The sequence below is a fragment of the Streptomyces sp. NPDC048288 genome (genome assembly GCF_043201555.1).
GTDB lineage: Bacteria > Actinomycetota > Actinomycetes > Streptomycetales > Streptomycetaceae > Streptomyces.
Genome location: NZ_JBICZD010000009.1, coordinates 277,792 through 478,917 on the forward strand (window position 1 = coordinate 277,792; position 201,126 = coordinate 478,917).

General features: G+C 71.4%; 178 protein-coding genes, 1 pseudogene and 1 riboswitch (1 of these 180 only partly in view). Of the genes and pseudogenes, 81 read left to right on the forward strand and 98 right to left on the reverse strand.

What is annotated here, in order from left to right; all coding sequences use genetic code 11:
* The 7 genes from gatB to ACGFZS_RS31380 all read right to left on the reverse strand — a co-directional run.
* Positions 1–106: the beginning of an Asp-tRNA(Asn)/Glu-tRNA(Gln) amidotransferase subunit GatB gene (gene gatB, locus ACGFZS_RS31350; protein ID WP_393797887.1), read on the reverse strand. Its footprint begins 1,409 nt before the window's first position; 106 of the gene's 1,515 nt are visible here — the first part of the coding sequence; it begins with the start codon at positions 104–106; its stop codon lies off the left edge, out of view.
* 15 nt (positions 107–121) lie between these two features.
* Positions 122–364, reverse strand: a complete 243-nt coding sequence (locus ACGFZS_RS31355; protein ID WP_089098594.1) for a hypothetical protein — start codon at positions 362–364, stop codon at positions 122–124.
* Positions 361–1,854: an Asp-tRNA(Asn)/Glu-tRNA(Gln) amidotransferase subunit GatA gene (gene gatA, locus ACGFZS_RS31360; protein ID WP_393797888.1), complete on the reverse strand. Its 1,494-nt coding sequence runs from the start codon at positions 1,852–1,854 to the stop codon at positions 361–363. Before gatA ends, ACGFZS_RS31355 begins: the two co-directional genes overlap by 4 nt.
* 6 nt (positions 1,855–1,860) lie before the next feature.
* Positions 1,861–2,157 (reverse strand): Asp-tRNA(Asn)/Glu-tRNA(Gln) amidotransferase subunit GatC, encoded by a 297-nt coding sequence (gatC, locus tag ACGFZS_RS31365; protein WP_067164579.1) that lies wholly within the window; start codon positions 2,155–2,157, stop codon positions 1,861–1,863.
* A 112-nt stretch (positions 2,158–2,269) separates the two neighbouring features.
* Positions 2,270–4,501 (reverse strand): putative bifunctional diguanylate cyclase/phosphodiesterase, encoded by a 2,232-nt coding sequence (locus ACGFZS_RS31370; protein ID WP_393797889.1) that lies wholly within the window; start codon positions 4,499–4,501, stop codon positions 2,270–2,272.
* A 212-nt stretch (positions 4,502–4,713) separates the two neighbouring features.
* Positions 4,714–6,909 (reverse strand): NAD-dependent DNA ligase LigA, encoded by a 2,196-nt coding sequence (ligA, locus tag ACGFZS_RS31375; protein ID WP_393797890.1) that lies wholly within the window; start codon positions 6,907–6,909, stop codon positions 4,714–4,716.
* 13 nt (positions 6,910–6,922) lie between these two features.
* Positions 6,923–7,924 carry a methionine synthase gene (locus tag ACGFZS_RS31380; protein WP_393797891.1) on the reverse strand — a complete coding sequence of 334 codons (1,002 nt, stop codon included), beginning with the start codon at positions 7,922–7,924 and terminating at the stop codon, positions 6,923–6,925.
* A gap of 320 nt (positions 7,925–8,244) precedes the next feature.
* Here ACGFZS_RS31380 and ACGFZS_RS31385 point away from each other — a divergent pair, with 320 nt between their 5' ends.
* The 3 genes from ACGFZS_RS31385 to ACGFZS_RS31395 all read left to right on the forward strand — a co-directional run bounded on the left by ACGFZS_RS31385 (position 8,245) and on the right by ACGFZS_RS31395 (position 11,758).
* On the forward strand, positions 8,245–8,955 hold the full coding sequence (locus ACGFZS_RS31385) for an IclR family transcriptional regulator (RefSeq protein ID WP_393797892.1): 711 nt from the start codon (positions 8,245–8,247) through the stop codon (positions 8,953–8,955).
* Positions 8,956–9,174: 219 nt separating this feature from the next.
* Positions 9,175–10,377 (forward strand): cytochrome P450, encoded by a 1,203-nt coding sequence (locus tag ACGFZS_RS31390; protein WP_393797893.1) that lies wholly within the window; start codon positions 9,175–9,177, stop codon positions 10,375–10,377.
* Between the two features lie 157 nt (positions 10,378–10,534).
* On the forward strand, positions 10,535–11,758 hold the full coding sequence (locus tag ACGFZS_RS31395; RefSeq protein ID WP_393797894.1) for a cytochrome P450: 1,224 nt from the start codon (positions 10,535–10,537) through the stop codon (positions 11,756–11,758).
* Positions 11,759–11,853: 95 nt separating this feature from the next.
* Here the strand turns inward: ACGFZS_RS31395 and ACGFZS_RS31400 are convergent, their stop codons facing one another.
* On the reverse strand, positions 11,854–12,561 hold the full coding sequence (locus ACGFZS_RS31400; RefSeq protein ID WP_393797895.1) for an SDR family oxidoreductase: 708 nt from the start codon (positions 12,559–12,561) through the stop codon (positions 11,854–11,856).
* 7 nt (positions 12,562–12,568) lie between these two features.
* Complete coding sequence (locus tag ACGFZS_RS31405) at positions 12,569–13,108, reverse strand: TIGR00730 family Rossman fold protein (protein WP_359218822.1); 540 nt, start codon at positions 13,106–13,108, stop codon at positions 12,569–12,571.
* Between the two features lie 160 nt (positions 13,109–13,268).
* On the opposite strand from ACGFZS_RS31405, the gene ACGFZS_RS31410 reads away from it, so the two are divergent.
* Positions 13,269–13,595, forward strand: a complete 327-nt coding sequence (locus ACGFZS_RS31410; protein ID WP_393797896.1) for a DUF427 domain-containing protein — start codon at positions 13,269–13,271, stop codon at positions 13,593–13,595.
* Here the strand turns inward: ACGFZS_RS31410 and mnmA are convergent.
* Positions 13,571–14,707 carry a tRNA 2-thiouridine(34) synthase MnmA gene (gene mnmA, locus ACGFZS_RS31415; protein ID WP_393797897.1) on the reverse strand — a complete coding sequence of 379 codons (1,137 nt, stop codon included), beginning with the start codon at positions 14,705–14,707 and terminating at the stop codon, positions 13,571–13,573. The genes ACGFZS_RS31410 and mnmA overlap by 25 nt on opposite strands.
* 60 nt (positions 14,708–14,767) lie before the next feature.
* On the opposite strand from mnmA, the gene ACGFZS_RS31420 reads away from it, so the two are divergent.
* Entirely contained in the window at positions 14,768–15,421 is a 654-nt protein-coding gene (locus tag ACGFZS_RS31420) for an N-acetylmuramoyl-L-alanine amidase (protein ID WP_365691975.1), read from the forward strand.
* A gap of 223 nt (positions 15,422–15,644) precedes the next feature.
* Positions 15,645–17,276 (forward strand): multicopper oxidase family protein, encoded by a 1,632-nt coding sequence (locus ACGFZS_RS31425; RefSeq protein ID WP_393797898.1) that lies wholly within the window; start codon positions 15,645–15,647, stop codon positions 17,274–17,276.
* On the opposite strand, the gene ACGFZS_RS31430 is transcribed toward ACGFZS_RS31425, so the two are convergent.
* The gene (locus ACGFZS_RS31430) at positions 17,263–18,480 is read right to left on the reverse strand and encodes an FG-GAP repeat domain-containing protein (RefSeq protein WP_393797899.1); all 1,218 of its coding nucleotides are present in this window, start codon (positions 18,478–18,480) and stop codon (positions 17,263–17,265) included. The two genes, ACGFZS_RS31425 and ACGFZS_RS31430, sit on opposite strands and share 14 nt — an antisense overlap.
* Before the next feature lie 350 nt (positions 18,481–18,830).
* Between ACGFZS_RS31430 and ACGFZS_RS31435 the strand changes: the two genes are divergently transcribed.
* Positions 18,831–19,619 carry an SDR family NAD(P)-dependent oxidoreductase gene (locus ACGFZS_RS31435; protein WP_393797900.1) on the forward strand — a complete coding sequence of 263 codons (789 nt, stop codon included), beginning with the start codon at positions 18,831–18,833 and terminating at the stop codon, positions 19,617–19,619.
* Positions 19,620–19,661: 42 nt separating this feature from the next.
* Here the strand turns inward: ACGFZS_RS31435 and ACGFZS_RS31440 are convergent, their stop codons facing one another.
* Positions 19,662–20,402 (reverse strand): GntR family transcriptional regulator, encoded by a 741-nt coding sequence (locus ACGFZS_RS31440; RefSeq protein ID WP_355717066.1) that lies wholly within the window; start codon positions 20,400–20,402, stop codon positions 19,662–19,664.
* 165 nt (positions 20,403–20,567) lie between these two features.
* On the opposite strand from ACGFZS_RS31440, the gene ACGFZS_RS31445 reads away from it, so the two are divergent.
* Complete coding sequence (locus tag ACGFZS_RS31445) at positions 20,568–21,314, forward strand: alpha/beta fold hydrolase (protein WP_393797901.1); 747 nt, start codon at positions 20,568–20,570, stop codon at positions 21,312–21,314.
* 3 nt (positions 21,315–21,317) lie between these two features.
* Here the strand turns inward: ACGFZS_RS31445 and ACGFZS_RS31450 are convergent, their stop codons facing one another.
* Genes ACGFZS_RS31450 through ACGFZS_RS31470 form a run of 5 tightly spaced genes read right to left on the reverse strand, consistent with a single transcriptional unit; the run spans position 21,318 to position 26,226 of the window.
* Positions 21,318–21,815 (reverse strand): carboxymuconolactone decarboxylase family protein, encoded by a 498-nt coding sequence (locus ACGFZS_RS31450; protein ID WP_393797902.1) that lies wholly within the window; start codon positions 21,813–21,815, stop codon positions 21,318–21,320.
* A 26-nt stretch (positions 21,816–21,841) separates the two neighbouring features.
* Positions 21,842–23,305 carry a carboxylesterase/lipase family protein gene (locus ACGFZS_RS31455; RefSeq protein ID WP_393797903.1) on the reverse strand — a complete coding sequence of 488 codons (1,464 nt, stop codon included), beginning with the start codon at positions 23,303–23,305 and terminating at the stop codon, positions 21,842–21,844.
* The gene (locus ACGFZS_RS31460; protein ID WP_393797904.1) at positions 23,302–24,519 is read right to left on the reverse strand and encodes an amidohydrolase family protein; all 1,218 of its coding nucleotides are present in this window, start codon (positions 24,517–24,519) and stop codon (positions 23,302–23,304) included. The genes ACGFZS_RS31455 and ACGFZS_RS31460 overlap by 4 nt, the downstream gene beginning before the upstream one ends.
* The gene (locus ACGFZS_RS31465) at positions 24,516–25,334 is read right to left on the reverse strand and encodes a fumarylacetoacetate hydrolase family protein (protein ID WP_393797905.1); all 819 of its coding nucleotides are present in this window, start codon (positions 25,332–25,334) and stop codon (positions 24,516–24,518) included. The genes ACGFZS_RS31460 and ACGFZS_RS31465 overlap by 4 nt, the downstream gene beginning before the upstream one ends.
* A 7-nt stretch (positions 25,335–25,341) precedes the next feature.
* Positions 25,342–26,226: a fumarylacetoacetate hydrolase family protein gene (locus ACGFZS_RS31470; protein WP_355717052.1), complete on the reverse strand. Its 885-nt coding sequence runs from the start codon at positions 26,224–26,226 to the stop codon at positions 25,342–25,344.
* 107 nt (positions 26,227–26,333) lie between these two features.
* Here ACGFZS_RS31470 and ACGFZS_RS31475 point away from each other — a divergent pair, with 107 nt between their 5' ends.
* Together ACGFZS_RS31475 and ACGFZS_RS31480 are read left to right on the forward strand one after the other, a co-directional pair.
* Positions 26,334–27,074: an SDR family NAD(P)-dependent oxidoreductase gene (locus ACGFZS_RS31475; protein ID WP_393797906.1), complete on the forward strand. Its 741-nt coding sequence runs from the start codon at positions 26,334–26,336 to the stop codon at positions 27,072–27,074.
* Positions 27,075–27,108: 34 nt separating this feature from the next.
* Complete coding sequence (locus tag ACGFZS_RS31480) at positions 27,109–27,891, forward strand: SDR family NAD(P)-dependent oxidoreductase (RefSeq protein WP_393797907.1); 783 nt, start codon at positions 27,109–27,111, stop codon at positions 27,889–27,891.
* A 198-nt stretch (positions 27,892–28,089) separates the two neighbouring features.
* Here ACGFZS_RS31480 and ACGFZS_RS31485 read toward each other — a convergent pair whose 3' ends face one another.
* From ACGFZS_RS31485 to ACGFZS_RS31520, 8 genes are all read right to left on the reverse strand, one after another.
* Positions 28,090–30,132 (reverse strand): hypothetical protein, encoded by a 2,043-nt coding sequence (locus ACGFZS_RS31485; protein ID WP_393797908.1) that lies wholly within the window; start codon positions 30,130–30,132, stop codon positions 28,090–28,092.
* Between the two features lie 134 nt (positions 30,133–30,266).
* Complete coding sequence (locus ACGFZS_RS31490) at positions 30,267–31,076, reverse strand: ABC transporter ATP-binding protein (protein WP_393797909.1); 810 nt, start codon at positions 31,074–31,076, stop codon at positions 30,267–30,269.
* Positions 31,073–31,906: an ABC transporter permease gene (locus ACGFZS_RS31495; protein ID WP_393797910.1), complete on the reverse strand. Its 834-nt coding sequence runs from the start codon at positions 31,904–31,906 to the stop codon at positions 31,073–31,075. The genes ACGFZS_RS31490 and ACGFZS_RS31495 overlap by 4 nt, the downstream gene beginning before the upstream one ends.
* Entirely contained in the window at positions 31,903–32,670 is a 768-nt protein-coding gene (locus ACGFZS_RS31500; RefSeq protein WP_393797911.1) for an ABC transporter permease, read from the reverse strand. The genes ACGFZS_RS31495 and ACGFZS_RS31500 overlap by 4 nt, the downstream gene beginning before the upstream one ends.
* Positions 32,667–33,674 (reverse strand): ABC transporter substrate-binding protein, encoded by a 1,008-nt coding sequence (locus ACGFZS_RS31505; RefSeq protein ID WP_393797912.1) that lies wholly within the window; start codon positions 33,672–33,674, stop codon positions 32,667–32,669. The genes ACGFZS_RS31500 and ACGFZS_RS31505 overlap by 4 nt, the downstream gene beginning before the upstream one ends.
* A gap of 26 nt (positions 33,675–33,700) precedes the next feature.
* Entirely contained in the window at positions 33,701–35,071 is a 1,371-nt protein-coding gene (locus ACGFZS_RS31510) for an FAD-binding oxidoreductase (RefSeq protein WP_393797913.1), read from the reverse strand.
* Positions 35,072–35,262: 191 nt separating this feature from the next.
* Positions 35,263–36,192, reverse strand: coding sequence for an amidohydrolase family protein (locus ACGFZS_RS31515; protein WP_393797914.1), 930 nt, complete (start codon positions 36,190–36,192; stop codon positions 35,263–35,265).
* The gene (locus ACGFZS_RS31520) at positions 36,185–37,021 is read right to left on the reverse strand and encodes an SDR family NAD(P)-dependent oxidoreductase (protein ID WP_393797915.1); all 837 of its coding nucleotides are present in this window, start codon (positions 37,019–37,021) and stop codon (positions 36,185–36,187) included. Before ACGFZS_RS31520 ends, ACGFZS_RS31515 begins: the two co-directional genes overlap by 8 nt.
* A 174-nt stretch (positions 37,022–37,195) precedes the next feature.
* Here ACGFZS_RS31520 and ACGFZS_RS31525 point away from each other — a divergent pair, with 174 nt between their 5' ends.
* Positions 37,196–38,521: a hypothetical protein gene (locus ACGFZS_RS31525; protein ID WP_393797916.1), complete on the forward strand. Its 1,326-nt coding sequence runs from the start codon at positions 37,196–37,198 to the stop codon at positions 38,519–38,521.
* A gap of 72 nt (positions 38,522–38,593) precedes the next feature.
* Here the strand turns inward: ACGFZS_RS31525 and ACGFZS_RS31530 are convergent, their stop codons facing one another.
* From ACGFZS_RS31530 to ACGFZS_RS31545, 4 genes are all read right to left on the reverse strand, one after another.
* Positions 38,594–39,451 carry an intradiol ring-cleavage dioxygenase gene (locus ACGFZS_RS31530; protein WP_393797917.1) on the reverse strand — a complete coding sequence of 286 codons (858 nt, stop codon included), beginning with the start codon at positions 39,449–39,451 and terminating at the stop codon, positions 38,594–38,596.
* Between the two features lie 122 nt (positions 39,452–39,573).
* On the reverse strand, positions 39,574–40,737 hold the full coding sequence (locus ACGFZS_RS31535) for a cysteine desulfurase family protein (protein WP_393797918.1): 1,164 nt from the start codon (positions 40,735–40,737) through the stop codon (positions 39,574–39,576).
* Positions 40,738–40,919: 182 nt separating this feature from the next.
* Positions 40,920–41,198 (reverse strand): DUF4190 domain-containing protein, encoded by a 279-nt coding sequence (locus ACGFZS_RS31540; RefSeq protein WP_355717140.1) that lies wholly within the window; start codon positions 41,196–41,198, stop codon positions 40,920–40,922.
* Positions 41,199–41,231: 33 nt separating this feature from the next.
* A complete protein-coding gene (locus tag ACGFZS_RS31545; RefSeq protein WP_355717023.1) occupies positions 41,232–41,399 on the reverse strand; it encodes a hypothetical protein in 168 nt (55 codons plus the stop codon).
* 122 nt (positions 41,400–41,521) lie between these two features.
* Here ACGFZS_RS31545 and ACGFZS_RS31550 point away from each other — a divergent pair, with 122 nt between their 5' ends.
* Positions 41,522–42,151: a TetR family transcriptional regulator gene (locus tag ACGFZS_RS31550; RefSeq protein WP_393797919.1), complete on the forward strand. Its 630-nt coding sequence runs from the start codon at positions 41,522–41,524 to the stop codon at positions 42,149–42,151.
* A 73-nt stretch (positions 42,152–42,224) separates the two neighbouring features.
* On the opposite strand, the gene ACGFZS_RS31555 is transcribed toward ACGFZS_RS31550, so the two are convergent.
* Both ACGFZS_RS31555 and ACGFZS_RS31560 read right to left on the reverse strand, forming a co-directional pair.
* Positions 42,225–42,602, reverse strand: a complete 378-nt coding sequence (locus ACGFZS_RS31555; RefSeq protein WP_355717018.1) for a hypothetical protein — start codon at positions 42,600–42,602, stop codon at positions 42,225–42,227.
* A 195-nt stretch (positions 42,603–42,797) separates the two neighbouring features.
* Complete coding sequence (locus ACGFZS_RS31560) at positions 42,798–43,649, reverse strand: thioesterase family protein (protein WP_393661162.1); 852 nt, start codon at positions 43,647–43,649, stop codon at positions 42,798–42,800.
* A gap of 165 nt (positions 43,650–43,814) precedes the next feature.
* Between ACGFZS_RS31560 and ACGFZS_RS31565 the strand changes: the two genes are divergently transcribed.
* Positions 43,815–45,035: an alpha/beta hydrolase gene (locus tag ACGFZS_RS31565; RefSeq protein WP_393797920.1), complete on the forward strand. Its 1,221-nt coding sequence runs from the start codon at positions 43,815–43,817 to the stop codon at positions 45,033–45,035.
* Here ACGFZS_RS31565 and ACGFZS_RS31570 read toward each other — a convergent pair.
* From ACGFZS_RS31570 to ACGFZS_RS31615, 10 genes are all read right to left on the reverse strand, one after another.
* Positions 44,944–45,603, reverse strand: a complete 660-nt coding sequence (locus ACGFZS_RS31570; protein WP_393661159.1) for a trimeric intracellular cation channel family protein — start codon at positions 45,601–45,603, stop codon at positions 44,944–44,946. The genes ACGFZS_RS31565 and ACGFZS_RS31570 overlap by 92 nt on opposite strands.
* A gap of 54 nt (positions 45,604–45,657) precedes the next feature.
* Positions 45,658–47,049 carry a M1 family metallopeptidase gene (locus ACGFZS_RS31575; protein WP_393797921.1) on the reverse strand — a complete coding sequence of 464 codons (1,392 nt, stop codon included), beginning with the start codon at positions 47,047–47,049 and terminating at the stop codon, positions 45,658–45,660.
* A gap of 100 nt (positions 47,050–47,149) precedes the next feature.
* Positions 47,150–48,556, reverse strand: a complete 1,407-nt coding sequence (locus ACGFZS_RS31580; protein ID WP_393797922.1) for an ABC transporter ATP-binding protein — start codon at positions 48,554–48,556, stop codon at positions 47,150–47,152.
* A complete protein-coding gene (locus tag ACGFZS_RS31585; protein WP_393797923.1) occupies positions 48,553–49,644 on the reverse strand; it encodes an ABC transporter ATP-binding protein in 1,092 nt (363 codons plus the stop codon). Before ACGFZS_RS31585 ends, ACGFZS_RS31580 begins: the two co-directional genes overlap by 4 nt.
* Positions 49,641–50,648, reverse strand: coding sequence for an ABC transporter permease (locus tag ACGFZS_RS31590; protein ID WP_365692039.1), 1,008 nt, complete (start codon positions 50,646–50,648; stop codon positions 49,641–49,643). Before ACGFZS_RS31590 ends, ACGFZS_RS31585 begins: the two co-directional genes overlap by 4 nt.
* Positions 50,649–50,720: 72 nt before the next feature.
* On the reverse strand, positions 50,721–52,496 hold the full coding sequence (locus tag ACGFZS_RS31595; protein ID WP_393797924.1) for an ABC transporter substrate-binding protein: 1,776 nt from the start codon (positions 52,494–52,496) through the stop codon (positions 50,721–50,723).
* A 37-nt stretch (positions 52,497–52,533) separates the two neighbouring features.
* Positions 52,534–53,532 (reverse strand): ABC transporter permease, encoded by a 999-nt coding sequence (locus ACGFZS_RS31600; RefSeq protein WP_359218752.1) that lies wholly within the window; start codon positions 53,530–53,532, stop codon positions 52,534–52,536.
* Between the two features lie 354 nt (positions 53,533–53,886).
* A complete protein-coding gene (locus ACGFZS_RS31605; protein ID WP_393798031.1) occupies positions 53,887–54,642 on the reverse strand; it encodes an enhanced serine sensitivity protein SseB C-terminal domain-containing protein in 756 nt (251 codons plus the stop codon).
* A 173-nt stretch (positions 54,643–54,815) separates the two neighbouring features.
* Positions 54,816–55,607, reverse strand: coding sequence for an enhanced serine sensitivity protein SseB (locus ACGFZS_RS31610; protein WP_393797925.1), 792 nt, complete (start codon positions 55,605–55,607; stop codon positions 54,816–54,818).
* Positions 55,608–55,674: 67 nt separating this feature from the next.
* A complete protein-coding gene (locus tag ACGFZS_RS31615) occupies positions 55,675–56,358 on the reverse strand; it encodes an AAA family ATPase (RefSeq protein WP_393798032.1) in 684 nt (227 codons plus the stop codon).
* Between the two features lie 156 nt (positions 56,359–56,514).
* Positions 56,515–56,612, forward strand: a riboswitch (glycine riboswitch).
* Positions 56,613–56,777: 165 nt separating this feature from the next.
* Here ACGFZS_RS31615 and gcvT point away from each other — a divergent pair.
* The 10 genes from gcvT to ACGFZS_RS31665 all read left to right on the forward strand — a co-directional run bounded on the left by gcvT (position 56,778) and on the right by ACGFZS_RS31665 (position 64,569).
* The gene (gcvT, locus tag ACGFZS_RS31620) at positions 56,778–57,905 is read left to right on the forward strand and encodes a glycine cleavage system aminomethyltransferase GcvT (protein ID WP_393797926.1); all 1,128 of its coding nucleotides are present in this window, start codon (positions 56,778–56,780) and stop codon (positions 57,903–57,905) included.
* A gap of 98 nt (positions 57,906–58,003) precedes the next feature.
* Positions 58,004–58,381 carry a glycine cleavage system protein GcvH gene (gene gcvH, locus ACGFZS_RS31625; protein WP_365692053.1) on the forward strand — a complete coding sequence of 126 codons (378 nt, stop codon included), beginning with the start codon at positions 58,004–58,006 and terminating at the stop codon, positions 58,379–58,381.
* Positions 58,382–58,395: 14 nt separating this feature from the next.
* Positions 58,396–59,658, forward strand: coding sequence for a serine hydroxymethyltransferase (glyA, locus tag ACGFZS_RS31630; RefSeq protein ID WP_393797927.1), 1,263 nt, complete (start codon positions 58,396–58,398; stop codon positions 59,656–59,658).
* A gap of 56 nt (positions 59,659–59,714) precedes the next feature.
* A complete protein-coding gene (locus ACGFZS_RS31635) occupies positions 59,715–61,082 on the forward strand; it encodes an L-serine ammonia-lyase (RefSeq protein ID WP_393797928.1) in 1,368 nt (455 codons plus the stop codon).
* Between the two features lie 418 nt (positions 61,083–61,500).
* Positions 61,501–62,055, forward strand: coding sequence for a Uma2 family endonuclease (locus ACGFZS_RS31640; RefSeq protein WP_362654599.1), 555 nt, complete (start codon positions 61,501–61,503; stop codon positions 62,053–62,055).
* Positions 62,056–62,347: 292 nt separating this feature from the next.
* Positions 62,348–62,647 (forward strand): hypothetical protein, encoded by a 300-nt coding sequence (locus tag ACGFZS_RS31645; protein WP_393797929.1) that lies wholly within the window; start codon positions 62,348–62,350, stop codon positions 62,645–62,647.
* 260 nt (positions 62,648–62,907) lie between these two features.
* Positions 62,908–63,261, forward strand: a complete 354-nt coding sequence (locus ACGFZS_RS31650; protein WP_393797930.1) for a hypothetical protein — start codon at positions 62,908–62,910, stop codon at positions 63,259–63,261.
* Positions 63,258–63,470, forward strand: coding sequence for a hypothetical protein (locus ACGFZS_RS31655; protein WP_393797931.1), 213 nt, complete (start codon positions 63,258–63,260; stop codon positions 63,468–63,470). The genes ACGFZS_RS31650 and ACGFZS_RS31655 overlap by 4 nt, the downstream gene beginning before the upstream one ends.
* Positions 63,467–64,309 carry a hypothetical protein gene (locus ACGFZS_RS31660; RefSeq protein WP_393797932.1) on the forward strand — a complete coding sequence of 281 codons (843 nt, stop codon included), beginning with the start codon at positions 63,467–63,469 and terminating at the stop codon, positions 64,307–64,309. The genes ACGFZS_RS31655 and ACGFZS_RS31660 overlap by 4 nt, the downstream gene beginning before the upstream one ends.
* On the forward strand, positions 64,306–64,569 hold the full coding sequence (locus ACGFZS_RS31665) for a hypothetical protein (RefSeq protein WP_393797933.1): 264 nt from the start codon (positions 64,306–64,308) through the stop codon (positions 64,567–64,569). Before ACGFZS_RS31660 ends, ACGFZS_RS31665 begins: the two co-directional genes overlap by 4 nt.
* Positions 64,570–65,605: 1,036 nt before the next feature.
* Here the strand turns inward: ACGFZS_RS31665 and ACGFZS_RS31670 are convergent.
* From ACGFZS_RS31670 to ACGFZS_RS31745, 16 genes are all read right to left on the reverse strand, one after another.
* On the reverse strand, positions 65,606–66,670 hold the full coding sequence (locus ACGFZS_RS31670) for a C45 family autoproteolytic acyltransferase/hydolase (RefSeq protein WP_393797934.1): 1,065 nt from the start codon (positions 66,668–66,670) through the stop codon (positions 65,606–65,608).
* Positions 66,667–67,281, reverse strand: a complete 615-nt coding sequence (locus ACGFZS_RS31675) for a GNAT family N-acetyltransferase (RefSeq protein ID WP_393798033.1) — start codon at positions 67,279–67,281, stop codon at positions 66,667–66,669. Before ACGFZS_RS31675 ends, ACGFZS_RS31670 begins: the two co-directional genes overlap by 4 nt.
* Positions 67,282–67,286: 5 nt before the next feature.
* Complete coding sequence (locus ACGFZS_RS31680) at positions 67,287–67,580, reverse strand: acyl carrier protein (protein WP_393797935.1); 294 nt, start codon at positions 67,578–67,580, stop codon at positions 67,287–67,289.
* Complete coding sequence (locus ACGFZS_RS31685; RefSeq protein ID WP_393797936.1) at positions 67,573–69,132, reverse strand: AMP-binding protein; 1,560 nt, start codon at positions 69,130–69,132, stop codon at positions 67,573–67,575. Before ACGFZS_RS31685 ends, ACGFZS_RS31680 begins: the two co-directional genes overlap by 8 nt.
* On the reverse strand, positions 69,132–72,473 hold the full coding sequence (locus ACGFZS_RS31690) for an amino acid adenylation domain-containing protein (protein ID WP_393797937.1): 3,342 nt from the start codon (positions 72,471–72,473) through the stop codon (positions 69,132–69,134). Before ACGFZS_RS31690 ends, ACGFZS_RS31685 begins: the two co-directional genes overlap by 1 nt.
* A complete protein-coding gene (locus ACGFZS_RS31695) occupies positions 72,470–74,737 on the reverse strand; it encodes a class I tRNA ligase family protein (RefSeq protein ID WP_393797938.1) in 2,268 nt (755 codons plus the stop codon). The genes ACGFZS_RS31690 and ACGFZS_RS31695 overlap by 4 nt, the downstream gene beginning before the upstream one ends.
* On the reverse strand, positions 74,734–75,858 hold the full coding sequence (locus ACGFZS_RS31700; protein ID WP_393797939.1) for an NAD(P)/FAD-dependent oxidoreductase: 1,125 nt from the start codon (positions 75,856–75,858) through the stop codon (positions 74,734–74,736). Before ACGFZS_RS31700 ends, ACGFZS_RS31695 begins: the two co-directional genes overlap by 4 nt.
* Positions 75,855–77,189 carry a lysine N(6)-hydroxylase/L-ornithine N(5)-oxygenase family protein gene (locus ACGFZS_RS31705; protein ID WP_393667385.1) on the reverse strand — a complete coding sequence of 445 codons (1,335 nt, stop codon included), beginning with the start codon at positions 77,187–77,189 and terminating at the stop codon, positions 75,855–75,857. Before ACGFZS_RS31705 ends, ACGFZS_RS31700 begins: the two co-directional genes overlap by 4 nt.
* 183 nt (positions 77,190–77,372) lie before the next feature.
* Positions 77,373–78,518, reverse strand: a complete 1,146-nt coding sequence (locus tag ACGFZS_RS31710; protein ID WP_393797940.1) for a saccharopine dehydrogenase family protein — start codon at positions 78,516–78,518, stop codon at positions 77,373–77,375.
* Positions 78,511–79,551: a saccharopine dehydrogenase gene (locus ACGFZS_RS31715; protein WP_393797941.1), complete on the reverse strand. Its 1,041-nt coding sequence runs from the start codon at positions 79,549–79,551 to the stop codon at positions 78,511–78,513. Before ACGFZS_RS31715 ends, ACGFZS_RS31710 begins: the two co-directional genes overlap by 8 nt.
* Before the next feature lie 62 nt (positions 79,552–79,613).
* A complete protein-coding gene (locus ACGFZS_RS31720; protein WP_393797942.1) occupies positions 79,614–80,729 on the reverse strand; it encodes a cytochrome P450 in 1,116 nt (371 codons plus the stop codon).
* A 71-nt stretch (positions 80,730–80,800) separates the two neighbouring features.
* Positions 80,801–82,003 (reverse strand): acyl-CoA dehydrogenase family protein, encoded by a 1,203-nt coding sequence (locus tag ACGFZS_RS31725; RefSeq protein WP_393797943.1) that lies wholly within the window; start codon positions 82,001–82,003, stop codon positions 80,801–80,803.
* Between the two features lie 10 nt (positions 82,004–82,013).
* Entirely contained in the window at positions 82,014–84,242 is a 2,229-nt protein-coding gene (locus ACGFZS_RS31730) for an iron-containing redox enzyme family protein (protein ID WP_393797944.1), read from the reverse strand.
* The gene (locus ACGFZS_RS31735) at positions 84,239–85,210 is read right to left on the reverse strand and encodes a 3-oxoacyl-ACP synthase (protein WP_393797945.1); all 972 of its coding nucleotides are present in this window, start codon (positions 85,208–85,210) and stop codon (positions 84,239–84,241) included. The genes ACGFZS_RS31730 and ACGFZS_RS31735 overlap by 4 nt, the downstream gene beginning before the upstream one ends.
* On the reverse strand, positions 85,207–86,091 hold the full coding sequence (locus ACGFZS_RS31740) for an isocitrate lyase/phosphoenolpyruvate mutase family protein (RefSeq protein ID WP_393797946.1): 885 nt from the start codon (positions 86,089–86,091) through the stop codon (positions 85,207–85,209). The genes ACGFZS_RS31735 and ACGFZS_RS31740 overlap by 4 nt, the downstream gene beginning before the upstream one ends.
* 88 nt (positions 86,092–86,179) lie before the next feature.
* A complete protein-coding gene (locus ACGFZS_RS31745; protein ID WP_393797947.1) occupies positions 86,180–86,974 on the reverse strand; it encodes a thioesterase II family protein in 795 nt (264 codons plus the stop codon).
* A 302-nt stretch (positions 86,975–87,276) separates the two neighbouring features.
* Here ACGFZS_RS31745 and ACGFZS_RS31750 point away from each other — a divergent pair, with 302 nt between their 5' ends.
* Positions 87,277–88,143 (forward strand): LuxR C-terminal-related transcriptional regulator, encoded by an 867-nt coding sequence (locus tag ACGFZS_RS31750; protein ID WP_393797948.1) that lies wholly within the window; start codon positions 87,277–87,279, stop codon positions 88,141–88,143.
* Positions 88,144–88,241: 98 nt separating this feature from the next.
* Here ACGFZS_RS31750 and ACGFZS_RS31755 read toward each other — a convergent pair whose 3' ends face one another.
* Both ACGFZS_RS31755 and ACGFZS_RS31760 read right to left on the reverse strand, forming a co-directional pair.
* Positions 88,242–89,237 carry a DMT family transporter gene (locus ACGFZS_RS31755; protein WP_393797949.1) on the reverse strand — a complete coding sequence of 332 codons (996 nt, stop codon included), beginning with the start codon at positions 89,235–89,237 and terminating at the stop codon, positions 88,242–88,244.
* Between the two features lie 248 nt (positions 89,238–89,485).
* Complete coding sequence (locus ACGFZS_RS31760) at positions 89,486–91,153, reverse strand: serine/threonine-protein kinase (RefSeq protein WP_393797950.1); 1,668 nt, start codon at positions 91,151–91,153, stop codon at positions 89,486–89,488.
* Positions 91,154–91,331: 178 nt separating this feature from the next.
* Between ACGFZS_RS31760 and ACGFZS_RS31765 the strand changes: the two genes are divergently transcribed.
* Positions 91,332–92,126, forward strand: a complete 795-nt coding sequence (locus ACGFZS_RS31765) for an FHA domain-containing protein (protein ID WP_393797951.1) — start codon at positions 91,332–91,334, stop codon at positions 92,124–92,126.
* Between the two features lie 55 nt (positions 92,127–92,181).
* Here the strand turns inward: ACGFZS_RS31765 and ACGFZS_RS31770 are convergent, their stop codons facing one another.
* The 3 genes from ACGFZS_RS31770 to ACGFZS_RS31780 all read right to left on the reverse strand — a co-directional run bounded on the left by ACGFZS_RS31770 (position 92,182) and on the right by ACGFZS_RS31780 (position 95,615).
* A complete protein-coding gene (locus ACGFZS_RS31770) occupies positions 92,182–92,397 on the reverse strand; it encodes a hypothetical protein (protein WP_393797952.1) in 216 nt (71 codons plus the stop codon).
* Positions 92,398–92,421: 24 nt separating this feature from the next.
* Positions 92,422–94,800, reverse strand: a complete 2,379-nt coding sequence (locus tag ACGFZS_RS31775) for an ATP-binding protein (protein WP_393797953.1) — start codon at positions 94,798–94,800, stop codon at positions 92,422–92,424.
* 80 nt (positions 94,801–94,880) lie between these two features.
* Positions 94,881–95,615: a Crp/Fnr family transcriptional regulator gene (locus ACGFZS_RS31780; RefSeq protein WP_393797954.1), complete on the reverse strand. Its 735-nt coding sequence runs from the start codon at positions 95,613–95,615 to the stop codon at positions 94,881–94,883.
* 173 nt (positions 95,616–95,788) lie between these two features.
* Between ACGFZS_RS31780 and ACGFZS_RS31785 the strand changes: the two genes are divergently transcribed.
* Genes ACGFZS_RS31785 through ACGFZS_RS31810 form a run of 6 tightly spaced genes read left to right on the forward strand, consistent with a single transcriptional unit; the run spans position 95,789 to position 100,503 of the window.
* Positions 95,789–96,640, forward strand: coding sequence for a hypothetical protein (locus ACGFZS_RS31785; RefSeq protein WP_393797955.1), 852 nt, complete (start codon positions 95,789–95,791; stop codon positions 96,638–96,640).
* Between the two features lie 9 nt (positions 96,641–96,649).
* Positions 96,650–97,066 (forward strand): hypothetical protein, encoded by a 417-nt coding sequence (locus ACGFZS_RS31790; RefSeq protein ID WP_393797956.1) that lies wholly within the window; start codon positions 96,650–96,652, stop codon positions 97,064–97,066.
* Positions 97,063–98,277, forward strand: coding sequence for a protein phosphatase 2C domain-containing protein (locus ACGFZS_RS31795; RefSeq protein ID WP_393797957.1), 1,215 nt, complete (start codon positions 97,063–97,065; stop codon positions 98,275–98,277). The genes ACGFZS_RS31790 and ACGFZS_RS31795 overlap by 4 nt, the downstream gene beginning before the upstream one ends.
* Positions 98,274–99,479: a hypothetical protein gene (locus ACGFZS_RS31800; protein WP_393797958.1), complete on the forward strand. Its 1,206-nt coding sequence runs from the start codon at positions 98,274–98,276 to the stop codon at positions 99,477–99,479. Before ACGFZS_RS31795 ends, ACGFZS_RS31800 begins: the two co-directional genes overlap by 4 nt.
* A gap of 14 nt (positions 99,480–99,493) precedes the next feature.
* Positions 99,494–100,144: a VWA domain-containing protein gene (locus tag ACGFZS_RS31805; RefSeq protein ID WP_393797959.1), complete on the forward strand. Its 651-nt coding sequence runs from the start codon at positions 99,494–99,496 to the stop codon at positions 100,142–100,144.
* On the forward strand, positions 100,144–100,503 hold the full coding sequence (locus tag ACGFZS_RS31810; protein ID WP_393797960.1) for a hypothetical protein: 360 nt from the start codon (positions 100,144–100,146) through the stop codon (positions 100,501–100,503). Before ACGFZS_RS31805 ends, ACGFZS_RS31810 begins: the two co-directional genes overlap by 1 nt.
* Positions 100,504–100,540: 37 nt before the next feature.
* On the opposite strand, the gene ACGFZS_RS31815 is transcribed toward ACGFZS_RS31810, so the two are convergent.
* Complete coding sequence (locus ACGFZS_RS31815) at positions 100,541–101,449, reverse strand: PfkB family carbohydrate kinase (protein ID WP_393797961.1); 909 nt, start codon at positions 101,447–101,449, stop codon at positions 100,541–100,543.
* Between the two features lie 201 nt (positions 101,450–101,650).
* Between ACGFZS_RS31815 and ACGFZS_RS31820 the strand changes: the two genes are divergently transcribed.
* The 12 genes from ACGFZS_RS31820 to ACGFZS_RS31875 all read left to right on the forward strand — a co-directional run bounded on the left by ACGFZS_RS31820 (position 101,651) and on the right by ACGFZS_RS31875 (position 112,763).
* A complete protein-coding gene (locus tag ACGFZS_RS31820; protein ID WP_393797962.1) occupies positions 101,651–102,685 on the forward strand; it encodes a ParB N-terminal domain-containing protein in 1,035 nt (344 codons plus the stop codon).
* 36 nt (positions 102,686–102,721) lie between these two features.
* The gene (locus ACGFZS_RS31825) at positions 102,722–103,264 is read left to right on the forward strand and encodes a PhzA/PhzB family protein (protein ID WP_393797963.1); all 543 of its coding nucleotides are present in this window, start codon (positions 102,722–102,724) and stop codon (positions 103,262–103,264) included.
* Between the two features lie 22 nt (positions 103,265–103,286).
* Entirely contained in the window at positions 103,287–104,315 is a 1,029-nt protein-coding gene (locus ACGFZS_RS31830; protein ID WP_393797964.1) for a methyltransferase, read from the forward strand.
* Positions 104,312–104,938 (forward strand): isochorismatase family protein, encoded by a 627-nt coding sequence (locus ACGFZS_RS31835; protein WP_393797965.1) that lies wholly within the window; start codon positions 104,312–104,314, stop codon positions 104,936–104,938. Before ACGFZS_RS31830 ends, ACGFZS_RS31835 begins: the two co-directional genes overlap by 4 nt.
* Positions 104,935–106,854, forward strand: coding sequence for an anthranilate synthase family protein (locus ACGFZS_RS31840; RefSeq protein WP_393797966.1), 1,920 nt, complete (start codon positions 104,935–104,937; stop codon positions 106,852–106,854). Before ACGFZS_RS31835 ends, ACGFZS_RS31840 begins: the two co-directional genes overlap by 4 nt.
* Positions 106,844–107,140: a hypothetical protein gene (locus tag ACGFZS_RS31845; RefSeq protein ID WP_393797967.1), complete on the forward strand. Its 297-nt coding sequence runs from the start codon at positions 106,844–106,846 to the stop codon at positions 107,138–107,140. The genes ACGFZS_RS31840 and ACGFZS_RS31845 overlap by 11 nt, the downstream gene beginning before the upstream one ends.
* On the forward strand, positions 107,133–107,966 hold the full coding sequence (locus tag ACGFZS_RS31850) for a PhzF family phenazine biosynthesis protein (RefSeq protein WP_393797968.1): 834 nt from the start codon (positions 107,133–107,135) through the stop codon (positions 107,964–107,966). Before ACGFZS_RS31845 ends, ACGFZS_RS31850 begins: the two co-directional genes overlap by 8 nt.
* Positions 107,967–108,009: 43 nt before the next feature.
* Positions 108,010–108,648, forward strand: coding sequence for a phenazine biosynthesis FMN-dependent oxidase PhzG (gene phzG / locus ACGFZS_RS31855; protein ID WP_393797969.1), 639 nt, complete (start codon positions 108,010–108,012; stop codon positions 108,646–108,648).
* Positions 108,649–108,665: 17 nt separating this feature from the next.
* Positions 108,666–110,216: an AMP-binding protein gene (locus tag ACGFZS_RS31860; RefSeq protein WP_393797970.1), complete on the forward strand. Its 1,551-nt coding sequence runs from the start codon at positions 108,666–108,668 to the stop codon at positions 110,214–110,216.
* Positions 110,217–110,322: 106 nt separating this feature from the next.
* The gene (locus tag ACGFZS_RS31865) at positions 110,323–111,366 is read left to right on the forward strand and encodes a phosphatidylinositol-specific phospholipase C domain-containing protein (protein ID WP_393797971.1); all 1,044 of its coding nucleotides are present in this window, start codon (positions 110,323–110,325) and stop codon (positions 111,364–111,366) included.
* Positions 111,367–111,466: 100 nt separating this feature from the next.
* Positions 111,467–112,027 carry a glycoside hydrolase family 25 protein gene (locus ACGFZS_RS31870; RefSeq protein ID WP_393797972.1) on the forward strand — a complete coding sequence of 187 codons (561 nt, stop codon included), beginning with the start codon at positions 111,467–111,469 and terminating at the stop codon, positions 112,025–112,027.
* A 58-nt stretch (positions 112,028–112,085) separates the two neighbouring features.
* Complete coding sequence (locus ACGFZS_RS31875) at positions 112,086–112,763, forward strand: Crp/Fnr family transcriptional regulator (protein ID WP_393797973.1); 678 nt, start codon at positions 112,086–112,088, stop codon at positions 112,761–112,763.
* Between the two features lie 531 nt (positions 112,764–113,294).
* Here the strand turns inward: ACGFZS_RS31875 and ACGFZS_RS31880 are convergent.
* Positions 113,295–113,957 carry an NAD(P)-binding domain-containing protein gene (locus ACGFZS_RS31880; RefSeq protein ID WP_355722931.1) on the reverse strand — a complete coding sequence of 221 codons (663 nt, stop codon included), beginning with the start codon at positions 113,955–113,957 and terminating at the stop codon, positions 113,295–113,297.
* 123 nt (positions 113,958–114,080) lie between these two features.
* Positions 114,081–114,758, reverse strand: a complete 678-nt coding sequence (locus ACGFZS_RS31885; protein WP_393797974.1) for a FadR/GntR family transcriptional regulator — start codon at positions 114,756–114,758, stop codon at positions 114,081–114,083.
* Between the two features lie 209 nt (positions 114,759–114,967).
* Between ACGFZS_RS31885 and ACGFZS_RS31890 the strand changes: the two genes are divergently transcribed.
* Positions 114,968–116,662 carry a 2-isopropylmalate synthase gene (locus tag ACGFZS_RS31890; RefSeq protein WP_393797975.1) on the forward strand — a complete coding sequence of 565 codons (1,695 nt, stop codon included), beginning with the start codon at positions 114,968–114,970 and terminating at the stop codon, positions 116,660–116,662.
* Positions 116,659–117,447, forward strand: coding sequence for an ABC transporter ATP-binding protein (locus tag ACGFZS_RS31895; protein WP_393797976.1), 789 nt, complete (start codon positions 116,659–116,661; stop codon positions 117,445–117,447). Before ACGFZS_RS31890 ends, ACGFZS_RS31895 begins: the two co-directional genes overlap by 4 nt.
* Before the next feature lie 48 nt (positions 117,448–117,495).
* Here ACGFZS_RS31895 and ACGFZS_RS31900 read toward each other — a convergent pair whose 3' ends face one another.
* Both ACGFZS_RS31900 and ACGFZS_RS31905 read right to left on the reverse strand, forming a co-directional pair.
* Positions 117,496–117,708, reverse strand: a complete 213-nt coding sequence (locus ACGFZS_RS31900; RefSeq protein ID WP_393667445.1) for an EF-hand domain-containing protein — start codon at positions 117,706–117,708, stop codon at positions 117,496–117,498.
* 58 nt (positions 117,709–117,766) lie between these two features.
* On the reverse strand, positions 117,767–118,696 hold the full coding sequence (locus ACGFZS_RS31905; protein WP_393797977.1) for a MerR family transcriptional regulator: 930 nt from the start codon (positions 118,694–118,696) through the stop codon (positions 117,767–117,769).
* On the opposite strand from ACGFZS_RS31905, the gene ACGFZS_RS31910 reads away from it, so the two are divergent.
* Positions 118,695–119,387: a GNAT family N-acetyltransferase gene (locus ACGFZS_RS31910; protein WP_393797978.1), complete on the forward strand. Its 693-nt coding sequence runs from the start codon at positions 118,695–118,697 to the stop codon at positions 119,385–119,387. The genes ACGFZS_RS31905 and ACGFZS_RS31910 overlap by 2 nt on opposite strands.
* 31 nt (positions 119,388–119,418) lie before the next feature.
* On the opposite strand, the gene ACGFZS_RS31915 is transcribed toward ACGFZS_RS31910, so the two are convergent.
* The 6 genes from ACGFZS_RS31915 to ACGFZS_RS31940 form a co-directional block, all read right to left on the reverse strand.
* Entirely contained in the window at positions 119,419–120,612 is a 1,194-nt protein-coding gene (locus ACGFZS_RS31915; protein WP_393797979.1) for a YncE family protein, read from the reverse strand.
* A gap of 11 nt (positions 120,613–120,623) precedes the next feature.
* Complete coding sequence (locus ACGFZS_RS31920; protein WP_393797980.1) at positions 120,624–121,415, reverse strand: polysaccharide deacetylase family protein; 792 nt, start codon at positions 121,413–121,415, stop codon at positions 120,624–120,626.
* A 55-nt stretch (positions 121,416–121,470) separates the two neighbouring features.
* Entirely contained in the window at positions 121,471–121,974 is a 504-nt protein-coding gene (locus ACGFZS_RS31925; protein WP_393797981.1) for an ATP-binding protein, read from the reverse strand.
* A 289-nt stretch (positions 121,975–122,263) separates the two neighbouring features.
* Positions 122,264–123,031 (reverse strand): enoyl-CoA hydratase-related protein, encoded by a 768-nt coding sequence (locus ACGFZS_RS31930; protein WP_355722952.1) that lies wholly within the window; start codon positions 123,029–123,031, stop codon positions 122,264–122,266.
* A 115-nt stretch (positions 123,032–123,146) separates the two neighbouring features.
* Positions 123,147–124,382 carry an Ig-like domain-containing protein gene (locus tag ACGFZS_RS31935; RefSeq protein ID WP_393797982.1) on the reverse strand — a complete coding sequence of 412 codons (1,236 nt, stop codon included), beginning with the start codon at positions 124,380–124,382 and terminating at the stop codon, positions 123,147–123,149.
* 157 nt (positions 124,383–124,539) lie between these two features.
* Positions 124,540–125,775 carry an Ig-like domain-containing protein gene (locus tag ACGFZS_RS31940; RefSeq protein ID WP_393797983.1) on the reverse strand — a complete coding sequence of 412 codons (1,236 nt, stop codon included), beginning with the start codon at positions 125,773–125,775 and terminating at the stop codon, positions 124,540–124,542.
* 244 nt (positions 125,776–126,019) lie between these two features.
* Here ACGFZS_RS31940 and glgX point away from each other — a divergent pair, with 244 nt between their 5' ends.
* From glgX to ACGFZS_RS31990, 10 genes and pseudogenes are all read left to right on the forward strand, one after another.
* Positions 126,020–128,251 (forward strand): glycogen debranching protein GlgX, encoded by a 2,232-nt coding sequence (glgX, locus tag ACGFZS_RS31945; protein WP_393797984.1) that lies wholly within the window; start codon positions 126,020–126,022, stop codon positions 128,249–128,251.
* Between the two features lie 75 nt (positions 128,252–128,326).
* A complete protein-coding gene (locus ACGFZS_RS31950; protein ID WP_393797985.1) occupies positions 128,327–129,724 on the forward strand; it encodes a sulfatase in 1,398 nt (465 codons plus the stop codon).
* 378 nt (positions 129,725–130,102) lie between these two features.
* A pseudogene (locus ACGFZS_RS31955) lies at positions 130,103–130,291 on the forward strand (RNA-guided endonuclease TnpB family protein); the annotation flags it as partial.
* A gap of 170 nt (positions 130,292–130,461) precedes the next feature.
* Entirely contained in the window at positions 130,462–132,267 is a 1,806-nt protein-coding gene (locus tag ACGFZS_RS31960; protein ID WP_393797986.1) for an ABC transporter ATP-binding protein, read from the forward strand.
* Entirely contained in the window at positions 132,264–134,126 is a 1,863-nt protein-coding gene (locus tag ACGFZS_RS31965; RefSeq protein ID WP_393797987.1) for an ABC transporter ATP-binding protein, read from the forward strand. The genes ACGFZS_RS31960 and ACGFZS_RS31965 overlap by 4 nt, the downstream gene beginning before the upstream one ends.
* 23 nt (positions 134,127–134,149) lie before the next feature.
* Entirely contained in the window at positions 134,150–136,039 is a 1,890-nt protein-coding gene (locus ACGFZS_RS31970; RefSeq protein WP_393797988.1) for an ABC transporter transmembrane domain-containing protein, read from the forward strand.
* Positions 136,036–137,778 carry an ABC transporter ATP-binding protein gene (locus ACGFZS_RS31975; RefSeq protein ID WP_393797989.1) on the forward strand — a complete coding sequence of 581 codons (1,743 nt, stop codon included), beginning with the start codon at positions 136,036–136,038 and terminating at the stop codon, positions 137,776–137,778. Before ACGFZS_RS31970 ends, ACGFZS_RS31975 begins: the two co-directional genes overlap by 4 nt.
* Before the next feature lie 307 nt (positions 137,779–138,085).
* Positions 138,086–140,119, forward strand: coding sequence for a M4 family metallopeptidase (locus ACGFZS_RS31980; protein ID WP_393797990.1), 2,034 nt, complete (start codon positions 138,086–138,088; stop codon positions 140,117–140,119).
* Positions 140,120–140,370: 251 nt separating this feature from the next.
* Positions 140,371–142,020: a M4 family metallopeptidase gene (locus ACGFZS_RS31985; RefSeq protein WP_393797991.1), complete on the forward strand. Its 1,650-nt coding sequence runs from the start codon at positions 140,371–140,373 to the stop codon at positions 142,018–142,020.
* Between the two features lie 73 nt (positions 142,021–142,093).
* Positions 142,094–142,606, forward strand: a complete 513-nt coding sequence (locus tag ACGFZS_RS31990; RefSeq protein ID WP_393797992.1) for a DUF1990 family protein — start codon at positions 142,094–142,096, stop codon at positions 142,604–142,606.
* A 40-nt stretch (positions 142,607–142,646) separates the two neighbouring features.
* On the opposite strand, the gene ACGFZS_RS31995 is transcribed toward ACGFZS_RS31990, so the two are convergent.
* On the reverse strand, positions 142,647–145,271 hold the full coding sequence (locus tag ACGFZS_RS31995) for a glycosyltransferase family 1 protein (RefSeq protein ID WP_393797993.1): 2,625 nt from the start codon (positions 145,269–145,271) through the stop codon (positions 142,647–142,649).
* A 192-nt stretch (positions 145,272–145,463) separates the two neighbouring features.
* On the opposite strand from ACGFZS_RS31995, the gene ACGFZS_RS32000 reads away from it, so the two are divergent.
* From ACGFZS_RS32000 to glgB, 5 genes are all read left to right on the forward strand, one after another.
* Positions 145,464–146,666 (forward strand): S8 family peptidase, encoded by a 1,203-nt coding sequence (locus tag ACGFZS_RS32000; protein ID WP_393797994.1) that lies wholly within the window; start codon positions 145,464–145,466, stop codon positions 146,664–146,666.
* 268 nt (positions 146,667–146,934) lie between these two features.
* Positions 146,935–148,989, forward strand: coding sequence for an alpha-1,4-glucan--maltose-1-phosphate maltosyltransferase (locus tag ACGFZS_RS32005; RefSeq protein WP_393797995.1), 2,055 nt, complete (start codon positions 146,935–146,937; stop codon positions 148,987–148,989).
* Positions 148,986–150,686, forward strand: a complete 1,701-nt coding sequence (gene treS, locus ACGFZS_RS32010; RefSeq protein ID WP_393667077.1) for a maltose alpha-D-glucosyltransferase — start codon at positions 148,986–148,988, stop codon at positions 150,684–150,686. The genes ACGFZS_RS32005 and treS overlap by 4 nt, the downstream gene beginning before the upstream one ends.
* Positions 150,687–150,868: 182 nt before the next feature.
* Positions 150,869–152,239, forward strand: a complete 1,371-nt coding sequence (locus tag ACGFZS_RS32015; RefSeq protein WP_393797996.1) for a maltokinase — start codon at positions 150,869–150,871, stop codon at positions 152,237–152,239.
* Positions 152,236–154,440 (forward strand): 1,4-alpha-glucan branching enzyme, encoded by a 2,205-nt coding sequence (gene glgB, locus ACGFZS_RS32020; RefSeq protein WP_393798034.1) that lies wholly within the window; start codon positions 152,236–152,238, stop codon positions 154,438–154,440. Before ACGFZS_RS32015 ends, glgB begins: the two co-directional genes overlap by 4 nt.
* On the opposite strand, the gene ACGFZS_RS32025 is transcribed toward glgB, so the two are convergent.
* The 5 genes from ACGFZS_RS32025 to ACGFZS_RS32045 form a co-directional block, all read right to left on the reverse strand.
* Positions 154,415–156,646, reverse strand: a complete 2,232-nt coding sequence (locus tag ACGFZS_RS32025) for a HelD family protein (protein WP_393797997.1) — start codon at positions 156,644–156,646, stop codon at positions 154,415–154,417. The two genes, glgB and ACGFZS_RS32025, sit on opposite strands and share 26 nt — an antisense overlap.
* 167 nt (positions 156,647–156,813) lie before the next feature.
* A complete protein-coding gene (locus ACGFZS_RS32030) occupies positions 156,814–157,149 on the reverse strand; it encodes a thioredoxin family protein (RefSeq protein ID WP_393797998.1) in 336 nt (111 codons plus the stop codon).
* A complete protein-coding gene (locus ACGFZS_RS32035) occupies positions 157,146–157,574 on the reverse strand; it encodes a MerR family transcriptional regulator (protein WP_393797999.1) in 429 nt (142 codons plus the stop codon). The genes ACGFZS_RS32030 and ACGFZS_RS32035 overlap by 4 nt, the downstream gene beginning before the upstream one ends.
* A 29-nt stretch (positions 157,575–157,603) precedes the next feature.
* Positions 157,604–158,377 carry a DUF2127 domain-containing protein gene (locus ACGFZS_RS32040; protein ID WP_365693063.1) on the reverse strand — a complete coding sequence of 258 codons (774 nt, stop codon included), beginning with the start codon at positions 158,375–158,377 and terminating at the stop codon, positions 157,604–157,606.
* A gap of 215 nt (positions 158,378–158,592) precedes the next feature.
* A complete protein-coding gene (locus ACGFZS_RS32045) occupies positions 158,593–159,984 on the reverse strand; it encodes a cation:dicarboxylate symporter family transporter (protein WP_393798000.1) in 1,392 nt (463 codons plus the stop codon).
* A 130-nt stretch (positions 159,985–160,114) separates the two neighbouring features.
* On the opposite strand from ACGFZS_RS32045, the gene ACGFZS_RS32050 reads away from it, so the two are divergent.
* Together ACGFZS_RS32050 and ACGFZS_RS32055 are read left to right on the forward strand one after the other, a co-directional pair.
* Positions 160,115–161,743: an ATP-binding protein gene (locus ACGFZS_RS32050; protein ID WP_393798001.1), complete on the forward strand. Its 1,629-nt coding sequence runs from the start codon at positions 160,115–160,117 to the stop codon at positions 161,741–161,743.
* The gene (locus tag ACGFZS_RS32055; protein WP_393798002.1) at positions 161,740–162,420 is read left to right on the forward strand and encodes a response regulator; all 681 of its coding nucleotides are present in this window, start codon (positions 161,740–161,742) and stop codon (positions 162,418–162,420) included. The genes ACGFZS_RS32050 and ACGFZS_RS32055 overlap by 4 nt, the downstream gene beginning before the upstream one ends.
* Positions 162,421–162,463: 43 nt before the next feature.
* Here the strand turns inward: ACGFZS_RS32055 and ACGFZS_RS32060 are convergent, their stop codons facing one another.
* The gene (locus tag ACGFZS_RS32060; RefSeq protein ID WP_393798003.1) at positions 162,464–163,024 is read right to left on the reverse strand and encodes a hypothetical protein; all 561 of its coding nucleotides are present in this window, start codon (positions 163,022–163,024) and stop codon (positions 162,464–162,466) included.
* A gap of 84 nt (positions 163,025–163,108) precedes the next feature.
* Here ACGFZS_RS32060 and ACGFZS_RS32065 point away from each other — a divergent pair, with 84 nt between their 5' ends.
* A complete protein-coding gene (locus ACGFZS_RS32065; RefSeq protein ID WP_393798004.1) occupies positions 163,109–163,954 on the forward strand; it encodes a 5'-methylthioadenosine/S-adenosylhomocysteine nucleosidase in 846 nt (281 codons plus the stop codon).
* A gap of 20 nt (positions 163,955–163,974) precedes the next feature.
* Here ACGFZS_RS32065 and ACGFZS_RS32070 read toward each other — a convergent pair whose 3' ends face one another.
* Positions 163,975–164,391: a PPOX class F420-dependent oxidoreductase gene (locus ACGFZS_RS32070; protein WP_393798005.1), complete on the reverse strand. Its 417-nt coding sequence runs from the start codon at positions 164,389–164,391 to the stop codon at positions 163,975–163,977.
* 182 nt (positions 164,392–164,573) lie between these two features.
* On the opposite strand from ACGFZS_RS32070, the gene ACGFZS_RS32075 reads away from it, so the two are divergent.
* From ACGFZS_RS32075 to ACGFZS_RS32090, 4 genes are all read left to right on the forward strand, one after another.
* Complete coding sequence (locus ACGFZS_RS32075; protein ID WP_393798006.1) at positions 164,574–165,941, forward strand: extracellular solute-binding protein; 1,368 nt, start codon at positions 164,574–164,576, stop codon at positions 165,939–165,941.
* On the forward strand, positions 165,938–166,810 hold the full coding sequence (locus ACGFZS_RS32080; RefSeq protein WP_355727949.1) for a sugar ABC transporter permease: 873 nt from the start codon (positions 165,938–165,940) through the stop codon (positions 166,808–166,810). Before ACGFZS_RS32075 ends, ACGFZS_RS32080 begins: the two co-directional genes overlap by 4 nt.
* Before the next feature lie 8 nt (positions 166,811–166,818).
* Positions 166,819–167,649 (forward strand): carbohydrate ABC transporter permease, encoded by an 831-nt coding sequence (locus ACGFZS_RS32085; RefSeq protein WP_393798007.1) that lies wholly within the window; start codon positions 166,819–166,821, stop codon positions 167,647–167,649.
* Between the two features lie 100 nt (positions 167,650–167,749).
* Positions 167,750–168,466, forward strand: a complete 717-nt coding sequence (locus ACGFZS_RS32090; RefSeq protein WP_393798008.1) for an XRE family transcriptional regulator — start codon at positions 167,750–167,752, stop codon at positions 168,464–168,466.
* Between the two features lie 87 nt (positions 168,467–168,553).
* Here ACGFZS_RS32090 and ACGFZS_RS32095 read toward each other — a convergent pair whose 3' ends face one another.
* Positions 168,554–169,579: an ATP-dependent 6-phosphofructokinase gene (locus ACGFZS_RS32095; RefSeq protein WP_393798009.1), complete on the reverse strand. Its 1,026-nt coding sequence runs from the start codon at positions 169,577–169,579 to the stop codon at positions 168,554–168,556.
* Positions 169,580–169,784: 205 nt separating this feature from the next.
* On the opposite strand from ACGFZS_RS32095, the gene pta reads away from it, so the two are divergent.
* The 3 genes from pta to pyk all read left to right on the forward strand — a co-directional run bounded on the left by pta (position 169,785) and on the right by pyk (position 174,584).
* Positions 169,785–171,875: a phosphate acetyltransferase gene (gene pta / locus ACGFZS_RS32100; protein WP_393798010.1), complete on the forward strand. Its 2,091-nt coding sequence runs from the start codon at positions 169,785–169,787 to the stop codon at positions 171,873–171,875.
* Complete coding sequence (locus tag ACGFZS_RS32105; protein ID WP_393798011.1) at positions 171,872–173,080, forward strand: acetate kinase; 1,209 nt, start codon at positions 171,872–171,874, stop codon at positions 173,078–173,080. Before pta ends, ACGFZS_RS32105 begins: the two co-directional genes overlap by 4 nt.
* Before the next feature lie 73 nt (positions 173,081–173,153).
* A complete protein-coding gene (gene pyk / locus ACGFZS_RS32110) occupies positions 173,154–174,584 on the forward strand; it encodes a pyruvate kinase (RefSeq protein WP_393667039.1) in 1,431 nt (476 codons plus the stop codon).
* Positions 174,585–174,683: 99 nt separating this feature from the next.
* On the opposite strand, the gene ACGFZS_RS32115 is transcribed toward pyk, so the two are convergent.
* From ACGFZS_RS32115 to ACGFZS_RS32130, 4 genes are all read right to left on the reverse strand, one after another.
* Positions 174,684–176,048, reverse strand: coding sequence for a hypothetical protein (locus ACGFZS_RS32115; protein ID WP_393798012.1), 1,365 nt, complete (start codon positions 176,046–176,048; stop codon positions 174,684–174,686).
* Positions 176,038–176,592, reverse strand: coding sequence for a DUF6114 domain-containing protein (locus ACGFZS_RS32120; RefSeq protein ID WP_393798013.1), 555 nt, complete (start codon positions 176,590–176,592; stop codon positions 176,038–176,040). The genes ACGFZS_RS32115 and ACGFZS_RS32120 overlap by 11 nt, the downstream gene beginning before the upstream one ends.
* Before the next feature lie 116 nt (positions 176,593–176,708).
* Positions 176,709–177,341 carry a DUF6230 family protein gene (locus ACGFZS_RS32125; RefSeq protein ID WP_393798014.1) on the reverse strand — a complete coding sequence of 211 codons (633 nt, stop codon included), beginning with the start codon at positions 177,339–177,341 and terminating at the stop codon, positions 176,709–176,711.
* A gap of 621 nt (positions 177,342–177,962) precedes the next feature.
* Positions 177,963–178,937: a tetratricopeptide repeat protein gene (locus tag ACGFZS_RS32130; protein ID WP_393798015.1), complete on the reverse strand. Its 975-nt coding sequence runs from the start codon at positions 178,935–178,937 to the stop codon at positions 177,963–177,965.
* Between the two features lie 246 nt (positions 178,938–179,183).
* On the opposite strand from ACGFZS_RS32130, the gene ACGFZS_RS32135 reads away from it, so the two are divergent.
* Entirely contained in the window at positions 179,184–179,819 is a 636-nt protein-coding gene (locus ACGFZS_RS32135; RefSeq protein WP_359224256.1) for a TetR/AcrR family transcriptional regulator, read from the forward strand.
* A gap of 21 nt (positions 179,820–179,840) precedes the next feature.
* On the opposite strand, the gene ACGFZS_RS32140 is transcribed toward ACGFZS_RS32135, so the two are convergent.
* The 4 genes from ACGFZS_RS32140 to ACGFZS_RS32155 all read right to left on the reverse strand — a co-directional run bounded on the left by ACGFZS_RS32140 (position 179,841) and on the right by ACGFZS_RS32155 (position 183,808).
* Positions 179,841–181,541 carry a methylmalonyl-CoA mutase gene (locus tag ACGFZS_RS32140; RefSeq protein WP_393798016.1) on the reverse strand — a complete coding sequence of 567 codons (1,701 nt, stop codon included), beginning with the start codon at positions 181,539–181,541 and terminating at the stop codon, positions 179,841–179,843.
* 83 nt (positions 181,542–181,624) lie between these two features.
* Positions 181,625–181,963: a DUF3817 domain-containing protein gene (locus ACGFZS_RS32145; protein ID WP_355727414.1), complete on the reverse strand. Its 339-nt coding sequence runs from the start codon at positions 181,961–181,963 to the stop codon at positions 181,625–181,627.
* A 66-nt stretch (positions 181,964–182,029) separates the two neighbouring features.
* Positions 182,030–182,539: a MarR family transcriptional regulator gene (locus ACGFZS_RS32150; RefSeq protein ID WP_355727416.1), complete on the reverse strand. Its 510-nt coding sequence runs from the start codon at positions 182,537–182,539 to the stop codon at positions 182,030–182,032.
* A gap of 66 nt (positions 182,540–182,605) precedes the next feature.
* Positions 182,606–183,808: an MFS transporter gene (locus tag ACGFZS_RS32155; RefSeq protein ID WP_393798017.1), complete on the reverse strand. Its 1,203-nt coding sequence runs from the start codon at positions 183,806–183,808 to the stop codon at positions 182,606–182,608.
* An 85-nt stretch (positions 183,809–183,893) separates the two neighbouring features.
* Here ACGFZS_RS32155 and ACGFZS_RS32160 point away from each other — a divergent pair, with 85 nt between their 5' ends.
* Entirely contained in the window at positions 183,894–184,898 is a 1,005-nt protein-coding gene (locus ACGFZS_RS32160) for a DUF5937 family protein (protein WP_393798018.1), read from the forward strand.
* Between the two features lie 417 nt (positions 184,899–185,315).
* Here the strand turns inward: ACGFZS_RS32160 and ACGFZS_RS32165 are convergent, their stop codons facing one another.
* The 5 genes from ACGFZS_RS32165 to ACGFZS_RS32185 all read right to left on the reverse strand — a co-directional run bounded on the left by ACGFZS_RS32165 (position 185,316) and on the right by ACGFZS_RS32185 (position 188,232).
* A complete protein-coding gene (locus ACGFZS_RS32165; protein WP_365693108.1) occupies positions 185,316–185,966 on the reverse strand; it encodes a TetR/AcrR family transcriptional regulator in 651 nt (216 codons plus the stop codon).
* A complete protein-coding gene (locus ACGFZS_RS32170) occupies positions 185,963–186,643 on the reverse strand; it encodes a DUF4166 domain-containing protein (RefSeq protein ID WP_365693110.1) in 681 nt (226 codons plus the stop codon). The genes ACGFZS_RS32165 and ACGFZS_RS32170 overlap by 4 nt, the downstream gene beginning before the upstream one ends.
* Positions 186,640–187,383, reverse strand: a complete 744-nt coding sequence (locus ACGFZS_RS32175) for a hypothetical protein (protein ID WP_393798019.1) — start codon at positions 187,381–187,383, stop codon at positions 186,640–186,642. Before ACGFZS_RS32175 ends, ACGFZS_RS32170 begins: the two co-directional genes overlap by 4 nt.
* Positions 187,384–187,597: 214 nt before the next feature.
* Positions 187,598–187,891: an MTH1187 family thiamine-binding protein gene (locus ACGFZS_RS32180; RefSeq protein ID WP_355727428.1), complete on the reverse strand. Its 294-nt coding sequence runs from the start codon at positions 187,889–187,891 to the stop codon at positions 187,598–187,600.
* Positions 187,888–188,232 (reverse strand): DUF3817 domain-containing protein, encoded by a 345-nt coding sequence (locus ACGFZS_RS32185; RefSeq protein ID WP_355727429.1) that lies wholly within the window; start codon positions 188,230–188,232, stop codon positions 187,888–187,890. The genes ACGFZS_RS32180 and ACGFZS_RS32185 overlap by 4 nt, the downstream gene beginning before the upstream one ends.
* Positions 188,233–188,368: 136 nt before the next feature.
* On the opposite strand from ACGFZS_RS32185, the gene ACGFZS_RS32190 reads away from it, so the two are divergent.
* The 5 genes from ACGFZS_RS32190 to ACGFZS_RS32210 all read left to right on the forward strand — a co-directional run bounded on the left by ACGFZS_RS32190 (position 188,369) and on the right by ACGFZS_RS32210 (position 191,419).
* Positions 188,369–188,695: a DUF6191 domain-containing protein gene (locus tag ACGFZS_RS32190; protein WP_393798020.1), complete on the forward strand. Its 327-nt coding sequence runs from the start codon at positions 188,369–188,371 to the stop codon at positions 188,693–188,695.
* Positions 188,696–188,771: 76 nt separating this feature from the next.
* Positions 188,772–189,404 (forward strand): AIM24 family protein, encoded by a 633-nt coding sequence (locus ACGFZS_RS32195; RefSeq protein WP_393798035.1) that lies wholly within the window; start codon positions 188,772–188,774, stop codon positions 189,402–189,404.
* 1 nt (position 189,405) lies between these two features.
* Positions 189,406–190,056 (forward strand): AIM24 family protein, encoded by a 651-nt coding sequence (locus ACGFZS_RS32200; protein ID WP_393798036.1) that lies wholly within the window; start codon positions 189,406–189,408, stop codon positions 190,054–190,056.
* Positions 190,053–190,850 (forward strand): AIM24 family protein, encoded by a 798-nt coding sequence (locus tag ACGFZS_RS32205; RefSeq protein ID WP_393798021.1) that lies wholly within the window; start codon positions 190,053–190,055, stop codon positions 190,848–190,850. Before ACGFZS_RS32200 ends, ACGFZS_RS32205 begins: the two co-directional genes overlap by 4 nt.
* 92 nt (positions 190,851–190,942) lie before the next feature.
* Positions 190,943–191,419, forward strand: a complete 477-nt coding sequence (locus tag ACGFZS_RS32210) for a MarR family transcriptional regulator (RefSeq protein WP_365693119.1) — start codon at positions 190,943–190,945, stop codon at positions 191,417–191,419.
* A gap of 68 nt (positions 191,420–191,487) precedes the next feature.
* Here the strand turns inward: ACGFZS_RS32210 and ACGFZS_RS32215 are convergent, their stop codons facing one another.
* From ACGFZS_RS32215 to ACGFZS_RS32225, 3 genes are all read right to left on the reverse strand, one after another.
* On the reverse strand, positions 191,488–192,774 hold the full coding sequence (locus tag ACGFZS_RS32215; RefSeq protein ID WP_393798022.1) for an MFS transporter: 1,287 nt from the start codon (positions 192,772–192,774) through the stop codon (positions 191,488–191,490).
* 156 nt (positions 192,775–192,930) lie between these two features.
* Entirely contained in the window at positions 192,931–193,887 is a 957-nt protein-coding gene (gene meaB / locus ACGFZS_RS32220) for a methylmalonyl Co-A mutase-associated GTPase MeaB (RefSeq protein WP_393798023.1), read from the reverse strand.
* A 39-nt stretch (positions 193,888–193,926) separates the two neighbouring features.
* Entirely contained in the window at positions 193,927–195,132 is a 1,206-nt protein-coding gene (locus ACGFZS_RS32225; RefSeq protein ID WP_393798024.1) for an acetyl-CoA C-acetyltransferase, read from the reverse strand.
* 149 nt (positions 195,133–195,281) lie between these two features.
* On the opposite strand from ACGFZS_RS32225, the gene mce reads away from it, so the two are divergent.
* The 3 genes from mce to ACGFZS_RS32240 all read left to right on the forward strand — a co-directional run bounded on the left by mce (position 195,282) and on the right by ACGFZS_RS32240 (position 200,924).
* Positions 195,282–195,722: a methylmalonyl-CoA epimerase gene (gene mce, locus ACGFZS_RS32230; protein ID WP_351714588.1), complete on the forward strand. Its 441-nt coding sequence runs from the start codon at positions 195,282–195,284 to the stop codon at positions 195,720–195,722.
* Positions 195,723–195,944: 222 nt separating this feature from the next.
* Positions 195,945–199,793 (forward strand): polarized growth protein Scy, encoded by a 3,849-nt coding sequence (scy, locus tag ACGFZS_RS32235; RefSeq protein ID WP_393798025.1) that lies wholly within the window; start codon positions 195,945–195,947, stop codon positions 199,791–199,793.
* 195 nt (positions 199,794–199,988) lie between these two features.
* The gene (locus ACGFZS_RS32240) at positions 199,989–200,924 is read left to right on the forward strand and encodes a cellulose-binding protein (RefSeq protein ID WP_089098739.1); all 936 of its coding nucleotides are present in this window, start codon (positions 199,989–199,991) and stop codon (positions 200,922–200,924) included.
* The last annotated feature ends 202 nt before the right edge of the window (positions 200,925–201,126 follow it).

Below are 201,126 nucleotides of genomic sequence, written 5' to 3' on the forward strand. Positions count from 1 at the left end.
ACATCTTCGTCTTGGTGCCGAGTTCGACATGAACCTCAAGGCCCATGACGGGGTCGTAGGACGCCAGCGCGTCCTCGTACGACACCAGGTCGGTCGTGGTGGTCACGGTGAAACTTCCCTCTCAGCCCAGCAGGACGTCGTCGTCGCCCAGCCGCTTCAGCTCGCGGTACAGCAGGGCGAAACCGGTGACGATCGCGACGGCGGACACGGTGGCGTCGATGAGCCGGAGCGTGTCGTGCTCGGCGCGGGCCTTCTTGATCTGCTTGGCGACACCGACCGCACCGAAGGCGGTGGTGGCCATGGACAGGTACGTGCCGGACTTCGACTTCTTGAAGCCCTTGGCCTTCGACAGTGCGTTGCTCACAGCGACGGAGCCTCCTCCAGGAGCGGGTGGCCCCACCTTTCCACGAAGGCGGCCTCGACGGCGGCGCCGACCTTGTAAAGCCGGTCGTCCTTCAGCGCCGGGGCGATGATCTGCAGGCCCACCGGGAGGTTGTCCTCCGGGGCGAGACCGCAGGGCAGCGACATGGCCGCGTTGCCCGCGAGGTTCGTCGGGATGGTGCAGAGGTCGGCCAGGTACATCGCCATCGGGTCGTCGGCGCGCTCGCCGATCGCGAAGGCGGTGGTCGGCGTCGTCGGCGACACGATCACGTCGACCTGCTCGAAGGCCTTCTCGAAGTCGCGCGTGATGAGCGTGCGGACCTTCTGGGCCGAGCCGTAGTACGCGTCGTAGTAGCCGGAGCTGAGCGCGTACGTGCCGAGCATGATGCGGCGCTTCACCTCGGGGCCGAAGCCCGCCTCACGGGTGATCGACGTGACCTCTTCGGCCGAGTGCGAGCCGTCGTCGCCGGTCCGCGCGCCGTAGCGCAGGCCGTCGAAGCGGGCCAGGTTGCTGGAGCACTCGCTGGGCGCGATCAGGTAGTACGCGGAGAGCGCCAGGTCGAAGGACGGGCAGTCCAGCTCGACGATCTCGGCACCCAGGTCCTTGAGGAGGGCGACGGACTCGTCGAAGCGCTGCAGGACGCCGGCCTGGTAGCCCTCGCCGCGGAACTGCTTGACCACACCGACGCGCATGCCCTCGACGCTGCCGTTGCGGGCGGCCTCGACGACCGGCGGCACGGGCGTGTCGATGGAGGTGGAGTCCAGCGGGTCGTGCCCGGCGATGACCTCGTGCAGCAGCGCCGCGTCCAGGACCGTACGGGCGCACGGCCCGCCCTGGTCCAGGGAGGACGAGAACGCGACCATGCCGTACCGCGACACGGCCCCGTACGTCGGCTTGACGCCCACCGTGCCGGTGACGGCGGCCGGCTGGCGGATGGAGCCGCCGGTGTCGGTGCCGATGGCGAGCGGCGCCTGGAAGGAGGCGAGGGCGGCGGAGGAGCCGCCACCGGAACCACCGGGGATCTTGGTGAGATCCCACGGGTTGCCGGTCGGCCCGTACGCGCTGTTCTCGGTGCTCGACCCCATGGCGAACTCGTCCATGTTGGTCTTGCCGAGGATGACCACGTCGGCGGCCTTCAGCCGCTTGGTGAGCGTGGCGTCGTACGGCGGGATCCAGCCTTCGAGGATCTTCGAGCCGACCGTGGTCGGGATGCCCTCGGTGGTGAAGATGTCCTTGAGCGCGAGCGGGACGCCGGCCAGCGGGCCGAGCTTCTCGCCCTTCGCCCGCTTCTCGTCGACGGCGCGCGCCTGCGCCAGGGCGCCCTCGCGGTCGACGTGCAGGAAGGCGTGGACCTTCTCGTCGACGGCCTCGATACGGGCGAGGTGGGCCTCGGCGACCTGCACCGCGGTGAGCTCACCGGAGGCGATCTTCGCGGCGGTCTCGGCGGCCGTGAGCTTGATGATGTCCGTCATGGCTGTCTAGTCCTCCCCCAGGATCTGCGGCACCTTGAAACGCTGCTGCTCCTGGGCCGGGGCGCCGGAGAGCGCCTGCGCGGGGGTGAGCGAGGGACGGACCTCGTCCGCGCGCATGACGTTCGTCAGCGGCAGCGGGTGCGAGGTCGGCGGTACGTCTTGGTCGGCGACCTCGCTGACGCGGGCGACCGCGCCGATGATGTCGTCGAGCTGGCCCGCGAAGTGTTCGAGTTCTTCGGGCTTCAGCTCCAGACGCGCCAGCCGGGCGAGGTGGGCGACCTCCTCGCGCGTGATGCCAGGCATGCAGCGTTCCTCTGGGGTGAGTGTGTGTGGTTTGGGGCCAATCCTATGGGGCAGCGCCGGGTAGCCGTTAAACGGTTTCGGCGACGGGTGCCCCGCGCCTCGCCCCGCGGGGCTACTCGGCCGCCGGCAGAGCCGCCCGCGGCCGCTGCCACCCCCGCGACCCCCGGGCCAGCAACCACGCCGTCGCCTCCTCCGGCGGCATCGCCGCGGCGACCAGCCATCCCTGCACGGCGTCACATCCCAGGTCCCGCAGCCGCTCCCATGTCTCGTCGTCCTCCACGCCCTCCGCGACGACCAGCAGCCCCAGCGAATGCGCGAGGTCGACCGTGCAGCGCACGATCTCCGCGTCCTCGTTGTCGATGGCGAGCCGGGCCACGAACGACCGGTCGATCTTCAGCTCGCTCACCGGCAGCCGCCGCAGATGCACCAGCGAGGAGTACCCCGTGCCGAAGTCGTCCAGCGACATCTTCACGCCGTGCCCGGTCAGCCCCGCGAGGGTGTCGGCGGCCCGCTGCGGGTCCTCCAGGAGGACGTGCTCCGTTATCTCCAGCTGCAACGCCCCCGCCGGCACCCCGTGCCGGGCCAGCCGCGCCGCCACCGACCCGGCGAACCCCGGTGTGTGGACGTCCCGCGGCGAGACGTTCACCGCCACCGGCACCCGCAGCCCCTGCGCCCGCCACTTGGCGACCTGCGCGAGCGCGGTCTCCAGCACGTACTCCGTCAGATGGGGCATCAGCCCGGAGGACTCGGCGATCGCTATGAACTCGTCCGGCGGAACCTTGCCGCGCTCCGGGTGGACCCACCGGACCAGCGCCTCCAGACCGGCCACCTGCCCGTCGAAGCGCACCTTCGGCTGGTAGTGCAGCTGCACCTCGTGCGCGTCGAGGGCGCGGCGCAGGTCCCCCAGCAGTCCCAGCCGGTCCGGGGTGTTGGAGTCCCGCTTCGACTCGTACACCTCGACGCCGGTGCGGTCCCGCTTCGCCTGGTACATCGCCACGTCCGCCCGGCGCAGCATCCCCTCCGCGTCGAGCGCGTGGTCCGGGAAGACGGCGACACCCGCGCTGGCCTCCAGGACGAGCGTGAGTCCGTCGAGGTCGAGGGGCGAGGAGAGCGCCGTGACCAGGCCGCGGGCCACCCGCGTCGCGGACGTCGTGGAGTCGGCGACCGGCAGTAACACCGCGAACTCGTCGCCGCCGAGCCGCGCCGCCTCCGCACCGCGCGGCAGCGCGGCGCGCAGCCGGTCGGCTATCTGGAGGAGCAGCCGGTCACCGGCGAGATGGCCGAGCGTGTCATTGACCGAACGGAACCGGTCGAGGTCGATCAGCATGAGAGCCGAGCGGGCGCCGATGCGTTCGGCGTCGTCGAGGGCGGTCCAGATCCGCTCAAGCAGCCACTGCCGGTTGGGCAGCCCGGTCAGCGGGTCGCGCAGTTGCTCCTCGGCGCGGGCCCGGGCTATCCACAGGGTGGAGTCGAGGGCGACCAGCGGGATGGAGAACAGCGGGAGCAGCAGCGGCTGGGCCATCGCGACCACGCAGATCAGCGGGGCGATACCGAGCAGGGCGACGGCGACCAGGCCCTGGCGCATCAGGGCGGTGCGGGCGACGGTGGGCACTCCGCCGCCGCGCGGTGCGTGCAGGTACCAGAGCAGGGCGCGGGTGACGGCGAGATAGGCCACCGCGACGAGCACGACCTCGGGGGCGGTGGCGACGCTCCAGCCGGCCGGGTTCCAGGGCGACTCGACGGTCGGTACGCGGCCGAACGCGCCGAGCACCAGCGCGCCGGCGCCGATGCCGAGGATGTCCACCGCGCCGTGCAGGACGCCCTGCCGCCAGCGGTGGCGCCTGGCTATGCCGACCAGCACGACGACGGTGAGGCTGACCATGCCGGCCGGCACCCAGCCGTAGAGCAGGAGCACGGCGAGGGTGAGGGCGGCGCCGGAGCCGGTGCCGCCCCACCAGCGGGCGCGGCCGAGCAGGACCAGGTGGCCGACGATGATGCCGGTCAGCACGGCCAGCGACCAGCCGACCGTGCCGGACGGGAAGAGGGCGTGGTCGTCGGTGAAGGCGCGGTAGAAGCCCGCGCCGAGGGTGAACGCTGCTGCGGCGACGACCCCGGCGGGCAGCGCGGGCCAGGACAGGTGCCGGTCGTGGTCGCCGTCGGTCAGGTCGGGCGGCGGTTCGACGGCGGCCAGCGGCAGCGGGTCGCGGGCGTCGGCCGCGCCGCTCGCCACCGGCAGGCCCGGGCGCCGGTCGCCGCGCACCGCCCAGCGGCTCTCCCGCCACGCGCACGCCCGGCGGCGCAGCGGCAGCCGCGCGCCCGGAGCGGCGCTCTCGGTCGGTTCCATTCCCGTCCCTCTCACAGCCGGCGGTGCCCACGCCATGCGGTCCGTGCCCGTCAGAGCACGGGAATGCCCCGACCGCAGCTGGGCACGGCAGGCGCACATCCCAACAGTAGGCCGCAGAAGGCTTTCACGGGCAGCGGTCGTCGACGGTTGCCCGATTGCGCCCCGGCCACCCGTATGCATCTGGTATGCGCCGAACGGGTGGCCTTCAACCGCTACTCCTCGGTCGGAAGGGCCACTTCGGCCGCGGCGTCCGGTCCCTGCTCCAAAAGGACGACAAATCCGTCCTCGTTCAGAACCGGGACCTTCAGCTGCATCGCCTTGTCGTACTTCGATCCGGGGTTGTCACCGACGACCACGAACGACGTCTTCTTGGACACCGAGCCCGTCACCTTGGCCCCGCGGCTCTGCAGTGCGTCCTTGGCGCCGTCCCGGGTGTGGTGCTCCAGGGTTCCGGTCACCACGACGGTGAGGCCCTCCAGGGGACGCGGTCCCTCGTCCTCGCCGGTGGACTCGTCCTCCAGCGGGACTCCAGCGGCCTTCCACTTTCGGATGATCTCGCGGTGCCACTCCTCCGCGAACCACTCCTTGAGCGCGGTCGCGATGATGCCGCCGACGCCGTCGATGTTCGACAGCTCCTCCTCGGTGGCCTGCTCGATGCGGTCGATGGAGCGGAACTCGCGGGCCAGCGCCTGCGCGGCGACCGGTCCGACGTGCCGGATGGACAGGCCGTTGAGGAAGCGGGCGAGCGGGCGGGTCTTCGCCTCCTCGATGGTCTGCAGCAGGGCGAGGGTGTTCTTCTTGGGCTCGCCCTTCTGGTTGGCGAAGACCGTGACGACCTTCTCCTCGCCGGTCCTGGGGTCGCGCTTGGGCAGCCCGCTGTCCGGGTCCAGCACGTACGCCTTGATCGGCAGCAGCTTCTCCACCGTGAGGTCGAAGAGGTCGCCCTCGTCGACCAGCGGCGGGTCGGCCGGTTCCAGCGGCCGGGTGAGGGCGGCCGCGGCCACCCCGCCGAAGTGCTCGATGTCCAGGCACTCACGGCCCGCGAGATAGGCGACGCGCTCCCTCAACTGGGCGGGGCAGGTGCGGGCGTTGGGGCAGCGGAGGTCGATGTCGCCCTCCTTCATGGCCCGCAGCGGGGTGCCGCACTCGGGGCACTCGGCCGGCATCACGAACTCCCGCTCGGTGCCGTCCCGCAGGTCGACGACCGGGCCGAGGATCTCCGGGATGACGTCACCGGCCTTGCGCAGCACCACGGTGTCGCCGATCAGCACACCCTTGGCCTTGACGACCTCCTGGTTGTGCAGGGTGGCGAACTCGACCTCGCTGCCCGCCACCGTGACCGACTCGACCTGCGCGTACGGGGTGACCCGCCCGGTGCGGCCGACGCCCACCTTGATGTCGACGAGCTTGGTGTTGACCTCTTCCGGCGCGTACTTGTAGGCGATCGCCCATCGCGGCGCCCGCGCGGTCGAGCCCAGCCGCCCCTGGAGACGGATCTCGTCGAGCTTGACGACGACACCGTCGATCTCGTGCTCCACGGAGTGCCGGTTCTCGCCGTAGTAGGCGATGAACTCCCGCACCCCGTCGAGGTCGTCGACCACCCGGTTGTGCGGGGAGGTGGGCAGCCCCCAGGTCTTCAGCAGGGCGTAACCCTCGGAGAGCCGGTTAAGGCCCTCGAAGCCCTCCAGGACGCCGATGCCGTGGACGACCATGTGCAGCGGGCGGGAGGCGGTGACCCGCGGATCCTTCTGGCGCAGCGAACCGGCCGCCGCGTTGCGCGGGTTGGCGAACGGCTTGTCACCGGCGGCGACCAGGCGCTCGTTGAGCTCGGCGAACTTCTCCATCGGGAAGTAGACCTCGCCGCGGATCTCGACCAGGTCCGGGACCTGCTCGCCGTCCAGCCGGTCCGGGATCTCCGCGATCGTACGGACGTTGGGCGTGATGTCCTCGCCGGTGCGGCCGTCGCCGCGGGTCGCCGCGCGGACGAGGCGGCCGTGCTCGTAGGTGAGGTTGACGGCCAGGCCGTCGACCTTCAGCTCGCACAGGAAGTGGTACTCCTGGTCGCCCAGTTCCTTGTGGACGCGCTCGGCCCAGGCCGCGAGGTCGTCGTCGTTGAACGTGTTGTCCAGCGACATCATCCGCGAGCGGTGCTCGACCGAGGTGAACTCCGTCTCGTACGAGCCCGCGACCTTCTGGGTCGGCGAGTCGGGCGTGCGCAGCTCCGGGTGCTGGTCCTCCAGCGCCTCCAGCGACTTGAGGAGGGTGTCGAACTCCGCGTCGCTGACGACGGGGGCGTCCTTCACGTAGTACCGGAAGCGGTGCTCCTCGATCTGCTCGGCGAGCCGCGCGTGCTTCTCCCGTGCCTCGGCGGGCACCGCCGTCTGAGCCTGCTGCTGGTCGCCGGCCACCGTGTTCCTCCCGTTACTCTGGGTTGTCCGCGAGAGATCTCGCCGCCCGGACGCAGTGGGCGAGCGCCTGCCGGGCGTACCCGGGGGAAGCGCCCGCGAGTCCGCACGACGGGGTGACCGTGACGGATTCCGCGAGAAGCCCCGGCCGCAGCCCCAGCCTGCGCCACAGCGTCCTGACACCCATGACGCTACCGGCAGGGTCTGACAATGCGGCGTCCGTGCCGGGCACGACACCGACGAACAGCCGGGTACCGCCCTCGACGGCCTCGCCGATGGCGTCCTCGTCACGTTCGGTGAGGAGCGAGAAGTCGAAGGAGACGGCGGCGGCACCGGCCCGGCGGAGCAGGGCGAAGGGAACGTCGGGGGCGCAGGAGTGCACGGCCACCGGGCCGTCGGCATGGACGCCCATCACCTCGCGCAGGGTGGCCTCGACGAGCTGGCGGTCCACGGCCCGGTGGGTGCGGTAGCCGCTGGCCGTCCTGACCTGGCCGCGCAGCACGGAGGTGAGGGACGGCTCGTCGAGCTGGAGGACCACGTGGGCGCCGGGGATCCGGGCGCGGACGTCGGCGAGGTGCAGCCGCAGGCCCTCGGCGAGGGAGGCGGCCAGGTCCCGGCAGGCGCCGGGGTCGGAGAGCGCCGACTCGCCGTTCCGCAGCTCCAGGGCGGCGGCCAGCGTCCAGGGGCCGACCGCCTGCACCTTGAGCGGGCCCTCGTACTCCTGGGTGAACTCCTCCAGCGCGTCCAGGTCCTCGCCCAGCCAGGAGCGGGCCCGCCGGGTGTCCCGGCCCGGCCGGTCGCCGATCCGCCAGCCGCTGGGCTCCACGCGCGCGTACAGCTCCACGAGCAGGCCCGCGGTGCGGCCGATCATGTCGGCGCCGGGGCCGCGCGCGGGCAGTTCGGGCAGGAAGGGGAAGTCCTCGAAGCTGCCGGTCGCGGTCTTTGCGGCCTCCCGGGCATCGGTGCCGGGGAGCGAGCCGACGCCGGTGGCAGCGCCGAAGACGGTGTTTGCGTTCACGTGAGGAGCCTAAGCGGGGCGGGAGGCGCGGTGTGCGGCCGGCACTGGTCGGGCGGCGGCGGATCGGCGTCCCATTGCCTCGGCGGGCTGGGCGACAACGTTTCGACAAATATTCGGACCATGCAGGGCCTCCACCCTGGTCCGGGCGGTTTCGCGCCGGTTCGTCGGCGGGTGGCGCTCATGACCACACCCCGACCGGCGACCGGACGGGGTTCACACGTGAAAACGGGGGTTGACACGTGCATCGATCGGAGAGTGCGACCGCGACGGCCTCGGCACCTTCGTCCGAACAGCCGGGGCGGCCACGGCAGTCGGCCGCTGTGGCCGGACCGCTGTCGGCGGCGGCCGGACGCGGTGTCCTGGAAGGCGCCTTCGCCCTGCTGAACGCCCTGGACCAGGAGCAGGACGTCGGGGTCAGCGCGCTGGCCGCCGTGTGCGGTCTGCCCAAGACGACCGCGTACCGGCTGCTCGACCAGCTGACGGAACTGGGCGCCGTCGAACGGAGCGCGGGCCGCTACCGCATCGGGCCGGGCATGTTCCGGCTGGGCCAGGGCTGGCAGCCGTACCCGGGCCTGCGGTCGGCCGCCCGGCGGCCACTGCGGCGGCTGACGGCCGTCACCGGCATGACGGCCGAACTCGCCGTGCTGCACCGGGGCCAGACGCTGGTCCTGGACTGGACGACGACCGCGGACGTGCCGCGTCCGCTGCCCGACGACCGGCCGGTCCGGCCCTGGTACACGGCGGCCGGCAAGGTCCTGACCGCCTGGGCCCGCCCCGGAGCGGCGCCCGGCCCGCTGCCCCGGAGCTGGCCGGAGGAGGCCCGGCGGATCCGGGAGTCCGGGGCCGCCTACGACCACGAGGAGGTGCTGACCGGCGTGTGCTGTGCCGCCGTGCCCGTGTACACGGCGGACGGCGTGCCGGTGGCGGCGCTGAGCGTGCTGACCGGCCCCGACCACCACTTGGAGCGCCTCGCCGACACGGCCCGCCGCGCGGCGTCGGCCATCACAGCGGGCCTCGGCCGCCACCACTGACACCGAACTCCACACTCCGAACTCCGAACTCCGAACCCCGGACCTTGGACCTCGGGCCCCGGACGTCGCGCTCGCCGTTCCGCTCAACGGTACGACCGGCGACAGGGCGGGGTCCGCCGCCCAGGCTGGGTCCGCCGACCGAGGCGCCCCGCGCTGTAGCCCCGGCCCGCGGCGGCTCATCCGGACGCCGGTCCCCGGCACCTCTCAGGGAGGACACCCATGACGTCGTCGTCCGCACGTCCCGTGACCGGCAACGGCGTCGGCGCCGGTCCGGCCGGTCGTCGCGGCGACCCGCTGGCCCTGCTGGCGGCGGAGTTCGGCGGCGGGCCCGACGTGTGGCGCTCGGCGCTGGGCGGTGCGGTGTGCGTGGCCGAGCCCGGGGCGGCCCGCGCGGTGCTGGGCAACCGGCACGGCGTGGTCGCGGACACCTCCGACTTCTACCACCACCGGCACGGGGTCTTCGGGCCGCGCTCCGCGCAGATCGCCATCGGCCGCGCGGCCCGCGGCCTGATCCAGCGTCATCTGCGGGAGCGGCGGGCCGAACTGCCCGGCCTCGTCGCCGAGTCGCTGGCGCCGCGCAGCGAGTGGCCGGACGCCGGGAACCGGCTCGTCGAGCGGCACCTGCGCGAGGTGCTGCTGCACCCGCAGGCACCGGCGCACCTGCGCACGACCGTTGCGGCGATCGTCACCCGCGCGGTCCTCGCGGGTGCCCGGCGGCGCCGCCCCGCCCCGTCCCGGCTGCTGTTCCGCCGCCGTGCGCTGCGCGTCCTGCGCACGGAGGTCCGCGCCCGGCAGCGGGCGCCGCGCCCGCCCGGCGGCCCGGCGGAGCCGCGCGACCTGCTCGACGTCGTCGTGGACGGGGGCGGTCCGGACGCGGACCCCGCGGAACTGGTCGAGGTCTATCTGTCGTTCCTGTTCGCCACCGTCGGCTCGGTCGGGTTCGCGCTCGGCTGGGCGGTCCTGCTCCTTGGCACGCACCCGGACCGGGCCGCGACCGAACCGGGCTGGATCGTCCGCGAGGCGCTGCGGCTGTGGCCGGTGGCCTGGCTGTTCGCCCGCACCCCGGTCCGGCCGCAGGAGCTGGGCGGGACCCGTGTCACGCCCCGGGACCGGCTCATGGTGTGCAGCTATCTGGTGCACCGGCATCCCGGGCACTGGGAGCGGCCCGACGAGTTCCTCCCGCAGCGCTGGGCCGAGGGCGCGCCCGACGGGGCCTACCTGCCGTTCGGGCACGGTCCGCACACCTGCGCCGGCGCGACCGTCACCGTACGGCTGCTGGAGGACCTCGTCGGACTCCTGACCCGTGACTGGCGGGTGTCGGTCACCTCTGACGGCGGCGGGCCCCAGGTGGGTCCGGCGCTGGCTCCGCCGCGGTTCACCGCGGTGCTGAGCCGTCCCGACGGCTGTCCCGAGAGGAGGTGAACCAGCATGCGCGCGCTGTACCTCAAGACGAAGTCGGTCCTCAACGTCCGTCGCTCGTACGGGCAGTTCTGGTACCTGTACCACCACATCTGACCGGACCGGCGCGGGGAGGCGCCGTACGGCCGGCTCCCCGCGCCCCCAGGAGGGGACGCCCACGATGACCACCCCGCACCACCCCGAGGACTTCCTGAGTTCCCTGCGGCTGCGCAGTGCGCAGGAGGAGGGGATCTTCTGGGTCGACGACCAGCGGCTCGGGGTCTTCGAGCCGGAGGCGGCGCGCCGGGTCAGCGCCGCGAACTGGCACCGGTTCGTCCTGCACGACCGCCTGGTCGACATGGTGCGGCGGCGGCGCAGCCCCGAGGTGCGCTGGAGCCGGATCCGCGCCACCTGGCTGACCCGGCTGCACGCCCTGGCGACGGCGGAGCAGCACGCGCTGCTGATCCGGCGCATGGAACGGGTGCTGGACGCGCGGGCCGGGCAGGAGACCGACCTGACCCTGCTGATGCAGGACCTCGCGCTGCGCTCGCTGCTGCCCGTCGCGCTCGGCGGGCTCACCGCGGGCGAGGCCGAAGTGGTGCGCCGGGACCTGGAGATGAAGCTGGCGCGGCTGGTGTCGCCCGTGCCGGGCGGTGTCCTGCACCAGGTGCGGCACGTGGCCGTCCAGGTGCGGGCCGGGCTGGTGGTGCGGCGGGTCCTGCGGCAGCGCGCCCGCGGTCGGCGCGGGCGCGAGCCGGACCTCGCCGACCCGTTCGTGGACCTGCTGCCGGAACTGGGCATGGACCGTGCGCTGGACGTGGTGACCACCGTCCTCACCGCCATCGGGGGCCCGCCGGGAACCGCCCTCGCCAGCCTCCTGTACGAGTTCGTCCGGCACCCGGAGTGGCAGCGCCGGCTGGAGGCCGAACTGGGCGCCGTGGACCCGGTGGAGTTCCGTACGGCGCCCACGAGGGCGGCCCCGGTGACGCACCGGTTCGTGAAGGAGGTGCTGCGGATGTGGAGCCCGCCGCTGCTGCTGGTGCGCCGCTCCACGCTCGGGTTCGACCTGGGCGGCACGCGGCTGGAGCCCGGGCAGTGGTATCTGCTGAGCCCGCATCTGATCCACCGCGACGAGCGGGTCTGGGAGCGGCCCGACGTCTTCGACCCGGACCGCTTCCTGCCCGGTGCGCCGCACGGTCCGGCGGACCGCGCCAGTTACGTGCCGTTCGGCTGGGCGCCGAAGAAGTGCGTCGGCGCGAACCTCGCGATCGCCCAGCTGATGGCCCTGTGCCACCTGCTGTGCACGCGCTACCGGCTCACCGTGGACCGGCCGGAGGCGGTCACCATGGCTCTCAGGTTCGCGCCGGTACCGGAGAACTTCCGGGGCCGGCTGACTCCGCGGTGAGCAGCGCGTCCCGAAGGGGCGGGGGGAACTGCGCGGCCAGCCACGACGACGGCGCAGTCGACACACCGCGTATCGCGGCTTTTCCCGCGGAGCGCCTAGCCAGGAAGCGGGCCAGGGCGCACCGTGAGGTCGTTGATCTCCGCGTCTCCCGGCAGGTCCAGGGCGGTGAGGATGGTGGTCGCGACCGACTCCGGGTCGATCCAGCGGGCGGGGTCGTACTCCTTGCCCTCCTGCTGGTGGACCTTGGCCTGCATGGGGCTCGCCGTGCGGCCGGGGTAGACCGAGGTGACCCGGACGCCGTTGCCGTGCTCCTCGTGGCGCAGGGAGTCGGCCAGCGCCTTCAGCCCGTGCTTCGAGGCCGCGTACGCCGACCAGCCGGCGTGCGCGTTGAGGCCGGCGCCGGAGTTCACGAAGATCACATGGCCGCGGGTGGTGCGGAGCTGGGGCAGGAAGTGGCGGGTCAGCTCGGCCGGTGCGATCAGGTTGACGTTGAGCTGGTGGCGCCAGGACTTCGGGGTCAGCTCGCCGATCCCGCCCAGGTCGACCACGCCCGCGATGTGCAGCAGCGAGTCGACCCGGTCCGGGAGCGACTGGTGGGAGAACGCCCAGGAGAGCTTGTCGGGGTCCGCCAGGTCGCCGACGAGGGTGCGGGCGCCGGGGAACTCGGCGGCCAGTTCCTTCGCGCGGCCCGCGTCGCGCGCGTGCAGGACGAGTTCGTCCCCGCGCGCGTGCAGACGGCGGGCCACGGCGGCGCCGATGCCGGAACCGGCACCGGTGATCACATGAGTTGCCATGAGGGCCATGCTCGCATCAGCGGGCGCTCGGGTCCGCCTCCAGGTACGCGAGCGCGGCGGCGGGTTCCTCGGCGAAGAACACCAGCTCGGACAGGGGGCGCGGCAGGAAGCCCTCCGCCTCCATGCGGCGGAACTGCTCCTTGAGGCCGTCGTAGAAACCGGCGGTGTTGAGCAGGACCACGGGCTTGTCGGTGTGGCCGTGCTTTTTCAGCTCCAGGATCTCGGTGGCCTCGTCGAGGGTGCCGGTGCCGCCGACCATGATCACGACGGCGTCGGACTTCTCCAGGAGGAGGCGCTTGCGTTCCGCGAGGTCGGCGGCGATGACCATCTCGTCGGCGCCGGGGCGGGCCTTGTGGGCGAGGAAGCCGACGGAGACGCCGGTCAGCTTGCCGCCGGCTTCCTGGACGCCGTCGGCGACGACCTTCATGAGGCCGGTGTCGGAGCCGCCCCAGACCAGGGAGTGGCCGCCTTTGCCGATCAGTTTCGCGAAGTCTCTGGCGGGGCGGGTGTAGCGGTCGTCGAGATCCGCCGCGGAGAGGAAGACACAGATTCGCATGAGGTCAGGGTAGGCGTGGTGCCGTTTGGCGGGTGCGGGTGTGTGGGGGCTGGTCGCGCCCACGCGGCGGTAGCCGCAAATCGACTACAGCCCCGCGCCCCTGACGGGGCGCTCAACTGTGCGTCGGGAACAACTGGGCCCTCACCGCTGTCATCCCTGCATGGCCTCTGGACACACGATCACCATCGAGCAGTCCCAGCAGCACGTCCGTGTCACGCACGGGGACCTGGTCCTCGCCGAGAGTGACCGGCCCCTCGTCCTGCGGGAGACCGGATCACCCGTGCGCTACTACATCCCCGCCGAGGACGTCCGGCTGGACCTCCTCGCTCCCTCCGAGACGCACACCGTCTGCCCCTTCAAGGGGACCGCGTCCTACTGGTCCCTGCCGGACGCGCCGGACCTGGTCTGGGCGTATCCCGAGCCGAAGGCCGATGTCGCCCAGATCAAGGACCACCTCTGCTTCTACGAGGTGGAGGTCACCGGCTGACGTCGGACGGTCGAGGCGATCGTGGCCGAGCCGACGACGCGGGTGTCGTCGTAGAGGACGATCGCCTGGCCGGGGGCGACGCCGCGGACCGGGGCGGTGAAGGTGACGCGGAGTTCGCCGTCGACGAGTTCCGCGTTCACCTCGGTCTCGCCGCCGTGGGCGCGGAGCTGGGCGGTGTAGACGCCGGGGGCGGTGGGGGCGGTGCCGCACCAGCGGGGCTTGATCGCGGTGAGGCCGGTGACGTCGAGGGCGTCGGCGGGGCCGACCGTCACGGTGTTGTTCACCGGGGAGATGTCGAGGACGTAGCGCGGCTTGCCGTCGGCGGCGGGGTGGCCGATGCGCAGGCCCTTGCGCTGGCCGATGGTGAAGCCGTAGGCGCCCTCGTGGGTGCCGAGCTTGGTGCCGGTCTCGTCGACGATGTCGCCCTCGGCCTTGCCGAGGCGCTTCGCGAGGAAGCCCTGGGTGTCGCCGTCGGCGATGAAGCAGATGTCGTGCGAGTCGGGCTTCTTGGCGACCGCCAGGCCTCGGTGCTCGGCCTCGGCGCGGATCTCCTCCTTGGTGGTGAGGGTGTCACCGAGCGGGAAGAGGGCGTGGGCGAGCTGCTTCTCGTCGAGGACGCCGAGGACGTACGACTGGTCCTTCGCCATGTCGGAGGCGCGGTGCAGTTCGCGGGAGCCGTCGGCGAGGGTCACGATCTTCGCGTAGTGGCCGGTGCAGACGGCGTCGAAGCCGAGCGCGAGGGCCTTGTCGAGCAGGGCCGCAAACTTGATCTTCTCGTTGCAGCGCAGGCAGGGGTTGGGGGTGCGGCCGGCCTCGTACTCGGCGACGAAGTCCTCGACGACGTCCTCGCGGAAGCGGTCGGCGAGGTCCCAGACGTAGAACGGGATGCCGATGACGTCGGCGGCGCGGCGGGCGTCGCGGGAGTCCTCGATGGTGCAGCAGCCCCGGGCGCCCGTGCGGAAGGATTGGGGGTTCGCGGAGAGCGCGAGGTGGACGCCGGTGACGTCGTGGCCCGCGTCGGCCGCGCGGGCGGCGGCGACGGCGGAGTCCACGCCGCCCGACATGGCGGCGAGGACGCGGAGGGGGCGGGTGCGCTGCGGGGTGTCAGTCATAGCCCCTCCAGGGTAAGGGGGCGCGGGAACCGGGGCCCGCGAGTATCCGTTGGAGATCACATGGGGGAGCGAACGGGTGATCAGGACCGGCGGCTCGGGCGGCGGGCGCTGCTGGTCGGCGGGGCGGCGGCCGCGGTGGGCACGGCGGTGCTGACCAGGGACGAGCTGGCGCGGCTGTACTGGCGGCTGCCGGGGGTGCGCAAGGCCCGGGTGGCGGGCGCGGTGGACTTCCGGGGCGCGCGGTGGGTGGCGGCGTCCCCGGCGAACTACCGGACGGCCGACCGGCCGGACGACTACCGGATCGACCGGGTGGTCGTCCATGTCACCCAGGGGCCCTACGCGAGCGCGGTGAAGGTCTTCCAGGACCCGGCGCACCAGGCTGCGGCGCACTACATCGTGCGCAAGGACGGCCGGATCACCCAGCTGGTCCGTGAGCTGGACGTGGCGTTCCACGCGGGGAACCGGTCGTACAACGAGCGGAGTGTGGGGATCGAGCACGAGGGGTTCGTGGACCGCCCGGAGGACTTCACCGACGCGATGTACGCGGCCTCGGCCCGGCTGACGGCCGCGATATGCCGGCGGTACGGCATGCCTGCGGACCGCGCTCATGTGATCGGGCATGTGGAGGTCCCGGGGACGGACCACACCGACCCGGGGAAGCACTGGGACTGGGAGCGGTACATGGGGCTTGTCCGGCGGGTCGGACAGGCCTGACCCCCAGTTCCACCTGTGACTCAATCGTTATCATGTGCATGCCCTGCGCGGCGCCTGTGTCCGTTGCGTCCCGCACCCGGGGCGCCAGCTGCGCCTGATCAACTCCGCCTGCTTCCAAGGGAGTTAAGCATTATCAGCGTCCATGGCCGCCTCACAGTCACCCCGGTTCCCTCCTAACTTCGCCTCAGATTTCACACAGTCCCCAGGTCAAACATCCGGGGCCATGACCCACACCACAGATCCCGCCTTCGAGGCGGAGGACAACGAAGAGCAGGAAACCCGCGGCAGGCGACGGCGGGCCAAGGGCACGGACCACGCCAAGCCGGAGCACTCCAAGGCGGAGCGCGTCACCGACGCCGACCACTCCAAGGCCGCGACGGTCAAGCGCGGCAAGGGCGTGCACCGGCGGAAGTTCCTCGGCGGCATGGCCGGGGTCGGTCTCGGCGCCGTCGGCGCGGCCGGCGCGACCTTCGCCCTGCTGACCGACGCGAGCGGCAACAAGGCGGGCGCCGCGACCAACACCGCGACCCTGTCGGTCCCGGACCTGTTGGAGGGCACCACCTCCGACAGCACCACCACCTTCACGCTGGAGGCGCAGACCGGCAGCGCCGAGGTGCTCAGCGGCGTCACCAGCACCACCGCCGGCTACAACCAGTCGTTCCTCGGCCCCACCATGAAGTGGACCAAGGGCAACGTCAACGTCCTCAACATCACCAACAGCCTGGGCGAGGACACCACGGTCCACTTCCACGGCGCGCATGTCCCGGCCAAGATGGACGGCGGTCCGCAGGTCGCCTTCGCCGACGGGGAGACCTGGTCGCCGACCTTCACGGTCAAGGACGAGCCGATGACGCTCTGGTACCACCCGCACGCGCTGGGCACCACCGCGAAGCAGGCGGTGCACGGCCTGGCCGGCATGATCATCGTCGAGGACAGCTCCGACACCACCAGCGCCGACCTGCCCAGCACCTACGGCACCGACGACATCCCGCTGATCTTCCAGTGCCTGGCCGTCGACAGCTCCGGCGACATCAAGTACGACCTCACCGGCTACCTGAGCAGCGGTCTGAGCTACCCGCTGCTGGTCAACGGCACCAACGTCGACGACACCACCCTCACCTTCACCGCGACCAAGACCCGGACCCGGTTCCGGCTGCTCAACGCCTCGCCGTCGGACATCATCACCATCCAGCGCAGCGACGGCGGCACGATGACCCAGATCGCCACCGACCAGGGCTACCTGGCGTCGGCGGCCGACGTCACCGAGATCCGGCTGGTGGCCGGCGCCCGCGCCGAGATGGTCATGGACCTCTCGGACGACGTCACCCTCCAGGCGGTCGTCACCACCGGCTGGGTCCGCGGCGGCAGCGGCACGTACGACTTCCTGTCCGTCACCGCGAGCGGCAGCGACACTCCGGACGACCTGCCCAGCTCACTGCGGACCATCGACCGGTACGACACCAGCGACTTCACCGCGCGCACCATCACCCTGGGCCAGTCCGGTACGACGATGCTGATCAACGGCTCGGCCGGCACGAGCATGTCCTCCATGGCCATGATCAGCACCACGCTGGGGTCCAAGGAGATCTGGACGATCAAGAACAGCACGCAACTGGAGCACTCCTTCCATCTGCACGACGTGCCGTACCAGTTGATCTCCATCAACGGCGAGGATCCGACCGGCGTCGAACTCGGCTGGTACGACACCTACGAGGTGGTCGGCGGCGGCTCCATCGAGATCGCCATGGAGTTCACCGACTTCTCCGACGACACCTACATGTACATGCTCCACTGCCATCTCCTGCAGCACGAGGACGAGGGGATGATGGCGTCCCTCATGGTCACCGAGAGCTAGTCGCCAGACCGGCCTCTCGGGGAGGCTGCCGCCGGCAGTGGAAGTGCCGGCGGCAGCCGTTCGTGAGGTTCCGGTCACTGGCAGGCCCCCGGAACACATCGACCTGGCCGCCCGTGCTGTCCGCCACCACGAGGTCGCGGACGCCGTCGCCGTCCAGGTCGGCCGCCGTCGCGTCGTAGGCGCCGGTGGCGGGCACGTCGGTCAGCTGGGTGAGGGTGCCCGTGGTGGCTCCCGTGTACGGCGTGACCGAGTTCCCCTTCAGCGAGGAGACCAGCAGGTCCGTGGTGCCGTCCCCGTCCAGGTCGGCGGCGCCCACGGCGACCGGCAGCGCGGGCGTGCCGTAGGTGGTGGCCGCGGCGAAGGTGCCGTCGCCCTTGCCGAGCAGCACGTCCAGCGTGTTCGCGCCGTTGCTCACCGCGGCCAGGTCCAGGCTGCCGTCGCCGTCGAAGTCGCCCTCGGCCAGGGAGTAGAGCCGGGACGTGGTCGCGTACGAGGTGGCGGCCCCCAGGGCCCCGGTGCCGTCGCCGGGCAGCACGCTCACCCCCGCGCTGCCCACGCTGGCGGTGGCCACGTCGGCATCGCCGTCCCCGTCGAAGTCCCCGACGACCACACCGTGCGGCTGGCTGCCGGTGGCGGTCTGGCCCGCGTCGGTGAAGGTGCCGTCCCCGTCGCCCAGCAGCACCCGCACGGTGCTGGTCTGCTGCTCGGCGACCACCAGATCGGCCGTACCGTCCCCGTTCAGGTCCCCGGTGGCCAGCGCCCGGGGCGAGCCCGACACATCGATCGCCGAGGCCGAACCGAAGCTGCCGTCACCGGAGTTGAGCAGCACACTCACCTGGGCCCCGCCGAAGTCGGCCGTCGCCAGGTCCGGATACCCGTCGCCGTCGAAGTCGGCGACCACGGTCTGGTACGGCCGGGTCCCCACCGCGTAGGTGCTGCCCGCCGCGAACGTCCCGTCACCGTCGCCCGGCAGGACCGTCACCGAGTCGGCGTCGAGGTTGGCGGCGACCACGTCGAGCGCGCCGTCACCGTCGAGGTCTGCGGTGACCACATGCCGGGTGTTGGCGGCGGCGGTCGCGGAGCCGGTCAGGGTGTACGCGGGGACGCAGTCGCCGTCGGCGGCCACGGCGGGCAGCGCCGGCAGCGCGGCGGCGAGCAGCAGCCCGCCGGCCGCGGCGGCCCGCATCCGGATGTGCCGGGTCATGGCGTACCGCCTTTCCGTTCAAGGGATTTCATCGGGCGGCTCATTCGACTCGATGGCTGGGGGCCGGTCACGCGGTATCCAGGGGGGCAGCGCACCGCGTGACCGGCCGTTCAACGGAACGTAAAGTGCGCGCCTTTGCCGCGGCCTTTGTCGGCCTGTGACTTCTCTGGACGCGAACACACAGGGTCCGCGCCTCAGGCGCGGCCTTTCCCGTTGATCCCGCAGTCTGCCCGAAGAAGGGCACAGTGTCGACACCTTGCGCTGTGAATGACTCAATACCTCTTGACCAAGCCCTACTGTCGACACTAGACACATGGCGGAGGAGCTTCCCACACGACGAGGAGAACGCCATGACCGATCCCCGGACCGGACAACGCCTGACCGGCAAGGTCGCCCTCGTCACCGGCGCGGGTGCGGGGATCGGGCAGGGCTGCGCGCTGCTCTTCGCCGAGCAGGGCGCCACCGTGGTCGGCTGCGACATCGACGCGGACGCGGCCGGACGGACCCGGAAACTGGCCGCCGAACGCGGGGTGAGGGTCGAGGTCATGGCCCCGCTGGACATGACGGTCCCGGCGGACGCGCGGAGCTGCGCGGACGCGGTGTTCGAGCGGTACGGCCGGATCGACGTGCTGGTGACGGCGGGCGCGATCGCCCCGCACATGGCGAGCACGGCGGAGATGGACTTCGACGCGCAGTGGACGCCGACCCTGCGCGGCGAGGTCGACGTGGTCTTCCTGCCGGTGCGGGCGGCCTGGCCGCACCTGGTGGCGTCCGGCGGCGGCTCGATCGTCAACTTCGCCTCGGTGAACGCCTTCCGGGGCAGCGGCACCTTCGGCATGGTCGCGCACTGCGCGGGCAAGTCGGCGGTGCTCGGCCTGACCCGGCAGCTGGCCGTGGAGGGCGGCCCGGCCGGGATCCGCGCCAACACCATCTCCCCCGGCATGGTGCGCACCCCGGCCACCGAGTCGGCAGGCGCCCACCAGGGCGCCGCCCAGGAAGCCCTGCTGGCCAGGATCCCGCTGGGCAGGGTCGGCACCCCCGAGGACATCGCCTGGTGCGCCGTCTACCTGGCCTCCGACGAGTCCGCGTGGGTCACCGGCGGGAACTTCCCGGTGGACGGCGGGGTGCTGGCGAAGTGAGACCGGGGGCGGGCGGGGCGGGGGCCGTGGACCCGTGGGCCGTCACGTCGACGGGGTGCGCCGCCGACGTGACGGCTTGCGGCCCGCCTCCTGCTCCTGGATCTGCTCCTCCACCGAGCGCAGCGCCCGCACGGTCGCGCCCGCGATCAGCGCGGAGGCCAGCTCGCCGTCGCGCTCCTCGCAGGCCTGCAGCAGCCGTTCCTGGTCGTCGACGCTGTAGGCGAGCCGGCCGGGGCGGGTCAGGCTGAGGTGGCGGAGCATCAGCGTGCGAAGCGCCAGCGAGTCGAGGATCTGCTTGAGGGTGGCGTTGCCGACGATCTCGGTCATCCGCTCCTGGAGCTGCACATGGCCCCAGAAGTACGCGTCCACGTCGCCCTCGTCGGCGAGTCCGCGCATCTTCTCGACCCGGCCGCGCAGCTCGGCGAGTTCCTCGTCGGTGGCCCGGTCCACCAGCAGGCCGGCGAGCATGGCGAGGAGCTGCCGCCGGACCTGGTAGATGTCCCGGATGTCCTGGAGCGAGGGCGCCGCCACCCGGGGCCGGCGGCGCGCCTTCATCTCGACCAGACCCTCCTGTTCGAGGACCATCAGGGCCTCGCGCACGGGGGTACGGCTGGTGTCGAACCGGCGGGACAGGTCGACGCTGTTGAGGTCCTGGCCCGCGGCCAGCCGCCCCTCGATGATCCCGGCGCCCACCCACTCGGCGATCTGTGCGACCAGCGGCTCCCGCCGGTCGCGCAGCCGCAGCAGGCGGGCGAGCACGACATGGGTGTCCTGATCGGCCATCCGGCGCCCTCCCTGGTCCGTGTCCGGCCCGGTTCCGGGTTCACAGCGGACACAACGCGCACACAACGGTGTCGACACTATCGCACTTTCGTACCGCCCAGTACCCCGGACACCCGTAGTCTGTCGACAGCGATAGGTCGTTCGGTTCGGGAGACATGGTGAGGCATGGTGAGCACGGTGGTGACGGAGCACCGGGTGCCAGTATCGGGCAACGGCAGCCTCTGGTGCTGGGACACCGGCGGCTCCGGCACTCCCGTGATCCTGCTGCATCCGCACTCCGGCAGCGGTGAGAGCTGGCCGTACCAGCGGCCGGTGCTGGCCGCCGCTGGTCACCGGGTCATCGGCTACTCACGGCGCGGCGCCCGCGGTTCGGCCCCCGGCACGGGTGCCGTCGGCGATGACGTGGCCGACCTGACCGCCCTCGCCGACCATCTCGGCCTGGCCGCCTTCCACCTCGTCGGCGCCGCCGCCGGCGGCCGGATCGCGCTCGCCCACGCCCTCGCGCACCCCGGCCGGCTGCTCGGCCTCACCCTCTCGGGCAGCGCCCTGGACCTCCCGGTGCCGGACGCCGTCGCCCACCTGCCGGTCGAGTCACGGGAGTTGGGCCCCGCGTACCGGGCCGGGAACCCGGACGGCGTCGCCGCCTGGCGGGCGATCCACGACCGCGCGGGCACCGCCACCAATCCCCCACCGGCCCTCCCCCCGGATGCTCCGGAGGCCCTCGCCCTCCCCGTCCTGCTGATCACCGGCGACGCCGACCCCTACTGCCCGCCGGCGCGCCTGCACCGCCTCGCACGGCGTTTCGGCCGAGCGAGGTCCCATGTCGTCCCCGGCGCCGGCCACAACCCGCACTGGGAGCGGCCGGAGCTCTGGAACCGGCTGCTGCTCGGCTTCCTGAACCGCAGTCCGTGACCGCTAGCCGCGCACGTCCAGGGCGACCAGGAACCGGGACACCATGTTGTACACCGCCACGGTCGCCGTCAGCTCGACGAGTTCGGTGTCGTCGAAGTCGGCCCGCAGGGCGTCGAACAGCGCGTCGGGCACCCGGACATCGCGGGTCATCGCGTCGGCGTAGGCGATGACCCGCGCGGTCCGCCCGTCGAACTCCGGCTTCTCCTTGCGGACTTCGGCCAGCTCCTCGTCCCCGAGCCCGGCCCGCCGGGCCTCGGGCTCATGGGCCTGCCATTCGTACGGCGCCCGGTTGAGGACCGCGATCCGCAGGACGACCAGCTCGCGGAGGTCGGCGGGCAGCGACATCCGCCCCCGGACGGCACCGAGCAGGCTGTTCCAGCCGTCGGCCACCGGCGGGCTGTGCAGCAGCATCCGGTCCAGCGGATGCAGGCCGCCACCGCGCCGGGCGCGGACGCGGTCGGCGATCTCGCCGCTGCCTTCGGTGTCGGGGAGTCGTGCCATGGGGGGTCCTTCCGTTCCGTCGGGCTTCAGTCGAGCAGGGGGCGAGGGACGCGGTCCAACAGCCTTAAGGCGTCGAGGCGTTGCACCGGACCGACCGCCACGCCGTCGCCTCCGAACACCATCGCCCGCTCCCCCGTGAACCGCGGCCAGGCGGGCAGCGGGCCCCCGCCCGGATCGTGGTCCGTCACGAAGCGGGCCCAGGTGTCGGCCATGGTGCGGGCGAGTTCACGGTCGGCGTCGGTCCAGGGCCAGGCGCGGGCGTCCAGGGTGTCCAGGACGTAGGGCAGTTCGGCGGTGTGGTGGACGCCGTGGTCGGGGAGCCCGTCCCGGGGCGGGGCGAGCGGGAGGCCGGCGGGCAGCGGCGGTCTCCGGGTGAAGCGGTACATCCAGGTGGGGGCGAGGGCCGCGTGGGTCCGCGCCCAGTGCCACACCGGGTACCCGAACCGGCTCTCGCCGGTGAACCGCCGTGCCGTACGGCGGACTTCGTCGCCGCCGCGCAGCGGGTACACCTCGTCCGTGCCGGGCTCGACGGGCAGCCGGCGCAGGATGTCCAGGGAGGCGTACACCGAGCCCTCGTCGTCGTTGGTGCCGACGAGGAGGGGGACGGCGTGCTGGCGGGCGGCGCCGAAGACGTCGTCGCTCGGTTCGGTGAGGACCCGGCCGTCGACGACCGGCCCGAAGTGGCCCTTGAGGACGAGTTCGACGCCGTCCAGCCGGCGCAGCACGCCGAGGCCGCGGTCCTCCGCCCAGCGCAGCCCCCGCTTCTGCGCGGTGGCCTGGTCCGGGAGCGGGCCCTCGGCCCGGCCGATGCCCGAGGCGCTCTGGCCGATCGCCGCGTGGAAGAGGTGCCGGGCGTCCGGTGCCGCCATGAGGTGGCAGATGTGGGCGGCGCCCGCGGAGTTGCCGGCCAGGGTGACCCGGCCCGGGTCGCCGCCGAACGCCGCGATGTTCTCCCGCACCCAGGTGAGGGCGGCGACGATGTCCAGCACCCCGTAGTTGCCGGAGGCGCCGAGGTCGTCCTCGGCGGCGAGTTCGGGGTGGGCGAGGAAGCCGAGGGCGCCGAGCCGGTGGTTGAGGGTGACGACGACCAGGCCGCGCCGGGCCAGCGCACGGCCGTGGTGGATCTCCTGGCCGCCGTGGCCGTAGCGGTTGCCGCCGCCGTGCACCCAGACCATCACGGGCAGCCCGGCGGCGGGGGCCGGATCCGGGGTCCACACGTTCAGGTAGAGGCAGTCCTCGCTCATCACCAGCGCCCGCCGGTCGGCGAAGTTGGTGTGGTACATGATCGAGTCGCGGGGCGGCTGGGGCTGCAGCGGGGCCGGGCCGAAGGTGTCGGCCCGGCGTTCGCCGTCCCAGGGCGCGGCCGGGCGCGGGGGGCGCCAGCGCAGCTCGCCGACGGGGGGCGCGGCGAACGGGACGCCCCGGAAGACGGCCACCTCACCGTCGTACTCCCCGGCCAGCAGGCCGAGTCCGGTGCGGGTGGTGATCACCCGGCCGCCTTGTGCAGCACGCCGTCCTTCATGATCACCCGGAGCCGGTCGCGGTCCTGGAGGATCCGGATGTCGGCCAGCGGGTCGCCGTCGACCAGCAGCAGGTCCGCGAGATACCCCTCCCGGACCAGCCCGAGTTCGTCGCCCATCCCCATGACCTGGCCGCCGTACTCCGTCGCCGCGCGCAGCGCCTCGGCCGGGGTGAAGCCGAACCAGTCGACGAACAGCTCCAGGTCCCGCAGGTTGCGGCCGACCGGGTTCCAGGCGAAGCCGTAGTCGCCGCCGGGCACGACCCGGATCCCGCGCGCCACGAGTTCGGGTACGACCGCGCGGACGGCGTCCCGGGTGGCCTCGACCTCCATGCCGGGCTCGGGTTCGCTGTCGGCCTCGTGGAGGTTGGCGTGGATGATGCCCGGGGTCGGGGCGACGAAGATCCGGTCGCGGGCGGCTTGGAGGAGGTCGAGGGCCTCCTCGTCGGCGAAGGTGCAGTGGTAGACGGCGCGGATGCCGTGCCGTACGGCCATCTTGATCGACTCGGCCGCGTGGGCGTGCGCGGTGAGCCAGACGCCGTGTTTCTCGGCGGTGTGCGCGGCGGCGGCCACCTCCTCGTCGGTGAACTGCACGATCCGCGAGGTGCCCTGTACGACGGCGCTCTCGCCGGAGAGGGACAGCTTGACGATGTCGACGCCGAGTTCGGCCATGTCGGCGACGAACCGGGCCACCGACTGCGGGTCGGAGGCGCGGTGGTCGATGCCGGGGAAGTCGTAGACGCCGGGCTCGACCATGCCGGCGCTGCCCTCCCAGGAGGCGGCCTTGAGGCGCGGGCCCGGCATCCAGCCCTCGGCGAACGCCTTGCGGGCGGCGACCTCGGTGCCGGGCAGCCGGTTGCCGCCGGAGTAGGCGCTGGTGATGCCGTGGTCGAGGAGGACCCGGCCGGCGTGCGCGACGAGCAGCGCCTTCTCCTCGGCGGGCTCGTCACGGCGCCGGGAGAGGTGCTCGACGGTGGAGCCGAAGCCGAGGTGGGTGTGGGCGTCGACGAGTCCGGGGAGCAGGGTGCCGCCGCCTCCGTCGATCACCCGGGCGGCGGCGGCCAGGTCGCGCGGCACGCGCTCGGCGACCGCGGTGATCCGGTCGCCCTCGACCAGGACCTGGGCGGGGAACGGGTCGCGGCCCGTGCCGTCGAAGACGTGGACGTCGGTGAACAACACGGTCATGTGCGCGGCCTCCAGAAGCGGTGGCGCATCTCGCCGACTCCCCCGATCCGGCTGACCAGTTCGTCCTCCGGAGTCAGGAAGCGCTGCGGGACCCGGCGGTTGCCGACCCCTGCGGGGGTGCCGGTGAAGATCAGGTCGCCGGGGAGAAGGGTGCAGAACTGACTGAGGTGGGCGACCAGTCGGGGAATCGGGAAGATCATGTTGGCGGTGCGGTCGTGCTGGACGGTCTCGCCGTTCAGCTCGCAGGTCAGCTCCAGGTCGTCCGGGTCGTCGAGCTCGTCCAGGCTGACCAGCGCGGGACCGACGGGACCGAACCCCGGGTAGGACTTGCCGAGCGAGAACTGGGCGGGTTTTCCCCCGAGTTGGCTGATCCGCTCCGAGAGGTCCTGGCCGACGGTGAGCGCGACGACCGGGTCCCAGCCCTTCTCCTCGGGCACCTGGTGGGCCTCGCGGCCGATGACCGCGACCAGTTCCAGCTCCCAGTCGACATGGCCGGGCGGCAGGGTGATCGTGGTGTGCGGGCCGGTGAGACAGGTGGCGAACTTGGTGAAGACGAGCGGGACTTCGGGCTCCTCGTAGCCCGCCTCGGCGGTGTGCGGGCGGTAGTTGAGGGCGACGGCGAAGATCTGGCGGGGGGCCGGGACCGGGGGCTCCAGGTCGGACTCGTCGTACGGGCGGGCGCCGGTCGCCGCGGCCGACCAGCGGCGCAGGTCGTCCCAGCGGGCGAAGAGGTCGGCGCCGAGGGAGGCCGGGACGTCGATGGCGCCCTCGGGGGTCAGCAGGACAGGACGGCCGGCGAGTCGTGCGATGCGCATGTCTTGGTCACACCCACTGCTCTGCCGGCGGCTCGTCCTCGCCGTACGCCTCGCGCCAGGAGACCACCGGGTTGCGCAGCACGCCCAGGCCCTCGATCTCGGCCTCGACGACGTCGCCGGGCTTGAGGTAGTTGGCGAACGGGTCCTCGGTGCTCGCGGCCACGCCCGCGATGGTGCCGGTGGTGACGAGGTCGCCCGCGCTGTAGGTCTGCGGGGAGTGGTAGGCGACCAGCTGCGGGATGGAGACCGACATCCGGCCGGTGTCGGACTTCTGGCGGACGTCGCCGTTGACCCTGAGCTCCATGTCCAGGGCGTGCGGGTCGTCGATCTCGTCGGCGGTGACGATGTACGGGCCGACCGGGCAGAAGGTCTCGATCGCCTTGGAGAAGGAGAAGACCCCGGACTCCATCTCCCGGCGCTGGATGTCCCGTGCGGTGATGTCGTTGAAGACGACATAGCCCGCGATGTGCTCGACGGCCTGCTCGGCGGAGAAGAACCGGCCCGGCTTGCCGATGACGATCGCGAGTTCGAGTTCGTAGTCCAGTTCCCGGGTGAGGTTCGCCGGGTACACGATCGGCTCGTCCGGGCCGATGATCGCGTCCACGTTCTGGAAGAACACGATCCCCTTGTTGACCGGGTGGGACCAGTCCACCCGGACCAGATCCTCGTGGTGCTCACGGAAGTTGCCCGCGGTGTGGAAGAACTTCTTCGGCACGATCGGGGCGCGGAGCCGGACGTCGGCGAGCGCGAACGTCCTTCCGGTCTCGCCCACTTGGCCCTCGCGCTCGAAGTACGCACGGGTGGAGGGCACTTCCAGTTCCACGACGGTGTCCCCGTCGAGTCGGCCCACCAGTCCGTGGTCCGGGCCGCCGTCGAACGTCACCAGCTTCATCAGACCTCCCTAAACTGTCGACAGACAGCCTCTCTTGAGCCCGCCCGGTCGTCAATAGGCGCGCAAAGTGTGGACACATATCGGTGCGGTGACCTACCGTCCGATCCATGCGGACGACATGGGACTTCACGGGGACGAGGGCGCTGGTCGCCGGGGCCGGCGGGATCGGGGAGGTGGTCGCGGGCGAGCTCGCGGACGCGGGGGCGGCCGTGGTCGTCCTGGACGTCGACGAGGGCAACCTGGCCCGGGTGGCCTCGGGGTCCGTCAAGGGGCTCTGCGCCGACCTGACGTCGGCGGACGCCTGCCGGGCCGCCGTCGACCGTGCGGTGGACCTGCTCGGCGGTGTCGACGTGTTCGTGCACGCCGCGGGGACCAACGACCGGCGGCCGGTGCTCGACACCCCGGACGAGGTCTGGGAGCGGATCACCTCGGTCAACCTCGACAGCGCGTTCTGGCTGGGGCGGGCCGTGGGCGGGGTGATGGTGCCGGCCGGGTACGGGCGGATCGTCTACCTGTCGTCCGTGTCCGGCCTGTTGGCCCACGCGAACCACGCGCCCTACGCCGCGACCAAGGGGGGCGTCGACCAGCTGATGCGGGTCATGGCGCGGGAGTGGGCGGCGAGCGGGGTCACCGTCAACGCGGTCGCGCCCGGCTACACCGAGACCGACCTCACGCGCGACTACCTCGCGGCGCCGGGGGTCCGGGCATCCCTGGAGTCCCTCGTCCCCGCGGGGCGGCTGGGCCGGCCGGCCGATCTGACCGGGCCCGTGCTCTTCCTCGCGTCCGACGCCGCGGCGTTCGTCACCGGACAGGTGCTGTACGTCGACGGCGGGCGGACGCTCGTCTGAACTCCCCCCCCATCATCATGGCTTTGGAGGCCGTATGACCGCCGTGTTCGAACGTTTCGCTGGGAAGACCGTGCTCGTCACCGGTGCCGGTACCGGGTTCGGTGCGGAGATCGCCGTGCGGGCGGCGCGGGAGGGGGCCGATGTCGCCGTCCACTACCGCGGTTCCCGCGCGGGGGCCGAGGCGACCGCGGAACGCGTGACCGCGCTCGGCCGCAAGGCGCTCGTCGTGCAGGCCGACATCTCCGAGCACGCGCAGATCACGCGGCTCGCGGAGGAGGTGTGGGCGCACTTCGGGCGGCTGGACGTGGCCGTCAACAACGTGGGGGACGTCGCCCGTGAGCAGATGTCCTGGCGGGACGTCACGGAGGAGTCGATCGACCATGTGCTGGCCGTCGACATCAAGGGCACGTTGCTGTGCACGCACGAGTTCGGGGCGCGGATGCTGGAGCAGGAGGGGGGTGGGGCGATCGTGAACATCGGGTCGACGGTGGTGGTGCGGGGCAGTGCGCGGGCGCCGCAGTACGCTGCCGCGAAGTACGGGATCATCGGGCTGACCAAGTCGTACGCGCATGCGTTGGCGCCGAAGGTGCGGGTCAATGTCTTCGCGCCGGGGTTCATCGAGACGGCGGCGACGTTGGCGCGCGAAGACTGGAAGAGCGGGCGGGGGGATGTGCTCAGGGCGGCTACGCCGCTCGGCCGCATACCCGGGCCGGAGGAACTGGCAGGCGCGGCGCTGTTCTTGGCGACCGAGGATGCGGGGCACATCACAGGTGGCTTCTTGGTGGCTGATGGGGGATACAACATGATTGGGGCGTAGAACGTTGTGATTCGGGTGCGGGTGGGTGGGGGCTGGTCGCGCCCACGCGGCGGTAGCCGCAAATTCAACACAGCCCCGCGCCCCTAGGGAAATCCCCTCACCCCAGTCGAAAAGCTCGGCTCCTCAATTGAAAAGCTCCGGCCCCCGGGATTCGGTTCGCATCCATCCCCGGGGGCCGGCCCTTGTCTCTTGGTCTGTTTACGACACCGTCAGGGTGAGGGCGCCCGTGTAGCTCTTGCCGGCGGTGATGGTGGTGGCGGTGCCGTCGACCGTGAGGGTGACGGTCTTGCCGGTCGGGGCCTCGATCGCCGCCGTCGACGCCAGGGTGAGGGCGCTCAGGTACGACGTTCCCGTCACCGTCCAGGTCGAGCCGGCGCCCAGGGTCACCAGGACGCCGTTGTTGACGACGGCGCTCGGGGTGTTGGTGACCTCGCTGATCTGGCGGTACTCGGTCTTGGTGATGGTGGAGACGCTGTGCTTGGCGGTGCTGGCCGAGATGACGCCCTCGATGGTGGTGCGGGTGAAGGAGAGGGTGAGGTTCTGGCCCTGGAGGCTGGCGTTGCCGCCGCCCCAGACGGAGTTGTAGAAGTCGCCGGTGAGGGCGATGTCGGTGAAGGTGCCCTTCGCGTCGGTGGACTGGGAGCTGGTGGTGGTCCAGCTGGAGGACTTGGTCGGGGAGCCGGTCGGCTCGGTGAAGGTGCCGGTCGTCTCGCTGGACCAGGGGTAGCCGGAGACCGTGACGCTGCTCGGGCGGTCGGTGTCCATGAGCTGGAAGAGGACGCCGTTGCCGCTGGTGATGGTGGCGCCGTCGGAGCCGTCCACGGTGACGGTGCCCGCGACGGCCTTGCACATGAACGTGGTCTCGCCGGTGTTGACCTGGGTGCCGCCGTCGATGGCGACCGAGCCCGCCGCGTACCACATGACCATGAAGCGGCCCGCGTCGACGGTCGTCGACTGGACGGGCAGGTCGTCGAGTTCGGCGGAGGTCAGGCCGAGGGAGAGGGAGGTGTTGAGGGCGGAGACGGCGCTCTTGGTGCTGTCGCCGTAGTGCGCCGAGGCGCCCCAGTGGATCAGGGCGTAGTCGCCGACGTCGAAGGTGCAGCCGAGGAAGTGCTCGGTGACGTTGCCGATGGCGTAGCTGCCGTAGCCCTCGCCGCCGGTGTTGGCGATGGTGCTGTTGATGGCGGTGAGGGTGCAGTAGCTGCCGCCGTCGACCGAGAGGGCGCCCCACTTCTCGGAGGAGATCGAGGAGTTGATGTACGACGCCTTGGTGCTGGCGCCGAGCAGGTTGGTGGCGCGGACGTTGCCGGACAGGCCCAGCATCCACGGGACGGTGATCATGTAGCGGGTGTCGCCGGTGCCGGCCGACGGGTACTCGTCGGGGACGACGCCGTCGGCGCAGTGGATGGTGGAGTTCTTGACGATCACGTTGGCGGTGGCGTCGGCGATGACGGCCGTACGGACCACACCGACGTTGCTGATGTTCGCGCCGTCGAGGACGACGGTGGTGCCCGAGCCGGTGCCGACGACGGAGGCGCCGTAGCCGATGAAGTCGCAGCGGCCGTTGCCGTCGAAGGCGATGGTCGGGTTGGTGAGGGTGTAGCTGCCGCCGCCGGCGACGTAGACGCCGTTGAAGGCCTCGCCGTTGGAGAGCAGGGTGATGTCGGAGGCCGCGGTGTCGGTGACGGTGCCGCCCACGACGTCGGAGGGGACGGACTTGGACTCGTCCACGCCGTCGGCGTCGACGTAGATGGCCTGGCGGAAGGGGAAGGTGAGGGTGGAGTAGGTGACGTCGGTGGCCTCGGCGACGTTCAGGACGATGGTGCCGGTGTAGGTGCCGGCCGCGATGGCGGTGGCGACGCCGCCGTTCCCGTCGGTGAGGGCGGCGAGTTCGCTGCCGGTCTCCACGCCGTTGACGGTGAGGGAGAGGCTGTAGCCGTCGGGGACGGCGATGGTGCCGCCCTCCTCGATGGTCAGGCAGGTCGCGGTGGTGGTCTCGGTGAGGGTCAGGGTCTCGTCCGAGCCGACGGTGATGCAGGTGTCGGCCTTGGCGCCCTTGCCCTTGCCGTTCTTGCGGCCGGCGGCCTGCGCGGTGGCGGGGGCGAGCAGGGTGGGGGCGAAGGCGGCGGCCACCGCGATGATGAGGGCGCGGGGGCGGGCCCGGTTGGCGATCGGCCGGTCGAGCAGGTCGGTGGCGGAGGTGGTGTCCTCGTGGTCCGTCCGGTTGTCGGTGGGCAGCACTGTGAACTCCTTTGTCTTCCAGTGTTTTCGGGCAGGGGGCATCGCCGTGCGGCGACACGGGGGGGCACGGGCAGGGGTGAGCCGGGCGTGGCGCCCGTGGGCGCACGCCCTCCCTGCTCGGTGGGGGGGGTGGGTCAGTTGTGGGCGGGCGCGGCGTCCTGGTCGAGGCGCTCGCCGCGGATCCGGGCCAGCACTCGCGTGCGCAGTTCCGCGAAGCGCGGGTCGGCGCGGGTGGTGAGCTGGTCGCGGTCGGTGCCGAAGGGCACGGTCAGGGTGTCGAGTACGGCCGTGGGGCGGCCGCCGAGGACGATCACGCGGTCGCCGAGGTAGACGGACTCGTCGATGTCGTGGGTGACGACGACGACCGTGATGCCGAGGCCGCGGCGCAGCTGGAGGGTGAGGTCCTCCAGGTCGAAGCGGGACTGGGCGTCGACCGAGCCGAACGGCTCGTCCATGAGCAGCACCGGGGCGTCGTAGGCGAGGCCGCGGGCGATGGCGACGCGCTGCTGCATGCCGCCGGAGAGCTGCCAGGGGTACTTGTCGCCGACGTCCGCGAGGCCGACGGCGTCCAGGCACTCCAGCGCGGTCGCCTTGCGGGCCGCCTTCTTCACGCCCCGCCCCTGGAGCGGGAAGGCCACGTTGTCCCACACCCGCATCCAGGGCAGCAGCGAGCCCCGGTAGTCCTGGGAGACCACGGCGATGTCGGCGTGCGGCTCGGTCAGCCGCTGGTCGCCGTAGCGGACCGCGCCCGAGGTGGGCGGGGTGAGTCCGGCGAGGCAGCGCAGCAGGGTGGTCTTGCCGGCGCCGGACGGGCCGACGATGCACACGGACTCCCCCGGGTCCACCCGCAGGGTGAGTCCGGCGAGCACCCGGTGCTCCTGCGGGCTGCCCTGCCCGAAGGTCATGCAGAGGTCCTCGACGTGGAGGGCGGATCCGCGGGTCATACGACCACTCCGTTGCTCTTCTTCTCGACGGGCTCGGTGGGCTCGGTGGACATGGTGGGCAGGAGGCGGCGGGTCCGGGGGGCGCGCTGGTGGTACCAGCCGAGGAGGGCGTGCTCGCAGAGCAGGAGCAGCACGCTCAGGCCGTAGCCGAGGACGCCGATGAGGAGGGTGCCGGCCCAGGTGTCGGCGACGTGGAAGCTGGATCCGCTCTGCAGGATGAAGTTGCCGAGGCCGATCGGGGAACCGTAGATCTCGCTGACGACCATGAGGACGACGGCGATGGACAGGGCGACCCGGATGCCGGCGAAGATCTGCGGCAGGGCTCCCGGGAGCACCACCCGGCGCAGTTGCAGGTGCCAGGGGACGCGGTAGCCGCGGGCGGTCTCGTGCACGGCGGGGTTGATCTGGCCCACCCCGGCAATGGTGTTGAGCAGGATCGGCCAGACGGAGCCGAGGAAGATCAGGAAGACCTTGGGGCCCGAGCCGATGCCCAGGGTGAGGATGATGACCGGCACGAAGCCGACGGTCGGGGTGGCGCGGGCGAAGTCGAGGAGCGGGCCGAGGGCCAGGCGCAGGGTGCGGACCTCGCCGATGACCAGGCCCGCGCCGACACCGAGGACGGTGGCGAGGGCCAGGCCGAGCACGATGTTGCGGAGGCTGAACCAGAGGTCGTCGAGGAGGCCGCCGCCGGCGAGTTCGTCCCACAGGGTGCGCAGGACCGTGGTCAGGGGCGGGAAGTAGAAGCTGGTGCTGCCCGCGGTGGAGATCAGCAGGATCACGAAGACCAGGGCGGGGAGCCAGAGTTGGCGGATCGCCGCGCGGAGGGTCATGAGGCCTCCCCCGCCCGGACCGGGGGCCGCCAGCGCAGCAGCCGGTGTTCGGCGTACTGGGCGAGCAGGGTGATCGAGTAGCCGATCGCGCCCGCCGTGAGGATGTAGGCATAGGCCCGGTCCGAGGCGCCGGCCTGCTGCGACTCCATGATCATGTGGCCGATGCCGGGCAGGGTGGTGAGCACCTCGACGCCGATGGCGACCAGGACGGAGGTGGTGGCGGCCAGCCGCAGGCCGGTCATCACGGAGGGGACGGCGCCGGGCAGGATCACCCGGCGGAAGCGGAGCAGGCGGGGGATGCGGTAGCTGTGCACGGTCTCGTGCACGGCCGGGGTCACGCTCCGGGCGCCGTACTGGGACTGGAGCAGGATCGGGAAGACGCAGGCGATGAAGACGACCGTCGCCTTCATGCCCGGGGTGGAGCCGAGCACCAGCAGGAAGACCGGGAGCAGGGCGATGACCGGGAAGGAGCGCAGGATCTCCACCAGCAGCCGGGAGGACTCCTCGGCCGCCGCGTACACCCCGGTGACCAGGCCGACCGGGATGCCGACGGCGACGGCGGCCAGGAGCCCGATGACCGCCCCGTCCAGGGTGTCCCCTATGGCCTGCCAGTAGGTCCCGCTGCCGAGCAGGTCGCCGAGCGCGCCGGCGACGGCGGCGGGGCCGGGCAGTGCCGTGGCACTCACCGGGCCCGCCGCCGCGACCAGCGCCCACAGCGCCAGCACGGCCACGAGGGCGCCGAGTTGGAGGAGGCGGACCCTCACTGGGTCACCACGGGGGCCTGGTCCCAGTACACGTCGGCGTCCTTGGGCTCGTTGTCGAGCAGGCCGAACTCGTGCATCTTCGTGATCACCGTGCGCATCATCGTCTTGTTGAGGTTCTTGTCGTAGTAGCTGATGTCGTGGGCGTCGATGAAGGAGGCGTCGACCTGGGTGTACTTCTTGTCGATGGCCTTGACGGCGGCCGGGTGGGCGTCGGCGTAGGTGATGGCCTTGGCGACGGCGTCGATGAACTTCTTCGCGGTGTCACTGTTGGCCGACAGGTACTTCTGGCTGGCGAAGAGCAGGCCCTGGACCATGCCGGGCAGGTCGTTCATGCCGTTGCCGATGGAGCGCAGCCCGCTGTCCTTGGCGGCGAAGTAGAACGGGCCGAAGGAGAACACCGCGTCGGTCTTGCCGGACTTGGCGGCGTCGGTCAGCGAAGTCGTGGGCAGCGCCACGAACTTGATCTTCGAGGGGTCGCCGCCGGCCTTCTGGGTCAGGTACTCGCAGATGAACTGGATGGTGCCGCCGAGCGCGGAGATGCCGACGGTCTTGCCCTCCAGGTCCTTGAAGGACGTGATCTTGCTGTCCTTCTTCACCAGGAGTCCGTCGGTGGGGTCGGTCTTCGTGGTCGCGGACTGCAGGCCGGTGACGATCCGGATGCCCATGCCCGAGGCCGCGCCCTTGAGGAAGCCCGAGCTGTCCGTCATCGCGAACTGGGCCTCGCCGTTGAGGACGGAGGGCGCGTTCTGCGAGGTGTCCTGGGCGCCGGCCTTGATGGTGACGTCGAGGCCCGCGTCCTTGAAGTAGCCCTGCTGCTCGGCTATGTAGAGCGGCTCGAAGATGGCGCCGTTGGAGCGCAGCACGGTGATCTTCGCCTTGCCGTCGGCGGTCTGGGTGCCGGCGGCCGAGTCGCCGCCGCAGGCGGTGGCGGTCAGCGACATGCCGGCGGCCAGGGCGGTCAGCAGGACGAGGGTGCGGCGCCGCGGGTTTCTCGAAGTCTGCATGGAACGGCTCTCCTTCGGGGCGTGGATCACTGCGTCCGCGCGGGGCCCGCGGCGGCGTAGGCGGTGGTGGATTCGGCGGGGGTCATGTAGGTGCGGAACAGACCGTCCGGGTCGTACACGGCCCGGATCTCCTCCAGGCGGCCCGCGTTGGCCGGGCTGAGCCCGTGGTCGGGGCGGTCCGCGAGGTTGTTGTCGGAGAACTGCAGCCCCGTGGACAGGTGCTGGATCGCGGCGAGTTCGCCGTGCGCCCACCGCTCGTGCAGGAGGTCCTCGGCCGGGTCCGTCCAGCCGGCGTTGGGCGAGAGATAGAGCTTGGCCTGGCTGGACCAGCAGGCGTCAGGGCGCTCCGGGAAGCCGCCCCACAGCATCCACAGGACGTGGCTGGTGGTGTCCGGCGCGGAGTCGAACAGCGGCCGGGCCGCGGCCAGCACCTTGTCGACCGGCTCGTCGGTCCAGATGCCGTCCAGCGCCCAGCGCATCCCGGCCGGGGTCATCCGGTCGGCGTGCGTGTACAGCTCGGCCATGGTCGTCTCCGCGCCGACGACCGCACGCAGGGCCTGAGACCGAAAGGGCGCCGTCTCCAGCAGCGCGAGCGGCTCGGAGTCCTCGTCCTGCGCGAAGGCGGTGGCGGTGACCGACACGGTGTGCCGGTCGAGGCCCTCCACGAACCCGACCTTGGCCGAGAACTCGACCTCCGTCGGCAGCAGTTCGAGCATGTCGTACGTCCAGGCCAGTACCTCGTCCCGGAGGTCGAGGGGGTAGCTGTGCAGGGTGCGCAGCAGCCGCTTCGGGGCCGGGTGCAGGGCGAGGTGGAAGCGGGTGACGACGCCGAAGAAGCCGGGGCCGCTGCCGCGCGCCGCCCACAGCAGGGCGGGGTGGTTGGCGTCGGTGGCGTGCACCAGGGTGCCGTCGGCGAGGACGACGTCCACGGCGCGGATGCTGAGGCAGGCGGGGCCGAGGTGACGGGAGTCCCAGCCGTAGCCGCCGCCGAGCAGGAATCCGCCGAGGCCGACGGTGGGGGCGTGGCCGGTGGGGAAGAACAGACCGTGGGGGGCGGCGGCTTCGAGCAGGGCGGGGCCGGTGGCCGCCGGCTGGGCGGTGGCCGTCCGGGTCGACGGGTCGACGGTGACCTCCGTCAGGCGGGAGAGGTCGAGCAGCATCCCGCCGTCGCGGACGCCGTTGCCGACCCAGCTGTGCCCGCCGGAGCGGATGCCGATGGGCAGCCCCTCGGCGCGGGCCAGCCGGACGGCGGCGACGACGTCCAGCTCGGTGCGGGCGAGCACGATGGCGTCGGGGTGGCGGTCGGGTTTGCGTTCGTTCCAGACGGCGTCGAGACGGGCCCGTTCGTAGGACTCGTCGCCGCGCCGGATGAGGGTGCCCGGGGGCAGTTGGTGCATGGCCGTCTCCTCACGCGTTTCAACGGGGACCATACTGTCGACACTTTCGGGCTTCAAGGGATGTGTCATCGAAATATCTGGCATCTCTGGCGACACTAGGTGCTTCGCCAGGAGGCCGCGGATGGGTTGTCGGTCAAGTGCGGCGCCGTGGGGGTTGAGCGCGCAGTTCCCCGCGCCCCTGGCGGGGCGCTCTACTCGTCGAAGTCGAAGAGTTCGGTCGGGTTGGTTACCAACAGGCGTTGCAGTACCGCTGGTTCGGGGGCGATGCGTTCGAGGAGGTCGACCAGTAAGCCGTCGTCCGGGGGGTCGCCGGTGATGTTGACGTGGGGATAGTCGGTGCCCCAGACCACGCGCTCGGGGGCGTGGGCGACCAGGGACGCGGCGAGGGTGACGGCGTCGGTGAACGGGGGGCCCTGCAGGGAGATCCGGTCGACGCCGCTGACCTTGACCCAGACGTCACCGGTGTCGAGCAGGGTGCGCAGGGTGCGGGTGGCCGGGCTGTCGCGGCCCGCGGTCAGGTCGACGCGGCCCATGTGGTCGATCACCACCCGGCCGGGCAGGGCGCGTACGACGTCGGTCAGGCCCGGCAGGTCGTCGCCGCGTACGTGGAGCTGGGCGGCCCAGCCGAGGCCGTCGACGCGTTCCAGTACGGCGTCGATCTCGGTGTGCGTCGGCCGGCTCCGCAGGTGGGGCAGGAAGTTGAGCCGGAAGGCGCGGACGCCCGCCCGGTGCAGTTCCTCCACCTCGGCCCGGCTCGTGGTCTCGCCGATCAGGGCCACGCCCCGCACCCGGCCGCCGCCGGCCGCGAGGGCGTCGAGCAGCACCCGGTGGTCGTGGCCGTGGCAGGACGACTGCACGACCACCGCTCTGGTCAGGCCCAGGTGGGCGTGGAGGGCCCGGAGTTGTTCCTTGGGCGCGTCGAGCGGGGTGAAGGTGCGCTCCGGCGCGTACGGGAAGCGGCCCGCGGGCCCGAAGATGTGGCAGTGGGCGTCGCAACTGCCCGGTGGCAGGAGGAGTTTCGGCGCCCGGGGTGACGGGTGCGGGGGTGGGCACCCCGGCGAGGGCGCGGGGAGCGGGGGCTGGGGCAGGACGGCCGGTGCGGGCGCGGCGGGTTCAGTCACAGCGCGCCGTCATTCCGCCGTCGACGACGATCTCGGTGCCGGTGACGAACCGTGCCTCGTCCGAGGCCAGGAAGAGCGCCGCGTACGCGGTGTCCCGCCCGTCGCCCATGAAGCCGAGCGGGATCCGGGCCTGCCGCTGGGCGAGCAGTTTCTCCACGTCACCGCCGGCGCGCTGACCGGCGAGGCGGGCCTCGACCAGTGGGGTGTGCAGCTGCCCCGGCACGACGGTGTTCACCCGGATCCCGTCCGGCGCGTACTGGACGGCCGTGACCCGGGACAGCTGGATGACCGCCGCCTTGGCCGCCGCGTACCCCACCTGGGCGGCGCCGGTCCAGCGCAGCCCGGAGCAGGAGGAGGTGTTGACGATCGCCCCTCCCCCGCCCCGCCGCATCACCGGGATCACGTGTTTGCAGGCGAGGAAGGCGCTGGTGAGGTTGGTCCGGAGCTGGCTCTCCCAGTCCTCCAGGCTCAGCTCCACGGCGCCGCCGGGGCGGGAGCCGCCGACGTTGTTGACGAGGATGTCGATCCGGCCGGCGCGGCCGGCGGTCTCGGTGAAGTAGGCCTGGACGGCGTCGGGGTCGGTGACGTCCAGGAGATCGGTGCGGACCGTGCCGCCGTCGGCGCGGATCTGGTCCGCGGTGACCTCCAGCGCGCCCTTGTCCCGGTCGGTCAGGTGGACCGCGGCGCCCTCGCGGGCGAAGAGCACGGCGGCGGCGCGGCCGTTGCCCCAGCCGGGGCCGACGCTGCCGGCGCCGCCGATGACGGCGACCTTGCCGGCGAGCCGCCCCGGGCGGGGCCGGGATTGGGGTTCTGGCGTGTCCTGAAGCACAGGAGCCTCCCTCCATGGGGGATCGGAGCCTGCCGACAGTCATAGCCAAGTGTCGACACAAAGTAAACATGAGAGCTTTGTTGAGCGGATCTCCTGCACCTTCTTGCCAAGGGTGTCGACAGAGGGCTTGTATGGGCTTCGGTACCGAGGAAGCAGCCGAGCCGGAGGACAACCGTGCAGAAACCCCCCGTCTTCACCCCGGAGGAGATCGCCCGCTTCCGTGCCGAGCTCGACGCCCGGCGGGCGCCCGGCGCCCACGAGCCCGGCCGCTGGTCGGTGAGTCCGCTCAACCGCCGTACGGATGTGGTGGGTTCACTGCCGGAGTCGGTCCGGCTGCGGGACGCCACCCTGCGTTCACTGGAGACCCTGCCGGGCGTCACGGCCCCGGCGGCGGCGAAGCGCGCCTTTCTGCGGCGGGTGGTGGCGACCGGGGTGCCGGAGGTGGTCACCGCCGGGCCCGGCGGGCGCGCGCAGGACGTGCTGAAGGCAGAGGTGGATCTGGTCAAGGGCGAGAACCCGAAGTGCCGGGTGATCTGCCCGCTGATGCGCTCGACGGAGGACGTCGACCGTGCCGCGCGGGCCGGTTACGACGCCGTCCAGGTGTGGGTGCAGGGCTTCGGCGAGACGGCGCTGCTCTACCGGCCCGACGTGTACGCGGCCGCCTGGCGGGGCGAGGAGTGGCGGACCCCTCGGGCCGCGCACGACCGGGCCGCCGTACTGGGGCGGGCGGCGCGGCTCATCGAGTACGCCCGCTCGCTGGGCCTGGAGGTGATCGCGCCGATGCTGATGGTGTCGTACCTGACGGAGGAGGACCACGCCACGACGGTCGCGGCCCTCACCGGGGCCGGGGCCGGCGAGCTGACCCTCTTCGACGGACCGGGCGCGCTGAGCCCGGAGGCCTACGGCTATCTGGTGTACCGGACGAAGGAGCTGGCGCCGGACGTCGAGGTGGGCCTGCACCCGCACAACACGTTCGGGCTGGCCGTCGGCTGCGCGGTCGCCGCCGTCCGGGCCGGCGCCACCGCCGTGGAACTGTCGGTCAACGGCTACTGCGGCGGCCCCGGCAACGCCGATCTCGCCGCCACCGCCCTGGCCTTCGAGGCCGTCTACGGCGTCCGTACCGGCATCCGCACCGAGGAGCTCACCCGCCTCGCCCGGCTGGGGGCGGAGGTGACGGGCTACCGGACCGCCTGGAACCATCCGATCACGGGTCCGGACGCCTTCTGCTGGGGCGGTCTGGACTTCATCACCCAGGAGACGGCGGTGGACCCGCTGCTCCACAACTGCGTGGAGCCGTCCCTGGTCGGCAACGAGCGGCGGATCCCCTTCACCCCGGACAGCGGCCCCTACACCCTGGCCGACCGGACGGCAGCTCTGGGCATCGACCTGCCGCCGGCCGCCCTGGACCAACTGCTCGATCAGGTGAAGCAGTTGATGGCCCGGGAGAACCGCCTCGCCGATGACGACGACCTGCGGGCGCTCGCCCGGGAGCTGGGCTGACCGGCCGGCCCGGTGCCCCTGACGGGTGGGTCACCGGGCCGGCGGTGTCAGCGAACTCCGGGCCCGTCGGCCTCAGGAGGTACTGACACCCACGGTGAGCGTCGCCTTGTACCCGTCGGAGACGCTGTCACCCAGTGCGGTCAGGGTCAGCAGGCCGGAGGAGGCACCGCCGTCGTCGTAGATGGTGTCGTCGGAGAGCTGGGTCTCCGTGGTGGTGTTGTCCGAGTACGGCGAGCTCGCCTGGACCTCGGTGTTGATGTCCGCGTCGAAGAACAGCTGCCCGGTGTGGATGACCGAGCCGCCGGTGTACGAGTCGTCGGTCAGCGTCACGTCGGTGTGCACCCGCATGTGGACGTGGACGGCCCGGGAGACGTAGTGGCCCGGCCAGATCGAGATCAGGCTCACCTCGCCGTTGGAGTCGGTCAGCTGACCGCCGCGCAGGAAGGTGCCGTCGTCGGTCTCGGTGTGGCCGTTCTTGCCGACGAAGCCGGAGTACTCGCCGAGCGCGTCGCAGTGCCAGATCTCGACCAGCGCGTCCGCGAGCGGGGCACAGTCGTTGGCCTGGTCGACGACGGTGAAGGTGTACTGGACCTCGACGCCCTCCTTGTCCTCGCGGACGTCCTCTCGCACGAGCGCACCATCGAGCGAGTAGGGACCCTCGGTGACCTCGGCGTTGAGGGTGCAGACGCCGGAGGAGGCGTCGCTGGTCGCGGTGGTGGCGTCGGCGCCGGCCTCCGAGGTGGTGGTGTCGGCGGAGGCGAGGCCCGCGGCCATCAGCCCGCCGGCCGCGGCGATGGTGGCGCCGCCGATCAGCACACGCCGCCGTTTCATGGTGTTGTCCACGCGGTGGCGGCCGCCGGCCTGGGCGGCGGAGTCGTCGGAGGAGAGGGGCTCGGGGGTCTGCCCGGAGGCAGAGGCGTTGTCTGTCATGTCTGGAGAACTTAGGGAACGACCTGAGGCGGGCCATGGCCACGCACTGTGAGATTGCTGGGAAAGAACCCCTCAACTCACCCTCTTTGGAACAGAGTTGGGGCAGATTCCGCGTGTTGCTCTCAGCTCAGTCCGGCGACCCGGGCCCGCTCCACCGCCGGGCCGATCGCCTTGGCGACCGCCTCCACGTCGGCCTGCGTGGAGGTGTGGCCGAGCGAGAAGCGCAGGGTGCCGCGGGCCAGGTCCGGGTCGGTGCCGGTGGCGAGCAGCACATGGCTGGGCTGGGCGACACCGGCGGTGCACGCGGAGCCCGTCGAGCACTCGATGCCCTGGGCGTCGAGCAGCAGCAGCAGCGAGTCGCCCTCGCAGCCCGGGAAGGTGAAGTGCGCGTTGGCCGGGAGGCGGTCCACCGGGTCCCCGCCGAGGATCGCGTCCGGTACGGCCGTACGGACGGCCTCGACCAGCCGGTCGCGCAGGGCGCCGATCTCCCGGGCGAACCACTCGCGGCGCTCGGCGGCGAGGCGGGCCGCCACCGCGAAGGAGGCGATCGCCGGGACGTCGAGGGTGCCGGAGCGGACATGCCGCTCCTGGCCGCCGCCGTGCAGCACCGGTACGGGGGTGTACTCACGGCCGAGGAGAAGGGCGCCGATGCCGTACGGGCCGCCGACCTTGTGGCCGGAGACGGTCATCGCGGCGAGGCCGGAGGTGCCGAAGTCCACCGGGATCTGGCCGAAGGCCTGGACCGCGTCGGCGTGCAGCGGGATGCCGAACTCGTTGGTCACGTCGGCGAGTTCGCGGACCGGCAGGACGGTGCCGATCTCGTTGTTGGCCCACATGACGGTGGCGAGGGCCACGTCGTCGGGGTTGCGGGCGATCGCCTCGCGCAGGGTGTCGGGGTGGACCCGGCCGTAGGTGTCGACGGGGAGGTACTCCACCGTCGCCCCCTCGTGTTCGCCGAGCCAGTGGACCGCGTCCAGGACGGCGTGGTGTTCGACGGGGCTGGCGAGGACGCGGGTGCGGGCGGGGTCGGCGGCGCGGCGGGACCAGTAGAGGCCCTTGACCGCGAGGTTGTCGGCCTCGGTGCCGCCGGAGGTGAAGACGACCTCGCTGGGGCGGGCGCCGAGCGCCTCCGCGAGGGTTTCCCGGGATTCCTCGACCGTGCGGCGGGCCTTGCGGCCGGAGGCGTGCAGGGAGGACGCGTTGCCGGTGACGCTCAGGGCAGCGGTGAGTGCTTCTGCCGCCTCGGGGAGCATCGGGGTCGTGGCGGCGTGGTCGAGGTAGGCCATGGTGACGTCGATTCTACGTGGGGGCTCCGCCGCAGAACCGAGGGGCGCCGTGGCCGGCTCGGGCCGGTGGGTCACTTCCGGCCGTGCGGGGCCGGTCGCGCCCACGCGGCAGAGCCGCACATTCAGCACAGCCCCGCGCCCCTGACGGGGCGCTGCCCCTCGCGGGGCTCACAACGATCCCTCTACAGGCTCCAGGAGACCGTGTTCGACATCTCCATGGCGATGGCGAGGACCGCGAGGTCGGCGATGCCCAGGGTCAGGCCCAGGTAGGCGCGGCCCTTGCGGCCGGTGCCGCGCCACAGGGCGACGAGGGCCAGGACGATGGCGATGGGGCCGAGGAACATGTTGAGGACGAGGAGGCCGAGGAGGCCGAGGATGAAGGAGGCGACGGCCATGCCGTCGGCGTCACGGGTGCGGGTGCGGGTTTCGGGGCGGGTGGTGGCCGGGGCGGTGAGGTGCAGCATGACTCAGCTCCTGGGAGTCGTGGTGGACGGTCAGTTGGCCGAGGTGCGGCGACGGCGGGCGAGGCGCTCGCGGAGCGCGAAGACGGCCAGCCAGACGGCGATCACGGCGGCCAGCCCGGCGGTGACGTCGAGCGGTGCGTGGGCCACGGTGCCCAGCACCACGCCGAGCAGCATGAGTGCGGCGACGAGGAACAACATGGGATGGGATCCCCCCTCCGTTAAGTTTGGGTGAACGGTTGTAGTAACAGTTGTTCACTGACTTTGAGTCTAGCAACTCGCACGGCTTTCCAATTCCGGAGAACAGTTGTTAACTGGATGACATGAGTCACACCCTCGGCATCCGACAGGCCCAGAAGCAGAAGACCCGCCAGGCGTTCCTGGACGCGGCGCTCGCCCTGCTGGAGGAGCAGAGCCTGAGCAGCCTGGGACTGCGCGAGGTCACCCGGGCCGTGGGCGTCGCCCCGACCGCCTTCTACCGGCACTTCCGCTCCACCGCCGACCTCGGCGTCGCGCTCGTCGACGAGGCCCTGGGCAGCCTGCATCCGATGGTCCGTACGACGGTGTCCAAGTCCGGCGAGGAGCGCATCACCCACGCGGTGCGGCTGATCGCCGACTATGTGTCCGCCCATCCGGCGCACGTCCGGTTCATCGCCCGGGAACGGCACGGCGGGGTGCAGCCGGTGCGCGAGGAGATCCGCAGCCAGCTCGCCCGGTTCGCCGTGGAGGTCAAGACCGAGCTGGCCAAGGACCCCGAGGCCGTGGGGTGGAACGACGACGACCTGCTGATGCTCGCCCACCTCTACGTCGACCAGATGCTCATCACCGCCTCGCTGTTCCTGGAGTCCCTGGAGTCACCGGACCCCTCGGACGCGGAGCGGCAGCGCGTCACCCGGGTGGCGACCCGTCAGCTGCGGCTGATCAGCCTCGGCCGGCAGCACTGGCTGGACTGACCCGCGGGCAACGCGAAGGGGCGGCGCGTCCGGTGAGACCGGACGCGCCGCCCCTGTCGTACAGCCCGTGGCGTCAGCTCTTCGTCGCCTGCTGGGTCGGGGCGCCGCTGGGCGCCGCACCGCCGGGGCCGCCCTGACCGCCGCCGCAACCGCCGCCCTGGCCGCCACCGGGGCCGCCGCCCTGACCGCCGCCGCCGGGACCGCCGCTCGGCATCCCGGTCGGGGTACCGGTCGGCTTGACGGTGGAGTTGCCCGTGGGCGCGCCGGAGGGGGCACCGCTCGGCATGCCGGAGGCGTTGCCGGTGGGCATCCCGGACGGCTGCTGACAAGACTGCGACTGGCCGGAGTTGCCGCTGCTGGAGGACGACGAGTCGCCCGAGCCGCACGCGGTCAACAGCAGCGGGGACACGGCGAGCAGGGCGACCGCGGGGACGAGACGTACACGCTTCATGAGAGACAACTCCATAAAGGATGAGGGAGTCCTGAGGCGTGGCACTCAACCAACGGCGCTTAGGGCGTACTTGGGGCCGCACTGTCCCCAGCCTGTGATTCGGGTAAAGGAAAGCTCAAGACACCGCGCTGACCTGCGCCTTCCCACACGGTCGCTGTCTACTCGCTGATACAAGCCCGTGACAGAACGGGGTCGTCAGCCCAGCCGGACCCGGGCCAACTGCCGGGACTGGGCGACCAGGCGGTCCGCGCTGTCCCAGACCTCGGCGTCCTCCTCCAGGAAACCGCCGGCCAGGTTGCGGGTGGTGATGGAGACGCGCAGCGGGCCCGGGGCGGGGCGGTGGCGGACGTGGACGGTCAGTTCGACCGTGGGGACCCAGCCCTTCAGGCCGATCTCGAAGGCCGTGGGCGGCAGCGCGTCCACCGCCAGGAGCAGGGAGAGCGGGTCGGGGTCACGGCCGTCGGCGAGACCGAACCAGGAGCGCATCTCGCCCTTGCCGGAGGGGGCGCCGAGGGCCCAGCCGAGGGTGGACGGGTCCAGCTTGAGCATCAGGCGGTCGGTGATGGCGGAGCTGCCGTCGACCGGGGCAGGGCCGTCCTCGGGGCCGAAGCACTGGTCCATGGCCGGGAACGCGGGCGGGACGGCCGTCGTCCGGACGTCGTCGGGGAGGGTGGTGAGGTCGCCGTAGGAGGCGAGGACGCGGATGCGTTCGACCTCGTGGCCCTCGTCGTCGTACTGGAAGAGCGAGGCCTGGCCGGTGGAGAGGGTGCGGCCGGTGCGGACGGTGTCCGTGCGGATCACGGCCGGGCCCGGCTGGGACGCGGTCAGGTAGTGCGCGGAGATGGTGAACGGGTCCGGATGCGGCAGCGTGTCCGCGAGCGCCCGGCCGAGCACGGCGAGGAGATAGCCGCCGTTCACCGCGTTGATGATGGTCCAGCCGGCCGAGAGGTCGATGTCGTAGACCCCGGGAGAGCGCCGGGTGACCGCGGTGTCGCGGTCGAACTCGCTGTCGCCGATCACGGCCCGCGTGGATGCTGCTTCTGGCATGCCTGAACCGTACAATAGGTAATTACTAAGCGGTAGCTTTTGTGATCCACATACCAGCGGACCGGCCGGTAAAGGATCCCTCCGCCGAGTGAGGTTCCGGCAATTTCTAGGTAAGTGTCCGGACACGTCCGTAACCCGGGGCTCCGGATTCCCCTCTATGGGGACATGAGCCTCACCGGGACTCCGTTCCTCTACACGACCATCGTCCTGTCCGTGGTCGCCCTCATACTGCCGCTCTTCCTGTGGTCGAGGATGCGGGGACCCAAGGCCGTGCGTACGGCGGCCCGGGTCCTGATGCTGCTGTTCGCCCAGGGAACGGCGGTCACCCTGATCTTCGTACTGGTCAACAACCAGAACAACCTGTACGACAACTGGGCCGACCTGCTCGGTACCGGCAACCACGTCCAGCAGGCCGCGAACCTCGGCCGGGACGGTACCGGCGGCATAGCGCTGAAGACCCTGCCCAAGGTGAGGCAGTCCTTCACCGCGGCGAGCGGACCGGGCATGCGCGGGGTGCGGGTCACCCAGCTCAAGGGCCGGATCTCCGGGGTGAACGCCGAGGTCTACGTCTGGCTGCCACCCCAGTACGGTGAGGCCAAGTACAGGAACCACAAGTTCCCGGTCGTGGAGCTGCTGCCGGGCTACCCCGGTTCGGCCAAGGCCTGGTTCGGCTCCATGAAGGTGACCTCGCAGCTGGAACCGCTGATGCGCAGCGGCCGGGTCGCGCCCTTCATCCTGGTCGCGCCGCGCACCAACCTGCTGGCCGGGGTGGACACCGGCTGCGCCAACATCCCGGGCACGGTCAACGCCGACAGCTGGCTCAGCATCGACGTGCCGAAGATGGTGACCGACAACTTCCGGGCCGCGCCCGCCCCCGCCGGCTGGGCCACCGCCGGGTACTCGGCGGGCGCGCACTGCGCGGTCAAGCTGGCCGTCGCCCACCCGGACCGCTACCGGGCGGCGATCAGCCTGTCCGGCTACAACGACCCGATCGGCGAACGCAATTCACTCGCCGCACAGAGCATCGCCCTGCGCGAGGAGAACAACCCCTACCTGCTGCTGAGGAAGGCGACCACCCCGCCCCGGATCGCGCTCTACCTCTCCGGCGAGTCCGGTGACGGCTACCAGGCCGCCGTGGCGCTCGAACAGATCTCCAAGGCCCCGACGACCGTGCACGTGGTGTACCTGCCGCGCAGCGACGGCGGCCACAACATGGCCCTGTGGCGGCCCCAGGTGCAGACGGTCTTCGAGTGGCTCACGGTCAACATGGGCCAGAGCCGGGTCCGGTCCGGGACTACTCCTCCCGAACCGTCGAGCGCCGGTTCCACGCACGCGGCGCTCGCCAGTGGTACCGCATCGCGAGCAGGCGCAGCACGAAAGCGGTGACGACCGCGAGCCCGCTGGTGAACGGGCTCAGCGCGTCGTAGTGGATGCACAGCACCACCGTCGTCGCCCCGACGATCGCCGGGACCGCGTACAGGTCGCGGTCCCAGCGCAGCAGCGAGGGAACCTCGTTGGCGAGCACGTCCCGGAGCACGCCGCCGCCGACCGCGGTGGCGAGTCCCAGGGCGGCGGAGGCGGTGAGGTTGAGGCCGTAGGAGTAGGCCTTGGTCGTGCCGCTGACCGCGAACAGGCCGAGGCCGGCCGCGTCGAAGACCAGGACCGCCGACTGGATCCGCTCCACGTGCGGATGCAGGAAGAACACCACCAGGGCGGCGATCAGCGGGGTGATGAAGTACCCCAGGTCCGTGAAGGCGGCCGGGGGTACCGCCCCGATGATCACGTCCCGGAAGATCCCTCCGCCCAGCGCGGTGACCTCGGCCATCACGCCGATGCCGAAGACGTCGAAGTTCTTGCGGACGGCCAGCAGCGCGCCGGAGATCGCGAAGACGAAGATGCCGATCACATCGAGCGTGTGCTGGACGGAGGGAGAGAAGAGTTGCTGGAGCTGCACCCTGACATTGTGTCCTGTCAGGGTGCGTTCACCTTACAAAGCCAGGCCCACGGCCTACAGGGTCGGCTTCCCCGTGGTGAACAGCCAGGTCTGGAAGAGGTCGTCCAGCTGCTGTCCGCTGATCTTCTCGGCGAGCCGGATGAAGTCGGCGGTGTCGGCGTTGCCGTAGCGGTGCAGCTTCGTCCAGGCGGGCAGGAGCTTGAAGAACGCGGTGTCGCCGATCCGTTCGCGCAGCATCTGCAGGGTCATCGCGCCACGCTGGTAGACCGCCGAGGCGAACATGGTGTCCCGCTGCGGGTCGGCGACGGTGATCTGCCAGAAGGGGTTGTCGGCGGCCCGGGAGTTGTAGCCGGCCAGGAAGGAGTCGTGGGCCGAGCGGGTGCCCTGGTGCTCCGCCCACAGCCACTGGGCGTAGGTGGCGAAGCCCTCGTTCAGCCAGATGTCCTTCCACTGCGCCACGCTCACCGAGTCGCCGAACCACTGGTGGGCCAGCTCGTGCACGATCGTGGTCTCGCTGCGCACCGCCGAGTAGGCCGGCTTGCTCTGCACCTCCAGCGAGAACCCGGCCTCGGGCATGTCGTCGACGATGGCCCCGGTCTCCTCGAAGGGGTACGGCCCGAAGACCTGGGACCAGTAGTCGGTGGCGGCGGCCGTCACCGCGTAGACGTCGACGTTGTTGCTGTTGGCGAGCACCGGGTCGATGGCGACGTAGATCGGGATGCCCGAGGGCGTCTCCCCGGTGCGCACGTCGAACTTCCCGATGGTGGCGGTGGCGAGGTAGGTCGCCATCGGCTTCGACTCGCGCCAGTGCGTGAACGTCGAGCCGCCCTTGTCGTACGTCGACACCAGCCGGCCGTTGGAGACACCGGTCAGGCCCTCGGGCGCCTTGATCCGGATGTCGTAGGTGGCCTTGTCGGAGGGGTGGTCGCTGGACGGGAACCAGGTGGAGGCGGCGTTGGGCTCGCAGGCGACGAAGACGCCGTCGGCGGTCTTCATCCAGCCGTAGTCGGAGCCGAAGACGATGGGGCCGTTGAGCGGCTCGGGTATCCCGCCGTAGGTGACGGAGACGGTGAAGTCCCGGCCCTTGCGCAGGGCGTCCTTCGGGGTGACGGTGATCTCGTCGCCGCTGCGCGTGAACTGGGCGCGTCTGCCGTTCACTTCGACCCGGGTGACCTCCAGCTTCTGCAGGTCGAGATCGAAGGAGGAGAGGTTCTGGGTGGCGCGGGCGGTGAGGGTGGTACGACCGTCCAGTCGGCCGGTGTCCGGGGCGTAGGCCACGTCGAGGTCGTAGTGGCGGGCGTCGAAACCGCCGTTGCCCAGCTGCGGGAAGTAGGGGTCGCCGATGCCGTCGGCGCCCGGGGTGGGGGCGGGGGCGGCGGCGATGACGAAGGAGGCGGCCGCCGCGGTTGCGACGGCCGCCGTACGTGCCGAACGGGAGAGGCGCATGAGTCGTCCCTTTCGAGCGTGCCGGTCAGTGCACGGACACGGTCGACTCTGCGCCCTTCGGTAAAGACATGTACATGACTTTACCTAGTTGTGTCATGGGCTACTTGTCGGTTGACTCCTGTGACTTCTGTGACGCCGCTGTGGAGGCGTCGGAAGCCTCGGAAGCGTCCGGAGTCTCGGACGACGCGTCAGCCGCGGGCGCGTCGGCCTCCTCGGCGGCCGGCTCCTCGGCGTCGGAGGCGTCCGGCTCAGAGGCGTCGGCCTCGGGAACCTCGGGAACCTCGGCTTCGGCGACCTCGGCCTCGGCCGCCTCGGCTTCGGCCACCTCTGCCGCGACCGCCGCCGACGTCTTGGCCTCCTCCTCCAGGACCGCCTCGCCCACCAGCTCCGAGGCCTCCTTCGCCGCGGTCAGCAGGACCGTGTCCTGCGGGGCCTGGTCGGCGAAGTTCTCGGGGTGGTGGCAGGCGACCCGCTGGCCCGGGCGGAGCTCGATGAGCGCCGGCTCGGTCGTCCTGCAGATCTCCGTCGCCTTCCAGCACCGCGTGTGGAAGCGGCAGCCGGACGGCGGGGCGATCGGCGACGGCACGTCACCGCGGAGCAGGATGCGCTCGCTCTTCTGGCCCCGGCGCTTCGGGTCCGGCACCGGCACGGCCGACATCAGGGCCTTGGTGTACGGGTGCATCGGCGTCTCGTACAGCTTGGGGCTGTCGGCGAGTTCGACGATCTTGCCGAGGTACATCACCGCGACCCGGTCCGAGACATGCCGGACGACGGAGAGGTCGTGGGCGATGATCACGTACGTCAGGCCGAGCTCCTCCTGGAGGTCGTCCATGAGGTTGACGACCTGGGCCTGGATGGAGACGTCCAGGGCGGAGACGGGCTCGTCGGCGACGACCAGCTTCGGCTTCAGGGCGAGCGCGCGGGCGATGCCGATGCGCTGGCGCTGACCGCCGGAGAACTCGTGCGGGTAGCGGTTGTAGTGCTCGGGGCTGAGGCCGACCAGTTCGAGGAGGCGCTGGACCTCCTTCTTGACCCCGCCCTCCGGCTCGACGCCCTGCAGCCGGAACGGCGCGGAGACGATGGAGCCGATGGTGTGACGCGGGTTCAGGGAGCCGTACGGGTCCTGGAAGATCATCTGGATGTCGCGGCGCAGCGGGCGCATCTTCGCGGTGGACAGGTGCGTGATGTCCTGGCCCTCGAAGGTGACCTTGCCGCCGGTCGGGTCCTGGAGACGGGTGATGACCCGGCCCATGGTCGACTTGCCGCAGCCCGACTCGCCGACCACGCCCAGGGTCTCGCCCTTGCGCACCTCGAAGTCGATGCCGTCGACGGCCTTCACCGCGGCCACCTGCCGCTGCAGGATGCCCTTCTTGATCGGGAAGTGCTTCTGCAGGCCCTCGACCCTCAGCAGCACCTCCCGCTCACCGGACGCCTTCCCGGACGCTTCCTCGGGAGCCGGCGCCTGCTGCGGGATGACCGCCTCGTCGGTTTTCTTCGTGTCGCTCACAGCTTCGGCGCAATCTCTTCGGTCCAGATCCGCGTCCGGTCCTCGGCCGAGAGGTGGCAGGCGGACCAGTGGCCGCCGTCGACCTGCTGCAGCTCGGGGCGGACGGTGCGGGTGACGTTCCCCTTGGGAAGGTCCGCGTACGGGCAGCGCGGGTGGAAGGCGCAGCCCGAGGGGACGTTGATGAGGCTCGGCGGCTGGCCCTTGACCGGGATGAGCCGGTCGGAGGTCTCGCGGTCGATGCGCGGCATCGAGCCCAGCAGGCCCCAGGTGTAGGGGTGCTGCGGCTTCTCGAAGATCTCGTCGACCGGACCGCGCTCCACGCACCGGCCGCCGTACATCACCAGCACGTCGTCGGCGATCTCGGCCACCACACCCAGGTCGTGGGTGATGAGGACGACCGCGGAGCCGAACTCCTTCTGGAGGTCGCGGATCAGGTCGAGGATCTGCGCCTGGACGGTGACGTCGAGGGCGGTGGTCGGCTCGTCCGCGATGAGCAGCTCGGGGTTGTTGACCAGAGCCATGGCGATCATGGCGCGCTGGCGCATACCGCCGGAGAACTCGTGCGGGTAGCCGTCGACGCGCTTGGCGGGCTCGGGGATGCCGACCCGGTCGAGCATCTCGATGGCGCGGGTGCGGGCGACCTTCTTGCTGACGTTGTTGTGGACCCGGTACGCCTCGACGATCTGGTCGCCGATCTTGTAGTACGGGTGCATCGCGGACAGCGGGTCCTGGAAGATCATCGCCATCTCGCGGCCGCGCAGCCGGCGCACCTCGTCCGGGGAGGCGCTGACCAGCTCCTTGCCGCCGAGCCAGATCTCGCCGGACATCCGCACGTTCTTGCCGCGGGCGCCGAGCCGGTGCAGGCCCATGATGGCCAGCGAGGTGACGGACTTGCCGGAGCCGGACTCGCCCACGATGGAGAGGGTCTTGCCCTTCTCCAGGGAGAAGCTGAGCCCGTCGACCGACTTGACGATGCCGTCGTCGGTCGGGAAGTGCACCTTGAGGTCGCGGACGTCGAGGAAGGCGTCGGACGGGCCGGCCTGCGTGGGCTCGCCCACGGCGGCGCCGGTCTTGGAGAGTTCGGTCACGAGAGCCTCACCCGCGGGTCGGCGGCCGCGTAGAGCAGGTCCACCAGGAGATTTGCGATCACGACGAAGAAGGCGGCGAGCAGGGTCACGCCGAGGATCGGGGGCAGGTCGTTGTCGTCGATGGCCTGCACCGCGTACTGGCCGATGCCGTGCAGCGAGAACACGGTCTCGGTGATCACCGCGCCGCCGAGCAGCAGACCGAGGTCCATGCCGAAGACGGTGATGATCGGGGTGAGCGCGGCGCGCAGTCCGTGCCGGACGACGACCTTGCGCTCGCGCAGGCCCTTGGCGCGGGCCGTGCGGATGTAGTCCTCGTTCATCGTCTCCAGCATGCCCGAGCGGGTGAGCCGCGCGTAGATGGCCGAATACAGGAGCGCGAGCGAGCACCAGGCGGGGATCAGGGTGTTGGCCCATTGCGCCGGGTTCTCGGTGAGCGGGACGTACGTTCGGCCGAAGATCGGCCATTGGTAGGTGAAGAGCAGGATCGCCAGGTTGCCGGTGAAGAACATCGGCAGCGAGACGCCCGCGAGGGCCACGCCCATGAAGGTGCGGTCGAAGATGGAACGCGGCTTCAGCGCGGAGACCACGCCGATCGCCACGCCGGAGACCAGCCACAGGACGGCGGCACCGAGGGCCAGCGACAGGGTCACCGGCATCCGGGAGGTGAGCTGCGGCCAGACGGCCTGGTGGGTCTTGAAGGAGTAGCCGAAGCACGGCGCGTCACAGTGCACCGTGGTCGGGCCCAGGTCGTAGGTGGCGCCGGAGACGATCCCCTTGATGAAGTGCCAGTACTGGACGTAGACGGGCTGGTCCAGACCGAGGTTGTGCTTGACCGCGACAATGTCCGCCTTCGACGGGCTCTTGCCGATGTACTGCTGCGCCAGCTGATCAGCGGTCTGCCCGGCGAGTCGCGGCAGCACGAAGAAGATGGCGAAGGTGACCGCGGAGACGACCAGCAGCAGGATCACCGCTGCGAGCGTCCGACGGAGGATGTACGAGATCACGGGGATCGGCGCTGGTGCCCGCGGGCCTCTCGGCCCGCGGGCACCAATGCCTTCACCTGCCTTCCGGGGCTGCTACTTCGACGCTACGCCGATGTTGAGGTAGTCGTACTGACCGCTGAAGGCCGCCGTGGAAACCAGGTTGGTGAAGGTGGTCGGGCGGGCCAGCAGGACCTTGAAGTAGGTCAGCGGCACGAGGGCCGCGTCGTCCATGGTCTGCTTGTCGATCTGCGTGTAGATGCTGTTGCGCTCGGTGTCGTCCTGCGTGCCGATCGCCTTGGCCAGCAGGTCGTTGACCGACTTGTTGTCGTACTGCGACAGGTTGGTGTTACCGGACTGGCTGATCGCCTGACCGTTCAGGATCTGCTGCAGGAAGCCGTAGCCGGACGGCCAGTCGGCACCCCACTGCATCATCATCAGGCCGACGTTCTGCTTGTTGGCGAAGTTCGGGACACCGGCGTAGTCGGTGAAGTACTTGCCCGACGGGTACTGCTTGAGGGTCGCGTTGATGCCGACCTGCTTCAGCGAGTTGATGATCGCCGTGGCGGCGTCGATCTCCTGCGGGCGGTCCGAGCGGGCCGTGATGTTGGTGTTGATCGACGTCTTGCCGCAGGCCTTCAGCTGCTCCTTGGCCTTGGCCACGTCACCCTTGTTGCCGGTGGTGGCGTAGACGTCCGCCTTCGAGTAGCCCGGGATGTCCGGCGGCAGCACCGTGGTGGCGATGTCACCGCGGATCGGGCCGCCCTCGGCGGTCTGCACCGAGACCTTGTCGATCGCGTACTCGACGGCCTTGCGGCACGAGACGTTGTCGAACGGCTTCAGCTTGGTGTTGATCGCCATGTAGACCAGACGGCCACCGTAGGTGTTGTCCGTGTTGGCCTTCTTGCTGGCGTCGGTGAGCACCTGGGCCTGGGTGGCCGCCTGGACACCCGTACCGCCGAGGTCGATCGCGTCGCCGGCCAGGACGTCCTTGTCGATCGTCTCGGGGTTGACCTTCAGGTTGACGACGATCTTGTCCGGCAGCTGCTTGCGCAGCGGGTCGGTCTTCGGGTCCCAGTTCTTGTTGCGGACCAGCACGGCCTGCTTGCCGTCCTGGTAGCTCTGGAACTGGTACGAGCCCGAGGACACGATGTTCTTGACGTAGTCGACGCCGTTGTCCTTGGCCTGCGGGACCGGGGCCGTCTGCGGGGCCGAGACCAGGTAGTCGAACTCCTGGAAGGCCTGCTTCAGGTGGAAGACGATCGTGGTGTCGTCCGGGGTCTCGATGGACGACAGGCCCTTGGCGCTCTTGTCCTTGTAGGGGCCCTTGTACTTGTCGCCGCCGACCAGGAACTGCTGGAAGTAGTTCGGGCCGAGGGAGAGCACGTCACGCGCGAAGTTGGAGCGCTCGACGGCGTACTTGACGTCCTTGGACGTGATCGCCGAGCCGTCCTGGTACTTCAGGCCCGAACGCAGCTTGTACGTCCAGGTCTTGCCGCCGTCGCTCGGGACACCCTTGCTCGCGGCGAGGTCCGGGACCAGGGTGTTGCCCTTGGAGCCGGCGCCGGGCTCGAACGTCATCAGCGGGCGGGCGTACAGCCGGCTGAGGTTGTACATGTACGCGTAGTACGTGTTGCCGGGGTCGAACGAGTCCGGGACGTCGGACAGCTCGTAGGTGACCGTCCCGCCCTTCTTGTCGGACGCGTTGACGACACCCTTGGTGGCGGCGTTGGCCGCGGCGGAGCTGCCGCCGTCGTTGCCGTCCTTGTTGTCATCGGCCTTGCTGCACCCTGCAACGAGCAGAGTGGCGGAGCCGATGGCCGCGATCGCGGCCAGCGCTGACCTTCGCATGATGGGCGGAATCCCCTCCATTGTCGGAAACTTTTCGGGCTCTCGGTGACAGCAGGCGTCAGCGGCTGCGCGGGTCGAGAGCGTCGCGGAGACCGTCACCGAGCAGGTTGAACGCCAGCACGGTCACGAAGATTGCAAGGCCGGGCACGATCATGTACTCGGGATCGACCTGGTAGTACGTCACCGCTTCGCGGAGCATGCCGCCCCAGGACGCCTGCGGGGGCTGGATGCCGACGCCGAGGAAGCTGAGGGACGCCTCGAAGAGGATGTTGGTCGGGATCAGCAGCGTCGAGTAGACGATGATCGGGCCGACCAGGTTGGGCATCAGCTCGCGGAACAGGATGTACGGGCCCTTGGCACCCATGCCGCGGGAGGCGTCGACGAACTCGCGCTCCCGGAGGGCGAGGGTCTGGCCGCGCACGATCCGGCCCAGGTAGGGCCAGTTGAAGAAGCCGATGACGAAGATCAGCACGCTGAGGTGCAGCGGCAGTCCGTTCAGGCCGAACGCCCCGCCCTGCAGGGTGGCGGAGATGGCGATGGCGAACAGCAGGAGGGGGAAGGCGAGGAAGGTGTCCATCAGCCGGCTGATGACCGAGTCCACGCGTCCGCCGTAGTAGCCGGCGACGACACCCAGGATCGCGCCGATCACGTTCGAGAGGATCGTGGCGCCGAAGGCCACCACCAGCGACACCCAGGAGCCCTCGAGGATGCGGGTGGCGATGTCACGGCCGAACTTCGGGTCCACGCCCAGGGGGTGATCGAGGCTCATACCGCCCCAGCCGCCCGTCGGCAGCGAGGTGTTGGCGTCGATCAGGTCCTGGTGGAAGGCGTTGGGGTCGAGGCCGAACAGGGCCTGGATGGGACGGGCCAGGATCGCGACGACGATCAGCAGGATCACGATGACGCCGCCCGCGACGGCCACCTTGTCCTTCTTGAACCGGGACCAGGCGATCTGCCCGAGGGAACGACCCTCGATCTGCCCCTTACCGGCACCCTCCAGCACAGCCTCCGGCTGTGCCTCGGCTGCCGCCCCGGTGGTCTCGATCGGTGCGGTCACGGTGAGCGACCCCTCTCGCCGGTGGTGACCGGCCTACGCCAGCCGCGGATTGCGGCTTTGTCGACTTGCTCGATCATGAGGTTTAAACCAACCTCATGTCTGACTGGCGAGTCTTCAGCGTCGCCGCGATCACCCGCCAGATCTGGCGGAGAAAGTATGCGCAACCGTGATGCAGTCCGGGGGATTCCGTTATCCGAACAGTGGGTAACGCCCCTCGGACGCGGGTCAGTTGGGACAGAGAGGTCAATCCGGGCGGAACGGAACGTTCCATCGCCATCTACGCGCGGAGAAATGTGTTCGTTACGTAAAACTTGTGAACCGTCTCAGCCGCCCCGGACGGAGCGCCCCGCCCGCTCAGTAACCGCCCTGGGCCGGTGGGTAGCCGTACCCGGCCACCGGCGCCGGCGGCAACGCCGCATGCGCCTCCCGGTCGTAGAACGGACGTGCCGTCGCCCGCATCCACATCACGACCGGGTCGTACTCGTCGGTCATCGCCACCGTCGACACCGGCAGCCCGTCCGGCACCGCCCCGATCGACTGCTGCATCATCGCGCGCACCGAGTCGACGGCGGGCGGCGAGGTGTCGTACACGTCCAGGCCGATCGCGAGATACGGCGCCCCGAGCGCCGGCTGCACCCAGGCGCGCCGCAGCGAGCGGACCGCCGGGGTGCGGTGGGCGTTCTGCGACAGGAGCGCGTAGAACTGCGGGACCTCGATGGCCGGTTCGGTCAGCCGCAGCGGCCCCGCCGGCTGGCGGTCCAGGCCGGCCGCGATCCGGCGCAGGTCCAGCCAGGGGATGCCGACGCCGCCGCCCGGGGCGTGCGGGTTGAGCCAGAGGCCGTAGTGGTCGGGGTAGAGCGTGCGGGCCACGTCGACGCCCTCGACCACCTCGTACGAGCGGTTCCAGCCGCTCGCGGAGAGCTCCTGGGCCGAGGTCACGCAGGGGGCGTAGCCGTGGCCCTCGACCTCCATGTTCCCGTACTGGGCGTCCGGGGAGCCGGACTGGCCGTGCCAGAGCAGCATCCAGACCTGGCCGGAGGAGGGCGTGGCGAGGGCGCGGAGGAGTGCCTCGTAGGCGTCGTAGCGCCCGGGGGTCACCTGGCGCAGCATGTGCTCGACGCTGCCGCTGAGGCTCGCGCTCACCTGTCGTACCGCCCCTTCGAAGTTGCCCCGCGTGTAGTGACAAGCTTATGCGCCCAGTAGCTCGGGACCTGTTGTGCGTGGGCGAGTGCGGGTCCGTCGTGGTACTTCGCGCAGTTCCCCGCGCCCCCAAGGGGGCGCTTTCAGTGACCGTATTGATAGAAGGGGCGGACGTTCTCCCGCATCCAGTGGCCCACCGGGTCGTCGGCCACATCGAGCAGGACCAGGTTGACCGGCCATTTCACCGGTACTCGGCCCAGGGCTCTGCCCAGGGCCTCCAGCGGGAGCGCCCGCAGGTCGCCCTCCCACTGGGAGAGTTCGACGCCGATGAACATGGCGGGGTCGGCGGTCTCGACCGCGGCGAGGCAGCGGCGGGCCGTGGCGACCACGCCGATCGCCGCGAACTCCGCCGCCGCGGCGGACAGGAAGTCCATCGGGTCGTCCTGCCAGTCCGGCTCGAAGAGGCGGACCCGGCCGCCCGAGGCGGGGCCGTCCAGTTCGGTGCGCCGGGACCGGCACAGCTCCGCGACCGCCTCCGGCGGCAGCGGGAGGCCGACCACTCCCCCGGGGTTCACGGCCATGCCGACCTGCGGCGGCAGGCCGCGCGCGAACTCGACGGCGGGGGCGATGGTGTACGACAGATGGGAGCCGACGACCAGCCGGAACTGCTCCTCGGAGCTGAAGACCGGGACGTACACCTGGCCCTCGATCTCCGTGGTGGGCAGGTCAAGCGCGCCGCTGTGCGGGCCGCCGCCCTCCGGCAGCGGGATCCAGAGGAAACTGCGGCTCAGTACCTCGATGAGCCGCGCCGCCGCGGCGGGTACGCCGAGGGAGGCCGACAGCACCTCCTCCAGTTCGTTGCCGGGCCAACCGCCGTGCGGGTGGGGGTGTGCCTGTGCCGGGAAGTCCGCGGGAATGTCCGCCGGGAAGTCCATCTCACTACCGCCTGCTGGAAACCACTGCTGAGGCTGGAAAGGCTAGCGGGTGGCGCCGACAAGTCCATCAGTCCGCCCGGCGCGCGAAGGCGATCCGGTGCAGCACGTCCGCCGCGTCCCGGTCGAGCAGCACCGCCGAGCCGACCCCCTCGGGCAGCTTCCCCTTCTCCGCCGCGCGCAGCAGCCGGCCGGCCGCCCGGCGGTGGCGCAGGAAGGCGTACCGGGAGACGCCCCGGCCGCGCTCGCGCTGGCCGTCCAGGGCCAGGCCGGGTGTGACGTCCAGGAGGAGCAGGTGCAGGGTGCCGCCGCGGCGGCGGGCCTCGCGGGCCAGCCAGTCGCGCACCCAGGCCTGGGTGCCGCAGTCGTGCACCACGACGCCCTCGCCGGTGCGCAGGGCGCTGCGCAGTCCGGCGTAGTGGGCGAGCCGGACCAGCGGGCGGTAGACGGCGTAGGGCAGCAGGCGGGCCAGGCGGGCGTCCCAGCGGTCGCGGGTGTCCTGGGAGTCGATGCGTATGCCCTGGACGGTGCGGTGCATCAGGGTGGACTTGCCGCTGCCCGGCAGCCCGGTGACCACGACCAGGTCACGGGGGCCGAAGAGCAGGCCGTGCGGGCTGTGGCCGGCGCGGTCGCGCAGGTCGCGGACGACCCGGGCGGGGCGCTCGTCGCACCGCTCGCGGGCCGGGGCCGCCGGCTGGCCCGGCAGGGCGAGCCCTGTCGTCGTCGCGTATGCCGTGGTCCTTGTCACCGTGATCGTCCTCCCCGGGGGTTCAGGAAAGGTTCTCCCCACTTAATGTAAAGAGAAGGTAATGCACGGTCTCTCGCGGTTCCGTTCGCGTCCGGCCACAGCCCCGTTACAAAGCTCCGCCCGGCATGCAATGATGTGGCCGCCAACTGCATACCGGCCGTTTGAATCCGCGCGGGAGAGTCCCCAGCAGTCTTCACTGGGGCGCCGAAGGAGCAAGTCCCTCCCTTGAATCTCTCAGGCCCCGTTACCGCGCGGGCGAGGCACATCTGAAAAGCGGGCCGCCGTGCCGGTGGTCCCACCCAAGGTGCAAGCCGTGATCACGAAGGTGGTCAGGGCGAACCTCTCAGGTTCCGATGACAGATGGGGAGGACAGCCCCGCCTGTCATGCCCTGGAACCCCCGGGACCTTTGGGAGACGAACGACCGATGAGCAGTACCGATTCCGCTGGACCGCGCCGTACCGCGCTCGATGCCCTGCACCGCTCGCTGGGCGCGACCATGACCGACTTCGCCGGCTGGGACATGCCTCTGCGCTACGGCTCCGAACGCGACGAGCATGTCGCGGTGCGGACCCGGGCCGGGCTCTTCGACCTCTCCCACATGGGCGAGATCACCGTGACCGGCCCGGAGGCGGCCGGTCTGCTGAACCACGCCCTGGTCGGGAACATCGCCTCGGTCGGCGTGGGCCGGGCCCGCTACACCATGATCTGCCGGGCCGACGGCGGCATCCTGGACGACCTGATCGTCTACCGGCTGGCCGAGAGCGAGTACCTGGTCGTCGCCAACGCCTCCAACGCCCAGGTCGTCCTGGACGCGCTCGTCGAGCGCTCCGCCGGGTTCGACGCCGAGGTGCGGGACGACCGCGACGCGTACGCGCTGATCGCCGTCCAGGGCCCGGAGTCCCCCGGGATCCTGAAGGCGCTGACCGACGCCGACCTGGACGGCCTGAAGTACTACGCCGGGCTGCCCGGCACCGTCGCCGGGGTCCCGGCGCTGATCGCCCGCACCGGCTACACCGGCGAGGACGGCTTCGAGCTGTTCGTGAAGCCGGAGCACGCCGTGGCGCTGTGGCAGGCGCTGACCGAGGCCGGCGAGGGCGTCGGCCTGGTGCCCTGCGGGCTGTCCTGCCGGGACACCCTGCGCCTGGAGGCGGGCATGCCGCTGTACGGGCACGAGCTGACCACCGGCCTGACCCCCTTCGACGCCGGGCTCGGCCGGGTGGTGAAGTTCGAGAAGGAGGGCGACTTCGTCGGGCGCGAGGCGCTCGCCGCGGCGGCGGCCCGGTCCGAGGCGACCCCGCCGCGGGTCCTGGTCGGCCTGGTCGCCGAGGGCCGCCGGATCCCGCGCGCCGGATTCGCCGTGGTCGCCGGCGGCGAGGTGATCGGCGAGGTCACCTCGGGTGCCCCCTCCCCGACCCTCGGCCGGCCGATCGCCATGGCCTACGTCGACGCGGCGCACGCGGCGCCCGGCACGGCCGGCGTCGGCGTGGACATCCGGGGCAGCCACGAGCCGTACGAGGTCGTGGCCCTGCCCTTCTACAAGCGCCAGAAGTAGCCACCGGGCGTGACCCTGCGCACATCGCCGCTGGTCACGCACGCCTCCAGCAGTCCCCCCTTCACCAGCACTCCCCCGCGTACAGGAGAATTCAGGCCATGAGCAACCCCCAGCAGCTGCGTTACAGCAAGGAGCACGAGTGGCTGTCGGCCGCCGAGGACGGCGTGGCGACGGTCGGCATCACGGAGCACGCGGCCAACGCGCTCGGTGACGTCGTCTTCGTCCAGCTCCCGGAGGTCGGCGCCACGGTGACCGCGGGCGAGTCCTGCGGCGAGCTGGAGTCGACCAAGTCGGTCTCCGACCTGTACTCGCCGGTCGACGGCGAGATCACCGCGGTCAACGAGGACGTCGTGGAGGACCCCTCCCTGGTCAACTCGGCCCCCTTCGAGGGCGGCTGGCTGTTCAAGGTGCGCGTCACGGGTGAGCCGGCCGAGCTGCTCTCCGCCGACGAGTACACCGCCTTCACCGCCGGCTGAGGAGTCGTAGAGGTATGTCCGTCCTGAACACGTCCCTGCACGAGCTCGACCCGGAGGTCGCCGCCGCGGTCGACGCCGAGCTGGTGCGCCAGCAGTCCACCCTGGAGATGATCGCCTCGGAGAACTTCGCTCCGGTCGCGGTCATGGAGGCCCAGGGTTCGGTCCTCACCAACAAGTACGCCGAGGGCTACCCGGGCCGCCGCTACTACGGCGGCTGCGAGCACGTCGACGTCACCGAGCAGATCGCCATCGACCGGGTGAAGGAGCTGTTCGGCGCCGAGTACGCCAACGTGCAGCCGCACTCCGGTGCCTCCGCCAACCAGGCGGCCCTGTTCGCGCTGGCCCAGCCCGGCGACACCATCCTGGGCCTGGACCTCGCCCACGGCGGCCACCTGACCCACGGCATGCGGCTGAACTTCTCCGGCAAGCAGTTCGACGTGGTGGCCTACCACGTCGACGACTCCGGTCTGGTCGACATGGCCGAGGTCGAGCGGCTCGCCAAGGAGCACCGCCCGAAGGTGATCATCGCGGGGTGGAGCGCCTACCCGCGGCAGCTGGACTTCGCCGAGTTCCGGCGGATCGCCGACGAGGTCGAGGCGTACCTCTGGGTCGACATGGCGCACTTCGCCGGCCTGGTCGCGGCGGGCCTGCACCCGAACCCGGTCCCCTACGCCGACGTCGTCACCTCCACCACCCACAAGACCCTCGGCGGCCCCCGCGGCGGCATCATCCTCGCGAAGCAGGCCTTCGCGAAGAAGCTGAACTCGTCCGTCTTCCCGGGCTTCCAGGGCGGTCCCCTGGAGCACGTGATCGCGGCGAAGGCGGTCTCCTTCAAGGTCGCCGCCTCGGCGGACTTCAAGGAGCGCCAGCGTCGTACGGTGGAGGGTGCGCGGATCCTGGCGGAGCGGCTCACCGCCGCCGACGCCCGCGAGGCCGGCGTGAACGTCCTGTCCGGCGGCACGGACGTGCACCTGATCCTCGTCGACCTGCGCGCGTCCGAGCTGGACGGCCAGCAGGCCGAGGACCGCCTCCACGAGGTCGGCATCACGGTCAACCGCAACGCCGTCCCCAACGACCCGCGGCCCCCGATGGTCACCTCGGGTCTGCGGATCGGCACCCCGGCGCTGGCCACCCGCGGCTTCACGGCCGAGGACTTCGCCGAGGTCGCGGACGTGATCGCCGAGACCCTGAAGCCGTCCTACGACGCGGCGGCCCTGAAGGCCCGAGTCGAGGCCCTCACCGCGAAGCACCCGCTTTACCCCGGTCTGAACAAGTAGTTCCCTGGTGGGGGCGCCCGACGGCGTGCGCCCCCGCCCTTTTCCAAGGAGTGCCCGTGGCCATCTCGGTCTTCGACCTGTTCTCGATCGGCATCGGCCCGTCGAGCTCGCACACCGTCGGCCCGATGCGCGCGGCCCGGATGTTCGCCCGCCGGCTGCGCAACGAGGGGCTCCTGGAGTCGGTCGCCTCGGTACGGTCCGAGCTCTACGGCTCCCTCGGCGCCACCGGCCACGGCCACGGCACCCCGAAGGCGGTGCTGCTGGGCCTGGAGGGCGTCTCCCCGCGCACGGTGGACGTGGAGACCGCCGACGACCGCATCGAGACGATACGGACCACCGGACGTCTGTCGCTGCTGGGCGAGCACGAGATCCCGTTCTCCTTCGACGACGACCTCAAGCTCCACCGCCGCAAGGCGCTCCCCTACCACGCGAACGGCATGACCCTCTGGGCCCACGACGCCTCCGGGGCCGAACTCCTCTCCAAGACCTACTACTCGGTGGGCGGCGGGTTCGTCGTCGACGAGGACGCGGTCGGCGCGGACCGCATCGTGCTGGACGACACGGTCCTGAAGTACCCCTTCCGCACCGGCGACGAGCTGCTGCGCCTGACGAAGGACACGGGTCTGTCGATCTCCGCGCTGATGCTGGAGAACGAGCGGGCCTGGCGCACCGAGGAGGAGATCCGCGAGGGCCTGCTGGACATCTGGCGGGTGATGCGGGCGTGCGTCTCCCGCGGCATGTCCCGCGAGGGCATCCTCCCTGGCGGGCTCCGGGTGAAGCGCCGGGCCGCCGTGACCGCCCGCCAGCTGCGCGCCGAGGGCGACCCGCTGGCCCACGCGATGGAGTGGATCACTCTCTACGCGATGGCCGTCAACGAGGAGAACGCGGCCGGCGGCCGCGTGGTGACCGCCCCCACGAACGGCGCGGCGGGCATCATCCCGGCGGTCCTGCACTACTACATCAACTTCATCCCCGGCGCCGACGAGGACGGGGTCGTCCGCTTCCTCCTCGCCGCCGGCGCGATCGGCATGCTCTTCAAGGAGAACGCGTCCATCTCCGGCGCCGAGGTCGGCTGCCAGGGCGAGGTCGGCTCCGCCTGCTCGATGGCGGCGGGCGCGCTCGCCGAGGTCCTCGGCGGCTCCCCCGAGCAGGTCGAGAACGCGGCCGAGATCGGCATGGAGCACAACCTCGGCCTCACCTGCGACCCGGTCGGCGGCCTGGTCCAGATCCCCTGCATCGAACGCAACGGCATGGCCGCGGTCAAGGCCGTCACCGCCGCCCGCATGGCCATGCGCGGCGACGGCTCCCACAAGGTCTCCCTCGACAAGGTCATCAAGACCATGAAGGACACCGGCGCCGACATGAGCGTCAAGTACAAGGAGACGGCGCGCGGCGGGCTGGCGGTGAACATCATCGAGTGCTGAGGGGACGGGGCCCGACCAGCGCGTGCGTGTCTTTCGGCGCTGTCGGGGCCTTCCCTGCTTACGCGGGGGAAAGTCCCCGGGAAAGTCCCCATGAAAGGGGCTCTTGACCTGCGGGTTCGCGGCACGCGATCAAGGCTGGATACGCCGCTCGCGCACCATGGCAGGGTGTATTTGTCGTTGAGTGAGCGACCGTGAGGTGGTCGCGCCCCGAAGACGAAGTGCTGCTGCGGGCGGTGTGCTGCCGTTCGTGTTCGAGTCGGCCGTGGTTTTCCCCGTACGCGTGGAAGTCGCCGTTGTCGATCACCGCGGGCGGGAGAGGTCCGTACCCCACGTTGCCGGGTCCGCCCACCTGCTGTTCCGTCCAGTTGCGCGGCGCTCACCGCCGTATCATGACGGCACACGGGAAGGAGCACCGTTCATGAGTGTCGACGCGATCGTGCACACCGAGTTCCCCAAGGGTTACACGGTCCTGTTCGGGGCCGACGGAAAGGTGATCATGACCCCGCAGAGCGAGGAGCACTCGAGCACCATCAGGTCGATGCAGATCGACTCGGCCGCCGCCCTCGGCCGTCATGCGAAGGTCACCTCCGACGTCTACATCGACTTCCCCGCCGACGAGAACTCCGCCCCCGACCTGGCCATCCTGCGCGAGGACGCGCGCAAGGAAGGCAAGCGCTACGGCTTCGAGGACGTCCTGCTGATCTCGGAGGTCGTCTCCACGTCCTCCGCCCGCAAGGACTACGACGACTGCACCGCGAAGTACGGCCGGTACGGCATCCCCGTCTACCTCGTCGTGGATCCCTACGCCCGGGAAGTCGTCCTGCACACCGAGCCCACCTCCAGCGGCTACAGCACCGCCCACACCCGCGCATACGGCACAGGCAAGCTCCCCATCCCCCTGGCCGACGGCCGCACCTTCACCCTCGACCTCGACGAACTCCCCCTGCCGGACCCGGCGCCCGACAGTCACTGAGTCTGAGAAAACGCGCCCCGAAGCAGGAAGAGGCCCGGCAGCCGGTCGGCGAGGGCACGATCATCGAAACCGCGACTGAAGAGCTCCACGCATTGGGGTGCCCGGGGTTTTGGTGATCAGTCCCGGGGTTTCCCGGTCCTTCCGGCCCCATTCTGGCCCCGGGAAGGCCCGGCGGCGGGCTGGGCCCCATCGGGCGGGACTCCAGTTCTGGACCCGGCGACAAAAGGGCGTCCAGCGCACCGACCTTGCGACGCGAAGACGCTCTTCTCACATCCCCCGCACCGTTCATCCGGTGCGGGGCAAGCTCGGCACCATCACCGACATGGTCCGCTCCGGCGTCGCCCCCGCCGCCCTCATTGCCGACCAAGCCGAGACCGCGATCGTCGAGGCCCCGAACCCGGCCGGCCTGGACGAGGTCGACGAGATCCCCCCGGTCGAGCAGATCGAGGCCACCGCCTGCGAGTACGAGCGCGCCGCCGACCAGGCCCGCCGCACTGACCGTGGCGAGCGCGCCGCGAAGAAGGTCCTCGACAGGCTGCCCGCCGGCACCTACGGCGCATGGCGCGTCTGCCGCACCCCGTCCTCGCGGTAGACCCCGGGCCTCGCCGAGATCACCCGCATCTTCAAGGCCCACGGCCTCGCCCCGTCTCGATGAAGGCCTGCACCCCGAGCCTCAAGGTCGAGTTCGCCGAGGCCGCACCGGTCGACGTCGATACTGCGGTCCTCGTCAGCACCTGGCAGTCACCCAAGATCGCCAGGGCGACTACCACCGAAAGCAGAACGCCCTCGGCCGGTGGTTACGGCAACGGTCCCGAGGTCTGTACCCAACTCCCGCGTTGAAGGAGCAAGAGCATGGCGAAAACAGCAACAAGCGTTACTCCCGTCGGCGTCACCAAGCACCTGGCTTCTCTGCCTCCGCAGCCCGAAGCCCTCAATTCCGACGCAGAAATGCAGGCCCGTGTCGAGCAGGACTCCGCCCGCATCATGGCTGCCATCAACGACCCCACCACCGCGTTCGAGGTGCTCACCGCTGCGCATGGCATCCAGGTCGTGGAGTGGGAAGGTCCATTCGACGGCCTGTACGGGCACTACCTGCAGCACAAGGACGGCACCCGTCTCCTCGTTGTCCCTGCCGGACAGGCTCCCTCCACCCGCCTGTGGGCCGCACGCGCCCTCCTCGCCCACCAGGGCGTGATGCCAGTATGACCTTCTCCGACTTCGACAAGGCCACCGCCGCCACCCCCACCGCGCTTCTCGACCGGCTCGCCGCCGTCCTCCCCGGGGCGGTCGACGAGGCGATGCGGAAGGCCCTCCTGGACGTGTACACCCCGGAGAAAGCCAAGGAACTCGCGGACGACATCTTCCTCCGCCTCCGCCAGCTGTACACCGACAAGGCCACGGAGGTGACGCTGTGACCGTCTCCGCCACGAAGCCGTCCGCCGACCACCTGATGGACACCCCCCTACCCGTGCTGATCAACGAGTTGGGCGTGACGCTCACCGACTCCCCGATCACCGACCGGGCGTTCTTCGGCGCCGTCATCGTCCAGCGCAAGACGGGTGAGCTGCGGCTCACCATGCCGACCGGGCGCAACGAACTGAAGCACGACACCGTCGCCCGGTACCTGCTCGCCCAGGCGCTCGGGGTAGACCGAGGTGACGCTGTGACCGCCACGATCCCCCTCGACCTCACCCTCACGGTCCGACGCGGAACCATCTCCCTTGGCAAGGCCGCCGACATCCGCGACCTCAGCCCCGCCGACGGCACCGCCACCCTCGTCTACGACAGGCACCTCGCCAACCCCGGCACCGCCGTCTGGCTCGCCCGCATCTCGCTGCGCCGGCACGGGTACGCCGTCCGCGAGGTGATCCTCGACGGGATGGGCCCGGGCATCACCGCCCTGTTCCGGGAAGCGTCCCGGCTCCGCCTGGACGTCCACCTGGGCAGCGGCAAAGGCACTCCCAGGGTCGTCACCTACCACGACAGCCCGGCCGCGTACCAGGTCCCGGCTGGCTGGGACCTGGCGGACGCCACCGACCGGCTGCCCGCCGCGCATGCGGCGGCCCGCCCCCACGTTGTCCGCGCACTGCGCGCCATCGACGTAGAGAAGGAGAACAACGGCGGGCGTATCGACAAGGCCCTCGACGTGGCAGCCGGGATGATCCTGGAGACCGGGGACCCCGACCAGGTGTGGGACACGCTCACCCGCGTCCTCTGCGAGACCGGGTCCGAGCGGGCGGAGGTGCCGACATGACGACCGCCGTCAACGCCGAGGCCGCCCGCATCATCGGGCAACTCCAGGAAGGGCACGCCGCGATGAACGCGGCCGGGCTCGGCAGCTCCGCACTGGAGGACTTCAACAACCTGCTCACCGAAATGATCACCGAGGCTCCCGACCCGAAGTTCCGTCTCCACGAGATCGTCGAGCTCCTCGCCCGGGAACGCGGTCCCGTCCTGGCGCCGGCCGCCCAGCCGACGCCGCGACCTGCATCGGTGGACATCACCACTGGCTGACACCATTGCGGCGGCTCCTGTCGATCGTGTCCCAGGTGAAGTGCGTTGATCGCGGGATTGTCCGGATGACACAACCCTGCGGCCCAAGCACGCCCGTGACGGCACGGCAGATCAGGATCCATTTGCACAATCACTGCACGCACGGCCACCACGCCGAAGCCGACAGACCCGAGCCGACCGGCAGCACGGAACAAAAAGCCAGTTCACAGCCCTGTGAACCGAAACGCCCACTGCCAGTCGATCCCAGACCTACGCATTGCGATACGTAGACCACAGATGCCCGAATTGCCTGGATTCCAAGGTCGCCCGAAACAAGAAACCCCAGGTCAGATGGCCGACCTGGGGTTCACCACAGAGCCACTTTCGGGATTCGAACCCGAGAGCTACGCATTACGAGTGCGCGGGTCCAACACAGCGGTCGGTCTTCATGGTGGACGCCAAGGACCCAACCCTCGCAAGTACGTCACGTATCATCGGACGCTTCGCAGGCGGCCCTCGGCAAGGAGTCCCCAAAAAGTCCCCATGATCAACAGCCGTCCACATGTCCGTCAAGTACAAGGAGACGGCCCGGGGCGGGCTGGCGGTGAACATCATCGAGTGCTAGGGAAACGGGCCCTGACCAGCGCGATGCCCTCGCGGCCTCGGCCGTTGGCGGTTGTTGTCGTCCTCTGGGCAGCTCGGAGGGTGTCTACGCCAACAAGTTGTCCAGGGGGCCCTGTTGTCGCATTTCCACGGCGCTGCGGGGTGCGAGGGCCTCGGTGTCCGACGGGTATGGCAGACGCCGAGTGGGCGGTGGTGAGGCCACTGCTGCGGCACGGTGCTGGACGCGATCCGCTTCCGCGTCGACAACCGCGGAGCCGCCCGCGCCGGTGACCGCCGAGCGTGCCCGGCACCGCATGCGGTACGGCTGGCCGTCCGGCCCCGGCGGACCGGCCTCGTCCGCTCCGAACCGGCCCGACCCGGGCTGGTCCCGGCGAACGGCCCGGCACGGTACCGACAGCTTCAGGACATCGGGTTCACCGACGGTCGCGGGTGGTCAGAGGCGGAAGACCTGGGTGGTCGACAGCGCCGGGTCTCCCGGGCGGACGTGGAGTTCGCCGCGGGCGGGCAGCATGACCACCGCGGCGACCGTCCGTTCGCGGCGGATGTCCCCGCTGTCCGGAACCCGGATCGGGGGCTCGGCCAGGACGGCGAAGTGCTCCTCGGGCCCCGCGCCGGGGGGCAGCCCGGCGAGCCCTGCCGTGCCGGCGTCGAGCCGCCGCAGCGAGGAGTTGCGGGCGAAGACATTGATCTGGTCGCGGGTGGTGAAGTCGGGGTGCAGATAATGGTTCGTGTGCACCGGGGTCGCGGCCTCGCCCACCCGGTATTCGCCGTCCAGGTGCTCCACCCACACCGCCCGCCGGGGGTCGCAGAGCGTCAGGACCCGGGAGCTGGTCAGCCGAAGGCCGGCCAGCACCTCCAGGGCCTCCTCCACACTGCCCGCCGTGTCGAGCAGATGGCGGACGGCGAGGTAGGGCGGCAGACCGTCGGTGCCCCAGTCCCCGCCGAGGACCAGGTTGATCCCGATCGCGAGCCCGTCGCTGTTGAGCCCCAGATAACCGAGCAGCCCGCCGAAGCTGAGCACCAGCGAACGACGCCCGGTGCCGGGCCGGGCGACGTCCAGCACCGCGAGGTAGTCGTCCAGGTCACCGTTGAGATCCACGGTTTGGGCGAGGACGGGATGTCCGCCGGCGGCCGACCCGCTCCGGGCGTAGGTGGTGCAGTCACCCATGGTGCGCACCGGGACCCTCTGATACCCCATGATCTCCCGGCGCAGCTGAAACAGCCATGCCTCGGACTCCTCGATGCCCGCACCCGCGGCGATCCCCCGGACCTCCTCGGCCAGTTCCGGCGCGGCCGCCGTGACCGCCGCCCGGTGGGCGGCGATCACCGGCCTCAGCCCGGCCAGGGTGACCGGGCCCGCCATGACCCTGCCCAGCCGGGCGAGGGAGTCGCCGAGGAACGAGCGCAGGGGGGCGGCGAGGCGTTCACCGTGCGCGTGTCCGGCGGCGAACGGCTCACCGTGGACGCGTACGAGGGGAATGCCCGCGCCGCCGGTCACCGGACGGCGTCCAGTCGGGACACCCGGGGCCCGGCCGCCAACTGCCGCTTCACCTCGGGCCATTCGGCGCGCAGGATGCTGTAGAAGACGGCGTTCCGGCGGCGGCCGCCGGGCATGAAGTTGAAGCTGCGCAGGGTGCCCTCCTCCCGCGCCCCGATGTTCCGCAGCCCCTGCCGGGCCTGGACGTTGAGTTCGTCGGTCTTGAACTCGACGCGCTCGGCTGCCATCCGTTCGAAGGCGTGCTCCAGAAGCAGGTACTTCGCCCAGCGGTTGACGCCCTGACCCTGGAAGTCGAGGCCCAGCCAGGACCAGCCGATCTCCAGCCGCGCGTCGGCCTCGGCCATGTTGCCGTAGCTCATGCTCCCGGCGACCCTGCCGGTTCGCAGATCGGTGATGACGTGGACGGCGCGGCGGCCTGCCGCGTGGTCCGCGAGGGTGGCGTCGAAGAACGCCTCGAAGTCGGCGTCGGTCTCGACGAGGCTGACGAAGTAGCGCCAGATCTCCGGGGCCATGGCGACGGCGCGGATCGCCTCCCGGTCCCCCGGGGTGAGGGGGGTGAGCCGGACGTGTGCGTTCTCCAGTGTGGGGGACGCGAGTTCGGACCAGGTCATGGTGTTCACACCGCCTTCGTGGAGTGCCGGGAGAGCGCCGCGACCACATCGCCCAGGGTGCGCATGTCGGCGAGGTCGTGTTCGGTGAAGCAGGCCAGGTCGACGCCGGTTTCCTGGCACACCGAGGTGAGGAAGAGGACCTTGTTCAGCGAGGTCAGCCCGTAAGTGTCGGTCATGTCGGCGTCCGGGTCCAGGATTTCGGGGGCCGGGGCCGGGTCGATGACCAGTACGGCCGCGAGATTCTCCCGTGCGGCCTGCTCGATGTCGGGAAACTCGGAGGACTCGGAAGAATCAGACATGGATTCCCTCCCGGTTGTCGTGGATCTCGTCTCGGTGCGCCTCGTGGATCTGCGGTCGGCGCGGCTTGAACTGCGAGGTGAGCAGGCCGTTCTCGATACTGAACGGTTCCCGTGCGACGACGGCTCTGCGGATCCGTTCGTCCGGCTCCAGGCCGCTGTTGGCCAGTCTCAGCTGGGCGGCGATCGCCTCGTGGTCGGCGGGCCGGGTGGCCGGGGAGACGACGGCGACCAGCTCCGTCTGTCCGGGGCAGTACAGCACGCACTCCTCGATCGCCCCGCCGCTCGACCGTACCCGCTCCTCTATGGGCCTGACGACGATCTTGCGTCCGTTGTCCAGCACGATCACGTCGTCGGCCCGGCCATGAACGAAGAGGAAGCCGTCCTCGTCCAGATGGCCGAGGTCGCCGGTGCGCACGATGCCGTCCGCGCCGAAGATCCGCTCGGAGTCCCCGGGCGCGGCGTAGGCGTAGCGCACGTTGACCGGGTGGTCGCTGCGGACGCTGATCACCCCGTCCTCGCCGATGATCACCTCCTTGCCGGGCAGCACCTGCCCTACGCTGCCCTGGCGGTGGGCACCGGGGTGGTTCTTGGTGACGATGCAGGTCTCGTTGAGCCCGTAGCCCTCGTAGATCGGCAGTCCGGCCTGCTCGGAGAAGAAGCGCAGGACGGCGGCGCTCGCCGGTGCGGAGCCCGTCCACAGGTAGCGGATCCGGTCGCCGAACAGCTGCCGTGCCGCCTCCCGTACGGCGTCCGCCGCCGTGCCCTCGGCGGCCCGGCGGGCGCGGGCCTCGATGTGCCGGCGGGCACTCTCGTAGAAGGCCGGTACCCCCATGACTACGGTGGGCCGCACCCTGGGCAGCACGGCGAAGGCCGCCTCGTAGGTGCTGACGGTGACGTCGTGGCCGTCGACGAGCGCCGAGTAGATCCAGTAACGCTGCTGGAGCAGGGAGAGCGGCAGGAACACGAACACGTCGTCGCCCGGGCCGTGCGCGAACAACTGCCGTACGGCGCGCAGCGAGCCGTCGATACTGCCCGCCGTCGCCGCCAGGCCCTTGGGTACCCCGGTGCTGCCCGAGGTGAACTTGACGGTGGTGGTGTCGAGCGGTTCGTAGCGTGCGGGCGGCAGAGGTGTGCTCTCCTCGTCGAGCGGCTTCTCCGCCATGGTCCGGACCTCGGCGACGGGTATCGCCCCCGGGACGTCGCACGGGCGGTCGGTGAAGAGCACCGTGATGCCGTAGCGGGCCATCAGTTCGGCGGAGGGCTCGAACTTGCCGGGTTCCAGGCCGGCGGTCTCCGCCTTCAGCCGCAGCGCGGCGAGGTCGAGCAGGACCCATTCCAGGCTGTTGGCGGCGATGATCCCGATCCGGTCGCCGGGTCGCACCCCGCGCTCCCGGAGCCGGGCCGCCAGCCGCCCGGACCCTTCGTACAGCTCGGCGAGGGTCAGCGTCTCCGTACCGCCGAGACGGGCGAAGGAGATCCGGCCGCCGTGCGCGGGCGGACCGGAGACGATCCGGTTCAGGTACGACTCCGGTGGGGTGTCCGGGGTGTTCATCACGCGTCCGCCCCCTTCGCGGTCCGGGTGGCGGTGAGGTGGGCGGCCATGGCGCGCAGCGTGTCCAGCTCGGCCATCCGTTCCAGCGGGACGGTGATCCGGAACTCCTTGCGCACGGCGGTGAGGATGCGGGCGGCGGCGAGGGAGTCCCCGCCCAGGTCGTAGAGGTTGTCGGCAGGGGACACCTCGGTGCGCAGGACGTTCGCCCAGATACCGGCGAGGGTCTTCTCGGTCTCGTCGGCGAAGGCCACGGGCCCGGGGGACCCGGCGGGCCCGGGGGGCGTGTCCGTGTCCTCCTGGGAACCTGCCGCGGCCAGCGCCTTGCGGTCGACCTTGCCGTTGCGGGTCAGCGGCAGTTCCGCGTGCCAGACCACCGTCGAAGGGATCATGTAGTCGGGCAGATCACGGCGGAGCGCCTCGCGCAGCTCCGGCACCGCCGGACGGGCGTCGCCGGCCGGCACGAGGTGGGCCACCAGCCGGTCGCCCCGGGCGCCGGCCCGGGCCGCGACCACCGCCTGCCGTACGGCGTCCAGCGCGACCAGCCGGGTCTCCACCTCGCCCGCCTCGATGCGGTAGCCGTTGACCTTGATCTGGAAGTCACCCCGGCCGAGGATCTGGATGGACCCGTCGGGCAGATAACGCCCCAGGTCGCCGGTGCGGTAGAGCCGTTCGCCGCGCCGGGGGTCGAAGCGGAATCGCTCGGCGGTGCGCCTGTCGTCGCCCCAGTAGCCCCGGGCCAGACCCGTGCCGGCGGCGCAGATCTCGCCGGTCACCCAGTCCGGGGTGTCCAGGCCGTCCGGGTCCAGGACATACGCCCGGTTGTTGGCGTTGGGCCGCCCGTACGGGATGGACTCGCTGCCGTCCTCCTCGGGGCCCACGGGGTGCAGGATGTTCCAGATCGTCGTCTCGGTCGGGCCGCCGAGCGAGACCACCTCCAGTTCCGGCATGGTCCGGCGCAGCGCGGCGGGCAGCGTGGGCGGGATGCGATCGCCGCTCATCATGACCAGCCGCAGCGCGGGCGGTACGGTGCCGCCGGCCGCCGCCTCGTCAAGCATCAGTGAGACGATCGCGGGCACCGAGTTCCACACCGTGACGCCCGCCGAGGCGCACAGGTCCAGCCAGTGCGCCGGGTCGGCGGCCCGCTCCGCGTCGGGCATCACGAGGGCCGCCCCGGCCGACAGGGCCCCGAAGACGTCCCACACGGACAGGTCGAAGTTGAAGGCGCTGACGGCCATGAACCGGTCGGCGGGACCGATACGGAAGCGCTCCGCGCAGTCGGCGACGACGTTGGCCACACTGCGGTGGCTGACCATGACGCCCTTCGGCTCCCCGGTGGTCCCCGAGGTGTAGAGGACGTACGCCAGGTCGTCCGGGCCGGCGCCCGGCAGCGGGGCGGGCGGCGGGGCCGCCGGGCCCGCCGGGCCGGCGGTCAGGTCGAGGACCTCCCGCTCCTCGTCCTGGTAAACGGAGTTGGTGAGGACCAGCCGGACCCGCCCGTCGTGCAGCATGTAGGCGCGCCGGGCGGCGGGCAGCGCGGCGTCGACCGGCAGATAGGCGCCGCCGGCCAGGACGGTGGCGAGGATGCCGGTGATCTGCTCCGGTCCACGTGTCGCCACCAGGCCGACCAGCTCGTCCCGGGCCAGGTCCCGTTCACGCAGCCAGAGGGCGGCGGCGGTGGCGCGGGCCAGGAGTTCGCGGTAGCGGATCGTCCCGGCCGAGGTGATGACGGCGGGCGCGTCGGGCGTCCGGCGGGCCTGGGCGACGAAGGCGTCGCCCAGCAGGGTGTCCGGCCGCGGTACGGCGGTGTCGTTGGCGGCGCGCCGCCTGGTCCGCTGCGCCGGGGGCAGCAGGTCGAAGTCCGTGGCCTGCCAGGCGTGTTCCTCGGTGAGGGTCTCCAGCAGGGTCCGGTAGCCGTGGGTGAGGTCGTCGAGGAGGCCTGCGGGGAAGAGCTCGTCCACACCGTCGAACTGGACGACGAGGCCGCCGTGCCGCTCCATGGCGAACACGTTGAGCCACACCTGCGGGGTCTGGCTCACCGAGTACGTCTCCGGTCCGAACAGTTCCAGCGCGGAGCCGTCCGCCCCGTCCCGTACATGGCCGATGGCGCTGTTGAACGTGAACGGCATCCGCGCCCCGGCCACTCCGCCCCGTCGGCGGGACAGCTCGCGCAGCACGTCCAGGCCGGAGAAGTGCCGGTGGTCCAGGTCGGTCCGCAGCCGTGCCTGTACCGAGCGGGCCCGCTCCACGAAGGGCAGCCGGCGGTCCACGGTCACTTCCACCAGCATGGTGTCGGAGAACTGGCCGATGGCGTCGAAGGCCCGGGGATGCACCGGCGGGCGGTTGGCCACGGTGGTGTTGAGGGTGAACGCGGTGCCCGCACCCCAGGTGGCGAGGGTCTCCGCGTACGCGGCGAGCAACAGCGCGGACGGGGTGAGCCCCGCCTCGGCGGCATGTCCGCGCAGGACCTGCCACCGCCGCGCGTCGAGCCGGACCTCCCTGGGCACGAACCGGGCCTCGCTGACCGACGCGGGGCTGACCCGCAGCGGCAGATCCGGGTGGGGTGCGAGATCGTCGAGCCGGTCCAGCCAGTACGCCCGGGAGCGGCGGGCCGGTTCACGGGCGTCCGCCTTCTCCAGCGCCGCCACATGGTCGGCGAAGCGCAGTTCCTCGGGGGGGTCGGCGTCCGGCCCCTGCGCGTACGCCTGCCACCAGGCGCGGAAGAACAGGAACATGCTGATCCCGTCCATCACCAGACCGTCGTGGCTGACGTGCAGCACCATCCGGTCGTCGGCGAGCACGGTGACCTCGACGGCGAGCAGTGGGCCGTCGGCGGGCAGCACCCGGTGCGAGCGTTCGGCGCGCAGTTCGGTGAGGATCTCCCGCTGCCGCGCCGCGCTCTCGCCGCGCAGATCCAGCCGTTCGATCCGGGGCGGGTCGCCGGCCGGCTGTTCGGTCTGCCGGTCGTCCGCGGGAAAACGGGAGCGCAGTGCGCTGTGCCGGTCGACGACGGAGGCGAGCGCGTTCTGCAGCCGGTCCGGGTCCCAGGCGCCCTCGATCTCGTGGTAGACGTGGCTGGCCACGTCGCCGATCTCGAAGAGGCCGTCCCGGCCGAGCAGATAGCCTCGCTGGAGGGGGGTCAGCGGGAACCCCCTGGTCCGGCGCTCCTCCTCGGCGAGATGGGCGACCAGGCCCTGCTTCGCGGTCCTGATCCGGGCGACGAACTCGGGGTCCATCCGCTCACGTACGCCCTGGAGCCGCAGGTCACCCCCTTCCAGGGTGATCGCCAGACCCCGCTGCTCCAGCTCCTTCAGGAGTTCGAGGTGGTCGAGGCTGGACGTCACGGCCGGGCCCCTTCCGGCTCGGCCGACAGCAGGGACGCCCGGTCCCCGGCCCGCTCGGCCAGCAGCGCGGCGAGCGCGGCGAGGTCCAGCTCGCCGAGGAGTTCCTCCACGGTGACGTCCACGTCGAGATGGTCGAGGATCTTGTACTGAAGAGTGACCGCGGACAGCGAGGTGGTGCCGAGTTCGCTGAGCGTGCGGCCGGCGAGGTGCTCCTCGGGCGGCAGGCCGAGGAGTTCCCGGACGAGACCGTCGAACCAGGCCGGCAGCGGTGGCGCGGACGACTCCTCGGGCAGGGTGAAGAACACCGCGTCGGCGAGCCGCACCTGGGTGCCGGGGGCGAGGAGTTCGACGGTGCGCGGCCACTCGGTGGGCTCGGGCAGGCCGAGCGCGTCGGCGAGCCGGGCGGCGAAGCGCGGCATGACGGGTGCGGCACCGTGGGCCAGCAGCCGGGCGGCGGCCAGTTCCAGCGCGGTGGCCGTGCGCAGTTCGCTGTGCCAGTCCGCGCGGCCGGCGAGCAGCGCGGCCTCGCGGTGGCTGAACCGTACGGTGTCCTCGACGAGTCCGGCGAGTTCGGCCGCCGCCTCGCGCAGCGAGAAGCCCTCCGGTCCGAGGCTCGCGGTGAGCGCCGCCAGACGTCCGCCGAGCCGGCCGAGGAAGGCCGACTGCTCGGGCGTCCAGGTGCCGGCGTCCGGCGCGCTGCCGTCGTAGGTCTTCGTCACCCGGGTGCCCAGGTCGTTCAGCCAGGTCTGCCAGGTGCCGGCCAGGGTGTCGCGGAGCACCGTCTCGTAGTCGGCGCGCCGGAAGTTGGTGCGCTCGCCCTCGGGGCGGGTGCTGGACAGGAAGTAGCGGACGGCGTCGACCGTGTCGGGGCCGAGGATCTCCTTGCCCCAGATGGCGTGCCGCCTGCTGGTGGAGAACTTGGCTCCCTCCAGCAGGTAGAACTCGTTGACGTGGTAGTCGATGTCGGGCGACCAGCCGGGGAACGCCAGCCGGTACAGCACCGGGTACAGCACCGCGTGGTAGAAGCTGTTGTCGTAGCCGAAGAAGTGGACGATCTTCCAGTCCTGTTCGGGTTCCGCCGCCTGCCACCGCTCGCCGAGCCCGGTGCCGAGCGCCTCGATGCCGTGCAGGAAGCCGTAGCTCATCTCCGGCCAGACCCAGATCACCTGGCCGTCGCCGGCCGGTTCGGCGGGGCCGACGCCCCAGGACGAGGGGTGGGTGACGGGGATGTCCAGCCGGGGCCGGGCGAAGATCCGGTCGGCGAGTTCCCGCAGCCGGGCGGGGGCGCGGCCGAGCCGGTGGTGGTCGGCCACCGTGTCCCGGAACTCGTGCAGCGGGAGCGAGAACCGGGTGGCGGTGCCCCGCCGGGGGGCGGCCGCGGCGCGGCTGGTGACCGGGTCGGTGAGGTCCGCGACGGTGTTGGGCTCGCCGCACTCCTCGCAGATGTTGCCGCTGGTGCCGTTGGAACAGCCGGGGCAGCCGCCCTTGACGTCGACCTCGTAGAGGTACTGGCCGGTCTCGGGGTCGAACAGGGCGTCCCCGGGGGTCGGTTCGACCGATCCGGAGCCGGCCAGCCGCGAGAAGAAGGCCCGCAGGCCGTCCCGGTAGCCGGGTGCGGTGTCGGTGACGGTGTACTGGTCCAGCGGGATGTCCATCAGCCGCAGCGTCTCGGCTATCTCGGCGCTGTAGTGGGCGGCGGTCTCGGCCGGGGAGCGGTTCTCGGCGCGGGCGGCGGCGGTGACGTAGCTCTGGAAGTCGTCGCTGCCGGTGAGGTGCCAGACCCGGGCGCCGTTCATCCGCTGGAAGCGGGTGTAGGCGTCGGCTCCGAGGTAGGGGCCGGACAGATGGCCGAGGTGCAGGTCGCCGTTGGGGGTCGGCGGGGTGGAGAAGACGAACACCGGCCGGTCGGCGAAGCTCTTGCGTTCCGTGTTCCCGGCCGAGCGCAGCGCGCGGTCCGGGTCGCGCCAGTACTGGGTCAGGAAGACCACGTCGGTGCTGCCGGTGTTCTCCAGCACATGGGACTCGAAGGGTTCGAACAGCGCCACGGTGCCGGGCCGGGCCGGGTGGCGGCGGCCGTCGACGACGAACTCGCCCTCGCCGGCCACGATCACGAACATCTCGGTCTCGTCGTGCTGGTGGCTGTCCGAGGCGCGGCCCGGGGCGACCCGGCCCCAGCCGGCGCCCGTGCCGAGCCCTTCGATGCCACTCATGTCGATACCGAAGGCGTCCTTCAGGGCGCTCTCGTCATAGGTGTCGATGATCACGGCTTGCGCCTCTCTTCGGAAAGGTTCAGCAGGTCGGCCGCCTCGGCGGCGAGGGCGGGGGCCAGCCGGTAGCCCGAGCCGTTGGCGGCGCCCGCGAACACCACGCGGTGGTCGTCGGTCAGGGCGGTGACCAGGGGTTCGCCCGCCGGGCCGTAGGCGTCGCAGAAGACCCGCCCGGAGATCCGGGAAGGATCCACCGGAGCGGCGAGGTAGCGGTCGAGGACGGCCAGGGCGTCCCGCAGGTCGGCGGCGGACAGCCCGCCGTCGCCCACCGTGTCCGGGTCGACGTCCCAGTCCTGGCAGGTGTAGCTGAACAGCCAGTGGCCGCGGTGGGAGAACGGCAGCAGGAACGCGTCCTCGTCGTGGAAGACGGTGGCCCGGTCGTCGGGAGCGGGGGCCATATCGAGGTGCAGGGCCACGATCCTCTTCACGCGGGCCCCCAGCGGCGCCACCAGCTCCCGCCAGGCGGGGGCGGCGAGCCAGGGACCGGGGGCGAGCACCACCCGGCCGGCGGTCAGTGTCTCCCCCGTCGCGAGCCCCAGCCGGACGCCGTCGGGCCCCGGTTCGAGGGCCGTCACCCGGGTGCCCTCGCGCAGCACGGCGCGGCCGCGCAGGTCCCGGGCGAGCGACTGGGTGAGGGCATGCACGTCGGCGTACTGTCCGCCCCGCACGTCCCAGGCGCGGTGGCCCGCCGGGAGCCGTACCCCGGGGACGGCGTCCGCGGGGGTGAGTCCCGCGCTGTCCAGGTAGACCTCGCGCACCGCGGCCTCGGAGGCGTCGGCCGCCACCACGGTCATCGGCACCGGGTGGATGGGCAGTTCGGGACGGTCGGCCAGGAGCTTGGCGTAGTGGTCCTGGCTGTGGGCGGTCATCCGGCGCACCCGCTCGGTGACGCCGCGCGGGAAGTGCAGGCCGGCCGAGCGGCGGGTGGCTCCGCTGCCGGCGATGTCCCGGTCGATCACGGTGACGCGGGCGGCGGGGTCGCGGGAAAGGATCTCCAGGGCCGTCATGCAGCCGAGCACCCCGGCTCCGACGACCGCCACGTCCGTTTCCGTGTCCGTATCCCTGCCTGCGGTCGTGCCCGTACGCGTGGTCCGCGGGTGCGCGGTGCCCTCGGTCATGACGCGCTCCAGGACTCTTTGGCGGCCTTCGAGGACCACTCGATGAACGACGGCAGCTGCTCGTCACCGGGCACCCCGCGCAGCCGGTCGGCGATCCGGCTGCTGCGCCAGGCGTTGAGGCTGAGGTTCGGGTCGGCGAGACCACGCTGTCCGCGTACGGCGTTCTGGACGAAGATGTTGCGGTCCAGCGGACCGTCCCACTGCACGGCGAAGTCCTGGTCGACGCGGAGTTCGTCGCCCTCGCGCTCCAGCCGGCCGGCGATCGGGGCGAGGAAGTCCATGGCCGCCGGACGGAAGCCGGTCGCCCAGATGACGATGTCGGCCTCGTGGTGCTCGACCGAGCCCGCGTCGTCGTTGTGCCGCACCGTGAGGTCCCAGGGCGCGCTGCCGCCGCCGCTCACGCCGGTCACCTCGCGGTTGGGCTGCAGACGCACCAGGTGCGGGTTTCCGTCGACGAAACGGTGCACGTAGACCCGCTGGTAGAGGTCGCGGAGCGTGGCCTCGGAGATGCCGTCGCTGCTGAGGATGTGCTCGGTGTTGAAGGTGCTGCGGGTCTCGGCGGGCAGGCCGTAGAAGTAGTCGGAGTGGCCGGGCATGTAGAAGTCGTTGGTGAACGTGGAGTCGTCGATGGGAAAGTAGTTGCGCCGCCGGGAGATCCAGCAGACCCGCTGCGGCAGCCGGTCCCGGTCGCGGGAGACGAGGTCGAGCACCGCCTCCGCCCCTGACTGGCCGCCGCCGACCACCACGACACGCTTGCCGGCGAGATCGTCCGCGCGCGCCAGGTAGTCGCTGACGTGGAACTGCGTCATCCCCAGCAGCCCGTCGGCCTGGGGCGGCACCCAGGGGCCGCTGCCGACGCCGATCACCACGTTGTCGGCGGTCACCCGGCGCCGGTCGGTGCGCACGGTGAACACACCGTCCTCGAAGTCGACCTCGGTGACGGTCTCGCCGAACACGATGTTCTCGTTGCGCCTGCTGGCCCACTCCAGGTAGTTGCGGAACTCCCGGCGCGGCACGCTGGAGAACTGGGCGTTGAGGTAGTGGTACACCCGTCCCTGGTCGTGCAGGTAGGACAGGAACGAGAAGGCGTTCGTCGGGTCGGAGAGGCTGACGAGGTCCTTGAACAGGGACACCTGGAGGGTGGTGCCGGGTATCTGCTGGCCGTCGTGCCAGCCGAAGGCCTCCCGGCGGTCGAGGAAGAGGTTCGGCACGTCCGGGTAGCGGTGCAGGAGGGACGCCAGGCTGAGGTTTGCGGGGCCCACCCCGACCCCGACACAGCGGTAGTGCGTCGAGGGATGCGGGGGATCGTGCGGGGAACTCTGCTGTCCCATGTCCGGGACTCCCTTTCTTCCAGGGTATTTCGGCATGTTTTTCCTGCTGTAGCGGTTTATTTCTCCCTTGTGACGAGACGTGTGGGAGTACGGCGGCATGCGGCGGGCGCGGTGTGCCGCGGGTGGTGTGGGGTCTCCGCGGCCCGCACAGGGGAGGACGGGCCGCGGAGACGAGGGGCACCCCTAGGGGTGGAGGACGGGCCGCACTCCGTGGGCGGCCAGGGCGTCGAGCCAGTGGGCGGCCTCCGCCGGGTCCTCGGCGGCCCGGTTGAGCCCCGGGGGCAGTGCGCCGGCGAGGATCCGGGTGACGCCGAGGGCGAGCGGCAGGGACACGCAGCGGGCCATGGCGCTCTCCTCGGCGGTGCCGGTCAGGTCGAGCAGGTACTCGCCCTGCCAGCTACGGCCCGCGCCCGGCCCCGAGGCCGCCCGGGCCCGCAGCGCGACGGCGAGGACGACCCGGTCGCGGTCGGCGGGCGTCGTCGGGTAGCGGTCGGCGAGTTCCTTGGCCAGCGCGGCGATCCGGGCCGGGTCACCGTCGCGCACGGTGGCGAAGACGGGTTCCCAGGCCTGCCGCCAGCCCGCGTTGCGCAGGGTGCCGCGGACGAAGGTGTGCATGCGCCAGCCGGCCGGAATGCCGTACTGGGCGAGGAACGGCAGGCTGTCGCGGTTGGGGTAGACCTCGAAGTCCTCACCGCCCAGGCCGAGCGTGCGGGTGGCCTCCCAGGGGTGTGCCGCGACGCGCTCGGCGCCGTCCTCGACGTACCGCGCGGGCGAGCCGAGGGCGGCGAGCACACCGTAGGGAGCCCAACTGAAGCGGTAGCGGAAGTCGTTGGGTACGGCGGGAACACCGCCGCAGTAGGAGGTCAGGACGACGTCCTCGGCGGTGTCACCGAGGTCGGCGCGGGCGGCGGCGACCAGCCGGTGGGCCAGCAGGTGGTCGATGCCCGGGTCGAGGCCGGCCTCCGTGAGGACGACCAGCCCGGCGCGGGCGGCGTCCTCGGCACCGTCCTTGATCGGGTCGGAGACGTAGCTGGAGCAGGCGAAGTGGGCGCCCGAGTCGAGGCAGAGCCGCAGCAGGCCGGGGTGTTCCGCGGCGGGCAGCATCGACACGACGACGTCACCGGGCCGCACCTCGGCGGCCAGCGCCCGCGGGCCGTACGCGCGGGGCCGGGCCCGGCCGGTCAGGCCCAGTTCGGCGAGCCGGGCGGCGGCGCGCTCCTCGGTGCGTCCCCAGAGCAGGACCTGTCCGGCACGTTCGCACAGCAGACCCAGTCCGCCGGGTCCTGTGGACAGTCCGGTGCCGATCCAGTGCACGGTGGGCTCAGGCATGGGCGGACTCCTGGAGGGACTTCTGGGCGGCGTGGAAGGTGCGCAGGCAGCGTTCCCAGGGCGGGCTGCCCAGGTCGAGCAGGTGCGGCAGCAGATCTGCGGAGAACGAGCGGCCGGCTTCGGCGGGCAGCAGGGAGGGCAGGTTGTCGATGGCGATCACGTCCAGTCCGGGCAGCCGCCGGACCGGCTGCTCCCAGGTGGTGATGCGGTCGTTGAACGGCAGCACGTTGCAGTCGGAGGTCACGTCGCAGGTGACGTCACCGACGACGGAGAGCCGGCGGCCGGGTGTGTCCAGGTGCCCGGCGGTCAGGAACGGTGGTACCGGACGGCTGGTGAGGACCGCGTTGACCAGGATGTCGTGGTCGAGCAGTGCCGCGCGGTCGAGGTCGCGGGTCTCGGCGAGGTCCCAGCAGGTGGGGTCGATGCCGGCGGTGGCGAACGCGTCGCGGGCGCCCCTGCCGCAGCGGCCGAGGGCGCCGGTCACCAGCGCGCGCAGCCCGTCGTCGGTACGGGAGTCCCGCAGGGCGGCGTCCAGTTCGGCGCGGCCGAGCGGGACAAGGGGGGCGGCCAGGCGGCCACGGCGGTGCAGGACGGCGAGCGCGGCGCCGACATATCCGGCCCAGTAGCCGAAGGCGGCGAGCCGACGGCCGTCCTCGTCGGTGAGGTACTCCAGGTCGAGCAGCGAACCGCCGCCGGCCGCGAAGCGGCCCAGCAGTTCCGCGGCGCCGGACTGGCCCTTGTAGGCGTGCCCGAAGAAGATGTGCCGGTGGGTCAGCCGGGCGGGGGCGTCGGGAAGTTCCTTCAGGCCGAGGACGTACGCGTCGGCGGGTGCGCCGGTCCAGGAGCCCGCCGGGGCGGTCGCGCAGCCCGCGGCCCGGTAGTCCCCGAGCGGGAAGACCCGCTGCGGCGACTCCTCTACCGTGACCGGGACGCCGTGTGCCACCAGGACGGCGGCGTCCTCGGGTGTCAGGGGTGCGCGGCGCTCACTGGACCGGCTCTCGTGCCGCATCCACAGGCGCGGGGCGTCGGACATGCTGATGGTGCTCCCAGTTCTGTCGAGCTGTTCCGTCGGGCTGTTCTGTCGGGTCGGGCTGATCACAGGACGGGGATACGGGCGTTGGCCAGCGGCCGGTAGCCGGGGTCGGCCGGCAGGGTGCCGGGCTGTACGCCCGCGTCGAGAAGGGCTCCCACGATGCCGGTGGCGAGGGCGACGGCGAGGTCCCGGCCGGGGCAGTGGTGGGCGTCGGCGCCGAAGGTGAACACGGCCGGATCGGTCCGGCCCGGACGGAAGGCGTGCGGGTCGGCGTTGACGGCCGGGTCACGGTTGGCGGCGGCCAGCACGACCAGCACCTGCTGCCCGGGGAGCACCTCGGCGCCCCGGTGCCGGAAGGGCCGGGCGGCGAAGCGCCGGGTGTTCTGGATCGGGGCGTCGTGCCGGACGACCTCGCGGACCAGCGGCTCCAGCCCGTCGGCACCCGGCGGCACGGCCTCACCGCGGGCCAGGGCGACCAGGGTGTTGCCGATCAGCCCGGCCGTGGCGTCGTAGGTCTGGGACAGGAAGCCGATCGCGTTGGCCAGCAGCGGGGCGGTGTCCGTCCAGTCTGCGGCCCGCGCGGCCCGGACCAGGTCGCCCAGCAGGCCCTGAGCGCCCTGTTCGAGGCCCGGGCCGAGCAGCTTCTGCAGCCGGTCGGCGGCCACGGCGGCGGCCCGCTGCTGCTCGGGCGTCGCGGTCGCCGGGATGCACTGGACGAAGTCGCCGATCAGCCGGGCGGCCTCGTCGTCGGCGCCGTCGTCCAGACCGCACAGCCCGGCCACCACGCGGGCGGGCACCGAGAACATCAGCTCCTCGTAGGGGACGTCGCCGCCCCTGGCCAGCACGGCCCGGGTACGGGCGGACGCCAGCCGGGTGGTGGCGGCCGGGTCGGGGCGGCCCAGCGCGTCGCCGACCACCTGTTTCAGGCGCCGCTGGAGCGTGCCGTCGGTCATCCGCACCAGGCTGCCGAACACCTCCCCGGCGGGGGTGCCGACGATTCCGGCGGGCACCGGCTCGGCGGGCGGGCGCACGCACAGCTCGTCGGCCCGCAGGACGGCGCCCACCGCCTCGGCGTCGGCGGCCACCCAGGCGGACAGGGACTCGTCGTAGGAGAAGGGCCGTTCGGCGACCAGGGTGGCGTAGTAGGGGTACGGGTCCGGCTCACGGACGGCTGACACGGGAGAGGTCGAGGAGGTCAAGGCGAGTTCTCCAAAAGGGAGTTCGGGCGGCGGCCTGCGCCGGTGGGGAGTCAGCCGACAAGGTTCGCACGGCGGTTGTCCAATGCGCCCGCGATGGTGAGCCGCTGCACCTCCGACGTGCCCTCGTACACCCGCAGCGACCTGATCTGCCGGTACAGGCGTTCGGTGACGCTGTCCCTGACCAGCCCCGCCGCGCCCATGACCTGGACCGCCGCGTCCACGGTCTGCTGAGCGGTCTCGGTGGCGTACAGCTTCGCGATGCTGGAGTGCTTGGCAAAGTTCCGGCTGCCCCGGTCGGCCTCCCAGGCGGCACGGGCAACCAGCAGGGATCCGGCGTTGAGCCGTACCTCCATGTCGGCCAGCGAGGCCTTGACCAGCTGCAGATCGATCAGCCTGCCTCCGTAGGCGGGCCGGTTGCGGGCCCGGGCCAGGGCTGTGTCGGCGGCTCTGCGGGCGAAGCCCAGCGCGGCGGCGCCGACGGTCATCCGGAACCGTTCGAGCAGGTCCAAGGCGATGACGAAGCCGCCGCCCGGCCGGCCGAGGACGCTGCCCGCGGGCACCCGGCAGTTCTCGAACGCGAGATGAGCGAAGGCTCTCGGGGCGATGGCGTCGACGCTCTCGGCGACCTTCAGTCCCGGGGTGCCGGCCGGGACGAGGAAAGCGGTCAGGCCGAGGGGGCCGGCTCCCTCACCGGTCCGCGCGACGACGGTGTACAGGTCGGCGATCGGGCCGTTGGCGATCCACGCCTTGCCGCCGTCGAGGACATACCCGCCGTCGCTGTCGCGGCGGGCGGCGAGGGTGAGGGCGCCGACGTCCGAGCCGGCCCCCTCCTCCGAGATCGCGAAGGCGCCGATCAGGGTGCCCTCGGCCATGCCGGGCAGATACCGGCGCCGCTGCTCCTCGCTGCCGTGCCGCAGCAGCGGGGTGGCGGCGAGCGCCTGGATGGAGAAGGCGAAGTCGGCCAGGTCCTCGGTGTGGGCGAGGGTCTCACGCATCAGGCACACCGCCCGCAGGTCGCCCGGGCGCCCCTCGGCGGGCGGCGCGGCGGGGTCGAGGAAGCCCAGCCAGCCGCCGGCGCCCAGTTCACGGGTCAGCCGTACGCCGGTCTTGTCGGGGGTGTCGTGCAGCGCCTCGGCCGTCCAGCGTGCGCCGTGCTCGGCGCACCAGGCGTCGAGGTCGTGGGCGAGGCGGCGGTGGTCGTCGTCGTAGAACGGCAACCGCAGGACATCGGGGTCGAGATGGTGGAGTGTCATGGACGCCGCCTCAGATGACCAGGTCGGCGGTGGCCGGCTGGGGGGTTCTGATCTGTTGGACGAGCTCATGCTCGACGAAGTGGGCGAAGGACGCGTACCCGCGCCAGATACGCCGCCACTCCCGCTGCACGGCCTCGGGGCCGGCGTCCCGGCGTACGCCGTCCAGGTGGCCGACGATGATGTCCGCGGACTGACGGGCGTGTCCCGCCGAGAGGTTGTCGATCGACAGGTGCGCCTCCTCGTAGGAGATGTCGAAGTGATGCCGGCGCAGCTTCTGGATCTCGTGGAGGCGCATCCGGCCGAGCCCGAACATCTCGATGCCGAGGTTGTAGCCGAGGATCTCGTTGTAGAGCGAGTCGGGGAACAGGGCCAGGCTGATCTGGTGGATGGAGAACCCGTACAGGTGATCGGGGAGTTCGTCCTGGTCCAGGAAGGCGTCCTGGCGGATGTGCGGCAGGTGGACGGACATGCTGGCCAGCACCTGGTGGATGATCGTGATGTGGTTCTTGGCGAGGTCGCCGCGGCCCATCTCGTCGGCGTAGATGGAGAAGAGCATGGTGTCGGCCTCGCGGTGGCGGCGGCCGAGGTTGCCGATCCGGTAGGCCCAGGTGCCGTCGATCAGGCTGCCGAGCGCGAAGGTCTTCTGGCCGAAGACGACCTCGTCGCGGTCCGGGATCTCGGTCAGCGGCTCGTAGGGGTCGACGAGCTTGTCCCAGTAGATGCGGTCGACGCGCTCCAGCAGCGACTCGGGGGTGTAGTCGAACCAGGAGGCGTCCGTGTGCCGGCCGTCGGCCCCGTGCACGAACAGCTCCTCCGCCTCGGCGAGTCCGGCCTCCGCGCGCTCCCGGGCGTGCGGCAGCAGGTGCGGGTGGTGCTCGATGTTGACGAGCCGGTGGAAGAACTCCCGGTCGTCGTCCAGTGCCGTCGGCCCGGCCGGGACCGTGACGATGTCCTGCGGCGCGGACCCGGCGAGCGCGGCACCCCATACGGCGGCCCGCCCGTCGCCCACCGTGCAGGGTGCGAGGTCCGGGTCGGGCGGGTCACCGGCCGCGACGGAGGCGGCCCAGGCGGCGAAGGCGGCGGCCTCCCGCTCGTCGAAGATGCCGAACATCGGCCCGCCGAACTTGATGGACTTGAGGAAGCGGCAGCTGCCGTCGGCGGTGGGGCGCAACTGGGGTGAGGCGCGGAACTCCCGCATGAACGCGGGCAGATCGAGTTCTCCGGACGACGGGGCGAACCAGTCGGTGAGCCGCTGCCGGCCGATCCGGACCCCTCGGTGCTGCCGTCCGGCGAAGGGCGCGTGCCGGGCGACGATGGCGGCGACCCTGGCGTCCGGGGAGAGCCCGGCGTGCCAGGCCGCGAACTCGGTGAGCATGGCGACGTGTTCGCGCTCCAGGCGCAGCACGAGGGTCACGGCGGCGAGCAGCCTGCGGCGGTCCTCGGCTCCGGTCGGCGAGCTGCGGGTGAACTCCAGGTACTCGGCGAGGGTCTCGCGCAGCTCGGCCTCCGGCAGGGCGGCCGGCGCGCCGGTGAGCAGGTCGTCGACGCCGAGCGCGAGCATCGCGAAGTGCACCCCGACGACCTCGGGGAGGAAGGCGGCGGGCAGCCGGGACAGCGCCAGATGGAAACAGGCGTGCCACTGGGTGAGCGGGCGGGCCTCGGCCCGGTGCAGGAAGTCGGCGGTCTCGATCTCGGGCAGGTACACCCCGAGGTCCTCCAGCCGGCGCCGGCGCCGGCGCAGCTGCCCGCGCTCGGGCTGCCCGGCGCCCAGCAGCCGGAAGTGCTGCCCGAACAGCCGGTTGACGACCACGGAGGGCTGGGTCGCCGGCTGCGACACGGTGTCCAGCCAGCAGCCGCCGAGCAGGGCGAGCGGGGCCCGCTGCCGCACCACTGCCTCATGGGTCTCGGCAGCGTTGTCCCGTAACCGGCCGACATCCTCCGCGAGTTCGCCCCGGACCCGGCCGACGCGCTCGGCGATGTCGTCGGCCGTGCCGGTCACGTCGGCCGCATCGGAAGGGGACGGCTCGGAAGGCTCGGGCAGGAACGCGGCCAGCACATGGCGGGCCAGCAGCAGGGTGGTGGGGGACTCCTGGTCGCGGAGCAGCCGGTGGAAGATGTCACCGGGTTCCGCCGTGCGCAGGGCCGCGGCCTCGGTGACCGTCTCGGGGTCGGCGGCGAAGGGCAGCCTCGGCAGGGACGTCGTCAGGTCGGGAAGCGGGAATCCGGCGGGGGCTGTCATCGCGGTTGCCTTTCGTCGTCGCCGGGTTCGTCCAGGACACCCGGTGTGCGCAGGAGTACGGCCGCCCGGGCCCCGGGCACGCTGGAGGCCAGCAGTTGGTGGCCCCCGGCCCGCAGCCGTCCGGCAGTCCCCAGATCGGCGAGGTTGATCAGCGGGTCGGCGGCGAAGCAGTGGCCGATCCGGGTGATGTTGTCGGTGAACAGCTGCCGCGGGGCGAAGCCCGCCTGGCGTTCCTTGAGCACCACGACCGGCATGTAGAGGTTCGGGTGGACCAGGTGGTCGAGGTCGCCGGTCTTCATGTCCAGCGGGGTGAGGATCCGGTCGTTGACCTCACGGGCCAGGTCCGGGCTGATCTCGTGGGACCAGTCGAGCGTGCCGGGCCGCTGGAGATGGGCACAGGCGACGATCTCATGGGCGCCGTCCAGGGGCCCGGCCTCGGCCGCGGCGACCAGGCAGGCGGCCGCGCCGTCGCTGAAGAGGGCGAAGTTCTCCATCCGGGTGCGCTCGTCGGTGATCCGGTCGGTCGTGACGACCAGGACCCTGCGGTGCTGCCCGGCCGTCACGAGGGCGTGCGCGAGTCCCACTCCCACCAGGAGGTTCGTACAGCGGTTCAGGGTGACACCGGTGCAGGTGGCGGCGGTCAGGCCGATGCCGGTGAGGATGTCGTCGGTGAAGGCGCCGTGGGTGCGCGGCCCGCCGGGAAAGCGGGTGGAGCACAGGATCAGCGCGTCGACGTCCGCCGGGTCAACGTCGGCAGTGGTCAGCGTGGCCCGGCCGGCCTCGACGGCCAGGTCCTGGAGAGTCCGTTCGGTCCGCCGGACGTTGCCCCAGCCCCAGAGCTCCGCCTTGGGCACCATGGCCAGTTCGCGGGCCCGTTCCGCCAGGCCCTCGATCCGCGAGTGGTGCAGCTCCGTCTCGCCCAGGACGTAGGCGGCGCCGCCGAGCAGGACGCGGCGGGCCGCCGTCATGCCCCGTCCCCCGCCGGATCGTCCGCCCGCAGGAGGGAGTTGGCCCGGGCGTACGGTACGGCGTCGGCCGTGTAGCCGAAGGTGCCGTGCTCGGACACCTCCTCGGCAGCGCGCAGAAACGCGCCCAGGGCGGCCCGGGAGAGGGAGGAGCCGAGGCTGATCCGCCGTACGCCGAGCGCCTGCAAGGCGGCCACGGACGTCTGACCGGGCCCGCCGGCGAGTACGTTCACGGGCCGGGAGACGGCGTCGAGCACCGCCCGGACGGCGTCGGCGTCGGGCAGGGCGGGGGCGAAGAGCACATCGGCGCCCGCGGCCTCGTAGGCCTGGAGCCGGCGGATGGTGTCGGGGAGGTCGGGGCGGCCGACGAAGTGGTTCTCGGCGCGGGCGGTGAGGGTGAAGGGGAAGTCCAGGGATTTCACCGCCTCGGCCGCCGCGGCCACCCGCTCGACCGCGGCCTCGAACGGGAGGATCGGGTCGTCGGGGCGGCCGGTGGAGTCCTCGATCGAGCCGCCGACCAGGCCGGTCGCGGCGGCGAGGCGGATGGTGGCGGCCACGTCGTCGGGGGTGGGGCCGAAGCCGTTCTCCAGGTCGGCGGAGACGGGCAGTGTGGTCGCCTCGACGATGGCCCGGGCGTTGGCGAGGGTCTCGTCGCGGCCCACCGAGCTGGTTCCGTCGCTGCGGCCCAGCGTGTAGGCGAGGCCGGCGCTGGTGGTGGCCAGGGCGGCGAAGCCGAGGCCGGTCAGCAGGCGTGCCGTGCCCGCGTCCCACGGGTTCGGGACGACGAAGGCCTCCTGCCGTTCGTGCAGCGCCCGGAACAGGGCGCCTTTGCGGTACTGGTCGGTGGGGTTCGTCGCGGTGTCCAGCTTGGCCTCCGAAGACACGGGGACCGCCTTTCTGTTCGCGTGGTCACACGGTCGGCTCAGTTCTCGCGGTCGCACGGTGCCGGCCGAGGCCGGGCCGACGGCGGGCTCAGATGACCTCCACGTGCTCCCACCGCTCACCGTCCGCGTCCCCGGTCCCTGACGTCACGGATCGTAGAACGGTCGTGACGCCGGTGGGGTCGGGGTCGAAGTGAAAATGGCCGCCGTCCACCCAGTGCGTCTGCGGCGGCCGGACGGCCTCCCGCGCCCACGGCCGCAGCGCGGCGCCGTCGACATGGGGGTCGTCCCGCCCGTTGACCAGCGTCACCGGAAGGTCCAGCGGCGCACCGGGGAGGTAGCGGTACCCCGCCACCATGCGGAAGTCGGCCCGCAGGGCGGGAAGCAGCAGTTCGGCGATCTCCTCGTCGTCGACCACCTCCGGAGGCAGCCCGCCGAAGAACCCGACGGCCTCCGTGAACGCCCTTCCCTCCAGCCGGGCCGTCTCCACGACCCGGCGCGTCGGCAGCAGGGACGGTGCCGCACAACCGGATGCGATCAGATGATGCGGCTGGGGATGCCCGCGCAGCAGCCGGGCCGTCTCGAAGGCCACCAGGGCGCCGAGGCTGTGCCCGAAGAACACGAACGGCCCGTCGGCGGCGGCCCGTACGGCTTCGGCTGCCCCGGCGGCCAGCTCCGCCACCGAGGCAGCCCGCGGCTCGCGGTGCCGCTGGTCCCGGCCCGGCGGACAGAAGGCGGCCACCTCGATGTCGTCGCCGAGCGAGCTCTGCCACCGCAGGAAGGCCCGGGGGCTGCCGCCGGCGTGCGGGAAGCAGAAGACGCGGGTGCGGGGGCCGGCGGCCGGGCGGCCGGCGGTGGCTGTCAGGAAAGGGAGGGCGACAGGCAAGGGATGTCTCCGATCTTCACCTGCGCGCAGCGGCCGTGTGACTGCCGGCCCCGGACTTGCTGCTGTTCCAGCCGACGTCGTGGGCCCGCGGATCGGAAGCCACCGAAGAGAAAACATTGCTTTTCATGATGCTCTGCACGGTCTTTGCGCCTTCTTTCCATAACCGGCTCGGGTGATGTTCGCCTGACGGAGGAGGAGTTGGCGATCTCTTCTGTAAATCAACCTTCCGCTACGTCATCGACAGGGGAAAGTTCTAGGATGGTTCGGGTATCAGCAATGCGGAAACCGGCGGTATAACTTTCATGGCAAATACCGAAAAAGATGATAAGTCGGACACTTGCGAGAGTGCTTTGCCCATCACGCCGAGACGTTCGGCAGAAACCCGCGCACACCCATCCGCAGAACTACGCGACATCAGCGAGAAGCTGGCCGAATTATCGCGCCGCACGCTCGACCAAGCTGTCCATCTGGCCACCGAACCTGCCCCTTCGGGCAACGGTGAAATGCCCTTGGCAGTCATCCATCTACGAGACGTGCGGGAGATCAACGAAGCTATCGAAGCCGCCCTGGAAGAGGCAGAGGACGAGATCCTGACAGCGCAGCCGGATGGCCCCCGGCCGGGGCCGGTCCTGGAAGACGCCCTGGAATCAGTGCGCGACCGCATTTCCGGCGGAGTACGCATGCGGACGCTCTACCAGCACACGGCACGCTTCGACGAGGCGACCAAAGACTACGTCCGCAGAATTTCCGAGCACGGTGCCGAGATACGGACCCTGGAGGAGTTCTTCGACCGGCTGATCATTATCGACAGGAGAACGGCGTTCATCTCCGAGAACGATGAACGCAGCGCGGCAGTCTCCATAAGGGAGCCTGCCGTGGTGAGGTTTCTGTGCGATGTTTTCGAACGCTCCTGGGTTCGCGCCGAACCCTTTCCGTTCATTCCGGCGGCCGCCACGGAGGCGGCCCGCGAAGTCATCCCCGCCATCCGGGAGTCGATCCGACGAATGCTGATCGAAGGGCACTCGGACCGGCACATCGCCCGTCGGCTGGGTATCAGCGAGAGATCACTCCAGGCGCATGTGGCCTCCATGAAGAAACAACTGAAGGCGCGCAACCGACTGCATCTCGGTTATCTGCTGGGCCGCAATGAGACCGTATACGTTCTCTAGCCTTCCGTGAGGCGACGGGTGACCTCGTCCGGGGGTACCACCGATGGGGTGGTACCCCCCGGACGAGCCGGCGGAAGGCCCGCCGGACTGACGGAGGTTCAGTCCGAGCCGGTGGACGAGGCCTCGGCCGCAGGTCCATGGACCGGACCGCCGCCCGCGGCGCGGGGCGCGGGGGCGGGAACGGAAGCGGGCGCGGGTGTGGACGCGGATCCGCCCAGCCGCGAGACCGCGACCCCGCCCAGGCACAGCGCGCCGCCCGCCACGGCCAGCCACGCAGGGACCTCCCCGAGGAAGATCCAGGACATCACGACGACCAGGGCCGGCACCGCGTAGGTGGTCGCGCCCAGCTTGCCCGCGGTGGTGCGGGCCAGGGCATAGGCCCAGGTGGTAAAGGCAAGAGCGGTGGGAAAAGCCCCGAGGTAGAGGATGTTCCAGCTCGCCGACAGGGGCGCACTGGAGACCTGCGACACCAACTGGCCGGAGAAAGGCAGACAGACGATGGTGCCGGTGAAACACGCGAATGCCGTGACCTGCAGAGCAGAAGCATGACGCAGTGCGGGTTTCTGGCCGACCACACCCACGCCATAGCAGACTGCCGCGAGCAGGCACAACAGCACTCCGCCGAGGGACGAATGCCCGCCGCTCGAAGTGGAGATCCCGACCACGATCGCGCCTGCGAACGAGACCGCCATTCCCGCGACCAGCATGCGGGGAAAACCCTCGCGCAGCAGCCATCCGCCGAGCAACGCGATCACCAGAGGTCCCACGTTCACGACCATTGCGGCGGTACCGGCGTCGACCTTCTGCTCTCCCCAGTTCAACGCCACCATGTAGGCGCCGAACCAGAACACGCCGGAGATAAGAATGCCTCGCCATGCCTCCCGTGGCGGGAAACCGACTCTTTTCACCAGGAGTAACACGCCCATGATGGCGGACCCGGTCAGAAGCCTCCCGAGCGCCAGTGCCCCGGGACTGAAATGATCGGCCACACCTCGGATGGAAACGAAGGCGGAAGCCCAGAGGGCCACTGTTATCGAAGCCGCCACCAAGGCACGTCGGTCGATCCGAGTGCCGTCAGCTGTCGAGTGATTCATATCGGCAACGTAGACCAGTGCTCCCACCCGGCCCCGGGCAGCCGAGGTGTTTCAGCCATCGGAAAGTTGCCGGATCGGTGACTGTCCGGGTGCCGTCCATGAGTACGGTGATCTCGTTCCATGTCTGTTTCCCTACGTTACGTTTCGATACGGCGAAGCTGCTGGACAAGCCGCCGCACGGTACCCATCCTCCTGAGCCCGCGCCCGCCGTTCGAGGCGGCGCGCCGGACTTCATGCCCGGGGCGGGCTCACTGCTTGACGGGGGTGACGCCCTTCATGCCGAAGCGGGCGGAGCACTGCTCGTCGGACCGGTCGCTCGCGTTCCAGACGCAGATCCACATGGTGTGGCCGACATCGGGGACGAAGCTCGTCTTCGCGGCGCCCCAGTCGGCCTGGAACGTGTACGCCACGCCGTCGTTGCGGTAGAGCTCGGCGCCGCAGGACTGGTTCAGGGAGGTGTTGAGCACGCCCGCCAGCTCGCCGGAGCCGTTGTCGTCCAGCCAGGCGGAGCAGGCGGCGTCGTTGCCGACCCAGGAGGTGTCCGCCTCGGAGCCCTTGACCTGTGCCGGGTCGTCGCTGCCGTTGATGCCGCTGATCGACGACGAGGTGACGTGTACGGCGGCCGCCGAGGACGCGGCGGCCGTGGCGGTCGTGGCGGGTGCGGAGGGCGGGCGTCCGCCGGACGCGCTCGGCGGGACGACCGTGTCCGTGCCGCCCGTGCCGCCCGTGCCGGTCGGCGTCGGACGGGCGGACCCGGTGGTGGGCGAGGCCGAACGGCTCGGGCTCGCGGAGGACGTCCGCTCCGTCCCGGCCACGGGCTCGACGACGGCCGACGCGCTGTCGCCGGACGACCGCACCGCGCCGTTCCGCGAGTGGAGAGACGGGGTGAACACGAACGCCGCGACGGCACCGAGGACGATCGCCGCGGCGGCCGCGATCAGGAGCACGCGTTTGCGCGGGAGGCGAGGTGCCGGGGAGGACGGGGAGGACGGGGAGGACGGGGACACGGTCTCGGACGTCGGACCGGCATCCCGGTCCGGTGGCGGGACCGTCTCCAGCTTGCCGACCGGCGTCGTGGCGAAGGCACGTCGCGAGGCGATGCGCGCCATGACCTCCGACGGCCAGGAGGGAGCGGGAGCGGGCAGGTGCGCGTGGGCCGCCTCCCTCACCTCGGCGGCGGTGGGGCGGGCCGCGGGGCCGGTCGCGAGACAGGACGCGACGAGGGCGGCGAGGTCGGCGTCCACGGCACGCAGCGGCTCGGTGTCGGGGACGACGCCGGGCGTACGGCCCGAGGCCGCGAAGAGCAGCAGCGCCCCGAGCGCGTAGACGTCCGCGGGCGCGTCCACGTCCTCGTCCCCGGCCTGCTGTTCCGGGGCCGAGAACCCTTGCGTCCCGTAGCTGCCGCCGCTCCTGGTGAGCCGGGCCTGGTCCGCGGCCCGCGCGATGCCGAAGTCGATCAGTTTCACGCCGTCCCGCACCAGCATGACGTTGCCGGGCTTGACATCGCGGTGCACGATCTCGTGCGCGTGCACGGCCGACAGCTGCGCGGCCGCCTCGGCCAGCAGCAGCCACAGCGCCCCGGCGGGCAGCGGGCCGCGCAGCCGGACCGCTTCGTCCACGGTGAGCCCGGGTACGTACTCGGTGGCGAACCAGGGGCGTTCCGCGGTGCCGTCGCTCGCCAGCACCCGTGGCCCGATCCCGGCCGGCACCCGGTAGAGGATGCCGACCTCGCGTTCGAAGCGCTCACTGGAGACCAGCCGCGGCCGGACCCGCTTGACGGCGGCGTAGCCCTTGCCGGACGCCCCGAGATAGACCTCGCCCATGCCGCCGACACCGAGCAGGCCGATGATGTTGAAGCTGCCGATCTCCTGCGGATCGTCCGGGCCGAGCGGTTCGGCGACCGTGCCGTCCATCATCGGCAGTTTCCCCGACCGCTCGCGTTCACGGCGGGCAGGCTATCGAGCAAGTAGAGGCCATGCAATACGAGTTGACAGCGAGCGCGCCCTCGCCCCGGCCCGGCGTGCACGTCCGCGGGAGGACCGGTCCCCGCGGTGCGTTCCTACACTGACGCGAGCCGAGCCGGAGGTATGTGACATGGCGTACGGAAACTTCCCACCCCGGATACTGCCTCCGGGCAGCCCCTCCGACAGGGTGCCCTCGGCGCCGCCGGGGACGATCTTCGTCCTGGGTACGGAGGGCGGGTACGCCGTGCCGCCGCGCCGGTACACCCTGCTGTTCGGGCGCGACCGCGAGGACGTGCATGTGCCGGTCGGCGTCGACGACCCGACCGTCAGCCGGCGGCACGGCGTGTTCACCTGCACGGGGACGGACGGCGACTGGTGGCTGGTCAACACGGGCAATCTGCCGATCGAACTGCCCGACGGGGTGCTGATGCTCACCGGCCACAAGCGGCTCATGGAGTCCGGGTACACCCCGCTGGTGATCAACTCGTCCAGGCAGCGCTCCCATCTGGTGGAGGTCCGTGTCGTCGACGAGGACGACCGGCACCCCCGCTCCACGAGCGGTGCGGAGACCGTGGACCCCGAGACGGTCTACGAACTCTCCCCGCAGGAACGGCTGGTGCTCACCGCGCTCGCCCGGCGCTACCTGGAGGGCCACGACGCCTTCCCGCTCCCGCTGGCCTGGGAGGACACCGCCCGTCTGGTCAACGCCTCCCCGTACGTGACCAAGTCCTGGACCTACAAGTCGGTCGCGAACACGGTCGAGGACGTCCGCGAACGGCTGCACCGCCGGGGGGTGCGCGGACTGCTGCGCGACGAGGTCGGCGAGCCGGTCGGCTCCACGCTCAGTGTCAACCTGATCAGGGAACTGCTGAAGACGGCGACGCTGACCGCCCAGGACCTGGAGTTGCTCGCCGTCAGGGACTGAGCGGAACGCACGGTGCGTGCCCCGGCCGGTCCTCGGCCGGGGCACGCGGCGTTTCTCAGCCTTCCGCCTCGCCCCCGGTTCCGGCGTTGTACGTGACGTGCATGGTGCCGTGCTCGACCGCGAAGACGGCTGCCTGGTCCTCGGCCGAGTTCTTCTGCTGCTCCTGTTCGGGGTGGTGCGTCGTGGTCGTCACCTGGTTGTTGTCGCCGACGATGAAGGTGCCGGAGACATCCCCCGTGTGGATGTCCCCGTGTGTCGATTCCGCGGGCATGCCGGGCCCTTCCTCTAGTTGGTCTCAGGCATCGCAATCGGTCTGCAGACGGGCTGCGGCCGAAACCATCACCGATGCCTGACTCGACGTGTCGATCACGGAACCCTCCGGATCGTTCGCGTACGCCTGGTACTGGCTCTCCATCTGCTGGACGGACGTCAGCATGTCGTTGAGGTCTGATTCCACGGAGCTGTCCTGGGCTTGCGAGACGGCCCCCTGAAGCGTGGACTCGACGGCCTGAAGGTCGCCGATGGCGGTGTCGAGGCCGGAGAGCAACGCACTCTTGTCAGGAACCGTGGACGTCAGACCCGAGTTGTGGTCCTCCATGGCGCTGTTGTACGAGTCGATTTCGTCGGACACGAGGGAATCGTCGGTCTCGAACTGCTGGATCTCCGGCATCAGATCCGGGAGCCCGGCCGCGCACACGGGATCGACGCTGGGCGTGGACGAAGCGCTGTCGCCGAAGCCCGACGTACTGACGGAACTCGACGCGACGGCTGAGGACGAGTTCGGCTGATCGTTCGCGTAGACCGCGGCCCCCACCCCCAGCACGGCTGCGGCGCCGAGCGCGCAGGCGAGGGCGAGTGCCGATATTCCGCCCTTCGCACCGGCCGCGCCGACGGCCGCCAGCCCCGTGTGGCCCGCGCTCGTCGCGGTCGGGGCGGTGCCCGCGGCGTGCGGCGAGTGGGTGACGGAGGAATGCGCCGAGAGGTCGATCCGCTGCGGTATCGGTGCGGCCGAGTGCGCGCCGGTCGCATGGACGGCGACATGCGGCTGTGCGGAGGCGTGGGACAGATCGACCACCGGCCTCGCCGCGTGCGCCGGCACGGACGCGTGCGCGGGCACGGATGCGTGTACGGGGGCCGAAGTGGCCGACGCGGGGACGGTCGCGTGGGTGACGGCGTGCGTGCCGCCCACGCCGTGCGTCGCGGTGACCGCATGGGCCGACGGGGCGACCGCATGGGCCGTCGGTGTGACGGCCGACGCCGCGCCGGCGGCCTGCTGACCCGCCGCATGCGCGTGCAGGGCGGTGAGTTCCCGCCACAGCACCTCCGCCTCCAGCACCAGGGCCGTCGTCTGCGCGGCCCGCCCGAGCGCTCTGCGGCGGGTGCGGGCCTCGTGCAGGAAGAACTCCTCGCCCTCCTTGTCCCCCGCGCTCCGCGCCGCCGACCAACCGGCTCCGAGCAGGCTGCCCCAGGCGTCGAACTGCCGGGACAGTGCCAGCTTCGGCGAGGCCGCACGGGCCAGTGCCGCGCCCAGCGGCGCGTGCCCGCTTCTCTCCGCCCGCAGCACCACGGCGTCCAGGGCCTGGAAGTGGGCCGCGATGTCGTCCGGGGTGGTGTCCTTCGCCTCGACCCACGTGGTGAGGGCCCGGCAGAGCCGATCGGCGGGGAACACCGTCTTCCGTACGTTCAGCACGCACTCGGCGACGTCCGGCGGACAGCTGTAGCCGGTCTCCGAGGCGAGCAGCAGACCGTGTCGCACCAGACCGTCGGCGAGCGCGTCGGCGTCCGGCAGGCCGAGCAGCTCGTTCAGGTGCCGGGCGGCCAGCTCGGCGCCGGACAGCGAACCGAGCAGGTACAGCAGGTCGCGTTCCTGCGGACCGAGCCTGTTGAGCAGCGCGGGAAGGAGTTCGGGGAGGTCGGCGATGCCGGGCAGGCCCTTGCCGGTCGCGGCCGACAGGGCGATGCGCCGCAGCCGCAGCGGGTTGCCGTGCACCGCGTCGCACAGCGCGGGGACGATCCGTGCCTCGTCCGGCCGCAGTGCGCGCGGGAGCAGCGCCGCCACCAGTTCGGTCGCCGCCGGGGCCGTCAGCCCGTCGAGCCGGATCGCGTGCACGCCGTCGAGGGCGGACCGCTGCTGCGCGGTGAAGACGAACGTGGACTGCTCGGCCATGTCGAAGAGCCGGCGCAGGTCCTTCTCGTCGAGTCCGGCGTCGTCCAGGTAGATCCGCAGCCGCAGGGTCTTCAGATGCTCTTTCAGCACCTCCAGGGACGGCTTGTAGTTCGGCGCGTCGAAGCTGATGTCGAAGAGTGCCTGGGCGAGGTCGTCGGCCGTGCGTCCGCCGGCCTCGACGTAGGCGGCGCCTTCGGGTCCTCGGGGCAGCTCGCGCGCGAGATGGCGCAGCAGCGCGCTCTTGCCGACCCCGGACGCGCCCCAGACCTGCACCAACTGCCGTGTCCCGACGGCCTCTCGCAGGACCTCCACGTCCCGTGCCCGGCCGATCAGCGGCTCGCCGGCGGACCGCGGCAGCTGGGAGATCGGCCGGCGCTTGACCGGGTCCGGCAAGGGCGCCCCCTGCACGATGCTCACGGTGTTGTTGCTGCCGACGACCACCGTTCCGGAGACGTCGCCCACCCGGATCCCCCCGGAGGCCTCCGGAGCACCGTTGTTCTCTGGCATCTGCTTCCCCGTCCTCTCCAACGCCCGGGTCCCGGCACTCGGCCATGCTGACGCCGGCCCGTCCCGCGAACCCGGCGCTATTACGTGTTCGGTGAGATCGCCGGCGATCCGGCGGGCCCGGCCGCGACGGCGATCCGGGCGAGGTGCTCCAGGTCGAGGATCGTGACCCTGCGGTAGCCGGTCACGACCGCGCCCGAGTCCCGCAGCGCCCGCAGGGCCTTGTGGATGGACGACTCGGCGGCGCCGACCAGGGTGGCCATCTCCGGCTGGGACAGCGGGAGATGGGCTTCGTTGCGGCCGGGAGGCCCGTAGATGACGGCCAGGTGGTGCAGGATCCTGGCCAGCCGTCCGAGCACGTCGCACCCGGTGAAGTCGACGATCCGGCCGGTCGCCGTGCGCAGCTTGGCCACCACGCTCGCGCTGAGCGCGAGTCCGATGCTGGGGTGCTGTTTCGTGCACTCCAGGAGTTCGGAGCGGAGGATGTAGCGGGCCAGCACCCTGCCGCAGGCGGTCACGGTGCCGACGCGCGGCTGGCCGTCGATCCCGGCGAACTCCCCGACCAGGTCCCCGGCCATCCGCACGGCCAGCAGCGCCTCGCGGCCGTCCCGCGCCCGCGCGGTCACCTTGACCATGCCGCCGAGCAGGAGCAGGGCGAAGTCCGAGGTGTCGGCCTCCAGGATGGTGATCTGACCCGCCGGGTAGGCCACGCCGTGACCGAGTCCCATGAGGACGGCACGGTCGGCCTCGTCGACCCGGCCGAGCAGCCCGGCCGGCGGCCAGTAGGCCACGGCCCCGCGCACCCGTGTGTTGCTCATCGGCCACCTCTCTTCCCCGTGCCGCCGAAGCCGCACAAGCCGTATTAGTAGCCGGTCTACCCGGGGACCCCTCCTCTACGGTCGCGTCCATCATCTTGTCGACATCGGGTGACCGGGACGCCGGCACATCGCTCCGTCGAAGTGCCTGCCCCCGTCGTGATCGCGGAGGAACTGTGAATCCGAGGTACGCCTACCGAGCCCTTCTGACCTGCGACATCGTCGGTTCCGCGGGCCGCGGCCAGCAATGGCAGCAGGAGATCCGCCGAGTCCTGCGCACCGCGCTGTCCGACGCCCTCGACGTGGCGGACCTGGACGCGCGGGACTTCACGTACGTCGACACCGGCGACGGCTTCCAGCTCGTCGCCCCGGCCGCGCTGCCCAAGGCCGGACTGCTGGTCCCGCTGCTCCCCGAGTTGAGTGCGCGGATCCGCGAGCACAACCGGCAGGCCCCCGTGGACGCCCGGCTGCGGGTGCGGGCCGCGGTGCACGCGGGCGAGATCCTGGTGGATCCGGAGGGCACGGTCTCGGGCGCCCCGTTCGAGGCGCTGTCCCGGCTGCTCGACTCGGCCCCGCTGCGGCAGGCGGCCCTGACCGGTACCAGTGGCACCCCGGTGGCCGTGATCCTCTCGCGGCACTTCTACGAGGAGACGGTCGGGCACGGCTACGAGGGGCTGGAGGCCGACGCCTTCACCGCGGCGGACGTCCGGGTCAAGGAGTACGCCGCTCGGGCCTGGCTCTGGTATCCCGGCAGCCCGGTCGGACCGCGGGTCGATCCCGGCCGGGACTCCGGTTCCGGTTCCGGTTCCAACTCCAACTCCGGCTCCGGTTCCAGCTCCGGTTCCGGTTCCGGTTCCGGTTCCAACTCCGGCTCCGGCTCCGGCTCCGGCTCCGATCCCGGTTCCGGCGAGCGGCCTTCGGAACCCGGGCCGCGGACCGCGGAGCAGTTCGTCCAGGCCGGCGGGAACGGCACGGCCTTCGCCGTCCACCGCGGCAACCAGTACATCCGCCACGACGACCGGGGTTGATACGCGCCGATGAACGAGGAACTCGCCGAGCTGGCCGCGAGCGGCGCCACCGCTCTGGTCACCGCAGTGGGCACCGATCTCTGGCAGGAGGCGAAGCGGCTGATGAGCGGCATCCTCGCCCGGGCTCGCGGCGGCCGCCGCGACGAGCTGTCCGGGGCGCTGGACCGGCAGTCGACCGCCGCGAGGGGAGCGGTCGACTCCGGGTCCGTGCGCTACTGGACCGAGGCCCTGTCCCAACTGCTCGACCGGAACCCGGAGTTCGCCCCGGACGTCAGGGCCCTGGCCGCGCTGGGATCACGGGACAGGCCGGACATCGCGATCCAGGTCAACTCCGCCACCGATTCGGGTGAGGTGTTCGCGGTGCAGCACGGTAACCAGTACTTCGCCGCCGGGCCGAAGTCCCGCGATTCCCGGGAACGGCCGTGAGCCGGCACGAGGGCCGGCGGGACGGCCTGATGAACGGCCGCGTACGGGCGGCACTGCTCGTGGCCGTCGTCATCGGGGCCTTCGTCGAGGTCGGCACGCCGCATCGACAGTACGGCCCGTTCGTGGACGTGTTCGCCCTCGCGGCGGTGGGGGTCGTCGGCGCGGCGTCCGTACTCGGATCCGAGTCCGTGGCGACGCTCGCCCGGCAACGGGACCGGCTCGAACAGGAGGCCCAGTCCGCTACGACGGCTCCGATCTGCCGCTATGTCACGGGACCGGTGGCGCCGCAGCCCCGGTCCCAGCCCCAGCCCCCGAGGCCCCGGCCGATCCTGCGCGAGCGGCCGACCGACCTGAGCGTTCCCCGCTTCGGCGACGGCGCCCGGGCCCAGGGCTGTCCCTGGCTGCTGCCGGAGCGGACCGTACAGAACGGGATCGCCGCCGACGAGGCCACGGTCGGTGCCTTCGCCATCCGCGCGGCCTCCGTCATCGGGCCCGGCCACCGCTGCGCCCGGCCCGCCGAGCCGCGACAGGACTCCTACCGGATCGGGCGGAGCCGGGACAGCCGGTACGCGATCCTCGCCGTGGCCGACGGCCTGTCCAGCGCGGCCTGGTCCGACGCCGGGGCCACCACGGCCTCCAGCCAGGCCGTCACCCTGCTGCGCGAGCAGGTCGAGACGCGGGGCTTCGGCGGCCTCGACGGAAAGGAACTGTACGGACGGATCGCGGAATCGGTCGCCGCGCACGCGGCCGGACGCGGCGTCGCCACCTCGCAGGTGGCCACCGTGCTGATCACCGCGGTGCTCGCGGAGCCGGACGCGAACGGCGTCGCGGAGGCCTGGATCGCGTGGCTCGGCGACAGCTCGGCCTGGACACTCGATCCGCGCCTCCCGCTGTGGCGGACATCCGGCGGCGACACCAAGGACCGCGCGGCCGCGGTCGTCTCCAACGAGGTCGCCGGGCAGCTGCCGGACACCCCGCAACTGGCCAGGGACCACTACGTCTCGCTGGCCCCCGGCGCCGCCCTCGCCCTGGTCACGGATGGGATCGGCGACGCGTGGGCGGACCCGGCCGGCGACGTCAACGCCTACTTCGCGAACGCCTGGCGCTCGCCGGTGCCGGCCACCCGGTTCACCGCCGACGTCGGCTTCGACGCACCGCAGTGCCTCGACGACCGTACGGCCGTCGTGGTGTGGAACGGTGGCCGGGCATGACGGAACCCCCTCTCCTCGACGGCGCCGACGGCCGTGTCGGCGATGGCGACTCCCAAGGCGACGGCCACGGCGACGACCACGGCCACGACCACGGCCACGGTCCGGTGGCCGATCCGCGAGGCTGGGAGTTGCCGCGGACCGTGGCCGTCGACGAGCTCGGGCCGTTGGCCGAGCCGATCTCCGAACACAACGGCCAGGCCGTCGCCGTACGACCGCTGGAGGACCATCCGGGCTGGCTGGCCAAGCTCTACCGGCCGGACCAGCACCCGGAGGACGCCCGCCGGCTCGACCTGCTGATCGCGGCTCCGGGCACGCTGCCCGAGGCGGAGCGTGCGGCCCTGTACGCCGGGACCTGCTGGCCCGCGGCCCGGATCCACGGGCCCGGCAACCCGGCCGTCGGCTGCGTGATCCCGATGGCGCCCGAGCAGTACCGTGCCGAGCTGCGGCGCGGCGCGTTCAGCGAGCGCCGCTTCGTGGAGATCGACTGGCTGGCGAAGTCCGACGAGTCGATCCGGGGCATCGGGCTGCCGTCCCCCGGCTTCGCGGGCAGGCTGGACGCCTGTCGCCGGCTGACGGAGCTCGCCGCCATCCTGGAGCGCCTGGGCCTGGTCTACTCGGACTGGTCGTTCTCCAACGCCTTCTGGAGCCCGGACCGGCGTTCCGTCTACCTCATCGACGTCGACGGCTGTCAGCCCAAGAAGATGCCCGACATCCACCAGCCGAACTGGGCCGACCCGCTCACCCCGCCGGGCACCGACGCGGACGAGTTCACCGACCGCTACCGGCTCGGGCTGCTCGTCGCGAAGAGCATGACGGGCCTGCGTGACGCGCGGGTCTTCCACACCGTCGCCGGGTCGCACTGGCAGAACCAGCCCGCCGTCTCCGAGGTACTGCTCGACATGCTGCTCGCGACCGACCGCGAGCGACGGCCCTCGGCCGCCCAGCTGCACCAGGCGCTGAACAGCGGGCCCTATCTCAGGACCGTGCCGCGTCCTACGCGCACCGCGCTGCCTCCGCTGCCCCCCGCCGGCGCCGCCACGGCCGTGAAGAAACACAAGTCGGCGCCCGTCGAGCCGGCATCGGCACCCACGGCACCCACGGCACCCACCGTGGAGAAGCCCTCGTCCACCTCGCACGACGTATGGATCGTCGTGCTCGTCGTGGCCGTGATCCTGCTCCTGGTCATCGCCTCCACCCACTAGCCCAGAGGTGCACCATGTCACTCTGCCTTCCCACCTATGTGGTGATCGACGCGTCCTCGTCGATGAAGCCGCACGAGGCGGTGCTCAACGCGACCCTCTCCCGTCTCCACTACAACCTGGCGACCAATCCCCGCGTCTCGGAGTTCGCCCGGGTCTGCGTGGTGGCCTTCTCCACCGATGTGCACGTGGTGATCCCGATGTCGGACATGGAGCAGGTGCCGGCCATGCCCGAGGTGATCTGCGGCGGGCGCACGGAGTACGGCAAGACCTTCGACCGGGTACGGGAATGCATCGAACAGGATGTCAGCGACCTGAGGGCGCAGCACTTCAGCGTGTTGCGGCCGACGGTCTTCTTCCTGACCGACGGCGGTCCGACCGACGCGCGCTGGCAGAACTCCTTCCGCACGCTGGTGGACCGGGACTGGCCGCGCCATCCGCACGTGATCGCCTACGGCTTCGGCGGCGCCAAGCGCGACGTGCTGGAGCAGGTGGCGACCAAGGCGCTGTTCATCGCCGACGGTTCGGACACCGAGTCGGCGCTGAGCGCGGCGATCACCGGTCTGCTCAACACCCTGATCGCCTCGTCGAAGACCGGTCAGATGCAGATCGCCACCGACGTCAGGGGCTTCGAGTACGTCCAGGTCGCCCAGGAATACGTGGACTGATGGGGGACGTCGACCCGCGTGCCGCGTCGTCCTGGGCACCGCGCGCCTCCGTCGGACTGACCGCGCTGGCCGTGGCGCTGCTCACCTGCGGCGCCGCGATCGAGGTGACGGGCAATGTCCTCGACTCCGCCGCGAAGGGCTACGGCGGCGACTCGCACCCGGTGAGGACGGTGCCCCCGACCCACGGGCGCTCCCGCACCTCGCAGGCGCCGTCGCCGTCGCCGCACCATTCGCCCTCGTCCTCACCCACCGATCTGCCCGGTTCCAGTCCCAGCACCAGTCCCACCGCCAGTCCCAGTCCCAGTTTCGGTTTCAGTGTCACCCCCACTGCCACAGGGGACTCGTTCACCAGGCAGTAGAAGGCAGGAGAAGGCAGGGCCGGCCGGTGGATGCCGGTCACCCCTCCGTCAGCCACGCCCGCGTGCCGAAGGAGGCGCACGCGCGGGACGCCACCGCCGCGGCTCGCGCCAGGGCGTCGGTGAAGGACGGGGCGTCGAGGGTGGCGTGTGCGGTGAGGTGGTGGGTGAGGGCGCCGTGCAGGACGTCGCCCGCGCCCAGGGTGTCCACCACCCGGGTCTCGGGGACGTGGACGAGGCCGCCGCCCCCGGGACCCGCCCAGGCGATGGGCGCTCCGCCGTCGGTGACGGCGGTCCAGGTCACCCCGTGGTCCCTGAGGAAGTCCAGGGTCTCGGCGGGGGTGGTGGTGCCCGGCGGGTGGAAGTCCGCGGAGCACACGGCGACGTCGATGGAGCGCAGCAGCCGGTCCGTGCCGTCCTTCCAGCTGCCCGCGTCGAGGACGGTGGGCCGGCCGGCGGTGCGGGCGGCGGCCGCGACGGCGAGGGCCAGCTCCATGTGATGCCCGTCGAACTCGGCGATGTCGCAGGACGCCACCAGTTCGTCCAGGTCATTGAGATCATTCAGGTCGTCCGGATCGGTCGGGGGACGCAGCCGCCGGCCGGTGGCGTTGGTCGAGGCGACGGCGCGTGCGCCGGTCGAGGCGGTGACCAGGATCGAGGACACCGCGGGCGGCTCCGCGCGCCCGGCGGCCAGGTCGGTGACGCGCACCCCGAGCGCGTCGAGGTCCGCCCTGATGCCGAGGGCCAGCGGATGCGAGCCGATGCCGGTGAGCAGATGGGGCCGGCCGCCGAGCCGGCCGAAGGCCACGGCCGCTCCGGTGGCGGGTCCGCCCGCGGCGACCACCTGCTCTCGGGCCGTCAGTTTCTCGTCCGGCCCGGGCACATGGTCCACCAGCTGGATGACGTCCAGGGTGCACAGGCCCACGAAGAGCCCCTCGGTCCTCGCCACGCGGCCAGTGTACGCAACCAATTTCCCCGGCCAAGAAACATAAAAGTCCACAGGTCGCGGTCGCCCCCTTCGGCTCACCTTTCCACAGCCCCGCAGACCAACCCCCGCACTGGGGTACTTTGTTGATTCGCCGCCGGTCGACACATCTTTCCGTATCCGGCGCACACGCAATCGGTTTTCTGTGAGAAAACAGTGAGCCCGATGGAGGGTGCATCAACAGTGAAACCTCCTTCCCCCGGGGCCATCTCGTCGCTCCGCGGTATCCAAGGTGTCACCCACGAGTCCCGGCAGAAGACGCTGGGCCCGGTCACCAGAGTCCCCGTCCGAGCCCTGAGCACGGAACACACCGTGCGGGCGTCAGGAGAGTGCACGGAACACACCAGGGCGATATCCGCCGTACTGGCAGAACTTCCGCCGATCATCGTGCATCGCGCCACGATGCGCGTTATCGACGGATTACACAGGCTGCGCGCCGCCGAACTCCGCGAGTGGGAGTCCGTGGCCGCGCACCTGGTCGACGGAGAGGAGATCGACACGCTCATCCTCGCGGTCCAGACAAATCTCAGCGGCATTCGGCCGCTCTCACCGACCGACCGGAAAGCGGCCGCGGCGCGGATCATCGCGCTGCGGCCGGACTGGTCGGACCGGGCCATCGGCCCGCTCACCGGCCTGTCGGCGAAGACTGTGCGCGAGGTGCGCCGCGCCCAGTCGACCGCCGCACCGGCCGCGCAGACGGAGCGGGTGGGCAGGGACGGACGGGTCCGGCCGGTCAACCCGGCGGAGCGGCGCAGAAGGGCCGCCGAACTGATCAGGCAGGCCCCGGACACGCCCCTGCGGCAGATCGCGAAGGCCGTCGGAATATCACCGGAAACGGCCCGGTCGGTGCGGAACCAGCTGCTGGAAGGCGCTGACCCGCCCGCGGAAACGGCTCGGGAGAACACGGTGCCCGTGACGTCGGCGGCGCCCGTGCCACCCACGACGCCCGCCGTGGCGCTCGCGACGCCCCGGCAGGGCACGGCACTTCAGCGGCTCTCCGCGGATCCCTCGCTCCGCTACAGCGAGAACGGCCGGACCCTGCTGCGCATGCTGAAGGCCCACAGCATGACCGAGGAACAGTGGACGGCCCTCATCAGAGGACTCCCCGCCCACCGCCGGCAACTCGTCGCGAAAGCCGCGCTGGAGTGCGCGAGGGGGTGGTCGAAGGTAGCCACGGAGCTGGCCCGCAACACTTCCTGACCGGCATGTCCAACCGGGGGCACGCACCACTTGGACATGGTGATATCCCGTTACGATGACCTGACCATCGCACAGGAATTCCGGCCCTTTCGCCCATCAATTCTGCGAGGTGTCATCGTGACGGGAGACCAGGATCTCCGACGCCGAAACCGCGCCGTCGTCGAGGACTACATGTCCAGGAAAGGCGAGGGGCGGCTGACCCGTTATCTCCTCTTCGTCGAGGAGGGCAGCGGCGGCCTCTACACCGCCGACACCGAAGAACCGATCGTGTCCCGCGGGCACGAAAAGCTCAAGGCGCACGGCGCATGGTCGCTGAGGTGTTTTCCCGACTGGGTCTGGTACAACGTCCAGATCTTCGAGACCCAGGATCCCGACCGGTTCTGGGTCGAGTGCGACGGGACCGGGCAGATCCTCTTCCCGGGTTATCCGCCGGGGGTCTACAGGAACCACTTCATCCATTCCTTCCTGCTCCGGGACGGGAAAATCGTGGAGAACCGCGAGTTCATGAACCCGTACAACCAGCTCCGCGCACTCGGCATCGAGGTGCCGGTGATCGAACGGTCCGGCATACCCACCTGAGCTCACGGAACCAGGAGTTCGAGTGAAGACCGAACCGACGACGGCCCAGGAACTGGTCGGCATCGTCACCGGCGGCTGGCGGGCCCAGGCCGTCCATGCCGCCGCCGTGTTCCGCCTGCCCGACCATGTCGAGGCGGGCCTGGCCACCGACCCCGAACTGGCCGCGGCGAGCGGGGTGCCCGAGCAGGGGATCCGCCGGCTGATGCGGCTGCTGGTGGCCATGCGGGTGTTCGAGGAGGACCCCGCCCTCGGCTACCGGAGCACCGAGCTGAGCAGAGCACTGCTCGACCGCGCCGGGACCCTGCGCGACATGTGCCTGCTCTACGGCGCGGAGTTCTACACCGCCTGGGGCCGCGCCGCGGACTGCCTCCGCACGCTCACCGCCGGCTTCGAACTGGTCCACGGCGAGCCCCTCTACCCCTACCTCGACGGGCATCCGGACCTGGCCGACCGGTTCCAGCGGACCATGCGGGCGGGCAACCTCTTCTTCGACCGGGTGCCGGACGTCTTCGACTTCTCGGGCGGCAAGACCGTGGTGGACTGCGGCGGCGGCAACGGCCATCTGCTGTCGGTGCTCCTCGGCGCCGCCCCGGACGCGCGCGGCAAGCTCGTCGACCGCGACCACGTGATCCCGCTCGCCCGCGCCCACCTCGCCGGGACCGTCGGCCCGGACCGGGTCGAGCTGTTCGGCGGGGACATGTTCCGGGCCGTACCCGAGGGCGGTGACGTCTACGTCTTCTGCCGGGTCCTGGCCGGCTGGTCCGACGACGACGCGGTGACGGCGTTCACGCACTGCCGGCGGGCCATGGCCGGTCCCGCGTCCCGGCTGCTGATCCTGGACCGGGTGGTGGCGGACCGCGGCTCCACCGTGCTGCCCGCCCTGTGGGACCTGCACCTGCTGATGACCACGGGCGGCGGCCACCGCTCCCTGGACCGGCTCCGCTCGCTCCTCGACCGGGCCGGCTGGCACCTCGAACGGACCGCCGAACTCCCCATGGAGCACACGGCGTTGATCGCGGCACCGCGTACGGGGACGGACACCGGCCGATGACCGGGATACCCGCCGTCCGCCCCTACCCGCTGCCCACCGCCGACCGCCTGCCGAAGAACGTGGCGACCTGGACGGCCGACCCCGAGCGCGCGGTGCTGCTCGTGCACGACATGCAGCGCTACTTCCTCACCGCCCTCCCCGACCCGCTGCGCACCGGCCTCGTCACCAACGCGGCGGCGCTGCGCGGGCGTTGCACGGCCCTCGGCGTGCCCGTGGCGTACACCGCGCAGCCCGGCGGGATGTCCGACCGGGACCGCGGCCTGCTCCGGGACTTCTGGGGACCGGGCATGCGCACGGACCCGGCGGACCGGGCCGTGTGGCCCGGACTCGCCCCGGCCGACGGCGACTGGACGATCACCAAGTGGCGGTACAGCGCCTTCTTCCGCTCCGACCTGCTGGCCCGGCTCCGCGAATCCGGCCGCGACCAGCTCCTGCTGTGCGGTGTCTACGCCCACATCGGCGTCCTCGCGACCGCCGTCGAGGCGTTCAGCCACGACATCCAGCCCTTCCTCGTGGCCGACGCCGTCGGCGACTTCTCGGCGGCCCACCACCGGATGGCCCTCGACTACGTGGCGGAGCACTGCGGAATGGTGGTCGCCACCGAGGAGGTGCTCCCCCGGTGACCGACCCCGGTGACCCGCTCGACCGTGTCCTGGCGGCCCCGGAACCCCCCGCGTTCGCCCTGCTGTACCGGCCCGAGCACGATCGCGGCACCGTCGACGTCCTGACCGGGGAACTCACCCGGCCCGTGTCGCTCGCCGGCCTCCCCGTGGGCCCCTGCACCTGCGGCGCGGAAACCGGGGCCCCCTCCTGCGAGGTCCTGGCGCTCGTGCCGTACCGGCAGCTCGCCGAGCGCGGGTTCGCGGCGCCCGACGACGGCGAACCGCTGCTCGCGCTCTCCGTCGCCGCCCGCCGGACGGTACCGGTCCCCGAACTCCTCGCCCGGCTGCCCCACTTGCCGACACCGACGACCGGCCGCGGCTTCGACCTGGGCGACGAGGCGTACGCCGACACCGTGCGCCGGATCGTCACGGACGAGATCGGCACCGGCGAGGGCGCCAACTTCGTCGTCAAGCGCACCTTCCGGGCGGCGATCCGCGACTACACGCCCCGCCACGCGCTCTCCCTCTTCCGGGAACTCCTGAGCCGGGAGCAGGGCACCTACTGGACCTTCCTCGTGCACACCGGCGACCGCACCTTCGTCGGCGCCACCCCGGAACGCCATGTGTCGCTGCGCGCCGGGACCGCCGTGATGAACCCGGTCAGCGGCACCTACCGGTATCCGCCGGCCGGCCCGACGCTCCGGGGCGTCACCGGGTTCCTCGCCGACCGCAAGGAGCGGGACGAGCTCTCCATGGTGCTCGACGAGGAGCTGAAGATGATGGCGCGGCTCTGCGAGAACGGCGGCCGGGTGAGCGGGCCCCGCCTCAAGGAGATGACCGGGCTGGCGCACACCGAGTACCTCGTCGAGGGCCGCACCGACCGCGACGTACGGGACATCCTGCGGGAGACCCTGTTCGCACCGACCGTCACCGGCAGCCCGCTGGAGAGCGCGGCCCGGGTCATCAGCCGGTACGAGCCGGAGGGGCGGGGCTACTACGGCGGTGTCGCGGCCCTGATCGGCCATGACACCGGCGGGGCCCGCACCCTCGACTCGGCGATCCTGATCCGCACCGCCGACATCGACGCGGGCGGCCGGCTGCGGATCGCGGCCGGCGCCACGCTGGTGCGCCACTCCGACCCGCTGTCGGAGGCCGCGGAGACCCGGGCCAAGCTCTCCGGCCTCCTCGCGGCACTGGACGGCACCGGCCCGACGCCCACGGCAGCCGCCCCGCACGACGGCGGCACCGCGCGGTTCGCCCACCACCCCGAGGTCCGCGCCGCGCTGGAGCACCGCAACACCGGCCTCGCCGCGTTCTGGTCACGGGACCGCGCGCCCCGCCCGCTGCCCGGGCTCCAGGGGCTCAAGACGCTGGTCGTCGACGCCGAGGACGCCTTCACCGCGATGCTCGGACTGCAACTGGAGTCGCTCGGCCTGAAGGTGACGATCCGTCGCTTCGACGAACCGCACCTCGGCGACCACGACCTGGTCGTACTCGGCCCCGGCCCGGGCGACCCGCGCGCCGACGGCGACCCGAAGATCCGCCGGCTGCGGGCGCTGGCCGACGGCCTGCTGGCGGACCGCCGCCCCTTCGTCGCCGTCTGTCTGAGCCATCAGGTGCTCAGCAGGCGGCTCGGCCTGCCCCTGGTCCGCCGTGCCGTGCCCCACCAGGGGGTGCAGCGGGAGATCGACCTGTTCGGCGTGCGCGAGCGGGTGGGCTTCTACAACACCTTCACGGCCGTCGGCAGCGGGGACACCCTGCGCGCGGACGGAGTCGGCCCGGTGGCCGTGAGCCGTGATCCGGGGACCGGCGAGGTGCACGCGCTGCGCGGCGACCGCTTCGAGTCCACCCAGTTCCACGCCGAGTCGGTGCTCACGGTCGACGGGCCGCGGATCCTGGCCGGCACCGTCGAAAGGGCTCTGGGACATGCACGTTGACATCGTGTGGTGGGACCTGGCCGGGTCGGCGGCCACCGTCGACTCGCTGCGGGCGGACCTGCGGGACGGGACCGTCGAGCGGTGGGCCCAGGTGCCCGGTCTGCGGCTGAAGTTCTGGATGGCGGACCGGGAGCGCGGCCGCTGGGGCGCGGTGCTGGTGTGGGAGACCGCCGACCGGCCCGGGACGCTGCCGCCGAACCGCGCGGCCGAGCTGATCGGCTACCCCGCCACCCACCGGACCGGGTTCGAGATCGAGGCCGTGGTGGAGGGGGGCCGGGATGCATGAGTACGTGGTCGTGGACGCGTTCGCGGGCCGTCCGCTGGAAGGCAACCCCGTGGCGGTCTTCTTCGACGCGGCCGACCTCACCGCCGGGCTGATGCAGCGCATCGCGCGGGAGCTGAACCTGTCGGAGGTCACCTTCGTGCTGCCCGCCGAGCGGGGCGGTGACGCCCGGATCCGGATCTTCACCCCGGTCAACGAACTGCCGTTCGCCGGCCATCCGCTGCTCGGTACGGCCGTCGCGCTCGGCCGGGCCCTGGACCGCGAACGCCTCCGGCTGGAGACCGGCATGGGCGTGTTCCCGTTCGGGATCCGCTACGACGGGGCGGTCGCCACCGTCGAGATGCGCCAGCCGGTGCCGACCTGGGCGCCGTACGAACACGCCGGGGAACTCCTGGCGGCGCTGGGCGTCGAGTCGTCCACCCTCCCCGTGGACGTCTACCGCAACGGCCCGCGCCATGTGTTCGTGGGGCTGCCGGACATCGAGGCGCTCTCCGCGCTCGACCCGGACCACCGCGCCCTGGCCCGGTTCCCGGACATGGCCGCCAACTGCTTCGCCGGCGCCGGCACCCGCTGGCGTACCCGGATGTTCTCCCCGGCCTACGGCGTCGTCGAGGACGCGGCCACCGGTTCCGCGGCCGGTCCGCTCGCCGTCCATCTGGCCCGCCACGGCCTCGGCGGCTACGGGCGGGAACTGGAGATCCTGCAGGGCGTCGACATGGGCCGCCCGGCACGCATGCTCGCCACGGCCGAGGGTTCCCCGGACCGGATCGACGAGATCCGGGTCGCCGGCCAGGGCGTCGTCGTGGCCCGCGGCACCCTCTGCGTGTAGCCGGATCACCCGTCCACCCACCCCACGTACAGGCGGATCCCCCATGGAAAGCGGTCGGTTCGAGAGTCTCAGCGGCGAGTCCGGGCTCGCCTTCCCCGAGTACGACACCCCGCCGCCGGAGCCGATGGAGCTCGCCCGGCGGTGGATCGCCGGGGCCGTCGCCCGGGGTGTCCGTGAGCCGCTGGCGCTCGCCCTGGCCACCGCCGACGAGGACGGCCGCGCCTCGACCCGCATGGTCGCCGTCATCGAAGTGACCGACGCGGGGCTGGTGTTCGCCACCCACCGCACCAGCCGCAAGAGCCGCGAACTGTCCGCCACGGGCTGGGCGTCGGGCGTGCTGTACTGGCGGGAGACCGGGCAGCAGCTCATCGTCGCCGGTGGGACGGCCCCGCTCCCCGACGCCGAGTCGGACGCCCTGTGGTCCGCGCGCCCGGTCCCCCTGCACGCCATGTCGGCCGCCTCCCGGCAGAGCGAGCCGCTGGCGGACGTCGCCGCGCTGCGCGCCGCGGCCGCCCGGCTGGCGGCGACCGGCACCGCCCTCCCCCGCCCGGCCCGCTTCACCGGCTACCGGCTCCGCCCGGCGGAGGTCGAGTTCTGGTGCGCCGACCCGGACCGCCTGCACCGCAGGCTGCGCTACGACCGCCGCGACGACGGCTGGCACCCTAGCCGCCTCCAGCCCTGACCCCGCCAGGAGCGACGATGAGTTTCCGGAACTATGTCGAGTCCCTCCTCGACGTCCTCGGCCGCGCCCCCGGACGCGAGGTCCTCGTCGACCCGGACGGCCGGCGCACGACCGGCGGGGCCCTCGCCGAGGACGTGCTCCGCACGGCGGCCGGGCTGTCCGCCCTCGGCGTGGGCCGGGGCGGCACCGTGGCGCTGCTGTCCGGCAACCGGTCGCAGGCGCTCACCGCGCGGTACGCGGCGAATCTGCTGGGTGCCCGGGTGGCGTTCCTGCACGAGGTCATCCACACGCAGCTGGCCCCGGCGGTCGTGGCCCACCTGGTCCGGAGCATCGACACCGGCCTCCTGCTGATCGACCCGGCACTGCCCGACCTGGCCGCCGGTCTCCTGGCCCTCCCGGACCTCCCCCCGGCCCGCTTCCTGGCCCCGAGCCCGCTGGGCGGGCACCTCGACCCCCGGGGCCACCCGGGGCCGCGCCCCTCGAACGCGGCCCGCCCCGAGGACGACTGGTGCCTGCGGATGACCGGCGGCACGACCGGTGTCCCGAAGAGCGTCTGCATGACCTACGACCGGTACCTGGACGTCCTGGCCGACCGCGCCGCCCTCCTCGGGAGCGAGCCCCGCTTCCTGGCCTGCGCCTCGCTCGCCCACTCCGCCGGCACCACCGCCGACGCGGCCCTGCTGGCGGGCGGCCGGGTGGTGCTGCACCGGGAGTTCGACCCGGCGCGGGTGCTCGCCGCCCTCGCCCGGGAGCGGATCACCGACGTGTGGCTGCCCACGACGCTGCTGGGCCGGCTGCTCGAACACCCCGCCGTCGGCACGACGGACACCTCCGGTCTGCGCCGGGTCTGTTACGGCGGGCATCTGCTGTCGCCCGCCCGGCTGCGGCGGGCCGTGGAGGTGTTCGGTCCGGTGGTGTACGGCTGGTACGGCCAGACGGAAGCCGGTCTGATCGCCGAGGTCCGGCCGGACGAGCACACCCTGCTCGGCCGCATGGGCCAGGTCACCGCGGGCCGCCCGGTCCCGGGCGTGGAGATCGCGGTCTGCGACGCGGCGGGCGCCCGGCTGCCGGCCGGCCGGACCGGCGAGATCAGGGTCCGCTCCCCGCAGGTCATGAACGGCTACTGGAAGCAGCCCGGGCTCAGCGCCGAGACCCTGCGCGACGGCTGGCTGTGCACGGGGGACGCCGGCTACCTGGACGAGGCGGGCTGTCTCTACATCGCCGGCCGCTACAAGCAGATGATCAAACTCGCGGTGGGCCACCAGGTCTTCCCCGCCGAACTGGAGGCGCTGCTGCTCACCCACCCGGCCGTCGGGCAGTGCATGGTCTTCGGCGTGCGCCGGCCGGACGACGCCGAGGACATCCACGCGGCGATCGTGCCGTCGCCCGGACACACCCCGGACCCCGCCCGCATCAAGGAGTTCGTGACGGCCCGCAAGGGACCGCTGCACACGCCGAGCGTCCTGCACCTCCTGACCGAGATGCCGCTCAACCCGGTCGGCAAACCCGACCGGCAGCGGGTACGGGCCCGGCTCGGCCTCACGGACGAGGACTTCACCGCCTCCTGAACCGCTCGCACGTTCCCGGGACCGCTGTTCCCCCAGGGGCTACCGGTAAGTAACCGCCTGCTCGTACGCTGCCGCCAACTCACCACCGAACCGAGGGAGTTGGGTCATGCGGGTACGGAGACGGCTGGCGGCGGTCGTGGCGGCCGGGGCCCTGTTCGCGATGGCGGGCTCCGCCGCGCACGCGGACACGGACCCGGACACGGCGAAGTTCTCGGCGACCACCGCCATCGGCACGCACAACGCATACGAGAAGGACAAGTACACCTACTGGGCGCAGGCGCTGGACTCCGGGGCCTCGCTGCTGGAGCTGGACGTGTACGCGGACAGCATCAGCAAGCGGTGGCGGGTCAGCCACAGCAATCCCTGGGGCAACGACAACAACTGCGAACACGCCGACACTCCCGGCGAGTTGTACAGCCAGAACCGCAACCAGGACCTCGGCAGCTGCCTCGACAACATGGCCGCCTGGGAGCAGCTGCACCCGGACCACGCGCCCGTCGTCGTCAAGGTCGAGCTGAAGGTCGGCTTCAACAACAACGCCGGCCTCGGCCCCGACGAGTTCGACACGCTCGTCTCGCAGAAGCTCGGCAGCAGCGTGTACAAGCCGGCCGACCTGCTCGGCTCCTCGTACGCCACGCTCGACGCGGCCGCCAAGGCCGACGCCTGGCCCACCCGTGACCAGCTCAAGGGCAAGTTCATCTTCGAACTGATCCCGGGCACGGTCGAACAGGCCAACCCCTTCGACCACTACTGGACCGACCAGGAGTACGGCGACCACCTGCGGGACCTGGCCGCCGCCGGGGAGATCTCCGCGGCCCAGGCCTTCCCGGCCGTGCTGGGCGCGGCCGCCGGCGACCCGCGCACCAGCCGCTACGACGCCTCCATCCGGCCCTGGTTCGTGTTCTTCGACGGCGACGCGGCCACCTATGTCAACAACGCCTACGACACGTCGTTCTACTCCGCGAACCACTACATCCTGATCATGACGGACGCCGCCGGAGTGTCCCCTGCGATCTCCTCCACCGGCCCGACCGACGCCGAGGTCGCGGCCCGGCTGGCGCTGCTCGCCGCCGACCACGCGAGCATCATCACCTCCGACTGGTCGACCAAGTCGGCGGCCGTGCTCGGCGAGGTGGCGGCCCGAAGCTGACAAATCCCGCGCCCGCGCGGATCTCCCGTGCCAAGGTGGGGAATACGGAATACGCAACTGCAACGCGTGTCACCCCACTGGCACCCAGGGAGCCTCCCACATGCTGCACGGAATCGACGTGAGCGCGTACCAGTCCTCCAGTTACGACACGGATGACCTCTCCTTCGTCTTCATCAAGGCGACGGAGGGGCATTCGTACGTCAACCCCAGGCTGGCCGCGCAGACCAAGACCGGGCGCGACGCCGGACTGGTCGTCGGCTTCTACCACTTCCTCTGGCCCGGCAACCTCACCACCCAGGCCGAGTACTTCGTCAAACACGCCCCCGAGAAGGCCGGCGAGATCCTCGCCGTCGACTGGGAGACCACCGGCGACGGCACCCGCGCGAGCAACGCCGAGAAGGACACCTTCATCCGCAAGGTCAAGGAACTCCGCCCGAACCACCGGGTCGTGCTCTACACCAACCGCAACTTCTGGCTCACCGTCGACACCACCTCGTACGCCGGCGACGGCCTCTGGATCGCCGACTACGTCAGCGCCGGCCACCCCCGCATCAAGGCCAAGTGGCGTTTCCACCAGTACACCAGCGACCCGCACGACAAGAACGTGGCGGACTTCGACGACGAGGACGCTCTCAAGTCCTGGGCGAAGAAGGAGGATTGATCGCCCTCGGCCCGTCCGGCAGGTTTCGGGGCGGGGCGCCCGGGCCACACTGTGAACCGTGGTGAGCAGCCCCGCCTCCTTCTGGGCGGCCCTCGACGCCGGTGACCGGGCGGCGCTGCTGCGGGCGGCGACGCGGGTGCCGCTCGCCGCCGACCGGCAGTTCCTGGCCCAGGGCGAGGGCTCCGACCATCTGGTGGTGCTGCTGGACGGCTGGGTCAAGGTCGTCGCCCAGTCGCAGGCCGGCTACCGGGCCCTGCTCGCGCTGCGCGGCCCGGGCGAACTCCTCGGCGAGCAGGCGTCGGTGGAGAACGGCCGCCGTTCCGCCACCCTGGTCACGGCCACCGCAGCCGACCTCCTGCACCTCCCGGCCGGCCGCTTCCACGTCCTGGCCCGCGCCCGCCCCGGCATCGCCGCGGCCCTGGAGCAGACTCTGGTACGACGGCTGCGCGAGGCCGACGCCCAGCGCGCCGGCATCACCGAACCGGTCCCCGCCCGCCTCGCCGCCCTCCTCCTCGACCTCGTCGACCGCTGCGGGCTCCCGGAACCGGACGGCCCCGGCCGCCGTATCGCCCTCAACCTCTCCCAGGACGACCTCGCCGGCCTCCTGCTCACCTCCCGACGAACCGTCAGCCGAGTCCTCGAACACTGGCGAGCCCAGGGCTGGATCGTGACCGGCCGCCAGTCCCTGGCCATACGAGCACCGGCCCGCCTGGCCGAACAGACCTCCGACAACTGACGGACAACCGCGGACCGGATGGCGAACGGGGGCGGACCGGGATCGGCCCCCGGCCAGGAGGTTCGCACCCGGACGGACCGGGTCGGCCCCCACCCAGGCATTCCACGCCCGCAGACCAGCCGGCGAAGCAGACGCCCAGCGGCCGACCGACAGGTACGGACCGAGTCGGCCCCCGACCAACAGTTCCGCACACGGAGACCGGCCGGCGAAGCAGACGCCCGGCGGCTGACGGAGGCGGACGGACCGGGTCAGCGCCCACCCAGGAATTCCACGCGCGGCGGTGGTGGCGGGACCGGGCTCCCCAGATCGGTCCCGCCACCGGCCGCCCCCGCGGACTGCCCGTGCCGGGAGCGTCCCCCGATGTCGCTCTCGCACGTGGCGGTCCCCCCGAACCCGCGGGGAGTCCGGACGGCGCCGACGCGGGACTTGTGGTGCGCCCCGCGCATACGTGGATGGAACCTGCCGACGACGTCGGTGTCTACGCCATCTGGCGCACAGTGCCCCGATCGCGGCGGAGGCGGGCGGGGGCCGTCAGCCCCGGAAGTTCTCCGGCCGCTCCGGGGACGCCTCCGCGAGCGCCTTCCGTACGCCCTCCGTGTCCGCGCGCAGGCCGTACACCGGCGTCCCCGGCTGCTGGCGCCAGGAGTCGTCGATGCCGCCGTTGTCGACGGTGTCGAAGCCGAGTTCGTCGATCAGGGCCCGGACGACCCGCTTGGCGGCCTCGTCGTCGCCGGAGACCGGGACGGCCTGGCGGTCGGGGTCGCCGGCGGGGCGGCCGCGGTCCAGGATGTCCTGGGCGTAGGTGCCGTTGAAGGCCTTGATCACGCCGTGGCCGATCTGCCGCTCGGTCCAGCGGCTCTCCGCGACGCCCTCGTCCTCGATCCCGCCGATCCGGCCGTCCCGCTCACGGGGGTAGTAGTTGCCGGTGTCGATCACGGCGACGTCCGGCGCGGCGCCGTCCAGGAGGCCGGACGGCAGGTCCGGGACCGCCTTCAGGGGGACCGTGACGACCACGACCGCCGCGCCCCGCGCCGCCTCCTCGGCCCGTACCGCCGTCGCTCCGGTCTCCTCGGCCAGCGCGGCCAGCGTCTCGGGGCCCCGCGAGTTCGCCACGGACACGTCGTGCCCGAGGGCGGTGAGCCGCCGCGTGAGGTTGCCGCCGATGTTGCCCGCCCCGATGATGCCGATCTTCATGACATGCCTTCCGAGAGTCGTTGCACATGCATGCATTTGTCGCTGTGCGACGACAACCCCGGAGGCGCGGGACCTATTCCGCGGGCGCGGCGATCGGGTGAGGCCCCGCGCGGGAGCCGCCCGCTAGCCGGCGAACGGGTCCGCCAGTTCCGCCCTCAGCACCTCCGCCGCACCCTCCGCGTCCCCGGCCGCCAGCGCCCGGACGAGTGCCTCGTGGGCCGCGTCCCCGGTGTCCGGGTCGGTGGTGCGCAGGCCGGTCAGGGCGAGGAGTTCGATCAGGCCCTCGCGGAGCACCGGGGTGAACTCGGTGAACAGGTCGGCGAGGACGGGGTTGTGGGCCGCCGCGACCACCGCCGCGTGGAAGGCGATGTCGGCGTCGACGAAGGCGGGGTCGGCCGCCGCCCCCGCCGCCCGGCGGCCCGCCAGCGCCGCCTCGATCGCCGTGATGTCCTCCGCCGTACGGCGCTCCGCGGCGAGCCGGGCCGCGTGCACCTCCACGGCCATCCGGACCTCGTACACATCGGTCACCGCGGCCCGGCGCAGCCGGGCCGGCCAGTCCTCGGCGGGCTCGGTGGCGATGACGAAGACACCCGAGCCCTGCCGGGGCCGCACCAGTCCGGCGCCCGCGAGCGCCCGCAGCGCCTCGCGGACGGTGGAGCGGCCCACGCCGAGCTCCTTCGCCAGGGTGGTCTCGCCGGGCAGCCGGGTGCCGACGGGCCAGGTACCGCCGGTGATCTGCTCGCGCAGCCGGGCGGCGGCCTGTTCGACCAGAGGGCTCGGGCGGACGGGGCCAAGCGGCATGCGGTGTCACCAACTACGTTCGGGGGCCGGACCGGTTCACAGGAATTCTCACTTGTCTGAGGACCTGAGGACTCGCTAGCGTACCGGTATGACGTTCCGCGGTCTTCTTCTCGGCTGCCGCGGCGGGGCCTGACGCGACCGGCACCCCGCCGCGGGTCGCCGTGCTGCCGGTCACCGTCCGACCGACGAGCCGAGAGGCAGCCGCCCCGATGACCCCGCTGTGGAACCCGCAACGCCCCAGCCCGATGCCGTACGACCGCTACCGCCCCTTCCACGAACGCGTGCACGTGCCCGCCACCGCGGACCGGAGCTGGCCGTCCGCCCGGATCCAACGCGCCCCGCTGTGGGTGCCGGTCGACCTGCGCGACGGCAACCAGGCCCTCGCGGAGCCGATGGACACCCCGCGCAAGCGCCGCTTCTTCGATCTGCTGGTCCGCACCGGCTTCAAGGAGATCGAGGTCGGCTACCCGTCCGCCTCCCGCACGGACTTCGACTTCGTACGGCACCTGGTGACCAGCGGAGCCGTGCCGGAGGACGTGACCCCGGTGGTCTTCACCCCGGCCCGGCGGGACCTGATCGACCGGACCTTCGACGCGATCGAGGGGCTGCCCCGGGCCGTCGTCCACCTGTACATCGCCACCTCTCCCGTGTGGCGGGAGGTGGTGCTGCGCCGGGACCGGGCCGAGGTGTGGCGGACCGTGCGCGAGGCCGCCGAGCACATGGCGCGCCGGGCCGGTGACGCCCCCGGCGTCCGCTTCCAGTTCTCCCCGGAGACGTACAACCTCACCGAACCCGACTTCGTCCTCGAACTCTGCGACGGACTGACCGGGTTGTGGGACGCGAGCCCGGACCGCCCGGTCACCCACAACCTCCCCGCGACCGTGGAGATCGCCACCCCGAACGTCTACGCCGACCAGATCGAGTACGCCCACCGCCACCTCGCCCGCCGCGACGCGGTGATCCTCTCCGTCCACCCGCACAACGACCGCGGCACCGGAGTCGCCTGCGCCGAACTCGCCGTGCTGGCCGGCGCCCAGCGCGTGGAGGGCTGCCTCTTCGGCAACGGCGAGCGCACCGGCAACGTGGACCTGGTCACCCTCGCGCTCAACCTGTTCGCCCAGGGGGTGGACCCGATGGTCGACCTCGGTGACCTCGACGCGGTCCGCGCGACGGTCGAGGAGTGCAACCGGCTCCCGGTGCACCCCCGCCACCCCTACGCCGGCGACCTCGTGCACACCGCGTTCTCCGGCACCCACCAGGACGCGATCGCCAAGGGGTTCGAGGAACACGCCCGCAGGGCGCGGGAGTCGGGGGTCCCCGAGTCCCGGGCGCCCTGGGCGGTCCCCTACCTGCCGGTCGACCCGGCCGATCTGGGGCGGACGTACGAGGCCGTGATCCGCGTCAACTCCCAGTCAGGCAAGGGCGGTTCGGCATACCTGCTGCGCACCCACCACGGCATCGACCTGCCGGAGCGGATGCGCCCGGAGTTCGCCCGGCTCGTCCAGGAGGCCACGGACGCGAGCGGCCGGGAGGCCACGCCGAAGGAGCTGCACGACCTCTTCCGCGCCGCCTACCCGGCCGACGGCGAGGTCCGGCTTGACGCCTGGTCGGTCCACGAGGAGGCGCCGGGCCGGCACCGCTTCGTCTGCACCCTGCGCACGGGCGACCGGGCCGGCGACCACGAGGGCACCGGCCCCGGCCCGCTGACCGCCCTCGCCGACGCGCTGACCGGCGCCGGACACGCCACCCAGGTCCTGGAGGTCACCCACAGCGGGACCCACGCCTTCGCCGAGTGCCGGGTGAACGGGACGACGACCGTCTGGGGCGCGGCGGAGGGCCCTTCGTCGCTGGCCGCCTCGGTCGGCGCGGTGCTGTCCGCGGTGAACCGGGCGGGGATGCGATGAGCGTCGTCCTGCACGCGGAGGACGTGCACGTGGTGCGCGACGGGCGGCCGATCCTCCAGGAGGTGTCGCTGACCGTCCGGGCCGGTGAGCACTGGGCGCTGCTCGGGGCCAACGGCGCCGGGAAGTCCACCCTGCTCGGCCTGCTCGGGGCCCTGGTCCATCCGACGCGGGGCACGGTCGAGGTCCTCGGCAGCCGGCTGGGCCGCGTGGACCTGCGCGAGCTGCGGACCCGGGTGGGCCATGTCGACCCCCGCCACCCGCTGGGCGAGCCGCTGCGGGTCCGGGACGTCGTCCTGACCGGGCTGACCAACTCCGTGGCGCTGCTGCCGCGCTGGCGCGCCACGCCGGAACAGGAGGAGCGCGCCGACGGGCTGATCGACACGCTGGGGCTGGCCGCGCACCGGACGGCCCGCTGGCCCACGCTCTCCCAGGGGCAGCGCGGGCGGACTCTGATCGCCCGCGCGCTGATGCCCGAACCCCGGCTGCTGCTGCTCGACGAACCGGCCACCGGCCTGGACCTGCCGGGCCGCGAGCGGCTGCTCACGGCGCTGGACGCGCTGCGCCGGGCGCATCCCGGGCTGGCGACCGTGCTCGTCACCCATCACCTGGAGGAACTCCCGGCGGGCACCACCCACGCCCTGCTGCTGCGCGACGGCCGCGCCCTGGCACAGGGCCCGGCGGCCGAGGTCCTCACCGGCGACCAGGTCGGCAAGTGCTTCGACCTGCCGCTCATCCTGGAACGCCACGGCGGCCGCTGGACCGTCCGCGTCGAGTCCGGGGCATGAGAAAGGGGGCGCCCGCGGCCTGCCGGCCGGGCGCCCCCTCCACTCGGCTCACTTGTTCAGGTGCGCCCAGAACTCGTCGAACGACAGCACCTTGTCGCCGTTCAGGTCACGGCTGTTGATGATCGCCTGGGCGACCGTCTCGGTGACGTTCCAGTCGCCCTCCTGCGCGAGCGCGGACTTGAACTCGGCGGCGGTGATGAATCCGTCACCGTCCGCGTCGATCCGCTGGAAATGCGCGCGTGCCTCGTCGATGTCCGCCACCGATCCGCCCCTTTTGTTCGTTTTCTATCGTCATGCAGACGTGCTGTCGCAGGTCAGATTAACGGTCCACGCGAGCCCGCAGCGCAGCGGCCAGCCAGGCGAACTCCTCCGCATACACGGCGAGGGGCTGTCCCTTGAGCACACAGAGCAGTTCGCGGTAGCGGGCGACCCGGTCGTTGAAGGCCGCGTCCAGCCGCGCCAGCACGGCGGCCGGGTCGGCGTCACCGAGCACCCCGCGCAGCGCCTCGTCGGCCTCCGGCGAGTCCGGTTCGACACCCCGGCGCCGCGCCTCGCCCACCAGGTCGACGAGCCGCTTCATGAACCACAACGAGGCTCCGGGCGGCACGCCCGGCCCCCGGTCGGCCGCGTTGAACTCGGTCGCCCTGCGCATCTGGGCCCGGAACGCCGGGTCCTGGACCATCTCGGCCAGCTCCACCCACGCGTCGACCTGCTCCGGTGTGGGATCGTCCGGCAGCTCCGCCACGGTGGCGAGCATCCGCTTGCGGATCTCCGGATCCACCGTGTCGAGACCGTGCAGCGTCTCCTCGACGAACTCCTCCAGGATCCGCCGCCGCTCCGCCGCCGACAGCCGTGCCAGTCTGTTCATCAGGGTCGTCTCCTCCGCACTCGATCCGCGTCGCGCCACGGTCGACAGCACCGCCCGGGTCACCTTCAGGTGGGGGTCCCCCCTCTGGGGGAGGATCTGCGCGTCCAGCGCCGCCACGTGCGCCGCCGCGACCTCCGCCACGGTCTGCTCGCCGGAGAGCACCGCGCGCACGTGCGCCAGGCCGAGCCCCAGTTCGCGCAGGGTGCGGATCAGCTCCAGGCGGGCGAAGGACTCGGCGTCGTAGAGCCGGTAGCCGCCGGGCGACCGGCCCACCGGGGCGAGCACGCCCTCGTCGGACCAGTAGCGGATGGTGCGCACGGTCAGCCCGGTGGCGCGCGCCAGCTCGCCGATGGTGAAAAGTCCGGTGCCGTCTTCGATCATGTCTGCGAGTGTGGGCCTTCCAGTGGGTGGAGACTCAAGGAGCACGGTGGCGGAGACTCTGCGCGACATTCTCGACGCGGCGGCCCGGGGTGTCTTCCCGCCGCCCGACGGCCGGACGACCGTCGTCCCGCAGCCGTCCCCCCGGGACGCCGGGGTCCTCGCCTTCACCGCGCACGCGGTCGTCTTCGTCGACGAGGACCCGCGGTGGGTGTACGACACCCTGCGGGCGACCCCCACCGACGCGCTGAGCGCGCCGATGAACGCGCGTTTCCTCACCGCTCTGATGGACCGCACGGGCCGGGAGCACGAGACGATCGACGCGCTGCTGGTGGCCGGCCCGCTCCCCGGCCGCCCGGAGCTCCCCCTGACCGAACTGACCGAACTGACCGGCCCCGGCCACTCCCGGGTCGCCTACGCCCACGGCCGCCGTGACGAGGTGCGGGCCTGGGCGACGGAGGGCGGCGTGCTGGTGCTGGGCCGGGGCGTCGCGGGCCGCCTGGAGGTCTCGGTCGAGGTGGACGAGGGGGTACGACGGCGGGGGCTGGGCCGGGCCCTGGTGACCGCCGCCCGGCAGCTCGCGGACGAACCGCTGTGGGCACAGGTCGCGCCGGGGAACGCCCGCAGCACACGGGCGTTCCAGGCGGCCGGCTATGTGCCCATCGGCGCCGAGGCACTGCTGCTCAAGGCCTGAAACCCAAGGCCTGAAGCCGAAGGCCCGGGGCTCAGCGGAAGATGCCGGTGTGGCCGAGTGAGTAGCGGCCCGGCTGCGGGTAGACGGCGAGGCCGTGCGGGCCGCTGCCGACGTGGATGCGGGCCAGCTCCTTGCCGGTGCCGGTGTCGATGGCGTACACCTCGGAGTTGTAGCGGCCGGACAGCCAGAGCACCTTGCCGTCCGCCGACACCCCGCCCATGTCCGGGCTGCCGCCGCCGGGCAGCCGCCACTTCTTCGTCAGCCGGTTCTCGGGGAAGTCGAAGACGGAGATGGTGCCCTCACCCCGGTTGGAGACGTACATCTCCCGGGAGTCCCGGCTGACGTACAGCCCGTGGGCGCCCTTGCCGGTGTGCAGGAAGGTGGGCTTGGAGAAGCTGTCGCCGTCCAGGATCCACAGCCCGTCGGCCATCATGTCGGCGATGTAGAACAGCTTCCCGTCGGGCGAGACCTTGACGTCCTGCGGCATCGCCCCGTGGAACGGCAGTTTCTCCTGGCGCAGCACCTTCATCTTCTCGGTGTCCACCTTGAGCACCTCGCCGCTGAACTCGCAGGACACGATGAAGTAGCGGCCGTCGAGGGAGAAGTCGGCGTGGTTGACGCCGTAGCAGCTGACCGGGAGGGACTTGACGGTCTTCATGGTGTGCGCGTCCCGGAAGACCAGCGCGCGGTCCATGGAGGCCATCACGATCGCGTACTTGCCGTTGGGCGTGAAGTACAGGTTGTACGGGTCGTGCACCGCGACCGGCTTGCCCGCCCGGCCGGTCCTCGGGTCGATGGGGGTGAGGCTGTTGCCCAGGTCGTTGTTGACCCAGAGCGTCTTCATGTCCCAGGACGGCACGACGTGCTGGGGCTGCCGGCCGACCGGGATGGTCCCGGTCACCTTGTACGTCTTCGGGTCGATCACCGAGACCGTGTCGGAGTTGGTGTTGGGCACGTAGACCCGGGACGGGAAGTCCTTGACCACGGGCGAGAGCCTGCCGGGGCGGTCGGCGGCGTACACGTCGTGCGGGTCGAGGACCGGGGGCATGCCCGGCAGGGCGTCGACGACCGGCTCGACCTTCTTCGCCTGCGGCTGCGCGGGCGCGGTGCTGAGGGCGGCCGGTTCCTCGGGGCCGCCGGATCCGCCGCCGCAGGCGGACAGCAGCGCCAGGGCGGCAAGGGCGGTGCCCGCGACGGACAGACGGGCGGCTCTCGTTGTTCGCATCGGCGTTCGCATCAGCTCAGCAGCTCCGTGGTGGTGACCGCGCGCAGTCCACGGCGGTGGAGTTCTTGGAGTACGGCGGGGAGGGCGGCGACCGTGTCGGGGTACCCGAAGTGCATGCTCACCACCGAGCCGCCCCTGACCTCCGCGAGCACCTTGCGGGTGATGGCCGGCGCGCCGGGCTCGGTGTAGTCGAGCGAGTCGACGTCGTACGACAGCACATGCGGGTAGCCGGACTCGGCGGCGAGCCGGACCACGAGCGGGGTCGCGGTGGCGGCCCGGGAGGGGCGGAACCAGCGGCCGACCGACCCGGTGAGCCGCTTGAGCCGGTCCGCGCAGTCGGTGATCTCCTTGCGGGCGTCGGCCTCCGCCATGGCGTTGATGGAGATGTGCCGCTGGGTGTGGTTGCCGAGGTCGTGACCGCCGTCGAGGACACGGCGGGCCATGGCGGGGTGCGCGTCGAGCCAGGTGCCCACGGCCAGCACGGTGACGTGCGCCCCGTGCTGCTCGGCGGTGGTGAGGAGCCGGGTGGCGAGGGCGGGGTCGCCCTGGCCGTGGAAGGTGAGCGCGACGGAGGTGCCGGCGCGGGGGCCGTGGGTGATCTGGCTGGGGAGCGTCCGGGCGGGGGACGCCGTGGGGGAAGGCGTGGCGGAGGCCGTGGGCCGCGTCGGCGCGGGGGCGGTGGCGGGGGGCGCTGCGGTGGCCGTACCGGTGGTGCCGCAACCGGTGGCCAGCGTGCCTGAGGCGGTGAAGGCGGCGCCCGCGCGGAGGAGGTCGCGTCGGTTGGTGGGGGTCACCCGCACCATTTAAAAGGGGATAGGTAAGAAAATGGGCGATTGACCGGATAAGGGTTGTTCTTCCCTAACGGTCGGCCACGCGCATCTCGAACCACGTCGTCTTGCCGCGCGGCAGGAGGTCGACGCCCCACCGGTCGGACAGCTTGTCGACCAGGAACAGGCCCCGTCCGCTGATGTCCAGTTCCTGAACCGGCATCAGACAGGGCAGCCCGCGCGAGGGATCGCGGACCTCGACCCTGATCCACCCGGGGCGGCGGCGCATCCGCAGGCCGAACACCCGGGCCCCGGTGTGCCGGACCGCGTTGCCGACCAGCTCGGAGACGAGTAAGACCACGTCCTCGGTCATCTTGGGGCTGAGCCGCCACTGACGGAGGACGACCACCTGGGCCAGCCGGCGGGCGGTCGCCGCGGACTCGGGGCGGGACGGCAGCGGAACCTCCGCCTCCGTCGGGTTGCCGAACAGGTCGATCGCCTTGAGTGCCTGCTCGTCCTCGACCGCAGGCGACCAGCGCGCCGCGGCCGCACGGCTCTGTCCCCGCGGCTGTTCGATGCCCTCCAGCCCCGCCATGCCCCCATCATGGCCGCCGCGAGCGCCCTCCGGGGCCGTTCCGGCGGAATACGCCCCCGGGAAGCTCCCGCCCCGCGCCGGTCGATCGGCATATGCCGTCGGCATCTCTGGGCCTTCCGCAACCCGCCCGACCTGCGACGACGACTCATCTCCGGGCAATCGCCAGACCCCCTCGACAAGGCAGACTTAAGGGTGCCTTAAGGCTCCCATAAACCGCCCCATCGAGGGACCCGGAATCAGACATCACGTCAATTGCAAGGGGTTCGGCACTTTCACAACAGGGCGAAGATCACAGGAACTTGGCCTTGCCAGGCCCTTCCTCGACGAAGCTCCGCATACCGCGCTCCCGGTCCTCGGTCGCGAACAGCCCGGCGAACCAGTTCCGTTCGACGGCGAGCCCCGTCTCCAGGTCGGTCTCGACGCCGGTGTCGATCGCCTCCTTGGCGGCCCGCAGCGCGATCGCCGGGCCCTGGGCGAGCCGGGCGGCCCAGGCGTGCGCCTCGGTGTACACCTCGGCCGCCGGTACCACCCGGTCGACGAGCCCGATGGCGAGCGCCTCGTCCGCCTTGACCATACGGCCCGTGAAGATCAGGTCCTTGGCCTTCGAGGGCCCGACCAGCCGCGGCAGCCGCTGGGTACCGCCGGCCCCCGGGATCAGCCCGAGCAGGATCTCGGGCTGGCCCAGCTTGGCGTTGTCGGCGGCGATCCGGTAGTCGGCGCAGAGCGCGAGCTCGCAACCACCGCCGAGCGCGTACCCGGTGACGGCGGCCACGACCGGCTTGGGGATCCGCGCGACGGCGGTGAAGGAGTCCTGGAGGTCCCGGGCCCGCAGCACCATGGCCGCGTGGTCCATGTTCTGCATTTCCTTGATGTCGGCCCCGGCCGCGAAGACCTTCTCCCCGCCGTACACCACGACGGCCCGCACATCCGCACGACGGCCGGCCTCTTCCGCCAGCTCCTTGATCCGGTCCTGCGTGGCCACATCCAGCGCGTTCATGGGCGGCCGATCCAACCGCAGCGTGCCCACACCTTCGGAGACTTCGAGGGTTACAGTCATACCTCGCAGGTTAACGCCGGTTCATCAGCGCCCCGCCAGGGGCGCGGGGCGCTGTCGATTTGCGGCTGCCGCCGCGTGGGCGCGACCAGCCCCCCACGCAGCCGCACCCGACGAACTACTTCGTCCAGTCCGCCCAAGACATGTTCCACCCATTGAGGCCGTTGTCCGGCGAAACCGTCTCGTCGTTCGAGTTCTTCACCGTCACCACGTCCCCGATGATCGAGTGGTCGAAGAACCAGGCGGCCGGCACCGACCGGTCACCCCCGCCCCGGATGTCGCGTAGCCCGACACATCCGTGGCTCGCGTTGTAGTTGCCGAACGCGTCGCCACCCCAGTAGTTGCCGTGGATGAACGTCCCGGACGTCGTCAGCCGCATCGCGTCCGGCACGTCCTTGATGTCGTACTCGCCGCCGTAGCCGACCGTCTCGCCGTTCATCCGGGTCACGCGCAGCTTCTCGCTGATGACCATCTGGCCGTTCCACGTGTCGTAGCCCGGCTTGCCGGTGGTGACCGCGAGGGTCTTCACGACCTTGCCGTCCTGCATGACCTTCATCGTGTGCTTCTTGGCGTCGACGACCGAGACCTGGTTGCGCCCGATCGTGAACTTCACGGTCTTGGCCTGCTGGCCGTACACCCCGTCACGGCCCTCGACCCCGTTGAGGTTGAGGGTGACGGAGACCTTGGTGCCGGACTTCCAGTAGTTCTCGGGCCGGAAGTCGAGGCGGTCGTTGCCGAACCAGTGGCCCTGGACGTCGACCGCCGGCTCGGTCTTGATGGTGATCGCCTTCTCGACGGCCGCCGGGTCGGTGATGCCCCGGGTGAACCGGACGGAGAACGGCATGCCGACCCCGACCGTGGAACCGTCCTCCGGCGTGAAGTAGCCGGTGAACGTGTTCTTCGGGGTGAGGGTGGTGAAGGACGAGTCCTCCGCCGACTCCCGGCCCTCGGTGTCCTTCGCGACCGCGTGCACCGTGTACTTCGTGGAGTTGGCCAGATGCGTCGACGGCGACCAGCTGGCGCCGCCCGCCGCGATCGTGCCGTCGACCTTGTTGCCCTTGGCGTCCTTGACCTCGACGTCGGTCAGCTTGCCCTTGGCGGCGGTGACCTTGAGGGCCCCGCTGGTGTCCACACCGGTCGTACCGGACTTGGGACTGATACTGACCGTGGCGACGGACTGCTTGCTCGCCTGGGTCGTCGAATCCTTCGCCTTGCCGTCCCCGGCACCGGATCCCTTGTCGGAGGAGCCGCCCCCGCACGCGGTGACGGCCATGAGCAGAACGCCGGCTATGAGTGCCAGTCCGCCCTTCCCCCGAGTCCGCACCGACGCCCCCGATATCGGCCGCACGTTCAAGTCGTTCTCCCCTCACAGGGGCCTGGTCAGGCCCCTCCCCGGCGCGTCCCGGCGCGCGCACTGGCGCATAGTAACCGGAGGGTTTTGAGCTTGGTGTTGGGCGAATGTCACCGTTGCGTCGCAACTTCCGCCCCCACCGACCCGGCCCCCCACCTGGTTACTTGACCGCGCTGCCCGCCTTCCACTCCTTCCATCCCATGTTCCACCCTCCGAGGCCATTGTCGGGAGAGACCTTTTTGTCTTTGCTGTTGACGACCTCGATCACGTCCCCGATCAGCGTGCGGTCGTAGAACCAGCCCGCGGGGGTGGCCGAGCCGCCGCCCTTCACGTCGCGCAGGCCCACGCAGCCGTGGCTGACGTTCTCCCGTCCGGGGGCGTCCGGCGCCCAGTAGTTGCCGTGCAGGAAGGTGCCGGAGTCGGTGAGCTTGAGGGCGTGCGGGACGTCGGGGATGTCGTACTCGCCGCCGAAGCCGACCGTGCTGCCGTTCATGCGGGTCACCTCGTGCATCTCCATCACCACCATCTTCCCGTTGTAGGTGGTGTGGTCGGGCGCGCCCGCGGTGATCGGCACGGTGGCCAGCAGCTCGCCGTCGCGGCGGACCTCCATCGTGTGCTGGGCCGCGTCGACGAGGGAGACCTGGCTGCGGCCGACCGTGAAGGTGAACGTCTTCTGCTGGAGACCGTAGGCACCGCGGGCGCCCTCGACGTCGCGGAGTCCCAGGTCGACGGTGACGACGGTGCCGGGCTCCCAGTAGCGCCGGGGGCGGAAGTCGAGGCGGTTCTTGCCGAACCAGTGCGGGCGGATCTCGACCGGGGGCTCGGCACTGACGTGGACGGCGCGTTCGACGGCGGCCCGGTTCTGGATCTCGCGGCTGAAGGCGAGGGAGACGATCATCCCGGTGCCGACGGTGGCGCGGTTCTCCGGGGTGACGTATCCGATGAAGCGTTCCCCGGGGACGAGGGTGGTGAAGGTGGTGTGGCGGGCCGAGCGCCGGCCGTGGCCGTCGACGGCGACCGCGTCGACGGTGTACTTGGCGGCGAGCGCCAGGGTCGGGTCGTCGGGCCGCCAGGTCGTGCCGTCCGCCGCGATGTGCCCGGGGACCGGGGAGTCCTGGGCGTCCTGGGACCGGACGACGGTGACCGACTCCAGCCGGCCGCCGGGCACCCGTACGGTCAGCGGCCGGCCGGGGGGTACGGCCTTGGTGCCGTCGTCCGGGGAGATCCGGATGACGTCCTGGGGGGCCGGGGGCGCGCCCCCGAGGACGTGGTCGACGCCCAGTCCGCCCGTGTCGTCGGAGGAGCAGCCGGCGGCCCCCGCCAGCAGTCCCGCCCATGTCAGTACCGCGGCCAGCGCGGCCCCCGCGCGCCGTGCGCGCCCTTGTCCATGCCTCACGTGCGGCTCAACGAGCGTGCATGCCCCGGGGAAACGTGAGTGCGACGCCGGCACTGGGCAGAACAGAGGGAAGGACGACGAGCTGGGGAGCCGCCGCGCCCGTGCGAGAGCCGTCGCGGGCGCGTCCGTAGCGAGCCGCCGACCGTGCCCGGGACCGGGAGTCCGGGCCCGGTCGGCTGCCCGGACGCGGGTCGCGTGCGCCCCGGCGGTCGGCGAGCCGCGGGACACAATAAGGGGCCGACAGGTGACGAGCGCAGCCGAGCAGCAGGGGGCACGGGCGCGGGCCCCGAGGGCCGACGCCCCCGCGGTCAACGGGACGGCCCTCCCCGTCCCGTCGGCCTGGCCGGGGGCGTCCACGCCGCTCGGCGCCCGGTTCCGGGTGGGCCCGGACGGGGTCGCGGGGACCAACTTCGCGCTGTGGGCGGCCGGGGCGGAGGCGGTCCGGCTCTGCCTCTTCGACGAGCGGGGGCGGGAGACCCGGATCCCGCTGACCGAACTCACGCACGAGATCTGGCACGGCTTCGTGCCGGGTGTGCTGCCGGGTCAGCGGTACGGCTACCGGGTGGACGGCCGCTGGGATCCGTGGACCGGCGCCCGCTGGAACCCGGCGAAGCTGCTGCTCGACCCGTACGCGCGGGCGGTGGACGGCGAGTTCGGGCTGCCGCCCGAGGTGTACGGGCATGTCCGGGACTGGCCGGACCAGCAGGTCGCCGACACCGTGCGCGACGACCGGGACTCGGCGCCGTACGTTCCCAAGGGCGTGGTCGTCCACGATGACGACGACTGGTCCGACGACCACCGTCCGAAGACCCCGTGGGCGGACTCCGTCATCTACGAGCTGCATGTGCGCGGCTTCACCAGACTGCACCCGGGGATACCCGAGGAGCTCCGCGGCACCTACGCGGGGCTGGCGCACCCGGCCGCCGTCGAGCACCTGGTGAAGCTGGGCGTGACGGCCGTGGAGCTGCTCCCGGTCCACCAGTTCGCGCACGAGGACCATCTGCTCGGGCGCGGCCTCCGGAACTACTGGGGCTACAACTCCATCGGCTACTTCGCCCCCCACGCGGCCTACGCGGCCTCCGGTACGACCGGTCAGCAGGTCGGCGAGTTCAAGCGGATGGTGCGGGCGCTGCACGCGGCCGGGATCGAGGTCATCCTCGACGTGGTCTACAACCACACGGCGGAGGCGGGCGAGCTGGGCCCGACCCTCTCCCTGAAGGGCATCGACAACCGGGGCTACTACCGGCTCCAGGACGACGCCCGGCGCTTCGCCGACTACACCGGCTGCGGCAACACCCTGCACGTGGTCCGCCCGCACGTGCTGCGGCTGATCACGGACTCGCTCCGCTACTGGGTCACGGAGATGGGCGTGGACGGCTTCCGCTTCGACCTCGCCGCGGCGCTGGCCCGCTCGATGCACGACGTCGACATGCTCTCCCCCTTCCTGGCGGTCATCGCCCAGGACCCGGTGCTGCGCCGGGTGAAGCTCATCGCCGAACCCTGGGACGTCGGCTCCGGCGGCTACCAGGTCGGCGCCTTCCCGCCCCTGTGGACCGAGTGGAACGACCGCTACCGTGACGCCGTCCGCGACTTCTGGCGCGGTGCCCTCCCGGACGTCCGCGACCTCGGCTACCGGCTCTCCGGCTCCAGCGACCTCTACGCCTGGGGCGGCCGCCGCCCCTACGCCTCCGTCAACTTCGTCACCGCGCACGACGGTTACACCCTGCGCGACCTGGTGTCGTACGAGACGAAGCACAACGAGGCCAACGGCGAGCAGAACCGGGACGGCTCGGGCGACAACCGCTCCTGGAACTGCGGGGTGGAGGGCGAGACCGACGACGAGGGCGTACGGGCGCTGCGCAGGCGGCAGTTGCGGAACCTGCTGACCACGCTGCTGCTGTCGACGGGCGTGCCGATGCTGGTCGCGGGGGACGAGCTGGGCCGCACCCAGCGCGGCAACAACAACGCGTACTGCCAGGACAACGAGATCAGCTGGCTGGACTGGGAGTTGCCGGCGGACCCGGAGTGGCGGCCGCTGTTCGACCTCACCTCGCGGCTGATCGCGCTGCGCCACCGCCATCCGGTGCTGCGCCGCCGCGCCTTCTTCTCCGGCCGTGCCGACTCGGCGGACGGGCTGCGCGACCTGGCCTGGTTCACGGCGCACGGCGCGGAGATGACGGAGGGCGACTGGTACGCGCCGGCCGCCACCCTCGGCATGTACCTGTCCGGGCGGGACATCCCCGGCCGCGACGAGCGGGGGGCGCCGGTCCTGGACGACAGCTTCCTGACCGTGCTGCACGCCGGCGACCGGCCGGTGCGCTTCGTCCTGCCGGGCCCGCCCTGGGCCGCGCGCTACGAGGTGCTCGTGGACACCGCGCGGGAGGACCAGGGCGAGGCACCGGGGGTGGTGCACGAGGCCGGGACGGCGATCACGGTGCCGGGGCGGTCGGTGCTGCTGCTGAAGGTGGTCGGCTGAGGCAACGTTGCAGGCCCGTGAAATCCGGGGCGGTCGGCTGGCGGGGGCGACGGGCCCGCTGATCCACTGAAGCACATGCCTGAGATATCCCGTCGTGCATTCGGTGGTCTCCTCGGCGGCGGCGCGGTCACCGCCGTCGCCGGAGCGGCCCCCGCCGCCGAGGCCGCCGAGCGTCCCTTCGAGGCCCGTCCGGCCGCCTCCGGCAGACGCCCCAACCTCCTGGTCATCCTCGGCGACGACCTGGGCTGGGCCGACCTCTCCTCCTACGGCGCCCCGCACATCAGAACGCCGCACCTGGACCGGCTGGCCCGCCAGGGCGTGCGCTTCACGGACGCCTACTCCGGCTCGGCGACCTGCTCCCCCACCCGGTTCAGCCTCTACACCGGCCGCTACCCGGGCCGTACGCCGGGCGGTCTCGCCGAGCCCGTCGCGGACCGGACCCAGGGCCTGGACCCCCGCCACCCCACCCTCGCCTCCCTGCTGAAGAAGGCCGGTTACGCGACCGCGCTGATCGGCAAGTGGCACTGCGGCTGGCTGCCCGACTACAGCCCCACCAAGTCCGGCTGGGACGAGTTCTTCGGCAACTTCGGCGGGGTGCTCGAATACTTCTCCAAGCTCGGCCAGCTGGGCACCTACGACCTCTACGAGGGCGACGCCGAGTACCAGGACCTGCGGTACTACACGACCGTGCTGACCGAGCGGGCGGTCGAGTACGTGGGCCGGAAGCACGACACGCCCTGGCTGCTGAACCTCAACTTCACCACCCCGCACTGGCCGTGGCTGGCCGAGGGAGACGCGGAGACCGGCGCCGAGATCGCCGCGAGGATCAGGGCCGCGAAGAGCCAGGCCGAGATCGGCAGCGCGCTCAACCACTACGACGGCGGCTCGGTCGCCAAGTACACGGAGATGGTGCAGAGCCTGGACGCGGCCGTCGGCGAGGTGCTGGACGCGCTGCGCCGGTCCGGGCAGGAGGAGAACACCCTCGTCCTCTTCGCCAGCGACAACGGCGGCGAGCGCTGGTCGTACCTGTGGCCGCTCAGCGGCGAGAAGTTCGTGCTCCAGGAGGGCGGCATCCGGGTGCCGACCATCCTGCGCTGGCCGGCCCGGGTCGACGGCCACCAGGTCAGCCACGAGCCCCTGTTCACCCCGGACTGGACGGCGACCCTGCTGGAACTGGCGGGCGCCCGCCCCGACCCGGCGTACCCGCTGGACGGCACCAGCCTCGCGGGCTACCTGCTGCGCGGCGAACGGCTCCCGGAACGCGACCTGTTCTGGCGGGTCCGGGCCAACCGGGCGCTGCGGCGCGGTGATTGGAAGTACTACCGGGACGCGGCCGGCAAGGACCACCTCTACGACCTCGGCGCGGACCTCCGCGAACAGGCCGACCTCGCCCCGGACCGGCCCGAGCTGCTGGCCGAGCTGAAGGCGTCCTGGGAGAGGACCGCCTCCGGGCTTCTCCCTTATCCGGGCTAGGTTCTGGGGCAGGGTCGAGCCGAATGCCGACCGTCGCGGGCACCGCCCTACCGGAGAGGGAGCCATGTGGCGAAGGCTGGCGGGTCCGGTGGCCGGTCCGCTCGTGCTGTTCGTCGACAGCCGTGCCTTCAATGCGGCATCCGTGGGTGGTGCTGCTCCTCCTGATCCCCCTGACACTGATCGGGCTGGGGCAGCCGCCGGTCCCCGACCACAGGCAGGACCGTCTCCCGCCCACGGCGTACCGGCTGCCGCCGCGCAGTCGTTGACGCCCAGCCTGGTGTGCAGGTGAGTGAGACGGTTCGGTGAGGAATCCGGTTTCCGCGTAGCGGCGCGGGAGAAGCGGTATCGCCGCCGGGCGTTCCGGTGTCCGTCCGGGGAGCGAGATGCGGAGCGAGAACCAAGCACGCACTGCCGCTGTCCGAGCGCACCTACACCTGCACCACGTGCGGAACTGTCTCCCCCAGAGAAAAGAACTCCGCCCGCGTGATGCTCGTCCGGGCAGGGCTGAACCCGGCTGGTGCCGAGGGCGTAAGACCTCCGGGAGCGCCGCTCCCAGAGGCAGCCTGAGCCAAAAATAGTCCCGTCCGGCCCGCTCGAACCGGCATCAACCGATCGGCTGATGCCACGGATCCGGTTGTACGACCCTTCGAACGCGCTGGTCGCAGCCACGGCGGCGGAATCCGGTCCGGCCAAAACTCGGTAGGCGTTGTCAGTGCCGGTCCGTAGGCTCGCCCCTGATGCCTCCGACACGTGCAACCACCGAGGAACGGTCCGCCGTCCGTACCCTGCTGCGCCTGTGGCCGTACGTGCGGCCGGTGCGGGTACGGCTGTTCAGCGCGGCGCTGGTGGCGATAGCCGCCTCCTGCACGGGGCTCGTGATCCCCCTCGTCCTGAAGTGGATGGTGGACGGCCCGGTCGCCGACCGCGACCCCGGCGGGGTCTGGCTCGGCGCGCTGTACCTGCTGCTGCTCGGATGCGCGGAGGCGCTGCTCTTCGGGCTGCGGCGCTGGCTGGTCGCCAGGCCCCTCTCCCATGTCGAGGCGTCGATGCGCGCGGGCCTCTACGGCCATCTCCAGCGCCTGCCGGTCGCCTTCCACGACCGCTGGGCCTCCGGCCAGCTGCTCTCCCGGGCCACCACCGACCTCATGCTGCTCCGCATGTTCCTCGCCTTTCCGCTGACCTTCCTGCTGGTCAACGCGGTGACGATCCTCGTCGGCGTACTGATCATGCTGGCCCAGGACTGGACACTGGGCCTGGTCATCCTGGTCCCCGCCGTCCCCATGGTGTGGACCTGCGTGCTCTTCGAGAAGCGGTACGCGGAGGTGGCCCGGCTCGCCCAGGACCAGGTGGGCGACCTGACGACGGTGGTCGAGGAGAGCGTGCTCGGCATCCGCATCATCAAGGGCTTCGGCCGGCACCGCAGCCAGGCCCGCGCCTTCCGCGACCTGGTCCGCACGCTGCGGGGCACCGAGCTGCGCAAGGCGCGGATGCTGGCCGCCATCTGGGCCGTCATCGTGACCCTCCCCGAACTGGCCATCGGCGCGGCCCTCTTCTGGGGCTCGGTCCAGGTCGCCGACGGCGACCTCAGCGCCGGCACCCTGGTCGCCTTCCTCTCCACCGCCCTCGCCCTCCGCTGGCCGGTCGAGTCCATCGGCTTCCTCCTGGCGATGAGCCAGGAGGCGGCGACGGCGACGGAGCGGTACTTCGAGGCACGGGACGCGTTGGAGGAGGGCGAGGACAAGCGCCCCGTCAGGGGCACGGGGAACTGCGCGACCAGCCACGAACCACCCGCACCCGACAACGATGGCATCCGCTTCCACTCCGTCTCCTTCCGCTACCCGGACGCCTCCCCCGACTCACCGCCCACCCTCGCCCACATCGACCTCCACATCCGCCCGGGCGAATCCATGGCCCTCGTCGGCGCCACCGGCTGCGGCAAGACCACGCTCACCGCCCTCGTCCCCCGCCTGCACGAGACGACCTCCGGCCGGATCACCCTCGACGGCACCGACATCACCGCCCTGTCCCGCGAGGAACTCCGCACCCTCGTCGCCGTCGCCTTCGAGGAACCCACCCTCTTCTCCGCCTCCGTCGGCGAGAACGTGCTGATGGGAGCCGACGACAGCGCCGGCGAGCCCGAGCTGGCCCGCGCCCTCGCCGTCGCCCAGGCCGACTTCGCGCACACCCTCCCGCAGGGCACCGCGACCCAGGTCGGCGAGCAGGGCCTCAGCCTCTCCGGCGGCCAGCGCCAGCGCCTCGCGCTCGCGCGGGCGGTCGTCGGCCGGCCCCGCTTCCTCGTCCTGGACGACCCCCTCTCCGCCCTGGACGTCCACACCGAGGCCGCCGTGGAGGCGGCCCTGCGTGACGTGCTCGCCGACACCACGGCGCTGATCGTCGCCCACCGCCCCTCCACCGTGCTGCTCGCCGACCGCGTCGCGCTGCTCTCCGGCGGCCGTATCACCGCCGTCGGCACGCACCAGGAACTGCTGCGCGGCAACACCGAGTACGCCCATCTGATGTCCGGGGAGGATCACCGCCGATGACCGCCGCCACCTCCCTGCCCGCCCCCGACGAGGACGACGAACTCCCCCGCCCGGCCGAGGCCGCCGCCGGCGACCCCTTCGACCACGACGTCCTGCCCACCCCGCCCGGCGCCACGGCGGACCTGCTGCGTTCGCTGCTCGCCCCCATGAAGGCCCGGGTCGCCGGCACCACAGGGCTCCTGCTGCTCCAGCAGGCGGCGGTGCAGGCGGGCCCGCTGCTGGTGGCGTACGCCATCGACCGGGCCGTACCGGCGTTCCGCCGCCACGACCACGGCCCGCTGATCGCCGTGGCGGTCGGCTATGCCCTGAGCGCACTGCTCTCCGGCGGCCTCCAGTACGCGTTCGTCCAGGCCTCCGCGCGCGTCAACCAGGACGTGCTGCTCGACCTGCGCGGCCGGATCTTCCGCCACGCGCAGGCGCTCAGCATCGACTTCCACGAGCGGTACACGTCCGGCCGGCTCATCTCCCGCTCCACCACGGACGTCGAGTCGCTCCGCGAACTCCTCAGCGAGGGGCTCCAGGAGCTGATCACGGTCGTCCTCTCCTTCCTCTACATCTCGGCGCTGCTGCTCTGGCTGGACCTGGGCCTGGGCGCGGTGGCCGTGGCCTCGTTCGTCCCGCTGTACCTGCTGGTGCGGATGTACCAGCGGCGGGCGGTGCGGGTGTACAAGGCGCGGTCCACCGCGATCGCCTCGGTGATCGTGAAGTTCGTGGAGACGATGAACGGCATCCGCCCGGTGCGCGCGTTCCGCCGGGAGGCCGCCAACGACGCCGAGTTCGCCGTGCTCAACCGCCGCCACGAGCGCACCAACGGCGACGCGCTCCTGGAGATGGCGCGGTATGTGGTCGGCTCCCGGCTGGTCGCCAACACGTCGGTCGCGGTGATCGTGCTGTGGGGCGCGTACCGGGTGGCGTCCGGCTCGCTGGAACTGGGCGTCCTGGCGGCGGCCGTCCTCTACCTGCGGCGGCTCTACGACCCGATCGACCGGCTCGGCATGTTCCTCAACTCGTACCAGTCGGCGGCCGCCTCGCTGGAGAAGATCGCGGGCCTGCTGGCCCAGACCCCGACCGTGCCGGAGCCGTCCGTGCCGCGGGAGCTGCCCGCGCCGGAGAGCAGCCTGCCGGGCCGCGGGGTCGTCTTCGAGGGCGTCCGGTTCGCCTACCGCACCGGCGGCGAGGTGCTCCCCCGCTTCGACCTCGCCCTCCCCGCAGGGCAGACGGTCGCGGTCGTCGGTTCCACCGGCGCCGGCAAGTCGACCCTCGCCAAACTCCTCGCCCGCTTCTACGACCCGTCCGACGGGCGGGTCCTGCTGGACGGCGTGGACCTGCGCGAACTCGCCGTGCCCGAGCTGCGCCGCGGGGTGGTGATGGTCACCCAGGAGGCGTTCCTGTTCTCCGGCACGGTCGCCGAGAACATCGCCATCGGCCGGCCGGACGCCACCCGCGAGGAGATCGAGCAGGCGGCCAGGGCGATCGGCGCGCACGAGTTCATCGCCGCGCTGCCCGACGGGTACGAGACGGACGTCCGCAAGCGCGGCGGGCGCATCTCGGCGGGGCAGCGCCAGCTGGTCGCGTTCGCCCGCGCCCTGCTCGCCGACCCGGCGGTGCTGATCCTCGACGAGGCGACCAGTTCCCTGGACGTCCCCGGTGAACGGGCCGTGCAGCGGGCCATGTCGACGGTCCTGAAGGGCCGTACGGCAGTGGTGATCGCGCACCGGCTGTCCACCGTGGAGATCGCCGACCGGGTGCTGGTGATGGAGCACGGCCGGATCGTCGAGGACGGCCGCCCGGCCGAACTGATCGCCGGGACCGGCCGGTTCGCGGATCTGCACCGCGCCTGGCGGGACAGCCTGGCCTAGACGGGAGAACGGGGGCACTCAGGGTGATCGACGCGTACGAGGATCCGGGCACACCCGACGCGCGCGGCGGCTGGTACTACCTGTGGTGGCTGGTGCGCCGCCAGCCGGGCCGCTCGCTCGCCGGGGCGCTGCTGGGCAGTACCTGGCTGACGCTGATGGCCGGGACGCCGTACATGATGGCCCGGGCCGTCGACGACGGTCTGGTGCCGGGCGACACGGCGGTGCTGGCCGGCTGGACGGCGGCGATCTTCGTCCTCGGCGCGGTCAACTCGTGGATCAGCATCATGCGCCACCGCACGATGACCCGGGTCCGCATGGACGCCTACTTCCGCACGATCAAGGTGGTCGTCGGGCACGCGGTCCGGCTCGGCGCCGAACTGCCCCGGCGGGGCGGGGTCGGGGAGGTCGTCACCATCGGCGTCGGCGATGTGCACACCATCGCCCAGGCGCTGACCGTCGTCGGTCCCGGGGTCGGCGCGGTCGTGGTGTACGGGGTGGTGGCCGGCCTGCTGCTGCCGATCTCCCCGCTGCTGACGGGCGTGGTGCTGCTCGGGATGCCGGTGCTGGCCCTGCTGGCGGGCCCGCCGGCCCGGCGGCTGCAGGGCAGGGAGACCCAGTACCGGGAGCGCCAGAGCGTCCTCACCGCCCGCATCGGCGACCTCGCCGGCGGCCTGCGTGTCCTCAACGGCCTCGGCGGCAAGGGCCTGTTCGCGGACGCCTTCCGCCGCGACTCCCAGCACCTGCGCGCCCAGGGCTACCGGGTGGGCGCGATCGCCAGCTGGGTCCAGGCCCTGGGCGTGGGCCTGCCCACGGTGTACCTGGCGGTCGTGACCTGGCTCGCGGCCCGCTCGGCCGCCCAGGGCGACATCACGGTCGGCCAGCTGGTGTCCGTCTACGGCTATGTCGCGGTCCTCGTCGGCCCCGTCGCCTTCTTCGTCGACATGGGCTACGAACTCAGCCGGGGCGTCGTCGCCGCCCGCCGAGTCGTCCGCCTCCTGCGCACACCCCCGGAACCCGACACCGGCACCGCACACCCCCCGGCCGAACCAGCCGTCCTCCACGACCCCGCCTCGGGCGTCCGCCTCCGCCCCGGCCGCCTCCACGCCCTCGTCGGCGCCGGCCCCACGGAGACGACAGCGGTCGTGGACCGCCTCGGCAGATACGCGGCGTCGGACGTGACCTGGGGAGACGTACGCCTGGACGCCGTACCCCTACCCGAAGTCCGCACCCGCATCCTGGTCGCCGACAACGACGCCGACCTCTTCGAAGGCCCCCTGACCGATGTCCTCACCGGAGGCGCAAAAGCGCCCCAAAGGGGCGCGGGGCTGCATCAAATCTGCGGCTGCCGCCGCGCGGGCGCGACCAGCCCCCATCAACCCGCCGAAGCACCTCAGAACGCCGGCCACAACGCGCCCCAAAGGGGCGCGGGGAACTGCGCGACCAGCCACGAACCACCCGCACCCGCCGACGCACCTCCCACCCCACCCCCTGCCGCGCACCTCACCCAAGCCCTCCACGCGGCCGCGGCGAGCGACATCGTCCAGGGCCTCCCCCACGGCCTCGACTCCCAGATCGACGCGAACGCCCGCAACCTCTCCGGCGGCCAGCGCCAACGCGTCCGCCTGGCCCGCGCCCTGCTCACCGACCCGGAGATCCTGCTCGCCGTGGAACCCACCTCCGCCCTCGACGCCCACACGGAGTCCCTGGTAGCGGAGCGCCTCCGCGCCGCCCGCGCAGGCCGCACCACCCTCCTCACCACCACCTCCCCCCTGCTGCTGGCCCGCGCCGACGAGGTGATCTACCTGGTCGACGGCAAGGTCGCGGCGACCGGCACACACGAGGAACTGCTGGCGGACACCCCCGGCTACCGCGCCCTCGTCGCCCGGGACGCGGAGGAGGAGATCGCCAGGTGACGACGAGCCAGCTCCCCGTCGCGGGACGCGCCGCCGTACGCCGCGCGGCGGCTCGCCTGGTGAAGGCCGACCGCGCCGCCTTCACCGTCGCCCTGCTGCTGAACGCGGCGGCGGCCGCCACCGGTCTCGCCGGCCCCTGGCTGGTGGGCCGGATCGTGGACGCGGTCCGGGCCGGCCACGGCGTCGGCGCCGTGGACCGCCTCGCCCTCTGGATCCTGCTCTGCTCGCTCGCCCAGCTGCTGCTCGCCCGCTCCGCCCGCTACCTCGGCCACCGCTTCGGCGAGCGCACGCTGGCCCGGGTGCGCGAGGAGTTCGTGGACCGGGCGCTCGCGCTGCCCGCGTCGGTCGTGGAGCGGGCCGGCACCGGCGACCTGACCGCGCGCGGCACCTCCGACGTGAACGCCGTCGGCGTCACGCTGCGGGACATCGGGCCCGAGCTGCTGGTCTCCTCGGTGCAGGCGCTGTTCGTGATGGGCGCGGTGTTCGTACTGGACCCGATGCTCGGCCTGTTCGGGGTGGTCGGGCTGACCCCGATCTGGTTCGCGCTGCGCTGGTATCTGCGCCGGGCCCGGGACGGCTATCTCGCCGAGGGCGCGGCCACCTCCGGGGTCGCGGAGATCGTCACGGCGACGGTGGCGGGCGCCCGCACGGTGGAGGCGTTCCGGCTCCAGGAGCAGCGGATCGCGGCGAGCCGGGACGCGCTGGAGACCAACCGGAAGGCCCGTTTCTACACGCTGTACCTGCGGACCGTGTTCTTCCCGGCGGTCGAGGTGTCCTACACCGTCCCGGTGGCCGGGGTGCTGCTGGTCGGCGGGCTGCTGCACACGGGCATCGGTGTGGTGGTGTCGGCGGCGCTGTATCTGCGGCAGTTCACCGAGCCGCTGGACCAGATCCTGGTGCGGGTGGAGCAACTCCAGTCCAGCAGTGCCTCGTTCGCCCGGGTGGAGGGGCTGGCGCAGGCGCCCCGGGCGGCGGCTGACCGGGCGGCACCGGCGCCGGCGGACGACCGGATCGACGTCCGCGAGGTCCGGTACGCCTACGAGCGCGGCGGCGAGGTGCTGCGCGGGGTGGACCTCACGGTGCGGCCCGGGGAGCGGCTCGCGGTGGTGGGGCCGTCCGGCGCCGGGAAGACCACGCTGAGCCGGCTGCTGGCGGGTGTCGACGCGCCCGGCGCGGGGTCGGTGACCGTGGGCGGGGTGCCGATCGCGGGGCTGGAGCCGGAGCGGCTGCGCCGCCAGGTCGTCCTCGTCACCCAGGAGCACCATGTCTTCCTCGGCACGGTCCGGGACAACCTGCTGATCGCCGAGCCCACCGCGGGCGACGACGCCCTGTGGACGGCGCTCGCGGCCGTCGGCGCCGACGGCTGGGTCCGTGAACTGCCCGACGGTCTCGACACCCTGGTCGGCACCGGCGGTCGTACCACCGACGGTTCCCAGGCCCAGCAACTCGCCCTGGCCCGGGTGGTGCTGGCGGACCCGCACACGCTGATCCTGGACGAGGCGACCGCGCTGCTGGACCCGGCCACCGCCCGGCACGCCGAGCGCGCGCTGGCCGCCGTGCTGGAGGGCCGTACGGTCATCGCCATCGCGCACCGGCTGCACACCGCCCACGACGCCGACCGGGTGGCCGTGATGGAGGACGGCCTGCTCTCCGAACTCGGCACCCACGAGGAGCTGGTGGCGGCGGGCGGGGCGTACGCGGCGCTGTGGGCGACCTGGCACGGCGACCGGGCGCCCTGACCCGGGTCCTGGTTCTGGTCCTCCGCATGCACCTCCGGGCCGCCCGAACTCTCCGCATACCGAACATGAACATCCGGTCAACGAACCATTTCCGGCCAAGTTTCTGACGCGGTCCTGACAGATGGCGTTTTCTGGTGCCACTCTTCCCACGGCCGACTCACAGCAACCCCACAGAATCACCCCCTCGCTGCTGCCGGGTCGGGCACTGCACGCGCACGTGGTTCCGCCCTGTTCTGCCCGGACCGCCCACCCGCGGCCCGGATCTCCCCTGGCCGTGTGACCCGCGGCCACGCAGAAGGAGTCAGTGTTGAGCAGCAGTTCCTCTCGCAGACGCACCCCCCACCGCACCGCAGTAGTGGCCCTCGCGGGCGTCACCGCCCTGATCGCCGCGGCCGTCCAGTCGGGCGCCGCCAGCGCCGCCCCCGCGGCCCCGCGGGCCGGCAAGGTCAACCCGGCCCACGCGGCCCTGCAGCTCTCGCCCTCGCAGCGCGCCGAGCTGCTCCGCGACGCGACCTCCGAGCGGGCCGCCACCGCCGAGGCGATAGGCCTCGGCGCCAAGGAGAAGCTGGTCGTCAAGGACGTCGTCAAGGACGCCGACGGCACCCTGCACACGCGCTACGAGCGCACCTACGCCGGGCTGCCGGTGCTCGGCGGCGACCTGATCGTCGACACCGCCAAGTCGGGCGCCACCGAGCGCGTCGTCAAGGCGAACAACAACACGATCAAGGTCGCGGGCCTCACCCCGGCCAAGAGCGCGGCGAGCGCCGAGAAGACCGCCCTCGCCGCCGCGAAGACGCTGGGTTCCACCAAGTCGGCCGCCGACGGCGCCCGCAAGGTGATCTGGGCCGGTTCCGGCAAGCCCGTCCTCGCCTACGAGACGATCGTCGGCGGCTTCCAGGACGACGGCACGCCCAACCAGCTGCACGTCGTCACGGACGCGGCGACCGGCAAGAAGCTCTTCGAGTACCAGGGCATCGAGAACGTCACGGGCACCGGCAACACCCAGTACAGCGGGACGGTGTCGCTGACCACGACCCAGTCGGGTTCGACGTACAACCTGACCGACGGCGACCGCGGCGGCCACAAGACGTACAACCTGAACCACGGCACCTCGGGCACCGGCACGCTGTTCTCCCAGTCGAGCAACACCTGGGGCAACGGCACCACGTCGAACGCCGCCACCGCGGGCGCCGACGCGCACTACGGGGCCGCCGAGACCTGGGACTTCTACAAGAACACCTTCGGCCGCAGCGGCATCAAGAACAACGGCGTCGGCGCCTACTCCCGCGTCCACTACGGCAACTCGTACGTGAACGCGTTCTGGGACGACGGCTGCTTCTGCATGACGTACGGCGACGGCTCCGGCAACGCGGACCCGCTGACCGCCCTCGACGTGGCCGGCCACGAGATGAGCCACGGTGTCACCTCGAACACCGCCGGTCTCAACTACAGCGGCGAGTCCGGCGGCCTGAACGAGGCGACCTCCGACATCTTCGGCACCGGCGTGGAGTTCTACGCCAACAACTCCTCCGACGTGGGCGACTACCTCATCGGCGAGAAGATCGACATCAACGGCGACGGGACGCCGCTGCGGTACATGGACAAGCCGAGCAAGGACGGCGCGTCCAAGGACAGCTGGTACTCGGGGCTCGGCGGCCTGGACGTGCACTACTCGTCCGGTCCGGCGAACCACTTCTTCTACCTGCTGAGCGAGGGCAGCGGCGCCAAGGTCATCAACGGCGTCAGCTACAACTCGCCGACCTCGGACGGGCTTCCGGTGACCGGCATCGGCCGGGACAAGGCGCTGCAGATCTGGTACCGGGCGCTCACCACCAAGTTCACCTCGACCACCAACTACGCGGCGGCCCGCACCGGGACCCTCGCGGCGGCGGGTGAGCTGTACGGCACCACCAGCACCGAGTACAAGGCGGTGCAGGACGCCTGGGCGGCCATCGCGGTCGGCGCCCGCTCGGGCGGTGGCGGCGGTACGGGCACCTCGTACGAGAGCACCACGGCGGTGTCCATTCCGGACAACGGGCCCGCGGTCACCTCGTCGATCACGGTCTCCGGGCGGACCGGGAACGCGCCGAGCAACCTTCAGGTGACGCCGAATATCAGCCACACGTGGCGCGGTGACCTGGTGGTCGATCTTGTCGGTCCGTCCGGTACGTCGTACCGCCTGAAGAACTTCAGCTCGTCCGACTCGGCGGACAACGTGACCGACACCTACACGGTCAACGCCTCCTCGGAATCGGCCAATGGGACCTGGAAGCTGAAGGTCCAGGACCAGGCCGCACAGGATGTCGGCACGATCAACAGCTGGAAGCTGACCTTCCCGTAAACCGCAGGACACGGGGTTGCGCGACGGGCGCCGTCCGAGGGCTTCCAGCTCTCGGGCGGCGCCCGTTTTACATGGCCGCAACGTTCACCGAACACCTGCCTTTCGGCCAACATCACTTCAGGGTCCTGACATGTACGCGACCTTGATGTCACTCTTCCCTCACCCGTCGCACAGCACAGCAACTTCACATCACCAAAGCCGGGCCGGTAACCCCACTCCGCCCGGACTCCCCACATCATGAAGGAGCTTGAGTGAGCCCCCTCTACGCGCGTCACAAGCGCACCACGCTCGCCATCGCCACCGCTGTCGCCGCCGGCGCCCTGCTCACCACGGGTCTGACCGCCAACGCCTCGGCCGCCACCAAGCAGCCGCTGGCCGGCGCCCCGACCCTGCTCTCCAACTCCGCCCGCGCCGCCCTGATCCACGAGGCGCAGGCCGACGTCACCGAGACCGCGCAGCAGATAGGCCTCGGCGCCAAGGAGAAGCTGATCGTCAAGGACGTCGTCAAGGACGTCGACGGCACGGTCCACACGCGCTACGAGCGCACCTACGCGGGCCTTCCGGTCCTCGGCGGCGATGTCGTCGTGCACACCTCGAAGGCCGGCAGGACCGAGGGCGTCACCAAGGCGACCAAGGCCACCATCAAGGTCGCCTCGCTCAAGCCGCAGCTCACCGCCGCCAAGGCCGAGAAGACGGCGCTGTCCGCCGCCAGGACCCTCGGCTCCACCAAGTCGGCCGCCGACGGCGCCCGCAAGGTGATCTGGGCCGGCTCCGGCACCCCCGTCCTCGCCTACGAGACGGTCGTCGGCGGCTTCCAGGACGACGGCACCCCCAACAAGCTGCACGTCATCACCGACGCGGCCACCGGCAAGAAGCTCTTCGAGTACCAGGGCATCGAGAACGCGACCGGCACCGGCAAGACGCTGTACTCCGGCACGGTCAGCCTCACCACCACGCTGTCCGGCTCGACGTACTCGCTGACCGACGCCTCCCGCGGCGGCCACAAGACGTACAACCTGAAGCACACCACCAGCTCCGGCACCGGCACCCTGTTCACCAACACCACGAACACGTGGGGCACCGGTGCCGCCTCCAGCTCCACCACGGACGTGACCGCGGCCGCGGACGCCGCCTACGGCGCGCAGGAGACCTGGGACTTCTACAAGGACACCTTCGGCCGCAGCGGCATCAAGAACGACGGTGTCGGCGCCTACTCCCGGGTCCACTACGGCAGCAGCTACGTCAACGCCTTCTGGGACGACGACTGCTTCTGCATGACCTACGGCGACGGCTCCAGCAACACCCACCCGCTGACCTCGCTGGACGTGGCCGGCCACGAGATGAGCCACGGCGTCACCGCCAACACCGCGGGCCTCAACTACAGCGGTGAGTCCGGCGGCCTGAACGAGGCCACCTCCGACATCTTCGGCACCGGCGTCGAGTTCTACGCCGGCAACTCCTCCGACGTCGGCGACTACCTCATCGGCGAGAAGATCGACATCAACGGCGACGGCACCCCGCTGCGCTACATGGACCAGCCCAGCAAGGACGGCGGCTCCGCCAACTACTGGTCCTCGTCGGTCAAGAACCTGGACGTGCACTACTCGTCCGGTGTCGCCAACCACTTCTTCTACCTGCTGTCCGAGGGCAGCGGTTCGAAGACCATCAACGGGGTGTCGTACAACTCCCCGACCTACAACAGCTCCACGATCACCGGCATCGGCCGCGCCAAGGCGCTGCAGATCTGGTACAAGGCGCTGACCACGTACTTCACGTCCACCACCAACTACTCGGGCGCCCGCGCCGGCACCCTGTCGGCGGCGGCCGCGCTGTACGGCTCCAGCAGCACCGAGTACGCGACGGTGAAGGCCGCGTGGACCGCGGTCAACGTCGCCTCGTGACGCACTAGCGCCAGGTACGGAACGGGCCCCCGGGACGCAACCGCCCCGGGGGCCCGCCCTACCCTTGGCTCCCATGTCCTTCACGTACGAGGCGGTCGGCGCGACCCGCGAGAACCTCGCCGCCTGCCCGCCGGGCTTCCACCCGCTCCATGTACGCACCCGCATAGGCGAGGGCCGGGAAGTCTTCCACAGGGCCGCAGAGGCCGTCCTCACCTGGGAACTCCACCGCGCCCTGGGCGTGGGCATCGACGCCGCCGCCGACCGCGCGGCCCCCGGCGTCGATGTCACCGTCACCCTGGCCGGCCTGATCAAGGCCCCCTGCCGGATCGTCTGGACGGCGGAGGAGTCCCGCCGGGCCGGCTGGGCCTACGGCACCCTCGCCGGCCATCCCGAGAGCGGCGAGGAGGCCTTCCTCGTCGACCGCACCGGCGACGGCACGGTCTGGCTCACCGTCGCCGCCTTCAGCAGGCCCGCCAAGTGGTACGCCCGCGCGGCAGGACCGGCCACCCGCGGCCTCCAGCACGCGTACGCCCGCCGCTGCGGGGCGGTACTGCGCCGATTGTGCGCGGAGTTCTCCGAGGACTGACCCAGCGGGGCGAAGCCGGCCGCCTCGCCCCGGGTCCGGGTCAGCGCATCAGCACCCCGGCCCCCTCCACCGCGCCCTCCGAAGGAGCCGTCACCAGCCCCAGTTCCGCGCCGGACGCCAGCAGCCGGTGGGAGGGCAGGACGCGGACCGTGTAGCCGTAGGGGCCGGTGCGGTCCAGGGCGAGGGGGCCCTCGTAGGTCCAGTGGCCCTCCAGGTCCGGGCCGCCGGTCGGCTTCAGCGGGACCGTCGTGGCGTCCGTGATGCGGTCCTCCGGGTCGACGCGGCCGGAGACCGCCTGGACCTCCACGTCGTCGGGGCCGAGGTCGCCGAGGCGGACGCGGACGCGCAGGGCGAGGGTGGTGCCGAGTTCGGCCGTGGCCGTGGCGGTGGTGGTCGCCACGTGGTCCACCGAGACACCGTGCCAGGCGGCCCGCACCCGGCCCTTCCAGACCGCCAGTTCACGGGCCGCGTCCCCGGTCATGGACCGGTGGGCGTGGGCCGCGGGGGTGTAGAGGCGTTCGACGTACTCGCGGACCATGCGGCCCGCCAGCACCTTCGGGCCCAGCAGGGTCAGGGTCTGGCGGACCATCTCGATCCAGCGGTCGGGCAGTCCGGTCCGGCCGCGCTCGTAGAAGCGCGGGGTGACGCGCTGTTCGAGGAGGTCGTAGAGGGCGGCGGCCTCGATGTCGTCCCGGTGGTCGGGATCGGTGCCGACGCCGTCCGCCGTCGGGATCGCCCAGCCGAAGTCGGGCTGGAACCACTCGTCCCACCAGCCGTCCAGGACCGAGAGGTTGAGGCCGCCGTTCAGGGCCGCCTTCATGCCGCTCGTCCCGCACGCCTCCAGCGGGCGCAGCGGGTTGTTGAGCCAGATGTCGCAGCCGGGCAGCAGCTTCTGCGCCATCGCCATGCCGTAGTCGGGCAGGAAGACGATCCGGTGCCGGACCCGGGGGTCGTCGGTGAACCGGACCAGTTCCTGCACCAGCCGCTTGCCGCCGTCGTCCGCCGGGTGCGCCTTTCCGGCCACCACGATCTGGATCGGCCGCTCGGAGTGGAGCAGCAGGTCCATCAGCCGGTCCCGGTCGCTCAGCATGAGCGTGAGCCGCTTGTACGAGGGGACGCGGCGCGCGAACCCGATGGTCAGCACGTCGGGGTCGAGGGCCTGGTCGATCCAGCCCAGCTCGGCCGTGCCCGCGCCGCGCTGCCGCCAGGACGCCCGCAGCCGCTCCCGCACCTCCAGGACCAGCTGCTCGCGCAGGCTGCGGCGCAGGTCCCAGATCTCCTGGGCGGCGACGTCCCCGACGGCGTCCCAGCGCTCGGGCCCGCCGACGGTCAGCGCCTCCTCGGTACGGCGGTCGCCGAGCTGCCGGGCGCCCAGCCGCACCACCTCGGGAGCCACCCAGGTCGGGGCGTGCACCCCGTTGGTCACGGAGGTGATCGGCACCTCGTCGGGGTCGAACCCCGGCCACAGTCCGGAGAACATCTCCCGGCTGACGCTGCCGTGCAGCAGCGAGACCCCGTTGGCGCGCTGGGCGAGCCGCAGCCCCATCACGGCCATGTTGAAGAGGTTGGGCTCGCCGCCGGGATAGGTCTCCATGCCGAGGCGCAGGATCTGCTCCACGGCGATCCCGGGGAGTTCCGCGTCCGGGCCGAAGTGGTGGGCGACCAGCTCCCGGTCGAAGCGGTCGATGCCGGCCGGGACGGGGGTGTGGGTGGTGAAGACGGTGCCCGCGCGGACCGCCTCCAGGGCCGCGTCGAAGTCCAGCCCCGTGGCGGCCAGTTCGGCGATCCGCTCCAGGCCGAGGAAGCCCGCGTGGCCCTCGTTGGTGTGGAAGACCTCGGGTTCCGGGTGGCCGGTGAGCCGGCAGTACGTCCGTACGGCGCGCACACCCCCTATGCCCAGCAGCATCTCCTGGAGCAGGCGGTGTTCGCTGCCGCCGCCGTAGAGCCGGTCGGTGACCCCGCGTTCGCCGAGGTCGTTCTCCTCCACGTCGGAGTCCAGCATCAGCAGCGGCACCCTGCCGACCTGGGCCAGCCAGATCCGGGCGCGCAGCAGCCGGCCGCCGGGCAGCGCGAGGGAGACCTGGGCGGGGGTGCCGTCGGCCTCCTTCAGCAGCGCGACGGGGAGTTCGTTGGGGTCGAGGACGGGATAGTGCTCCTGCTGCCAGCCGTCCCGGGACAGGGTCTGCCGGAAGTAGCCGTGCCGGTAGAGGAGACCGACCCCGATCAGGGGGACGCCGAGGTCGCTGGCCGACTTGAGGTGGTCGCCGGCCAGGATGCCGAGGCCGCCCGAGTACTGGGGCAGGGCGGCCGTGATGCCGAACTCGGGTGAGAAGTAGGCGACGGCGGCCGGGAGTCCGGCGGACTCGGGCCGGGTCTGGTACCAGCGGTCGCCGGTCACGTAGTCGCCCAGGTCGTCGGCGACCGCGGTCAGCCGGCGCAGGAACCGCCGGTCACCGGCCAGCTCGGCCAGCCGTGCCGGGGGCACGCTCCCGAGCAGCCGCACCGGGTCGCCCTCACAGGCGGCCCAGCCCTCGGGGTCGACGGACTGGAAGAGGTCACGTGTCTCGGTGTGCCAGGACCAGCGCAGATTTCGGGCCAGGTCGCTGAGGGGGCGCAGGGGGTCGGGGAGAACGGGACGGACGGTGAACCGACGGATCGCCTTCACGTTTCCACTCCACGCGTTCGCGGTGAGAGCCGTACGGCGGTGTGCGGCTCGGAGTCCCTCAGACAGTACCGGTGCCGGGGGTGCCGTCGGGGGTTGCGGCGCCGGACGGGCCGGTTGCCGTCACGCCTTCTTGTGGGGTCCGGGTCCGCGCGAGACCCTGCCTGCCTGAGCTGAGGAGGGGGACTCACAGCCATGTCACGGACGCGCACCCGGCGTCTGCGTCTGGCGGGGGGCTTGACCGCGGTCGTCACGGCCGCGGTGCTGTCGTCGGCCACCCTGCCCGCGCACGCCGTTTCGGAGGGGACCGTGGTCGGGGCCGGCCGGCCCGGCTCGGTCGGCGGAAGCTATCTGGTGACCCTGAAAGCGGGGGTCGAGGGGGCGTCGGCGGCCGGGAAGGCCGTCGCCGCCCGCTATGGGGCGAAAATAAGCCATACTTACGACAGTGTGCTGAACGGCTACGCCGTCGAGGCGAACGCGAGACAGGCCGGACGGCTCGCCGCCGACTCGCGGGTCGCCTCCGTCGTCCAGGACAGCCGCGTACAGCTGGAGCGCACCCAGCAGAACCCGCCGTCCTGGGGGCTCGACCGCGTCGACCAGGCCGGTCTGCCGCTGGACCGGTCCTACAGCTGGCCGGCGTCGGGGGGCGCGGGCGTCACCGTCTACGTGATCGACACCGGCATCCGGATCACCCACGCCGACTTCGGCGGACGCGCGAGCTACGGCTGGGACTTCGTCGGGAACGACCGCTCCGCCGGCGACGGAAACGGCCACGGCACCCATGTCGCCGGCACCATCGCCGGCACCCGGTACGGCGTCGCCAAGAAGGCCCGGGTCGTCTCCGTGCGGGTCCTGGACAACACGGGCACGGGCACCACCGCCCGGGTCATCGCCGGGATCGACTGGGTCACCGCGCACGCCCGCAGACCGGCGGTCGCCAACCTCAGCCTGGGCGGCCCGCACAGCGCCCAGCTCGACGCCGCCGTACGGAACTCGATCAGATCCGGGGTGACCTACACGGTCGCGGCCGGCAACGAGGGCGTACCGGTCGCCCTCTCCTCCCCGGCCGACGTCCCGCAGGCCCTCACCGTCGGCGCCACCGACCGCACCGACGCCCGCGCCGGCTTCTCCGACTACGGCGCCGCCGTCGACCTGTTCGCCCCGGGCGTGGCCATCACCTCGGACGGGAGGGCGAGCGACACCGCCACGGCGACCTACTCGGGTACGTCGATGGCGGCACCGCACGTGGCGGGCGCCGCCGCGCTCTATCTCTCCGGCCATTCCAAGGCGCCCCCGGCCCAGGTCGCCAAGGCCCTGATTGCGGGGGCGGCGAGCGGGAAGGTGTCCGGTGCGGGGCTCGGTTCGCCCAACAGGCTCCTGCGGGTGCCGAAGGCGTAAAGCGGTTTCTGGCGCGGGATCACGCCACCGGCCCCGTTCGGTCGAGAACGGGGCCGGTCTTGTGCGTAGACATACGGCTGAGTAGTTAACAAAGTGCCGGATTGCCCACCCGAATAGGGTGGGAAGGCTCCTCCGGTACACCCCGCAGACACAGCACAGATACCGCGCACCGGTACAACCTTCAGGTACACCCTCCGGACCCACCCGCAGGACCCATCTCCCCACCACCCATCCGCCCACACCCTCGTTGCCGCGGACAGGAGCGGTCATGCCCGCCACGCACCAGCCGTCAGCACCTCCGATACGGCGCACGTCACCCGGCGCCACACCCCCCGCGGACGAGGCCACCGCCGTCGGCCGCATACCCGTCCTCGACGTCCGCCCCCTGATCCAGCAGGGACGCCGGCCCGCCAAAGCGGTGACCGGGGAGTCGTTCGAGGTCACCGCCACCGTCTTCCGCGAGGGCCATGACGCCGTCGCCGCCAATGTCGTACTGAAGGACCCCAAGGGCCGCCCGGGCCCCTGGACGCCGATGCGGGAGCTCGCCCCCGGCACCGACCGCTGGGGCGCCACCGTCACCGCGGACGGGAAACCGGGCCGTTGGACCTACCAGGTCGAGGCATGGGGAGATCCGGTCACCACCTGGCGCCACCACGCAAAGATCAAGATCCCGGCGGGCATCGACACCGAACTGGTCCTGGAGGAGGGCGCCCGGCTCTACGAACAGGCCGCCGCCGGGGTGCCGAAGGCCAGGAAGCGGGAGATCCTGCTGGCCGCCGTCGCCGCCCTGCGCGACGAGGAACGGCCCGCCCCCTGGCGCCTGGCCGCCGCCCTCACCCCCGAGGTCGACAAGGTCCTGGCCCGGCATCCGCTGCGGGAGCTGGTCACCGCCTCCGAGCCGCTGCCGCTGCTCGTCGAGCGCGAACGCGCCCTGTACGGCTCCTGGTACGAGTTCTTCCCGCGGTCGGAAGGGACACCTGAGCGGCCGCACGGCACGTTCCGGACAGCGGCCCGGCGGCTGAAGCCGATCGCGGACATGGGCTTCGACGTCGTCTACCTGCCGCCGATCCATCCGATCGGCACGACGTTCCGCAAGGGCCGCAACAACACCCTGACCCCGGGCCCGGAAGACGTGGGCGTGCCCTGGGCGATCGGTTCGCCGGAGGGCGGGCACGACGCGGTCCATCCGGACCTGGGGACCCTGGAGGACTTCCAGTGGTTCGTGGAGCAGGCCCGGTCGCACGGCCTCGAAGTCGCCCTGGACTTCGCGTTGCAGTGCTCGCCGGACCATCCCTGGGTGGAGAAGCACCCGGAGTGGTTCCACCACCGGCCCGACGGCACCATCGCCTACGCCGAGAACCCGCCGAAGAAGTACCAGGACATCTACCCCATCGCCTTCGACGCCGACCTGGACGGCCTGATCGCCGAGACGGTCCGCGTGCTGCGGCACTGGATGTCCTGCGGGGTGCGGATCTTCCGCGTCGACAACCCGCACACCAAACCGGTGGTGTTCTGGGAGCGGGTCATCAGCGAGATCAACACGGCCGACCCGGACGTGATCTTCCTCGCCGAGGCGTTCACCCGGCCCGCGATGATGCGCACCCTCGCCCAGGTCGGCTTCCAGCAGTCGTACACGTACTTCACCTGGCGCAACACCAAGCAGGAACTCACCGAGTACGCGACCGAACTCGCCGCCGAGACCGCCCCCTACATGCGGCCGAACTTCTTCGCCAACACCCCGGACATCCTGCACGCCTACCTCCAGCACGGCGGCCGCCCCGCCTTCGAGGCCCGCGCCGTGCTCGCCGCCACCCTCTCCCCCACCTGGGGCATCTACAGCGGCTACGAACTCTGCGAGAACACCCCGCTCAGGGAAGGCGGCGAGGAATACCTCGACTCCGAGAAGTACCAGCTCAAGCCCCGCGACTGGGCACAAGCCGAGACGACCGGGATCGCACCGCTCATCACCCGCCTCAACACCCTCCGCCGCACCAGCCCGGCCCTGCGGCAGCTGCGCGACATCCACTTCCACCATGCCGACAAGGAGGAGGTGATCGTCTACAGCAAGCGGAGCGGATCGAACACGGTTCTGGTGGTCGTCAACCTCGACCCCCACCACACCCAGGAGGCCACGGTCTCGTTGGACATGCCGCAACTCGGCCTGAACTGGCATGAGTCGATGCCGGTGCGCGACGAGCTCACCGGCGAAACCTACAACTGGGGCAGGGCCAACTATGTGCGCCTGGAGCCGGGTCACCGGGCCGCGCACATCCTCACCGTCCTGCGACCGTCCCCGCGGATCGGAGGGTCACCCACACAATGATCGTCAACGAACCCGTCCCGGACACCTTCGAGGACACGCCCGCCAAGGACCGGGATCCCGACTGGTTCAAACGCGCCGTCTTCTACGAGGTCCTGGTCCGCTCCTTCCAGGACAGCAACGGCGACGGCATCGGCGACCTCAAGGGCCTGACCGCGAAACTCGACTATCTGCAGTGGCTCGGCGTCGACTGCCTCTGGCTGCCGCCCTTCTTCAAGTCCCCGCTGCGGGACGGCGGTTACGACGTCTCCGACTACACGGCCGTCCTCCCGGAGTTCGGTGACCTCGCCGACTTCGTGGAGTTCGTCGACGCCGCCCACCAGCGCGGCATGCGCGTCATCATCGACTTCGTCATGAACCACACCAGCGACCAGCACCCCTGGTTCCAGGAGTCGCGCAAGGACCCCGAGGGTCCGTACGGCGACTACTACGTGTGGGACGACAAGGACGACCGCTACCAGGACGCGCGGATCATCTTCGTCGACACCGAGGTCTCCAACTGGACCTACGACCCGGTCCGCAAGCAGTACTACTGGCACCGCTTCTTCTCCCACCAGCCGGACCTCAACTACGAGAACCCGGCCGTCCAGGAGGAGATCCTCTCCGCGCTCCGCTTCTGGCTGGACCTGGGCATCGACGGCTTCCGGCTGGACGCGGTGCCGTACCTCTACCAGAGCGAGGGCACCAACTGCGAGAACCTCCCCGCGACCCACGACTTCCTGAAGCGGGTCCGCAAGGAGATCGACGCCCAGTACCCGGACGTGGTGCTCCTGGCGGAGGCGAACCAGTGGCCTGAGGACGTCGTCGACTACTTCGGCGACTACCGCAGCGGCGGCGACGAGTGCCACATGGCGTTCCACTTCCCGGTCATGCCCCGGATCTTCATGGCCGTGCGGAGAGAGTCCCGCTACCCGGTCTCCGAGATCCTCGCCAAGACCCCGGCCATCCCGTCCGGCTGCCAGTGGGGCATCTTCCTGCGCAACCACGACGAGCTGACCCTGGAGATGGTCACCGACGAGGAACGCGACTACATGTGGGCCGAGTACGCCAAGGACCCACGGATGCGCGCCAACATCGGCATCCGCCGCCGCCTCGCCCCCCTCCTCGACAACGACCGCAACCAGATCGAACTCTTCACCGCCCTGCTGCTCTCCCTGCCCGGCTCGCCGATCCTCTACTACGGCGACGAGATCGGCATGGGCGACAACATCTGGCTCGGCGACCGCGACGCCGTCCGCACCCCCATGCAGTGGACGCCGGACCGCAACGCGGGCTTCTCGTCGTCCGACCCGGGGCGGCTGTACCTGCCGACCATCATGGACCCCGTCTACGGCTACCAGGTCACCAACGTCGAGGCGTCCATGTCGTCGCCGTCCTCGCTGCTGCACTGGACCCGCCGCATGATCGAGATCCGCAAGCAGAATCCTGCCTTCGGACTGGGGTCCTATACCGAGCTCCAGTCGTCGAACCCGGCGGTCATCGCGTTCCTGCGGGAGTACGAGGACGATCTCGTCCTCTGCGTGCACAACTTCTCGCGGTTCGCCCAGCCCACCGAGCTGGACCTCAGGCGCTTCAACGGACGCCATCCGGTGGAGCTGTTCGGCGGGGTGCGCTTCCCGGCGGTCGGCGAGCTGCCGTATCTGCTGACCCTGGCGGGGCACGGCTTCTACTGGTTCCGGCTGCGCGCGGAGCCGGCCTAGGTGTGAGCGCCCCTCAAGGGGCGCGGAGAACTGCGCGACCGGCCCCCACCGGCCCGCAGTCGAAGAACCGAACACTCAGCGGACCCGGCGCAATCCTCCCCGGGCGGCGGTTGGTTTCCCCCGCCCCGCCCGGGGCACGCATCCATAACGCCCCCGACGACCCGGGGAAAGGACGTACCGCCATGGCGGAAACGGTCACCCCCTCCACGCCCCCTCTGCTCGCCTCGCTCGACCCGCTCCTGCGCGACTGGCTGCCCCGGCAGCGCTGGTTCGCCGGCAAGGGCCGCCCGGTCACGGGCTTCGCCACGGTGGCCGAGACCGAACTCCTGCCGTCGGACAGCCGGCTCGGCCTGCACCATCTGCTGGTCCGCGCCCAGCAGCCGCCCGCCCCCGCCGGGGCCGGCGACTGCTACCAGCTCCTCATAGGCGTGCGCGAGGCGCTGCCGCCCCGGCTGGCGCCCGCGCTGATCGGACACGTGACCGACGGCCCGCTGGCCGGCCGCACGGTGTACGACGCCCTGTACGACCCCCGGCCCGCCGAGATGCTGCTGGAGGCCCTGCGCACCCGGGCCCGCATCGGCGGGCTGCGCTTCGAGCGCGACCCCGGCCAGGAGATACGCGACGGGCTGGTGGCCCGCCTGCTGACCGCCGAGCAGTCCAACTCCTCGGTCGTCTACGGAGATACGTTCATCCTGAAGCTGTTGCGCCGGGTGGTGCCCGGCGTCAACCCCGACCTGGAGATACCCCTGGCGCTGGCCCGCGAGGGCTGTGCCCGGGTGCCCGCCCCCACCGCCTGGCTGCGGGCGGAGCTGGGCGGGGAACCGTACGTGCTGGCCGTGCTCCAGCCCTTCGTGCGCGGCGCGACCGACGGCTGGGAGCTGGCGCTGCGGGAGCTGGCCAAGGGCGAGGACTTCACGGCCGAGGCGCGGGCGCTGGGCCGGGCCACCGCCGAGGTGCACACCGCGCTGGCCCGGGCGCTGCCGACCGTCACCCTCGGGCGCAGCCAGCTGGAGTCGCAGGTCGCGGGGATGGTGGAGCGGCTGGAGGCGGCCGCACAGGCGGTACCGGCGCTGCGGCCGTACGAGGACGGGCTGCGGTCCGCCTACCGGGCGCCGGCCCAGCTGGCCGCCGAGGGCAGTACCTGGACCGCCCAGCGAGTGCACGGCGATCTGCATCTGGGGCAGTGCCTGCGCTCGCCGTCGGGCGAGTGGTCGCTGATCGACTTCGAGGGCGAGCCGGCCCGCCCGCTGGCCGAGCGCCGGATGCCGCAGCCGGTGGTCCGGGACATCGCCGGGATGCTGCGCTCCTTCGACTACGCGGCCCACTCGGTGACCCCGGCCGACCCCGGCTGGGCGCGCCGCTGCCGGGCGGCCTACTGTTCCGGCTACGCCGAGATCACCGGCACCGACCCGCGCACCGATCCCGTCCTGCTGCGGGCCTACGAGACCGACAAGGCCGTCTACGAGGTCGTCTACGAGGCCCGGCACCGCCCCGACTGGCTCCCCGTACCGCTGTCGGCCATACACCGCCTGGCCACCCCCGACCCGAACTGATCCCGGGAGACGCGTCCGTGACCTCCAAGAACCCCGTGTCCGTAGCCGACGGCGACCGTGAGCGGCTGCTGCACGGCACCCATCACGACCCGCACGCGGTCCTCGGCGCGCACTCCGTCCCGGGCGGGGTCGCCGTGCGCGCGTTCCGCCCGTACGCCCGCGCGGTGACGGTCGTCGCCGGCGAGGACCTGCGCACCGGACTCCACGACGACGGCGACGGCTTCTTCTCCGCCCTGCTCCCCCTCACCGAGGTGCCGGTCCACCGCCTCCTCGTGGAGTACGACGGGACGGTCCAGGAGGTCGAGGACGCGTACCGCTTCCTGCCCACCCTGGGCGATCTGGACCTCCATCTGATCGGCGAGGGGCGGCACGAGCGGCTGTGGGAGGCGCTCGGCGCGCACCCCACCACCCACCAGGGCGTCGCCGGCACCCGGTTCGCGGTGTGGGCGCCGAACGCGCGGGGCGTGCGGCTGGCCGGCGGCTTCAACTTCTGGGACGGCACCGGGTATCCGATGCGGTCGCTGGGGTCCTCCGGGATCTGGGAGCTGTTCGTGCCGGGCATCGGCGAGGGCGAGCTGTACAAGTTCGACATCACCCGCCCGGACGGCTCGCACACCCTGCGGGCGGATCCGATGGCCCGCCGTACCCAGACCCCGCCGGACACGTCGTCGATCGTGGACGCGTCCCGGCACGAGTGGGCCGACGCGGAGTGGATGGCCCACCGGGGCGACACCCCCGTCCACGAGTCCCCCTTCTCGGTCTACGAGGTGCACCTCCCGTCCTGGCGTCCGGGCCTGACCTACCGCGAGCTCGCCGAGCAACTGCCCGCCTACGTCCGGGACCTGGGCTTCACGCACGTCGAGCTGATGCCGGTCGCCGAGCATCCGTTCGGCGGCTCCTGGGGCTACCAGGTCACCGGCTTCTACGCGCCGACGGCCCGCCTCGGCACCCCCGACGACTTCAAGTACCTGGTCGACGCGCTGCACCGGGCCGGCGTCGGTGTGCTGATGGACTGGGTACCGGCGCACTTCCCGCGCGACGACTGGGCGCTGGCCGAGTTCGACGGGCGCCCGCTGTACGAGCACGAGGACCCCCAGCGGGCCACCCATCCCGACTGGGGCACCCTGGAGTTCGACTTCGGCCGCCGCGAGGTGCGCAACTTCCTGGTCGCCAACGCGGTGTACTGGTGCGAGGAGTTCCACATCGACGGGCTGCGGGTGGACGCGGTCGCCTCGATGCTCTACCTCGACTACTCGCGCGAGCCGGGCCAGTGGACGCCGAACGAGCACGGCGGCCGGGAGAACCTGGACGCGGTGGCGTTCCTGCAGGAGATGAACGCGACCGTGTACCGGCGGACCCCGGGTGTCGTCACGATCGCCGAGGAGTCGACGGCCTGGGAGGGTGTCACCCGCGCCACCGACTCCGGCGGTCTCGGCTTCGGCCTGAAGTGGAACATGGGCTGGATGCACGACTCGCTGGAGTACATGCGGCACGAGCCGGTGCACCGCAAGTACCACCACCACGAGATGACCTTCTCGATGGTCTACGCGTACAGCGAGAACTACGTCCTGCCCATCTCCCACGACGAGGTCGTGCACGGCAAGCGCTCGCTGGTCTCGAAGATGCCCGGCGACTGGTGGCAGCAACGCGCCAACCTCCGCGCCTACCTGGCCTTCATGTGGGCCCACCCCGGCAAGCAGCTCCTGTTCATGGGCCAGGAGTTCGCCCAGGGCGCGGAGTGGTCGGAGGCGCGCGGCCCGGACTGGTGGCTGCTCGACCCCGGCTACGGCGCGGAGGCCGACCACCGGGGCGTGCGCGACCTGGTCCGCGACCTCAACACGGTCTACTCCGCGACCCCGGCCCTCTGGCAGCGGGACACCGACCCGGACGGCTTCCAGTGGATCGTGGGTGACGCGGCGGAGGACGACGTCTTCGCGTTCCTTCGCCTGGACGCCGACGGCACCCCGCTCCTCGCCGTCGCCAACCTCTCCCCCGTGGTCCGCCACGACTACCGCCTGGGCGTCCCGGACGAGATCCCCGCCTGGCACGAGACCCTCAACACCGACGCGGCCCGCTACGGCGGCAGCGGTGTCACCAACCCCGACCCGGTGAAGCCGGAACACCACCCCTCCCACGGCCGCCCCACGAGCATCCGCCTGTCCCTGCCGCCGCTGGCTACGGTGTGGCTGCGGCCTGCCTGAGCCCGTCCGGCAGGCCGCCGGTGTGCAGCACCCCCAGTCGCTGGGTCGCCCGGGTCAGGGCCACGTAGAGGTCGCTGGTGCCGTACCGTCCCGGCTCCACCACCAGGACGGAGTCGAACTCAAGGCCCTTGGCCTGGCGCGGGTCGAGGAGGACGACGGTCTGCGTCAGGTCGGGTTCGGCGCCGGCTGTGACGCCGTCCAGGCGGGCGGCCAGGGAGCGGTGCAGGTCGCGCGGGGCGATCACCGCGAGGCGGCCCTCGGCGGGGGTGAGTTCGACGACGGCCTTCGCGACCGCGCTCGGGAGGTCGTCGGCCGCCTGCCGGATCCACGGCCGTACGCCCGTCGAGCGGACCGAGCTGGGCGGCTCGAAGTCCGGGTGCTCCGCGCGGACCACGGCCGCCGCGAGGTCCATGATCTCGGACGGGGTGCGGTAGTTGACGCCGAGGCGGGTGTGGTCCCAGCGGTCCTCGACATAGGGGTGCAGGATCTCCGACCAGGAACCCACGCCCGCCGCCTCCGCCGTCTGGGCCGGGTCGCCGACCAGGGTCATCGAGCGGGTCGGGCTGCGCCGCATCAGCAGCCGCCAGGCCATCGGGGAGAGTTCCTGCGCCTCGTCCACGATGATGTGCCCGAACGCCCAGGTCCGGTCGGCCGCCGCGCGTTCGGCCGCGCTGCGGAAGTCCTCCTCCTCCTGGCGCTCGGCGAAGCGCTCGGCGTCGATGATGTCGTGCGCGGACAGCACCTCGGAGTCCTCGTCCTCCTTGTCGTCGAACTCGTAGGTCCGGGAGGCGTAGGAGACATCGAGGACGCCCTGGGCGTACGCGATCTGCGTCTCGCGCTCGCGTTCCGCCCGGGCCCGGGCGACGCGCTCGTCGACGCCCAGCAGTTCGGCCGCCTCGTCGAGGAGGGGGACGTCCGAGACCGTCCAGGCCCGGGTCACCGGGCGGCGGACCGCGGCCGCGTCCTCGGCGCCGAGGTACCCCTCGGGGGCGGAAAGGAAGTCGGCGAGCAGGCGCCGCGGGGTGAGCAGCGGCCACAGCTGGTCGACGGCGGACCAGACCTCGGGGTTCTCGGCGAGTTCGTCGCGGATCTGGGTGATGTCGGAGGCGTCGAGCAGGCTGCTGCCGTCGAAGGGGTCGGTGCCCACGCGTTCGGCGTACAGCTCGGTGAGGGTGTTGAGGATGTGGCCCTCGAAGTACTCGCGGGACGCGTTGTGCGGGAGCCCGGCGGCGCGGGTGCGTTCCCGGGCCATGTTCACCAGGCCGTCGTCGAGCATCAGGACCTCGCGGTCGTGCTCGATGGCCAGGACGGGGTCGGGCAGCGTCTGCCGGTCCCGTACGACGGCGGCGAGCACGTCCGCCATGTCGGCGCGGCCCTTCACGGCGGCCGCCTCGGGGGTGTCGGCGGCCGTCGCCCGCACCCCGGGGAACAGCTCGCCGACGGTCGCCAGCAGCACTCCGGTCTCGCCGAGCGAGGGCAGCACCTCGCCGATGTAGCCGAGGAAGGCGGGGTTGGGGCCGACGATCAGGACGGCACGCTTGGCGAGCAGCTCGCGGTGTTCGTAGAGGAGGAAGGCGGCGCGGTGCAGCGCGACCGCCGTCTTTCCGGTCCCCGGGCCGCCCTCGACCACCAGGACCCCCCGGTGCGGCGCGCGGATGATCTCGTCCTGCTCGGCCTGGATGGTCTGCACGATGTCGTTCATCCGGCCGGTGCGGGCCGAGTCGAGGGCGGCCAGCAGCACCGCGTCGCCGGACGGGTCCTCGTGCCCGGTGCGCTCCCGGTCGCCGAGGTCGAGGATCTCGTCGTGCAGGGCGGTGACCCGGCGGCCGTCGGTGGCGATGTGCCGGCGGCGGCGCAGGCCCATCGGGGTGTGGCCGGTGGCCAGGTAGAAGGGGCGGGCGACCTCGGCACGCCAGTCGACGAGGACCGGGGTGCGCTCGGTGTCGTCCAGCCGCAGCCCGATCCGCCCGATGTGGTGCCGGGTGCCGGAGGTGAGGTCGATGCGGCCGAAGCACAGCGAGCCGTCCACGGCGTTCAGTGCGGCGAGCAGCCCGGAGCGCTCGGCGACCAGGATGTCCCGCTCCAGGCGGGCCTGCATCGGCTTGTCGCCGAGGGCGAGGGCGTCCGCGACCGAGTCCTCGGTGTCGCCGCGCAGGGCGTCCACCCGTGCGTACAGTCCGTCGATGAATTCCTGCTCGTGCCGCAATTCATCGTCTGGAAATTCGGTGTTTGACAATTCCGCTCCCGCCCAGATATACTGTGCTCACTGAACTTCTCCGCGATCCAATGGCTTTGGGTCGCGAACTCTTGAATATACGCAAAGAAATCCCCCGAGCGCAATTGCCCGGGGGATTCTTCGTATAAGCGGTCGGTTCAGTCCAGGACGTCGGCCAGTTCCTCCAGCAGCCGCCGCCGGGGCCGGGCACCCACCATCGCCCGCACCGGCTCGCCGCCCCGGAACACCATGAACGTCGGCATCGACAGCACCTTGTAGGCGTTGGTCGTCTCCGGGTTGGTGTCCACGTCCAGCTGCACCACCTTCAGCCGGTGGCCCTCCGCCGCCGCGAGCGCGGTCAGCACCGGCCCCATCTGCCGGCACGGCGGGCACCAGTCGGCGGTGAACTCCACCAGCACCGGCAGCTCCGCCCCGATCACCTCCGCCGCGAAGTCCGCGTCCGTCACCTCGGCCACACCCGCCGCCTTGATCATCGTCTGGACCCTCCCAGTTCGCAGGTCGGCTCCGGACCCCCCGGAACCAGCGCCTCGGCGGCCAGCTCGTCCTTGGCCCGCTCGGCCCGCACCAGCTGGGCCCCGACGGTCGCCCGCACCGCCTGCAACTCGCCGATCAGCGCGTCCAGCTCCGCCAGCTTGCGCCGGTAGACCGCGAGCGAGGCGGGGCAGGTGTCGCCCTCCGGATGCCCGGCCCGCAGACACTCCACGAACGGCCGGGTCTCCTCCAGCTCGAACCCGAAGTCCTGCAGCGTCCGGATCTGCGTGAGCAGCCTGAGATCGCTCTCGTCGTACGTCCGGTGACCGTTCCCGGAACGCCGCGCGGGCAGCAGCCCGCGCGCCTCGTAGTACCGCAGGGTGCGCGTGGTGGTCCCGGCCCGTGCGGCCAGCTCGCCGATTCGCATGTCCACGACCGTACGACTTGACGCCGACGTCAACGCAAGCTCGGCGCGACCCCCGCGGACTCCTCGACCTCCAGCAGCGAGGCGCTGTGCCGCTCCTCCTCGAAGGCCCGGCGCCCGCCGCGCAGCCCGAACAGCCGCTTGGCGAGGGCGATATAGAGCACCGCGAGGATGTTCAGCACCAGAGTGGCGATCTTCAGATAGCTGACTTTCTCCGTGAGTTCGTAGATCTCCAGCGGCAGAAAGGCGGCCGTGGCCACCACGGTCAGGTATTCGGCCCAGCGCTTGGCGTACCAGAGGCCGACCGCCTCGACGAGTTCGATCAGCGCGTACGCCAGCAGCAGTCCCGCCACCAGCAGCAGCGTGGAGTGCTTGTAGCCGAAGGCCTTCTGTATAGAACCGACGACCGGTGAGTGGTCGAGGTCGTAGTGGAAGTGCCGGAAGACCGGCCGGAAGGTGTCCAGGTACTCGTTGAACAGCCGGCGCACCGCGTCCTGGCTGTTGGAGAACTTCCACACCGCGACCGCGACCAGCACGATGAACACCCCGCGCACGGCCCGCTCGATCGCGAGGAAGCGCAGGATGAACAGGTCCCGCAGCACCTTCCCGCGCGGCACCAGCGGGGCGTCGTCGGCCGGCCCCGAGCCGTGCGGCTCGCCGAGCACGAAGTCCCCGCAGCGCAGACAGCGCCACACGTCCCCGACGGCGGTCTGCGCGTGCAGCCGGACCCGCAGCCGCGGGTCGTCCGGGGCATAGGTCACATGTCCCTTGCGCGCGCAGTGCCGCCGATCCCAGTCGATCTTCATCCCCCGTGCCTCCCTGCAGATGTGCCGTTGCCGTTCCGGTGGAACCGGAACGGCACGTTAGTGGATACGGCCGACAAGCGGGCGGGAGGGCACTGCCGGTGGACATGCCTCCGGGCGGCTGAGCAACGGGGGAGTTCTCAGCCGCCCGGAGAGCGGTGACCGGACGGCCGGCCCGGGTTCAGGCCGGGCCGGACGTCCGGCGGTATGCGGGAGCCCTATGCCTTGGCCAGCTCCTCGCGCTGCTCGGGCAGTTCGGGCGTGGTGCTCCGGCCCTCGTCCAGCAGCGTCGTCTCGTCGAAGGGCAGCTCGCCCGCGAGCACCTGCCGCACCCGCGCCTTGTCGATGTCCTTCGTCCAGGTACCGATCAGGACGGTGGCGACGGAGTTGCCCGCGAAGTTCGTCAGGGCGCGGGCCTCGCTCATGAAGCGGTCGATGCCGACGATCAGGCCGACGCCGTCGACCAGCGCGGGCTTGTGCGACTGCAGACCGCCGGCCAGCGTGGCCAGACCGGCGCCGCTGACGCCCGCCGCGCCCTTGGAGGCCAGCAGCAGGAAGAGCAGCAGCGGGATCTGCTCGCCGATCGACATCGGCGTCCCGAGGGCGTCGGCGATGTACAGCGAGGCCATGGTCATGTAGATCATGGTGCCGTCGAGGTTGAAGGAGTAGCCGGTCGGCACGGTGATGCCGACCACGGCCCGGCTGACGCCCAGGTGCTCCATCTTCGCGATGAGCCGCGGCAGCGCGGACTCGGAGGAGGAGGTGGACAGGATCAGCAGGAACTCCCGGGCGAGGTACTTGAACAGCGTGAAGATGTTCAGTCCGGCGACGATCCGCAGCAGCGCGCCGAGCACCACGAAGACGAAGAGCACACAGGTCACGTAGAAGCCGAGCATCAGCACGGCGAGACTCTTGAGCGCGTCGAGCCCGGCGGACCCGACGACGGCGGCGATCGCGCCGAAGGCACCGATCGGCGCGGCCCACATGATCATGCCGAGGATGCGGAAGACGAGCCGCTGGATGTGCTCGACACCGCGCAGCACCGGCTGGCCCACCGACCCCATGGCCTGCAGCGCGAACCCGGCGAGCAGCGCGATGAGCAGCGTCTGCAGCACCTGGCCCTCGGTGAAGGCGGAGACGAAGGTCGTCGGGATGATCGACAGCACGAAGTCGACCGGGCCGAGCGCCTCGGCGTCCACCTGGCTGTGCCCGCTGGCCTTGAGGGCCTCGGTGAGGTGCAGCCCGTCACCGGGGTGCAGGATGTTGCCGACGACGAGGCCGATGGAGAGCGCCACCAGCGACATCACCAGGAAGTAGCCGAGCGCGATACCGCCGACGGCACCGACCTTGGCGGCCTTCCGTACGGACCCGATCCCGAGCACGATCGTGCAGAAGATGATCGGCGAGATCATCATCTTGATCAGATTGACGAATCCGGTACCGAGGGGCTTGAGCTCGACACCGGCGTCGGGCCAGATGAGCCCCACGAGGATACCGAGCGCCACCGCGGCGATCACCGCGATATAGAGGTAGTGGGTGCGGTCTCTCTTCACGGTGGGTGCGGCTGGGGCCGTAGGCGTCGTCGTCACGGCTCGCCTCCTTGACGTCATCGTCGTTACGACCGGCGTGCGGCTCACGTCCGGGGGATGTGGGGGATGCCGTGACTATCTCCCGTTCTGTGAGGGCGGTCACCCTTCCGTTCATTTAGTTCGTACGTAACCCGGGAGGCACACTGCTGACATGCGCTTCCCGTCCGTTCCCCGCCCCCGCAGCCTCGCCGGCCAGCTGTTCGCCATGCAGGCCGTGCTGATAGCGGTGCTGGTCGCCGGTTACGCGCTGTTCACCTACGTCAGCGACCGCCACCAGGCCGAGGAGGCGGCGACCCGGCAGGCGACGGCGGTGGCCCGGTCGGTCGCGGACTCGCCGTCGGTCCGCTCGGCGATCCGCACCCGCGACCCGTCGGCCCGGCTGCAGCCGTACGCCCTCCAGGTGATGCGGGACACCGAGGTCGACTTCATCACGATCATGACCCCGGGCGGGATCCGCTGGACCCACCCCGACAAGAACGAGATCGGCAAGCACTATCTGGGCCATATCGAGGCGGCCCAGCAGGGCCACACCTACAGCGAGACCTACAAGGGCACCCTCGGCGCGTCCGTGCGCACGGTGACCCCGGTGGAGGAGAACGGCCGGGTGATCGGCCTGGTGAGCGCCGGCATCAAGGTGGAGGCGATCAGCCGCCGGGTCCAGGAACAGGTCACGGCGCTGCTGGGGGTCGCGGCCGGAGCCCTGGTCCTGGGCGCGGTCGGCACCTACGTCATCAACGCCCGGCTGCGCCGCCACACCCACGGCATGAACGCGGCCGAGCTGAGCCGGATGCACGACTACCACGAGGCGGCGCTGCACGCGGTGCGCGAGGGGCTGCTGATGCTGGACGGGCAGTACAGGGTGGCGCTGATCAACGACGGCGGGCAGGAACTGCTGGGCGTGGGCTCCGAGGGGGACGTGGTGGGCCGTTCGGTGGCCGAGCTGGGCCTGCCGGCGCCCCTGACGGGTGCGCTGCTGGCCTCCGAGCCCCGGGTCGACGAAGTGCACCTGACGGCGGACCGGGTCCTGGTGGTGAACACCTCCCCGGTCTCCGGCGGCGAGCGCCGCGGCACCGTCGCAACCCTCCGCGACGTCACCGAACTCCAGTCCCTCATGGGCGAGTTGGACTCGGAACGCGGCTTCACCCAGGCACTGCGCTCACAGGCCCACGAGGCCGCGAACCGGCTCCACACGGTCGTCTCGCTCATCGAACTCGGGCGGGCCTCGGAGGCCGTCGACTTCGCGACGGCCGAGCTGGAACTGGCCCAGGCGCTGACGGACCAGGTGGTGGCCGCCGTCAGCGAACCGGTCCTCGCCGCCCTGCTGCTGGGCAAGACCGCCCAGGCGAACGAGCGGGGCGTGGAACTGGTGGTCTCGGACGAGAGCCGGCTGGATGACGGTTTGCTACCGGAGAGCCTGTCGGCGCGCGATCTGGTCACCATCCTCGGCAACCTGATCGACAACGCGGTGGACGCGGCCCAGGGCACGGTACGGGCGCGCGTGACGGTCACCGCCTACACCGACGATGACGACGCCGAACTGGTGATGAGGGTGACGGACACGGGTGCGGGGGTCGACCCCGCCCACGCCGAGTTGGTCTTCCAGCGCGGCTTCTCGACGAAGCCGTCCGGACCCGGCGGGCGGGGCCTGGGACTGGCACTGGTCCGGCAGGCGGTGGCACGGCTGGACGGCACCCTGACCGTGACGGAGGCGGCGGAGGGCGGCGCGGTGTTCGAGGTGCGGTTGCCGCTGCGGGCGGCGGCGGTCGGGGGTGACCTGTGACGGCCGAGCCGATTCGGGTCCTGGTCGTCGAGGACGACCCGGTGGCCGCGGACGCCCATGTCCTCTACGTCGGACGGGTCCCGGGATTCGTGGCGGTGGGCAAGGCACACACCGGAGCGGAGGCCCGCCGCATCCTCGACCGCACCCCGGTCGACCTGCTCCTCCTGGACCTCCACCTGCCGGACGTCCACGGCCTCCAGTTCGCCCGCTCCCTGCGCGCGGCAGGACACCAGGCGGACGTCATAGCGGTGACCTCCGCACGGGACCTGGCCGTGGTCCGCGAAGGCGTCTCGCTCGGCGTCGTCCAGTACGTCCTCAAACCCTTCACCTTCGCCACCCTCCGCGACCGCCTCACCCGCTACTCGGAATTCCGCGCGGCAGCGGGCGAGGCCAGCGGCCAGGACGAGGTCGACCGAGCCCTGGCCGCCCTGCGCGCCCCCACCCCCGCAGCACTCCCGAAGGGCCTCAGCGCCCCGACCCTGGAACGCGTGACCACCGCCCTGCGCGAGTCCAAGGAGGGCCTGACCGCCGCAGCCCTGGCAGAGAGCGTGGGCATCTCCCGCATCACCGCCCGGCGCTACCTGGAACATCTGGTCGAGGCGGGCCGGGCCGGACGGAGCCCGCTGTACGGGCAGGTGGGGAGGCCGGAGTTGGTGTATCGGTGGGGGAAGCGGTGAGACCCTCGGCGCCCCCTGCGGCGTGAGCGTCAACGGTACGGCGTCAGGCCGGGGTCCGGGCCGGTCTCGCCGGCCGCGTGTACAGCAGGACCTGCACCCCGAGCCCGATCACCGCGAGCGCCTCCAGCACCGACAGCCCGACCAGCAGCCCGCCGCCGTCCCCGCCCGCCCAGAACACCACCAGCGCCGCCAGCGGCACCGCGCAGAACGCCGTCAGATCGATCACGGCCTGGATGGTCTTGCGGGTCCGCCGCCGGGTGTCGGTCCGGTGGTAGGCCTCCCAGCCGAAGGTGGCGAACTCCGCCCCGCCAGAGGCCAGTTGTGCCAGCCGAGGTCCCAACTCGTCCCGCACGTACAGCCCGATCGCCGAGATCTTCTCGTCGTTGACCAGGTACGTCCACCCGAGCACCACACACACCGGCGGCAACGCCAGCAGCATCGACGGCTGCTTGGCCTGCGCCGCCGCGGCGATGACGGCGGCCACCACGCCGAGCGTCACGTACAGCAGGTTGTCCCGGAACCCGATGCGCGCCTTCTGCTCGTCCTTGACCGTCTGGTACTCGGCGAGCAGCAACTGCCCGACGGTGACGCCCTGTTCCGACATACCGCGCTCCCCGCCCAACGGTCCGACCGGCCCCCGACGACCATACCCACGCCCCGGCAGGCGACTTGCCGCTACCGTGGACAGATGCCCGCGAAGCGACCACGTCCCACCGCCACGGCCGTCGTCCTCACCGCTCTGCCGGAGGAGTACGACGCCGTCCGCGCCCATCTGGTCGACACCGAGGAGATCGTCCACCCCAACGGCACCCGGGTCGAACTCGGCCGGCTGGCGGACGCGTCCGGGACCGTGGCGCTCGCGGAGCTGGGCGTCGGCGCTCTGACCGCCGCCTCGCTCACCACACAGATCGTCGACTGGCTCACGCCGGATGCCGTGCTCTTCGTCGGCGTCGCGGGCGGGCTCAAGGACGACATGGAGATCGGCGATGTCGTCGTCGGTACGAAGGTGTACGCGATCCACGGCGGCAAGCAGACCCCGGAGGGCCTCCAGACTCGGCCCGAGGTCTGGCTCGGCTCGCACAGGCTGCTGCAGGCGGCGCGGTCCGCGTTGCGGGACATGCCGGAGGTGCGGGGGCACCGCAAGCCGATCGCCGTCGGCGATGTCGTGCTGGCCGACGACCGGTCGGCCTTCGCCGACCACATCCGCCGGCACTACAACGACGCCTGTGCCATCGAGATGGAAGGCTCCGGCGCCGCCCACGCGGCCCACCTCAACGGCCAGTTGGACGCCCTGGTGATCCGTGGCATCAGCGACCGCGCCGACGCCGGCAAGCACACGGCCGACGCCTCGGGCTCGCAGCGACTCGCCGCCGAGCGCGCGGCGCTGGTGGCGGTGGCCGTGCTGCGCAAGCACCAGCCCCAGGAGTCCGCGGAGTACGACCAGGACTCCCCAGTGCGGTACGGCGGCGACCACATCGACTTCCGGGGCGGCACCTTCCACGGTCCCGTCATCGGCAAGCGGACCGGCCGCTAGCGCGGCCGAGCGCCCCGGCGTCACATCACGTCGCGTGCGTGGCCAGCCGGCCGGTCCGGGTCGATGTGCCAGCTGATGATGCGGCGGGGGTGGATGCGGATCACGTCGTTGCTGAAGAAGTCCGGGGCGAGGGGTGGTTCGTCGAGGGTGAGCAGGTCGGCGTGGCCCCGGATCTCCACGCCACGGCCCCAGCCGGGTTTGACGGCTCCGGGCTCGTCGGGGGTCATGTCGTCGACGAGCAGGGAGACCTCGGGGTGCGCCTGGGCGTTCCGGTACTTCTGGCTGGAGCGCAGGTTCGGGCCGCCGATGTCGATGGTGCCGTCGGCGTTGAGCCTGAAACCGACGGGGCGGACCTGGGGGCCGGTGGGGCCGGAGGTGGCGAGGCGGGCCAGCGCCTGAGTACCGAGGTACTCGCGTTCCTTGGCGGTGAAGGTCATGCCTGTGGACCGTAGGACCTCAAGCCTGCTTGAGGTCAAGTGACAGCCGCACCCCGCGACAGCCTTCCCCAGCAATCCCCCGCACACTCATTGACCTGACTAGACCACTCCACTTACCTTCACACGGCAAGAGAGACGAACCCCCAGGCCACAGCGCAGTGGCCGCCGAGGAGGTCGTGCCCGTGCGCCCCACCGCCGTCAGCATCCTTGCCCTCGCCCTCGTCACCTCGGCCGCCTCCCTCACCGCGTGCAGCGGTGGGTCGGGGAGCAGCCCGGACACCGTGAAGGTGTCCTTCAAGCAGTCGATGGACAACTCCGTCAAGGTGACGGACAACTACCTCGCGGACATCAAGAAGCAGTTCGAGAAGGAGCACCCGGGGAAGAAGGTCGAGCTCGTCCCCATCAAGGCCACGGACTCGGAGTACTACACCAAGCTGCAGCAGATGCTCCGGTCGCCGAGAACCGCCCCGGACCTCGTCTACGAGGACACCTTCCTCATCAACTCCGACATCACCAGCGGGTATCTGAAGCCCCTCGACTCCTATCTCGCCAAGTGGGGCGACTGGGGGCAGTTCATCGACACCGCGAAGACGGCCGCGAAGGGCGAGGACGGGAAGACGTACGGCGTCCCCGACGGGACCGACACCCGCGGGCTCTGGTTCGACAAGCGCGTGTTCGCGAAGGCCGGGCTGCCGGCCGACTGGCAGCCGAAGAGCTGGGACGACGTGCTCGCCGCCGCCCGCACCATCAAGGCGAAGGTCCCCGGCGTCACCCCCCTCAACGTCTACACCGGCAAGCCGGCCGGCGAGACCGCGAGCATGCAGGGCTTCGAGATGCTGCTGTACGGCACCAACGACGGGACCAGCGACCCCCTGTACGACAAGACGAGCAAGAAGTGGATCGCCGGGGGGCAGGGGTTCAAGGACGCGCTGTCGTTCGTCGAGACCGTGTACAAGGACAAGCTCGGCCCGGACGTCTCCGACGCGCTCGACCCCAACTACCGCAACACGCTCTGGGGTGAGCTGATGCCCCAGGGCAAGGTGGGCATCAACCTCGACGGATCCTGGCTGCCGCAGTCGTGGGGCAAGGGCAGCGGGCACGAGTGGTCCGACTGGTCGAAACAGCTCGGGCTCGCCTACATGCCCACCCAGCACGGGCAGGCCCCCGGCAAGGTGAGCATGTCCGGCGGCTGGACCTGGTCCGTACCCGCCAAGGCCGGCAACCCCGACCTCGCCTTCGACTTCATCAAGACCATGCAGACCAAGGCGAACGCCGAGAAGTGGTACATCGCCAACTCCGGGATCGCGGTGCGGAAGGACGTCGCCGGCGACCCGTCGTACACGGCCGCCCAGCCCGGCATCGAGTTCTTCACCGATCTCGTCGCCAGCACCCACTACCGGCCCGCCTACCCGGCGTACCCGAAGGTCTCCACCGCCATCCAGGAGGCCATGGAGAGCGTGACCACCGGTGACGCCTCGGTCGACAAGGCGGCGAGTACCTACGATTCGACGCTCAAGGACGTCACCGACGACCAAGTGGTCACCCAGTGACCACCCGGCGCGTCGCCCGCGCCCTGCCCCGCGCACTCCCCCTCACCCCCGCCCTGGTCCTGCTCCTCCTCTTCCTCGGCGGGCCCATCGTCTACTGCGCCTGGATCGCCTTCACCGACCTCCAGCTCACCGGCCAGGCGCACTCCTCCTTCGTCGGCTTCGCCAACTTCCGCCGGGCGTTCCACGACGACGCCTTCCTGAACGCCGTCTGGCTGACCCTCGTCTTCACCGTGCTGTCCTCGCTCGTCGGGCAGAACACGCTGGGGCTGGCGCTCGCCGCGCTGATGCGGCGGGCGTCGAAGCCGGTGCGGACGCTCACCGGCGGGATCGTGATCACGGCGTGGGTGCTGCCGGAGGTCGTCGCCGGGTTCCTGCTGTACGCGTTCTTCCGGCGGGAGGGCACCCTCAACGCCATCCTGGACCTCCTCCATCTGCCGTCCCAGAACTGGCTGTTCACGCTGCCCATCCTGGCCGTGTCGTTCGCCAACGTGTGGCGGGGCACCGCCTTCTCGATGCTGGTCTACTCCGCCGCGCTCGACGAGATACCGAACGAGATCGAGGAGTCGGCGGAGGTGGACGGCGCCGGCGGCTGGCGCCGGATGTGGCACATCACGCTCCCCATGATCCGGCGGTCCATCGGGACGAACCTGATGCTCAACACCCTCCAGACGCTCTCCGTCTTCGGGCTGATCTGGGTGATGACCCGGGGCGGCCCCGGCGACAGGAGCCAGACGCTTCCCCTCTTCATGTACGAACAGGCCTTCCAGAACAGCATGATCGGGTACGGGACCGCGGTCGCTCTGCTCCTTCTCCTGGTCGGTTCGCTCTTCTCCGTGGTCTACATGCGCCTGCTGCGCACGGAGGTGTGAACCCGGACATGCCCCGCCGTCAACGCCGTTCGCACCGGCTCGCCGCCGACCTCGGGCTGCTGATCGTGGCCGCCGCCTTCGTGCTCCCGCTCGCCTGGGTGGTCCTCTCCGCCGTCGATCCGCACGCCGGTCTGCGGGTCAGGATCCCGGACGGGTTCACCTTCGGGAACTTCGACGCGATCCTCACCCCGGACATCACCTACACCCCGCTACTCAACAGCCTGTTCCTGTGCGGCGGCGCCACCGCGCTCACCGTCGTCTGCTCCGCCCTCGCCGCCTACCCGCTCTCCCGCTACCGCTCCCGGTTCAACCGGCCGTTCCTGCTCACCATCCTCTTCGCCACGAGTCTGCCCATCACCGCGATCATGGTGCCGGTGTACGCGCTGTTCGTCCGGATCAACCTCATCGACACCATGCAGGGCACGATCCTGTTCTTCGCCGCCTCCCAACTCCCCTTCGCCATCTGGCTGATGAAGAACTTCATGGACGGCGTGCCGAAGGAGCTGGAGGAGGCCGCCTGGACGGACGGCGCCAACCCGCTCCAGTCACTGATCCGTATCGTGCTGCCGCTCATGGGACCCGGCCTCGCCGTCGTCACCGTCTTCGCCTTCGTGATGATGTGGGGCAACTTCTTCGTCCCCTTCATGCTGCTGCTCTCGCCGGACCAGATGCCCGCCTCGGTCAGCATCAACGACTTCTTCGGCAACCGTGGCATGGTCGCCTACGGCCAGCTCGCCGCGTTCTCCGTCATCTACTCGACTCCGGTGATCCTGCTGTACGTGCTGGTCGCGCGGCGGCTGGGAGGCGGGTTCGCCCTGGGCGGCGCCGTCAAGGGATGAACAGGTAAGGACCGCTTGTGAATCCGTACGTTCCCACAATCCGTGTTCCTGGCCGAACGGACCGTAGTCAATACCCCCGCGCACCCCTACCTTGTCGGCTGTGCGCCGACCCCCAGCTCTTCCGAACCAGCCAGGCCCCCCCTTCAACGCCTCCGCCGCCCGCAGATTCCGTGCGGCGCTCGGCATGGGGCCCGAGCACGTGGCGTACGACTTACAAGCCTCGTACGGGATGCCGTACGCCACTCCGGATCTCGTACTCGCCTGGGAGGGCGGGGAGTCGGTTCCCACCAGTCCCGAACTGACTGCCCTCGCGGGAGTGTTGTGGTGCACCCCGGGTGAACTGATCGGCCGCCCGCGGACCTTGCGCGAACACCGGATCGCCCGCGGCCTGGCCCCGGAGGACGTGGCGGCGGCCCTCGGACTCGGTCTCCTCCCGTACCTGCAGCTGGAGGAGGACGAGGAGTGGCGGGGCACCGACCGCCTGACCGTTGTCCTGGCCGATTTCCTCCGCCTCTCCCTGCCGGACGTCATCGCGCTCACGGGGAAGGAGGAGCAACTGGCGGAACTGCTGCGCAGCGCCGTCACCACCACCCGGCGGCAGCCCTACGTCCGCCAGGTCTGCAAGCTGATCCCCCTGGACAAGCGGCTCATCGAACAGACACTCGGCGAGCTGCACGACTTGTACCAAGCACAACTGGCGACAACGCTGTCATGGGGCGACTTCACCGCCACGAACCGGATACAGAAGCTGGGCGAGGACTTCCTGGCCGGCATCGTCATGCACTTCTGGAACACGGTGGAGAAGGGAACTTCCTGAACGCCCGTGGCTAGAGCGCCCCGTAAGGGGCGCGGGGAACTGCGCGCTCAACCCCCACCCACCCGCAGCCGGACTCGAACCCCAGCCCTAGAAGACCGACTCCGCCTCGTCCATCCGATCCTTCGGCACCGTCTTCAACTCGGTCACCGCCTCCGCGAGCGGCACCATCGCGATGTCCGTCCCGCGCAGCGCCGTCATCCTCCCGAAGTCCCCCCGGTGCGCCGCCTCCACCGCGTGCCACCCGAACCGCGTCGCCAGCACCCGGTCGTACGCCGTAGGCGTCCCGCCCCGCTGGACGTGGCCGAGGATGACCGGCTTGGCCTCCTTGCCGAGCCGCCGCTCCAGCTCGTACGCCAGTGCCGTACCGATGCCCTGGAAGCGCTCGTGACCGTACTGGTCGATCTCGCCCTTGCCGTAGTCCATCGTGCCCTCGCCGGGATGGGCGCCCTCCGCCACGCACACCACGGCGAACTTCTTGCCGCGGGAGAACCGCTCCTCGACCATCTTGACCAGGTCGGCGGGGTCGAAGGGCCGCTCGGGGAGGCAGATGCCGTGGGCGCCGGCGGCCATGCCGGACTCCAGGGCGATCCAGCCGGCGTGCCGGCCCATCACCTCGACGACCATCACCCGCTGGTGGGACTCGGCGGTGGTCTTGAGCCGGTCCATCGCCTCCGTGGCGACGCCCACCGCGGTGTCGAAGCCGAAGGTGCGGTCCGTGGAGGAGATGTCGTTGTCGATGGTCTTGGGGACGCCGACGACCGGCAGGCCCGCGTCGGACAGCATGCGGGCCGCCGTCAGCGTGCCCTCGCCGCCGATCGGGATCAGCGCGTCGATGCCGAACTCCTCGACCATGTCGGTGGCCCGGTCGCACGCCTCGCGCAGCCGGTCCCGCTCCAGTCGCGACGAGCCGAGGATCGTGCCGCCGAGGGCCAGGATGCCGCTGACGGCGTCCAGGTCGAGGGTGCGGTAGTGGCCGTCGAGCAGCCCCCGGAAGCCGTCCTCGAAGCCGATGACCTCGTCGCCGTACTGCGCGACAGCGCGGTGTACCACCGATCGGATGACGGCGTTCAGGCCGGGGCAGTCGCCGCCTGCGGTGAGAACTCCGATGCGCATGGTGGTGTGTCTCCTGCTCGCTGTCGTTGCCGGTGAGCCGATCCGATTGTTTCATGCCACGCGGGGCGGTGAAATCCTGACGGGCGCCTTATCCGGCGTCGGGGGTATTGTCAAGAGGGTTCCGCTCACCCCGGTGGGCGATTTTTGTGCGGCCGCACCAGGTACTACACAGAGCACCAGTACTACACAGAGACGGAGTGCCCACGTGACGCGCAGCGTGTACGTGACCGGGATCGACCGCGGCGACGGCCGCCAGGTGGTCGAACTGGGCGTGATGGAGCTGCTGACCCGGCAGGTCGACCGGGTCGGCGTGTTCCGCCCCCTCGTCCACGACCGGCCCGACCGCCTGTTCGAGCTGCTGCGTGCGCGGTACCGCCTCGCCCAGGACCCGGCGACCGTCTACGGCCTGGACTACCACGAGGCGTCCGCCCTCCAGGCCGAGCGCGGCGCCGACGAACTGGTCTCCACCCTCGTCGACCGCTTCCACCTGGTGGCGCGGGACTACGACGTCGTCCTCGTCCTCGGCACCGACTACGCCGACACCCAGTTCCCGGACGAGCTGTCCCTCAACGCCCGGCTCGCCAACGAGTTCGGCGCCTCGGTGATCCCGGTGGTCGGCGGCCGCGACCAGAACACCGAGTCGGTGCTGGCGGAGACCCGCAACGCCTTCCGGGCGTACGACGGCCTCGGCTGCGACGTGCTGGCGATGGTCGCCAACCGGGTCGCCCGCGAGGACCGCGACGAGATCGCCGAGCGGATCGAGGGGCGGCTGCCGGTGCCGGTGTACGTGCTGCCGGACGAACCGGCGCTGTCCGCGCCGACGGTCGCCCAGATCACCCACGCGCTCGACGCGAAGGTGCTGCTCGGCGACGACTCGGGGCTCGCCCGGGACGTGCTGGACTTCGTGTTCGGCGGGGCGATGCTGCCGAACTTCCTGCCCGCCCTGACCCCCGGCTGCCTGGTCGTCACCCCGGGCGACCGCGCCGACCTGGTCGTCGGCTCGCTGGCCGCGCACAGCGCCGGCACCCCGCCGATAGCCGGCGTGCTGCTCACCCTCGACGAGCGGCCCAGCGACGAGATCCTCACCCTCGCCGCCCGCCTCGCCCCGGGCACCCCGGTCCTCTCGGTGGCCGGCAACAGCTTCCCGACCGCGGGCCGGCTGTTCTCCCTGGAGGGCAAGCTGAACGCGGCCACCCCGCGCAAGGCGGAGACCGCGCTCGGCCTGTTCGAGCGGTACGTCGACACCGCCGGCCTCAACAAGCGGGTCTCGGCGCCGAGCAGCGGCCGCCTCACCCCGATGATGTTCGAGCACAAGCTGCTCGAACAGGCGCGTTCCGACAAGCGGCGGGTGGTGCTGCCGGAGGGGACCGAGGCGCGGGTGCTGCACGCGGCGGAGGTGCTGCTGCGCCGGGGGGTATGTGACATAACACTGCTCGGCCCCGTCGACCAGATCCGCAAGAAGGCCGCCGACCTCGGCATCGACCTCGCCGACGCCCAGCTGATCGACCCGGCCACCTCCCCCCTGCGCGACACCTTCGCCGAGCAGTACGCCCTGCTGCGCGCCCACAAGGGCGTGACCGTGGAGCTGGCCTACGACGTGGTCGCGGACGTCAACTACTTCGGCACGCTCATGGTCCAGGAGGGGCTCGCGGACGGCATGGTCTCCGGGTCCGTGCATTCGACGGCGGCGACGATCCGCCCGGCCTTCGAGATCATCAAGACCAAGCCGGGGTCCTCGATCGTCTCCTCCGTGTTCTTCATGTGCCTCGCCGACAAGGTGCTGGTCTACGGCGACTGCGCGGTGAACCCGGACCCGGACGCCGAGCAGCTCGCCGACATCGCCGTCCAGTCGGCCGGTACCGCCGCCCAGTTCGGGGTGGAGCCGCGGATCGCGATGCTGTCGTACTCGACGGGTACGTCCGGTTCGGGCGTCGACGTCGACAAGGTGCGGGAGGCGACCGAGCTGGCGCGCTCGCGCAGGCCGGACCTGAAGATCGAGGGGCCGATCCAGTACGACGCGGCCGTGGAGCCGAGCGTGGCCGCCACCAAGCTGCCGGGGTCCGAGGTCGCCGGGCAGGCCAGTGTGCTGATCTTCCCGGACCTCAACACCGGCAACAACACGTACAAGGCCGTGCAGCGGTCGGCCGGCGCGATCGCGGTCGGGCCGGTGCTGCAGGGGCTGCGCAAGCCCGTCAACGACCTGTCCCGGGGCGCTCTCGTCCAGGACATCGTCAACACCGTCGCCATCACGGCGATCCAGGCCCAGAACCCCAGTGAGAAGGCGTCCGAGCAGTGAGCCGCACCCGTGTCCTCGTCCTCAACTCCGGCTCCTCGTCGGTGAAGTACCAGCTGCTGGACATGCGGGACAGCAGCCGGCTGGCGGTGGGTCTGGTCGAGCGGATCGGCGAGCAGACCTCCCGGCTGAAGCACTCCTGCCTCACCACCGGTGGGACCCGCGAGCTGACCGGGCCGATCGCCGATCACGAGGCGGCCCTGAAGACCGTGGCGGAGGAACTGGCGAAGGACGGGCTCGGGCTCGACTCGCCGGAGCTGGCCGCGATCGGGCACCGGGTGGTGCACGGCGGGATGTTCTTCACGGAGCCGACCGTGATCGACGACGAGGTGCTCGCCGAGATCGAGCGGCTGATCCCGGTCGCCCCGCTGCACAACCCGGCCAACCTGACCGGTATCCGCACCGCGCGGGCGCTGCGTCCGGACCTGCCGCAGGTGGCCGTCTTCGACACGGCGTTCCACACGACGATGCCGGAGTCCGCGGCCCGTTACGCGATCGACCCGAAGATCGCCGACCGGCACCGCATCCGCCGCTACGGCTTCCACGGCACCTCGCACGCGTACGTCTCGCGGGAGACCGCGCGGCTGCTGGGGAAGGCGCCGGAAGAGGTGAACGTGATCGTGCTGCATCTGGGCAACGGGGCGTCCGCCTCGGCGGTGCGGGCCGGCACGTGCGTGGACACCTCGATGGGGCTGACGCCTTTGGAGGGACTGGTGATGGGAACCCGTTCCGGTGATCTGGATCCGGCCGTCATTTTCCATTTGGCGCGAGTTGGCGGAATGTCCATGGACGAGATCGACACTCTTCTCAACAAGAGGAGTGGTTTGTTCGGTCTGTGCGGTGACAACGACATGCGGGAGATCCGGCGCCGGATCGACGAGGGTGACGAAGAGGCGGGGCTCGCCTTCGACATCTACATTCACCGCTTGAAGAAGTACATCGGTGCGTACTACGCCGTCCTCGGCCGGGTGGACGCGGTGGCCTTCACTGCGGGGGTCGGCGAGAACGCGGCCCCGGTGCGGGAGGCGGCCGTGGCGGGCCTGGAGGGGCTGGGGCTCGCCGTCGACCCGGAGCGGAACGCGGTGCGCGGGGACGGGGCGCGGCTGATCTCGCCGGCGGGGGCACGGGTCGCGGTCGCGGTGGTGCCGACGGACGAGGAACTGGAGATCGCCACCCAGACGTACGCACTGGTCGGAAATAACAGCTGAGCAGCTTAACGCCCATTTGTATCTTCCACCAGACGGAATATTCCGTAGCGAAACAAACCGATAGGATCGCCCCATGCGCCGTTCGAAAATCGTCTGTACTCTCGGCCCCGCGGTCGACACCCACGAGATGCTCGTCTCCATGATCGAGGCCGGCATGAACGTGGCCCGGTTCAATTTCAGCCACGGCACGCACGCCGAGCACCAGGGGCGGTACGACCGCGTCCGGGCCGCCTCCAAGGAGACCGGCCGGGCCATCGGGGTCCTCGCCGACCTGCAGGGCCCGAAGATCCGTCTGGAGACCTTCGCCGAGGGACCGGTGGAGCTGGAGCGCGGTGACGAGTTCGTCATCACGACCGAGGACGTCCCGGGCGACAAGACCATCTGCGGTACGACCTACAAGGGCCTGCCGGGCGACGTCTCGCGCGGCGACCAGATCCTGATCAACGACGGCAACGTCGAGCTGAAGGTCCTGGACGTCGAGGGCCCGCGGGTGAGGACGATCGTCATCGAGGGCGGTGTCGTCTCCGACCACAAGGGCATCAACCTGCCCGGCGCGGCCGTCAACGTGCCCGCGCTGAGCGACAAGGACATCGAGGACCTGCGGTTCGCGCTGCGCATGGGCTGCGACATGGTCGCGCTGTCCTTCGTGCGGGACGCCAAGGACGTCAACGACGTCCACCGGGTGATGGACGAGGAGGGCCGCCGGGTCCCCGTCATCGCCAAGGTGGAGAAGCCGCAGGCGGTCGAGAACATGGAGGGCGTCGTGCTGGCGTTCGACGCCGTGATGGTCGCCCGTGGCGACCTCGCCGTCGAGTACCCGCTCGAGAAGGTCCCCATGGTGCAGAAGCGCCTCATCGAGCTGTGCCGGCGCAACGCCAAGCCGGTGATCGTGGCGACCCAGATGATGGAGTCGATGATCACCAACTCGCGGCCGACCCGCGCCGAGGCCTCCGACGTGGCCAACGCCATCCTGGACGGCGCCGACGCGGTCATGCTGTCCGCCGAGTCGAGCGTGGGCGCGTACCCGGTCGAGACCGTGAAGACGATGTCGAAGATCGTCACCGCGGCCGAGCAGGAGCTGCTGAGCAAGGGCCTGCAGCCGCTGGTGCCGGGCAAGAAGCCGCGTACGCAGGGTGGTTCCGTCGCGCGTGCCGCGTGCGAGATCGCGGACTTCCTGGGCGGCCGGGGCCTGGTGGCCTTCACCCAGTCCGGCGACACCGCCCGCCGGCTGTCGCGCTACCGCGCCCAGCAGCCGATCATCGCCTTCACCACCGACGAGAACACCCGCAACCAGCTCACCCTCAGCTGGGGCGTGGAGTCGCACGTGGTCCCGCTGGTGAACAGCACGGACGCCATGGTGGACATGGTGGACATGGAGCTGGCCAAGATCAACCGCTTCAACCCGGGCGACACCGTGATCATCACGGCCGGTTCGCCCCCCGGTGTCTCCGGCACCACCAACATGCTCCGCGTCCACCACATCGGCGGCACCGCCGGCAACTGACGCACCCGCGAAGGCTCTTGTACGGCGCTGAGGGCGCCCCCTGTGACCAGGGGGCGCCCTCAGGTGTTGCGCGGCTCCCGAACGGGCTTGTGGGCGCGCTCAGCCGGTGGTGTACACGTGCATCCCGGGCACGTGCAGGGTGCCACCGAACTGGCCGGCCTGGACGACCTTCACATTGGTGAAGTAGATCAGCGGGATGTTCAGCGGCGGCGGGTTGTCCGGGTCGAACGTGATCGGGATCAGACCGAACAGGTTGCCGGAGATGGACTCCGTGTACATCACCGTGTCGCCGTCGCGGATGGTCGACGTCGAACCGGAGGCGGCCTGGACGTGGTACGTCTTGCCGGACAGCGAGTCCTTCACCGTCTGGTGCAGGTCGCCGATGTCGGTGCCGCCCGAGATGACGTACTTCAGCACCTTCTTCTTCTCACCGCTGGCCGTCTTCACCTCGACCACACCCTGGTAGTCGGCGCTCTTCAGCAGCAGCGAGCTGGCGTTCAGGTACCAGGGGTCGTCCGCCACCGGCACCTTGTTGTCGACGCCGCTCTCGTCGTCGGTGGCGACCGGGCAGTCGTCGGCCGACGCGCTCGAACTCGCGGAGGCGCTCGGCGAGGCGGTGTCCGTGGCGGCGTCCGTGGCCGCCTCGGTGGCGTCGTCGGCCGCCTTGGTCGCCGTGTCGGTGGTGTCCTTCACGGTGTCCGTGACCGTCTTTGCCGCTTCGGAGGCGGTGTCCTTGGCGGTGTCGGACGTGCTGCTGTCCTTGCTCGACGAGGAGTCCGAGGACGACGACGAGTCCGAGGTCGCCGAGGGCGAGGGGGTCGCGCTCTCGGTGGCCGTCGAGCTCGACGAGGTGGACGTCGTCGAGCCACCGCTGAGGATGCCGGTGATCGCGTCGCCGATCGAGTCCAGCAGTCCGCCGCTGCTGCTGCTCTCGGAGGCGGACGGCGACGGGCTCGCCGTGCTGCCCGAGTCCGAGGAGCCGGACGAACCCGACGAGTCCGAGGAGCCGGACGTCGAGGACGACTTGGACGCGGACGGCGTCGGAGTGGCCGTGTCGTCGGAACCTGAATCCGAGGACGAGGACGTGTCCGAGGAGGACGTGGAGTCCTTCGCGTCGTCCGACGCCGTGGCGGACGGCGTCGCCGAGTCCGTGGCGTCGTCGCTCGCGCTCGCCGAGGCGGAGGGCGAGGAGGACTCCAGCGCGGAGACACAGTCCTTGTACTCGTCGGCCGTGAGGCTCTTCGAGGTCGGCGACGACGTGTTGTTGCTGTCGGCGAGGGCGAGCGTCGATGTGAAGCCCATGCCCATGAGCACGGCCGTCGGCATCGCCACGGTGGCTATCGCCTTGCCCGCCGGCATGTGGAACCTGGTGAACAGCGGCTTCTTTGGTGCCGCGTGGCGCGGCCCGGTTCTCACACGGGACTCGTCCACCCCAGTCCCGTGGGTCACCTCGTCAGCCGGCACTGTGCCTCCCGTTCGCCCCGTCCAGCGGGCTCGTTCCTGACAGGTCATTCGCCTCGTCCACGCCGTCCGCACCCGTGAAGTAGGTGACCTCGTCGGGGGTGTCGCTCCCGGCCGGGGGGACGTGGCCCTCCGGCTGCGGCTGCGGGGGGACACCCGGCGACCAGGCCACGGCCATCGCTCCGCCGACCAGGGCGAACAGGAAGCCCACGACGAAGCCGCCGAAGTTGGACACGGGCAGGGACACCAGCGCGAGCAGGATCGCGGCGACTCCCGCGAAGGTCCGTACGTGCTTCTGGAACCAGAGGCTGATGCCCAGGACGACGAGCAGCACACCGATGATCAGGGATCCGGCACCCGCGGTGGTCGACATCGCGATCGTGAGATGACCGAGCTGGAGATGCGCGTACGGGAAGTACATGATCGGAAAGCCACTGAGCAAGACGAAGAGACCGGCCCAGAACGGACGTGTTCCCCGCCAGTCACGGAACTGCTGCCTCCGGTGGCTGAACTGACCGGGTGCGGCGGCAGGGGTCTCGGCGCTCATGGAAAACAGCTCCCTGGTGCGGTGTTGCTGTGGTGGTGATGTGTACCGCGCGTGAAGCACGCCCGGAGTGTGGACGGGCGGGGGTCCCTAAGGCCCCCCGCCCGTTCATTGAGTGCTCAGTAGCACTCGTGCGTTCCGGTCGACACCGACATGTGCAGACCGCTCAGCTTGAAGGTTCCGGCAGTGGTGGCCCACGCCGTCTGCTTCACGTTGGTCAGCGTGGCCGAGTCGGCCTGCTGCGAGAAGCCGTACGGGTTGGCCTGCTCGCTGCCACCCTTCATGCCCGGACCCTTGCTGGCGTCCTTGGCGGCCACACCGATGTCGATGTTGGTGAACGTCGCGTCGGCGCTCAGGTCGTCGAGGTCGATGTAGAGGTTCGACGCCTCGACCGGGGCGTCGGCGCCGGCCTTCAGCGTGAGGCTGACCGAACCCAGAATCGGGATGTTCGGCGTGACCACGGACTGGCACATGTTCTGGATCTTCGCGCTCTTGAACGCGGAGACAGCGACGGGGTGAACCGTCTTGTCGCCACTGAGCGTGTAACCCGAGTCAAGAGCTCCGTACTGCTCGAAGCCCGTGCCCTCAAGCTTGTCCGCGGTCACCTTGAACGACTGACCGGAAACGCTGAACGACGCGGCGAGAGCGCCCTGCGCGAGGGCGACACCTATACACGCCGTGGCGGCGACGCTGGGCACCATGACCACAGCGAACCGCTTCCATCTGGTCCCGCCACGCACCTGGGACTCCATATTTCCTCCTTCTCGGACGTACATCTCCTGGCCCGGACTCGCCCCCAACGGCGGCTCAACCGGGCAGGGATGGGAGAAGTGCTACGTCCTCGGAAGGGGAGCGCCCGAGCTCACAGGCGCGAACCGCACCTCGATCACCGGCGATCACCCCCGAGCGACAACCACTGGTCGCGCCTGACACGCATCACGCACAACCTTGCTGGACAGGCTTCGCCTCAGGCGAAGACCCCCCTGCCCAAGAGCCGGCGCCACTGCCGCCGACTCTGCTCGGTGGGGACCCAGATGAACCCGCGCGCCCGACTGGTTGTTGGGGTACGGGAATGGACCGAGCGTCGCCGATCGTGGTGCATTCTCGCCGCCCGCACAAGGGGCTTCGTTACTGGGTAGTAACGGGCGGATAACCGAAGGACGACCCGCTGGTCTCGGAGAGCGACTCTGGGTGGCTTCGAGGGGGAGAACAAAACTGTTGATCAGTGGACGGAACCAGACAGATCAACGCCCCTGATTTACTGCGAGTAACAGCGGCCGCGATTACCAAGATTTGGTAAAGAGCGGCCGCCGTGACACCTCGTCGGCAAATCTTTCACTCGGGCATCACAGGACGTGACGTTTAGCGACTGGTCAGAACAGCGCCCGCGCCAGCGCCCGGCGCGCCCCCACGACCCGGGGATCGTCGGTGCCGACGACCTCGAAGAGCTCAAGAAGCCGCAGCCGTACGGCGTCCCGGTCGTCCCCGGCCGTCCGCTGCACGGTCTCGATCAGCCGCCCGAAGGCGTCCTCGACATGCCCGCCCACCAGATCCAGGTCGGCGGCCGCGATCTGCGCCTCGGCGTCGCCCGGCTTGCCGGCCGCGTCCTCGCGCACCCGCTGCGGGTCCATCCCCTGCACCCGCTTGAGCAGCTCGGCCTGGGCGAGCCCCAGCTTGGCCTCGCTGTTGGCCGGGTCGTCGCTCAGCACGTTCTGGTACGCCTGGACCGCACCGCCGAAGTCACCCGCGTCCAGCGCCTGGACGGCGGCCTCCAGGAGGGCGTCGTACGGACCGGCCGGGATCGCGGTCTCGGCCGGGGCGGCACCCGGCTGCGCGTCCGGGTCGACGACCAGGCCGGTCAGCCCGAAGCGCTCCTCGGCGACCTGGATCAACTGGTCGAGGGTGCCGCGGATCTGCTCCTCGCCGGCCGCCCCCTGGAAGAGCGGCAGGGCCTGCCCGGCGACGACGGCGAACACCGCGGGGATCCCCTGGATCCCGAACTGCTGCATCAGCATCTGGTTGGCGTCGACATCGATCTTGGCCAGCAGGATGCGGCCGTTGTACTCGACGGTGATTCGCTCCAGGACCGGGCTCAGCTGCTTGCAGGGCTGACACCACTCGGCCCAGAAGTCGATGACGACGGGGACTTCGGCGGACCGCTGCAGGACATCGCGCTCGAAGCCGGCTTCGTCGACGTCGATGACCAGATCGGCCGGGGAGACGGCGCCGGCACCACCCTGCCGGGCCGTTTCGGCGCGCGTCTGCTCGGCCTTGGCCTTGGCCTCCTGGGCCGCCTTCACCGCGGCGAGGTCGACGACGCCGCTCATGGACATGTTCCGTGGCTGCATGCGTCTATCCTCCCCCGTTCCCGCGCGTGTGTGAAAAGCGTTGTGAAAGACAGGTCTGCCGTGCGCCTTCTGCGGGCGCCGGGTCCCCACCCCACGCCTCATGGTCATCGCCCGTTCGATCGCCCGTGCGGTCGTCCACGAGCTTTCGCTACGACCCGTAGCGTAATCCCTTCGCGGGTCCCGGCGACACCACATTCCGGTGATCTCCCTCACGGCATCACATGAACCGCCGGTTATGGTCGTGGAATGCAGAGCCGCACCCCCGCCAGCCGTACCGGCCGCCCGCGCAGCGCCGCCGCGGACGCGGCGATCCTGGCGGCGACCCGCCAGGCGCTGGTCGAACTGGGCTGGTCCAAGCTCACGCTGGGGGACGTGGCGACCCGCGCCGGGGTGGCGAAGACGACGCTCTACCGCCGCTGGGCCGGCAAGAACGAACTGGTCGTCGACGCGGTGGCGGAGCTGTTCGACGAGCTCGAACTCCCCGACCGCGGCAGCCTGGCGAACGACATCGAGGGCGTGGTGCTCCAGTTCGCGGCGATCCTGGACCGCCCGGAGGCCAAGAGCGGGCTGATGGCGGCGGTGGCCGAGTCGACCCGGGACGAGGCGCTGCGGGAACGTATCCGCGCCTCCATCGTGGACCGTCAGAAGCGGCTGGTGGTGGAGGGCCGCGAGCGGGCCCAGCGGCGCGGCGAACTCCCCGAGCAGCCCGACCCGTGCGAGGCGGACCGCACGGCGGACCTCATCTTCGACCTGGTGGCGGGCTCGGTGGTGCACCGCGCGCTGGTGAGCGGCAAGCCGGCGGACGAGGAGTGGGTGCACAGCCTGACGCGGATCCTGCTGCTGGGCCTGGCGGGCGCGGCGGGCGACGCCGAGGCCCGCTGAGGCGCACTCAGGCCCGGGAGGTCAGAACCCCGCCGGTTCCGTGTACACCCCCCACTCGTCGCGCAGCACCCCGCAGATCTCGCCCAGGGTCGCCTCGGCCCGTACGGCGTCGAGCATCGGCTCGATCATGTTGGCCCCGGAGCGGGCGGCGCCCAGCATCGCGTCCAGGGCGGCGCGCACCGCGCCCTCGTCGCGCGCGGACTTCCGCTCCCCCAGCACCCGCACCTGCTCCCGCTCCACCTCGTGCGAGACGCGCAGGATCTCCAGGTCGCCGGTGACGGACCCGGTGTGGACGTTGACGCCCACCACCCGCTTGTCGCCCTTCTCCAGCGCCCGCTGGTACCGGAACGCGGACTCGGCGATCTCGCCGGTGAACCAGCCGTCCTCGATGCCCCGCAGGATCCCGGAGGTGACCGGCCCGATCGGGTGCCGTCCGTCGGGGTGGGCGCGCAGCCCGCGCTCCTTGATCTGCTCGAAGATCTTCTCCGCATCGGCCTCGATCCGGTCGGTGAGCTGCTCGACGTACCAGGAACCGCCCAGCGGGTCCGCCACGTTGGCGACCCCGGTCTCCTCCATCAGCACCTGCTGGGTGCGCAGCGCGATCTCCGCGGCCTGTTCGCTCGGCAGCGCCAGCGTCTCGTCGAGCGCGTTGGTGTGCAGCGAGTTGGTCCCGCCGAGCACGGCGGCGAGGGCCTCCACCGCCGTACGCACCACGTTGTTGTACGGCTGCTGGGCGGTCAGCGAGACCCCCGCGGTCTGGGTGTGGAAGCGCAGCCACTGCGACTTCTCGGACCGTGCCCCGTACACGTCCCGCATCCACCGGGCCCAGATCCGGCGTGCGGCGCGGAACTTGGCGATCTCCTCGAAGAAGTCGACGTGCGCGTCGAAGAAGAAGGAGAGACCGGGTGCGAGGACATCGACGTCGAGCCCGCGGCTGAGCCCCAGTTCGACGTACCCGAAGCCGTCCGTGAGGGTGTACGCCAGTTCCTGCGCGGCCGTGGCCCCGGCCTCGCGGATGTGGTAGCCGGACACGGACAGCGGCTTGTACGCGGGGATGCCGGCCGCGCAGTACTCCATCAGGTCGCCGATGAGCCGCAGGTGCGGCTCGGGCTGGAAGAGCCACTCCTTCTGGGCGATGTACTCCTTGAAGATGTCGGTCTGGAGCGTGCCGTTGAGCACCGCCGGATCGACGCCCTGCCGCTCGGCGGCGACCAGGTACATGCAGAAGACCGGCACCGCCGGACCGCTGATCGTCATCGACGTCGTGACGTCGCCCAGCGGGATGTCCCTGAACAGGACCTCCATGTCGGCGGCGGAGTCGACGGCCACCCCGCAGTGCCCCACCTCACCGAGCGAACGCGCATCGTCCGAGTCCCGCCCCATGAGCGTCGGCATGTCGAACGCCACGGACAGCCCGCCGCCGCCGTTCGCGAGAATCATCTTGTAGCGCTCGTTCGTCTGCCCGGCGTTCCCGAACCCCGCGAACTGCCGGATCGTCCAGGTCCGTCCCCGGTACCCCGTGGGATACAGCCCCCGCGTGAACGGATACTCCCCCGGCCACCCGATCCGCTCGAACCCCTCGTACACGTCCCCGCCCCGGGGCCCGTACACCGGCTCCACCACATCCCCGGAGAGCGTCGTGAAGTCGGCCTCCCGCTTACGGGCCCCGTCAAACCGGGCCTGCCAGCGTCGGCGGCCCTCCTCGATGGCGTCAGCGTCCATACCATCGAATTTACTAGGACGTCCAAGTAAATGTCGACGATGAACCGCCGTACGGGTGTTCCGTACGGCGGTACGGCCCGGATCTAGACCTTGGCGACGGCGGGAGAGCCCTCGGTCACCTTGGCGTCGAGTTCACGGGTGACCTTGCGCTCCACGAAGAAGGCGGCCGTCGGGATGGTCCCCGCCAGCAGCACCCACAGCTGCTTGCCGACCGGCCACTTCGCCTTGGAGCCCAGGTCGAAGGCGAAGACCAGGTAGACGACGTAGAGCCAGCCGTGCGCGATGGCGACGACCCGCGTGACGTCGCCGGCACCGTCGATATGCAACCCGTACTTGCCGATCATGCTCAGGCACAGCAGCACCAGCAGCACACCGGTGATATAAGCCAGGGCACGGTAGCGGGTCAGCACGCTCTTTTTCATGAGGACGAGCGTAACCACCCGTTCGGGGAGATCTTGGGGCGGGTCACCGGTGTGCCGACAGCGGGTTCACTCCTCGTCGAAGTCGTGCGCCGAGACCCGGAGGGGGCGCAGCATCGCGAAGATCTCGGCGCATTCCTCGGAGTCGTAGGCGCCGAGGCCGAAGTCCATGGCCATGAGGTCGCGGGTGGCGGCCTCGACGACCTCGCGGCCCTTCTCGGTGATGGTGGCGAGGGTGCCGCGTCCGTCGTTGGGGTTGGGGCGCTTGTCGACGAGGCCGGACTTGACCAGCCGGTCGACGGTGTTGGTGACGGAGGTGGGGTGCACCATGAGCCGTTCGCCGATCTTCGACATCGGCAGCTCACCGGCCTTGGAGAAGGTGAGCAGCACCAGCGCCTCGTAGCGCGCGAACGTCAGCCCGTACGGCTTGACCACCGCGTCGACCTCGGCCAGCAGGATCTGCTGGGCCCGCATGATCGAGGTGATCGCGGCCATCGACGGTACGTTTCCCCAGCGCCGTTTCCAGAGGTCGTCGGCTCGGGCGATGGGGTCGAAGGGGAGACTGAGTGGCTTGGGCACGTCACCGACCCTACCGGCCGGTCATATAGCGGTCAGCCGTGTCTCGGCTTTCGGGCACCTTTGCCGTCACGGCACCCGCGGCACCGCCCGCCGGGCCGCCACCGCCAGCCCCCAGCAGCACAGCGCGCCCACCACCCCGGCCCCCGCGACCGCGGCCCGCACCCCCACCGCCTCCGCCGCCACCCCCGCCAGCGTCATCCCGACACCCTGGACGGTCATCAGCCCCGCGCTGAGCACCGTCATCGCCCGCCCCCGCAGCTCCTCGGGCACCGCCCGCACGAACCACTGGTCCAGGCCCAGCGTGTACGCCGACCCCGCCCCCGCCAGCACCAGGAGCAGCAGCGAGACGGCCAGGGACGGATGCAGGGCATAGCCCAGATACGGCAGCAGGGTGAGGCAGACCAGCGGGAGGGCGATCCGCTCCCGGGCGGCCGGGCCGAGCCGGGCCCCCGCGTACAGCTCCCCGGCGACCGTGCCGACCGGCAGCGCGCACATCAGCAGGCCGAGCCCGGGGGATCCGGCGCCGAGCCCGTCGGCGTAGGGGGCGGCCAGCGCCTCGGGGACGACGGCGAACATCGCCGGGACCCAGAAGAGAAGGAGAAGGAGGCGGATCCGGCGGTCGGCGAGGAGGCGGCGGGTGCCGCCGCCCTCCTGGGCCCGGGGGCGGGCGGGGCGGGGCCGGGTGCCCAGGCGCAGCAGCAAGGCCGAGGCCAGGAAGCCGGCGACGGTGATCAGCAGCGCGTGGCGCGGGGCGAGCACGGCGAGCAGCAGTCCGCCGAGGCCGTAGCCGACGAGCAGCGCGCTCTGCGCGACGATCCGCAGCAGGGACCGGCCGAGCACGAACAGGTCGCCGCCGCCCAGGATGTCGGAGAGGGTCGCCATCCGGGTACCGGCGAACACCGGCGAGACGACGGCGAGCGCACAGCGCAGCGCGAGCAGCACCCCGATCCCGGTTCCCGGCAGCGCCATCACGGCCACGCACCCCGCGCACACCAGGTCGCACACCACCAGCACCCGGCGGGCCGGGTACCGGTCGCCGATCCCGGCCAGCAGCGTGCCGCCCACCAGGTACGGCAGAAAGCCGAGCGCGAAGGTCAGCGCGCTGAGCAGCGGCGACCCCGTGAGGTCGTACACCAGCACGGACAGCGCGATCTCGCTGACGATCACGCCGAGCATGGACAGCACATGGGCGGCGAAGACGGCACGGAACTCGGGAACGGCGAGGACCCGGCCGTAGCCGACGGGCCGGGGAAGGGCAGGTGCGGACATGGAGGGCAGCGTGCCCGGACCGGCGCCCGGCGCTTAGAGTTTCGGCACCAGCCGAATCTTCCGCGCCCGCCCACAGGACCCCGCCATGCCCTCCCACCTCCACTTCGACGAGGACGACTTCCTCCGGTGCCGGTTCGCCGTGTCGCCGCTGTGGGAGACGCAGGAGGCGGTGCGTACGCTGCGGCGGCCGGACCGGCACGGCTACCACGCGCCCTGGCTGCGGCGGATCCGGGCGGTGGCCGCCGGTCTCGACCTGACCCCGCTGTGGCTGCTGATGCCCCGGCGCGGGCACTCCCCGGACTGGCTGGTGCCGCCGCCGACCGGCCCGGCGGCCTCCGTCGAGGAAGAACTGGCGGCGCTGCGGGCGGTGGACCAGGAGACGGCCCGCGCCGACACCGCCCGCTCGCTCGCGGACACCCCGGGCGCCATGGAGTCGGCGACGGCCCGGGCCTGGCTGACCGATCCGTCGCGCCTGGTCCGGGAGCTGACGGACCTGCTGGAGGAGGCCTGGCGGGTCCTGGTGGCCCCGGACTGGCCCCGGCTGCGCGCCCTGCTGGAGACGGACATCGCCTTCCACTCCCGGCGGCTGGCGGAGGTGGGCCTCGGCGGACTGCTGCCGGAGATCCACCACCGCTGCGGCTGGCGGGCCGGGACGCTGACCGTGGAGTCGGCGGGGGTGTACGAGCGGCGCCTCGGCGGGCAGGGCCTGGTCCTGATGCCGAGCGTGTTCACCTGGCCCGACGTGATCAGCACCTTCGAACCGCCGGCCCGCCCGACCCTGGTCTACCCGGCCCGGGGCATCGGCGGCCTGTGGACCGACCCGGCCGCCACCGCACCCGACGCGCTGGTACGACTCCTCGGCCGGGGCCGGGCCGCCGTCCTCACCGCCCTCACCGACCCCGCCACCACCACCGCCCTGGCCCACCGCCTGCGGCTGGCCCCCTCCTCCGTCTCCGCCCACCTCGCCGCCCTCCGCGACACGGGCCTGCTCACCTCACGCCGCTACGGCCACCAAGTGCTGTACGAACGCACCCCACTGGGCATCGCCCTGGCATCCGGGACCGTCGACGGCGGGCCCGCGCCACGCTGAGGCCCCTGTCCGCAGCACCCGACTATCCGGAGCACCCGACTATCCGGAGCACCCGACTATCCGGAGCACCGACCGTCCGGAGCACCGACCGTCCGCAGCACCCGACGCGGCCACCGCCCGGCCGTGGCCGCTCGAACGACGCCCGCACACCCGGAGCGGGACACCCGACGAACCGGTACCGGCCGCCCGGGTGGCCCACGCCGAGCCGCCGCTACGGGACCCGTACCCGTACCCGAGCCACGGCGCCCCGCACTTCCCGCGCGCCGTGCCCGGGGAGACCCGCGGAGCCGACCGCACCGAACTGGGCGCGCCCGCCACGGCGGAGGAGGCCGTCGCGCTCGTGGTCCGGCGTCTGCCACGGGAGCCGGGGGAGCCCGGAGCCGGGGCAGCTTGGGCGGGGTCCCGACGGCCGGGCTCCTAACGACGGTTCGTGCGCCGCAGGTGGTGGCGGACCGCGCGCTGGGCGACCGGGCCGAGTTCGTCGAGCGCGGCGACCAGGGCGCCGAGTTGCTCCAGGGCGTCCAGGGCCGCGTGGGCGCCGGACGGGTCGACGCCCTCGTACAGCTCGATGCCGACGAAGGACGCGGCGACCGCGCGGGCGAGCCCGGCCGGGTCGGCGAACTCCCCGAAGGGCGTGGCGGCGAGGACCCGGACCAGCACCGTCCGGATCTCGGCGATCCACAGGTCGAGCCCGGCCGCCGTGGCGGGCCCGAGCGCCTCGTGGGTCTGCGCGCCGGCCAGCAGCTGCCCGAGCAGGGCGACATGGCCGCCCGTGCGCGCCTCCTCGTGGATCTGCCGCCCCACGGTGAGCAGTTCGGAGAGCGAGCCGACGGCGGCGAGGCGGGGGCGGAAGCGGTCGACGGCCTGTTCGGCGCCGTACCGGCAGGCGGCGGCGAGGAGTTCGTCCACGGATCCGAAGTGGTAGAAGACGAGCGCCTGGTTGACCCCGGCGGCCGCCGCCACCGTACGGGCCGAGGTCTTGGCGATGCCCTGCTCGGTGAGCGTCCGCAGCGCGCCCTCCAGCAGCTTGTGCTTCGTCTCCAGGGACTTGGCGGTCTCCGGGCTCACGCGCGCGACTCCTCGCGGACGGGCCGCAGTCCGGGTCGCACCCCGCAGCCGCGGATGTCGGTGTACGACGCCTCGAAGGAGCCCTGGTAGCCGAAGAGCGGCCCGAAGTACCGGTTCACGACCCGCACCCGGATACGGAAACGGCCGGCCCGGTCGTCGTAGGACTCCCGCACCTCGGCGGTGGCGCCGACGAGTTCGGGGACGCGGACGTCCACCGGGCCCTCCCTGAACCGGTGTTCGCCGGAGCGGATCAGCAGGGAGCCGTCGGACTCGGCGTGGAAGTGCAGCTCGCTGGCGAGGTGCTGGTGGGTGCCGAGGTAGTCGAGGATGCGGTCGCCCTTGGGGCTGAGCACCATCTGGGCGTCGAAGCGGCGGGAGCGGCCGGGCAGGTCGAAGGTGCGCACGAAGGTCACCGTCTCACGGCCGTAGGTGTCGGCGTAGGGCACATTCTCGATCTTGAAGGGCACGTTCCGGGCGGCCCTCGGGACCAGGATGTTGCGGGTGGTGCCCAGCGCCAGGAACGGCTTCACGAAGGCCCCGCCGTGCCAGATCCGGTCCATCACGCCATGGCCGGTGCAGGCCTCGCCGCTCGTCAGGCCGACCGAGAAGCGCCGCTGGAGCTGCGGGTGCAGCCGGTCGAAGTCGGGGCCCATCACGGTGCGGAACATCGAGGTCACGGCTGCTTCTCCAGGGTGCTCAGGACGCGCGGCGCGGTCACTCGGACGGGCGAGGTGCGCAGGCAGCGGCGGGCGGCCGGGGTGGTGGCGAGGGGCGGGGTGCAGAGGGCCAGGAAGAGGGCGACGACCAGGAGGAGCGGGACCAGGAAGGCGACGGTGGGCGGGAGGGCGTCGGGCACCTGGCCCCGGATCAGGGCCGTGCCGCAGCCGGCCACCGTCAGCGCCCGGACCGCCATCTCGGCGAGCCAGTTCCACCGGGCCCGTTCCGGGGTGATCCCGCGTTCCAGCCACAGCCGCAGCCGGTCGAAGGACCAGGCGGTCGCCCAGCCCATCAGCGGGCGCAGGACCAGGCGGTCGGCGAGCGCGCCGAGGGCACCCCAGCGGGTCCGGTAGTCGTAGCCGGTGAGGAAGCGGACGCCGTCGGCGACCGGGACGTACCGCCAGTAGCCGCTGCCCTCGGCGAGCGGCGAGAGCGGGTGCGGGGAGGCGAAGCGCAGGGCGGAGGTGCGGGTGCCGTCGGGGCGCTCCTTCTCCCCCGCCGAGACACCGGTGCCGGCGATCGTCAGGAAGGGCAGCACCCGCGTGGCGTAACGGAAGCGCTGCGGCTCGCCCGCCACCTGTGGGAGGTAGTCGATCTCGGTGAACCTCAGGTCCCAGCGCTGGTGCCGCCCCGGGTCCTGGGTGCGTGCCCACAGTTCGTCGAGGTCGGCGCGGATGTGCGCCTCTATGTAGAGCCCCATGGGCGTCGTACCCCCGTCACCTGGTCTTCCCAGCTCGTTTTGAGCGGTCGCTCAAATCCCCGGACAGGACGGTACTCCTTTTTGAGCGATCGCTCAATCACGGGGTGGAAGAAAACCCCGGCCCGCGCGGGCCGGGGTTTCCGGGAGAGCAGAGGGAGAGCCGAAGGACGGCTGAGGGACGGCCGGGCCGGGGGACGGCCGGGGGGAACGCCGACTACTCGGCGAGGTGCCGCTCGACCGTCTCCACCTTGCTGGTGAGCCCGTCGGTGACGCCGGGCCGGATGTCCGCCTTGAGGACCAGCGAGACGCGCGGGGCGCGCTCCTCGACGACGGCGACGGCGCGCCGGACGACGTCCATGACCTCGTCCCACTCACCTTCGACGCTCGTGAACATCGCGTCGGTGCGGTTGGGCAGCCCCGACTCGCGCACGACCCGGACGGCGTCGGCCACGTACTCCCCCACGTCCTCGCCCACGCCCAGCGGCGTCACGGAGAAGGCGACGATCATGCCTTCACCGCCCCTTCCTGGCGGGCCCGGGCCGCGATGACCGCGTCCTCGGACTCACGGCGCAGCTTGCGCTCCGCGAAGAAGCCGCCCGTCGGCAGGACGGAGAGGACGAAGTAGAGGAGTCCGGTGCCCAGCGGCCACTTGGCGCGGTTCCAGGCGTCCGCCCAGAAGATCACGTACAGGATGAACAGGACACCGTGGACCGCGCCCATCACGGGTACCGCGTTGAAGTCCGTGGTCCGCTTGAGCACCGAGCAGACGAGGAGGATCAGGAAGGACACGGCCTCCGGGGCGGAGACCAGGCGGAGGCGTCGGATGGCGGTGGCGGTCTTGATGTCCACGAGTCACCTTCGGTGGGAGTGACGTCCACTCTTTGTGAACGCGAGCACAAACGTTCACCCATTGTGGCAAAGGAGCCTCGCGCGTCCGGCGCGGGGGTGGGAGGGTGGGTCCGTCGACGCAGGGGGTGCGGGCGGGATGCAGTTCGTTTTCTTCATGACCCTGCCGGGTCTGGTGGTGCTGCTCACCGTCCTGGCCTTCGTGGACCAGCTGCTGCTGCGGGCCGGCCGGGCCGGGGTGCTGCCCTGGCGGAACTCCGCGCGGCAGGGCCAGATCTCCGCGACGGGCTTCGAGCAGCTGCACGCGGCCCTCTCCCCCGGCAAGCAGAACGAGCTCAAGGAGAGGCAGAGCGCGCTGGTGCTGCGCGACGACGAGGAGGACGGCGCCCCGCCCCGCTCCACCGTCGACCTGACGGCCGGCACCGCCGTGATACGCCTGCCCGGCGAGCGGAGGGCCCGCCCCTAGGGGGTGGATCCGGGTCGAGGTCCACCCACGGGACCTGTCGCCGCCGTCTGCCTGCGGCTACCTTCGCAGCGTGGCGATGTTCCGACTTCAAGGAAGCAAGGTGCTCGCCGTCGAGATGACCGGGGACGCCGTGAAGGCGAAGAACGGCTCGATGGTCGCGTACGACGGGCAGATGGCGTTCAAGAAGCTGAGCGGCGGCGGCGAGGGACTGCGGGGGATGGTGACCCGGCGGCTCACCGGCGAGCAGATGACGGTGATGGAGGTGAAGGGGCACGGGACGTGCTGGTTCGCGGACCGCGCGTCCGAGATCAACCTGGTCGGCCTGCAGGGCGACCAGCTGTACGTCGAGTCGAGCAACCTGCTCGCGACCGACGCCGGCCTGCGCACCGGCACGACGTTCACCGGCCTGCGCGGCGCCTCCCAGGGCAACGGCCTGTTCACCACCACGGTCGAGGGCCACGGCCAGGCGGCGATCATGTCCGACGGCCCGGCGGTCGTGCTCCGGGTGAGCTCGCAGTACCCGCTCACCGTGGACCCGGGCGCGTACATCGCCCACCAGGGCAACCTCCGCCAGTCCTTCCAGTCCGGTGTGACATTCCGCACGCTCTTCGGGGAGGGCGGCGGGGAGGCCTTCCAGATCCGGTTCGAGGGGGACGGCCTGGTGTACGTACAGCCGAGCGAGCGGAACACGATCGCGGGTGATGTGTGACATGGCACTGCGCGAGGTGAACTCCAAGATGGTCGAGGCGACCGTCATGCCCGGGCAGCGGCTCTACAGCCAGCGCGGGGCGATGCTCGCCTACCAGGGCGAGGTGTCCTTCACGCCCAACATCCAGGGCGGCCAGGGCGGGGTGATGTCGATGCTCGGCCGCCGGGTGGCCGGCGAGGCGACTCCGCTCATGACGGTCGAGGGCAGCGGCACGGTCTTCTTCGGGCACGGCGGCCATCACGTCCACGTGATCACCCTCACCGGCGACACCCTCTACGTCGAGGCTGACCGGCTGCTCGCCTTCGAGGGCACGCTCCAGCAGGGCACGATGTTCATGGGCTCCCAGGGCGGGGTGATGGGCATGGTGCGCGGCCAGGTGACCGGCCAGGGCCTGTTCACCACGACCCTCCAGGGCCACGGCGCGGTCGCCGTGATGGCCCACGGCGGGGTCTTCGAGATCCCGATCACCCCGCAGCGCCCGGTCCATGTCGACCCCCAGGCCTACGTCGCCCACCACGGCGACGTGCGCAACAAGCTCTCGTCCGCGCTCGGCTGGCGGGACATGGTGGGCCGCGGCTCCGGCGAGGCGTTCCAGCTGGAGCTCAGCGGCAACGGCATGGTGTACGTGCAGGCGTCCGAGGAGAAGCTGTGAGCGCATACGGAGCGGCCGGCCCGGTCGTGTACGACCCCATGACCCTCCCCGTCGACGACAACGTCAACAAGTACACCTTCTGCGTGGAGCTCAAGAGCGGCCAGTGGTTCCTGCAGAAGGGGAAGATGATCGCCTACTACGGGTCGATCGACTTCAACGGCGTCGGACACGGCCGGCTGGACCGTCTGGTCCGCACTTCGTTCCATTCGCCTCTGCACGCGAGCGACTGGGTGGTGGCCGAGGGCTCGGGCAAGATGCTCCTCGCCGACCGGGCCTTCGACGTCAATTCGTACGACCTCGACGACGGCAACCTGACCATTCGCTCCGGCAACCTGCTCGCTTTTCAGCCAAGTCTCGCGCTCAAACAGTCGATCGTGCCGGGTTTTCTGACCCTTATCGGAACCGGAAAGTTTGTGGCCGCATCTAACGGTCCGGTGGTGTTCATGGAACCCCCGATCCGGGTGGACCCGCAGGCACTGGTGGGATGGGCCGACTGCCCCTCCCCGTGCCACCACTACGACCACGGCTACATGACCGGTGTCATGGGCGGTCTACGTGCACTGACAGGCCTCGGCGGGGCCTCCGGAGAGGAGCATCAGTTCGAGTTCGTGGGGGCCGGTACGGTCCTGCTCCAGTCCACCGAGACCCTGATGGCCGAGCAGGCCACGGGAGCGGTTCCGCACGAGCCCGGGGTACCCGGTGGAGGCGGACCCTTCACAGGTCATTCACAGCAGCAGGCCACACCGCGCCTTCCCGGACAGCTGGGAGACCTCCAGCGTCGCTTCGGGCTGTGAGCGGTAGTCTGCGGAGTGTGACATCGAACGCGTGCGCACAGTCACACCACCGTCACTAGTTCGCCTTTCAACATTTTAGGTAGACTTCATACATGGAGACCGAGACGGCCACGCGCTGGCTGACCGATGCGGAGCAGTGCGCCTGGCGCACCCACCTGGAGGTCAACAGGCTGTTGACGTACCAGCTCGAAAAGGACCTCCAGCCGTTCGGCCTGACAATGAACGACTACGAGATCCTGGTGAATCTGTCCGAGTCGGACGAGTACCGGATGCGGATGAGCGACCTCGCGGCCGCGACCCTCCAGTCCAAGAGCAGGCTCTCGCACCAGATCACCCGTATGGAGAACGCGAACCTGGTTCGCCGCGAGAACTGCGAGTCCGACCGCCGGGGGCTGTTCGCCGTCCTCACCGAGCACGGCATGGAGACCATGAAGAAGGTGGCGCCACATCATGTCGCCTCCGTGCGACGGCACTTCATCGACCTGCTGTCGCCGGAGGCACTCATAGAGCTGGACAAGGGCCTCAAGCCCATCGCCGAGCACCTGCGCGGCCAGCGCGGGCGCCCGTGACGACAAACAGCAGCTGAACGCGGCGGACGAGGGTTCAGGTCTCGTCCGCCGCTAGCTGTAGCGCCCCGCTAGGGGCGCGGGGCTGTATCAGATGTGCGGCTACCGCCGCATGGGCGCGACCAGCCCCCACCGGCCCGCAGCCGGGATACAACCCGCACCCCAACGGCGGACACCACCGCCACACCCCCCGACAGCACGAAGCAAACCCCCAGCGGCACCGCCCCCACCACCACCCCCGCCGCCACCGACCCGCCCGAACTCCCGGCGTTCACCGCCGCGTTCACCCACGCCCCGGCCCGGGTCCGCTCCCCCTCCGCCGCCGTCTCGTCGGCCAGCAGATACGCCGTGGTCAGGGTCGGAGCCACGAACACCCCCGCCACCGCCATGGCCCCGGCCAGCGTCCACATCCCCGGCGCGAGCCCGGCGACCACCAGGGCCGCCCCCAGCCCCGCCGACAGCCACACCAGCCGCTCCCCCGCCGGTCGGCGCCACTCCACCGCCCCGTTCAGCAGCCCGCCCACCGCACTGCCCGCGGAGAGCGCGGCCAGCACCCAGGGGACGAGCCCGTCGCCGTACGACCGCTGCTCGGCGAACGCCATCACCAGCAGGTCCGCCGCGCTCAGCGCGAGGCCCAGACCGGCGGCCGCGACCACCGGCACCGCCGGGAACCGACCGGTCGAGGGCCCCTTCTCCCTCTTCTCCCCCTTCTCCCTCTTCGGCGGGACCGCTCCCCGCACCGCCGGTGACCTCACGAACGCACACGTGCCGGCGAGCATCAGCACCGCGCTCAGCAGCAGCCCCGCGGGCGGCGGGCCGAACCGCAGCAGCAGGCCCACCAGTGCCGGACCCGACACGAACAGCAGTTCCTCGGCGACCCCGTCCAGGCTGTACGCCCGCCGCAGCAGGGCGGGGTCGTCGGCCAGCCGGCCCCACACCGCCCGCATGGTGGGTCCGAGCGGCGGCGCGACGCAGCCGGTGAGCGCGGCGGCCGTGGCGAGGGCTGCCGGGGGTGCGCCGGGGTGCCGGGTCAGGGCGGCCAGGAGGCAGAGCAGCGCGCTGTAGGCGGCGGCCAGGGGCGGCAGGGCGCGCCGTGGGCCGTAGCGGTCCACCAGGGTCGCGCGGACGGGCAGCAGGACGACCACCGTGCCGCCGAAGAGGGCCATCACCAGACCGGAGACGGCGTAGGAGCCGGTCGCCCTGGTCACGGAGAGCAGTACGGACAGCGAGACCGTGCCGTAGGAGAGACGGGCCGCGAGGGCGGCCAGGAAGGTGCGGCGCGCGTGCGGGACGCGCAGGACGGCGGCGTACGAGGGCCGTCGGGCAGGCGAAGGGCGCGATGAGGTCAGCGCGGACATGAGGGGGTTCCTCTGACGGAGGCGGAAGAGGGGACACCGGAGCGCGCCGCGGCACACGGGGTGCTCACGGCGCGGGGTGTGCTCTTACGCACGGGAGAGGAACATGCCGGTCAAGTTAGCAGCGGCGGCCGGGCACCGGCCATGGTCGGGCTGTCGTCAGCTCTCGGTCAGGCCCGCCACGAGTTCGTCCGCCGCGCGGTACGGGTCCAGTTCGCCGGCGATGATGCGTTCGGCGAGGGCGCCGAGGTGGCGGTCTCCGTGCAGGTCGCCGATGCGTTCGCGCAGGGCTGTCACGGCGATCGTCTCGACCTCGCGGGAGGCGCGGGCGAGACGGCGTTCCGCGAGGACGCCCCGCTCCTCCATCCAGGCGCGGTGCTTCTCCAGGGCTTCCAGGACCTCGTCGATGCCCTCGGCGCGGGCCGCGACCGTCTTGACGATCGGCGGGCGCCAGTCGCCGGGGCCGCGGGACTCGCCGAGGCCCAGCATGTGGTTCAGTTCGCGGGCGGTGGCGTCGGCGCCGTCCCGGTCGGCCTTGTTGACGACGTAGACGTCGCCGATCTCCAGGATTCCGGCCTTGGCGGCCTGGATGCCGTCGCCCATCCCGGGGGCGAGCAGGACCACGGAGGTGTCCGCCTGGGAGGCGATCTCGACCTCCGACTGGCCGACCCCGACGGTCTCGACGAGGATCACCTCGCAGCCGGCCGCGTCCAGGACCCGGATGGCCTGGGGGGCGGACCAGGCGAGGCCGCCGAGGTGGCCGCGGGTGGCCATCGAGCGGATGTAGACGCCGGGGTCCGAGGCGTGGTCGGACATCCGGACGCGGTCGCCGAGGAGGGCGCCCCCGGAGAAGGGCGAGGACGGGTCGACGGCCAGGACGCCGACCCGCTTTCCCTGTTTGCGGTAGGCACTGACGAGCGCCGAGGTGGAGGTCGACTTACCGACTCCCGGGGAGCCCGTCAGGCCTACGACATACGCGTTGCCGGTCAGTGGCGCCAGGGCCGCCATGACCTCTCTGAGCTGTGGGGACGCCCCCTCCACCAGGGAGATCAGCCGGGCCACCGCACGGGGCCGGCCCGCCCTGGCCTGGGCCACCAGTGTGGAGACGTCCTGCATCACAGCTCCGTTCGCGCGCGTTCGCTCAGGGAAACGTACTCAGGCCTTCGGTACCCGCACGATCAGTGCGTCACCCTGGCCGCCGCCACCGCACAGCGCGGCCGCGCCGACCCCGCCGCCGCGCCGCTTGAGCTCCAGGGCGAGGTGCAGGACGAGCCGGGCGCCGGACATGCCGATGGGGTGGCCGAGGGCGATGGCGCCGCCGTTGACGTTCACCCTTTCCGTGGACACGCCGAGGTCCTTCATTGACTGGACGGCGACGGCGGCGAAGGCCTCGTTGATCTCGATGAGGTCGAGGTCGGCGACCGCCAGGCCCTCCTTCTTGAGCGCGTGGTCGATGGCGTTCGACGGCTGGGACTGGAGCGAGTTGTCCGGGCCGGCCACGTTGCCGTGGGCGCCGATCTCGGCGAGCCACTCAAGGCCCAGCTCCTCCGCCTTGGCCTTGCTCATCACGACCACGGCGGCGGCGCCGTCCGAGATCTGCGAGGAGGTGCCGGCGGTGATGGTGCCGTCGCGGGTGAAGGCCGGGCGCAGCTTGCCCAGGGACTCCGTGGTGGTGTCGCCGCGGATGCCCTCGTCCTTGCTGAAGACGACCGGCTCGCCCTTGCGCTGCGGGATCTCGACCGGGGTGATCTCGGCCTCGAAGATCCCGTTCCTCTGGGCGGCGGCGGCCCGCTGGTGGGACAGGGCGGCGATCTCGTCCTGCTCGGGGCGCAGGATGCCGAGGCGGGTGTTGTGCTTCTCCGTGGACTCGCCCATGGCGATGTTCTCGAAGGAGTCGGTGAGGCCGTCGTAGGCCATCGCGTCGAGCATCTCGATGGCGCCGTACTTGAAGCCCTCGCGGGACTTGGGGAGCAGGTGCGGGGCGTTGGTCATGGACTCCTGGCCGCCCGCGACCACGATGTCGAACTCGCCGGCGCGGATCAGCTGGTCGGCGAGGGCGATGGCGTCGAGGCCGGACAGGCACACCTTGTTGATGGTGAGCGCCGGGACGTTCATCGGGATGCCGGCCTTGACGGCGGCCTGGCGGGCCGGGATCTGGCCGGCGCCGGCCTGCAGCACCTGGCCCATGATCACGTACTGCACCTGGTCGCCCCCGATCCCCGCACGGTCGAGGGCGGCCTTGATCGCGAAGCCGCCGAGGTCGGCTCCGGAGAAGGACTTCAGCGAGCCCAGCAGTCGTCCCATGGGCGTCCGGGCGCCCGCGACGATCACCGAGGTGGTTCCAGAGGTTCCAGAGGTCATGAGCGGTGAATCCCCTTACCGGCTGCACTGCCGAGGAGTGAACGAGGGTTTACTTCGAATGTATTGCGTGGCACTCCGTGCCGTCATCGGGCCGTCAGTGTGATCGCTGGCACGTTGCGTAACCATCGTCGTAGCGCTGCACTGAATCCATGCTGACGCGAATCGACCACATCGGGATCGCCTGTCACGACCTCGACGCGACCGTCGAGTTCTACAAGGCCACGTACGGCTTCGAGGTGTTCCACACCGAGGTCAACGAGGAACAGGGCGTGCGCGAGGCCATGCTCAAGATCAACGAGACGTCCGACGGGGGTGCCTCCTACCTGCAGCTCCTGGAGCCGACCCGGGAGGACTCGGCGGTCGGCAAGTGGCTCGCGAAGAACGGCGAGGGTGTGCACCACATCGCCTTCGGTACGGCGGATGTGGACGGGGACGCGGCCGACATCCGGTCCAAGGGCGTACGCGTTCTGTACGACGAGCCACGGATCGGCTCCATGGGGTCGCGGATCACCTTCCTGCACCCAAAGGATTGCCACGGCGTACTGACAGAACTGGTCACTTCGGCGGCTGTTGAGTCACCTGAGCACTGACCCTCGTACATATGGGCCGGTAGGGTTGGGGCGGGTCGTCCCTTCGCACGTTCGCAGGGCCGGGGCGGCCGCATGCCGGGGTCCGGGTTTCGGGGGACGAGCGTCGGGGCAGCAGCCCGTGCTCCGCCGTTGATCTGACACCATTCCCCGGGGGCCCCGTTCGGCGGATGGACGGAGCTCGTTCGGAGAAGGTTGCGACCAGGGGACGGATGGGACCGCGCAGTGCGGGGCTACGAGAGCCAGGAGCGAGAGCCGGCGGCTGACGTCGACCACCTCACTCGTTTCGAAGCCGAGATGAAACGGCTGAAGACCGAGCGGGAAAAGGCGATCCAGCATGCCGAGGACCTCGGCTACCAGGTCGAGGTGCTGCGCGCCAAGTTGCACGAGGCGCGGCGCACCATCATGTCCCGGCCCGCGTTCGACGGCGGTGACCTCGGCTACCACGCCGAGCAGCTGCTCCGTAACGCCCAGATGCAGGCCGACCAGATCCGCCAGGAGGCGGAGCGGGTGGCCGCCGAGGCCAGGGCGCAGACCCAGCGGATCCTCCAGGAGCACGCCGAGCAGGCCGCGCGGCTCCAGGCCGAGCTGCACCAGGAGGCGGTGACCCGCCGCCAGCAGCTGGACCAGGAGCTCGCCGAGCGCCGCGGGACCGTCGAGTCGCACGTCAACGAGAACGTGGCCTGGGCCGAGCAGCTGCGGGCCCGGACCGAGTCGCAGGCCCGGCGTCTCCTTGACGAGTCGCGGGCCGAGGCCGAGCAGGCCATGACGGCCGCCCGGGCCGAGGCCGAGCGGATCGCCACCGAGGCCCGCCAGCGGGTGACCAGCGACGCCGAGGCGGCCCGCGCAGAGGCCGAGCAGCTGCTGCTGCGCGCCCGCCGGGACGCCGAGCGGCTGCTGAACGCCGCGTCCACCCAGGCCCAGGAGGCCACCGACCACGCGGAGCAGCTCCGTAACTCCACCGCGACGGAGTCGGACTCGGCCCGTCGGCAGGCGGGCGAGCTGAGCCGGGCCGCCGAGCAGCGGATGGCGGACGCCGAGGAGGCGCTGCGCAAGGCACAGTCCGAGGCCGAGAAGCTGGTCACCGAGGCCGAGGCGAACGCCTCCAAGGCCCTCTCCAGCGCCGAGGCCACCAACCAGCAGCGCACCCAGACCGCGAAGGAGCAGGTCGCCCGGCTGGTCAGCGAGGCCACCAAGGACGCCGAGGCGACCAAGGCGGAGGCCGAGCAGGTCGTCGCGGACGCCAGGGCCGAGGCCGAGAAGATCATCGCGGAGGCCTCCGAGAAGGCCCGTACGCTCACCGCCGAGGAGAGCGCCTCCCAGCTGTCCAAGGCGGCCAAGACCGCCGAGGACGTCCTGAACCGGGCCTCGGAGGAGGCCAAGCAGACCACCAAGGGCGCCGTCGAGGAGGCCGAGCGGATCCGGTCCGAGGCCGAGGCCGAGGCGGACCGGCTGCGCGCCGAGGCGCACGACACCGCCGAGGGTCTCAAGGGCGCGGCGAAGGACGACACCAAGGAGTACCGCGCCAAGACGGTCGAGCTGCAGGAGGAGGCCCGCCGGCTGCGCGGCGAGGCCGAGCAGCTGCGGGCCGACGCGGTCGCCGAGGGCGAGTCGATCCGGGCCGAGGCCCGGCGCGAGACCGTCCAGCAGATCGAGGAGGCGGCCCGGTCCGCCGAGGAGCTGCTCGCCAAGGCCAAGGCCGACGCGGACGAGCTGCGGCAGACGGCCACCACGGACAGCGAGAAGGTCCGCACCGAGGCCATCGAGCGCGCGACCACGCTCCGCCGACAGGCCGAGGAGACCCTGGAGCGCACCCGGCAGGAGGCCGAGCGCCACCGTACCGAGGTCCTGGAGCAGTCCGAGGGGCTCAAGGCGGACGCCGAGCGGGCCGCGGACGAGCTGCGCGAGGAGACCGAGCGGGGCGTCGAGGCCCGGCGCGCCGAGGCCGCCGACGAGCTGACCCGGCTGCACACCGAGGCCGAGGACCGGCTCACCGGCGCCGAGCAGGCGCTCACGGAGGCCCGCGAGGAGGCCGCCCGGATCCGCCGGGAGGCCGGCGAGGAGACCGAGCGGCTGCGTTCCGAGGCCGCCGAGCGGATCCGTACGCTCCAGCAGCAGGCCGAGACGGAGGCCCAGCGGCTGCGTGACGAGGCGGCCGCCGACTCGTCCGCGTCCCGCGCGGAGGGCGAGGCCGTCGCCGTACGGCTGCGGTCCGAGGCCGCGGCCGAGGCGGAGCGGCTGAAGCAGGAGGCCCAGGACACCGCCGACCGGGTGCGTGCCGAGGCGCAGGCGGCGGCCGAGCGGCTGTCCACCGAGGCGTCCGAGACGCTGGCCGCCGCGCAGGAGGAGGCCGCCCGGCGGCGCCGCGAGGCCGAGGAACTGCTCGGTTCCGCCCGCCAGGAGGCCGACCAGGAGCGCGAGCGGGCCCGCGAGCAGAGCGAGGATCTGCTGGCCCAGGCCCGCAACCGGGTCGAGGAGGCGCAGGCCGAGGCGGTGCGGCTGGTCGAGGAGGCGGACCGGCGGGCCACCGAGATGGTGTCGGCCGCCGAGCAGCACGCGCAGCAGGTCCGCGACTCGGTCTCCGGGCTGCACGAGCAGGCGCAGGAGGAGATCTCCGGGCTGCGCTCGGCCGCCGAGCACGCGGCGGACCGCACCCGGCGGGAGGCGGAGGAGGAGTCGGACCGGGTCCGCGCCGACGCCTACGCCGAGCGGGAGCGGGCCAGCGAGGACGCGAGCCGGGTCCGGCGCGAGGCGAGCGAGGCGTCCGAGGCGGCGAAGGCGCTGGCCGAGCGGACCGTCACCGACGCCATGGCCGAGTCCGAGCGGCTGCGCTCGGAGGCGTCCGCGCACGCCCAGCGGGTGCGCACCGAGGCCTCCGACACCATCGCCCAGGCCGAGCAGGACGCGGGACGCTCGCGCGCCGAGGCCCGGGAGGACGCCAACCGGATCCGTTCGGACGCGGCGACCCAGGCCGACACCCTGATCACGGAGGCCCGCAACGAGGCGGAGCTGCTCCAGAACGAGACCATCGCCGAGGCCGACCGCGTCCGCGCCGACGCGATCGCCAAGGCGGAGAAGCTGATCTCGGACGCCACCGGGGACGCGGAGCGGCTGCGCGCCGAGGCCGCCGAGACGGTCGGCTCCGCCCAGCTGCACGCCGACCGCACCCGCAACGACGCGGAGCGGCTCAAGGCCGACGCGGAGGCGGCGGTCGAGCGCCTGCTCAACTCCGCGCGCGAGGAGGCCGAGCGGACCCTCGACGAGGCCCGCAGGGACGCCAACAAGCGCCGCCAGGACGTGGCCGAGCAGGTCGACACGCTGATCAACGAGACGACCGCCGAGGCCGACAAGCTGCTCACCGAGGCGCAGGCGCAGGCCCACAAGACCACCGCGGACGCCGAGTCGCAGGCCGACACCATGGTGGGCGCGGCCCGCAAGGAGGCCGACCGGCTGGTGTCCGAGGCCACGGTCGAGGGCAACGCGCGGGTGGAGAAGTCCCGTACGGACGCGGACGAGCTGCTCGTCGGCGCCCGCCGGGACGCCACCGCCATAAGGGAGCGGGCGGAGGAGCTGCGCGAGCGCATCACCACCGAGATCGAGGAGCTGCACGAGCGGGCCCGCCGCGAGGCCGCCGAGACCATGAAGTCCACCGGCGACCGCTGCGACGCGCTGATCAAGGCCGCCGAGGAGCAGCTCGCCAAGGCCCAGGCCAAGGCCAAGGACCTGGTCTCGGAGGCCAACTCCGAGGCGGGCAAGGTCCGGATCGCCGCCGTCAAGAAGGCGGAGGGGCTGCTCAAGGAGGCCGAGCAGAAGAAGGCCACGCTGGTGCGGGAGGCCGAGGAGCTCAAGGCCGAGGCGATCCGCGAGGCGCGCCGCACGGTCGAGGAGGGCAAGCGCGAGCTGGAGATCCTGGAGCGCCGGCGGGAGAACATCAACGGCGAGATCTCCCGTGTCCAGGACGTCCTGGAGGCGTTGGAGTCCTTCGAGACCCCGTCGGCCGGCAAGGACGGCGGAGTCAAGGCGGGCAGTTCGGTGGGCGCGCCCCGATCGGGTGGCAAGGCATCAGAAGGCTAGAGACCGGGGTCGGTTCTGTAGTGTTCTGGGGCTTTTGATTAAATCTGCGGCAGAGGCTTTGGCAAGCGATCTCACAGGTCGCCACTCAAAAGGGGTGTCATTCTCCAGATCAAACACGTATCCGCTCGATGACACACCGCTTCGGCCCCTAGGATTCCCCCTATCACCTCACCGGTCTCTTTCGACAGGAACCCCATGAGCGACACTTCCCCCTACGGCTTCGAGCTAGTGCGGCGTGGGTACGACCGCGCTCAGGTGGACGAACGGATCTCCAAGCTCGTCTCCGACCGTGACAGCGCTCTCGCCCGCATCACCGCTCTGGAAAAGCGCATCGAGGAGCTCCACCTCGAGACGCAGAACGCCCAGGCTCAGGTAACCGACGCGGAGCCGTCGTACGCCGGCCTCGGCGCGCGTGTCGAGAAGATCCTCCGCCTCGCCGAGGAGGAGGCGAAGGACCTGCGCGAGGAGGCCCGTCGCGCCGCCGAGCAGCACCGTGAGCTCGCCGAGTCGGCGGCCCAGCAGGTGCGCAACGACGCAGAATCGTTCGCTGCGGAGCGCAAGGCCAAGGCCGAGGACGAGGGCGTCCGGATCGTCGAGAAGGCCAAGAGCGACGCGTCGCAGCTGCGCTCCGAGGCCCAGAAGGACGCGCAGTCCAAGCGCGAGGAGGCGGACGCCCTCTTCGAGGAGACCCGCGCGAAGGCCGCGCAGGCCGCCGCCGACTTCGAGACGAACCTCGCCAAGCGCCGCGAGCAGTCCGAGCGCGACCTGGCGTCCCGCCAGCAGAAGGCCGAGAAGCGCCTCGCGGAGATCGAGCACCGCGCGGAGCAGCTGCGGCTGGAGGCGGAGAAGCTGCGCACCGACGCCGAGCGCCGGGCGCGTCAGACCGTCGAGACGGCTCAGCGCCAGGCCGAGGACATCGTCGCCGACGCGAACGCCAAGGCCGACCGGATCCGTTCGGAATCGGAGCGTGAGCTCGCCGCGCTGACCAACCGCCGCGACTCGATCAACGCCCAGCTGACGAACGTCCGCGAGATGCTGGCGACGCTGACGGGTGCGGCTGTGGCCGCCGCCAGCTCGCCGGCCGAGGACGAGCCGATCTCCCGTGGGGTTCCGGCGCAGCAGTCCCGGTAAGCGTTAGCTACGCCGTTGCAGGGCCCGCACTCCTTTTTTTGGGGGTGCGGGCCTTCGTCGTTCGGCCGCGGGCCGGTGGGGGCTGGTCGCGGGGGGGGGCCCCGCCCCCCCCCGGGGCCGGGGGGGGGGGGGCGCCCCACCCCCCCCCCCCCCCCCCCCCCCCCCCCCCCCCCCCCCCCCCCCCCCCCCCCCCCCCCCCCCG

Coding starts and splice junctions, on each gene's coding strand:
- ACGFZS_RS31445 (WP_393797901.1), top strand. CDS start 20,568: ATGGTGAGCACGGTGGTGACGGAGCACCGGGTGCCAGTATCGGGCAAC.
- ACGFZS_RS31505 (WP_393797912.1), bottom strand. CDS start 33,674: ATGCAGACTTCGAGAAACCCGCGGCGCCGCACCCTCGTCCTGCTGACC.
- ACGFZS_RS31490 (WP_393797909.1), bottom strand. CDS start 31,076: ATGACCCGCGGATCCGCCCTCCACGTCGAGGACCTCTGCATGACCTTC.
- ACGFZS_RS31735 (WP_393797945.1), bottom strand. CDS start 85,210: ATGACGGCGGCCCGCCGCGTCCTGCTCGGCGGCGCCGCCTACGTCCTG.
- ACGFZS_RS31650 (WP_393797930.1), top strand. CDS start 62,908: ATGGCGAAAACAGCAACAAGCGTTACTCCCGTCGGCGTCACCAAGCAC.
- ACGFZS_RS31810 (WP_393797960.1), top strand. CDS start 100,144: ATGGGGGACGTCGACCCGCGTGCCGCGTCGTCCTGGGCACCGCGCGCC.
- ACGFZS_RS31760 (WP_393797950.1), bottom strand. CDS start 91,153: ATGATGGACGGCACGGTCGCCGAACCGCTCGGCCCGGACGATCCGCAG.
- ACGFZS_RS32045 (WP_393798000.1), bottom strand. CDS start 159,984: ATGACGTCAAGGAGGCGAGCCGTGACGACGACGCCTACGGCCCCAGCC.
- ACGFZS_RS31575 (WP_393797921.1), bottom strand. CDS start 47,049: ATGCGCCTCTCCCGTTCGGCACGTACGGCGGCCGTCGCAACCGCGGCG.
- ACGFZS_RS31440 (WP_355717066.1), bottom strand. CDS start 20,402: ATGGCCGATCAGGACACCCATGTCGTGCTCGCCCGCCTGCTGCGGCTG.
- ACGFZS_RS31465 (WP_393797905.1), bottom strand. CDS start 25,334: ATGCGCATCGCACGACTCGCCGGCCGTCCTGTCCTGCTGACCCCCGAG.
- ACGFZS_RS31565 (WP_393797920.1), top strand. CDS start 43,815: ATGAGCCTCACCGGGACTCCGTTCCTCTACACGACCATCGTCCTGTCC.
- ACGFZS_RS31550 (WP_393797919.1), top strand. CDS start 41,522: ATGAGTCACACCCTCGGCATCCGACAGGCCCAGAAGCAGAAGACCCGC.
- ACGFZS_RS31915 (WP_393797979.1), bottom strand. CDS start 120,612: ATGCGAACAACGAGAGCCGCCCGTCTGTCCGTCGCGGGCACCGCCCTT.
- ACGFZS_RS32130 (WP_393798015.1), bottom strand. CDS start 178,937: ATGCAGCCACGGAACATGTCCATGAGCGGCGTCGTCGACCTCGCCGCG.
- ACGFZS_RS31535 (WP_393797918.1), bottom strand. CDS start 40,737: ATGGCCTACCTCGACCACGCCGCCACGACCCCGATGCTCCCCGAGGCG.
- ACGFZS_RS31960 (WP_393797986.1), top strand. CDS start 130,462: ATGCCTCCGACACGTGCAACCACCGAGGAACGGTCCGCCGTCCGTACC.
- ACGFZS_RS31395 (WP_393797894.1), top strand. CDS start 10,535: ATGACCACCCCGCACCACCCCGAGGACTTCCTGAGTTCCCTGCGGCTG.
- ACGFZS_RS32015 (WP_393797996.1), top strand. CDS start 150,869: ATGGCGGAAACGGTCACCCCCTCCACGCCCCCTCTGCTCGCCTCGCTC.
- ACGFZS_RS32215 (WP_393798022.1), bottom strand. CDS start 192,774: ATGTCCGCGCTGACCTCATCGCGCCCTTCGCCTGCCCGACGGCCCTCG.
- ACGFZS_RS31530 (WP_393797917.1), bottom strand. CDS start 39,451: ATGACAGACAACGCCTCTGCCTCCGGGCAGACCCCCGAGCCCCTCTCC.
- ACGFZS_RS31800 (WP_393797958.1), top strand. CDS start 98,274: ATGACGGAACCCCCTCTCCTCGACGGCGCCGACGGCCGTGTCGGCGAT.
- ACGFZS_RS32125 (WP_393798014.1), bottom strand. CDS start 177,341: ATGGAGTCCCAGGTGCGTGGCGGGACCAGATGGAAGCGGTTCGCTGTG.
- ACGFZS_RS31685 (WP_393797936.1), bottom strand. CDS start 69,132: ATGAACACCCCGGACACCCCACCGGAGTCGTACCTGAACCGGATCGTC.
- ACGFZS_RS32160 (WP_393798018.1), top strand. CDS start 183,894: ATGCCCTCCCACCTCCACTTCGACGAGGACGACTTCCTCCGGTGCCGG.
- ACGFZS_RS31400 (WP_393797895.1), bottom strand. CDS start 12,561: ATGGCCCTCATGGCAACTCATGTGATCACCGGTGCCGGTTCCGGCATC.
- ACGFZS_RS31965 (WP_393797987.1), top strand. CDS start 132,264: ATGACCGCCGCCACCTCCCTGCCCGCCCCCGACGAGGACGACGAACTC.
- ACGFZS_RS32060 (WP_393798003.1), bottom strand. CDS start 163,024: ATGTCGGAACAGGGCGTCACCGTCGGGCAGTTGCTGCTCGCCGAGTAC.
- ACGFZS_RS31880 (WP_355722931.1), bottom strand. CDS start 113,957: ATGAAGATCGGCATCATCGGGGCGGGCAACATCGGCGGCAACCTCACG.
- ACGFZS_RS31640 (WP_362654599.1), top strand. CDS start 61,501: ATGAGTGTCGACGCGATCGTGCACACCGAGTTCCCCAAGGGTTACACG.
- ACGFZS_RS31820 (WP_393797962.1), top strand. CDS start 101,651: ATGGAGGGTGCATCAACAGTGAAACCTCCTTCCCCCGGGGCCATCTCG.
- ACGFZS_RS31475 (WP_393797906.1), top strand. CDS start 26,334: ATGCGGACGACATGGGACTTCACGGGGACGAGGGCGCTGGTCGCCGGG.
- ACGFZS_RS31665 (WP_393797933.1), top strand. CDS start 64,306: ATGACGACCGCCGTCAACGCCGAGGCCGCCCGCATCATCGGGCAACTC.
- ACGFZS_RS31755 (WP_393797949.1), bottom strand. CDS start 89,237: ATGAATCACTCGACAGCTGACGGCACTCGGATCGACCGACGTGCCTTG.
- ACGFZS_RS31910 (WP_393797978.1), top strand. CDS start 118,695: ATGTCTGCGAGTGTGGGCCTTCCAGTGGGTGGAGACTCAAGGAGCACG.
- ACGFZS_RS31775 (WP_393797953.1), bottom strand. CDS start 94,800: ATGCCAGAGAACAACGGTGCTCCGGAGGCCTCCGGGGGGATCCGGGTG.
- gatC (WP_067164579.1), bottom strand. CDS start 2,157: ATGCCTGGCATCACGCGCGAGGAGGTCGCCCACCTCGCCCGGCTGGCG.
- ACGFZS_RS32005 (WP_393797995.1), top strand. CDS start 146,935: ATGCCCGCCACGCACCAGCCGTCAGCACCTCCGATACGGCGCACGTCA.
- ACGFZS_RS31610 (WP_393797925.1), bottom strand. CDS start 55,607: ATGGACTTCCCGGCGGACATTCCCGCGGACTTCCCGGCACAGGCACAC.
- ACGFZS_RS31790 (WP_393797956.1), top strand. CDS start 96,650: ATGAACGAGGAACTCGCCGAGCTGGCCGCGAGCGGCGCCACCGCTCTG.
- ACGFZS_RS31470 (WP_355717052.1), bottom strand. CDS start 26,226: ATGAAGCTGGTGACGTTCGACGGCGGCCCGGACCACGGACTGGTGGGC.
- ACGFZS_RS31495 (WP_393797910.1), bottom strand. CDS start 31,906: ATGACCCTCCGCGCGGCGATCCGCCAACTCTGGCTCCCCGCCCTGGTC.
- ACGFZS_RS31450 (WP_393797902.1), bottom strand. CDS start 21,815: ATGGCACGACTCCCCGACACCGAAGGCAGCGGCGAGATCGCCGACCGC.
- ACGFZS_RS32190 (WP_393798020.1), top strand. CDS start 188,369: ATGCAGTTCGTTTTCTTCATGACCCTGCCGGGTCTGGTGGTGCTGCTC.
- ACGFZS_RS32175 (WP_393798019.1), bottom strand. CDS start 187,383: ATGGGGCTCTACATAGAGGCGCACATCCGCGCCGACCTCGACGAACTG.
- ACGFZS_RS31545 (WP_355717023.1), bottom strand. CDS start 41,399: ATGTTGTTCCTCGTCGCCGCACTCATGCTGCTCGGCGTGGTGCTGGGC.
- ACGFZS_RS31370 (WP_393797889.1), bottom strand. CDS start 4,501: ATGGAACCGACCGAGAGCGCCGCTCCGGGCGCGCGGCTGCCGCTGCGC.
- ACGFZS_RS32195 (WP_393798035.1), top strand. CDS start 188,772: ATGTTCCGACTTCAAGGAAGCAAGGTGCTCGCCGTCGAGATGACCGGG.
- meaB (WP_393798023.1), bottom strand. CDS start 193,887: ATGCAGGACGTCTCCACACTGGTGGCCCAGGCCAGGGCGGGCCGGCCC.
- ACGFZS_RS31770 (WP_393797952.1), bottom strand. CDS start 92,397: ATGCCCGCGGAATCGACACACGGGGACATCCACACGGGGGATGTCTCC.
- ACGFZS_RS31825 (WP_393797963.1), top strand. CDS start 102,722: ATGGTGATATCCCGTTACGATGACCTGACCATCGCACAGGAATTCCGG.
- gatA (WP_393797888.1), bottom strand. CDS start 1,854: ATGACGGACATCATCAAGCTCACGGCCGCCGAGACCGCCGCGAAGATC.
- phzG (WP_393797969.1), top strand. CDS start 108,010: ATGGAAAGCGGTCGGTTCGAGAGTCTCAGCGGCGAGTCCGGGCTCGCC.
- mnmA (WP_393797897.1), bottom strand. CDS start 14,707: ATGACTGACACCCCGCAGCGCACCCGCCCCCTCCGCGTCCTCGCCGCC.
- ACGFZS_RS31870 (WP_393797972.1), top strand. CDS start 111,467: ATGCTGCACGGAATCGACGTGAGCGCGTACCAGTCCTCCAGTTACGAC.
- ACGFZS_RS31460 (WP_393797904.1), bottom strand. CDS start 24,519: ATGACCGTGTTGTTCACCGACGTCCACGTCTTCGACGGCACGGGCCGC.
- mce (WP_351714588.1), top strand. CDS start 195,282: ATGCTGACGCGAATCGACCACATCGGGATCGCCTGTCACGACCTCGAC.
- ACGFZS_RS32040 (WP_365693063.1), bottom strand. CDS start 158,377: ATGAAGATCGACTGGGATCGGCGGCACTGCGCGCGCAAGGGACATGTG.
- ACGFZS_RS32120 (WP_393798013.1), bottom strand. CDS start 176,592: ATGAGCGCCGAGACCCCTGCCGCCGCACCCGGTCAGTTCAGCCACCGG.
- ACGFZS_RS31885 (WP_393797974.1), bottom strand. CDS start 114,758: ATGCCGCTTGGCCCCGTCCGCCCGAGCCCTCTGGTCGAACAGGCCGCC.
- ACGFZS_RS31595 (WP_393797924.1), bottom strand. CDS start 52,496: ATGGAGGGGATTCCGCCCATCATGCGAAGGTCAGCGCTGGCCGCGATC.
- ACGFZS_RS31435 (WP_393797900.1), top strand. CDS start 18,831: ATGACCGATCCCCGGACCGGACAACGCCTGACCGGCAAGGTCGCCCTC.
- ACGFZS_RS31715 (WP_393797941.1), bottom strand. CDS start 79,551: ATGTCCGACGCCCCGCGCCTGTGGATGCGGCACGAGAGCCGGTCCAGT.
- ACGFZS_RS32210 (WP_365693119.1), top strand. CDS start 190,943: ATGGAGACCGAGACGGCCACGCGCTGGCTGACCGATGCGGAGCAGTGC.
- ACGFZS_RS32065 (WP_393798004.1), top strand. CDS start 163,109: ATGCCCGCGAAGCGACCACGTCCCACCGCCACGGCCGTCGTCCTCACC.
- ACGFZS_RS31835 (WP_393797965.1), top strand. CDS start 104,312: ATGACCGGGATACCCGCCGTCCGCCCCTACCCGCTGCCCACCGCCGAC.
- ACGFZS_RS31420 (WP_365691975.1), top strand. CDS start 14,768: ATGGGGGAGCGAACGGGTGATCAGGACCGGCGGCTCGGGCGGCGGGCG.
- ACGFZS_RS31700 (WP_393797939.1), bottom strand. CDS start 75,858: ATGACCGAGGGCACCGCGCACCCGCGGACCACGCGTACGGGCACGACC.
- ACGFZS_RS32135 (WP_359224256.1), top strand. CDS start 179,184: ATGCAGAGCCGCACCCCCGCCAGCCGTACCGGCCGCCCGCGCAGCGCC.
- ACGFZS_RS32095 (WP_393798009.1), bottom strand. CDS start 169,579: ATGCGCATCGGAGTTCTCACCGCAGGCGGCGACTGCCCCGGCCTGAAC.
- ACGFZS_RS31425 (WP_393797898.1), top strand. CDS start 15,645: ATGACCCACACCACAGATCCCGCCTTCGAGGCGGAGGACAACGAAGAG.
- ACGFZS_RS31705 (WP_393667385.1), bottom strand. CDS start 77,189: ATGGGACAGCAGAGTTCCCCGCACGATCCCCCGCATCCCTCGACGCAC.
- ACGFZS_RS31865 (WP_393797971.1), top strand. CDS start 110,323: ATGCGGGTACGGAGACGGCTGGCGGCGGTCGTGGCGGCCGGGGCCCTG.
- ACGFZS_RS32145 (WP_355727414.1), bottom strand. CDS start 181,963: ATGAAAAAGAGCGTGCTGACCCGCTACCGTGCCCTGGCTTATATCACC.
- ACGFZS_RS31950 (WP_393797985.1), top strand. CDS start 128,327: ATGCCTGAGATATCCCGTCGTGCATTCGGTGGTCTCCTCGGCGGCGGC.
- ACGFZS_RS32225 (WP_393798024.1), bottom strand. CDS start 195,132: ATGACCTCTGGAACCTCTGGAACCACCTCGGTGATCGTCGCGGGCGCC.
- ACGFZS_RS31860 (WP_393797970.1), top strand. CDS start 108,666: ATGAGTTTCCGGAACTATGTCGAGTCCCTCCTCGACGTCCTCGGCCGC.
- ACGFZS_RS32070 (WP_393798005.1), bottom strand. CDS start 164,391: ATGACCTTCACCGCCAAGGAACGCGAGTACCTCGGTACTCAGGCGCTG.
- treS (WP_393667077.1), top strand. CDS start 148,986: ATGATCGTCAACGAACCCGTCCCGGACACCTTCGAGGACACGCCCGCC.
- ACGFZS_RS32155 (WP_393798017.1), bottom strand. CDS start 183,808: ATGTCCGCACCTGCCCTTCCCCGGCCCGTCGGCTACGGCCGGGTCCTC.
- ACGFZS_RS31605 (WP_393798031.1), bottom strand. CDS start 54,642: ATGCTGCGCCAGGTGACCCCCGGGCGCTACGACGCCTACGAGGCACTC.
- ACGFZS_RS31895 (WP_393797976.1), top strand. CDS start 116,659: ATGAGCGTCGTCCTGCACGCGGAGGACGTGCACGTGGTGCGCGACGGG.
- ACGFZS_RS31510 (WP_393797913.1), bottom strand. CDS start 35,071: ATGCACCAACTGCCCCCGGGCACCCTCATCCGGCGCGGCGACGAGTCC.
- gcvT (WP_393797926.1), top strand. CDS start 56,778: ATGAGCAGTACCGATTCCGCTGGACCGCGCCGTACCGCGCTCGATGCC.
- ACGFZS_RS31675 (WP_393798033.1), bottom strand. CDS start 67,281: ATGACCTGGTCCGAACTCGCGTCCCCCACACTGGAGAACGCACACGTC.
- ACGFZS_RS31930 (WP_355722952.1), bottom strand. CDS start 123,031: ATGACTGTAACCCTCGAAGTCTCCGAAGGTGTGGGCACGCTGCGGTTG.
- ACGFZS_RS31725 (WP_393797943.1), bottom strand. CDS start 82,003: ATGACACTCCACCATCTCGACCCCGATGTCCTGCGGTTGCCGTTCTAC.
- ACGFZS_RS31905 (WP_393797977.1), bottom strand. CDS start 118,696: ATGATCGAAGACGGCACCGGACTTTTCACCATCGGCGAGCTGGCGCGC.
- ACGFZS_RS32000 (WP_393797994.1), top strand. CDS start 145,464: ATGTCACGGACGCGCACCCGGCGTCTGCGTCTGGCGGGGGGCTTGACC.
- ACGFZS_RS31780 (WP_393797954.1), bottom strand. CDS start 95,615: ATGAGCAACACACGGGTGCGCGGGGCCGTGGCCTACTGGCCGCCGGCC.
- ACGFZS_RS31845 (WP_393797967.1), top strand. CDS start 106,844: ATGCACGTTGACATCGTGTGGTGGGACCTGGCCGGGTCGGCGGCCACC.
- ACGFZS_RS32140 (WP_393798016.1), bottom strand. CDS start 181,541: ATGGACGCTGACGCCATCGAGGAGGGCCGCCGACGCTGGCAGGCCCGG.
- ACGFZS_RS31805 (WP_393797959.1), top strand. CDS start 99,494: ATGTCACTCTGCCTTCCCACCTATGTGGTGATCGACGCGTCCTCGTCG.
- pyk (WP_393667039.1), top strand. CDS start 173,154: ATGCGCCGTTCGAAAATCGTCTGTACTCTCGGCCCCGCGGTCGACACC.
- ACGFZS_RS31555 (WP_355717018.1), bottom strand. CDS start 42,602: ATGAAGCGTGTACGTCTCGTCCCCGCGGTCGCCCTGCTCGCCGTGTCC.
- ACGFZS_RS31730 (WP_393797944.1), bottom strand. CDS start 84,242: ATGACAGCCCCCGCCGGATTCCCGCTTCCCGACCTGACGACGTCCCTG.
- ACGFZS_RS31850 (WP_393797968.1), top strand. CDS start 107,133: ATGCATGAGTACGTGGTCGTGGACGCGTTCGCGGGCCGTCCGCTGGAA.
- gcvH (WP_365692053.1), top strand. CDS start 58,004: ATGAGCAACCCCCAGCAGCTGCGTTACAGCAAGGAGCACGAGTGGCTG.
- ACGFZS_RS31390 (WP_393797893.1), top strand. CDS start 9,175: ATGACGTCGTCGTCCGCACGTCCCGTGACCGGCAACGGCGTCGGCGCC.
- ACGFZS_RS31680 (WP_393797935.1), bottom strand. CDS start 67,580: ATGTCTGATTCTTCCGAGTCCTCCGAGTTTCCCGACATCGAGCAGGCC.
- ACGFZS_RS31560 (WP_393661162.1), bottom strand. CDS start 43,649: ATGCCAGAAGCAGCATCCACGCGGGCCGTGATCGGCGACAGCGAGTTC.
- ACGFZS_RS31750 (WP_393797948.1), top strand. CDS start 87,277: ATGGCAAATACCGAAAAAGATGATAAGTCGGACACTTGCGAGAGTGCT.
- ACGFZS_RS31920 (WP_393797980.1), bottom strand. CDS start 121,415: ATGGTGCGGGTGACCCCCACCAACCGACGCGACCTCCTCCGCGCGGGC.
- ACGFZS_RS31480 (WP_393797907.1), top strand. CDS start 27,109: ATGACCGCCGTGTTCGAACGTTTCGCTGGGAAGACCGTGCTCGTCACC.
- ACGFZS_RS32180 (WP_355727428.1), bottom strand. CDS start 187,891: ATGATCGTCGCCTTCTCCGTGACGCCGCTGGGCGTGGGCGAGGACGTG.
- ACGFZS_RS32035 (WP_393797999.1), bottom strand. CDS start 157,574: ATGCGAATCGGCGAGCTGGCCGCACGGGCCGGGACCACCACGCGCACC.
- ACGFZS_RS31430 (WP_393797899.1), bottom strand. CDS start 18,480: ATGACCCGGCACATCCGGATGCGGGCCGCCGCGGCCGGCGGGCTGCTG.
- ACGFZS_RS32200 (WP_393798036.1), top strand. CDS start 189,406: ATGGCACTGCGCGAGGTGAACTCCAAGATGGTCGAGGCGACCGTCATG.
- ACGFZS_RS31710 (WP_393797940.1), bottom strand. CDS start 78,518: ATGCCTGAGCCCACCGTGCACTGGATCGGCACCGGACTGTCCACAGGA.
- ACGFZS_RS31990 (WP_393797992.1), top strand. CDS start 142,094: ATGTCCTTCACGTACGAGGCGGTCGGCGCGACCCGCGAGAACCTCGCC.
- ACGFZS_RS31890 (WP_393797975.1), top strand. CDS start 114,968: ATGACCCCGCTGTGGAACCCGCAACGCCCCAGCCCGATGCCGTACGAC.
- ACGFZS_RS31925 (WP_393797981.1), bottom strand. CDS start 121,974: ATGGCGGGGCTGGAGGGCATCGAACAGCCGCGGGGACAGAGCCGTGCG.
- ACGFZS_RS31405 (WP_359218822.1), bottom strand. CDS start 13,108: ATGCGAATCTGTGTCTTCCTCTCCGCGGCGGATCTCGACGACCGCTAC.
- glyA (WP_393797927.1), top strand. CDS start 58,396: ATGTCCGTCCTGAACACGTCCCTGCACGAGCTCGACCCGGAGGTCGCC.
- ACGFZS_RS32050 (WP_393798001.1), top strand. CDS start 160,115: ATGCGCTTCCCGTCCGTTCCCCGCCCCCGCAGCCTCGCCGGCCAGCTG.
- ACGFZS_RS31765 (WP_393797951.1), top strand. CDS start 91,332: ATGGCGTACGGAAACTTCCCACCCCGGATACTGCCTCCGGGCAGCCCC.
- ACGFZS_RS32085 (WP_393798007.1), top strand. CDS start 166,819: ATGCCCCGCCGTCAACGCCGTTCGCACCGGCTCGCCGCCGACCTCGGG.
- ACGFZS_RS32240 (WP_089098739.1), top strand. CDS start 199,989: ATGAGCGACACTTCCCCCTACGGCTTCGAGCTAGTGCGGCGTGGGTAC.
- ACGFZS_RS31410 (WP_393797896.1), top strand. CDS start 13,269: ATGGCCTCTGGACACACGATCACCATCGAGCAGTCCCAGCAGCACGTC.
- ACGFZS_RS32030 (WP_393797998.1), bottom strand. CDS start 157,149: ATGATCAAGGCGGCGGGTGTGGCCGAGGTGACGGACGCGGACTTCGCG.
- ACGFZS_RS31655 (WP_393797931.1), top strand. CDS start 63,258: ATGACCTTCTCCGACTTCGACAAGGCCACCGCCGCCACCCCCACCGCG.